The organism is Asaia sp. HumB (genome assembly GCF_030263835.1).
GTDB classification, from domain to species: Bacteria; Pseudomonadota; Alphaproteobacteria; order Acetobacterales; family Acetobacteraceae; genus Asaia; species Asaia bogorensis.
On the sequence record NZ_JARPML010000002.1, the window covers coordinates 1,814,026 to 2,044,711 of the forward strand.

Below are 230,686 nucleotides of genomic sequence, written 5' to 3' on the forward strand. Positions count from 1 at the left end.
GGCTGGCATGGATTTCGTCGCCTGCAATCAGGGCAAGGCGCCCGGGCGCGATGGCGGCAAGGGCATTTGCCAGTTCTGGCAGGGCGCCGGCGATGGCATTGCGGTCGATGCGTGAAGGGGCCCCGGCACTGACGGTGCTCATCTCCTCCATCACGTCCATGGGCAGGGACAGAAAGACCGGGCCGGAAGGTGCGGCATCGGCGTCGTGAAAGGCGCGCCGAACCAGCGTGGGAAGTTGCTCGGCAGAGGCAACTTCCTTGCCCCATTTCACCGCAGGCTCGGCAATTTTCAGAAGATCACCAAACAGGAGCGGATCGGTAACGGCGTGGCGCAGATCCTGCTGCCCTGCCGTGACGACAAGGGGTGTTTGCGAGACATGGGCGTTGAGCAGATTACCCATGCCATGACCCAGCCCGCCTGCTGTATGCAGGTTTAGAAAACCCGGTCGGCCCGCTGCCTGGGCATAGCCATCGGCCATGGCCACAGCGCTCGCCTCCTGCAGGGCGAGGATGTAGCTGATATCGGGCCTGCGCAGCAGACTGTCCATAAGAGGGAGTTCCGTCGTGCCGGGATTGCCGAAGATATACTCGACCCCCTCACTCGCGAGGATTTCGAGCAGGATATCGGCACCACTGCGGGCGTCGAGCGTGCTTGTCTTGGCGAAGCTGGCTGACATGGTCTGGCTCCAGAAAGGGCGTTTTTGCGGGATGTCGGCCAGTTGAGCCAGCATCCCTTTGCCGGAACGGTATCATGCAATCTTCTGATAAAAATTGCGTTTTCAGCTTCCAGAATGTAAATCACACGCATAAAATATGCGGCAAAAGATCACTTTTGAGGTATGAAGATGCTTGAAGATCTGGATGCGATTGACCGCCATCTGTTGCAGTTGCTTCAGCAGGATGCATCACGCCCGACGGCTGAGCTGGCCGAATCTGTCGGGCTCTCGCAGGCGCCATGCTGGCGTCGCATACAGCGCCTCAAGGAATCCGGAATCCTGCAAAAACAGGTCTATCTGGTGGATCGGCGCAAGATCGGGCTGAACGCGCAGGTTTATGCTCTGGTGAAGCTCACAGCCCATGCCCGCGCCAATCTGGCTGCGTTTGAAGAGGCTATACGCGAATTCCCTGAGGTGCAGGATTGCTATGTTCTGCTTGGCTCGGTCGATTTCATCCTGCGCATCGTGACGCGGGATATCGAATCCTACGAGCAGTTCTTTCTGAAAAGACTGGCCCTGATCCCGGGGATACAGGAGGTCAATTCAATGGTGGCTCTGTCGGAAATCAAGCACACGCTCGAACTTCCCATAGAGCGTCTTACCTCCTGAAGGCCGAGAATAAGCCCGTTTTCGAGGCCGAGTGCGCAGATCATCTGCGACACGAAACGCAGTGACGCAGGACAAGGCGTAGAGGGCGCGTCGAATGGGTTCAGCTTACAAGGCCGATATATCCGGCCTTACGTCCCGCCCCGCCCCGCCCCATGAGTAAAAACTGAACGGCACGACAATCCGGGATCAAAGGGGCTAACGCCCCTTTGCGGGTTTCAAGGCAGCGCCCTGAACAGCCGCGCCAGCAACAGGGTCTTTATCCATCTTTAGACGACCTGTGGAACGGACGAAAGACAGGGTGACGCAAAACAGGTTCCGCAAGCGCCCGTCCCTCTGAAGGTCTCAGGGCAGAGCCCTGCGCATTCTTACCAGCAGCAGAAACCGCCATCCACAAGCAGGTCGACCCCGGTGCAGAAGGACGCAGCGCGGGAGGAGAGGAAAATGGCGGGCCCCACCATTTCGCGCGGGACGGCAATGCGGTTCATGGGGGTGTCGTTCTCGAACACCTTCACACGCTCGGCCCATTCGGGGCGGGTGTTCATGGGGGTAGCGGTATAGCCGGGGCTGATGGTGTTCACACGCACGCCGCGCGTTGCCCATTCCATCGCGAGGCTTTTGCTCAGATGAATGACGGCGGCTTTGGACGCATTGTAATGCGCCTGCATCAGACCGCGATTGACGATCACGCCGGACATGGAGGCGATGTTGACGATTGACCCGCGACCATTGGCCAGCATGGCGCGACCCTCGGCCTGAGAGGAGAGGAAGACGCCTGTCGTATTGATATCGAGCACGCGCTGCCACTGGTCGCGTCCCATCTCCTCGGCCGGGGCGGCATTGGCGATGCCTGCGGCATTGACGGCAACCGAAAGCAGGCCGAGTTCGGCCTGTGTGGCCGCAATGGCGTCGGCCAGGCTGGTTTCGTCGGTTGCATCACCGGTGCAGACCAGCGCGGCACGTTTGAGACCGCGGATACGGTCGGCGGTCTCGTCGAGGCCCTGACGTGAGCCGGGGAGGTCGAAACAGGCAACCGAAGCACCGGCTTCGGCAAGGCCGATGGCGATCTGTTGCCCGATGCCGCTTCCGGCCCCGGTGACAAAAGCGACATCGCCGGAGAGATCGAAAAGGTCCATGAATTTATCCAGTATGGGTGGGGGCGGCATGGGTGGGTGCCGCCCGCAAAAATGCCGGGAAAGGGCGTGTTGTCAGGCGCTACGGCGTCTGGCGTGACGGGCGAGAAGCGCTTCGGCGCGCGTGACGACATTGGCTGTCGTGAAGCCGAAATGGCGGAACAGATCCTGTGCCGGGCCGGATTCACCAAAGCCCGTCATGCCCACGACATCACCATCGAGCCCCACATAACGCGACCAGTACATCGTGCTTGCGGCCTCTATGGCCAGACGGGTGCGCACGCCATCGGGCAGGACGCTTTCGCGATAGTCTGCGTCCTGGGCATCGAAGGTTTCGGGTGAGGGCAGGGAAACCACCCGGACCGCGAGATTCCGGTTGCGCAGGAGGGTGGCGGAGTCCATGGCCAGTGTGACCTCCGAGCCTGTAGCAATCAGGATGAGGTCAGGGATGCCTGCGCAGTCGGAAAGGATGTAGCCACCGCGCCAGGCATTGCGCAGTTGTTCCTCGCTGCGGCTGTGTTGTTTGAGCGGCAGGCGCGAGAGCGAAAAGGCGGTGGGGCCGTCACGACGTTCAAGCGCGCTGACCCAGGCGATGGCCGTTTCGACCTGATCGCAGGGGCGCCAGGTTACCATATTGGGCGTCTGGCGCAGGCTCGCGAGCTGTTCGACAGGCTGATGGGTGGGCCCGTCCTCGCCCAGACCGATGGAATCATGCGTATAGACCAGAATCTGACGCTGTTTCATGAGCGCTGCCATGCGCACGGCATTGCGCGCATATTCCATGAACATCAGGAAGGTCGCGGTGTAAGGAATGAGGCCGCCATGCAGGGCAATACCATTGGCCATAGCAACCATGCCGAATTCGCGCACGCCGTAATCAACGTAATTGCCGGCTGCATCGAAGCAGACAGAGGAAGACCCTGACCAGCATGTGAGGCAACTTGGGGTTATATCGGCGCAGCCGCCGAACATTTCGGGCAGATGGGGGGCAAAGGCCTCAATGGCGTTCTGCGATGCCTTGCGCGAGGGAATATCCCTGGGGGCTGCCTGCAGGGTGGCGACCAACTCACGCGACAGGGTTGCCCAGTCTGCGGGGAAGGCGCCGGCCTGACGGCGGGTGAATTCGGCAGCCAGATCCGGATAGGCATCGCGATAGCGGGAGAACAGATCGTTCCAAGCGGCCTCGGCCACCTCTCCGGCTGGGCGATGATCCCAGTCGCGATAGATGGCGTCAGGAATCTCGAAAGCCGGACTGGCCCAATCCAGACGCTCACGAATTCTGGCGATTTCATCGGCGGGAAGAACACCGCCATGCACCTTGTTGGTACCGGCATAGCCTTCGGAACAACCCTGACCGATGGTGGTACGGCAGATGATCAGGCTAGGGCGCGTGGTTTCGGCGCGTGCTGCGTTGAGTGCGCTAAGCACAGCATCGGGGTCATGCCCGTCAATCTCGCCGATCACCTGCCAGTCATAGGCCTCGAAACGCTTGCGCGTATCATCGGTATAAACCCCGTCGATCGGCCCATCATTGGTGACCATATTGCGATCATAGAGGGTGATCAGCTTGCCGAGCCCGAGCGTGCCCGCCAGAGCGCAGGCTTCATGCGAGATGCCCTCCATCAGGCAACCTTCACCCACATAGGCATAGGTGTGGTGATCGACGATGGGTAGACCGGGGCGATTGAACTGCGCGGCCAGAGTCTTTTCTGCCAGCGCCATCCCGACAGCGTTGGCGATACCCTGGCCCAGCGGGCCGGTGGTGGTTTCGATTCCGGGTGCATAGCCGAATTCGGGGTGTCCGGGCGTTCTGGAATGGAGTTGGCGGAACTGCCTGATGTCCTCGATCGTCAGGTCGAACCCGCTCAGATGCAGCAGGGCATAGAGCAGCATCGAGCCGTGGCCGTTGGAATAGACAAAGCGGTCACGGTTGCACCAGCCCGGATTGGCCGGGTTGTAGCGCATCACGTCACGCCACAGCACTTCAGAGATATCAGCCATGCCCATTGGCGTGCCGGGATGGCCGGACTGGGCCTTGAAGATGGCATCTATGGCCAGGATACGGATGGCGTTGGCGCGTTGCTTGCGGGTTGTCATGAGAAGCCCTCGGTCTGATCCGGCCAGTGGCCGCAATGTTAGATTCGGCTGATGAAATGATATGCATTAAACTCTGTTCATGAAGCTTGTTTTGCGAAGCATGAATAATACCCATTTTGTTGCATTAAGAGAATACCACACAAGCAATGTAGCCATTGAATAGAAATATATAACTATGAGATTTTCATACAATCCATGCACAATGGCGTGATGGTTAGCCGGAATGCGGCCTAGGTATAAGCGTAAGACTTATATCTGTCGAATACAGAGTTTCATGGGTAGACAATTCAAATTATTGTCACCTTGGGGTGGTAATACAGATCGCGTTCTATAAAAGTTCTTATATGATCTCATTAAAAAACGTTTATCATACCAACTCTGACAGCCTGAATGTCTCATAAGAACAGACCGTCTGGTAACTATAACTCTTTTTTGTGATTTGCCGGAGGGGGACAACCCGCGCAAAGGAGGACGGGCCAGGCACGCTGCAGGGCAGCAAGATGCCTTTTTTGAGACTCAGGAGAAACACAATGGCAGGCGGGACATTCGTCGGCGGGGCACGGTCCGCAACCGACACTTTGCCAGACATTGAGCCACAGACGGCTTTCGGACGGTTCATCTCATGGGCCGGCATTCCGCCGATCATGATCTGGGGCTTTATCGGTACTCTGCTCTTCATGATCGGTGACGGCGTAGAGAGTGGTTACCTCTCTCCCTATCTCGTCTCGCTCGGCTTTCAGGAGCATGACGTTGCCGGCCTGTTCACCATCTATGGCCTGACGGCAGCTGTATCGGCCTGGGCCTCGGGTGCCCTTTCCGACATGTGGGGCAGCCGCAAGGTCATGCTTGTCGGTCTGGCCATCTGGATCCTGTTCCAGATCGGGTTCTTGGGTTTCGCCCTGCCGTCCAAGTCCTGGACATTGATCACGCTGTTCTACGGTCTGCGTGGCTTTGGCTATCCGCTCTTCGCCTTCGGCTTTCTCGTCTGGGTTGTGAACACGGCGCCCGTGCAGAAACTGGGCTCCGCCGTTGGCTGGTTCTGGTTCTGCTTCACGGCAGGTCTGCCCACGCTGGGTACGACGATTGCCGGTGTCCTGCTGCCCATCATTGGTGGTTATGCAACCCTGTGGGTCGCTCTGAGCTTCGTTGTCTTCGGTGGTGCGCTGGCCCTGCTCGGCATGAGCCGCGTGCCTCGCGTCGAAACGGGCAACAACGGAGCACTCAAGACGCTGTTCATGTCGCTGGCCATTGGCTGGCAGCGCCCCAAAGTCGGCATTGGCTGCATAGTGCGTGCCATCAACACCTCTGCTGAATTCGGCTTCCTGGTGTTCATGCCGCTCTATTTCACCCATACACTTGGCTTTACCATGGGCCAGTGGCTGGCCGTGCTTCAGGCCATCTTCATCAGCAATATCTTCTTCAACCTGTTCCTGGGCATCGTGAGTGACAAGCTGAGCTGGCGCTACACGACCATGATCATGGGTGGCATTGGCTCGACGCTGAGCACCATGGCACTGTATTTTGCCCCCACCATGCTGGGCCCTGACCATCTGTTCATCGTCATGATCGCCGGTGCCTTTTACGGCATGACCCTGGCTGGCTATGTGCCGCTTTCGGCCCTGATGCCTTACCTCGCTCCCGAGAACAAGGCAGCCGCCATGTCGCTGCTGAACCTCGGTGCAGGTGCCAGTGTCTGGATCGGCCCGGCCATCGTTTACATCTTCGAGCCTGCCTTCGGGGTGTTCGGTGTGATGGTTGTCTACTCCATCATCTACTTCATCAGTGCGGTTCTGACCTACTTCCTGAAGCTGGACCCGGAGGTGGAAGCCCATCTCCACTCCACCCGCGCTTCAGCCAAGGGTTTCTCCCACTGAGTGAGCGGTTTCCTTCTTGAGACGAAGGAGAAAAAGGCGGGGGCCAAAGCCCCGCTTTTTTTATGTCATGCCAGCCAGTGCGTATGCGGCGACATGCGAAACGGACAAGACATAGGTCGCTGTCAATTCTTAACCGTTAACGGTTCCCCGTGAATTCGATTTTTTTCGAAATAAACCTGCGCCCAGCAAGAGCCCGATCATGCCAGATCGTTGTAAGTAACTGACAGAAAATGATTTCTGATTGGTAACGGTGCTTCTGGCAGTGTGACATTGTTGCACAGCATTGCTCGAACTATGTAATATAAATGTAACGCGCCTTGCGGACGTTAACAATCTTCCGTTACGGCTTGGGAACGTTGCGATGCGTAATATCGCGAATTAACCCATTTTGACGGAACGTTCCATGACGCTGCTCCCAAGAGAGACGCACGAATCGGGTCGCCATGACCCGATCGTCGCCCCGTCAACCCGACGCAAGCGACCGCTTGCCGCCGGTCTCATGAGTGCCACAGCCTGTGTCGCTCTGTTGCATTTCGTCAGTGACGCACGGGCACAGAGTGTTTCGGCCCCTGAAACATCGACAATCCCTGCCAACGCCGCCAAGGCTCCTGCCAAGAGCAAGGTGAAGGTCAATGCCCAGAGCCGCGCGACGCGCGCCAGGGCTGTTTCCGCACCGGTTGGGGACGCTCCTGCGACTTCACGCCCCGAAACCATCATGGTGACGGGCTCGCTCTTCCGCGATCCGAACACGACCAGTGCGTCACCGATCACGCACATCACCATGAAGGACATGCAGCAGCGCGGCATCAAGACCGTGACCGATGCGCTGCAGCTTCTGTCTTCCAACGGTGCAGGTAATCTGACCAATGCCTGGTCGGCGGGTGGTGGCTTTGCCGCCGGTGCATCGGCTCCGTCGCTCCGCGGTCTCAGCACGGATTCGACCCTGGTCCTCATGGATGGGCAGCGCCTGTCGTACTATCCGCTGGCCGATGACGGCGAGCGCAACTTTGTCGACACCAACTGGATGCCGCAATCCATCATGCAGGGCGTGGACGTGCTGCAGGATGGCGGCTCGGCAACCTATGGTGCTGACGCCGTTGCCGGTGTGGTCAACATGATCACCCGCAAGGAAATCAAGGGTTTCGAGGGTAACGCCGAAGGTGGCCTGACACAGCGTGGCGATGCAGGGCATCAGCGCCTCTATGCCACCTGGGGGCATGGTGACCTGCACAAGGACGGCTACAACTTCTACATCAACTCGGAATATCAGCAGGACGATCCGCTTTATTACCGTCAGCTCAATTCACCGTATAACAATGGTGACCTGACCGGGATCGGTGGCAGCAACGGTAACGATAACATCGTCTCGGGTGGCTCGATCACCAATTTCGCGCCGTCGACCGTAGCGCTCGTGCGTCCTGTGACAGGAACCGGCACCAATACGGCACCCTGGTCGCTTCTGAACCAGCAGGCGGGTTGCCGTGGCCTTGATGGTCTGGTTACAGGAGCTGTCGGTGGAAGCACCGGCACCAGCCAAGCCTGCTCATGGAACACGCAGAAATACGCCCAGCTTGCGCCCGATCTGCGTCGCGTCAGTGCCACAGCGCATTTTACGGCCAATGTTACGGAGCGTTCGCAGCTGACGGCCATGTTCACCTGGTCGCAGGCGCGTTCGATCATCACGGGAACGCCCTATTCAACCTATGGTGGTACGTCCTACAGCCAGGCAAAGCTGGCATCGGCGCAGAATACCTATCTGCCCGTCTATCTGGCTGACGGCTCTCTGAACCCCAACAATCCTTATGCCGCACAGGGTGAGCAGGCGCAGGTCAATTATCGCTTTGGCGATCTGATTCCGACCACCATGGATACGAGCCAGAACTTCCGTGGTTCGGTACGCTATAATGGCTGGCATCCGTCGCGCTGGGGTTCGGACTGGAATTACGACGTCAACTTCGTTGGCATGAACACGCTGCTGAACCAGACGATCACAGGCGTGCCGACCATTTCCGGCATCCAGAACGCGATCACCAGCGGCAGCTACAATTTCGTGGATCCGTCGCAGAATTCGCAGTCGGTGCTGAACTCCATCGCGCCGCGCAATGTTATCAATGCGCGTACGCAGGAATATTCGGGCGAAGCCACGCTCAGCAAGGGTCTGTTCCACCTGCCGGGTGGTATGGCCAAGCTCGCCATCGGCGGCAACATCCGTTACGAAGCCCTGAACGATCCGAACGCCAACCCGCTTGATACGGCCAATCCGGCCAACCAGTACACCAGCTATATCAACCCGGTGAACGCTCAGGGCAGTCGTTGGGTCGAGTCAGGTTTTTTCCAGGCTGAGGCGCCGATCGTTAAGATGCTGAGCGCCGATGCCTCGGGCCGTTACGATCATTATTCAGAAGGCTTCAGCCACTTCTCGCCGAAATTCGGTGTGCAGTTCAAGCCGACCGAAAAGCTGACCCTGCGTGGCACGTTTCAGAAGGGCTTCCGCGTTCCCAGCTTTGCTGAAACAGGCGGGTCGAATGTGGGCTACACCACCTACACACCCAACAATGCCAACTTCATCAGCCAGCATCTGAACGCCAACGGTACGCCCAACAACTACGCTCAGAATTACTATATTGGCTCGAACACGGCCGGTAACCCGAACCTGCGTCCTGAGACCTCGACCAATTTCTCGGGTGGTCCGATCTTCCGTCCGACCCGCTGGCTGACCCTGATGGCGGATTACTATTATATCCGCAAAAACCACTACATTGCGCCTAACCCGGTGGGCACCACCAACGTGGCCAACGCCTATCTCGCAGGCGAAGCCCTGCCGACGGGCGTGACGGTTACGCCGGATATTGCCGATCCGCAGAACCCGAGCGGCCAGCTGCGTCCGGGCATCATCAATCTTGGCTATGTGAACACGAACAAGCTCGTGACGGATGGTTTCGATCTGTCTTTCGAGGCCAATACCCAGCTTCCCGGCGTGTTCCGAGAAGTGCACTGGTACAGCAAGGGCACAGCGACCTTCGTGCGTCGCATGAACCTGACCAATCCTGATGGCTCGGTCTATCGCTATGCCGGAACGCTCGGCCCTTACGGTGCCGTTTCGGCATCGGGAACGCCGCGCTGGCGTGCCAACTGGTCCAACACACTGTCATGGCGCAAGCTGGCGGTGACGCCGACGGTCTATTATACCAGCGGCTATCGTACGACGGCAGAAGACCAGACAGGTTCGGGCACGGCGGGCAACTGCGCCGATGCCCTGACCTCCAGCAGTTTCGTCCCTCAGGGACAGTGCAAGGTCAAAGGCTTCTGGGATGTCGATCTGACGGTGAACTATCAGTTCAACCGCCGCTGGAGCGCCTATGCCAACGTCTACAACCTGCTTGGCTTCAAATCGCCTTACGATTTCGGCACCTATGGCGGTTACCTCTACAACTCTTCCTGGACCCAGAACGGTGTCGTTCTTCGCTCCTTCCAGTTCGGCGTGAAGGTCGTTCTCTGATCCTCTCGTTCGTCTGACATGAAAAAACCCTCCGGGCTTCGCGGCCCGGAGGGTTTTTTACGTTCTCGGCCGCTCTCAGGCTCCGGATGCACGGCCCGGATAAGAGCCATGGGAAGCGCCCCATGGAATGGGCTTCCGGATGGGCGTCTTGTGAGGGCGACTAATTTCCGAGCGGTTGCCTCATGCCCTGCAAAGGGCGCGTTCCCTGGCTCAGTTTTTGTAATCCGGTTGCTCACGATCCAGCTTGCGGCGCAGGGCCTTCCAGATCATCTGGCCCTGATCGGGGTCTGTCTCGAATTGCTGGCGCGCGCGCAGCACCTCGGCCTCGCTCGGGCAATGCAGTCTGGCCCCGGTCGATTGCGCGGCCAACTGCACGCGGCAGGCCTGTTCTAGATAATACATGCGGTAAAAGGCCTGAGCCACGGTGCTTCCAATGGTCAGTAGGCCGTGATTTTGCAGAATCAGCCCCATATGGTCGCCCAGATCGCGCACCAGACGCTCGCGTTCGCTCAGATTGTCGTCTGCCGCAATGCCCTCATAGGGGTGAAAGCCGATGCGCCCGTAGAACTCCATATTGATCTGATTCAGGGGCAGGATACCCTCCTCCTGCGCGGCAATGGCCATGCCCGCGAGCGTGTGGCTGTGCATCACGCAGTCTGCCTCGGGATGGGCCCGGTGCACGGCGGAATGGATCACGAAGCCAGCCGGATTGACTGGCCAGCTTGTCTCCTGCTGAGGATGGCCTTCGGAATCCACTACCACGAGCGAGCTTGCCGTGATCTCCTCGAAAAGCAGCCCGTAGGGATTGACCAGAAAGCGATGCCCTTCTCCGGGCAAACGCACGGAGAGATGGGTGTAGACCATGTCGGTCAGGCCGAACTGTGCGTAAAGCCGATAGGCGGCAGCCAGATCCTCGCGCAGTTCCTTCTCGGTCCGGGCGGTCATGCGGTCACTCCCGTCTTGCTGAAATGCCCGAATGTATTGGTGCGTCGTGTTCCCTCAGGCAAGGCAATTTCACCCCGCTCGCGTTTGGCAATGAGATAGGAATAGGTCTGCATGGCCTGCGCCCACATGTGATCCCCGATCTTCACGGCCTCATAGGCGGTGTCGCCCTTCTCGAAGGCGGGGAGGGGGCGGATCTCGTGATGATAATCGCAGGCATAGAAAAGCGGGAAGGAATAGCGTTCCTCCTTCACGCTCCGGACCCTATGCGCAGTGGCGACAAAAGCCCCCGCCGTCATCATTTCGAGCATATCGCCGATATTGACCACAAAACTCCCCGGAATGGGCGGCGCATCGATCCACTCACCCTTGCCGTTCAGCACTTCCAGACCCGGCTGGTCGGCCAGCAGAATGGTGAAGCACTCATAATCGGTATGCGCGCCAATGCCCGGTGCGTCATGAGCCTCACCATCGAAGGGATAATGGATCATGCGCAGCTTCGAGGGAGGGAACTGCGCCACATCGTCGAAACTATGTTCATCGAGCCCCAGCGCGAGGGCGAAACCACGAAACAACACACGCCCCAACTCGAAAACGGCCTTGTAATAGGCGCTTGCACGCTCGCGGAACAGCGGGATGTCGGGCCAGTCATTGGGGCCGAGAAGCGGCGTTCCGGCCTGGACCAGAGGATGATCGGCAGGAACTTCAAAGCCGATATCGAAGGCCTCCTTATGGTCGGGGCGGGATTTGTTGTAGATTTCCTCCCCTTCCGGAACGAAGCCCTTATGAGAGGCGGAACTGCCGATATAGCGCTTCATTTTCTCCTCCAGAGGTTGGGAGAAGAAATCCTTCGCGGCTTGGCGCAGATCGGTGATGAGTTCGGGCGCGACGCGATGACCGGCAATATAGAAAAACCCGATCCTGCTGGCCGCTTCGTGCAGCGCCGCCGCCACTTTCTGACGATCGGTCTTGTCTGCCGAATACAGCCCGGCAATATCGATCACCGGAATGGACGTGAACGTCTCTTCTGTCATGTCAGGACTCTCCTGCTGAAGCGGGGAAGCACCCCGCGAAGGATCTGACCTGATCCTGCCTGAGCCAGTCATTCATGGCATGGCGGTCGGCAAGGGGCAGATCGGTGAAGGGCAAGGTATGGGTGTAGCCATCGGGACCACATTCCGGTGTCAGCGTTGTGACAGCGTAGCCGCGTGCGCGCTGCGACATCCAGATTCGGCGCCAGAAATCGCGGTGAAAATCGAGTGCGGCGCGATTTTCAGGTGCTGCGGGATGCGAGACCTGCGGGCCCTGATCATAGCCTACGCGTGCCTGAACGTGATGCACACGCGCGATGAATCCACTGAAATCATCGCAGGGGTCATTGAGCAGTCTTTCGCAGCTCACCACCCAATGGCTGATATCGGCGGTAAAAAGCGCTTCGGGTATTTGCGCGATAACATCGAGCGTGACCCAGGGTGTCGCGCAGAGCCGGGCGCGATGGGTCTCGAAGCTGAGCGTCAGCCCATGCTTCTGCCCCAGATTCATGGCTCGATTGATGAACTCGGCCTGAAGTGCGGCATTCCAGCGATCATTGCCGCCCAGCACGTTCACGAAGCGGGGGGAGAGGCGCGCGGCGCGCCCGAGGGCCTCATTCAGATCGGCCAGATGGTCGTCCAGCGTTGCGCTCTGGCGGGGGACGACCCCGCCGCCGGTCAGGGCGATGGCGATATAAGGGCAATCGGTGTTGCGCAGGGCCGTACGGCAGGCAGCGAGGTTTTCCGGTTCCGGGATACGCGCCTCGATCCCGTCATAGCCTCGACGATGGGCATCGGCGATAGCCTCAACCCAGGTACGCGTATCGCCCCAGAGTGTTAGGAAGCTGTCGAGGCGCATCGGCGTGTCGTCTCCCGTCATGCTTGTGTCGGGTCAGAAATTATAGCGCAGATCGCAGCCGATCCAGCGCGGCGTCTGAAGGAACTGCACGCGTGAATTATCCGAGCCTGTGAAGGAATAGGTGTTGCCGTGCTTGTTGAGCATGTTGTCGACATAGATTGCGGCCGTCCATTTGCCGGTTTTGGGCCCCACTTCCATGCGCATTCCGAACGAGCTGATCTTGTCGGTCACGCCATTGGGGTCGCCTAGGGCCACCAGCATATTGTCCTTCCAGGTGTAGCTGGTCTGGAGCGTCATGCGATAGGCGCGGGGCAAGTCGATGCCATAGCGTGCGACGGCATTCCAGGAGAAGCGCGGGGCAAAAGGCAGCACCGAATGAGCCGTAACAGAGGAAAGCAGCGGCAGGCCGCCGATATCATTCACCGCATTGGTGGCCTGCGCGTCGAGATAGGCAAAGGAGCCGCGCAGATCGAGATTGGGGATCAGATCATGCAATGTGCTCGACAATTCGCCGCCGCGGGTACGGGCACGGGGGATAGGCCCAAGGCTGAGCGAGGTGATGTTCATGGGCATTTCAGCCACGAACAGCGTCTGGCGGTTATGATATTCGTAATCGAACAGCGCGCCTTCGATCTGCACATGGTTGTGCAGCAGGCTGGTCTTGGCGCCGACTTCGTAAGCGATCATGTTTTCAGGACGCACATAATCGAGTGCCTGAGGGGCAGAAACGGGGGCCGCAAAATAGGCGCCTGCCTTGTAGCCGTTGGAAATGGTGGCATAGACCTGTGTGCCGGGCACGATGGTGTAACGCAGCCCCACGCGCCCTGTCAGGCGGGCATAGGAATGGGTGGTGTCGAGGCGTGACAGATAGGCGCCCTTGCTCGTCAGCGCGCCAGCATCATCGATCGTCCCGCCCTTGAAGCCGCGATCATCCCAGGAGAAACGGCCCGAGGCGATGAAATCGAGATTACGCAGCACATTGGTGACCGTGTTGATATAGAGCCCCGTCGAGACATTCTGCTGCACGAAACGATCCGTCAGATTGCCATTGGGCACGCCGAGCAGAAAAGAGCGGTAGCTCGTATAGGCCCCGTTGATCTTGTCCCAAGATTCATAGACGCCCACCGTCAGGCGAAAACGTTTCGCCAGATCCATCCTGAGATGCATGTCATGGGACTGGGCGAGGGACGTATCATTCCAGTGATAATCACCGACGTTGATTGATTCACCATCGTAATTATCATAATCGCTGCGACGGAAGGCGTCGAAGGCGGTGGTCGAGACGAACTGCCCCCAGTTGAAATCATGGGTGTAATTGATCGAGACGCCGCCGCCATTCTCGTTACGGCCGACGCGGTTCTTGCCCACATTGACCGCGTTATAGGACGCATTTGGCCCCACCCCCACCGTTCCTGTCGGAAAACCATTGACCGCGTCGCCATCCGTATCCTGCGGCGACATCGAAATGCCCTTGTCGCGCGTGTAATGGATATTCAGCAGCAGGCTCGAACGGTCATCGATCAGAAAGCGCGTGAGATTGCGCAAGCCGAGCTGATCCTGCGAGCCATAGCGTTTGTTGGTGTGGATATCGCGCTGCCAGCCATCACCATTGATATAGGAAAAGGCGGTGCGGTTCTGGATACGGTCGGTGATCGGCACATTGACCGCTGCACTCGCCGTATTGGTGCCATAGCTGCTATAGCCCCAATCCACATAACCGCCGAATTTTCCGTCTGGCTTGACCGTCTCGACCGCGATATTCCCGCCCGTGGAGCTGCGCCCGTAATCGAAGCCCTGCGGCCCTTTCTCGACGGCGACAGACTGGGTGTCGAACATCTGCCCTGTATAGAACACAGGGTAGGGGGCAAACACGCCATCCTGATAGATGCCGATCCCGCCCATGTTGTTGCCGGTATAGTCATCAAGCCCGATGCCTCGGATCGAGAAGACAGGCGTGCTGCCAGACGTCGCATTCACCGCGGTAAGGCCCGGCGTATAGGCGGCAATGTCCTTGGGGCTGGTGATGTGCAGTTCCTGCAACTCGCGGCCACTCAGCACATTGACCGTGGCCGCCGTTGTCAGGAAGCGCTGAGCGCGTGATCCCGTGACCTGAATGGCCTCCGGATCGGAATGGGGTGCTGCATGGCGCCGGGCATGGGTGCTGCTGCGCGGCGTATGGGTGGCGCGGGATGGGGCAGCGCCATGAAGGGGATGATTGGGTGTCGTGGTCTGCGGGCTTGCTGCTGCATGGGCCACACCGCCCATACAGGACCCGTCCAATCCCGAGCCAGCCAGAGCGATCCCGGCAGAGAGCGAAAGCGCCGTGCTGGTCAGGCGGCGAAATCCTTTGGGCAGGCGCGTCATCATGAAAAGGACTCCCGTCAGTGGCTTCCCTGTCATTGAAGAGGCGAAACGACATCCTGTTCGATTGAAAAAAACCAAACCTCACTTTGTCAGATCGTTACCCATATCGCGTCATTCATGGAATTTATGGCAAATCTTCCGGGATCATGCGCCTTGAGACGACTTTGTTACGTGTGGTGAATCATCTGGTCCAGAAACTGGCGCGCACGGGCCGTATCGGGTGCTGTAAAAAACTTCTCCGGGGGGGAAGCCTCCAGCACGACGCCCTTGTCCATGAACACCACGCGGTCGGCAATATGGCGCGCAAACCCCATTTCATGAGTGACGCAGATTGTGGTGATGCGTCGCTCAGCCAGGGCGTTGATAATGCTGATCACACCCTTGATGGCTTCCGGGTCCAGAGCCGCGGTAGGTTCGTCGAAGAGAATGATATCGGGCGCCATGCACAGGGCGCGGGCAATCGCGACACGCTGCTGTTGCCCGCCTGAAAGCTGGATCGGGTATTTATCGGCCTGTTCGCCGATACCCACCTGCTCCAGATAGCCTCGGGCGAGCGATTCCGTTGCATCGCGATGGGCCTTGCGGACAAGCCGCGGGGCAAGTGTGCAGTTTTCAAGCACGGTAAGATGCGGAAAGAGATTATAATTCTGAAACACCATCCCCACTGCCCCGCGCAGCAGGGGCAGGCTTGTCTTGTTGTCGATCACCTCACCATCGATCATGAGCACCCCACTATCATGGGGCTCGATACGGTTCAGCGTGCGGATAAAGGTCGATTTTCCTGATCCCGATGGCCCCAGAACGACAATTTTCTCGCCATGATCGATATCGAGGCTCACCCGGTCCAGCGCAAGAAACTCGCCATAGAATTTGCTAAGCTTGCGCAGGCTGAGGGCGCAATCGGGGTTGGGGGGCAGATTATGCAACATGGTTTGATGTCTCCGCCTCTGCGGTACCAGCCGCCGCCCTGCCTGCAGGGTTTTCCGTGGTCATGCCGGGTCTGGCGGCGCTGCTGGCGCGGCTTGCCCAGACAAACCGTGTTTCGATGCGCTTTTGCAGGTGCAGGAAGGCGAACACCATCACGAGATAATAGACCAGCGCCGCAGCGTAATATTCGGTAAACTCGAAGCTGCGCGCCACCTGGACCTGCGTGATGAACAGCAGTTCCTGAAGGGAGATGACCGAAGCTAGCGAGGTTGTCTTGAGCAGTGAAATGAACTCATTGATGGTGGGCGGCAGCGCCACACGCAGGGCCTGTGGAAAGATCACATGGCGGTAGATCTGTGCCTGGCTCATGCCTAGAGCCTGCCCCCCTGCCAGCTGTCCGGGATCGATAGCGCTCAGCGCCGCCCGATTGATCTCAACCTGATAGGCTGACTCATTGATCGACAGGCAGATCCACGTGGCCAGAAAAGGCGAAAACCAGCTTTCGCGAAACACCGGAAAGAATTGCGGCAGCGCATTCCAGATGAAGAGAAGCTGCAGCAATGTCGGCGCACCACGAAAAACAGCGACATAGGCCCGCAGGAAAGGGTGCCAGAGTGAGCGCGGGGCGTTGAGTTTCAGGGCAATGGGAATCGAAATGACGATGGCCGCCGCATGAGAAGCGAGCGCAATTGCCAGCGTCATGATGGCGCCCTTGAGGAACGCCATCGAGAAAAGGGCTGAGAAAAACGTGGTTGTGTTGAAGCGCGGTCTTTCACTATGCACACCGAGCGCCGCCCGTGCAGCCGGGCCGACATTCCATTTTTTCTCAAGGGCTGCGATCTTGCCCTGCTGCTTCAGCGTGGCGATGGCCCCATCCAGCAGCGCCTTGTCCTGCCCGGTGCGGCGCAGATAGATCGCGAATTCGGAATAGCCCGGCAGGGAGGGGGTGAAGATGACATGCAGCTTGCTGCCCAGCTGGGCCTGTCGATAGAAAAGCTCGACATCCTGACTCAGGAAATTCTGTGACCGTCCAACCAGAACCTGCTGCACCACCTGATCTTCGCTCGGATATTGCTGAAGCATGATCGGGGCCTTGCCACGTGCAGCCAGACCCTGGTTGATTTCCTCGATACGGGCGGCATAGCTCGTGCCTGATTCAACAGCGAGGCTCTGCCCCGCAAGGGCGTCGAAACTGCTCACCGGTGCGATCTGGCTGGGGGCCACCACAACGGGGGATGTTTCTAGATAGGCAACCGCATCAAACAGCCGCTCGCGTGACGCCTGTTTGAGCACCCCACTCATGACCAGACTGCACCGCCCCGCCCCGAGGCTCGGGAAAAGCCCTGTGAAATCCATCGTCTCGAATTGAACGGGGACATGCCAATAGGCGCCCAGCTCACGCGCCAGCGCGATATCGAACCCGTCCAGCGCCGAGAGATCTGCCCCGTTGACGAATGTCATGGGGGGCAGGGTCGGATTGGTGCAGATACGCAGCGTTCCGTTTTCGATGAAGGCCGGGCGTTCCTGGGCATAGCCTGAAGCTGGCGAGAGGAACACGACCAGCAGCGCAAGGCAGGCGATGAGGCGGCGCATCAGCATGTTTCTTCCAGAATGGCACGGAAGGTTTCGGCCATGAGCCCGTTTTCCGGGGTGGGACGTATCAGGAAGTAGAAATGATTCACCAGATGCAGGTCGTTGAACACGATGTGGCGCAGCCTGTCCTGCTGGACCATCTGCGTCACGAACAGCTCGGGCAGAAAACCGACATACATGCCCGACAGGATCAGCAGGGCGCGTGAGTCGATATTATCGGCGCGCGCCGCAAAATTCATGGAGGGGCGCAGCTCATCCCATCGCGGGGAAGATGCGGCATCGCTGACACTGATCATGCGTGCCTCGGCGAGGGCGGCGATATTGATCGTGTCTTCCGGGCGGTCGAAAAGCGGATGGCGGGCACCGCAATAAAGATTGGACCGTTCGCTGAAGAGGGCGGTTGCTTCCATTTCGGGCTGCTGGTGCGGATAGAGCGTTATCCCGGCCGTTGCCGTCCCGTTACGCACGGCAAATTCCACATCGCGTGTCGAGGCCGAGCGCACATCCATCTCGACCGCAGGATAGCGACTGGTAAAGATCTGGATGGCCCGCAACAGGGCGGTTTCGCCATGAAACTGGATGTTGTCGGGCAGATAGAGGCAGAACCGCCCCGAGAGCGTTCCGCTGACATCATTGATGCGCTGCTGGAACAGATCGATATCGGTAAAAAGGCGCGTCGTGGCATCGAGTACCCCCTGGCCCTCATTCGTCAGGGCAAAACCCGCGCGCCCACGGTGGCACAACACCATGCTCAGCCGGTTTTCAAGGGCGGCAATGTCAATGCTGATCGAGGATTTGCTCTTGCCCAGCGCCAGTTCTGCCGCAGCGAAACCGCCATGCTGGGCCACGCAGGCAAAGACACGCAGCAAACGCAGATCGACCTCGGCGATACGCCCCTGAAACCCGCTGGCGCGAGGTGGGCGTCGTGGCGTGGCGTTGGTGCGGATACGTGACAAAGGCGGGAATCCTGCTTCAGCAAACACGTGATGATATCTCCCCTTGCGACACGATCAACCGTTCATCTGCCAGCCTTCTGTCGGGCTTTGGCAAAAGCCGGATCGGTTACAGGGAGTATGCCGGGTGGGGCGCAGGCGATAATTTATGAAACGCCAAACCAAACTCCATCTCATTGTAATTGAGAAATGATCGGGTGGCTTCTAGCCTCGCTCACACCTGACGGGCGTTGATGGCCTGCCAGATGCCTCAACGGGCCTTGCGTCAGGCAGGGTCGCAGCCGGCAGAACCTGCCCCACCGGGTCTGCCTTCAACAGGAGCGCCGTGCATGACTGCCAATCGCTGGTTCATTGATAGCGAAACCGGAACATTGTCGGATGTGCTGCTCTGCCCGCCTGATTTCTACACCTGGAACCCGAGCAACGATATCGCCATACGCACCCTTGCCACGGGTGCACGACCGGACCCGGCAAAGCTGCAAGCGCAATTTGCCGGGCTGGTTCACGTGCTGGAAGAGGCTGGCGTTCATTGCCATTTCCTCACCCCGCGGGAGGGCCAGCCCTATCAGGTCTATACACGCGATTCGTCGCAAACGACCCCGTGGGGCACGGTCGTCACGCGCCTGATGCGCCCCGAGCGCCAGCCCGAGCAGGAGGGGATCGAGGCTTTCTACGCCGGAGATGAGATCACCGGATACTGCACCGAGGGTTATGTCGAGGGGGGCGATATCCATATCATCCGTCCCGGCCTGGTTGTGGTGGGTGTCAGTGGCGGCCGTACAACCGTCGAAGGGGCGCAGGCCTTTCTCAAGCCTTTCGAAGCGGCAGGCTGGACATGCCGCATGGTCCATTTCCCCGAGCATTTCCTACATCTGGATGTGATTTTTACGATGGTGACCGAAGGGCTCGCCATTGGTGTCACGGATGTGCTGGAGGATGAAGACCTTGCCTGGTTCGAGGCGCAGGGCATCCGTATTCTTCCCGTGACCTACAAGGAGGCCATGCGCGATATGGCGTGCAATGTGCTGGCGCTGGGCGAGGGGCGGGTGGTGAGCCCCCGTCATTCGCGCCGCGTCAATGCCATATTGCGCGATCATGGTCTGACCGTGCTGGAGCCTGAACTTGACGAGTTCTCGCAAGGCGGTGGCAGCATACACTGCATGACGATGCCGCTCAGACGTGCCAGTCTGGCCTGACGACACGGCATCATGTTTTTTGATGCAGGCAGGAGAGCGTAGTCATGGCACCACGTCTGATCATCAGTGCTGATGGGCCGGAAGCCTTTGCAGGCTGGCGCGATTCCTTTGCCACCCATGCGCCCGATATCGAGATCCTGTCCTGGTTCGATCCTGCCACGCCCCGTGATGCGGCGCAGTATGCGCTGGTCTGGGAGGCCGATGACGATGATCTGCGCGCCATGGGGCATCTGCACGGTATCCTGTGCACGGGCGCAGGCGTCAATCACCTCGTCAGAAGTCCGGCCTTTCCCCGTCATGTGCCGCTCGTGCGCATGGGGGGGGGCGATACGGCGCGGCTGATGGCCGATTATGTTTTATGGGCGTGCATGACCCTCTTGCGTGATGCCCGGACATGGGCCTTGCAGCAGGCGCGGCATGAATGGGCGCGTAATCTGGTTTCGCGTACCAGCGCCAATACCCGCGTCGCTGTGCTCGGTTATGGGCAGATCGGGGCGGTGGTGGCGCAAAGCCTAGCGCGTGCCGGATTTGAAGTCTGCGCCTGGCGTCGCTCGCAAGGGGAAACCGCAGACGGGCCTGTCAGTCTTTTCAGCGGGTCGCAAGGGCTCGAACATGTTCTCGGTCAGGCCGATCTGCTGGTCAATCTCCTGCCCAGCACACCCCAGACACGACACCTCCTGAACGAGGCAACCCTAACGCAATTGCCGCGCGGTGCAGGGCTTATCAATGTCGGTCGTGGCGATCATCTGGTAGAGGCCGATCTGCTGGCCCTGCTGGATGCGGGGCATCTCTGCGGTGCCGTGCTGGACGTGGTGGCCGAAGAGCCCCTGTCTCCGCATTCGCCGCTATGGGATCACTCGGCCATCACGCTGACCCCCCACGTGGCCTCCGAAGCCTCACGGGAGGAACAGGTCCGTTATGTGGCGGAGGTTATTCGTGAGATGGAACGCGGGGGAAAACCGTCGCTGCTCTATGACCACCAGCGCGGGTACTGACTGCTTCGCACATGTGCGGCTGGGTGGTCCGCGCAAGCCCTGACGGGTATGTCGCTCGCCCCATAAGGCAGCTGTCTGTCAGTGTTCCGGCATAGCGTTACCCCGGCGTTTTTCCCGTCGCCCGGCACTATGCTAGAATGGCTTTCCTGCAATGGTGGCAGGTATGGCAGGGGAGTATTATGCGCAGGGTCGTCATCAACAGGGCATGTGATACGGAGAGGCTGCAGGCATTTCGGCGTGCCAATGCCCATATGCCCGATATCGAACGCGTTGAGGGAACAGAGGGGCGCGATATCCCGCTCGCTTCACTGGTCGAGCGTGGCATGGCCGATGCGGGGCTGGTTTACAAGCCTGGCGCCATAGGGGCGGCCCTGTCCCATCTGGGGCTGTGGAGCCATGCAGCGCATCAAAACGAAGCACTGATGATTTTCGAGGATGACGCCCTGTTGTGCCGAAATTTCGACGCGGAATCCGCGCGATTGATCGCGACCCTTCCGCCCGAGTGGGACGTTGTCCTGCTGGGTTATAATTTCAATGCACCGATCACGATCGACGCCTTGCCCGGCGTAACACGCAGCGTGGTCACGTTTGATGAGCGGCGCATGCAGAAAAACGCTGCATCGTTTGTGGCGCAGGATCGTCAGAGCGTTGCCTATCGTCTGCTTCAGGCGTTCGGTCTATGCGCCTATGTGGTGTCGCCCAAGGGCGCGCGCCGGCTGCTCGAATGTTGCCTGCCGCTGCGGGCGCAGGAATATCAGCAACTCGGTCTGGATCGGATGGTGCGTAATGTCGGTATCGACGTCGTGACGTCCTATTATTTTTCCCAGCTAGAGGCTTATGGCGCTTTTCCGCCGCTTGCCCTCTCGCCCAATGACAAGACGATCTCCACTATCAGCCCACGCGTGACAGGCCGCCTGGTCTGAAGCCGGATGCGGGATTCCCAGTACGCCGGCGCGCTTTGCTGATCGCCTAGCCCCGGCGTTCGGCAATGGCGGCAGCAAGGGTTGAAACGAGCACCAGCGAGGCCGCGTTGGAGCGGAATCCCTGAAAATCGGCTTCATGCACTTCCAGCCACAGGCCTGACTGCGGGATGACCGGGCTGGCTGCGCTGTCCGTCATGGCGATAACCGGCACATGACGGGCCTCGAGTGCCTGAAACAGCTCGATCGTGCGGGGCGCGTAATCCGTATAGCTCAGCACCAGAGCTGCATCCTCTGGTCCGGCATGGGCAAAGCTTTCCTCCTCCATACCGGTTTCGAGTCCAATGATCTGATGGCGAATATCGAGCTTGGCCAGAAGATAGGACAGATAACGTATGACCGGCATGGAACGGCGCAGCCCCAGAAGATAGAGGCAGTTGGCCTGCGCCATGGTGGTGACAGCGGCCTCAAGCCGTTCGGGCAGCAAATGGGCCTGCAAGGCACGCAGGGAGTCATGCGCTGCCTCGTAAAATCCGTTGAAAATAACTGAGGCTTCAAGCGGCTCGCCATCCACGCGGTGCAGCGCATTGACGCGCTCGCGATAGGTCACGTTGCGCACGCGCAAACGGTCACGAAAAACCGCCTGCATTTCCGAAAAGCCGCCGAAACCCAGCGTGCGGGCAAAACGCACGACGGTCGAGGGCTGTACGCCAGCTTGTCTTGCCAGGGAGCTGACCGTGCCGAGCGCCACTTCATCAGGATCCTCGGTCACGAAATCGGCAAGCTGGACCAGCCTTTTGGGAAGCTGCGCATAGCATTGGCGCAAGCGATGGTGGAACGCGTCAAAATCGGACTGGGTCGGCACGGCGTCTTCAGCAATATCGGTCAAGGCAAGGTGATCCGCAAAAGGGAATGGATATTCCATAGCAAAACCGGGCATCCGGGCGAAGTGTCCCGGTCGCTCATGACGCCCTTGCCGCGCAGTTAATCACATCAGCGTGCGAAGTTAAAGAAAATTAGGGAATGTACGTTCTGCGGCGTGACCTAGAACAGAATTTATGTTCTTATTATGCGCAACGTAACATGCTTGCAGGAGTCGGGGATGCGCGGACAGGATCTCGATATCATCGCCATAGGACGTTCCTCAGTCGATCTATACGGGCAGCAGATTGGTGGCCGGCTGGAAGATATGGCCAGTTTCAGCAAGGCAGTCGGTGGTTGCCCGGCCAATATCGCCATCGGCACATCGCGGCTCGGCCTGAAATCGGCCATCATCACCCGCGTGGGTCATGAGCATTTCGGGCGCTTCATCACCGAGCAATTGCAGCGCGAGGGTGTGTGCACCGATGGCGTGCGCGTCGATCCCGATCGTTTTACGGCGCTCGCCATTCTGGGGGTGCGTGATCGTGAAAACTTCCCGCTTCTGTTTTATCGCACTGATTGTGCCGATGCAGCGCTGGACGAAAACGATATCGATCCCGCACTGATCGCCCGCGCCAAAGCAGTTGTCGTGACCGGCACGCATTTCTCGCGCCCGGCTTCGGCCAAGGCGCAGCGCAAGGCGATGGATCTTGTGCATGCGCATGGCGGCAAGGTGGTATTCGATGTGGATTACCGCCCCAATCTGTGGGGTCTGGCCGGCATTGGCGATGGTGAGTCGCGCTATGTGAAATCCGAGAATGTCACGCGGCATCTCATGGAGATCCTGCCGGAATGCGATCTGATCGTCGGTACCGAGGAAGAGCTGCATATTGCAGGGGGCAGCGAGGATACGCTTGAGGCCATTCGGGCCATCCGGGCGGTGTCCAGTGGCACGATCGTCTGCAAGCGTGGCCCGATGGGATGTGTCGTGTTCGATGGCGCCATTCCCGATACGCTTGAAGACGGTATTTCGGGCCCCGGCTTTCCGGTTGAGGTCTATAATACACTCGGGGCGGGCGATGCCTTCATGTCGGGCTTCCTGCGCGGCTGGGTCAGGGGCGAGAAGATTGCCGAGTGCTGTCGCTTCGCCAATGCCTGCGGGGCCTTCGCTGTCTCGCGCCTTCTGTGCTCATCGGAAATTCCGACATGGGAAGAACTGAGCTACTTCCTTGAGAAGGGCAGCAATGAGCGCGCCCTGCGTCGCGACACTGCCATCAATCACCTGCACTGGGTTACGACGCGCCGTCAGCAGACAACGCCCATCATGGCGCTTGCGTGCGACCACCGGTTGCAGCTTGAGGAAATTGCCACGGCGGTAGGAGCCTCATTCGACCGTATTCCCAAATTCAAGAAACTCGCTGTCGAGGCCGCAAAATCTGTCGCTCAGGGGCGTGCCGGTTTTGGTGTGTTCATGGATGGTCGCTACGGGCAGGACGCACTGTTCGAGGCCTCTCATGCCGGGCTATGGACTGCACGCCCCATCGAGAAAACCGGCTCGCGTCCGCTCGATTTCGAGTGCGGCGGGTCGCTTGGGGCGCATCTGGTGGAATGGCCGAGTGAGCAGGTGATCAAGTGCCTGTGCTTCTATCACCCTGATGATCCTGAGGAACTGAAGCAGCGTCAGGAGCGCGAATTGATCCGGGCTCAGGATGCCTGCCGCAAGCTGGGCAAGGAAATCCTGATCGAGATCATTGCGGGCAAGAACGGCGCGCTTAATCCCGATACTGTCTCGTCCATCCTTTCGCGTCTTTACGATAGCGGGCTGCGCCCTGACTGGTGGAAGCTTGAGGGTCAGCGCGACAGGAAGGCGTGGGAGAAAATCGGTGCTGTGATCGAGGCACGCGATCCGCATTGCCGTGGCGTGGTCATTCTTGGCCTCGATGCGCCAGCCGAGGAACTGATGGAAGCCTTCGAGGCTTCTGCCGCGACGCCCTGGGTCAAGGGCTTTGCAATCGGTCGCACCATCTTCGCCCAGCCTGCCCGCGACTGGCTTGGCGGCAAGACAACCGACGACCAGGCCGTGGCCGAAATGGCGCGCCGGTTTCAGGCCTTCGTGACCGCCTGGGAGTCCCGCGATCAGGCGGTGCTCTCCGGGGCCAGTGCGTGACGTCAGGAAAGAGTATACGCCTATGAAAACCATCCGTCTGACCATGAGCCAGGCCCTTGTTCGGGCCATGATGGCGCAGAAAACCGAGATTGACGGGCGCATCGAGCCCTTTTTTGCCGGTGTTTGGGCCATTTTCGGTCATGGCAATGTCGCCGGTCTGGGCGAGGCGCTTCATGCGCAGCGTGACATTCTGCCGACATTGCGTGGTCATAACGAGCAGGGCATGGTCCATGCGGCCACGGCTTTTGCCAAGGCCGCCCGCCGCCGTCAGGTCATGGCCTGTACGAGTTCGATCGGGCCGGGTGCGCTCAACATGGTTACTGGCGCTGCCGTTGCCCATGTGAACCGTTTGCCTGTCCTGCTGTTGCCGGGCGACGTTTTTGCCAATCGTATTCCGGATCCTGTGTTGCAGCAGGTTGAGGATTTCGGCGATGGCACGGTCAGTGCCAGCGACTGCTTCAGGGCTGTCTCGCGCTATTTCGACCGTATCACGCGTCCCGAGCAGATCATTCCGGCCTTCAACCGCGCCATGACCGTGCTGACCGATCCGGCCGAATGTGGCCCGGTGACGCTCTCGCTCTGTCAGGACGTGCAGGCAGAAGCCTTTGATTATCCCGAAAGCTTCTTTGCAGAGCGCATCCATCGCATACGCCGCCCGGTTGCCGATGAAGTCGAGCTGGAAGAGGCCATTGCCCTGATCAACCAGTCGCGCAAGCCGCTGGTGATTGCAGGGGGCGGCGTCCTTTATGCCGGGATCGAAAAGCAGCTTGCGGCTTTCTGCGCGGCTAAGGGTATCCCGGTTGGGGAGACGCAGGCCGGTCGGTCCTCTCTGCCCACGTCGAACACCCTCAACATGGGGGGTATCGGGGTGAGCGGCAGTTCAGCCGCCAATGAAATGGCCGCCGAGGCCGATCTCGTCATTGCCGTCGGAACGCGTCTCGCGGATTTTACGACGGGTTCCTGGGGGTTGTTCGCCAACCCGGATATGCGGATCGTCTCGCTCAATATCCAGCCTTTCGATGCCACCAAGCATCAGGCACTGGCCGTGGTGGGCGATGCCGGCAAGTCGCTCTCTGCCCTCGAAGCAGGGCTGAAAGACTGGAGAGCCATACCGGAATGGACCGGCAAGGCTGAGCGTGCCTATCGGAACTGGATGGACATCTCGGCGCGTTATCAGGCGCTGCCCGATGCGAGCCAGACCTCCCTGCCAACCGATGCCCAGGTGATTGGCGCCGTGCAGCGGGCAGGGCGACCCACCGATACGGTGGTTTGCGCCGCGGGCGGTCTGCCTGCCGAGCTGCAGAAGCACTGGCGGGCTGAACAACCGGGCGGATACCATATGGAATATGGCTTTTCCTGCATGGGTTACGAGCTTGCCGGGGCACTGGGCGTGAAGATGGCCTGCCCGGATCGCGAGGTGATCGTGATGCTGGGAGACGGATCCTGGCTGATGCTCAATGCCGAGATCGCCACCTCGGTGGTGCTCGACCAGAAGCTGATCATCGTGCTTCTCGATAACCACGGTTATGGTTGTATCAACCGCCTTCAGCAGGAATGCGGCGGGGCGCCTTTCAACAATCTCTGGGAAGATTGCAGGCAGGTTCAGCCGTTCAAGATCGACTTTGTGCAACTTGCCCACGGGCTCGGTGCCCATGCCGAGAAAGTGCCCGATCTGCCGTCTCTGACAGCCGCTGTCGAGCGTGCCCGCGCTGCCGACCGCACCACGGTGATCGTGATCGATACCGATCCCGCACCCACGACCACCGATGGCGGCGCCTGGTGGGATGTGGCCGTGCCAGAGGTCTCGCCACGAAGCCAGGTCGGTAAGGCCCGCGAGAGCTATGAGCGCCAGCGTGGCACCCAGCGTATCGGCAACTGATCCCTTCGACGCATCAATCCTCATTCTGGAGGCAGACATGACCATCAAGATCGGCGCAAATCCCATCATCTGGTCCAACGATGACATGCAATCGGTGGGAGCATCCACCACGCTGGAGATGTGCCTGGGCCAGGCTCGCAAGGCGGGCATACAGGGTATGGAACTGGGGCATAAATTTCCCCAGACCGTTTCAGGCATGAAGGCCGCGCTCGACCCGTTCGGTCTCGAATTCATCTCGGGCTGGTGGTCCACCGAGCTGTTGACCCGTAGCGCGGATGAGGAAATTGCCGCGCTCAAGCCCCGTCTGGAACTGCTCAAGGGTATGGGCTGCAAGGTCTGTATTGCGGCCGAAACCTCGAATGCCATTCATGGCCAGATCGATACACCGCTCTCGGCACGCCCTTATCTGAAGGGCGGCGAATGGACCGAATTCGCACGCCGCATGACCGCAGTGGCCGACTTCCTTGCCGATCATGGCATCGACCTTGTCTATCATCATCATATGGGCACCGTGGTGCAGTCGCGCGAGGATATCGCACGCTTCATGGATTTGACGAGCCCCTCGGTGAAGCTGCTGCTCGATACCGGCCATGCGCTATGGGGCGGGTCTGATCCGGCTGAACTGGCACGATCCTATCGTGATCGTATCCGCCATGTGCATGGCAAGGATATCCGACCTTTCAAGCGGGCCCAGGCCGATGTGTATGACTGGAGCTTCCTGCGCTCTGTCCTTTCCGGCGTCTTTACCGTGCCGGGTGATGGCTGCATCGATTATGCCCGCGTCATGCGCGAACTGCCCGACTATTCCGGCTGGATCGTGCTGGAAGCCGAGCAGGACCCCGAGATTGCCAATCCGCTCGTCTATGCCCGCATGGGCCGCAATTATCTGGTCGATACGCTGATTGCGACAGGCCATATGACAGGAGCGGCATCATGAGTTCGAAGCTTCTGGTCCATTCCCACAAGCGCGATGACTCGAAATGCACGGTTTCGGTCACACCGCAATCGGCGGGCTGGGGCTATATCAGCTTCAATGTGCGCGTGCTTGAGGCGGGTGAACAGGTGACGGACCGTGCCGGCCCGAACGAAACCTGTCTTGTCCTGATCAGCGGGAAGGCCCGCATCATCGGCGCGGGTCAGGATTTCGGTGTGATCGGCGAGCGCATGGACCCGTTCAGCGGGGCACCCTGGTCGGTCTATCTGCCCTCCGGGGCAGACTGGCGCGTTGAGGCCGAGACCCCTGTTGAGCTGGCCGTTTGCGCGTCGCCCGCCAAGGGAAAATATCCGGCAAGGCTGATCCCGCCCGAAGAGGTGGGTGAACTGACACGTGGCACAGGCACCAATCAGCGTTTTGTGCGCAATATCCTGCCTGATACTGCCCCGGCTGAAACGTTGCTGGTGGTTGAGGTCATCACGCCGGGCGGGCACTGGTCTAGCTATCCACCGCACAAGCATGACACGGATGACTTTCCGAACGAGACCTATCTGGAAGAGACCTACTATCACCGCCTGAAGCGCGGCAGCGGTTTCGCCCTCCAGCGTGTCTATACCAAGGACGGTTCGCTGGACGAGGCGATGGCCATTGCTGACCGCGACGTTGTTCTGGTGCCCAAAGGGTACCATCCGGTCGGCGCCCCTCATGGTTTCGATCTCTATTATCTCAATGTCATGGCAGGCCCGCGGCGGGTGTGGAAATTCTCCATGGATCCCGACCAGGCCCATCTTCCCTATTGATCCGACATACCGGAGCACAGACCCATGTCTTACAAAACCGGGACTCTCAAAATTGGCGTTATCGGCACAGGCGCGATTGGTGAAGACCATATCCGCCGCTGCATGCAGTCACTCTCGGGCGCGGAAATCGTGGCCGTTACCGATGTGAACCTCGTGCGTGCCCGTGAAGTGGCTGACAAATATGCACCTCAGGCCAAGGTGCCAGAGGATGGTGAATCGCTCATTGCCCTGCCCGAAGTCGAGGCCGTGATCGTAACCTCCTGGGGTGGGACGCACGCACAATATGTGCTCGAGGCCATCCGGCACGGTAAATATGTGTTTTGCGAAAAACCGCTCGCGACCACGGCGGCTGATTGCCTGAAAATCGTCGAAGCTGAGGCTGCGCATGGCAAACGCCTCGTGCAGGTGGGCTTCATGCGTCCCTATGATTCCGGGTATCGCGCCCTCAAGGCCCTGATCGACCAGGGCGAGATCGGTGAAGTGCTGATGATTCACGCAGCCCATCGCAATCAGCGTGTCGGTGCGAATTACAAGACCGATATGGGCATCACCGATACGCTCGTGCATGAGCTCGATGTCTTTCGCTGGATGCTCGGTGATGACTATGTGAGCGCACAGGTGATTTTCCCGCGCCGCACGTCAAAGGCCATGGAGCATATGCGCGATCCGCAGATCGTCCTGCTGGAGACGAAAAAAGGTATCCGTATCGATGTCGAGATATTCGTCAACTGCCAGTACGGCTATGACATCAAATGCGCCGTCGTCGGCGAACTTGGCGAGGCCAGCCTGCCGGCACCGCCAGCCGTGGAACTGCGCAAGGCGGCCTCGCTCTCCACTGAAATCATGACCGACTGGAAGGAGCGTTTCATCGCTGCCTATGATGTCGAGGTGCAGGATTTCATCAATGGTGTAAAAGCCGGCAAGCTCAACGGTGCCACGTCCTGGGATGGATATTGCGCGTCGGTCGCCGCCGATGCCTGCGTCAAGGCGCAGGAAAGCGGCAGGATCGAGCCAATTACCATGTCACCCAGGCCGGGCCTGTATGGCGGTTGAAAGCCGATCGATCTGGAAAACTGATATCTCACGAGGCCGGACGGGTCTGTCGCATGTTCTCGCAACGGGGTGCGATGCAGCGCAGGGCGCTCAGGATCACCATGGCCATCTGAAACCCGGTCTCTGACTGTCTCACCCGGCGGAAAAACCGTCGGGACAGGAGAATCTTCGATGAGAAGAGTAAAAGACGTCGTCATGGTCGCGTCCGAGCGACATGACGTAGGCTATGTCCTGCGTATCTGCGCTATTGCCGCTCTAGGCGGAATTCTGTTCGGTTACGATACATCGGTCATTTCGGGGGCGATTTCGCCCTTGCAGGAATATTTCCACCTCTCCCCTGCGCAGACTGGCTGGGCCGTATCCAACGTAGTGATCGGCTGCATGGTCGGCGCCATGATTTCCGGCACGATGGCCGACAAACTGGGGCGGCGCATGACGCTCTTCATCTGCGCCCTGCTTTTCAGCCTGCAATCGGTCGGGACAGCGCTCGCAACAGACTTCACCTGGTTCGTGGTCTATCGCATGCTCGGTGGCATTGCTGTGGGTGTCGCATCGGCTGTCTCGCCCATGTACATGTCCGAGGTCTCGCCCAAGGATATGCGTGGCCGTGCGCTCAGCATGGAGCAGTTCGCCATCGTGTTCGGTCAGGTGGTTGTGTTTATCGTCAATTACCTGATCGCGCGTTCCGCTACGCCGGAATGGCTGCTGGATATGGGCTGGCGCTGGATGTTCGGCTCTGAAATCGTGCCCTGCATCCTGTTCTGCGCGACGATCTTCTTCATTCCGGAATCACCACGCTGGCACGTCCTCAAGGGCCGTCACGACGAGGCGCTGAAAACGCTCACCCGTATTTCGAATGAGCATCACGCCCGCAACCTTCATGCTGAAATCAAGCAGTCTCTGGGCGCCGTCGCACAATCGTCCCTGGGCTTTACGAAGGTTCTGGGTGATGCGCGTGCACGCTGGATCATTTTCGTCGGGGCCAGCATTGCTGCGCTGCAGCAGGTCACCGGCATCAATGTCATGATGTATTACGCCCCGATGGTGCTGAAATCGACCAGCGGGAGCCTTCAGGCTGCGCTGTTCCAGACGATCTGGATCGGTTTTGCGCTACTGGCCGGCTGCATCATCGGGGCCTGGATCGTGGATCGTCAGGGTCGCAAGCCGCTGATGCTCTGGGGATCGATCGGTATGGTGCTGGGTCTGCTCGTCGTGTCATGGGGGCTCTACACCCAGTCTACCGGCCTCATGGCGCTGACAGGGATGCTGGTATTCATGCTGATGTTCGGTCTGTCATGGGGCCCGGTATGCTGGATCCTGATTTCAGAGATTTTCCCCAATCGTTTCCGTGCGGTCGGCATCAGCCTTGCCGTCACGTCGCAATGGGGCATGAATTTCGTGGTCAGCCAGTTTTTCCCGATGCTGAGCGAAAACAAATTTCTGACCGAGCACTTCCATGGCGCCTTCTCCATGTGGCTCTTCGCAATCCTTGGATTGTTTGCCCTGTGGTTCGTCATGAAATTTGTGCCTGAGACCAAGGGCGTTTCCCTCGAGAAAATTGAGGATACGATGATCAATCATCGTGCCCAGTCGAATACGACGGCCAGTGTCGCGGCCAACTCCACCCGTCATGTCTGAGCGAGGGGAAATCTGATGAGAAAGTCCATTCGTGTCGGCCTGATCGGCACAGGTTTCATGGGCAAGGCCCACGCTCTGGCCTATCAGGCTGCAGGCAACGTTTTTGATGATATCTCGCGCCCGGTCCTGCACGCCGTGGCTGATATCGATGGCAGCAGGGCCGAGCAGTTCAAAAACCAGTTCGGTTTCGCCAAGGCATTGACTGACTGGCAGGCGCTGGTGGCTGATCCTGAAATCGATGTGATCTCGATCACGACACCGACGCTGTTTCACAAGGAGATGGCCCTTGCCGCCATTGCCGCAGGCAAGCATGTCCATTGCGAAAAGCCGCTGGCTATCAGCGCGGCCGACGCTCTGGAAATGACTCTGGCAGCTGAAAAGGCCGGTGTGCGCAGCGCCAGCGGATTCAATTATATCAAGAACCCTCTCCTGAAATATGCCCGTGACATGATCGCCTCGGGCGAACTGGGCGAGATTACCGATTTCAACGGGATCCACGCCGAAGGCTTCATGGCTGACCCGGCCACGCCCTGGTCATGGCGTTGCGATCCGGCAGGCGGGCAGGGAGCCGTTGCCGATGTGGGCAGCCACATCATCGCGATTGCCCGTTATCTTCTGGGGCCGGTCAATACGGTCTTTGCCAAGCTCGACACACCCATCAGAACCCGTCCCGTCAGCCCCGGTGCCAGCGAGCACCGCCAGGTGGGCGTGGATGATATCGCGCGTATGCTGGTCTCGTTCGAGCGGGGATGCTCTGGCACATTACAGGCCAACTGGCTGGTGACCGGTCGCAACATGCAGCTTGCGTTTCAGGTTTCCGGCAGCAAGGGCACGCTGGCTTTCGATCAGGAGCGGATGAATGAACTCCAGTATTTCAAGGCTGGTGAAGATCCGCGCAGCAACGGCTTCAGGTTGATCGAATCCGGACCGCAGCATGCGCCCTATGGCGCGTTCTGCGTGGCGGGCGGGCATCATCTTGGCTTCAACGATCTCAAGACGATCGAAATGGCTGAATTTGTCCGCGCCATTGATCAGAACAGACCGGCCAGCCCCGATTTCCGCGAAGCCTGGGAAGTTCAGCGCCTGATCGATTCAGCGGTGATGTCCGACAGGGACAAGAACTGGATCACGCTCTGACGCGTCCTGAGACTGTATCCCCGGCGCGTATCGCCGGGGTGCCGTCAAGGAACGCTGATCGGGGAAAAACAATGGACGCCCCGCAGGGGTAATGGGGCGGTGCGCCTGTCATCGTCCCTGCTTCAACACATCATCAGGGTGCCGGACATGCATTGTATCGGCATCCGCGATTTGGGAAAAAACGATGCCGCTACTTCATTTCCATGTGGTCGAAGGGCGAAGCGACGACGATATCAAGGCGATGCTCGACGCGGCTCATGAGGCCATGCTCGAAACGTTCGAGGTGCCGCGTGGCGATCGCTATCAGATCGTTTCGGAGCACAAGAAAACACATTTGATTGTTGAAGATACTGGGCTTGATATACCAAGAACAGACAAGGTTCTTCTCTTGCAAATGTTCACAAGGCCAAGAGGTGATGCCAAAAATGCCGCGTTCTATAAATGTCTGACTGAGAGACTCCAGACAAGCTGTGGTATGGCCCCTTCGGATGTCATGGTTTCGGTGGTCGAGAACAACGATGCCCATTGGTCCTTCGGCCATGGTCGCGCCCAGTTCCTGACTGGAGAATTGTGAGCATCCGCCTTCTGGGAGAAGAGCCATGATGCCCCCCGAGATCAGTTTGCCTGATCAAACGGACGCCCAGCCTTTTACACTGGCTGTTTGCGCCGAAATGCAGTTTCTTGATCTGCCCTTTATCGAGCGTGTCAGACATATCGCGCGTGAAGGATTCATGATCGAGATATGGGACTGGACGCGCCACGATCTCAGACGGCTCGCCGCTACGGGGGCGCGATTCTCGTCCATGACCGGCTATATACGCGGCACGCTGGCTGACGAAAGTGGCGCTCGGGAAATGCTGCACTCGGCGGCGCAGTCAATCCGCGCTGCGCATGATCTGGGGGTGCCAAGGCTCAATCTGCATGGCACTGGCCTCGACTCCCGGGGGCTACCTGTGCGGCCCAGCCCGAACGGTGCTGATGGAAGTATGTGGATGAAGGCGCGTGACACGCTGGCGCGTCTTGCCGAACTGGCGGCGAAAAACGACGTGATGTTCGTGCTTGAGAATCTCAATGCCGCAGTCGATCATCCCGGCGTGCCCTTTGGCCGCGCGCAGGAGTGTCTGGCATTGGTGCAAAGCGTCGATCAACCATCTTTGCGCCTGATGCTCGATCTGTACCATGCGCAGATTGGCGAGGGGAATCTGATCGCCCTGATCGAGCAGGCGCTTCCCTATATCGGGGAAATACAGGTGGCCGATGTGCCCGGGCGTTGTGAGCCGGGGACAGGCGAGATCAACTACCCGGCCATTGCCCGTGCGTTGAAGCGACTGGGCTATACAGGTGTGATCGGGCTCGAATCCTGGGCTGAGGATGGCAATAGCGAGCGCGCCTTGCGACGCTTCGCGTCCAGTTTTCAGGTAGGGCTGTAAGAGGGCGCGTGCGGTCTGGTCAGGCTCGTCCCTGTTTCTTCAGAACAGGGCAAGCGTGTCAGCACGTACCGGAAAGTTCTGTGCGTCGTCTGGTGCAACTGCCGAATCGTCGGAGCGTTGACGACTGACTGGCAAAAATGGCGAGCTGGCACAATAATACTGGCCAAATGATAGTTATTCTCATTTAGGGTTGGTATGATCGAGAAACCGTTCTACGGGCTTTTTTCATAAATATTCTCGATAAGAGATCTTCGGAACCAGCAAGCGGATACGCGCTTATAGCTACACGTATTCCACCACCGGAGAGCTCCGATGTCTGATGAACGTTTTAAGAACACCACCACCGATTCTGGCGCGCCTGTCGCCAGCACCGATTATTCACTGACTGTCGGGGCCGATGGTCCCATCCTGATGCATGATCATTATCTGATCGAGCAGATGGCGACCTTCAATCGCGAGATGATTCCCGATCGCCAGCCCCATGCAAAGGGCGGCGGTGCGTTCGGTCATTTCGAGGTCACGCATGATGTCAGCGCCTATACCAAGGCGAAATTCCTGCAAAAGGGCCAGAAGACCGAAACCGTGGTGCGTTTCTCCACGGTAGCTGGCGAGTCTGGTAGCCCCGACACGTGGCGTGACCCGCGTGGCTTCTCGGTGAAATTCTACACCGAAGAAGGCAATTTCGACATGGTGGGGAACAACACCCCTGTGTTTTTCGTGCGCGATCCGATGAAGTTCCAGCATTTCATTCACTCGCAGAAGCGCCGCGCCGATAACGGCCTGCGTGATAACGACATGCAGTGGGATTTCTGGACGTTGAGCCCGGAATCAGCGCATCAGGTCACGTGGCTCATGGGGGACCGCGGTATCCCGGCAAGCTGGCGTCACATGGATGGCTTCTCCAGCCATACCTATCTGTGGGTTAATGAGGCGGGCGAGCGCTTCTGGGTCAAGTATCACTTCAAGACCGATCAGGGCATCAAGTGCCTGACGCAGGATCAGGCCGACAAGCTGGCAGGTAGCGACGCGGATTATCACCGTCGTGACCTGTTCAACGCGATCAAGCGCGGTGAAAACCCGAGCTGGACGCTCAAGATGCAGATCATGCCCTATGAGGATGCCAAAACCTATCATATCAACCCCTTTGACCTGACAAAGGTCTGGCCGCAGGGTGAGTATCCGCTGATCGAGGTGGGCAAGCTCACGCTCGACCGTAATCCCACGGATTTCTTTGCCCAGATCGAACAGGTCGCTTTCGAGCCGAACAATTATGTGTCTGGCACGGGTCTTTCACCAGACAAGATGCTTCTGGCGCGGTCCTTCGCCTATGCTGACGCCCATCGCGCCCGCCTTGGCGTGAACTACAAGCAGATCCCGGTCAACGCCCCGAAATGTCCGGTTCATTCCTACTCCAAGGGCGGCACGATGCGTTCGCATAATGTGTCCGATCCGGTTTATGCGCCGAACTCCAAGAGTGGCCCGGTGGCCAATGGTGAGCGCTTCCCGGAAAATGCCGTCTGGACCGCGGATGGTGAGTTCGTGCGTGCGGCCTACACGTTGCGCCCGGATGACGATGATTTCGGTCAGGCCAATGCTCTGGTGAACAAGGTCATGGATGACGCTGCTCGCGAGCGCCTGGTCCAGAATGCTGCTGGTCATATTGCCGGTGGCGTCGAGGAGCCGGTGCTGTCACGTGTGTTCGAGTACTGGTCCAACGTCGATGAGAAGATCGGGCAATGTATCAAGGACGCTGTCCTGTCCCAGAAGGGCTGATAGGCCGCGTATACCGCACCAGCTCAGGATTCTCGCAGAAAAGGGGTGCCGCAAGGCGCCCCTTTTTTAATTGCATCATCCGGATTGCCGCCCGATTGTATCTTTATCGAAACAAGGGTCGCAAATGTGCGCGGCGCAGGAAGGGTGAGCATGGACGGACGGGTACCGATGTGGAATGGGCATGAGTCATTCTGGGCCATGGCGTCCTACCCTAATCCTGAACCATTTCTCAGCCTCGGTGATGTCCTGTTTCTGATCGCATTATTAGGTTTGTATCAGGCGCTACGCGAGAGTTTCAGGAGAGTGCTCTCACCGCTGCAATTGATCGGGTTCGTGAGCGTGATGGCGCTCGTCGGCTGGGGCGTCGTTTTCATGGTGTGGGGCAGTTATCTTGCGATATCCCTGTCCGCCATTCCGCAACTCTATCTGTTCTGTCTGACAAGACCGCGCGCGGTTGAGGCGTAACAGGAACGGTAAGTTCTGCCACCACGAGGCAAGCTCGCTACAGGTTTACGAGAGCTCCAAGCCACTCACACGCGCAGCCGGGTCGTGATATCGCGCATAAGCTGCGTTTCAACTTTCGGTGGCGGTGTCAGGTTCGATGAAATGCGCCTGGCACACGCGCCTCCAGGCCTCGCCTGCCTTTGAAAGCGTGCGATCCTTGCGCGTCGCCATAACCAGATCGAAGCTGATGCTGGGTGATAAAAGCTTCAGGGCGGTCAGGCCATTCATGCGGCTATCCTGGCAGAGAAGCGAGGGCACGATCCCCAGCCCGACCCCCGCTCGCACCATGGCCATCAGGAGGTGGATATCGCTCGTGCGCCCGGTGACATGAGGCTGCGCCGAATGGCTGGCAAAGGCACTCATGATGAAATCGTTGATCTTGAAATCCTCACGCAGCAGGACGATGCGTTCGTCCAGAATGTCGTCCAGACGGCAGTGATGCGCTTCGGCCAGCGGGTGCTGGCTTGGCACGACAAGGGAGAGATGATCTCGCCCCAGCGGATAAAGGCGCAAATCCCGCTCTGCTGCGGGGAGGATGAGCGCTGCAATCTCCGTTTTGCCGCTACGCAGGCGCGGTATCAGTCGATCAGACGGACATTCGTCGATTTCCAGCATCACATCCGGATATCTGCGGCAGAAAACATCGATAATGGCCGGAAAGCAGATCGAAGCGATGGCCGGAGGGACAGCCACGCGCAGCGGGCCTTCCACGGTTTCCCTCGTTTCTGAAAGCCGCTCTCTCAGGCTTATTTCTTCATTGACCGTTCTTTCCGCATAGCGGCGGAATATCTGGCCCTTCTCGGTCAACTGGATGGTTTTCCTGCCACGAACGATCAGGCTGGCCCCGATCTTGGCCTCGAGACTCTGCACACTCTGGCTGATCGATGGCTGACTGATATTGAGCGCCTGACTGGCACGCACAAAGCCTCCCTCGCTGATCACGGCGAGGAAATGGGTAAGCTCGCGAAAGGTGATCTGCACAGACGACATAGCCAAAATCCTATATTCGGCATAAAAATATCATATTATCCTATATATTGCGAAGCATGTATGACCGGCCTGTTCTTGTTTGACGAGAGGCAAGCCATGAGTGTGACTGTCATAGAGCATCTGCTGAACCGTGTTGCCGATCTGGGCATCCGCCACGTGTTCGGTGTCGCAGGTGATTACGCCTTCCCGATTGAAGATGCCGTCTGTGCCCGCGATGACATGATTTGGGTGGGCAGCTGCAATGAACTCAATGCCGCCTATAGTGCTGACGGGTACGCGCGCGTAAATGGCGTTGCGGCCCTGAGCACGACGTTCGGCGTAGGCGAGCTCAGTGCCCTGAACGGTGTCGCCGGGGCTTTTGCCGAGCGTCTGCCGATTGTCCATATTGTTGGTATGCCCGCCTCATCGGTGCTGGGCTCCGACAGGCTGGTTCATCACTCACTGGCTAACGGTAATTTTCTGGCCTTCTACAATGCGGCCGCCGATTTTACCTGTGCCCGCGTCATTCTCACTCCGGAAAACTGTATCCAGGAAGTCGAGCGTGCCATTCATGCCATGCGCGCTGAAGAATGCCCGATTTACTTTGGTGTTCCGTCCGATATCGCCGGCAAGCCGGTGGCGCAGGCTGCGCCACTGGCCCTGCAGCCGAAGCAGAGCAACCCAGATGCCCTATGCACGGTCATCGCCCGTATTCTTGCGTGTTTCGAGAAAAGCGCACGATCCTGCGTTCTCCCTGGGATTCTCGCTACGCGTTTTGGCAATCAGGCCCGCATGCAGGATTTTCTCGATCGTACGGCGCTCCCCCACGCCACCATGTTTGCCGATAAAAGCGTGGTAAGAGAAACCTCCCCGCACTATCTCGGCCTCTATTACGGCCATCTGCTCCATGAAAATATCGCCGATTTCGTAGAAGGGTGCGATCTGGTGCTCGGGATCGGTATGCAGCAGACAGATTTCAACACCGGCGCGTTTACGGCCAAACTCTCCGAAGAACATCTGATCAACATCATGCCGGACCATGTTGTTTTTGGTCATGAGATCATCAATGGCGTGATGATGCACGATGTCCTCGATGGGCTTTGTGCCCAGGCAGACACGATCCGGCGTTTTGAGGGCGAACTGCCTGTACAGGCGCGTCCCGTTGCGGGAAATGAGCCCTTCATTTCCTCCGCGACGCTTTATCATGATCTTCAGTCGCTCATCAGGCCGGGTGATATCATTGCGGCCGAAACCGGCAATGCCTCAATGGGTATGGCGGAAATCCGCCTGCCAGAGGATGTGAGCTATCATAACCAGACCCTGTGGGGGTCTATCGGCTGGGCGACTCCTGCCTCTTTCGGTATGGCGATGGCCGCATCGTCACGCCGGGTGATCCTTGTGACAGGCGAGGGGTCGCATCAGCTGACGGCCCAGGAACTGAGCCAGTTCGGTCGCTTCAGGAAACACCCTGTGGTCGTTGTCATCAATAACGATGGCTATCTGATCGAGCGGCTTTTGTGCAAGGACGGTGAGACCTATTACAATGACCTCGCCCAGTGGCGCTATCACCTCCTGCCTGCCGCGCTGGGGTGCGACGACTGGGCCGTCAGCACCGTCTCGACACGCGAGGAGCTCGAGGCTGCTTTTGCCGCCTGCAACGCGGATACCTCACGCGGTCATTTCATCGAGGTCCGCATGAGGCGTTACGATGCGGCACCCGTCGCGCTGGCGATGCATGATGCCGTGGGAACGCTCTACGGCAACTAGCCCCCTGCACATTCCTGAAGAATAATATCGACCCGGCGGTCTGCTGCTTGCAAAAGCGGACCGCCCGACCCTGCACCAAGGACAAGATCCGGAAATGACCACGCCGCACGTACCGGCCCTGCGGCACTCGCTCGCAGAAGATATCTACGCCTTTTTCATCGGGTGTTCCCTGATCGTCATGGGCATATTGTGCCTGCACAAGGCAGGGCTGGTTACGGGAGGCATGGCCGGTGTCGCCCTTTTGCTGTCCTATCTGGTGCCTGTCTCACCGGGTAATCTGTTCACCTTGATCAATTTCCCTTTCCTGCTTTTTGCCATACGCGCCATGAGCACGGGGTTTGCCTTCAGAACCATGCTGGCAAGTTTTGGCGTAACCTTCGCCGCCGGGGAAATGCCACTGGTGATGAACCTGTCCTACATAAACCCGCTGTTCTCCGCCCTGTTTTCAGGCACGATGATCGGGCTCGGGATATTATGTCTGGCGCGCCATCAGGCGGGCGTCGGAGGGACGGGCATCATATGCCTTTGGTTGCAGAAGGCGCGCGGGATCAATGCCGGGCGTGTGCAGATCACAATCGATGCCGTCATTCTCTCTGTTTCAGCGTTCTATCTACCGCTCGACAAGGCTGCCTTGTCGGCTCTCAGTGCTGTGGCCACGAGCGGTGTGCTGATCGCCTATCACCGACCGGGCCGCTATATCGGACATTGAGGTCCATAGGACCCGATCATCTGTCGCATTTCAGAAGGGATACACATCATGAGCGTCTATATCGTTTTCACCAAGGAACGCCTGATCGACCAGAGCGAGATGGATATCTATTCGGGTCTGGCGGCTGCAACGATCGACAAGCACCCTCTCACCCCAATCGTTTTTTATGGCGCGCAGGAATGTCTGGAAGGCGAAGGACCCGAAGGCATCGTCATTCTCGAATTTCCGGATCGCGCAGCTGCAATGGCCTGGTACGAAAGCGACGCCTATCGTGAGGCTCGTGAACATCGCTTTCGCGGGGCCGTCTATCGCGCCACCCTGGTGGACGGCACGTCCAGATAAATCATGGCCGGCAGCGCCTCTGCTGCCGGGCGAAACGGGAAAGTCCGGGGCCTGCCTTAGGGCGGTCCCTCGGCCTCGGGCCACCAGCTGTAGCCAAAACCCGGCGCCCATTGGCTTCAGACCTGTCGGTTAGTCGAGATAGGCGTCGCGCAGCGCCTTGATCTGCGTCGGACCGACATTGAGGGCCTTGGCCAGATAGGCGTCGATCGAACCATATTGCTTGCGGATCGAGGCAAAGGCGGCTTCGAGATAGGCAGGGTCGGAATTGAGCAGCGCGCTCATGACAGGCGACGCTGCCATGGCCCCACCGTTTTTGGGGTCATTCATCGCGGCCTTGAAGCTGGGCGTCATATGCGCGCGAAGCAAATCACCACTCATGGCGTAATCGCTCAGGATCGTCTGTTCGGGCACACCCAAAGCGTAGAGAATGAGTGCAGAGGCAAATCCAGTGCGATCCTTGCCCGCGGTGCAGTGAGTCAGGGTGGGGGTCTGGTGCGCGACAAGGCGGGCAAACAGCGCCTTCAGCTCAGGCGCATAGTAATCCGGCATCTTTGCGTAAAATGCCTCCATCAGCGCCTTGGCCTGGGTCTGATCCATCTTCGCCAGACGTGATTTGTCCGTCATGTCACCCGGCAGAACGGGTTTCTCCGAGGGATAGAAAGCGGGTAGTTTTTCCTGCCCGCTGACCTGCCAGTGTGTCGGTTGTTTCTGCTGTTCCGCCTGCGTGCGCAGATCGGTCACGCTTTTGATGCCCAGCGTGTCGACTAGCGCATAATCAGCGCTCGTCAGGCCGCCGGGCGCGGCCGAGCGGTAGAATTCGCCCCAGCGCACATGATGATGGTCTGCTGTTTCATAACCGCCCATATCGCGAAAGTTTGCCACGCCATCCAGCGGCAGAATGCGGTTCGCAACCCATTGGCCCGGCTTGCCATCAACCGGTTTGATGAAGAAATAGACACGTCCCTGTCCTGGCAGGGGGGAAATCACACGGGCCGCGCCGCTGTCATTGTGCTGTTGCACGAGGGTCATACCCTCTTTGCTGGCGGTACGGGATACGAAGATATCGACGGGCCCGAGCGCATGCGGCCAGGCCAGAGTGTATTGCGGCACCATCGTCACCTGGGCCGTGGCAAGGCTGCTCGTATCCGTCGCAGCAATGGCGAGCGGGGGTGACGCGAGGGTCGTGGCAGTGAGCAGGGTGACAAGCGCATTTTTCAGAAACATGTTTCTACTCGTTCTCGTCAGATATCAGCGCCCTTGCGGGGCGAAGCGGGCGCAATCTGGCCTGAAGAAAGACGTGATGGTTGCCAGCGCTCGCGCGCTGTCAACGTCGCACGATGAAAGGATCAGCGGGCAGGTCGTACAGCACGTTGCGCACGATACCCGCGACATGCAGCGCTGTCATTATTGACGGATGAATTGCATAGTTAATTTTTTATTTCACCCTGCCGCGGGTAATATTGTCGCGATTCTTCTTCGGTTGCCATCGTTTGCATGCGCAGTGCATGCGCAGTGCATGCGAAGGGCCCGAGCCGCTTTCAACGCCTTATTCTGTGCTGTGTCACGGGCTTGTGCCGGGTAGAGAATGAAGCGACATATTTCGGCGTCACTAACCAATATTTTCAGAGGTGACCAACCGGAATTGAGGCGGATCGAAGCCAATAAGAGCCGGAATAATACCAAGTTTCTGCAAGCTGAGGTGGAGTGCCAGGCCGGCCTGGGTTTCGGGTGTCTGATCGATGGCAAAACTCATCGTGCCGTCGATCAGGCATGCGCGTGTCACCGGGTTGACCTCATGCCCTATCCAGCACAGGCTGCGCTGTCTGTGGCGACGCAGAACCTCGCCGATACGCAGGTTGTCGCCACCCGCTGTATAAACACCGATGAGGTCCGGATTATCGAGGATGGCCTGATGCAGCAGGCGCGCGGCTTCGTCGGGATCATCTCCATCGAACAGAATGTCAGCCAGTCGGTGCTGCTGCGCAGCCTGCCCGGAGAGGAAACCGGAAAAACCTTCTATACGCTCGCGATGATTGGCATAGGTCATGGAATGGCAAAGCGCGAGCAGTGACCCCGATCGTTGCGAGAGACTGCGCGTAAGGCACAGGGCTGCTGTACGCCCTGCCGCGTGATTATCGATGCCGACGTAAGGCAGCCCGGGCAGGTTGCGCGTGACGATCTGGATCACAGGCAGCCCATCGCTGGCAACATGATGCAGCGCTTCGAGTATATCGGGATGGGAAGGACAGGCAATGACCAGCGCCGAGCGTCTGTAAGGGGCGTCGCGGATACGGGCGACAAAAGCAGCAATATCCGCTTCGCCCACGAAATTGCGATGCACCTGGATATCCTTGCCCAGAGAGGCCGCCAGCGTTTTGAAGGCCTGGCTCAAACGCGCGTAGAAAAGCGTTTCCGGACGTACCAGTAATACATCAATGCGCAACACGCCCTGATGCAGGTCGGGCAGGGTCGGAAAATATTCGAGATCGCGCGCGATCGTCAGGATGCGCCGACAGGTTTCCGGTCGTACATTGCCCCTGCTATGCAGCGCACGTTCGACAGTCGCGGTTCCAACGCCAGCCAGAGCTGCGATATCCTTCAATGTGGCACGCTTCTTGCGGCTTCTGTTGATCTCGACCTTGTCCAGCATTTTCGCACGCTCGTCTCACCGTCATGATGAAATCAGATCATCATGATGATCGTTTTGATCCTGTCCCCCCGTCTAGATAGCAGTCCCGGGCATACAGGCCCGATCAAACAGGTGTGACGGGACAACGGATCGATGCGCGGCGCCTGGGGTGCCTCAGTGCCGGTTTTCCGACGTGCCGGAGATGGGATGACGCTATGGGCGAGGCAACAAGACGCAGTATTTTGCGGTGCGGCATGGCGCTTGTTCCTGTGCTGGTGCTGTATGGCAAAGCTCGTTCCAGCCCGCTTGTCGGCAAGGCTGTTCCCTGTCCTGACGGGTTTCACGCGCTTTCTTTCACGCTTATAGGCCACGATGATCTGGATCCGGCATTGGCCAGGCAGGTGTGGTCCGGCCTCGTCATGCGCGACGGGGAGTTTCCGGGCCGCTATAGCGCCCTTGCGACAGCCCTGAGCAAGGCGGGCGTAAAAACCTGGCGTGACTACCAGCACTCCGAAGCCCGTGCACATGAAATGCTGCATGCTGTGGCTGTCGATATTGTGAGTGCCTGGTATCTGGGGCGTGTCGGCCCGATGCTGCCACGCGCCGAGACAGGTACGCCGGTATTCATCACCTATGAAGGGGCCCTGATGTGGCGCCCCACGATCGACGTGACAGTCATTCCCACCTACGCGCGTGGCGGCCCCGGATACTGGGCGGCCCCACCCCCCATTGAGGACAGGCAGCAGAAAGACCGGCAACAGCAGGGCGGGCTGCCGAATGGCCGTCCGGCGGGGGCGAGCGTCTCCCAGAGCAATGGATCAGAATTCTGATGGTACAGCATGATTATGACGCCGACGTGATTGTGGTCGGCTCGGGGGTGATCGGTAGTCTGGCGGCTCATCACCTCGCCCGTAATGGCAAGTCGGTCATTATTCTCGAAGCAGGCACCCGTGTACCACGCTGGAAGATCGTCGAGAGCTTTCGGGAATGCGGGAATGTGAGCACTGATGCCGGCAATCGCAATCAGCCTTATCCAAATGAGCCCTGGGCCCCGAGTTCATTTGTGCCGGGCTACATCACCAATCACGGCCCTGTCGATTATGTGCCTGGCATGTTGCGTATGGTCGGGGGAACCACATGGCATTGGGGAGGGGCATGCTGGCGCCTGCTTCCCAATGATTTCCGCCTGCAGACGCTCTACGGCGTGGGGCGCGACTGGCCGATATCGTATGACGATCTTGAGCCGTTCTATCATCAGGCCGAAATCGAGATGGGGGTCTCCGGCGATGATAATGCCGATTACAGCGGTAAGAGTGGCGCAGCGTTCCCTCCACGTCAGGCGCCGTTTCCGGTAAGGCCCCAGGCGCTCAGCTATTTCAGCCAGCGTTTTCGCGATCGTGTGGCCGTGGGAGGGTATCCATTCACCTATCAGCCCAATGGGCGCGCAACCGATCCGTATGACGATCGACCGGCGTGCGTCGGGAACAATAACTGCTCGCCGATCTGCCCGATAGGCTCTCAGTATAGCGGCGACCGCCACGCCACGAAGGCCGAACGTGCCGGGGCCAGACTTGTCAGCGATGCAACAGTCTATCGTCTGGAAAAGACGCCGGATGGTAAGCGCATTGCGGCGGTGCATTACTATACGCCTGCAAAGCAATCGATCCGTCTGACGGCCCGCCAGGTAATGGTTGCAGCCCATGCGCTGGAAACGCCGCGTCTCATGCTCCTGTCCGACGTCGGTAATTCCTCGGGCATGGTGGGTCGAAATCTGATGGATCATAACGCATTTTCTCTGGCGATGATCGCGGATGAACCCATGTGGTCGGGCCGCGGCCCGGTACAGCAGGGCGACGTACTCAAATGGCGCGATGGCGATTTCCGCCGTTTTCATGGCTGCATCCGTCACGAAGTCGGCAATTTCGTCGGTAATGTGCAGATCACCGAGCGCCTGCTGTCACAAGGGATTATCGGCCCGGAGCTTGACGAGAAAATAAGGCACATGGCGGCGCGCTGGGTTTTTATGGACTCCAATATCGAAATGCTGCCCGAGCCTGGCAACCGTATGACACTGAGTGCCAGCAAACGGGATTTCTATGGTCTGCCACTCATGGATATCTATTACGACGTCAATGATTATGCCCGGGCAGCCGGGGCCGTGATCAAAGACGATTATGCCCGCTTCCTCAGCCTGCTAGGTGGCGAGATTTTCGATCAGAATCTCACGACATGGGAAAACCGCGATCATCCGATGGGCACGGTAATCATGGGTAATGACCCGCGTAACTCTGTGGTGAATGCGGAGGGTCGCAGCCATGACCACGATAATCTTTTCATCGCCACGACAGGGATCATGCCGGCGGCGTCAGTGGTTAATCCGACCCTGACAGGTTGTGCCCTGTCCCTGCGCTCAGCCGCCATCATGCTGAAGGAGATCTGAGTCATGGCGGATTGTCAGTCCCGGCATGGGGCCGTGCGAGACAAATCCTTCAAAACGCTGCCCAGAAAACAGCGCCGGGCACGACAATGGCACTCTGGCGCCTTGATGATGCTTGGTGTTGCAATGATATGCCCCGCATTCAGCGCAGATCAGACAGTGCTCGATCGTGGTGCCTACCTGGCTCGTGCTGCGGATTGCGTTGCCTGCCACACCCGGCCTGGCGGGGCACCCTATGCAGGAGGATATGGTATCCAGACTCCTATGGGGGTGATCTATTCGAGTAATATCACACCATCGAAAACCCAGGGCATCGGGCGCTGGTCCGAGGCCGCGTTTGCGCGTGCTGTTCGCGGCGGTATTTCATCGAATGGTGTCTCTCTTTATCCGGCCATGCCCTATGATTCCTATGCGGCAATGACGGATCAGGATATTCACGCGCTCTATACGTATATGCAAACCGCCATTGAGCCCATCGAAGACGCGGCAGGGCCGGTCACGTCACTGCGTTTTCCCTATAATATTCGAGGGCTGATGCGGGTCTGGAACTGGCTGTATCTCGATCGTCGTGTCTTTGCCCGTCGGCAAGACGAGACGGAGGAACAGGCCAGGGGGCGTTATCTGGTCGAGGCTGTGGCTCATTGCGGAACCTGCCATACGCCGCGCAACTTCATGATGGCTGCGCGCACGGGCCATGCGCTCAGGGGGGCTCAGGTCGGGGGGTGGTATGCCCCCGATATCGCTGCCGGGCAGAATGCACCACTCGCATCATGGCGGGATCAGGACATCGAAACCTATCTACGTGACGGGCATGTCCGCAATAAAGGGGTGGCTGCAGGACCGATGGGCGAGGCGGTCGAGCATTCCCTGCGGTTCCTGACTCCTCAGGATCTCTCAGCGATCACGGCCTATCTGCGTACGCTGAAGCGCCCCTCAGTTCCAGAGGCGGCAATCCAGGGCATTTCTGCGTCTGCCATGGTCCCGGCCAATGTCTCGCATGAACGCCCCATTTACTCGATTGACTCACCTCAAGACCGTCAGACACGCGCGGCCGCTCGGAGCGAACGCGAAGCGTCTCCCGCCGCTTACGCGGATCGACGCAATTATCACGATATTTCAGGTGGTGCCGCGCTCTATATGGCTGCCTGCGCGGCATGTCATCAACTCGACGGGAGCGGGGCAGGTGATGATTATTATCCATCGCTCACGCAGAGCCGAGCCGTGTTATCCGACCGGCCCAATAATCTCGTCATGACCATTCTGGCCGGCGTGCATCGCCAGGGTGCTGAAGGCGTTGCCTTCATGCCGGCGTTTCGTCACGATCTCACCGATCATCAAATTGCCGCTCTCGTACACTTCATCACTGGCCGGTTTGCGGGGCGGGAGCAGACGCTGGACGATGCGACAATCAAGGCGTTACGGCGCTTTGATACGGAGAGTTTCCCGGCACGGTCACGTCCCTGACAACCAAAGGGTGATGATCCTGGCTTCCGAGAACAGGAAGAGGGGGCTCCAGCGGGCAGGTTCAGGGAGATGCTCAGACGGTCTCGCGCGTATGAACCGATAGCGGAATAATGGGGCCGTCGAGGGGGGTAGTGCAGCGCCCCAAATAGTGGCTGAGCGTGGAAAGTGCCGTGCGCGCCTCAAGCATGGGGTTCTGGTCGAGCACAATGTCGATCGTGCCTGAGCGCAGTAACGTGGCACGATGGGGTGTCAGTTCGTGGGTGATGAAAACCAGCCTGTCGGCCATGCCCTGTTTTTCGAGCAGGCGCGCAATGGCGTCGGCCCCGGTCGAGAAATGATAGATGCCTATGATATCCCTGTGTGCCTGTAGGAGTTCATGGATGACATCAGCAGCACGGTCATCATTTTCATGGCATTCTAGGGCTGGCGTGGCCTGAAGCGCATGATAGCGCTCGTCCAGCGCCTTCATAAAGCCGGCATAGCGTTGCTGATGCCCGATATAATGCATCGTCCCCGCAATGAGGGCCACGCGTCCCTCACGCGGGCCAAGCAGACGGCCCATCATGTCTGCGGCAATACGCCCGGCACGATAGTTGTCTGACCCGATATAGGCGAGCCGTTCCGGTGCCGTGATGTCCGAAGCGATGGTAATGATGGGCAGTTTCCCGCCTGCAATGGTAACAGCCTGACGAATGGCAGGATGATCGGGCAGGCACAGAATCAGACCATCATAGTCGCGTGACAGGCTGGCAATGAGCGTCGCTGCCCGCGCCGGATCCCCGATTGCGGCATGATGCTCGAAACAGGCAATGTTCTGTTCGCGATAGGCTGGCATGATCTGACGAAAGGCATCCTGCAAGGCCGCATGAAACGGATTGCCGGGTGGCTGTGTGACAACGGCAATACGCGCCAGTCGCGCGTGGAGGGCAACAAGCTTGCGCCCGTCTCCCAGCTCCCGTGCGGCCTTGAGCACCACGCGTTCCTTATCGAGTCGTACGCCGCCACGCCCGTTGATGACACGATCGACCGTCGCAGTCGAAACCCCTGAATAGCGGGCGATATCCTGAATAGTGGCACGCTGGGACATGGATTCTCCAACGAGAATGTGATGGTGATTATGTGATTTATCTCACATTCATGATGCGAACACATCAAATCTCTGCGTGTCGCCTCAGCCTGCGCGCCCTAGCCTGAATGCATCAATCGCTGCTTTCCATGACGGGCCACGGCGAATGACCACCCGTCATGGAATGGCGGATCATCAAGGGATGGATCATGGGACCGACAGACAGAATTACGGGGCTGCCGCGAGGTGTGAGGCTGGGATGCAGCCCACTCTCCTGGACCAATGACGTGCTTGAGGATCTGGGTGACGACACGCCGCTGGACCGATGCCTGAGCGAGATCGCCGCCGCCGGGTATGAGGGAACGGAGCTGGGGCGGAAATATCCGCGAAATGCCGAGGATCTTGCCCCTATGCTCGCCGCCCATGATCTGTCTCTGGCGTCGGGCTGGTATTCTGGGCGTCTCGCAGAGCGTTCGGTGGAGGAAGAAATCGAGGACGTCGCAAGCCATGTGCAGCTTCTGCGTGCGATGTCCTGCAAGGTGATGGTCTATGGCGAATGCGGTGCCATGACGCCCTCTCCCGCACCGCTGGATGAGCCCATGTCACGGCGTATGGTGCTGACGCGCGACGCCATGAGAGCCTATGCCACGCGCCTCAGTGCTTTCGATGCATGGCTGCGTACGCGCTACGGCATCAGGTTGGCCTATCACCATCATCTCATGATGGTGGCCGAGAATTTTCAGGAGATCTGCCAGATCTTCGATGCCCTCTCCAGCGATGTAGGCCTGCTGCTCGACACGGGTCACGCCATGGCCGCCGGGTTTGATTATCAACGGCTGATCGACCGTTATGGCGATCGCATCTGTCATATCCATCTGAAAGACGTGCGCCCCGCCATACTGGAGCGCGTGCGCGGGCAGGATATGAGCTTCAATGCCGCCGTGCGTGCGGGGATGTTCACTGTGCCGGGCGATGGCTGCATCGATTTCACCCCTCTGGCCGGTTTCGTGCGCCAAAGCGGCTATCAGGGCTGGATGGTGGTCGAAGCGGAGCAGGACCCTGTCATGGCACCGCCTCTGGCCGCAGTAAAGCGCGGGCGCGACGTGATCGAGGCCTGTTTCACCCACGCTCTGACGACCGTTTGAGGAATGCCGACATGACCCAAAAGTATCTCAATATCGGACTGATCGGTTCGGGCTTCATGGGGCAGGCTCATGCGGATGCCTATCGGCGTGCCGCCATGCTGTATCGCGATCTTCCAGCGCTCCCCCGTTTGTCCATGCTGGCCGATGCAACACCGGAACTGGCTGAAAAAGCGGCGCGTCGTTTCGGTTTTGAACGCTCGACAGGAGACTGGCGTATTCTCGTCAACGATCCTGCAATCGATGTGGTAGATATCACCTCGCCCAACCTGTTTCACAAGGAAATGGCACTGGCGGCCATTGCTGCGGGCAAGCATGTCTATTGCGAAAAGCCACTCGCTCTGAGTGCTGAAGATGCCGCAGAGATGACGCGCGCTGCCGAAAAGGCAGGCGTCAAAACCATGGTGGCGTTCAACAACGTCAAGACCCCCGCAGCCCTCTATGCCAAGCAGATCATCGCGCGTGGCGATATCGGACGACCCACGCGGTTTCGTGCCTGGTTCGATCAGGGATTTTATAACGATCCGTCTTTGCCTTTTTCATGGCGTCTCAAGCGTGCCGAAGCCGGATCTGGCGCATTGGGCGATCTCGGCTCGCATGTCATCGCTGTTGGTCAGTACCTCATGGGCGATGTGACAGCTACGATTGCCCAAAGCCAGACGGCTTTCAAACAAAGGCCGGTCCCCGACGGGGGGTCCGGTTATGGTGCCACTGTCGGTAAGGACGCCATCTGGGCAGATGTCGAAAATGAAGACCAGATTCAGGCACTGGTCCAGTTCGCAAACGGCGCAGGTGGTACGATAGAAGCCTCGCGCATTGCGGCAGGCAAGATTTTCGGTGTGTACTGGGAGGTTTCAGGCACTGAAGGCACACTCATCATGGATGGGGAGCGCTTCAACGAGCTCAAGCTCTTCCGTTTCGGTGACGACAAGGCGGATCGTGGTTTTCGCACGCTGCTCGTCGGGAGTCAGGTGCCGCAGTTTTCTGCCTTTTTCGGCTTCGATTTCGGCGGAGGCGGACTGGGATATTTCGATGTGAAAGTCATCGAAGTGCACGACCTCATCACGGGCATCATGTCCAATGGGGATTGTTTTCCGTCATTCGGTTTCGGCCTGCGCAATCAGCAGATCATGGATGCGATGGAGGCATCGCTTCAGACGAGACGGTGGGAGACACTGCCGCACGGCGAGTGCCTTGTCCGGGCTTCGCCAGACCTGTCAGCCGGATAACGGTTGCAGGGAAATCATATCGTCTCATGTGCGGGGTGACATCGGATTTTCGTGCTCCCCCGCCTTTATGCTCCCTCTTTTACTAGGAAGACACGGATGACGTTTCCTTCCCGCCTGCCTGACGCAGATCGTCTCGATCCTGCATCGGTGCCCTCATTACGATGGGGTGTGGTCGGACCTGGCTGGATTGCCGAGCGGTTCGTGCGTTCGGTGCAGCGGTTTACCCGACAGAAAATCGTCGGTATTGAATCCCGTAATGGCGACCGTGCAGCGGCTTTCGCACGGCAATTCGATATTCCCCATGCATTCGATGGCGCCATGAGCGCTCATCCGGAAATCGACGCGCTTTATATCGCCACGCCCCATCCGTTTCATGCAGCAATGGCCAGACATGGGCTGGAAGCGGGCAAGCCCGTACTGGTGGAAAAGCCGATCTGTGTTTCGGCGGAGGAAACGGCGGATCTCATTGAATGCGCCAGAAAACACGACGTTTTTCTGATGGAGGCATACTGGACGGATTTTCTGCCCAAGTTTTCCGTGCTGCGCAAAACACTGGCCGATGGCCTTATTGGTGACATCACGACCGTTCTGGCCGATCACGGCGAATTCTTTCCTCCCGATCATCGTATCATGCGTGCCGATCTCGGCGGTGGTCCGATGCTCGATCTGGGAACCTATGTCGTGGGTCTCGCAACAGGCGTTCTGGGGCGCCCGGATCATGTAGTGGCGCAGTCCGTTCCGGCGGCAAGCGGCGTGGATGGCCAGACCGGTATGGTGCTGCACTACGAGAGCGGGGCACAGGCCGTACTTCATACGACGCTTCTGTCGCATACGCCGTGTGAAGCCACGATTGGCGGGCGTCGTGGCATGATTACCCTGCCGGGAAAATTCTATACGCCCGGGCCTTTCACGGTCACTGCCAATGATCTGAAAACGCGTCTGGTCTTCGAAGAGCCCTGCTCCTCCTATGACGGGCTGCATTATCAGGCCGAGCATATGGCCTGGTGTATCGGTCAGGGGCTCAGAGAGTCGCCGATCAGGCCGCTCTCTGCTTCTTTCATGGCCATGGAAACCATGGACCGTGTCCGTATTGCCGGTCGCGAGACACGGTGACAGCCATTTCTGGAGAGATATCATGACACGTCTCGCTCTATTCGGCGCAGGTCGTATCGGTCAGGTGCATGCCCGCAATCTCATGACCATGCCCGATATGAAGCTTGTCGCTATCGCCGATCCGGTTGCGTCTCCAGCGCGTGAAGACCTGCTGACGCGCAGTCAGGCGCGCCTTGATGATGCGGAGTCGATTTTTTCGGATCCTGACATCGACGCCTATCTCATTGCCAGCCCGACCGACACACACGCGTCCCTGCTGCGCCGGGCGGCTGGCACAGGTAAGCCGGTTTTCTGCGAAAAGCCGATCAGTCTGGACTTCAGACAGGTCGTGGATGTGGCGGAAGCGTTTTCCCGTACAAACACACGAATCATGCTGGGTTTTCAGCGTCGTTATGACCCCGATTTCATGCAGGTCAGAGAGGAAATCCGCTCGGGACGTTCGGGAAAGGTGCAGCATATCGTCATGCATACGCGCGATCCGTCACCGCCGCCTGTGAGCTACGTCAAATCCTCAGGCGGGTTGTTTCGCGATCAGGCGATCCATGATTTCGATATGACGCGTTTTCTTCTGGGTGAGGAAATCACGAGTGTTTTCGCTACCGGAAACTGTCTGATCGCACCCGAAATCGGCGAGGCTGGCGATATCGATACCGCCATGATGACGCTGCGCTCGGAAAGCGGGTCTCTGGTCCAGATGATCAACGCCCGTTATGCGGCGTTCGGCTACGATCAACGCCTTGAAGCTGTTTGCGCGGAGCGGGTTTTCTATGTGGCCAATCACCCCGCCCATCATCTTGTCAGTGCCGATGCGCGTGGTTTCACGTCTTCTGGCCCCATGAGCGATTTCATCGCGCGTTTTGCGCAGGCCTATCGTGCGGAGATGGAGGCGTTTCGTGACATGATTGTGCAAGGCCGCCCACCGCTTGCCACGTTGTGTGATGGTGTGGAAGCGCAGAGATTGGCAGAGGCCGCAGCGCTCTCGCTGCAAACCGGCAGGCCTGTCGATGTCGCATCTGTCCGGTAAAAGCGCATAAGACTCTGCTGAAAATGCCCCCGAACCAACCCCGATAATATCCCGGAATACATTCGTTTCATGAATGCTGCATATAGGTCCTAGAATAATTCATGCTCTAATCCTGCATCGCATTCAGGGGCTAGTCTTCTCGCCAGACAGAATGAAAAGCGAGGAGAGCCCTGAATATGGCCGAGCTTGATCAGACATCCCTGCATTCCACGACAGCGCGAAAGGCTTTCGGCGATATCGCCCCCGATCTCGCACGCTATACCGATCGCGTCCTTTTTGACGATGTGTGGGCCCGTCCCGGGCTGACGCCGCGCGATCGCTGCATGGTTACCATTACCTGCCTGATTGCGCTTTATCGCGGCAATGAGCTGGGATTTCACCTGCGCAAGGCGCTCGATACCGGCGTGACCGAGAGCGAAATCATCGAGATCATCACGCATCTGGCCTTTTACTCCGGCTGGCCCACGGCCTCGACGGCGCTTGGCATTGCACGACAGGTCTTTGAGGACAAAAAGGAGACGACACGATGAACCAGCCGGTTTCAGGAAAAGTGGTGGTTATCACCGGGGCGAGCAGCGGGCTGGGCGAGGCAGTCGCGCGCCGTCTTGCTGCAGAAGGGGCCAAAATCGTTCTGGGGGCTCGGCGTCTCGACAGGCTTGAAGCCCTGGCGGATTCCCTTTCCATCGGGCGTGATGCTGTCAAGAAAACCGATGTCAGCCGCAGCGCCGAAGTGCAGGCTCTGGTCGATCACGCCATCGCGCTGCATGGGCGTGTGGATGTGCTGATCAACAATGCCGGACTGATGCCCCATTCGCCGCTTGAAAAGCGCCGCATCGAGGATTGGGATCGCATGATCGATGTCAATCTCAAGGGCACGCTTTATGGCATCGCCGCTGTTCTGCCGCAGATGCAGAAGCAGAAGAGCGGCCATATCATCAATGTGTCTTCAGTGGCGGGGCATAAGGTCGGGCCGGGCGGGGCGGTCTATTCCGCCACCAAATCGGCGGTGCGTGTTGTTTCCGAAGGGCTGAGGCAGGAGGTCAAACCCTATAATATCCGCACCACCATCATCTCCCCCGGTGCGTTGGCGACAGAGCTGACAGACAGCATCACCGATCCGGATACGGCGAAATCGATGAAGGCATTCTACCAGAATTACGCCATTCCGCCGGAATCCTTTGCGGAATGTGTGGTGTTTGCCATGAGCCAGCCCGAGGCGGTGGATATCAACGAAATCCTGTTCCGTCCGACCGCTCAGGAATACTGAGCGAAAGGCGTTGTTTCAGGCCCGATACCGCAAGGCCTCGACAAGCAGTCGAAAGGCTGCCGAAGTATTGCGGCGGCTCGGGTAATAGAGATGGTAGCCGGGGAAGGGGGGGCACCAATCCTCCAGCACGCGAACAAGCCGCCCGGCGGCCACATCATCAAGGATCTGATCCTCCATGACGCAGGCAAGGCCAAACCCGTCTCGAGCAGCTTCGAGCAGCATGGGAGCATTGTTGAATGTCAGGGGCCCCTCGGGGCGAACACGCAGGCTGCGTCGCCCTTTTTCCAGCTCCCAGGCGTAGATTGCCCCCGAGCTGGCCATGCGCAGTTTCAGGCATTGATGCTGCGACAGATCCTGCGGCAGCCGGGGAGGCGCCTGATGCGCGAAATAAACAGGGGCGCCCACGACGGCCATGCGCAACGGTGGCCCGATCGGCACCGCAATCATGTCACGTGCGATGGTTTCTTCCAGCCGCACGCCCGCATCGAAGCGCTCGGCCACGATGTCGGTCAGGCCTGAATCGATGGCGAGTTCGACCTGTATCTCCGGGTAGTCGGGCAGCAGGCGCCGCAATGCGGGCCAGATCAGGATTCGGGCGGCATGGTCGGAGGTCGTGAGCCGGATCGTGCCTGAGGGGCGCTCGGACAATTCACTGATGGCAGCGATTTCGTCGCTGATACTGTCAAGCGCAGGGACAAGGGTCTGGAGTAACCTTTCACCGGCGAGGGTGGCCGAGACCCGTCGCGTGGTGCGTGTCAGTAGCCGCACGCCAAGGCGGGTTTCAAGCCGTCTGACCGTATGGCTGAGTGCCGATTGCGACGTGCCAAGCCTTGCCGCCGCACGCGTAAAGCTCTGCTCTTCCGCTACGGCCAGAAAGGCGTTCAGATCGACCAGATCATCGCGTTTCATTCATGAAAATCCAACATAGGTACGTGCCGATTATACGCGCTAATCGTTTGCGCAGGATAATGGTTTTATGACTCATCGCCCCGTCGCGCCCGCAAGGCGGCTGATCCGGGGATTTCGGGAAAGGGATCACCATGCAGATCACACGTTCAGGCAGCACAGCCTCTGCGCAGGGAAATGACGCCTGGTTTACCGGCAGGGTGCGTGTGGACGCGCCTTTTTCGGGAAGTGGTGCACTGGCTTGTGCAACGGTCACTTTCGAGCCCGGTGCCCGTACGGCCTGGCATACGCACCCCAAGGGACAGACCATTCTGGTGCTTTCCGGGCTGGGCTGGGTGCAGCGCGACGGCGGCGCGATAGAGGAAGTGCGTCCCGGCGATATCGTGTTTTTCGAGCCCGATGAGAAACACTGGCACGGTGCCTCGGCGCTATGCGCGATGAGCCATGTCGCGATTACCGAGAGCGTCGAGGGTGTTTCCACCCGATGGCTGGATAAGGTGAGCGACGAACAATACCGCCGCGCCGATTGAGGTTGAGGGCTGAACAGGTCCCCACACACATCATTATCATCGGAAAGAGACCGGAACATGGAAAAGCGGGTTTTGGGAAAAAGCGGACTCGAGGTTTCTGCCCTTGGTCTGGGGTGCATGGGGCTGAGTTTCGGTTATGGTCCCGCCGAAGATCATGAGAGCGCCATCACCTTCCTGCGCGGTGCCTATGAGCGCGGGGTCACGTTTTTCGACACCGCCGAGGCTTATGGCCCCGGCACCAATGAGAGCCTGCTGGGCGAGGCGCTCGCGCCTTTCCGCAAGGATGTGGTGATTGCCACGAAATTCGGCTTTCGCAATGGCCGGCCGGGCGATGGGCTCGACAGTCATCCGGCTCGCATCCGTCAGGTTGCCGAGGACGCGCTCAGGCGCCTGCGTACCGATGTGATCGATCTGTTCTATCAGCATCGTGTCGATCCTGATGTGCCGATGGAGGATGTAGCTGGGACGGTCAAGGAACTCATATGGGAGGGTAAAATCCGCCATTTCGGCCTGTCTGAAGCGGGTGCGGCGTCCATTCGCAAGGCTCACGCGGTGCAGCCAGTCGCTGCCCTGCAAAGCGAATATTCGCTCTGGTGGCGCGAGCCCGAACAGGAAATCCTGCCGCTGCTGGAAGAACTTGGCATCGGGTTCGTCCCTTTCAGCCCGCTGGGCAAGGGCTTCCTGACGGGCAAGATCGACACGAGCACACAGTTCAGCGATCAGGATTTCCGCAAGATTGTGCCACGTTTTGCTCCGGAGGCGTTGCAGGCCAATAAGGCGCTGGTCACGCAGCTTGAAGCCATTGCGGCGCAGCGTCAGGCCACCCCGGCGCAGATTGCGCTTGCCTGGCTTCTGGCCCGCAAACCCTGGATCGTACCCATTCCCGGTACGCGTCGCCTGTCGCGTCTGGAGGAAAATCTTGGCGGCGCGACACTGGCACTTGGCTCCGATGAATTGCAGGCGATCGACGAGGCGCTGACGCAGATCGACGTTGTGGGTGAACGTTATCCCGCCAGCATGAAAGCGCTCGTGGGACGCTGATCACTCGGATGCGGATCACTCGGGCGCTGGTCAGTCGGGTTGCTGGCCAAGTTGCTGCAGGAGATCCGCATGACGGACACCCCAGCAATAAAGCATTTCCAGCGGTTCGATAAAGCGCTGGCCAAGCGCGGTCAGCCTGTATTCCACATTGGGTGGCATGGTCTGGATTACGACCCGTTCGACCAGACCGGCCGTCTGAAGATCGCGTAGCGTCTGGGTCATCATCTTTTTCGACAAGCCGGGCAGGTTGCGTTGCAGGGCGCCGGGGCGGGCTGACCCCCCGGACATGTGCAGGGCATGCAGGATCATGGTCACCCATTTGCCTGAAAACAGCTTGAGCAGGCGTCGTGGGGCGCAATCCTCGGCAAACGGGGCCTGACGGTAGCCTGCCAGCAGATCAGGAGACGGGGTGGGGTCGGTCATGGAGCCCTTCAGGTAACCAGGGCACAAAAAGGTGCCGGATTGTGTTTTTTATTCCCTCGCCCCAGCTTCGCAAAGACAGGAACGACGCTGGAGAATTTCTGATGACCCATACTGCCCTCATCATCGGTGCGACCGGTCTGGTCGGGCAAAATCTTGCCAATCGTCTGGTGGCCGAAGGCTGGACCGTTTATGGCCTTGCCCGTCGTGTCGAGGCGCTTCCCGCCACGGTGTTGCCGGTCAAGGCCGACACGCTCGACCCGCAGGGGCTGAAGGCGGCGCTGGCAGATATCGCGCCAAGCCATGTGTTCTTCACCACGTGGACGCGACGCGAAACCGAGCGTGAAAACTGCATCGCCAATGCCGCCATGCTACGCAATGTGTTTGAGGCGCTCCCCAGGCCGGAAGCCCTTGTCCATGCAGCGCTTGTTACCGGGCTCAAGCATTATCTCGGGCCATTCGACGCCTACGCCAAAGGCGCACCACCGGTCACCCCTTTCCGCGAAAGCATGGGGCGACTGGATGTCGAGAATTTCTATTACGCGCAGGAAGACGTGCTGTTTGAGGCATCGCGCAGCCTCAACTTCACGTGGTCGGTGCATCGCCCTCATACGGTAATCGGCTTTGCCATTGGCAATCTGATGAATATGGGCACCACGCTCGCCGTCTATGCCTCGCTGTGCCGCGAGACGGGGATGCCCTTCGTGTTTCCCGGCTCCCCGACCCAGTGGAACGCGCTCACCGATGTCACGGATGCAAGGCAGCTTGCGAGCCAGATTCACTGGGCCTCGACAAACCCGGCCGGGCGTAACCAGGCTTTCAATGTGGTCAATGGCGACGTGTTTCGCTGGTCGAGCCTGTGGGGTGAGCTGGCCAACTGGTTTGGCATCGAGGCGGCGCCCTATCCCGGTGAGGCAACGTCGCTCGAAGCCCTGATGAGCGGCAAGGAGGATGTATGGTCGGCGCTCGCCCAAAAGCATGATCTGGTTGAGCCCGACCTGACCCGTCTGGCCTCGCCGTGGCATACGGATGCAGATCTGGGCCGCCCGGTGGAATGTGTGACCGACATGACGAAAAGCCGTCTATTCGGCTTTACAGGGTATCACGATACACGGCGTTCCTTTGCCGATCTGTTTACCCTGCTGCAGGCGCGAAAACTCATCCCCTGAGACTGGCTGTTGCACCGGGGCAATTCAGCCCCGGCATATTGCTAGGCTACAAGGCCTGTCATCAGATCGGGTGTGCCATCGGGAAAAACCTGTGCGAGCGCTGTGCGTGGCAGGTGCATATGAGCACACAGAATTCCGGCTATGACACTGCGCAGATCGGTTGTCGGTGCGAGATCGCGGTTTTCAAAAAGCTGCCCGGGGCGCAATCCCGGCCATGTTCCGGCGACACGTCCGCCACGCACAGCGCCGCCCGCCAGAAAGGCCACGGCCCCCGTGCCGTGATCGGTCCCGCCCGTGCCATTCATGCGGGCGGTTCGGCCGAATTCGGTCATGGCCAGCACCACTGTGCGTGACCAGGATGCGCCCAGATTGTTTCTCAGGGTTGTCATTCCCTGATCGAGCCGGGCAAGCGGGGCCTTGAGCGCCCCGATCTGGCCCGCATGGGTGTCCCATCCGCCTATTTCCAGGGCGGCGACACGTGGCCCGTCGTCGCGTGACATCATGAGCCCTGCTGCCGAGGCCAGACGTGTGAAACCATCCTCCTTGCGTCCGACCTGCATGGCGCCCTGCGCCAGGGCATTGCCTGAAAAACCACGGGTCAGAAGGCCGTCGTGAAAGGCCGGGCCGGTCAGCCTGTCATGCTCGTTCAGCTTTGCAATCTGGCGGTAAAGCTCGTTTGTGGGATGCTGGCTGCCCGCCGGGGCATAGCTGCCGATGCGGGCGGGACCGCGCAATAACAGGGGCACATCGAGCCCAAGCGACAGACCCAGCCCCTCGGGGTGCTGCCTCTGCCCCGGCAGGAAGGAAACGGCACGATTGAGCCAACCACTGGAGAGGCGATGATCCGCCCCGCTTTCAAGATAATCCTGGGCGTCAAAATGAGAGCGCGTGCGATAGGGGGCGGCAACGGCATGGACTGGAAGCATCTGACCGGCACCATAGAGTTCGTGCAGCCCCGTCAGGGCAGGATGCAGCCCGAATGTACCACCCAGATCGAGCAATCCCTTATCCTGCCCCGGTTCAGGCAGGACAAGCGCCTTGCGCAGCGCAGCGAGCCCGGGGTCGCCATAGGGGGTGACAGCCGCCATGCCATCGAGCGCACCGCGAAGCAGGATCACGACCAGTCGCGCATCCTGAGCCTGACCGGACGAGACGGCGGATGGCGCCGCAAAAGCAAGGGAGGAACGACCGAGAGACCAGCTCGCGGCCAGACCGAGAAGGGCAGAACGACGACGGAGCATCATGGGTCAGCGCCTCTGGAACTCGGGCGAAGAGAAAAGCAGGGTGAAAGCATCGCGCCGTGACCCGGCATGTTGCATGGCCAGATTTGTGGCGGGGCGTAGCAGGGGGCCTAATGCGACCTGAGCCACGGTCTCGGGGTTCTGTTCGGTCAGCCTGCCAGCAAAACGATAGGCCCAGTCGGCTCGGGCCATCATATCGGCAGGGGCCGACCAGTCCGGGGCAAGGTCGCTCCACCCGTTGGGCATGGGGGCATTCCAGACCGGCTGACCCATCGCGGCACAGGCGGCCGCCAGTATCATGGCAGGGGCGTGAGGGTCGTCCGGGTTGCTCGTATCCGCGCTGGTCAGAGCCGGTATCGTTCCCGTGGCGCGCAGGGCGGCGGCTGCATATTCCATGGGTGTACGCAGTTTGCTGCCGTGCGGTGTTGCTCCTGCCAGATCGACAAGGGCCCGGGTCGCATCCTGCAGATTGCCGCCACTGCGCTGTAACGCTGTCATGATGGGGGCGATCTGGGCAGGTGTCGGGGTGTCGGTCAGGAAATGCCGGGCGAGTTGCGTGGCGATATGCTTGTACGTTGAGGGATGTGTACTCAGAAATTGCAGGGCCGCAACGCCGCCCGCCTCGCCCTCGGGGAAAAGCTGGCCGAGCAGCGTCTTGCTACCCGGTTGGTGGGCGCGGCGATTGAAGCGGAATCCCGGTGCCTCGGCTTTCATGTCCACGCCCCAGCCGGTCAGGATTGCCGCGAAATTCGTGACGTCGTTCTGTGTGTAGCCAGAGGCAGGCGAGAGCGTGTGCAACTCCAGACATTCCCGCGCCAGATTTTCATTCAGGCCGCGATGCTGCTTCAGGCCGGCGGGACTGTCCGGTCCGATCGAGGCGACATTGTCGAGATACATCAGCATGGCCGGATGACGCATGACGGCAGTCAGCATATCGACGAAGCGTGCGGTCACATGCGGGCGTATGGCCTCGCGCATATAGGCCCCGATGACCGCTTTCGTACGATCCTGCCTCTGGCTGACCGTGAAGTGATTGAACCAGAACCACACCAGCCTCTCGCGAAAGGGCTGCACACCATCGAGCACAGCCTCGAGCTGGGCGGCTATCTCCGCTTGCAGAATAGGTTTGACCAATGGGTTGCCACGCAGTTTTTCCTGTCGCTGCGTACGCAGTGCCACCAGACCATCGGCGCTCGTGCCAAGGGAACCCCAGGACCGGCTTTGCGGGCCTTCAAGCTGCGCCATCAGCCATTGACGCCCTGAATCAGGCGTTGGGGCATCGGGGCAAGCACCCCAGCCAAAGCGGTTTTCCATATCGACAACCTGCATGATCTCTCCTGACGAGGACCGGGATGCGTGGTGACCGGAATGCATTTTGATTGTGTCGAACTGTGTAGGCGCTTTGTGGCGTAAAAACAGCTGTTTTGTAACGATGACGCTCATAGTGGATGACGGGGAGGGGCGGCCCTGAACGCCAGACGAAAGGCCGCGCTCTGTCCACGGCGCGGGGGGACCTATGCTCCCATGTTTTCAAATCCTGCCCGAACGGCTATGGCTCAGCACGAGTGATGACGTGGGACTGGAGGTGTGACATGACGACCATAGCAAGACGTGGCGTCTGCCTCGTGATTTCGGCACCCTCCGGCGCAGGGAAATCGACCATCGCCAATGCGCTGCGCGCGGGTGATTCCAGCCTTGCCCATTCCGTATCGGTCACCACGCGTGCCCCGCGTCCCGGCGAGAAAGAGGGCATACATTACCATTTTCGCAGCATGGACCAGTTTCGCGACATGGCCGCGAAAGGGGAATTGCTGGAATGGGCCGAGGTGTTCGGTCGCGGTTACGGCACACCCCGTGCGCCCGTCGAGGCCGCGCTCGCCAGCGGGCGGGACATGGTGTTCGATATTGACTGGCAGGGGCACAGGCTCCTGCGCGCGGCGCTGCCGGACGACGTAGTAAGCCTTTTCGTGCTCCCCCCCTCGATGAAGGAGCTCGATCGCCGCCTGCGCTCGCGGGCTTCGGATGCGGAATCCGAAATCGACAAGCGCATGGGCGCGGCTCTGGCCGAAATTTCGCACTGGAGCGAATTCGATCATGTGATCGTCAATGCCGAACTAGATCGCGCCGTGCGGGAGGCACAGTCGATTCTGGTCGCAGCGAGGCTTAAAACGAAGCGTCAGCACGGCCTGGCTGATCTTATGAAGGAATACGAGGCGAACAAGCCCGGCTGAGGGCCGGGTGCGCGTGGTGATAACTGCCCTGTACTGGCAGTATACCTGCACTTTGCCTGCATCATTTCGCATGATGCCTGTTTGTCGTTAGGATGGATTTCATCCTGCCGGTCGGAACCCCCAGCCTGGCAGATCTGACATTCATCACGACAGAAGCGAACCCGCATCATGACAAACGAGCCGTCCTCACGCCGTCGTCTTGCCAAGGCCGTAGGCCAGGTCGCGAGCGGCAACATGCTCGAAATGTACGATTTCATGGTGTTCGGCTATTACGCGCTCGATATCGGCAACGCATTTTTTCCATCGGCCGATGGGCAGACCCAGATGATGGCCTCCTTTGCGACATTTGGCGCAGGATTTGTGATGCGCCCTCTGGGCGCGCTCGTGCTTGGCGCCTATGTTGATCGTATCGGGCGGCGCAAGGGGCTTATCCTCACGCTCACCCTCATGGCCATTGGCACCATGACCCTGGCCCTGACGCCCAGTTACAAGAGGATCGGTATTCTCGCGCCGCTTCTGGTGTTGCTCGGGCGGCTGATCCAGGGGTTTTCCGCCGGGGTCGAGGTGGGATCGAGTTCTGTCTATCTGTCCGAAATCGCCACGGAGAAAAATCGCGGTTTTATCGTGGCTTTCCAGTCTGCCTCCATTCAGCTCGCCGTCGTGCTGGCCGCGGCAATCGGATTTGGCCTGACATCCCTGCTGGGCGGTCCGGTCATGTCGGCTTGGGGGTGGCGTATTCCGCTCGCGCTGGGCTGTATGATCGTGCCTGTGCTCATATTCCTGCGGCGCAATCTGCAGGAAACCGAGGCTTTTTCCTCTCAGGCCACGCATCCCGGCATTTGGGAGATTGCGGTGTCTTTGGTCCGTAACTGGTATGTGGGGCTGATTGGTATCCTGACCGGTGTGATGAGCACGGTCTCGTTTTATGTAATCACCGCCTATTGCCCTGCTTTTGGTACGCGCGTGCTGCATCTGGGGCGACAGGATGCGCTGCTGGTCACACTTTGCGCGGGGCTCGCCAATCTGGTTCTGGTCCCTGTTTTCGGGCTGGTTTCTGACAGGATCGGGCGCAAGAAGCTGCTGATTGGCGCCACAACGCTCGTGTTGTGTCTGGCATGGCCGATGATGAAATGGTTGGTGGCTGCGCCGAGCTTCGGCAGGTTGCTCAGTGTCGAGCTGGCTTTGGCGATACTCTACAGTGCCTATAACGGGGCCGCCATCGTCTGGCTGACCGAGATCGTACCGCCGCGTATACGCACGACGGGTTTCTCCCTGGCCTACAGTCTAGCCACCTGCATCGGCGGGTTTAGCCCGGTCGTATGCACTTGGCTGATCTTGCAGACCCAGGACAGGGCCATGCCTGCATTGTGGCTTTCTGCGGCGGCGGCGTGTGGGTTGCTCGCTGCCATTGTGTCGCGGCCCTATGTCGAACGTAGCCCGCGCCAAGTCGGATAAACGTTTGGAGATAAAAAAGGCCAGGAGAGTATCCCGGCCTTTTCTTTTCTGATCTGCAAGGGTGTCGAGCCTATTCCCGCTCGACCTGCAATTTCTTGATATTGGCGATGGCCTTGGCCGGGTTCAGACCCTTGGGGCAGGTCTGGGTGCAGTTCATGATGGTGCGGCAGCCATAGAGCTTCATGGAATCATCCAGCGCTTCCAATCGCTCGCCCGTATGGTCGTCGCGGCTGTCCATGATCCAGCGATTGGCGGCCAGCAGAGTGGCTGGCCCGAGATAGCGGTCGCCATTCCACCAATAGGACGGGCAGGACGTGCTGCAGCAGAAGCACAGGATGCACTCCCACATGCCATCCAGCTTTTCGCGCTCTTCCACGCTTTGCAGGCGTTCGGTATCGGGCGGCGGCGGGGTGTCGCTTTTCAGCCAGGGCTGAATGGATTCAAGCTGGGCATAAGCGCCGTTCAGGTTGGGCACCAGATCCTTCACCACCGGCATATGCGGCAGCGGATTGATCTTGACCGTGCCCTTGATCGAGCTGATGGGCTTGAGACAGGCCAGCGTGTTTTCGCCATCGATGTTCATGGCGCAGGACCCGCAGATCCCCTCGCGGCAGGAGCGGCGGAAGGTCAGCGTCGCGTCGATATGGTCCTTGATATAGAGCAGGGCATCGAGAACCATCGGCCCGACCTTGTCGAGATCCAGCTCGTAGCTGTCGAGGCTCGGATTGGACTCGTCATCGGGCGACCAGCGATAGACCTGAAACGTGGCCTTGCGCTTGGCTTCGGCAGGCGCCGGATAGAATTTGCCGGGGCGGGTCGTGCTGTTTTTGGGCAGGCGGAGTTCAACCATGGTGAGGCTCCTCAGTAAACACGTTTCTTGGGCGGGAAGACCTCGACATCATTGGTCAGGGTCTGCATCCGCACCGGCCGGTAGAGCAGGCTCACCGCACCATCCTTATCGAGATAGGAGACGGTATGTTTCATCCAGTGCTCGTCATCGCGTTCGGGATAATCGTCATGGGCATGGGCGCCACGCGTTTCGTGGCGTGCATGGGCACTTTCGATCGTCACCGTCGCATTGGCGAGCAAATTCGCGAATTCCAGGGCTTCCATCAGATCGCTGTTCCAGATCAGCGAGCGATCGGCCAGCCCCATATGCTGCGCGTCTTTCCAGAGCTCCCGGATTTTCTCGCATCCGTCAGCGAGGGATTTCGTGTTACGGAACACGGCTGCATGACTCTGCATGATGCGCTGAAGGCGCTCACGCAGTTCCGCCACGGTGAACTTGCCCGAAGCCTCGCGGGTCTGGTCGAACTTGGCCAGAATGGCCTCGCCCGCCTCCTTGGGCAGTGGCGGTACCGGCACGCTGGGATCGATGATCTCGGCAGCACGCTTGCCAGCCGCACGACCGAACACGATCAGGTCAAGCAGTGAGTTCGTTCCCAGACGGTTGGCTCCATGCACGGAAACGCAGGCGGCTTCACCGACCGCCATTAGTCCGGGCACGACAGCTTCGAGATTGTCCTTGGTGGGGCGCAGGACCTCGCCGTGCAGATTGGTCGGTACACCGCCCATATTGTAATGGACTGTGGGCAGCACCGGAGCGGGCTCCTTGGTCACGTCCACCCCGGCGAAAATGCGCGCGGTTTCAGAGATGCCGGGCAGACGCTGGTGCAGCAATTCCGGGCCGAGATGCTCCAGATGCAGCATGATATGGTCCTTTTTGGGACCACAGCCACGGCCTTCATTGATCTCGATGGTCATGGCGCGTGACACGACATCGCGCGAGGCCAGATCCTTGGCGGTGGGCGCGTAGCGCTCCATGAAGCGCTCGCCCTCGGAATTGGTCAGATAACCGCCTTCACCGCGGCAGCCTTCCGTGAGCAGACAGCCCGCAGGGAAAATACCGGTGGGGTGAAACTGCACGAATTCCATGTCCTGTGTCGGCACACCGGCGCGCATGGCCAGACCGCCACCGTCGCCCGTGCAGGAATGGGCCGAGGTGCAGCTCTGGAAGGCGCGCCCGTAACCACCGGTTGCGAGCACGACCATCTTGGCGCTGAAGCGATGGATGGAGCCGTCATCGAGGCACCAGGCCACGATGCCGCGACATGCCCCATCGTCATCCATAATCAGGTCGAGCACGTAATACTCGACATAGAAATCGACGCGATGCTTGAGGCATTGCTGATACAGCGTGTGCAGGATGGCGTGGCCCGTACGGTCGGCAGCGGCGCAGGCGCGGGCCACAGGGGCCTTGCCGTATTCGCTCATATGGCCGCCAAACGGACGCTGATAGATCTTGCCGTCTTCCGTACGCGAGAAGGGAACGCCGAAATGTTCCAGCTCCATCACGGCGCTTTCGGCCTCGCGGCACATGAACTCGATGGCGTCCTGATCGCCCAGCCAGTCCGAACCCTTGACGGTGTCGTACATATGCCAGCGCCAGTTATCCTCGGACATATTGCCAAGTGAGGCACCAATCCCACCCTGGGCGGCCACGGTATGGCTGCGTGTGGGGAAGACCTTGGTCACGCAGGCTGTGCGCAGGCCACCGGCCCCCATGCCCAGCGTGGCACGCAGGCCCGAGCCGCCCGCACCCACGACCACCACGTCATAGGCGTGATCGACAATTCGGTATTTTCTGACGGATTCCGCGCTCATTATTTTGCCTCCGTCGTGCGGGTCATGAGGATACGGGCGAGCGAGGCGCAACCGAGCGCCACGAAAAGAAGCGTGCTCAGGCGGATCACCAGACGCAGCCCGAAGCGCCGCCAGCCACGCGAATAATCGGAGGCCACGACTTCCAGTCCGAGCTGGGCATGGCGGCCTGTCAGGGCAATCAGCAACCCAAGCGGGGCAGCATTCTGCACGCGACCTGCCCAGGCCAGAATGGCAGCGCGGTCACGTCCGGCCAGACGCAGGATCTGGGCGACACCCCATATGGAAAGCGGGCCGAGCAGTACGGCCGAGATACGCTCAGCCGTCCAGTGCTCGGCCCCGTCGGCCATGCCGCCAAGCCCCTTTGCACGCGCCAGAGGCGTGCGCATGTCGGAAGAACGATTCATGCTTTTGTTCCCTTGTTGCGCAGCCGGGAGAGGACGACAAAGGCTGTGACAAGCGCAACCGAGAGTCCGGCCGTGGCAAAGACCGAACGCCGCCCGTCCTCGTCGATTTCCTTTTTCTCGAAGCGTGCGCCGCTATCCCAGATCAGATGGCGGATGCTGGCGACGAAATGGTATAGTGTGGCGACGCCCCAGCCGAGAAACACCAGCCGGCCCAGAGGATGCGTTGCCACGCGCTGGGCGCGTGCAAAGGCGCGTGGGCCCTGTGCTAGGGCAGCAAGCCACGCCACAGCCAGACCGGCACCGAGGGACGAGGCGACACCCGATATGCGATTGCCGATCGAGAGCGCCATGGAGAGGCGGAAACGATAGATATCCAGATGCGGCGACATGGGCCGTCTGATGGGCCGCCCCTCTGTGTCGGTGCCGTGATAGAACGCTTCACGTCCGTCGGAAGCCATGGCGATACCTCTGAATTCTGTGTTCGGGCTGGGCGATACATTACCCACATAGTCTCATTCAGATGGTTCGTCATGTGCATATTGATGTGAGAATCGGCACTGATTTTGTCTTGTATGTTACGGATTTGGCCCGTTTTTTCCGATATTGCGCCTCACCAATGCGTGACATTTCACAAGGGGCGCGTTCTGTTCGTTGGCGTGTTAGGAGGGGGGCACAAACCGGTAATGCGCGACAAGAGAGAGTTCGATGTCTGACGTGAGTTTCGCCCCGCTTTCCTCGACGACCAGCACGGTATTTGGCACATATCAACGTCTTGTCGATCAGAAGCAGATCGAGGCCGATGCCGCGCAGCGGGAAGCCGCACTTGCTCTGGACCGGCTCGCGCAGGCGCTCCTGGCGCGCGAAGGAGCAAAACCGGGGCTGTTCTCCCGTCTTGCCAGACGCAAGCCGGAGCCGATCCGAGGGCTTTATCTTGTCGGGCAGGTGGGGCGGGGTAAGACCATGCTCATGGATCTGTTCTGCCGCGAGGTCGGTCTCACCAAAAAGCGGCGTATCCATTTTCATGTGTTCATGCAGGAGGTGCTTCGCGCCCTGCACAAGGGGCAGAGCCGGGCCGAGCGCCGTGAGGACCCGGTGCACGAGCTGGCGGACCGGATTCATGAACAATATGAGCTGCTCTGCTTCGACGAATTCCAGATCAACGATATGTCCGACGCTGTGCTTGTCCTGCGTCTGCTCGACCGGGTCATGGCATTGGGGACCGTGGTTGTCGCGACATCCAACACAGCCCCTGTCGACCTGATGAAGCATCAGGTCCAGAACCGCGCGACCATGCGGCCCTATCTAGAGGCCTTTGCAGGCTGCATGACGGTAATGACGCTGGACTCTGCCCGCGATTATCGTCGGGGACGCGAGATCGATGCGCAGAGATGGCTTGTTCCGAATTCGGAAGAAAACCGTGCGCATCTGCGACAGCGCTTTGAAACCCTGACCGATACCCGCGCCGAACCCGGTTCTGTGGCCATTGGATCGCGTCAGATAAGCGTCCCAGCATGCAGTGGTGACGTGGCGTGGTTTACCTTCGAGGCCTTGTGCGGCGAGGCGCTTGGGCCAGCCGATTATCTGGCTATTGTGGGCAGATTTCGCACGCTTTTCATCGAGGGGATCCCCGCCCTTGTGCCGGATCAGTTTGATAAGGCGCGGCGTTTCATCACGCTGGTTGATGTCATGTATGAAAACCACACGGTATTATTTGCCAGTGCCGCCGCAGAGCCAGAGGCGCTGTACCAGACCGGTGAAAATGCAAAGGCGTTCGAGCGGACAGCTTCGCGCCTGGATGAAATGCGGTCGAGTGGGTGGGTAGGCGCGTAAGTCTCTCTATGCCCTGGTCTGATAGGGGGGGGCAGGGCATCCCGATCAGTTTGTTCTATCCCAACGGGATCACTGCTCTGGATCGTCCGCCCTGCGGGCGCATCCAGCTCAGGTCCGGTGCTGTTGATAGCCCGTGACCGATCGCAAGAAATCAAGCCGCTGCTATCGGAAGGGGAGATCATCCGATTTACCGCAGTAAAGCATGAGGTTTTCGAGCTTGGGGTGCCATGCCGTGTAGGGGGTGATGAGTAAAACAATCCGATAAATACAACATAACCGAAATTTTTGTAGAAGTCATGTTGGAATTATATTTATGATGCGATATATCGACTCATCATGATGCGGTAATCAGTAATAAAAAAGTGAAAGAGGCCCCCATGCAGATCTATAGGGAATTCTCTGATGATCTTCATACTAGTATTTTTGGCCCCACTTATTGGAACTACGTCTCGATTTATGCCGCCGTCTCCGATGATGCGCGTGTCGTTTTCGACGGGTGTGACGACTCAATTCCTGCGCCATCGACAGGGAGCGCCAACAATCCAACCTACCTCAGGGGAAAATTCGCGATATACATCGATCCGTCTGCATGTTTGAAGACAACAATAACGTTCATGCCGAATTATACTACGCTCATCCATTATCAGACGAATGATCAGACAAATGGCATTGATATCTATATAGATTATAATTACTTCGATATCCCGGTGGAATATCAGGGGCAGCCAATTGCTATCAGTAATCTGGCGAATTACATGGGGCCATATTCAGGCAAGGTGGAATTTGCGCCATGCTATCTTCCAGGCACCATGATCGAGACCCCAGACGGGGAGCGTGCCGTCGAATCGCTGCGTGCCGGAGACGAGATCATCGTCTATAGCGCTGACGAACGGTCAACGAGAACGATCACTTCGATCGGTTGCGGCCAGTCGAATGTCTGTGCGTCCGCTTTCGATGATTTGTCAGGATGGCCGGTACGTATACTCAAGGGAGCCTTGTCGGAGGGCGTTCCCTACAAGGATCTGCTCGTCACCTCGGAGCACTGTTTATACCTCAACGGGTGCTTCGTCCCTGTGAGAATGCTGGTCAATGGTCTCACCATTTTCTACGACAAGACCGTGGGTTGTTCTAATTACTACCATATCAGTATGGAGCCCCATGCCATCGTCCGCGCGAATGGCGCCCTGAGTGAGTCGCTTATCGGTAAGGGTCATAGTGCCTTGCTGCACGATCAGGCAGGTTCCGGATCACCCGTCCTCATGGGCGACTGGAACAGTGCGGCTGCCCCTCTGAATACAGAGCGCAGGTTTGTTGAGCCGCTTTACAGAGAACTGGAAGCACGAGCCAGCTTGATAACCGGTGAGAGGTCTCTGCCGCTTGCGCCGGTATGTGACGATCCGGGACTGTATCTTGTGACGGATGGAGGCAAATGCATTGAGGGACTGCGGGGAACGAATGGCGTCGTCCATTTTGCCGTTCCCCATGCGGTGCGCGCTGTTCATATCATGAGCCGGGCCAGTCGCCCCTGCGATGTCTATGGCCCCTTTGTCGACGATCGTCGTCTTCTGGGCGTGCTTGTGGGAGCCATCATGATGGAAAAGGGTGGTGTCTGTAGTCCGGTGCGCACGCATATCGAACAGAGCGATCTTGCGGGCTGGCAGCCCAGGGTTGCCAGGGATATGCGCTGGACCACAGGGGGTGCTTTGCTGCCACTCCCGGAACGGGAGCACGAGGGGCTTGCCAGACTCTCTATCGAGATCTGGCAGGCGGGCCCTTACCGGATGCCCGAAGCCATCTGCATGGATCTGAAGCAATCAGCCTGAAGTGATGCCTGCAGGCGAGGCTGCCTGTGTGTCGCACAGGCAGCCTTTTTTGTATTCAAACAGGATATAGTTCCAGGGGCCCAAACAGGAGGCCCGTGGAACGAGTATTTCTTACTTGCCGTCAGACACCAGGCCGCGATGGGCCAGCATGGGGCCGATTTCGGGGTCCTTGCCATAAAAGGCTTTGAACATCGGGCCGTAATCCATGGTGTGCCCCTTAGACAGGATCATGTCACGGAAGCGCTGGCCGTTTTCACGGGTCAGGCCGCCATGCGACTGGAACCACGAGAACACATCCTGATCGAGCATTTCGGTCCAGAGATAAGCGTAATATCCGGCCGAGTATCCATTGCCCCAGATATGCAGGAAGTAGCTCGAACGATAGCGCGGCGGAACGTTCGCGACGTCGAGGCCGGTCTCGTTGAGTGCCTTGGCTTCGAACTGATCCACATCCTGACGCGGCGCATCGGCCGAGAGACCGTGCCATGACATGTCGAGCTGCGCTGCGGCCACGATTTCACCCAGTGCATAGCCCTGATTGAAATGTGCGGCTTTCTTGATCTTGGCGACCAGCTCGGCCGGCATCGGGGCGCCGGTCTTGTAGTGGCGGGCATAATGGGCGAACACCTTCGGATCCATCGCCCAGTTCTCGTTGAACTGCGAGGGGAACTCGACGAAATCGCGCGCAACCGCCGTACCGGAAAGCGTGGGGTAGGTCTGGCTTGCAAACAGACCATGCAACGCATGACCGAATTCATGGAACATGGTCGTCACATCGTCTGACGTGATCAGCTCCGGCTGGCCGGGCGCCGCCTTGGTGAAGTTCGCCACGTTATAGATAACCGGACGCGTTTTCAGCAGGTCGCTCTGACCCACGAAATTCGACATCCAGGCGCCACCCGATTTGTTGTCGCGCTTGAAATAGTCGAAATACATCAGGCCAAGCGGCGAGCCGTCCTTGTCCTTGACTTCGAAGACTATGACATCGGGGTTATAGACCGGGATGTCCTTGCGGGGCTCGAAGGTAATTCCGTAAAGCTGGTTCGCTGCATAGAATACGCCATCTGTCAGCACGGTATGCAGCTCAAAATACGGCTTCACATCGTTCTGGTTGAGGTCGAATTTCTGTTTGCGGACGCGCTCGGCGTAGTAGTTCCAGTCCCACGGCTTGAGTGTGAAATTCTGATGGTCTTCACCGATGGCCTTTTGCAGCTCGGCAGCCTCACGATGCTGTTCGGCCGCCGTTGCCGGCACGAGCTGGTGGATGAAGCTGTTCACAGCTGCCGGCGTCTTGGCCATCTGATCATACAGCGTATAGGCAGCGTAATTGGGGTAGCCGAACCGGGCGGCCTTTTCGGCGCGCAGCTGGGCGATTTCTGCAATCGTCTGGCGGGTGTCGTTGGCGTCGCCCTTTTCCGCACGGGTCCAGCTCTGGTTGAACAGGGCTTCACGCGTGCTACGGTCGCTCAGAGAAGCGAGATCGGGCTGTTGCGTCGTGTTCTGCAGCGGCAGGACATACTTACCTGTCAGCTTGCGTCCTTCGGCGGCCTTCTGGGCAGAGGCAACGGCGCCGTCATCGAGCCCGGCGAGCGCCTCCTTCTTGTCCACAATCAGAGCGCCGGCCTTGGCGCTGGCAATCAGCTTCTGGTTATAGGCGGTTTCGAGTTTGGACAGCTGGGTATTGATGGCGCGCAGCTTCTGCTGGTCGGCATGATTCAGCTCAGCGCCCGAATGGACGAATTGCTGGTAGTAAACCTCCAGCAGCATCGCCTGCTCGGCGTTCAGGTTCAGCTTGGCGCGGTTGTCATAAAGGGTTTTGACGCGGTGGAAGAGCTTGGGATTGAGATAGATCTCATCCTGATGCTGGCTGAGCTTGGGCGCTTCCTTGCTGTCGATAGCGTCCATGGCGTCATCCTTGTCCGCCGAATAGACCCCGTAGAACACGCTCTGGGCGCGGTTCAGCAACTGGCCCGAACGCTCCATGGCGACAATGGTGTTGTCGAAGGTCGGCGCAGCCTTGTTGTTGGCAATCGCCTGCATTTCCTTCAGCTGGTCGGCCATGCCCTTTTCAAAGGCCGGCACGTAATCACTGTCCTTGATCTTGTCGAAGGGGGGTGCCTGATAGGGCAGCGGGCTTGCCTGAAACAGCGGGTTGGCAGGGGCAGCCAGCGCCGTGGAAGACAGAAGGGGGAGGGCAACAGCTGCCAGAGCCGCAGTGTGTCTGAAAACGGGCATGAACAAGGATCCTACGATCGTAACATGATATGTTACCGTAGGAAGGAAACGAAGAGGCGTCAAACCGCCTGCATGATGTTCCGCTAACGTACCGGATTATCCTGCTCACCGGGCAGGTCCTGTTCATCATCATTTAGCACGCGGACCGGGCCGCCGCGCAGCAGATCCTGCAGAACAGCCTGCACGGCTTCAGAGCGTGAGAGGGGAATGTCGAGTGAGAGCGTGGCCCCGGTCTCATCGAAACTGCAGCTCTCCTGAGTGGCCTCCCACTCCGCCAGTCTGGCTTGAATGATAGGCAGCAGGCTGAACGAGGCATGAAAGCCAAGACGTTGCATGGGCACGATCTCAACCGCCTCGCCCTGTTTCAGGCAGGAAGCCGCTGCCCCGCCATAGGCGCGCACGAGACCGCCAGCGCCCAGCTTGATGCCACCGAACCAGCGCACGACAATGACCGCCACCCGGTCGAATTCCTGTGAGTCGATGGCCTGCAGAATGGGGCGTCCCGCCGTGCCACCCGGCTCGCCATCATCGAAGCTGCGATACCGCCCCCCGATGCGCCATGCCCAGCAATTATGAGTGGCATCTGGCACACGCACGCGCTCGAAAAAAGCCAGTGCCTCGGCTTCATGGGCAATCGGCGCAGCATGGACACGAAACAGGCTCTTCTTGACCACAGTGTCCTGCTGCGTTTCAGCCACCAGTGTTCGGGTCATGCGTCCTAAATCCTGCCTCGCCCTTTTCGGGTTCTGAGTTGCGGTTCTTCTCCGGTCAGGAAGCAGGCCTGAACAGGTTTTGCAAGGGCGGTGGGAACAGGTGTGTCGCGGTCCTGCTCGGGCCACATGATCGCGGCTTTTCAAAAATCCCGTGCTTATGAGGTTGCCTCTGCCATAACGCCGACCCTGGCGCGGTGATTGCGCACGAGGCCTGAAAAGGAGCGGGTGCCCCGGTTACCGGGCAGTCTTTTGCACCTGTTCGGCACATCCTATGCGGACGCTCATTGCCCGACGGCTCAGGACGATGCGCTTACTCGTCAAGCGGCTGGAACAGCTCCACCAGATCGTTCAGATGACCGATTTCCTTCAGCGCCAATCCTTCGGGAGGCTTGGGGCGTGCGCCTCCGCTCGCCACACGCCGGGGGAGGATGGCCTGTGCGAAGCCAAGTTTCTGGGCTTCCTTGAGGCGAAGATCCGTTTGCGAGACCTGACGCACCTCACCGGACAGCCCGACCTCGCCGAAATAGGTTGAGCCCGCCGATGTCGGTACGCCCGTCGCGGCCGAGATCAATGCAGCTGCCACCGCCATATCGCAGGCTGGCTCACTGATCCGCAGGCCGCCCGCAATGTTGAGATGCACGTCCATTCCAGCCATCTTGAGGCCGCAGCGGGCTTCAAGAACAGCCAGAAGCATGTTGAGCCGTGCCGTTTCCCACCCGACTACCGCACGTCTGGCTGCGCCTTCACCGGCCTTGGGTGAGACGAGGGCCTGAATTTCCAGCAGGACGGGGCGTGTACCCTCCATGCCCGCAAAAACAGCCGATCCCGCAATATTGCCGCGTCGTTCTGCCAGAAACAGGGCCGAGGGGTTGGGGACTTCCGTTAGCCCTGTATCGGTCATGGCAAACACGCCAATCTCGTCTGTCGCACCAAAGCGGTTCTTGGCGGCACGAAGGATGCGGAACTGGTGACCGCGATCGCCTTCGAAATACATGACGGCATCGACCATGTGTTCAAGCACGCGCGGGCCTGCCAGCGCGCCTTCCTTGGTGACATGACCGACCAGAACGAGCGAGAACCCGACCGTCTTGGCCAGTCGGATCAGTTCGAAAGCGCAGGCGCGCACCTGAGCGACAGAGCCCGGCGCGCTCTCGATGGTCTCGAGCCACATGGTCTGGATCGAGTCGATAACTACCACATGATGAACGCGGTCCTGCTCCAGCGAGCCCGCAATTTCGGACACATTGATACTGGCCGCCAGATCGAGTGTCGGCGCATCGAGTTTCAGGCGGCGCGCGCGCAGGCGTATCTGGTCCACCGCTTCTTCGCCCGATACATACAGAACGCGCCGGCCTGCCTGCGCCAGGGCGCAGGTGGCCTGAAGCAGAAGCGTGGATTTGCCAATGCCCGGATCACCGCCCACCAGCACAACAGAGGCCGGAACGAGACCGCCGCCGAGCACGCGATCGAATTCGGCGATCGAAGTCTGGATGCGTGGCGGGGGAGTAAGATCGCCATCCAGATGCATGAGCGTGAGGCGACCGGCACGCTTGCGTGTTTCACGACTGGTGGGCTCGACGGCCTCTTCAACAATGGTGTTCCACTCGCCACAGGCATCGCAGCGACCCGACCATTTGCTGGTGACTGCCCCACAGGCCTGACATACGAAACGGGCTGTGGGACGCTTGGCCATGAGGAACATCTTCCGGTCTGGGGTTCAGATCGGAAGATAGGGCAGATGGGGAAACATAACAAGAACGCAGGGGAGGTTCTTCTTTTTCTGAGGAAAAAGAAGCAAAAAGACTTTTAGAATTTAGTCGGAGAAAAAGCGGGGGGTTTGATCCCCTCCACGGGAAAGAGTTTTTTGGTTCTTTTTTGCAAAAAAGAATGCCTCTTTGTCCTCTAACGCCGCAATTCCATCCCGATCGGCCCATCCTTGCGACCATGGGTAAACTGATCGACCATCGCGTTTCCGCTGTTCATCAGTTCTGACGCCAGCCCCTGCCAGACCAGTTTGCCATGATAGAGCATGGCCGCCCGGTCGCCGATACGCTGCGCCGAGGCCATGTCATGGGTGATGGCGACAGCGGTTGAGCCAAGGCGTTTGACACAATCCACGATCAGCCCGTCAATCACAGCCCCCATGATGGGGTCGAGGCCCGTTGTCGGCTCGTCGAAGAACAGGATGTTGGGTGTGCCTGCAATGGCGCGGGCAAGCCCCACGCGCTTTTGCATACCGCCCGACAGCTCGGAGGGCGCGAGTGCCCCGACTGAGGGATCGAGCCCGACCTGCTTGAGAATATCACCGGCCTGGGCACGGGCTTGTGCCGCACTCAATCGGTGAGCCTTGCCGCGGCCCTTGGCGCGCAGGCCGAACACGATGTTATCGGCCACGCTCATGCTGTCGAACAGGGCAGCATTCTGGAACAGCATGCCAATCTGTTCGACAAGGGCATCGCGTCGTGCGGGGGAAGCGGTAAGTACATTTTCGCCGTCGATCTCGATCGTGCCGGAATCCGGGGTGATCAGACCGAGGATGCAGCGCAGAAGCACCGATTTGCCACTGCCTGAACCACCGATGATAACCATTGACGTTCCGGCTTCGACATCGAGGTCGATGCCATCCAGTACGGTTTTGGATCCGAAAGATTTGGTCAGGCCGCGAATGCGGATCTTGGGCAGGGCGCTCATTGGGCGAAGAACAGATCCGTCAGGAGGTAATCGAAAGCGAGAAGCAGGATCGAGGCAGCAACGACCGCAGCCGTGGTGGCCGAACCCACACCCTCGGCGCCGCCACGGCTGGTATAGCCATGATAGCAGCCCATCAGGCTGATGATGAACCCGAACACGGCCGCCTTGGAAAGACCGACCAGCACGTCCAGCGGCTTGAGCGCGTTGAACGTGGCAATGATGTAGTTCTGCGGGTCAAAGCCGAGCTTGGAAACCGAAACGGTAAAGCCGCCGAGCACGCCCAGAATATCGGCAATAAGCACCAGAAAGGGCAGGGCCAGCGTACCAGCCAGAAGGCGCGGCGTAACCAGATACTTCATCGGGTCGGTCGAAAGGGTGCGCAGTGCGTCGATCTGGTCGGTCACGCGCATGGTGCCGATCTCGGCTGACATGGCTGCGCCGACGCGGCCCGCCACCATCAGACCGGCCAGAACCGGGCCAAGTTCACGCACCACGGCCAGAACGACGATGCCTGCAATGGCGCTCTGCACATGGTACTGGGCGAAGCCTGCATAGGACTGAAGCGCGATCACGCCGCCGGAGAAAATCGCGGTCAGCGCCACGACTGGCAGCGAATAGAAGGCGATTTCAATCAGGCTGTTGAAGAACACGCCCCAGTAGAAGGGCGGTCGCAGCAGATGCGACAGGCCTGCCAGGGCAAAAAGCGCCAGAGCACCAGCCTTGCGCACGATGCCGAGAAAGGCACGCCCGATGGCCGCAACGGGATCGAGTAGGAAATTCACGGTCAGCAGCTGCCATCAGGGAAGGTCATGCTTCAAGCCCTAGCCTGCCTGACGCGCTACGTCAAAGCCCTCTGTGACGCGAGGATGCACCCCGATCGTCTGCCTTTCCGCACATGGCACCTGTGACAAACCGGATCGGGATGACGGGGTGTGAGAGGGCTGAATTCTGTCAGCCCACACAGGTGCTTCCGGTCCGCAGGGCATGTGTGTCAGATGGGGCGGTCAGGCTCCGTTCTGACGCCGGTCCAGATCGCGGAACTGGGTATGCAGGTGGAAGTCGCGCGAGGTGACGCAGGTCTCGACGGCCCCCACACGCCTGTCGAGCTTTTGCAGACGCTCTGTCAGATCAAGCAACTGCGGAAGCTGGGTTTGTGGCATCGGGTCTGACACACGGGTCATGAGCGACAGAAGGAAAGGCTCGACCTTGCGGGCAAGTGCCGGATGATGGCTTTGAAGGGCCGCGATGATCTTCGGGATGAGACGCCGACGCATCAAGGCAATGGCCAGCGCACTTAGCGCAACCAGCCCGGAGGCCATACTGCCGTTATCGGACAGTGTAGGTAGGGTCATTCCGAATGTGTATGGGCTGGAGGGCGTATGTTGCGTGCTGACATGGGTCGTCCCCGACGTGACTGACGCTGCCGGTGGCTCAGGAGGTTCTAGTGGCTCCGGCGGCTCTGGAGGCTCAGGCGGTTCGGGGGTGGAGACGTGAACACTCTCACTTCCCATGCGACGCAGCGCATCAAAATCAATGATCGTACCATCGGGCTTGATCAAGCGATGGCTGTTGATGCGTGTCCCATCGGCCAGACGCATGTCGTCGGGCGTAATGCGGGTGCCATTATTCGTGTTGCTGTCGCGCACCTTGCCGGTAAAGCGCTCGCCATGGCCGGACGGTATGGCAATTTCGATGCTGCCGCTCGCGCTCGAATGGGCGTGCTCGTCTCCCAGTACCTGATGCACACGGATATCGCCCGAAGCGCTGGTGCGTAGCGTGGCGTTGCGCGCCACGCCGTCAAAGATGGCGTCACCCGGACCGGACAGCGACACGGCAAGCTGGTCGATGGTGCCACCACGTATGACGACATCGCCGGGGCCTGTCGTGCCGATCACGACCGAGGGCGCAGTCGCGGTATCGATTTGCACCTCGCCCGGCCCGGAGGTGGCAAGAATTGCCGGCCCGGTCAGTGTGCCCAGGGAAAGGGCGCCCGGCCCGCTGCCCCTCAGCAGAAGGGCGCTCGCCTTGTCGACCGAGATATCGCCCCGGCCCTGACGCAGGGAAAGCGGCCCGTTGACCCAGTCGATATCCAGTTTGTCGTAATTCATCGCGGTGGAGACAATGGCTGCCCCCTCGCGCAACTGAATTGTGGCATCCTGACCGCAGGCATTGCCGGTCAGCCACGCGTCGTGGTGACCTGCCTCGAAGGAGAGACCCGCTGGCACCTCCCGCATGTCGGCGTTCTGCTGGAGTGCTCCGGCACCCCGGACGTGAATATTGGCGGCACATCCCGCCTCGATATGCAGCGTATAGGGTGCGGCAGCGAGTGCGGCCTCCGGTGTCGTGGGCAAGCTCGTTTCTGCAAGGGCGGGCGATATGGTCAGGACGAGAAAAACGCCCAGGCTGATACGGCTCATGACGTCTGTCCTTTTTTCATGGGGCCGCAGTTCGGACCCGCTGACTGCACGCAGGCGTCGGTTGTCCTGTCGCCGCCAGGCATGCTCTGCATCACCCGTGATTTCTGGCGAGATGATGAAATTCGCGATGCAGGTGGAAATTGCGTGAGGTTACGCATTGCTCGATATCGCTCACGCGTTTGTCGAGACGCTGCAACCGGGCTTCCAGTGTAGCAATTTCCGGCGCGCTCGCCGCCAAGGGCTGGGGCGCATGGGACGAGCCGGCAGAACGCCGGATGCGCGACAGAAAATCCACCGGTACGAAGCCTGCGATACGCCGACGGAACACGATAAGGAGCAGCGCCAGCAGGCCCCAGCCCAGCCATCGCCGCTGGCCGTGACGCGTTGTCGCGTCATCACCGGCTGTGGCCCGGTCGCTGCTTTCATCATTGTCAAAGCTGATAACCGTGCCGTCGGGCCGCGTCAGACTATGGGCCGTGATGACGGTGCCATCAGGCAGGGTGAGGATAGCATGGCTTGCATGAGACGATTTGCGGAAGGTCGACGCATGATTGAGTGAAATCGTCGCTGGCGAATGGGCTTCCTGATGCAGTTCGCCCGTTACCCTGTCGATGTCGATCCCGCCATAGCCCGAAGCGACAAGGTTTGCCGTGCCGACTGTTCCGCCGAATTTCAGATGCCCGGAGCCATGAATATCGGCGTTGAGTGCCCCGATGTTCCCGGCATTCAGCGTGATGGAGCCAAACCCTCCCGAGTTTGCCGTAAGGTGTGAGGCATCTACGCGGGCAATCGTGACACTGCCGCTGCCTGAAGTGGTCAGAGTGGCGGGGCCGTTCAGCCAGCCGAGCCGCAAACTGCCAAAGCCGTTCTCGTTCAGCACAAGCGCCGTTGCCTGATCGATGGAAATCGTGCCGCTGCCACGCTGAGTGAGCGAAACCGGCCCGTTGACGCCGGAAATATGCAGCGAACCAAAGCCACGCATGGACGCGATGATGGCTGTACCCTGCCTGACATGCAGGGTCGAGGCACGCTCGCACTGATTGCCATCGACAGTTGTCTCATGGCCCGAGCCGGCAATCGTCAGCCCTGCCATCTGCCCACCATTCCGGTCCTCCAGAAGGGCAGCGTCGCCCTGACCCTCGCTGGCCCCCTCGATCGTGATGGATGACGTGCATGAGGTGTTCAGGCGCAGCGTATAGGGGGCTGCATCAAGAAGCGCCTGAGGCGTGGTCGCGCTCGAAAGGGCCGAATTCGAAAGTGTCGGATCGGCAAGGGCCGTGATGGGAAGCAGGATGCACAGACCCATAAGGCCTATGACCTGTGGCAGGATCCGGCTCACGGTTGCATACGGATAGCGGGGCAGGGGCAGGCGGATCACCTCGTCTGATCTCCCTTTGATGCGGGGGGAGCGGCAGGGGCAGCAGGCGTGACGCTCCCTGTCGTAGGCGTCGCCGCGCCTGAGGAATCCTGAGGACTGCTCTGGGCTGCACCATTCGTCACGGGCTGCGTGGCGGGCGTGTTCGTGCCTGAGGGCTGCCCAGCGCTATTCGGCGCATTATTGGCTCCTCCCGGTGTGCCCGCTGTTGGGCTCTGGGGCGCGATACCCGTGTTTGGCACCGTCGCGACAGAGGCGGGAGGAGGCGTCGCGATGCCCGAAGTCGAGTCCGTAGCGGGTGCTGTTGCCGTGCCGCTCTGGCCCGGATTCCCTGTAGCAGGGGACGGTGTGGGCGGGGTCGGCACATTCTGGCCTGATGTTTTCGGGGGAAGGGGCGGCGTGCTCGGTGGCGTCATGCCTTGCGGGGCAATTTGTGTCGGGCCAGAAACCCCATTGCCTTGCACGGGGCTGCCCTGCGGTATTCCGGCAGGGAAAGCGCCTCCCGTTGTGGCGCCGCTCTGAGGAACGCTATTGTGGGTTGCGCTGTCCTGGGGAGCGCTCCCTTGCGCGGCATGATCCTGCGGCAGGGTCTTGTCCCCGGGAACAGGGGGGGCGGGCGGTGTGGCTGTCGGAGCAGAGGGGCTCTGAGGTGGTGATCCTGCATCGGGCGGTGGCGATGCGACCGGGCCAATCTGCATGTTGCCCGTGCGTGTCAGGGCACCGCTCACCTTTGGTATGGCGACGAGCCCTGTGCCCGAGGCGGAGACGGTGGCCGTATTGGCGCTCCCCCCAAGGCGGGCGCTGGCGGCGTTTTCGACCATGAGGGTCAGCACGTCGAAACGGCCATCCGTCACGGTCAGATGGCTGGTCTCGGAAAGCTGGGCCGAAAAGGCATCGAGATCGGCGTGATCGACGACAAGACCCGAAGCCCCGGTCTCGACCACCTGCGCGGCACGGTTGAGGCTGGCGATATGGACCTGCTCGGTGCCACGCAGGCTCAGATCGAGCGACTGGATAGTGTCGGCATCGAGTTGACCGGCTTCAAGGCTGGCCTCTAGCGAGGCCAGCGTGCCGTGAATGATGATATGGGTGTCATGACTGTCATGGATCATCACCCCGACATTCGGCGCGACCAGAATGGAGACGCGGGCATTGGGGGCACAGGTCCGGCTGGTGATCAGAACCTTGGACGATCCCTGCGTCTTGCCTGTGCGCATGGTCAGATGCGCCCCACCCGAGGGAGAGCTGTCGATCGATACCCCGTCGCTCATGGCCGGATCGACCATGATCTCGAAGCGCCCCAGGCAGGGCACGCTGAGATCGAGATCCTCAGCATCCATCACAACGGGCGAACCGGCATGAGCCGGGGCAGCCATGGCATGGCCGTCAAACCCGGCCCCACCCGGCCCGAGCGGTGCCATGCCAGCCAGAAGCAGGGCCGCAAACGCCACGCGGCGCGTGTGGCGACCGGCGGGGCGGCGATACAGACAGTCTGCCATCATGAAAAGCTCCGCGTTCTCCAGCCAGGGACATCCTCGTCCAGAATACGCTCGAGCTGGTCGACGCGTTCTTCAAGGCGGCGCGCCTGCACATGCGCCATATTGAGCGCAGCGAGGTCCGATTCCTGCAACTTGCTGGCCGTTGCCTTCGAACGCGCGCGGATGGTCACGATATACATGACCATGACAAAGGGCATCACAACCGCAGCGAGGCCGATCAGATCACCCAGATCGGTTCCGGAACCATGACTCATGACGGCCTATCCTTGCTTGCAACGCGTCTCATGCTTGTCCTCATCCCTGGCGGCTCTTGATTCTGGCGCGCAGCGCTTCGAGTTCGTTCTCGACCGCCATATCGGTTTCGAGGCCCGCCAGTTCTTCCTGCAGGCTCGGCTTGCGTGTGCCACCGGGGCCACGGCCGAGATCATAGGCTTCGGCCTTCCCCTCAAGAGCGTCAAGCGCACGCTCGACCTGCTCGAAGCGGTTGAAGGCATTTTCCACGCGCGTGTCATACAGGCGCTCGCGCGTCTTGATGCGATTGGTCGCAGCCTTGTGGCGCAGCGAAAGCGATTTCTCGCGGGATTTCGCGTCCGCCAGCTTGGCCTGCAGCTTGCCGATATCGTCGTGCTGCTGGTCAAGGCTTTCATTGACCTGAGCAATCTGCTGCTCCAGCGTCTTGCGCGACTGCTCGATGGTGGCCTTGGCAGCAAGTGCGCCCTTGGCCAGATCTTCGCGGTCGCGGGTCAGGGCCAGTTCGGCCTTGCGCAGCCATTCGTCTTCCTCCTGCACCATCGTGCGTGCACGGCGCTCAAGCCCCTTGCGCTCGGCAATCATGGTGACAGCCTGGCTGCGCACCTCAACCAGCGTGTCTTCCATCTCCTGGATGATCAGCCGGATCATTTTCTCCGGGTCTTCGGCGCTGGCCAGTATGGCGTTGAGGTTGGAGTTCACAATATCCGCAAGGCGGGAGAAGATACCCATGTGACGATCTTTCTTTGCTGGAACGAATTTAACAGGAAATCGGGGCAGGAGAACACAGGCTTCTCTTGCAAGCGTAACGATCCGAGGTGAAAGATAGAGTTATTGCAACACCACGGATGAGACTGGCCAGAAAATGGCGCGATCTGCCAGAAACGAAGAAAACCCGACACCGATCGGACAATCTCCTGCGTTTCTGGAGATGCTCGACCATATCTCGCGTCTCGCACCGCTCGATCGGCCGGCGCTGATCATCGGCGAGCGCGGTACAGGCAAGGAGCTTGTGGCCGCACGACTGGCCCTGCTCTCGCCGCGCTGGGACAGGCCGCTTATCAAGCTCAACTGTGCAGCCCTGCCCGATACCCTTCTCGATAGCGAGCTGTTCGGTCATGAGGCTGGCGCTTTTACCGGGGCCCAGCGTCGCAGGCTTTCGCGTTTCGAGCAGGCGCATGGTGGCACGCTGTTCCTCGATGAGATTGCCTCGGCTTCCATGGCGGTTCAGGAAAAGCTGCTGCGTGTCATCGAGTATGGCAGCTTCGAGCGCGTGGGCGGGAACGAGACCATCCATGTCGATGTCCGCATTATCGGCGCAACCAATGCCGACCTGCCCGACATGGCCCGCAAGGGTGATTTTCGAGCCGATCTGCTCGACCGTCTTGCCTTCGATGTGGTCATGCTGCCGCCCCTTCGTGCCCGACATGAAGATATCCTGATTCTCTGCGAGCATTTCGCCACCCGTATGACCGCAAGCCTCGGTCGCAAGCTTTTCGCCGGGTTCAGCGACAAGGCCCGTGAGCGCCTCATGCAGTACGAATGGCCCGGCAATGTGCGTGAGCTCCGCAACGTTGTGGAGCGCAGCGTCTATCGTATGGAGCGGCCCGAACGCCCCCTCGATGACATCGTGTTCGACCCCTTTCGTAATGGTCCCGACTGGTTGCGACCTCTCGCCCCCGAAGGAGCGACGGCCACGAACCTGCCCGTCATGACGGAGCGCATCGTGCAGGACGCCGCCGCGCCGGCCTCGCGTGAAGCCCCATCCGCGCCTTTGCCTGCTTCCCTCCCTAAGGGGCTGACCTTCACCGAAGCCACGCGCGCCTATGAACGTGCCCTGATCGAACACGCCCTGAGCGATGCGCGCTTCAACCAGAAGCAGGCCGCCACGGCTTTGGGGCTGACCTATTACCAGTTCCGGCACCTGCTCCGCGCGCACGGCTTCGCCGAGCGTAACGCCCGTAAATCCGTCGGAACCGAAGCCTGAAAGGGGTGGGATCTTGATCATGATCTCAACCGTGCAAAAAACATGCCAAAGCTATTATCCTTGAGGGGTGTCCACTTTTGTTTGTTTTGATATGGTGCAAACCACCATAAGTTGGGAGAAATTGCCTCCGTATGTTGGTGCGATCGACGCTCGGAAGATGGGCGAGCCTGCACCCTGACAGGGAGTTTTTCAGGGGTGATACAGTCAGGATGTGTACCGCGCTGCTTTTCTGCCAGGTGATATGGATAAGCTGTTGCCCCGAGTTCGGCATTGTTGTCGCCTCAAGGGGTGTGAATGCCCTGCTGGATCGGCTGTATCACTCCGGCGCGTTTCACTGGAGAGTGCGGTCCGGGTATCGTGCGAGGGGCAGGACAGGCGTGAAACGCATCCTTATTGCCACAATGGATGACCATAAGGACATGAATGCGCGATTGCGTTGACGCGACGACCATTCGCCCGCAAAAGAGCACTTCCACAGTCTAAATGCCCGCCAAGGCGCAACCAATTTGTGCGCCGGAGGCGCTGTTTCATCTTGACCATGACATTCGACGAACTGGCTCTTGCGCCTGCTATTCTCAAGGCATTGGCCGAGGCTGGCTACAAGACGCCCACGCCGATCCAGGCGCAATCCATCCCCCTGCTGCTGCAAGGCCGTGATCTGCTGGGCATGGCCCAGACGGGAACGGGCAAGACCGCGTCCTTCGCGCTGCCCCTGCTTCATCGCCTGGCTGCTGACCCACGTCCCGCGCCGAAAAACGGTGCCCGTGTTCTTGTTCTGGCGCCTACGCGTGAACTGGTCAGCCAGATTGCCGATGGGTTTGAGGCATTTGGCCGCCATCTGGATTTCAGCGTGACCACAATCTTTGGGGGTGTCAGCCAGTTTCATCAGGTCAATGCGCTGAGGGAAGGCGTCGATATTCTCGTCGCGGCGCCCGGTCGTTTGCTGGATCTGATCGAGCAGGGGCTTTGCGACCTGTCCACTCTCGAAGCTCTGGTGCTGGATGAGGCAGACCAGATGCTCGATATGGGCTTTGCCAAGCCTATCGAGCAGATCGTTGCTGCAACGCCGGCTGAGCGCCATACGGTCCTCTTTTCCGCAACCATGCCGAAATCCATTGCGGCACTGGTAGACAGCCTGCTGCGCGATCCGGCGAAGGTGGAAATCGCCCCGCCTTCCACCACGGTGGATCGTATCGAGCAGACAGTCATGTTTCTCGATGCTGAGCACAAGAAAGCGGCCCTGCTATCGCTTCTCAGCGCCCCCGATGTCGGACAGGCTGTCGTGTTCACACTTCAGAAGAACATCGCCAATGAGGTCTGCTCTCATATTACCGAAGCGGGCATCACGGCTGAAGCCCTGCACGGCAACAAGTCGCAGGGTCAGCGCGAACGGGCGCTCGAAGCATTCCGCGAAGGCCGTGCACGGGTTCTTGTCGCCACGGATATTGCCGCACGCGGTATCGACGTCGATACGGTGACGCATGTGGTCAATCACGATCTGCCCAGCCTGCCTGAGGCGTATGTCCATCGTATTGGCCGCACGGGCCGTGCGGGACGTAGCGGGCGGGCCATCACCCTGTGCGATGCTGAGCAGCGCGCTTGGTTGCACGATGTGGAGCGCACGATCGGACGCGCACTGACCGTGCATGAAAATCACGAATGGCATTGCGAGAAAGCACGCCATTCCACGGCACGGGCACCGGTGCTGGGCGGCGGCCCGGTCAAGCAGATCAAGGTGCCGAAAATACGTGAGCGCAAGATCTGGACCGATGAAGAGAAGGCGGCAGCCCGTGCCGCTGCTATGGCCAAACGCGCAATCTGAACCATTCTACTGATGCATGGCAGGGGGCGTTGCCCCTGCCATGTATAACTCCGGCCCGTACCGCGTCAGGGACATGGGTACAGAAACCGGATCGACCCGGGTGCGGTGACGTCAGGGAACTGACTTCATCGTATTCATGGGCGGGACCGCTCAGGGGCGCCCGATGGAGCGGTAGGTGAACCCTGCGTCGCGCAGGGTGGCGGGGTCCCAGATATTGCGAAAATCGGCAATCACCCTGCCGCGCATCGCGGCCTTGAGCCTGGCGGGCGGGATGGCGCGGAACTCGTTCCATTCGGTCAGGACGATCAGCGCATCGGCATCCGTTGCGGCCTCCTGGGCAGAATTTGCGTAGATCACGCTCTCTGGCAGGAGGGGGCGGGCCGGTTTCATGCCTTCCGGATCGAAAGCCTGAACGATGGCACCTTCTTCCACGAGGCGATGAATGAGCGGAAGGGAAGAGGCCTCGCGCATGTCATCAGTGTCGGGTTTGAACGTCAGACCGAGTACGGCCAATTTCTTGCCTTTGACCGTGCCTCCACACAGGGCGATCACGCGTTCGGCCATGGCAGATTTGCGGGACTCGTTGATGGAGACCGTGGCTTCAACCAGAAGGGAGGGGGCCCCGGCATCACGGGCAATGGCGGTCAGGGCGCGTGTGTCCTTGGGGAAGCAGGAGCCGCCATAGCCCGGCCCCGCATGGAGAAATTTACGGCCGATGCGCTGGTCGAGGCCCATACCGCGCGCCACGTCATGAACATTGCCACCGACTTTTTCGCAAAGATCGGCCATCTCGTTGATGAAGGTCACCTTCATGGCAAGGAAGGCATTGGCAGCGTATTTCGTCAGTTCGGCCGTCTCAAGGCCGGTCATGACGATGGGCGTCTCGATCAGATAGAGCGGGCGGTAGAGCTGTCGCATGAGGGCGCTGGCAGTTTCGCCCTTGTCGGCGCCGGTATCGTCAATGCCGATGATGACGCGATCAGGCCGCATGAAGTCCCCGATCGCATTGCCTTCACGCAGGAATTCCGGGTTCGAGGCCACGCTGAAGGTGAGTTCGGGGCGTTCCTCACGCAGGATGCGGGCGACTTCACGCCCTGTGCCCACTGGCACGGTCGATTTCGTCACAACCAGCAGACCCGTACGGGCATGACGGGCAATCTGGCGCGTGGCCTCATACACATAGGTCAGATCAGCATGGCCATCGCCGCGTCGTGTCGGTGTACCCACGGCGATGAAGACAGCCTCGACCTGCGCGATGGCGGTGGCGAGATCATCGGTAAAGCTGAGGCGACCAGCTGCGACATTGGCCGAGACAATCTTGTCGAGACCGGGTTCGTAGATGGGAATGGACCCGGCGCGGAGCGCGGCCAGCTTGTCCTGATCCGCTTCGACAATCACGACCTCGGTGCCGAACTCAGCAAAGCAGGCGCCGGAAACCAGTCCGACATAACCGCCGCCAATCATCGCTATGCGCATGTGATCTCTTATCCTGTGCGAATTCTCTTTGTGCAGGGCGTAGCCCAAACCGGGCACGGGATAAAGCTCGCGTGCTGGAAAGGGCGGCGGCGGCTCGCCCCTTCTATGGTGTCTGCGCTGGGCTTGACCGTGCTTCTGACCATGGCTGTGCTGACTGCAGCCATATATCAGCCGTGACGAATTCATAGCCGGTGCGCCCATCAATCATCAGACTGACGAGACCTCCGAGCGCATCGGGCGAGGGGAGAAACGCGAAGCTTCGTATGGCTCTGGTTCTGGAGATGATGAGCTCAATGCGTTGCCGAAGCGGGCGATGGTTCTCGATGAAGTTGACAGCATGATCGACACCGCGCTCGAGGCAGATATCGGCTGTTGCCGAGTATTCGTTGCAACGTCTGGTTTCACCCTGATCGTCAAATGCGGGATTGAAGGCCCTGCCAGCTCCTCGATGCTTCAAGCCCTCTGGACTGAGTTCGAAGAGCTGGCGGTCACGTGTTGCGAACGCATCGGTATTGAATGAGAGGATATCAGGAATACAGGAGGCGAAAATAAGGTGGAATATTGGGTGGGACATAAATGCCTCATGCGTTGTTTGCCAGTCGAAATATCCTTCGGCGCAATTGATGGTCAGTCGGGTGCCTGACACCACTTCCTGAGGACTGATGCAGTGGGGCAGGGCATTGGCCCACGCATAACCGGACGCTCCGGTCATGATCATGATGAACGTCAAAAAAGAGCGTATCAGCGATTTCATTATTTGGCTCGTCTATACATGATATATTGAATTAAAAGATAATAGACGTCTTTATTATAGTATTTACAAAAAAAGAGATGAGTATAGATAAAGCATGCACTCTTGTTGTATGTGCGAGCCACGCGGCAGGAACAGGACGAAGGTCGCATGTCATGACATGGAGCGCTCGTCGATGAGGGTTTCCCGATCCGGGTCGCGTCAGTGAGGGCGCTCGATCCTCGATCCTCGATCCTCGGGGCAGGGGCTGGTCAAGCTCCGCAGCAGAACAAGGCAGCCACACAAACCTGTTATATGCACGCGGCACAGGGCGTAAGGGCAAAAAGGCTGGTTGCCTTTCTGGCAGGGGAGGAGGAGAAGAGGTTTCTATGTCTGACAGACACGACTCCCCCTGAGAAACCGGGCTCAGCCCTCCTTCCGGGTGACGGCCAGGGCGCGCCATGCGCCTTTGATTCGTATTCGTGTCTCGATGGCCAAGACTGATTGGACCCGGTTTTCCCGTGCTGACCTCATCGACCCAACCCGCCATACGTTTTTCCACCGGGCAGATCATCCTGCTCGGGCTTGTCAGTACGATCGGTCCGATTTCGACCGATATGTACCTGCCAGCCTTTCCCCAGCTGGAACAGGATCTGGGGCAGGGGCCAGGCTCTGCGCAGCTTACGCTGGCAGCGTGGTTCATCGGGCTTGCCATCGGGCAGTTCTGCCTGGGTCCGCTTTCCGATCGCTTTGGCCGACACAAGCCCATGGTGGTGGGTCTGGCCATCTATGTGGCCGCGACCATCGCGCTGGCGACAACCAGTTCCTACTGGTCGTTCTGTCTTCTGCGGCTGGTTGCCGCTCTGGGCGGCGCCATCACGAGTGTCATCCCGCGTGCCATCGTGCGCGATGTGGCAACCGGGCATGAGGCTGTGCGCCTGATGTCGCAGCTTACCCTCGTCTTCGGCGTCGGGCCTATTCTTGCGCCCACGCTGGGCAGTATCTTCCTCGCCTTCGGAAGCTGGCGCCTGATTTTCTGGGCGGGTGCCGTCGCCGCTGCCTTACTGGCCGGGCTCTGGCTGACCGTCATGCCCGAGACGCTCCCGCCCGAGCGGCGTTATGCCCTGCCGCCGGTCGAGATTCTGCGCCGTTATGTCAGCCTGGTGCGTGAGCCTGTGTTCATGTCCTCGGCCGCCCTGTCGAGCTTCAGCACCTTCGTGATGTTTGCCTATCTTTCCAACGCGCCGCTCCTTTTCGAGCATCTGCTTGGTTTTACGCCTCGCGCCTTTGCCATTTTCTTTGGCATCAATGCTGGCGGGTTCATTCTGGCGACGCAGATCAACGGGCGTCTGTCGCATCGTTATGAATTCACGACGGTCATGCAGGCAGGGCTTGTGGCCTGCCTCGTGTCAGGGCTGATCCTGCTGGCGGTCAGCGCCAGTCATATCGTGGGGCAAAGCGACCCTTGGCCGCTTTGCGCGCTAATTATCACCACAACCTTCACGCTTGGCTTCATTGGTCCCAACGCCAACGTACTGGCGCTCACCCATCATGGGCATCAGGCGGGGGCGGCCTCGGCGTTGCTGGGTACGATGGCGTTCGCCATTGGCGGGTCGAGCGGTATCCTGATGGCACTGCTGCCGCCAACGCGGCTCAGCTCCACGGCGTTCGGTATGCTGGCTGGCATTACAGGCATGGTGCTGTGTAATTTCTGGCGTCGCGCTGCCGAAAAACGCCAGAAATCCGTCTGAGCTACAGGCCCCTCGCTTCGGGTCAGGAAGCGTATCAGGGGCGGAAATGCCCCTCACGCAAACGGGTCTCGATAGCTTCGAGCGTGGTGCCTTTCGTCTCGGGCACAAAGCGCAGGACGAACAGGAAAGCGAGGGCGTTGATAGCGCCGAAAAGCCAGAATGTGCCACTGCGCCCCAGATCATGAACCAGTGACAGGGTGAACAGCGAGACCAGCGTGTCAGACAGCCAGACCGTGGCGCTGGCGAGCCCCATGGCCTTGCTGCGTATGATCAGCGGAAAAACCTCGGAGGCGATCAGCCAGACCGCGACGGAGAGCGAGCCAAAATTGAAGAAGATATAGGCCAGCAGCGCAATAATGACGAGGACGAGCCGTGTTCCGCCAAGGGGTGCGTGGTCAAGAAATAAGGCCCCAAGCCCGAACAGGGCGAGAGCAGCAAAAGGAAGCATGACCAGCAGCATGCGTCGTCTGCCGACACGGTCGATCAGCATGATCCCCATGAGGGTGGTTATTGTCGATGTGACCCCCACGCCCACCGAGGTGAGAAGCGAGGCCGTATGGCCCAGCCCGGCCTCGGAGAGAATGATCGGCGCATAATAGACAATCACATTCGGGCCCGAGAGCTGTGACAGGGCTGCAAGCCCGATAGCAGCAATCAGCGCCGGGCGGAGCCAGCGTGCACGCAGGGCCGACCAGCCCGGTATGTCGGCGGATTTCGCCTGTGCATCACGCAAGGCGTCAAGCTCCTGACGAATGGGTTCGTGATGGCCGCGCAGGCGATAGAGCACGGCCACAGCCTGCGCCTCGCGCCCATGTTCGAGCAGCCAGCGCGGGCTTTCGGGCAGAAACATCATGCCCAGAGCCAGCAAGATCGCCGGGATGACACCAAGCCCGAACATCAGGCGCCAGCAATCGGCAGGTCCGGCGAGAAAATACCCTGTGAAGAATGCGACGAGCAGCCCAAGCGAGAAAACGAGCTGAAAAAGTGAAACCAGCCCGCCACGACGCTCGGCCGGGGCCAGTTCAGCCACATAGACGGGGACGATCTGTGTTGTGGCGCCTATGGCCCAGCCCAGCGCGAAGCGCGCGACAATCAGCCATGTTTCATCCGGTGAGAGCGCACAGCCCAGCGAGGCAAGGATAAAGACCAGTGCGGCACTTACCACCGAAGGGCGACGGCCGATCCTGTCTGATAGTGGGCCGCTCATGACTGCCCCGAACACGGCACCCAGATTGAGTGCCGCGGCGATGCCCTGTTGTCCCGTGCTGTCGAGGCTGAAACTACGGGTGATATAGATCAGTGCTGAGGCGATGATGCCGGTATCGTAGCCGAAAAGTAGTCCGCCAATGGCAGCAATGACTGCTGCAAGGGCCACCATACGATGCGCGTGGTCACGCTGGTCGGGCGCTTTTTCAAGGCGCCGCAGGGCCACTTCGACAGTCTCGGGGTGCGATGGCGGCTGCGCGTCATGTGAGTCAGTCATCATCCTGCTCCTCGACGGGTGCGCGTTGCTTGTGGTGCCAGGAGCCTGAGAGGCGCCGTGTCAGCATGGCGCTCTCTCGGCTTCATCGACGTTTGGGGTCAGTCCTGCGCCCCGAACAGGGTGGCGAGCGTCTTTTCCATAACGACTGGCGAGAGCTTTGCACCAAGCACGAGTTCCGCCCCGATAATGCCCTGATTGACCAGCATGCCGAGTCCGTCAAGCGTCTGGCAGCCTTGTTCCTTTGCTTCGCGCAGCAGCTTTGTCATGGGCGGGTTGGGAATGACATCGGCCACGATGGAAGCATGACCAAGGCTCGAAACCTTGACGGCGGGTATTGCCTCAGCGTCACCCAGACCAATGGAAGTCGCGTTGATCAGCACATCGGTGCCCTCCGGCACGACGAACTCGCCCTCCCATGTCATGGCATGGGCCTCGACCTTGCTGTTCTCGGTGAGAAGCTGGGTAATGGCCTGAGCCTTGTCGGGGCTACGATTGGCTATGGTGATTCTGCCGGCACCGGCGAGGGCCAGTTCCACCGCAATGGCCCGTGCAGCCCCTCCCGCACCCAGAATGACGATGGTCTTGCCTTTGGGCTCTGTCACCTTGCGCAGCGAAGCCAGAAAGCCTTTTCCATCCGTGTTGTTGCCGGTCAGTTTGCCGTCACGGATCTGCACGCAATTCACCGCGCCAATGATTTTGGCTGACTCAGCCAGATTATCGAGATGGTCGATCACGGCAATCTTGTGAGGGATGGAGCAGTTGAATCCCGCCCACTCCATCGCTTTTGCACCTGCAATAGCGGCAGCCAGATTCTCCGGTTTGACATCGCAATTGATGTAACGGGCGTCGATATCGGCCTTGGCGTAACCCGCTTCCATCATCGCAACGGTGGGGTTCTTGGCGCAGGGAGTGGAAAAGGATCCGGTCAGGATCGAACGGAAGGAACGGTCTGTCATGAGGTAATCTCCTGGGGTGGCCGGACGAGAGCACAGAGCCTCCTCATCCCGGCCTGAAGTGCATAGCTATGCAAACTAACGCCAGAAGGAAAGATGGTTGCAGGACTCAAGTGTTACAGGATGAATTACACCCGCCCGGTGCTGCGCCTGAGCACGAGTTCCGCTTCGATCTCGTGACGTTCGGACAGACGCTCATCCGGGGTGGAGAAGGACCGGGCGAGAATGTCCAGAGCTGCGGTAACGAGCGCATCTGGGCGCTGGTCGAAGCTGCTGAGCTGATAGGCCTGCCATGCGGCCTGCGGGATATTGTCGTAGCCAATCACCACGATATCCTCCGGGCAACGCAGATCGGTGTGTTGCCTTATCGCATCCAGTGCGCCGCACCCCATGAGGTCATTACTGGCGAACACCCCATCAGGACGATGGCCCTGTGCGAGGGCGGCTGACATGGCGTCAAACCCCGATTGATAGTCATCGGCACCCTGAATCCGGGTGACCTCAAGCGCGTGTTCAGCGCATCCTCGCATGAACCCGGCTTCGCGCGCGCGGGATGCCGCATTCTGGAGGGGGCCCGCCAGCCAGACGGGATGTCTCACCTTGAGACCATGCATAAGCGTGGCCGCGTGATGGCCGGATTTCATGTTGCTGGATTGCACCGACGAGATTCCGGGCCCCGTCAGCGCCGAGTTGAAGCAGATGACCGGAATATTCAGGGCCGAGATGGCCTGAACCGTCTCTTCAGTGCCGATTGCCAGCGCCGTGATAAGAGCGTCCACGCGATAGCTTGCAAGCTGGTCGAGGGCGGCATCGAGCGTCACGTCATCGATGACCTGAACCAGCAGGACCTGAAAACCAGCCTCCCTGATGCCTGCAGAGAGCTTCTCAAGAGCATAACCGTAAAGGGGATTGCCAAGCCCGCCGACGATGACGCCGATCATGCCCGAACGGCCAGTCAGCATGATGGCCGGTATGCGGTTGGGCTTGTAGTTGAGCTCTTCCGCCGCCTTGAAAACGCGTTCACGCATGGCCGGCGAGATGCTGGCCGTCGTGGAAAAGGCGCGGGAAACGGCCGATTGAGAAACCCCGGCATGACGGGCAACATCGATAGAAGTGATCACACGTCTGGTCATGGCGCGATCATGACACAGTTCATGGCCCTTGCGCGATCCCGCCCGATCGCAGCGTGCAGGGCACAAGGCCTGACGTGACGGAAGAGCAGGGCCCTCAGTGGTAGCGGCAAGGCTTGTTGCGCTCGGGTGGGTTGGCGGACTGAATGACAAGAAGCGTTACTTCATCATCACCCACATTGCCGGCGTCATGGCCCTTCTTGCCCTTGTAGGGGCCGCTTTCCATGGGGCGCACATTCTGGTCCTCACCAAAAAGAATATCGCCCGGCCCCATTTCGACGCGCGTGCCGTCCATGGCGCGCACCCACCAGCGCCCCTTGAGCGGGATAATCCATTGCGGCTTGGGGTCGGGGTGCCATGCGCCATTCCAGTGCTGCGGCTGCAAGGTCATCATCACGGTTGCCGTCTGGGGCTCCATGGGGTCTTGCCATTGAGGTCCGGCAGGCGGCGACATGCTTTTGAGGAAGAAATTCGACACCGGGCAACGGGCGATGTGGCTCACGCCGTTATCATCCGTCCAGAGATGCTGATAGCTGCGCAGTGGCTTGGGGGGAGCCTTGTCAGCAGCCTGCGCCATCACGGCAGTAGAGAGGAAAGCCAGAAAAACGGGTACGGGCCATAAATATTTCATCGATCCGGCTCTCGACAATCTGGGGATGGGCAGGTCACATCTCCCTGCTTACGCTTGTATCGTCGCATTGGTTCCGAGACCCTTGAATTGATCAGATATCTCTCCCTCTTTGTCGGTCTCGTCATTCTTGCCTATCTGGTCATGGGGGCGTTTCTGTACCTGCGTCAGGACAGTCTGGTTTTCCCAGCCGACACCACCCCCCTCGCCAGCCCCGACGATCTGATCGACGGCGCGCGCCGCGTCACCCTGCACACGCAGGATGGGCTGGCGCTTTCAGCCTACTACCGGCCGCCGGTCGGGCAGGGGCCGGTCATCATGTATCTGCACGGCAATGCCGGGACGATTGCCAGCCGGGCGCGCCGCTTGGCCCTTATGGCGCAAGGAAACACCGGGCTTCTGGCAGTCGAGTATCGCGGCTACGGCGGTAATCCCGGCAAACCGGGAGAAGCGGGTCTGATGATGGATGCCGCCGCCGGAATGGCGTTCCTGCGCCAGCAGGGCATCGAGCCGAGACAGATCATTCTGTATGGGGAGTCTCTGGGCACGAATGTGGCCCTGCGCACGGCTCTGGCTTTCCCGGCAGCCGGGCTGGTTCTGGATGCGCCCTATACGAGCATCGTGGATGTGGCCGCCTCACGTTATCCCTACATGCCGGTCCGGCTTCTCCTGCGCAGCCGCTTCGATACGCTTGGCCGTATTCCCGCATTGAAAATGCCCCTGCTGGTGATGCGCACATTGCAGGATCATACGGTGCCACCGGCCCAGAGCCTCGCAGTATTCGAGGCCGCCCCCCAGCCGAAACAGATCTGGACGACGCAACAGGGCAGCCATTCCACCCTGATCGAGAGCGGTGGGCTTGCCGTGTTGCAGCGATTTATCGGCCAGGTCTGTCCGGCCGAGCCCTGAGAAACGTATTCAAGCCGTCGTCGGCGCTTGCCCGTTCAGGCGTGGGATGATCAGGGAATGGATTTGAGCGCCGGATAAAGCGCTCTGTACCGTGCGTAGGCTGCACGATAGGGGCCACTCAGCGTTTCATCCGGCGTGATGGTTGCCACGCGCTCTGGCGGCAGGCAGACACTGGCGACCTCCTCACCCGTAACGGCAATGCGGGCGAGCCGTGCTGCGCCGAATGCGCCGCCCTGTTCGCCATTGGCAAGACGATGCAGCCTGACCCCCAGAACGCTGGCGAGAATGGCGGTCCAGAGCGGGCTGCGCGACCCTCCGCCAATCACATCCGCTTCAGTGATCACGGTGCCGGACTCGGCGAGTCCCTCAAGCGCATCGCGAAACGAGAAAGCGACGCCTTCAAGCACGGCCTGTGTCATCTGGGCGCGTGTTGTGTCCTGCGTAAGCCCGACAAATCCGCCGCGTACCGTGCCATCATTATGCGGCGTGCGTTCGCCCGACAGATAGGGGGCAAACAACACGGGTGAGGGGGCAAGCGGGGCTTCAGGTAATTCGGCAAGGAGGGTCTTTTCATCAAGGCCGGTGACACGCGACCACCAGGCAAGCGAAGCCGCAGCCGAGAGTGTGACACCCATCTGATGCCATTGATCGGGGACAGCATGGCAGAAGGAGTGAATGGCGTGGTTGCCGCCCGGGTGGAAACTGTCGGTCGTGACCCAGATCACCCCCGATGTGCCCAGGGAAAGAAAGGCATCACCCGTGTGAATGGCCCCAAGCCCGACAGCACCCGCAGCATTATCCCCTGCGCCCCCCGCGAAGACCGGTGCCTCTTTCATGCCCCAGCGTGCGGCGAGTGACGCATCGAGCCGACCGGCAGGCGCCGTTCCCTCACAAAGCGCGGGCATGGCGGCAAGACGCAGCCCGGAGGCCTCAAGGGCTGCGTCGGACCACAGGCGCCGCCCGGTATCGAGCCAGAGAGAGCCGGAAGCATCGGACATATCGTCGATCAGCGCGCCTGTGAGACGAAACCTGAGCCACGCCTTGGGGAGGACGACATGCGTTACCTTCGCGAAGATATCAGGCTCGTGACGGGCCACCCACATGACCTTGGGGGCGGTGAATCCCGGCATGGCGATATTGCCGGTAATCTGACGACAAAGCGGAAAGCGATGCTCGAACAACGAGCACTCCGACTCGGCCCGGGTGTCGTTCCACAGAAGGCAGGGGCGCAAGACCTCGCCCTGTGCACCCATGAGCACGGCACCATGCTGTTGCCCCGACAGGCCTATGCCACGGAGTTCGGCCAGTTCATGCGGATGGCTGGCATGAAGCGCATCAAGCGCGCGCAGGGTGGCTTCATACCAGTCCTCGGGGTCCTGCTCGCTCCAGCCCGGATGCGGCCGGCTGACATCGAGTTTCTCGGTATGGGCGGCCAGCACCTTCTGGTTCGTATCAACCAGAACGGCCTTGATTCCGGACGTGCCAAGATCAATGCCGAGATAAGTACCGCCAGTGGCGTTGGAGGGCGTGTCAGATGCCATGATGCAGCGAACCTCGGGGTCTGGGACTTGAAAGCGTCGTGGGTTTCTGGGAGCGGGACGTTTGAAAATCAGGGGCAGCGTCGATGAAAGGCAGATGAGCGTCGCCTCTGACACGCGCCATCCTGTCGGGGCAGAAATGGAAACACGAAAAGATGGCGTACAGGTTTCGTGGTTATTTTTTTCGGGCGCACAGACCCTGACCGCAAGGGCATGCGCGTTACGGGTTCAGGCAAAGCCCTCGAGGCAGGATGAAAGACCGCGCCTTGCAGGATTGTCGCGTCACAATCGGGTGAAATCAGGGGGCGGAATGGGTCCCCTGGGCGGTGGAACCTGACATTTCCGGCCATTCATCCCCATTTCAGCACGATGTGACGGCTGTGCCGGAGTAGGCATGGCGGTTGTTCCTGTTTATGGTCGCCAGTCTCAGGCCGTCATGGCATGGCGGGTCGAACAGACGCACGACAGAAGTCCGAGCGGGCTAAGGGAGAGATGATGTCGGTCGAGATAAGGGTGCCGGTTCTGGGTGAGAGTGTCACATCAGCGACGATAACCCGCTGGCTGAAACAACCCGGCCAGGCCGTGGCCGCCGATGAGCCTGTTGTCGAGCTCGAAACCGACAAGATCAGTGTCGAGGTTCCCGCGCCGCAGGCCGGGGTGCTCGGCCATGACCTTATGGCCTCGGGGGCCGAAGTGGCTGTTGGCAGCGTGCTTGGTACGCTGGACCCCAATGGCAAGGCCGATGCCAAACCCGACGACAAGCTGGCTCCGTTGCCTGCATCGGCTTCAGGCCAGTCGGCGCCGGTACAGTCTGGTCCGGCGCAGCCCGTGCAGGCCCAGCCTGCTGCGGCGCAAGGCGCGGCAGGTACCGCCCGGCGTGAGCCCATGCCCGCAGCCTCCCGCCTGATGGCGGAGGAACATATCAACCCGTCATCCGTGATGCATGGCACCGGGCTGGATGGTCGTGTGACCAAGGGTGACGTGCTGACGCACATGGAGCAGAAGCCCGCGACTGCACCCGTTGCAGCCCCCGCACAGACGGCTACGCCCGAACCGGCCTATAACCCGGCTGCCCCTTCACCGGCGGTGGCCAGCGCCCTTGCGACCCTGCTGGGTAAGACCGAGCAGGACAGCCGTGAGCAGCGCGTGCCCATGACGCGCCTGCGTCAGACCATTGCCCGCCGCCTCAAGGATGCGCAGAATACGGCAGCCATTCTCACCACCTTCAACGAGGTGGATATGAGCGCGGCCAAGGCCCTGCGCGCCGAATATCGCGAGATTTTCGAGAAGAAGCACGGCGTGAAGCTTGGCTTCATGTCGATCTTTGCGCGCGCCTGTATCCGTGCGCTTCAGGAATTCCCGGCAATCAACGCCACGATCGAGGGTGACGAAATCATCTATCGTCGCTTCGTCAATCTGGGCATCGCTGTGGGTAGCGAGCGCGGGCTGGTTGTGCCGGTGCTTCATGATGCCGATCAGATGAGCTTTGCTGAGCTGGAGCGTCATATCAACGATTATGGTGCGCGCGCACGCGCTGGCACGCTCAAGCTCGACGAGCTGTCACGCGGCACATTCTCCATCACCAATGGCGGCGTGTTCGGCTCGTTACTCTCCACCCCGATCCTCAATCCGCCGCAATCGGGTATTCTGGGGATGCACGCCATCCAGGACCGTCCGGTTGCCGTGGATGGTCAGGTGGTCATCCGCCCGATGATGTATGTGGCTCTGTCCTATGATCATCGCATGGTCGATGGGCGCGAGGCGGTCAGCTTTCTTGTGCGCGTCAAGCAATATGTCGAGGACCCCCGTCGCCTGCTGCTTGATGCCTGAAGCCTGTCGCGTCTGAAAAGCCCGAGCCCCGATAATCCCGATGTCCGAAGAGAAAGCAGCTGCCATGTCCGAAACCCGTGATTTCGATCTGGCCGTAATCGGCGCAGGCCCTGGCGGTTACGTCTGTGCGCTCAAGGCCGCGCAGCGTGGTCTGAGGGTGCTGTGCGTTGATCGTCGCGAGACGCCGGGCGGCACATGCCTCAATGTCGGGTGTATTCCCTCCAAGGCACTGCTGCACAGTTCGGAACGCCTGCACGAGGCCGAGACCGAATTTGCGTCGCTCGGCATCGATAACGTCAAGCCAACGCTCAATCTCGGCCAGATGATGGCCCACAAGGAGCGCGTGGTGGGCGATACGGTTAAAGGCATCGGTTATCTCTTTCGCAAGAACAACGTGACCTTTCGTGTGGGCGAGGCTGTTCTGACGGGGCCGCACAGCCTCACAATCAACGGCGAGACAGTGACGGCGCAATCCATCGTGATTGCGACAGGGAGCGCCCCCGCAGCCCTTCCCGGTGTGACTTTTGACGAGAAGCGCGTTGTTTCCTCGACCGGCGCACTCAGCCTGGAAAACGTGCCGAAGCGTCTGGCGGTCATCGGTGCGGGTGTGATTGGGCTGGAGCTGGGGAGCGTCTGGAAGCGCCTCGGCAGTGAAGTGACGGTCATCGAATATGGCGACCATATCGCGCCGGGTTTCGACCGTGGTCTGGGGCGTCAGTTCCAGCGTTCGCTCGAAAAGCTGGGCCTGAAATTCCGCCTTTCCACCCGCGTGACCAAAGTGGCAACAGAGGGTGAAAGCCTCGCCCTGACGCTGCAAAAGGTTGGAAAGGAAGAAACCGAGACGCTGGAAGCCGATGTGGTTCTGGTGGCAATCGGTCGCAAACCCTACACGCAGGGTCTCGATCTGGGCGCTGTCGGGATCGATCCCGACGAGGCCGGTCGTATTCCTGTTGACGGGCATTTCCGCACGTCCTGCCCCAGCATATATGCCATTGGCGATGTCATTGCCGGGCCGATGCTGGCGCACAAGGCCGAGGAAGAAGGTCTGGCGCTTGCCGAGCAACTGGCAGGGCGCGTCGGGCATGTTCCCTATGATGCGATCCCTTCGGTTATCTATACCCAGCCGGAATTCGCGATGGTGGGCAAGTCTGAGGAACAGCTCAAGCAGGAGGGCATAGCCTACAAAACGGGCAGCTTCCCCTTCATGGCCAGCGCCCGTGCCCGTGCCATTGCGGCGACAGATGGCGGCGTGAAGGTTCTGACAGACGCCAAGACAGACCGTATTCTCGGTGTGCATATCCTGGGGGCCTGTGCGGGCGAGCTGATTGCCGAGGCCACGTTGGCTATGACCTTCAAGGCCAGTGCCGAGGACGTCGCTCTGGCCTGCCACGCTCACCCCACCCTGTCCGAAGCCTTCAAGGAAGCGGCTATGGGGGCTTTCGACCGGGCCCTGCATCTCTGATTTCTACCGAAGGGCGACCCAAGCACGATCCTTGGACGCGCAGGGATCGTGGGTCCGTGGTGAGGCGTGACTGGTTATCTGAGATGCCCCTGAAAATGTGCCTGCCTGTATTGTGAGGACGAGACGTTCATCCATCTGGCTTTTGTCAGGGGCTCTGGTTTGCAGCGTGCTGATACTGATCTGGCGTATCGAGGCCTATTGGGACACGCTCTCTTTCCCCCTCGCCATGCGCGATGCGCAGGCGTTGCTGCATGAAAAACCTTCGGTCAATACGCTGAAGCTCGCGCCGTTCGATGCAAGGAAGGCGCTTTATCGGTGCACGCAGGAGGCCGCGAAATATGAAGATCCTGCAAAGAATCCTCCAGGCTCTCATGGGCTGATTGATTTCTGCACACAACGTCAGCGGGAAGGTTACCGCGATCTCCAGCATGTTCTGGATCGGATCGGGGGCTATTCCTGGGGGAAGGTTTTGCTGGAGGCCGAGCTGTCATCAGACCGGCGCTGGGGATATGTTGACTATTATTGGGTCAATTTTTCGCTCGGTATGGATGAAGCCATATTTCATGACATCCTCAACGAAGTGGCCAAGGGCGAGCTAACCCCTGAACACGTTCAGCATGGGTTGGATCGTGAAGCGCAGAATCTTCGAGCCTCACCGCAGAAGCGCCATCTTTTTCTGAGCGACACCTACTATTTCGCCCATCACCCGACAGAATAGGGCGGTCCATCTTTCGAAAGGTATCTTGGATCGGGAAGCTGCGGAGACAGTGTTTGACGGCCGCGGGAATAACCGGCGTTCACGTCCTGCCGGATCCTGTGCAGCCGCCTGCCGGGACAACAGGCCAAGTTTTTTATAAATAGCACAGCGATCCAAAGATCGCCTCGACAGGTCCCGGCTGACACTTTTCAGCCGGGACCTGTCGATCAAGCAGCTTTAGCCCAGAGCTTCCTGTACGAGGGCAGCCTGTTCTGCCAGATGCTCGCTTGCAAGACCGGTGGCCGGCGAGGCAGACGCCTTGCGGCCGACAAAGATCGGGCGCGGATAAGCGTGATTGCACCGTTCGGCCGAATTCTCGATACGACGATCGACAAAGGCCCAGGCACCGCCATTCTGCGATTCTTCCTGACACCAGATGATCTGCGCATTGGGGTAGCGGGCAAGTTGCTGCGACAGCACATCACGGGGGAAGGGATAGAGCTGCTCAAGGCGCAGGATCGCCACATTGTCACGGTTGCTGTCACGGCGGGCAGCACGCAGATCATAATAGACCTTGCCCGAGCACAGTACCACGCGGGTGATATCCTGATCGGGCAGCAGGGTATCGGTCTCGGGCAGGACGGTGCGGAAACGTGTTTCGGGTCCGAAATCGGCCAGTTCCGACACGGCTTCCTTGTGACGCAGCAGCGATTTGGGCGTCATGATGATCAGCGGCTTGCGACATTCACGCGCAATCTGGCGACGCAGGGCGTGGAAGTAGTTTGCCGGGGTGGTGATATTGCACACGCGCAGATTGTTCTCGGCGCAAAGCTGCAGATAGCGTTCAAGACGGGCAGAAGAGTGCTCCGGCCCCTGTCCCTCATAACCATGAGGCAGCAGCATCACGAGGCCCGACGTACGCAGCCACTTCGTCTCGCCCGATGCGATGAACTGGTCGATGATGACCTGCGCCCCATTGGCGAAATCGCCAAACTGCGCCTCCCACAGTACCAGTGAGTTGGGCGCGGCCAGCGTGTAGCCATATTCGAAGCCAAGCACACCGAACTCGGACAGCAGCGAGTTATAGACCTCGATGCGGGCCTGACCATCGGCAATGTTGTTCAGCGGCACATAGTCGCTCTGATTGATCTGGTCGACCAGAACGGCGTGACGCTGGCTGAATGTCCCGCGCTGGCAATCCTCGCCTGACAGGCGCACAGGATGATGCTGAAGCAGCAGCGAACCGAAGGCGAGGGCTTCACCCAGCGCCCAGTCAATTCCAGCACCCGTCTCGATGGCCTGGCCACGTGCCTGGATGACGCGGCGCAGGCGCGGGTGCAGGGCAAAATCTTCCGGGATGCGCGTCAGGGCTGCGCCCACGCGTTGCAGACCCGAAATGCTGATGCCAGTCACCGGCTGCTCACGCAGTGGTTCGTCAGACAGGCGCGATGGGTCCTGATTGCATTCCAGCCAGTCTTCGCGGCTGGGTTCGTAGGATTTCGCGGCCTCGAACTGCTCCTGCAGATGATCCTGGAAATACTGGAACTGGTCATCGGCCGTCTCGGCATCGATCACCTTCTGGCGTGCCAGCTTCTTGGCATAGAGCGCACGCGTGGTCGGGCGTGCGGCAATGGCCTTGTACATGGTGGGCTGGGTGAAGGCCGGTTCGTCGGCCTCATTATGTCCATGACGGCGATAGCAGACCAGATCGATCACCACATCTGCCGCGAATTCACGACGGTAATCGGCTGCAAGGCGCGCGCAATAGGCGGCGGCTTCGGGCTCGTCACCATTCACATGCAGGATCGGCGCATGCACGGCCTTGGCGATATCGGTGCAGTAAAAGCCCGAATGGGCATGGGCCGAAATGGTCGTGAAACCGATCTGGTTGTTCGTGACCACATGAACCGTGCCGCCCGTGCGATAGCCAATGAGCTGGGACATGGCCATCGTCTCGTAAACGATGCCCTGACCGGCAAAGGCGGCATCGCCATGGATCAGCAGGCCGAGATGGCGATAGCGGTTTTCGAGCCCGACACAGCCTTCTGAATCCTGGATGGCGCGTACGCGTCCCACCACGACCGGATCGACGGCCTCAAGATGCGATGGGTTGGGCAGAAGGGTGACACGCACCTTCTCATTCGAGACATGCAGCGTAGCGGCAGTGCCCAGATGATATTTCACATCGCCCGAGCCCTGTACGTCGGTCGGCTTGAACGAGGCCCCGGCGAATTCCGAGAATATGGCGGCGAAGGGCTTTTGCACCACATTGGCCATCACGTTCAGACGGCCACGATGCGCCATGCCGACAGAGACGCTGCGTGTGCCCTGCTGCGCGGATTGCTCGATGATGGCATGGAGCACCGGAATGGTGACCTCGCTGCCTTCAAGGCCAAAGCGCTTCGTGCCGGTAAAGCGCTTCTGGCAGAAGCTTTCGAAGCCTTCGGCCTCGGTCAGCTGATTGAGGATGGTCTTTTTCTCGGCTGCCGAGAACATGCGCCGCCAGTCATCGCCCTCAAGGCGGTGCTGAAGCCACAAACGCTGGGCGGCGTCCTGGATATGCATGTATTCGACACCGATTGGGCCGCAATAGGTCTGGCGCAGCGCGGCAAGAAGCTCGTTGATGGTGGCGCTGGCCCGTTCGGGCAGAAGCGAACTGACCATCTGCCCCAGATAGATCGGGCGGTCGCGGTCATTGGGACCAAAGCCGTATGTCGCGGGGTCCAGCTCGGTGTAGGATTTCGGAACCTGTAGACCCAGCGGATCGAGACGCGCCTCAAGATGGCCACGGACACGATAGGCCCGGACAAGCTGAATGGCGCGAACGCTGTCATCCACGCTTGAGAGCAGATCGGTGGCCGAAAATTCGCCAGCTGTCCTGGACGCCGGTCCCGCCGGACTGCGTGCGTCGAGCAGCGAAGCCTGCTCACCCCAAGCGGCCCGGTCAGCGGGGTTCAGCTTGGCGGCTTGCTGGGCTGCTTCCTGTTCGGCATCGAGTGCCCTGAACAGATCGGCGAAGGAAGGGTCCACACTGCGGGGATCGGCAGCCCATTTCGCATGCAGATCCGCCAGATAGACGGTGTTGGCGCCATTCAGCGCCGTTGGTAACGAACCGATCTCACCCATGCTTGCAGCCCTCCCCGGCTGACTCGTCCGGAACTGGATATCGACTTAAAATGGCACCCTCATGGCGGAAACAACCATGAAACTCTTGCCGATCAGCAACAAGCATAAAACTTTTCCGAACGATTTCAGTTCACAATCGCACGTTCTGCAGACGGCATCAGAAAGAGTCGAAACTTTCAATCCTGCCTGCCGTCTATAGACTCCGCACCAGAGCGTCGTGTGGTCTAACCCATCACATGGTATTCCGATATTGCAGTTTGGAGGGGTCTGTCATGCGCTGCATGCCCGCACTCGCGGTATTCACGATTTCGCTACTGTCACAGGGCGTGTCCTGTGCCTGGGCGACTCCCGAACGCCCGGTCGAGCAGCAAGGGCGTCATCTCGATTTCGACAGCCGAGCCCCCTTGCGCTGCACGCGGGCACCCCATCTGGTCAGAACCGCCTACACCCCCGGCGAAAAGCCCGCTGAAGGGGTTGTGTCCATGCGTTCGTGCTTTTCCGATACCGACCGTATCGGGGCAGGGTATACACAGTATGTACGCAACAGTGCGGTGCGCCACCTGCATCACCGCATGAAGGGCTAGCAAGCCTCTTGTGCGCCGGGGGGAGCAGGAATAGTCTCGCCCTCCATGTCACAGATCGCTCTTCAGTATGAAGCCCTCGAACGGACCCCGATCAGCGAGGCACCGTTCAGACATGTGGTTGTCCCGAACTTCGTACGCGAAGAGGACCTCCAGACACTCATCAATCTGATGCCCGAGATGAAGTCCGGCGGGTCCTTTCCCCCGGAGGGTCTGCGGCTGCACCCGACAGTCAGAGCGCTGACGAAGGAACTGCAAGGGCCGCGGCTCAAGAAGATCGTGGCGCAGAAATTCGGCCTCGATATCAAAGACGCACCGAGCATGCTCACCCTGCGTGGCCGCACCCGTGAAAAGGACGGGCGTATCCATCGTGATTCAGAAGCCAAGCTCGTGACGATCCTGCTTTACCTGAATCCGGAAAGTGCTGCCTGGTCTGCACAGGAAGGCTGCCTGCGCCTGCTGAACGGCCCCGATAATCTCGAGGATTACGAGGTTGAGGTGAAGCCCGCCCACGGTACGTTGCTGATTTTCCCGAATGGGCCGAAAACCTGGCACGGTCACAGGCAGTATGTTGGCCCGCGCTACACTATTCAGCTGAATTACATGGCCACAAATAACAAGGCGCGCTATGAACTGCGCCGTCATCGGCTGTCAGCGCTGTTCAAGCGCCTGTCATTCGCCCGATGAAACGGTCATGACGCCCGGCGTGATGACGATCGAATTCTGACTGAGGTAATGTGATTATGGGATACCGCGTTGCGGTCGTTGGCGCGACTGGTGCTGTAGGTCGTGAACTCCTGCGCATTCTTGCCGAGAGAGATTTTCCTGTGTCCGAAGTGGCAGCGCTGGCTTCGGCCCGCTCCACGGGGCAGGACGTTTCGTTTGGCGACAAGAAAATTCTCAAGATCCAGAACCTCGAGACGTTCGACTTCACCGGCTGGGATATCGCCCTGTTCTCACCTGGCGCTTCGGTTTCTGCTGTGCATGCGCCGCGTGCGGCAGCGGCCGGGTGCATCGTGATCGACAACACCTCGCATTTCCGCATGGAGCCGGACGTGCCGCTGGTGGTGCCTGAAGTAAACGCGAATGCGCTGAAGAAGATGAAGCGCAACATCATCGCCAACCCCAACTGCTCGACAGCGCAGATGGTGGTTGCGCTCAAGCCGCTGCATGATCTGTTCACCATCAAGCGTATCGTGGTGTCGACCTATCAGGCGGTTTCCGGCGCCGGCAAGGATGGCATGGATGAGCTGTTTGGCCAGTGCAAGGGCAGCTTTGTAGGCGATCCGCCGACCATCGCCCAGTTCACCAAGCAGATTGCGTTCAACGTCATTCCGCATATCGACAGCTTCATGCCCGATGGCTCCACCAAGGAAGAGTGGAAGATGGCGGTCGAGACACGCAAGATTCTCGATCCCGACATCAAGGTTGCGGCAACCTGTGTGCGTGTGCCCGTCTTTATCGGTCACTCCGAGGCGATCAATATCGAATGTGAGGAACCCGTCGATCTGGCGCGTGCCCGCGAGGCCCTGCGCGAGGCCGATGGTGTGATTCTGCGCGATGAGCGTGACGATGGCGGCTACGTCACCCCGATCGAGTGCGTGGGCGAGGATGCGACCTATGTTTCGCGCCTGCGTATCGACGACTCGGTGGAGAACGGTCTGGCGCTGTGGTGTGTGTCGGATAACCTGCGCAAGGGCGCTGCGCTGAACGCAGTACAGATTGCTGAGGCCCTGATTGCGCTCGATCTGATCAAGCAGAAGGCCTGATTATGGGCTATTATATTACATATTTGTCATTATTGTAATTTTGGCATTGCGCAGACCCGGCGCAGTGCCAAACTCCTTTCAAGGGCGGATGCAGGGTTGTGCTGCAAGGGTCCGAACGGAGATGACAATGGCTGTTATCGACACTCTGGCCGCTGGTCTGTTTGCCCTCGCTGCGCTTGGTCTCCTGCGTATGGCGCCTGTACCCAAAGCCATTCCGGTGCGCGTCAAACGGAAACCGTCAGCGCGCTGAGCGGTTTTTGTCTCTCCTGAGTCAGTAAGCCGATAGAGAGACATGGCCTTCAATAACAAGATCCCCGCGACTGCGACACCGCCGGAAGGCAAGACGGGTGTCCTCATTGCCAATCTTGGCACGCCTGAAGGCACCGATTTCTTCTCGGTCCGTCGCTATCTTGGCGAGTTTCTTTCCGACCGTCGTGTGATCGAGGCACCGCCAGCCATCTGGCAGCCCATTCTGCAAGGCGTTGTTCTCACAACACGCCCTTCCAAGAGTGGCGAAGCCTATGCCCGTATCTGGAACCGTGAAGAAGACGCCAGCCCGCTGCGCGTTTACACCCGTGCCCAGGCGGAGAAGCTGGCCGAGCGCCTTGGCACCGATGTGCCGGTGGCCTGGGGTATGCGCTATGGCAAACCCTCAATTGGTGAGGCTGTCGAGGAACTGATGGATCAGGGATGTGATCGCATCCTCTATCTCTCGCTCTATCCGCAATATAGCGCCACCACGACCGCGACAGCCAATGATCAGCTGTTTCGCACGCTGATGACGCTGCGCCGTCAGCCCGCCATTCAAACCATCCCGGCTTTTCCTGATCATCCTGTCTATATCGCCGGGCTCGAAAAGAGCGTGCGTGACCATCTGACGGGGCTGAGCTGGAAACCGCAACGTATTGTCGCCTCCTTTCACGGCTTGCCAAAGCTTTGCGTGGACAAGGGGGATTACTACCCCGATGACTGCGTCAGAACGATCCGCGCCCTGCGTGACGCTCTGAATGTGAGCGAAGAACAGATGCCGATCACTTACCAGTCTCGTTTTGGGCCGATGGAATGGGTGCAGCCCTATACGGCGCCTTTCGTGACGGCGCTGCCAGAGCAGGGGATTACACGTATCGCTGTCATCATGCCCGGCTTCATCAGCGATTGCATTGAGACGCTGGACGAAATCGGCCACGAATTGCGTGACGAGTTCATTGAGGCGGGAGGTGAGGAACTGACCCTCATTCCATGTCTGAATGACAGCGATATGGCGATCGATCTGCTCGAAGCACTGATTCGCGAAGCCTGCCCGCCCGCATGGCAGAAATCCGGCCTGACTTCCGCCTGATGCGTTGTGGCTGAACCATCGCTGGTTCTGTCAGCCTGACGCTTGATGATCTTGTTTTGTTCTCGAACCTGATGGCATAAGGGCAACATGTCTGAGCCAACAGGTCACGGGGCTGTGCGTCGCATCATCCATATCGATATGGATGCCTTCTACGCTTCGGTTGAACAACGCGATGCACCGGAGTTGCGTGGTCGTCCTGTTGCCGTAGGGCGGGGTGAAGGACGAGGCGTTGTCGCGGCGGCCAGCTATGAGGCACGTCGGTTTGGTGTCCGTTCGGCCATGCCATCGCGTACGGCGTTGCGACAATGTCCGGAACTGGTCTTTGTTCCGCCCCGCTTTGACACCTACCGCGCCGTTTCACGCCAGATCCATGAGATATTCGCGCGCTATACGGCGCTTATACAGCCTCTCTCACTCGACGAGGCTTATCTCGATGTGACACAAAGCTATCGCGAGCATGGGTCGGCCACCGATATTGCACGGCGTATCCGCGCAGAAATTGCCGAGGAAACCGGACTGACGGCTTCGGCCGGGATCTCCTACAACCGGTTTCTGGCGAAGCTGGCGTCGGATCATCGCAAACCCAATGGACAATTCGTCATCACGCCCGCCATGGGGCCGGATTTTGCGGCCTCGCTGCGTGTCGAGCAGTTTCACGGCATCGGCCCCGCGACGCGGGCCAAGATGAATCGGCTGGGCATTTTTACCGGTGCTGACCTGCGTGATATCCCGCGTGACGTGCTGACCCGTCATTTCGGCAAAGCTGCTGCGTTCTATGCGTCCATCGCCTGGGGCATTGACGATCGTCCTGTCGTGCCGGACCGGGTGCGCAAGTCGATTGGTACCGAGACGACGTTTGAGGCCGATCTGACGGATTTTGCCAGCGCCTGCACGGTGCTCGACGGGCTGTGCGACAAGCTCTGGCGGCATTGTGAGGCGCAATCACTGCGCGGACGCACTGTGGCTCTGAAGCTCAAATATGCCGATTTCCAGATCACGACACGCACCCGGTCCAATCCTTCTCCATTCTCAAGCCGAGATGCGGTGCGCGAGCAGGCTGTGGCATTGCTAGAAGGGTTCTTTCCCCTTCAGCGTGCCATTAGGTTGATGGGCGTCACGCTGACCGGGCTCGGTCAGGATGAGGCCGAGGGCACGGCAAAAGAAAAAACCGCACAATTGACACTTTTTGGTGAATCACCCTGCTGACTTTTTGCATGGTGCAGCGTTCACTGAGTCCAATGCTCTCTTGTGGAAGGATCTGCCGTCATGATTTCAGTTTTTTCCACCTCATCGCTCTGGCTGGGTGCCGTCGTTTCCGTACTGATCTGCGCACTTGGCGCAGGTTGAACGCTTAAACCTGACGTAAACTTGACCGGGCGGGGTGACAGCAGGCGCAGGGGCTGGCAAAGCTGAGCCTCTAGCGACCAAAAAATAGGATTGGGGAAATTGTGATGGGTGCCGGGCAGGCAAAGGCGACACGATCGCCACTTGGCATCATCCTGCCGGTCGTCTCACTGAACCTCATTATCTATGTCGTCATCGGCCTGCCGATGGCAGTCATTCCGCTCTTCGTGCATAATGTCCTGCACTGCAACACGGTCATCGCCGGGTTTGCCGTGTCGCTGCAGTATTTCGCCACCTTTGCGTCGCGCGCATCGGCGGGAAAACGTATCGACACCCAGGGGCCAAAGCCGGTTGCGGTGCTGGGTCTGGCGCTTGGCGTCTTTTCCGGCCTGCTGCTTCTGGTGGCAGGGCTTGGCAAATCGGTCATCCCACTCTCCCTGATCTGCCTTTTCGCCAGTCGTCTGGCCCTTGGCTGGGCAGAAAGCTGGGCCTCGACAGCTGCAATCGTCTGGAACATACGCCGCGCAGGGGCAGCAAATACGGCTCAGGTCATCTCATGGAATGGAATAACTTCCTATGGCGGTATCGCCCTGGGTGCCACGATTGGCGAGCAGCTGTCGCATCTCGGTGGCGGCTGGGGCGGGCTGGTGAGTCTGGGTGTTCTCTCGACCCTGCTCCCCGCCATCGGCACGGCACTGGCCAGCACCTATCCCGCGGTTGCCCCCATACGCCATGATGCGCCCGCCATGTCTTTCGCCAAGGTGTTCCGTCTCGTGCTGCCTCATGGCTGCGCGCTGGCAGCGGGATCCGTCGGATTCGGGGCAATCTCGTCATGCCTTGCGCTCTATTTTGCGGCGGAGCACTGGCCGGATGCAGCACAGGCTCTGGCTGTATTCGGTATGGTCTTCGTCATCGTGCGCTTCGTTTTCGCGCGCCAGATCGGACGTATCGGCGGGACAAATGTCGCGCTTATCTCGCTCGGTGTTGAAACACTCGGATTGCTGATACTGGCCTTTCTCCCCTCTGCTGAAGCGGCCACTCTGGGCGCTGCAGTAACCGGAGCGGGTTTTTCACTGGTGTTTCCGGCACTGGGCGTTCTTGCTGTTGATCGCGCCGGGGCGGAGAATCGCGGAGCCGCGCTTGGGGCCTTTTCGGTATTTCTCGATCTCGCCATTGGCGTGTCCGGCCCGTTGCTGGGGCTCGTCATCCATTCTGCGGGTTATATGGCCCTGTTCATCTTCACAGCTTGCATTACATTTCTCGGCATCGTGCAGGTGCTGAGATTGCAGCGAGCTGCAAGGCCCTGACGTCACAGGTCGAAGGAAAATCCAGAAATGACAATCGCTGCCGCCGCTGTCTTTTGCGGCTCGCGCCATGGTTCTGTCCCGGCTTTCGGTGAAGCCGCCCGCGCAATGGGAGCCGGTCTGGCAGAGCGTGGCATCCATCTGGTCTATGGTGGCGGGGCAGTGGGGCTTATGGGTGTGGTGGCCGCAGCCGCGTTGCAGGCTGGTGGCGAGGTAACCGGGATCATCCCCGAATTCCTTCACGGCCGCGAGGTCATGAACGAGCAGGTGACGGATCTGATCATTACCGAGTCGATGCATGAGCGCAAACGGCTGATGTTCGCGCAGGCCGATGCGTTTCTGGTGCTGCCAGGCGGACTCGGCACCTTTGACGAACTCATGGAAATCATGACGTGGCGCCAGCTCTCGCTGCATGACAAGCCTATCCTGATCGTCAACGTCGCGAATTGGGCTGTGCACGTGATTGCGGCTCTGGAGGCAGCAATCGAGCAGGGCCTGGCAGATGCCTCGGCGCGCAGGCTCTATCAGGTTGTTCCTGACGTGGCTCAAGCTCTCGAAATTCTGGGTAAAACCAGAAAGAGCGAGGAAAACATCGAGACAGGTCGACTTTGATCGTCTGCCCCCCTTGCAGAACCGCCCATCTGGCAGTATAGCCCCATCCATCGGTTCGGAGTGTAGCTCAGCCTGGTAGAGCACTGTGTTCGGGACGCAGGGGCCGGAGGTTCGAATCCTCTCACTCCGACCAAAATTTCCACAATTCTGGTCATTCTGGCGGTCTGGTATTGCTGAACAGGCAGACCATCCGCCCACCGATTATTTCCGATATCATCTCTCTCACATCAGAGACCTCGCGTTTCTTCGTTGGCTATGCTGCACGATTGTCTGCACAAGCCATGAACCTCTCGCCAGACAAGCCCTGACCCGGTATCGGGGTAATCAGGTCCATTATGGTAAAAGGGGGAAGGGGCGTTGCGCAATCGTTTGTGCTTTCTGATGCTCACTCTCATCCTGATCGGCGCGCTTGTCGCCGGAATTTTTATTGGGCGCTATCCGCTTTCACTTCACGCAATCGGGGCCATGATGGCCGGGCATGGTGCCGCCGAAACACGGGCCGTGCTGCTTTACGCCCGCCTGCCAAGGCTGATCGGGGCCATGGTGGTTGGGGCGGCGCTTTCAGTGTCAGGAAGCGCGTTTCAGGCGGTTTTCCGTAATCCGCTCGTTTCGCCCGATCTGTTGGGGGTACTGAGTGGCGCGGCTTTCGGGGCGGCGCTGGCCATCCTGCTGCATGGCAGTAGTGCGGTAGTGGGGTTTTCGGCCTTCGCCGGAGGGTGTTGCGCCGTGGCCTGCGGCTTTGGCATCGCGCGGCTGGTGGGGCGCGAGGGTATCTTACCGCTGCTGCTAGGCGGGTTGATCAGCGCTGCCCTGTTCACCTCTTTTCTCTCGTTACTCAAATATGTGGCTGATCCATTCGATCAGTTGCCAGCCATCATCTACTGGCTGCTCGGGAGCCTCGCCCGAACACAATGGATGCAGCTTGCCTGGGTGACACCCTTATGTGTGCTGGGCATGGCGTTGCTTTGGCTGGGTTCGCGGGCGCTGGACGCGATGGTTCTGAGCGATGACGAAGCCCGGAGCCTTGGCCTGCCGGTTGGGGTCATGAGGATCGTCGTGCTGGCCCTTGCCACGTCGCTTGGTGCTCTGACGGTTTCCATAGTCGGGATTATCGGCTGGGTCGGGCTGATTGTGCCCCATATGGCCAGACTCATTATCGGGCCGGGACATCGCCTCATGTTGCCTTTCGCGGCGCTGATGGGGGCGGCGGGGCTGATGCTGGCCGATACCGCAGCGCGAAGCCTGACAGCGTCCGAGATTCCTCTTGGCATGATGACCGAGCTTTTCGGGGCGTTAGGCTTCATCGTGGTGCTGAGGCATCTGCGTCGCGAAGGGCAGTTATAAGTGACATCCCTTGCGACACAGGCTCTCGGCTTCACCCGGCGTGGACGTCCCATACTCGATGATGTAACGCTGAATTTTGCTGGCGGGCAACTGGTCAGCCTCATGGGGGCAAATGGCGCTGGCAAGACGACGCTGCTGCGGCTGATGCTCGGTCTTATCGTGCCCGACCGGGGACGTGTTCGGGTCAATGATGTGCCCCTGACCGATCTTTCGCGCATGGATCGGGCCCGATTGCTGAGCTACGTGCCGCAAAACAGGGAGCATCTGCCGCCCTATGATGTTATGCAGGTGGTGCAGATGGGCAGGATGCCGCATGGCGGGCTGACAACGCGCCTGTCCAGGGCGGACCGCGACAGCATCGAGTGCGCCATTGCGCAGCTCGGTTTGCAGGATCTGGCGCGACGGCCCTGCACCGCACTATCGGGGGGCGAGTATCAGCGCGTTCTTCTGGCAAGGGCGCTGGCGCAGGAGACGCCGGTCATTGTGCTGGATGAACCATTGGCCGGGCTTGATTACGGCTATCAGCATCGATTGATGGGGCTGCTTTCCACCCTGACGCAGCAGGGCCGTCTGGTCATCATGACGGCGCATCAGCCTGAGATGATCTACCGTCATGCGAGCCATGTCGTGCTGCTTGAGGCCGGGCGCGTGGTGACACAGGGGCCGCCGCATGATGTTCTCGAGGCGGGGCGTCTGAGCGCCTTTTATGACGTTGCCCTTCAACATTACGATCATGGTGCTGAGCGCTTCTTTGCACAAAGGGATGAGGCGGAATGAGAAGTTTCGGTTGGGGTGCTGTGCTGAGCGGGTTTCTGGCGGTGGCCACTCCTCAGGAGGCATCAGCCCTGCCAGCAACGCCGCCTCCCGCGCGCATTGTGGATGGATGGTATGCCCATAACGCCACGCTGATCATGCTGGGCGCAGCAGACAGAATTGTCGGTACGGTCGTCTCGCCGTCGCGCTTTGCCTGGATGTATTGCGTCGCCCCATCCCTGCATCAGGCCCATGTTTTTGGCAGCATGGTGCTCAATGCCGAGGCTGTTCTTGCCCTTCAACCCGATCTGGTTTTTGTCACCCGTGATTCCGGTGTGGCAGGTACCTTGCAATCTGTCGGGCTAAAAGCGGCGCCTGTCGGCTTTACCGATTTCGCGGGGATGCTGGCGACAATCGATCAGACGGCGGTCCTTTTGGGGACGGATGAGGCAAAGGCTCAGGCCGCCCGCTATCGCACGGCTTTTGCTGCGCTCGACAGGCCGCCAGCGGAGAGGAAATCGGTGTTAGCGCCACGTGTGCTGCATATCGCCTCGCTCGATCCCCTGACCGTGGATGGTGATACGAGTATCGTGGATGAGTGGATACGTGATGCCGGTGGCCGCAATGCCGCGATCGGTGTGCATGGCAACAAGCGACCGGTTTCGCTGGAGCAGATCCTGGGCTGGCAGCCCGACATCATCATTCTGGGAGCGGATGCAGGCAGCGAGGCTGAAATCGCGTCATCGCCGCTTTGGGTACAGCTTGCTGCCGTGGCGCAGCACCATGTGTTTCGCAATCCGTCAGGGGTGTTCAATTGGGATCGCTACAGCCCCGAATTGCTGTTGCAACGCCTGTGGGCGCGTCAGCTGATCGAAAAAGGGACGATTGACCGCGCTGCGATGCTCGCACAGATCCGGGATTTCTACCGCCAGTTCTATCACCACCCTCTCAGCAGCGAGGCGGCAGAACGTATCCTCGATGCGCGGCCCCTCAAGCCTGGTGCATGTCCGGGCTAGGCGGCCCTCAGGCGTGGCCGACGAGATTGGAGAGGGAGAGGGGATCGATATTGATGGTGGCAAGGGCCTTGCGCCACTTCACCATCTGATCGCTGCCGAAAATAAGATCATCCATGGCTGGGGCGCTCAGCCATGCATTCTGCTGGATGATTTCATCTTCCAGCTGACCGGGCTCCCATGAGGCATGGCCCAGCGCCAGCAGGGCATGGCGTGGGCCTTCGCCAGCGGCGATCTGATGCAGGATATCGAGGCTGGCAGTCAGGCAGTTTTCGTTGTTGATCACGAGACTGTCTTCACGCCGCCAGTCGGCAGAGTGAAGCACGAAGCCACGGGTCGGTTCCATGGGGCCGCCCATGCACAGATTGATCCGGCGCTTGGGCGGTGAGGGGGTAATGTCGAGCTGCTCGAACAGGGTTTCGAGCGTGGGGTGCGATGCGCGCTTGTTGATGATCAGCCCCATGGCACCATCCCGGCGCGAATGGGCGCAGACATAGACCACGCTGCGCGCAAATTCCGACTCTCCAAGCATGGGGCTCGAAATGAGCAGACGGCCTGCCAAGGTTTCGGATGTGGTCTCGTCGGGCGTTTGAAAATCTGAAGCCATGAGGGAAAATGTCGGCCATTGCAGGGGGTTTTGCAAGGGCGGCGCTTCGTGGCAACGATACAGAGTGTGGCAACCATGGAGCGGCTGCCCCGTCTGCTATAGCGTAGGCCCCTGTGTGTCCTGAACCTGAAATGGAGAAAACGATGGCGATTATTCTGGTAACCGGCGCAACAGCCGGGTTTGGTCAGGCTATTGCAAAGCGTCTGGTCAAGGAAGGCCATCGTGTGATCGGGACCGGCCGACGGGCGGAACGGCTTGAGGCCGTGAAGAAAGAACTGGGCGAGGCATTCCTGCCGCAGGTGCTCGATGTGACCGATGCCGAAAAGGTTCAGGCCCTGCCCGCAAGCCTGCCACCCGCCTGGCGTCAGGTCGATGTGGTGATCAATAATGCCGGTCTGGCCCTCGGTGTAGGCAAGGCGCAGGACTCCGATCTCAAGGATTGGAAAACCATGATTGACACGAATGTGACGGGTGTCGTGGATGTCACTCGCGCGTTTCTTCCACAAATGGTCGAACGCAATCATGGATACATCATCACACTTGGCAGTATCGCGGGGACTTACCCCTATGTCGGGGGCAATGTTTACGGAGCCACCAAGGCGTTTGTCGGCCAGTTCATGCGCAATCTGCGCACTGACCTGCTGGGAACGAAGATCCGTGCGAGCACGATCGAACCGGGACTGTGCGGGGGCAGCGAATTCAGCAATGTGCGGCTGCGCGACAATCAGAAGGCCGCGGATGTCTATAAAGGGACTGACCCGCTGACGCCTGAGGATATCGCGGCAACCGTATCATGGCTGCTCAGCCTTCCGCCCCATGTCAACATCAACGCCATCGAGATGATGCCTGTCTGTCAGGCTGCCGGTGGCCTCGCAGTGGATCGAAGCAGTGACTGAACTGACCCTGGGCCTGGCCCGCAAGCTTCCTGGCAAGTATCTCGTAAGCGACGGGCGTGATTTCGAGCTGAAGTCCGTCCGTCCGCAGGATCATGGCGGTTTGCACAAGGGCCATGTCGAGGCGTGGCTGGACAAGCGGCGTGCTCACCTCGGGGCGTTGCAGGAAAGGCTTGCGGCAGAGCATCGCCATTCCATGCTTCTGGTTCTTCAGGGCATGGATGGTGCGGGCAAGGACAGCCTCATTCTCAATGTCATGACCGGGATGAACCCACAGGGTACCAAGGTCGTGTCTCTCAAGAAGCCGAGCGATATCGAGCTTTCTCATGACTATCTATGGCGCGTTCACATGGCCATACCGAGCCGTGGCCAGGTGGGGGTGTTCAACCGCAGCCATTACGAGGATGTGCTCGTTGCCCGAGTTCATGCAGACACGCTCGATGCGAGAGGCATGAGGGGCGATCCGACAAAGCGGGAGTTCTGGGACCACCGCCTGCAGGATATCCGCGATTTCGAGGCCTATCTGGGCCGGCAGGGCATCCATGTTCTCAAGGTCATGCTGCACATGTCGCCCGAGTGTCAGCAGGAGCGTCTGCTGCGTCGTCTTCATCGGCCGGACAAGCGCTGGAAGTTCGATGAGAGCGATCTGGCGGAACGTCAGTTCTGGCCCGCTTACCAGACAGCCTATGAAGAAGCGATCCGGGCGACGGCGACCGAGCACGCGCCCTGGCTTGTCGTGCCGTCAAACAAGAAATGGTATTCTCGTCTGGTGGTGATGGAAGCCCTGATTGCAAGGCTTGAGAGCCTGAGCCCGGAGCCACCGCCGCCATCGCCTGAGATTCTCGAAAATCTCGGTCGGCTCGAAGCCAAGATCAAGGCGAGCAAGATACCCGGCTGATCTTACCCATCCTGCAAGGTCGCCTCCTTTGGGGGCCGTTGCAGGATGGAAGCGTAAGGGTTGTCAGTGCGCGTCCTTACGTGCGGTTTTGATCTGCTCGCGCATTTCCTCAGCCGAGATGGCACCGGGAATGATCGCACTCGTACCGAAAACGAAGGTCGGCGTGCCATCGAGGCCGATCAGCCTTGCTTCGGCCAGATTCTCGTTGATCTGCGCGGCAACACTTGATGCGTGCATGTCAGTCACCAGCTTGTCAGCATTCAGCCCATTGGCCGTGGCGAGCTGACGGATACGATCCAGGGTAGGGGGCGTCGTGTCCTGCATCAGGGCGCGTTTCATCTTTTCGTAGCCGCCCTGCAGTGCGGCGGCGAAAATGGCCTGCGTGTCCAGAACGCTTTTCTCGCTAAGCACCGGCACCAGCTTTTCGACCAGACGCAGCTTGCTGTCCGACTTCAGGAGGGCATCGACCACGGGCACCATGCTGCGGCAATAGCCGCAGCGCGGGTCGAGAAACTCCACGATGGTGAGATCACCCTGCGGGTTGCCGCGCACCGTGTAGTCGGGCCCCTTTTGCAGACGCTCACGATCGGAGCGGACATGGGTGAGGGCGTCATCTGCTGCCTTCTGCTGGGCGCCCTGACGCAGGGCCACGATGGCATCGCTCAGAATGCTCGGGTCATTCTTCAGGGCATCGCGCAGGATCGTCACGATCTCGGCGCGCTGGGCCGGGCTGAAAGATGATTCCGTTGGGGCAGACGCAGTACTGGGGGCAGCAAGGGCCGGAACGGCGGTCGACACGGTCAGACCAAGGGCGAGAAAGGTGCCGGCAAGCCGGGCACGGGTCGGGCGGGTCATGAGGACGATCCTGCTGGTCGTGAAAGACATGGGCGTGAAGAAAACGCGCTCCTGCATAGGCCAGCAAAAGCGATTTCGCAAAACCGGAGCCGGTCGCGCGGTTGCCCATCGTCCGGATCACGGTTAGATGCGTTAACGAACCCAATTTCCAGACAGTTGCTTCTTCGGCCCCCGAAGATGCCATCCCTGTCCGGAACAGTAGAGAAAAGGCTTGCCGGGTCATGGAGACACCGCACGTGGCGCATCGTCAGTCGAATGCCCCCTGTCGCCCCGCAGGGCGCTTTGCGCTCAAGGCAGGGTTGCGCCCGGCTTGTGCCCTGACGGCAGCCATGCTGCTCGCCGGGTGCAGCGATGTCGCGCATATCGGTCACAGCCTGTTTGGCAAGACCACGCCCATCGTGACGGGCTATATCGGCACGGTAGTCGCCGATGAGCCACGTGCGGCCCTGATCGGGCGCGATGTGCTGGTGCATGGCGGCAACGCAGCCGATGCTGCGGCTGCGGTGGGGATGGCACTGTCGGTCACCCTGCCATCGCGTGCCTCTCTGGGCGGTGGTGGCGCCTGCCTGGCCACACGCGCCAACGAGGCCCCCCAGGCTTTCGTGTTCCTGCCCGGTTCAGCCAGCGCTTCGGGTGCAGCCACGCGTCAGGCGGCGATACCGATGACGCCGCGTGGGTTGTTCACCATGCAGCTTCGCTACGGCACCGTCGAATTTGCTGATATTCTTGGTCCGTCCGTTCGCCTTGCCCGCAGCGGCACCACAGTCAGCCGCGTGCTGGCCAACGATATTGCTGCGGTACAGAACCCCCTCTTCGCCGATGACGCCGCACGTAGCGTTTTCAGCCGTCCCGATGGCGCGCCGCTGCAAAATGGCGATGCGCTGGTGCAGCCCCAGCTGGCAAGTTTTCTGGAACGCATGACCAATGTTGGTGTGGGCGATCTGTATAACGGGGCGCTTGGCGGGATCTTTGTCGAAGGGGCCAACAAGGCAGGGGGCGGCCTTTCGACCACAGCGTTGCGTAACGCCATGCCAGCGCAGATCGCGCCGCTTCAGGTCGAGAAGGATGGCTATGTGGCCTCGTTCCTGCCGCCGCCTGCCGATGGTGGGCTTGGTGCTGCGGCGGCGTTCCACTCCGGCGCTTCCGCACAGAGCGTGGTGGCAACGTGGCGCAGCGAAGACCGTCATGGCCTGAGCAATGACGCCCTCCTCAGCGCTGCACAGACGCTGGTCAATGGGGGCTCCAGCCACGGTGCTTCCCTGCCGTCGCTTCCGGCCTCGACCTCCTTTGTCGTAACAGACAACAAGGGCGGCGCTGTAGCCTGCGCCCTGACTGACAACAATTTGTTCGGCACAGGTCGTATGGCTGAAGGAACGGGCGTGCTGCTGGCTGCGGCACCGGGGCGCTATCCGGCACCGCTTCTGGCTGCTGCCATTGTGCAGCGTCGTGGCACCCTGATTGGTGCCGCCGCCGCCTCCGGCCAGAACGATGCCGCCGATGCGCTGGCTCAGGCTGCACGGGCGATCGTCTCTGGCACGACGGTGCCGCATGAAGGGCAGGGGCGCGTTAATGCCTCAGTCTGCAAGGGCGGCAATTGTCAGGGTGACACCGATCCGCGTGGTGGCGGTCTTTCCGTGGGCAGTGTGAACAACTGATCCTGCGTGATCTCTCGCGTCTGGGGCATCGAGGCCGGATGCGGGAGTATGAATTGTTTGCAGAAACGACACTTATACCCCCTGGAAACAGGGGGTATTTTTTATGCCCGTCCCCTTGTGCAAAAGGGGTTTGATCATGATATGTTCTCAAGAACAAATGTGAACGATCAACACGAATCGCGCTGCCCCGATTGCCGATTTTCATGAGTTCGGCAACACTGGTGTGAGCGGAGGACAGGATATGAGCGTGGACAGGACGAAAGCACTCGAAGGTGCGCTGAGCCAGATCGAACGGGCTTTCGGCAAGGGGTCGATCATGCGCATGGGGCAGCGCCCCAAGGAGCAGGCCGATGTGATTTCCACGGGCTCGCTGGGCCTCGATATCGGCCTCGGTATCGGCGGTCTGCCGCGTGGCCGTATCATCGAGATCTACGGCCCGGAAAGCTCCGGTAAGACGACACTGGCGCTTCATGCCATTGCCGAAGCCCAGAAGAAGGGCGGAACCTGCGCCTTCATCGATGCTGAACATGCGCTCGATCCGGGTTATGCCCGCAAGCTTGGGGTGGATGTCGATAATCTTCTGCTCAGCCAGCCTGACGCTGGTGAACAGGCTTTGGAAATTGCCGATACGCTGGTGCGTTCCGGTGCCGTCGATGTGCTGGTGGTCGACTCCGTGGCAGCACTGGTGCCGCGTGCGGAACTTGAAGGCGATATGGGCGACAGCCATGTCGGTCTTCATGCCCGTCTGATGAGCCAGGCCCTGCGCAAGCTGACCGGCACAGTCTCGCGCTCGAATACGATGGTGATCTTCCTCAACCAGATCCGCATGAAGATCGGCGTGATGTTCGGCAATCCCGAGACCACGACCGGTGGTAACGCGCTCAAATTCTACGCGTCGGTGCGTCTGGATATCCGCCGTATCGGTTCGATCAAGGACCGCGACGAGGTGGTGGGCAACCAGACACGCGTGAAGGTGGTCAAGAACAAGATGGCCCCGCCTTTCCGTCAGGTTGAATTCGACATCATGTATGGCGAGGGCATCAGCAAGGTCGGCGAACTGATCGATCTGGGCGTCAAGGCCAATATCGTTGAGAAATCGGGTGCCTGGTTCTCGTATGACAGCACCCGCGTGGGTCAGGGGCGTGAGAATGCCAAGCAGTTCCTGCGCGATCACCCCGAGATGGCGGCCGATATCGAGCGTCGTATCCGCGAGCAGGCTGGCGTGGTGGCTGACGCCATGATGACCTCGCCGGAAGAGCAGGAAGACGAAGCCGAAGCCTGAGTCCCGTCATCCCTGTCGCAGGCAGGGTAGCGCAAGACTGAATTGAAAAGACCCGCTGCATCACCAGGGATGCAGCGGGTCTTTTTATGGGTCATTCAGCGCAGACAGCCAAATATCGTACCGGGGGGACTCAACGCCCGCACGGTAAGCTCTCGCTGTCGGTTTTTACGCCTGACCCTGAGACTGGCTGAAGCCTCCGGCATCAAATGCCTTGGGGGGCGCCCAATAGGCGGCGGCCAGTTCGTTCTGGCAGGTTTCAATCTGTTCCTGAATCCAGTGCATACATTCGTGCAGCCCACGAATGATGATTTCCTCGGCTGTCTGGTCATCCAGCATGGCGCGTAATTCGCCCAGGCGTTCCTGCACAGCCGAGCTTTGCTTGCGCAGGTTGTAGTGTGTGGCGAGGGCACCCAGGACAGAGTCGGCGTGACGCAGGTTGAGTGCGAGGGAACGCGGAAACCCCTCATTCTTGAGCAGGAAACCAACCACATTGGCAGGCGTGGTCGTCACCGGTTTGAGACGACGAAAGGCGTGATAGGCCGCGGCCGAGCGCAGCACGGACGCCCATTGTGTCATGTCGATTTCCGACCCCACCTCGGCAGCATCAGGCAGGAGCGTATGATAGCGTGTGTCGATCAATCGTGTGATCTGGTCACTGCGCTCCAGATGCCGACCCAGCAGATAGAATAGCCAGGCCTGGTCGCGATAGAGCGTCCCTTCCGTCACGCCAGCATGGGACTGACATTCCTGCTTGATGCGGTTGCACAGGGCCGAAAGCCCGGTGCGTCGTATGTCGCCGGGCGTGAGGTCCAGCATCCAGCGCGTGAACACATTGAGCTGCATCCACATCTCGGTCGAGATAAGGGGGCGTGCAGAGCGGGCATTTTCGCGCACGGCGTGGGCCATGGCCCGGATCGAACTCGGGTTGGAGCAATCCGTGATGTAAAAACACAGATAATCCTCCTCCCTTGCGGCAGGATAGAGGGCGCTAAACCGCTCTTCATCGCTGTTGATGTGAACGATTGAATCCCATACCGGGCGGCCATCGGCACCCCGCACGAAAGCCTCGGTCACTTCGAGCACGCGGGCGAGGTTTTCGATGCGCTCCATATAGCGTGCAAGCCACATCATGTTCTCGGCATAGCGCGAGAGCAGGGTGTTCAGGTCGGGCTGTATGCCTGCGACATAGGGGTTGAAGCGGCTCATGCTGACATCACCCAGGTATCCTTCGAGCCACCACCCTGCGATGAATTCACCACCAGAGACCCCTTTCGCAACGCGACGCGGGACAGCCCGCCAGGCAGAACCCAGGTAGATTGCCCTGTCACCGCGAAGGGACGCAGATCGACGTGACGCCCTTCCACACCGGCGGGGCAGAGTGTCGGCACAACAGAAAGATCGATGACGGGCTGGCTGATGTAATTGGCCGGATTTTCGATCAGCTTCTCGCGAAAGGCCTCAAGCTCGCTTGCGGTCGCATGGGGTCCGATGATGAGACCATAGCCCCCGGAATCGCCGACGGGCTTCACTACGAGATTGGCGAGATTATCGAGCGTGTGGGCAAGGCCTTCGGGCTCGGCGCAGATGTGGGTCTCCACACTGTCGAGGATAGGATCCTCGTCGAGATAGTAGCGAATGATGCGGGGCATATAGGCGTAAATCGCCTTGTCATCGGCCACCCCGGTGCCCAGCGCATTGGCAAGGGTCACGTTGCCACGACAATAGGCCTCGACGAGGCCCGGAACACCTAGCAGGCTCTCGGGATTGAACGCCAGTGGATCAAGGAACGCGTCGTCGATACGGCGGTAGATCGAGTGGACAGGGCGCAGCCCGGCAACGGTGCGCATGAAGACATGATGATCTTCAACCACCAGATCACGCCCCTCGACGAGCGGCACACCCATTTCACGGGCCAGAAACACATGCTCGAAATAGGCTGAATTATACATGCCCGGCGAAAGCAGAACCACTTGCGGGTCTGTCACGCCTTTGGGGGCCACGTCGCACAGGGCGCGATGCAGCCTGACGCCATAATCCTCGACAGAGCGAAGCTTGATGCCCGAAGCCAGATCAGGCAGCAGGCGCAGCATCATGTGGCGGTTTTCGATGACGTAGGAGACCCCGGAAGGGGTGCGTGCATTGTCTTCAAGCACGAGGAAGCGCCCTGAGCGGTCGCGTATGAGGTCAGTGCCGTTGATGTGGACATACACACCGCCCGGCACGTCCACCCCGATCATCGCCTCGCAGTAATTGGCGTTCTTGAGCACGAGATCCGCCGGGACGATGCCGTCATCCAGAATACGGCGCTCGTGATAGATGTCCCACAGGAAGAGATTGATGGCCTTGACGCGCTGCTGCACGCCCTTCTCGACAAATGCCCATTCCTCGGCCGTGAGCAGGCGGGGGATCATGTCGAAAGGCAGGATACGATCGATGGCCTCACGTTCGGTGTAGACCGTGAAGGTGATGCCCAGACGCCAGAGCAGGTTTTCTGCGTCAGTCGTTCGCTCGCGCAGGTCGGAAAGGGTGAGATGGGCCAGACGTTCCTGCACCTTCTGCAGGGCTTCGGGCAGTTCACTGCCCCGGTTCATCAGCTCGCAGTAAAAGGCGGGCGTGTCATAGGTCGAAAAAATACCGGCTTCATGGATGGGCGAGGCGTCGAGCGCCATATTTTCTCACCTTCTTGTTGGGGAGGGTCTAGTGTATCCTGAACCGAAACGTTACGGTTGTTTATTAAACTACCAAAATTCGTGACTTGCCAAGCGCTAAAAGAAAGGCTGTTCCGGGCGGGTTCGCCGGTTTATTGCTGTCAAACAGAATATCAGCCCAATGGTTGCAAGGCGCTGCCTGAACCGGTGGCGGGCGGCAGGGGGCAGGCCTCATAGGGAATGCACGTTGGTCCCTGACGGCGCCTCATCGGGGCAGGCAGGGGACATGCAGGGAAGGCGCAGGCAAGGGAGTGTCATGAAACCAGGCCCAGCGGGGCGCGCAGGATGAGCCAGCCAGTGCTGCTCAATCATCGCACGTCCTATCGTTACGACCGGATGGTGTCACTTGGCCCGCAGACGATCCGTTTGCGGCCGCCATCGCGCACGCGCAATGCGATCATGACCTATGCGCTTTCCATAGGACCGGATCATGCCGGACTGCACTGGCATCACGACAGACATGGCAACATGGTCTCCGAGGTGCGTTTCTCCGATCGCATGTCGCAATTCGTGGTTGATGTGAGCATGATTGTCGATCTCGCCCCCTATGATCCGCTGGACATGGGCGTGAGATCGTCTGACGGCGAAATGGCGCTCGATCAGGCCTATCGCCGCCCCGTGACGGAGGATGCGGTGCTGGACCCGTTTCTGTCTGCCGAAGACGCATCGCCGATCGGGAGCCCTCTCGAACGTTTATCCAGGCTGGCGCGCCGCATCGCAACCAGGCTGCACTACATGCGCCGCATGGAGCCAGGTGTCTGGACGCCTCAGGAAACCCTGAAACGCGAGGCCGGGTCATGTCGTGACAGCGCGTGGCTGCTGATCGCCCTGGCACGTCATATGGGTTACGCAGCGCGTTTCGTCTCGGGCTATCTCATCGAGCCTTCTGCCCTTCAGGCTGATCCGGACCGCCTGACCTGTGACCTGCATGCCTGGGCCGAAATTCTGGTGCCGGAACATGGCTGGGTGGGGTTTGACACGACATCGGGTCTGATCGCCGCGCAGAACCATATTCCGCTGGCCGCTTCGGATACGCCTGATGCCGCTGCACCGATCTCAGGGTTGCTGGATCAGTGTCAGGCGGAATTCGATGTGATGATGCAGGCGCATTTTCTGCATCGGGCGTAGTATCATGGCGGACGAGGCGGGAACCAAAGCCGTCACGCGCAGTTCCGGGTCATAACCTCATCGGGATGATCAGATCGTGAAGCTTTTTTCGTGCGAATGCTGTGCTCAGCCGCTCTTTTTTGAAAATACTAGATGCGAGTCATGCCATCACGAAGTGGGGTATCTGCATAAGCTGGCCGATCTGACAGCGCTCAATCCCGCCGAGGAACCCGGAAAATGGTATCCGATGGAACCGGGTCTTGAGGATCAGGTCCATGTCTATTGCGCCAACCGGCAGTACGACGCCTGCAACTGGCTGCTCGGCCCGCAGGAAGCGGCTGAAGGTCCGTATTGCTATGCCTGCCAGTTCAATCGCACGATCCCCGATCTGTCGGACCCGCATAATCTGGAGCGCTGGCGCAAGATCGAGGTCGCCAAGCATCGCCTTTTCCACGCACTGATCCGGCTCGACCTGCCAATGGTCAACCGGCGACAGGACCCTGAAAACGGGCTGGCTTTTGACTTTCTGGACGATGCGCCCGACGGTTCGGCTCCTGTTATGACCGGTCATGACAACGGCTTGATCACCCTTGCCGTGCGTGAAGCCGATGACGACCAGCGCGAGCGTATGCGCGTGGAGATGGGCGAGTATTACCGGACCCTGCTCGGGCATTTCAGGCACGAGATCGGGCATTATTTCTGGAACGTGCTGATACGCGATGGAGGAAGGCTGAAACGCTGCCGCGCCGTATTCGGCGATGACCGGCAGGATTATCAGGCAGCCCTCGAGGCGCATTACGCCAAACCGCCTTCAGAAGACTGGCGCGAGACGCATGTCAGTGTCTATGCCGCCTCTCACCCTTGGGAGGATTTCGCCGAGACCTGGGCGCATTATCTGCACATTGTCTCGACGCTGGAAACGGCGTGGCTTTATGGCATTGCCATTGCCCCGCAGACACCCGAAGCAGCGCAATACTCAACTCCGGCGCTCAGCGGCAATCCCTACCGTACTCTGGGCTTTGACGAGATCATGAATGCATGGCTCCCCCTGAGCATGGCCGTGAACAGCCTTAACCGCTCCATGGGCCTTCAGGATTTCTATCCTTTCGTCCTGACGGGGGCGATAAGGCAGAAACTGGCTTTCATCCATGATGTCATTCGCGAAACGCAGCAGAGCCGCGACGCGCAGCGACAGGATCAGTCCGAGCGCGCCGCTCTCACGATGTCAGAAGGTCACGCAGCGGAGTGAGGTAATCTGCCAGCGGCACGCGTAAGGGCATGAGGTAGGCGCTCTCGCCGCGTGCACGCACCGCCTCGAGGATCGTCCGTGCGAACGCAATATTGGCGTCCAGCTTCGGTTCGAAATCCGAGGGAAAGACAACGTGATTGACGCGTTCCCAATAGGCACGAGACTTGGGGCCGATCACGGGTGAGAGCCCCCAAAACACCCGATCATTCTCCAGCCACGAGGCACACAGATCGAACAGCCTGCGGTCGAACAGGGGCTGGGTGAAGAACCCCGCCGCACCGGCATCACGCTTCTGCTGGATCGTCTCCAGTTCCTGCCAGGGGGCGCGGCGATACGGATCGAAGGCCGCATAGACCGTGAGGTGAGGGGCCTCACGCCGATATCGTGCGATAATGTCAGCGCTGCTGTTGGGCCAGATGCGGTGCGTCGAATCCGGGGGCGGATCGCCCGCAATGACAAGGATCTCGCGCAGTCCTTCCTGCTCCGCGCAGGGCAGGGGCGCATCGGGGTCGATATCGATGGCGCGGATGTGCGGGATGGCTGCATAGCCTTGACCCTGCGCCAGCGCGGCACCCTCCCATGAGCGCAGGGGCAGGCGCAGAAGGTCGGGCAGGTTGATGGTCGATACGTCCGGCGCGATCTGCCTTACCGTGGCCAGATCTTCTGTCAGGCTTTGCGTGTCGCGCGGGATCAGCTCGATGGCGATACGGCTCATGGAGTCCGTGCGCTCCGACCCATGCCATCCTGCCCATTTTCCAGAATCTGGCGCGCTGCCTGCAGGGTGTTGTGCAGCAGGCAGGCAATGGTCATGGGGCCAACGCCACCGGGCACCGGTGTGATATGGCCAGCGATCGGCGCGGCCTCGTCAAAGGCGACATCACCCACCAGACGCGTCTTGCCGTCCGGCAGGGCGATGCGCGTAATGCCCACGTCGATGACTGTCGCGCCGGGCTTGATCCAGTCGCCACGCACCAGCCCGTTCTTGCCCGTTGCGACCACAAGGATATCCCCCTCGCGGGCCAGTGCCCTCGCATCCTTTGTGTCGATATGACCGACCGATACTGTGCAGCCTTCCTTGAGCAGCAGCTGCGCCATGGGTTTGCCCACCAGATTGGACGCCCCGATGATGACGGCATGAAGCCCGCGCAGCGCGGGCAGCGTCTCCTTGAGCAGGATGAGACACCCCAGAGGCGTGCAGGGCACCAGCCCGTCAATGCCCAGGCTCAGCCTGCCGGCATTGACCTCGCCCAGACCATCCACATCCTTGTGCGGGGCAATGGCATTGGTCACCAGAATGGGGTCGATCTGCTTCGGCAGGGGAAGCTGGACCAGAATACCGTGGATCTGGGGATCGGCATTGAGGCGGGCAATCAGTTCCAGCAACTCGTCCTGCGACGTGGTCTCGGGCAGCATGTGCATGAATGAGCGCATACCGGCGCGATGGGTCTGGATGGCCTTGTTGCGGACATAGACCTCGCTTGCAGGGTCATCGCCGACCAGCACGACAGCCAGACCCGGAATCTTGCCGGTGCGCTCGCGCAGGGTTTCGGCCTCGGCCTTGACGCGATCCGTCAGGCGGCGTGCGATGGTCTTGCCGTCGATGAGCTTTTCTGAAAGCGCCGGATCGTGTTTCATGGCTGCAATTCCTGTAGCAGGGCGATCGGCACGGGCAGCACCCGGACGATGGCCTCAGAGACGAGTGAGGAACGGACGTGACCGAGGCAATACGCAAGAACTTCGCAAGTGACAACATCGCGCCAGTCTGCCCCGAGGTGATGAATGCTCTCATACGCGTCAATGAGGGGGCAGCGCCGTCTTATGGCGAGGATTCCGAGACTGAAAGACTGACGGCGCTCATGCGCGAGGCTTTCGATCATCCGGTCTGGGTCTTTCCCGTGGCCACGGGTACAGCCGCCAATAGCCTTGCGCTTTCCGCGTCCACCGCGCCTTTTGGTGCCGTGATCTGCGACCAGAGCGCCCATATCGCCAATGATGAGGGCGGGGCGCCAGAGTTCTTCATGCATGGGGCAAGGCTGATGCCACTGCCTTCGCCTGACGGACGCATGGATCCCGCCGCCCTCGACCGGGCCTTGGTGACCAATGCCGGGGGCGGGGTCCATACCAGTCCGATCCAGACGCTTTCGCTGACACAGAGCACGGAATGGGGCACGGTCTATTCTCTCGATCACCTTGCAGCCCTGACGTCACGCGCCAGAAAGTCCGATCTTGCCACGCATCTGGACGGCGCCCGTCTGGGCAATGCTATTGCCGCACTCAATTGCACACCTGCCGAAATGACCTGGGAGGCCGGGTTCGACATGGTGAGCTTCGGCGGCACGAAGAATGGCGGCATGGCGTCAGAGGCCGTGCTGATCTTCAGGGAAGATCTGGCGAAAAATTTTGCCCGGCGTATCAAGCGTGGCGGGCATCTCTGGTCGAAGCAGCGTTATCTGAGCGCGCAGCTTGCGGCGCTGGTGGAAAATGATCTTTGGCTGCGCCATGCCCTGCACGCCAACACCATGGCCCAGCGCCTCGCTCATGGTTTGCGCCGCCATCCTGCGGCGTCCCTGCCTTTCGAGGTGCAGAGCAACGAGGTGTTTGTCGTGCTGCCTGAACGCGGCGTGGCCGCGCTGGAGGCTCAGGGTTTTGTGTTCTATCGCTGGACAACGCCGCCGGGTATCGACGGGGTATTGATACGCCTCGTGACCTGCTGGGCGACCGAAGCGCGGGAGGTGGATCACCTTCTCGAAGCGCTTTGATCCGGTTTTATAACCGAGCATAAAAAAGGGGCGCTCGGCCATGCCGGACGCCCCTTTTTCTGTGCGTTTCGTTATGCGGTGTCAGAAACCGATCATCGCATCGCCACCAAAGGTGAACATGCCGGTGTTGCGACCATCGTTGAACGGAGACGTGCCGTTGAGCGAGCGATCAAAGCGGATCTCGGGGCGCAGGGCAAAGACGCGTATGCCGTGTCCGAGGTCAGGACGGTAGGTCACGCCGAGTGTCAGGGCACCGTAAGTGGTGGCAGGGGCCGTCTCGGCGGGCGCGTAGCCGCCTAGAAAGGCGTTCATATAGGCCTGATTGGTCAGGAAGTTGACGACGAACAGACCGCTGTTATCGCGATAGAGTTCACCGCGGTAGTTGAAGGTCAGGCTCGGTGTGATCTTGTAGGCAGCGAAGGTGACGACGCTCCAGGTTTCGGCACGCAGACCGTCATCGTGCAGGAAGTTGAACTCTCCTGTGAGGCTCAGTTTGTCATTGACCGTGTAGAATGCGGCAATGTCGTTCCACCAGCGCTGCGCCGTATTGGCACGGGGGCCAAGTGCCGCAACGGCATTTTCCGGGCCGACACGCGACAGTTCGTTGATGTTCAGTTTTCCATGAGCCAGGCCGATGAGGTTGAACCCGAAATAGCCGGCAGCCGCATTGTTGTTGTCGTTGCGGCCCCACGTCGTCTGATTGCCGGTATCGACCCCGAAATTGAAATCAAACATCGGGGTGACATGCCAGTGGAACATGGCGCCGAGATGCTCGAAGGGTACGGAATACTGAGACGTATAGGCCAGAGAATAAAAAGGACGCAGTGTCGGATCCAGCACTTCGACGCCCATGGGGGCTGGCAGGATGCCGGCCTGCATGTCGATGCCACCCTTCGACAAGATCGGGGCGTGCACATCCACATGGGCCTGCGCCGGGAGGAGTTGGTAGCGGTCGCTTGTCATTTTGTTCGACAGGCCAAGCAGGTGATAGTAGCGCGCATCCGATCCATAGAGCGCTTCAAGCATGAAACCGATCTGATATTCGGATTTCGTCGGATCGATAGCCTTGGATAGGGTGAGGCTGATCTGGTTCAGCTGGGCCTGATTGGCATGGTCACCAAGAAAGTTACCGAAATTGATGCCGTTATCCGGTCGGGCAGGGTTTGCCATGATGCCACCCTCGATCAGACCGGAAAGATTGACCCCCTGCAGCCACGGGTTGGTGGCCGTCTTGAACAGAGGAATATCGGCAAGGGCTGTGCCGGGGAGGGCGGTTAGTGCGCCTGAAATCAGGGCGCCTGCAGAAATGGGTTTACAGAAACGGCTCGTTATATGGCGAATCAGGTCCATAACCCATCCCTATCAGAAGCCCCTGAGGGCAATTCAGTCAGCTAAAAGAATTTATTTTGCTTTGATAATTGTATCAAGAAGGCAACATAATTAATTCGACACTGTGCTTTTCAGATGACAGTTCGATAATGGCTCCTCAAAACGGTTTTTTATTTCATGGAGACCGGATTTGAGGGTGCGGCCCCCCATGGTCAGTAACAGCGTGTCACGGCAGGATTGTTGATCGATCGATCGTCAGATCGTGTCATGAGCTCCGACGCTAGCCGTTACTGTAGGGCTGATTTTTATCAAATTGTTATCGAAACGACGCCAGGGAGTTCATGTGGCTTTTATGCCCGTGCGCCGGTTCGGTTCCGAACGCTGATCCCCTTTCCTGGTGATGAGTTGAGGCCCTCTTTGCAAAACCTGAGAGCGACGCGCATGGTGGACGATGCCTGAACGAGCGGATTGGAGGCATGACATGACCATCAGACATATACTCTGCTTTGGCGATTCACTGACCTGGGGCTGGAAGCCCGTGCCGGAGGGAACGCCCACCACGCGATATGAGCGTGATGAGCGCTGGACCGGTGTCATGGCGAAGGCTCTGGGCGACGGATTTCACGTGATCGAGGAGGGGCTGAGCGCCCGGACCACGACGGCACTCGACGCCAACGATCCGCGTCTGGACGGATCGGCCTATCTGCCCGCAGCATTGGCCAGCCATATGCCGCTCGATCTTGTCATCATCATGCTTGGTACAAATGACGCCAAGAACGCCTACAGGCGAACTGCCCATGACATCGCGCAGGGTATGGCCAAGCTGGTCGGACAGGTGGCTGCCAGCACGGGGGGCGTCGGCACCGGCTACAAGGCGCCCGCACTGCTTGTAGTCGCACCGCCCTTGCCGGGTGACATACCCGGCCCCTGGCTCAGGGCACAGTTCGACGGGGCTGTACCCAAGATCGCGGCGCTCGCCACCCAGTATGAAGCGCTTGCGGGAGCAAGGGGCGCCGCATTTCTCGACGCCGCCCAGCATATCACCACCGATGGCAGCGATGGCGTTCACTTTACGCCTGACAATAACCGGACGCTCGGCGAAGTCCTGGCCGGCAAGGTGAAAGACATCCTGCAAGTCGAATAGGGGTGCCACCGGCAGACATAGGCTCGATCACGCGAGGGTGATATTTAAGCCACATAATGGGTAGGGAAAATTAACTTTCCCCAAACTTTCTTTGCGAATGACTCGCAATATCGCTATCTCTCTGCCGTTTTCTCACGGCAGGACATTTTATGCGCGCTGAATTTACCCGCTCGGGTCTGGCAATGTGTGTTTCCCTCATGGCGCTGATGTCAGGCAGCGCCCATGCACAGACACAGCAATCCTCCAGCAAAAGCGAGACTGGAACAGTCAGGACGCGCAGTGCCTCGTCCGGGGTGGTTCAGAACGCGGCAGTTTCAGGCCCGACGGGCTCTCACGCTACGTCGTCTGCCCATGCGGCCCCGGCTGCCTCTCACCCGAAGGCTGAGGAGCTTGTGGTGCGTGGTCAGAAAGGCGCAACCATCGCCTCATCAGCGACCAAATCGAGCACACCGCTCATCGAGACGGCGCAATCCGTAACGGTGGTCACCCGCAATGAAATGGATATCCGTGGCGTGCTGACGCTTAACCAGGCCGTACGTTATGCCGCAGGCATCACGCCCGATCTGCGTGGTGGTGTCGGTACGCGTTATGACCTGTTCCAGCTGCGTGGTTTCACCATTCCCGAGTTTCTCGACGGGCTGCGCTTGCAGGACAGCCCAACCGGCTATGCGATCGCGCAGATCGACACGTCGCGTCTTGAGCGTCTGGAGATCCTGAAAGGCCCGGCTTCAGCACTTTACGGCCAGTCCAGCCCCGGTGGTCTCGTCGCCCTGTCCAGCAAACTGCCGACCGATCGCGCCTCTTACGGTTCGGTCAACGCCACGGGCGGCATGTTCGATCTGTATCGTGTCGACGCCGATATGGGCGGTTTTGCCACCAAGGATGGGTCCATCCGTTACCGCCTGTACGGCACGGTCAATGGTCAGCACACCCAGCTGTCGCGCACCGGCAGTCGCCGCTTCTCAATCAGCCCTTCGGTCACCTTTGGCGGTAACGGCCCGGACACCTTCACCCTGCTGGGCAACTACCAGTACGATCCCGAGGCCGGCACCTATGGCGGTGTACCGCTGCAAGGCTCGCTCAAGCCCGCGCCTTTTGGCGGCTATCTGCCGCGCAATTTCTATGACGGCGATGCCCGCTTCGAGAAATTCAACCGCAAGCATGGCGGCATCACCTATATCTATAATCACCGGTTTAACAGCGACTGGAATTTCTCGACACGCGGCCGCTATGACGACATCAAGACGCAATATCGCAGCGTCTATAATGCGGGATACTGGGACAGCGACAGCATGCTGCCGCGCTATGGGTTTGGCACCACCGAGCACACGCGCAATCTGGCATTTGACAGCAATGTGCATGGTAAGCTGCGCACGGGGCCGCTCACGCACATGATCATGGCGGGGTTCGACTATCAGCAACAATGGGCCAATGAAACGGCGGGGCAGAGTGCGGCCCCGGATCTGAATGTTTTCGCCCCGAATTACGATATGGGCATCAACCCACTTGAAACCTATGCGCGCTACAAGGTGAACTCACACCAGATCGGCGTTTACGGTCAGGATGAGATTCATTGGGGCGGTCTGGTGCTGACGGGCAGCATCCGCAATGACTGGTTCCGCTCACGCCAGATCGAGTATCTGTCGGACTCGAATACGAAGCAGAGTCCCAGCCAGATCACCTGGCGTGCAGCCGGGCTCTATCACTTCAAGTTCGGCCTCGCGCCCTATATCAGCTACGCAACATCCTTCCAGCCCCAGACAGGTGTCGTTTCCAATGACGGGGGCAAGACGCAAAGCCAAGCAAGCCCCTCGATCGGCAAGCAGCTTGAGGGCGGTCTGAAATACCAGTTGCCCGGAACGCCTATCCTGCTGACCGCGGCAGGCTTTCACATCGAGCAGACCAATGTGCTCGTCTCTGTGCCCGGAACGGTTTACAGCGTACAGAACGGCCTTGTGCATTCCGATGGCTTCGAATTCGAGGCTCATATCGATAACTGGCATAACTGGACCGTCGACGCGGCTGTCAGCGTACAGCGCGTGAAGGATGACTCGACCGGAAAGCCGCTCATCCAGTCCGGGCGCGGCAATGCATCGCTCTTCGGTTTCTACACCATCCCCAAGGGGCGCTTCAAATCGCTCGGCCTCGGGGCCGGCATGCGCTACTCGGCTTCGGCCTATGGCGGCGAAGCCAGCTATGGCAGCGTGAAGGTGCCGCAATATGCGCTGTTCGATGCCTCGCTGCGCTACGATCTGGCGAACGTCTCGAAATCGCTCAAGGGTTGGACAGTCGGTGCCAGCGTGCGCAATCTGTTCGACAAGAACTACGTGACCAATTGTCTGGCCTACGCGTCTTACGGGCAGGAGTTCTGCTATTACGGCGAGCGCCGCAACGCGCAGGGCACAATCGGTTTCGCCTGGTGAAAAGCGCAATATCGGGCCGTCGGACGGCCCGGTTGTTCACATGAAAAACCCCGGAGCGCAGGAGCGCTCCGGGGTTTTCTGATTGTTGGGGTGTCGTCCGTTCAGGGGAGACGCGACAGGCGCTCCGTCAGCACCTGATAGAATCCATCTGAATCCACATCCCGCATATACAGCGCATTGGCAGGGCGTCCCGTCACGCTCCAGTAATCGACAACAGTCTGACCGGATGAGAGCGCACTTTGTGTCTCGACCTCGACATTGACGAGGCGGCCCTGAAACAGATCGGGGCGCAGCAGCCACATGATCGTGCAGGGGTCATGCAACGGCGCGCCGGGCCAGCCATATTTTTCGAGATCGAAGCGCTCTGAAAAGCCGAGCATACCGCCCACACAGCGCCCGGCCTCATTGCCGATGGCGCGGATGCGCCCAAGTCGTGAAGGGGTTGTCAGCACCTGATGGGTAATATCGAGCGGGAGCATGACCACCGGCACACCAGAGCCCAGAACAATGGCTGCGGCTTCCGGGTCGACATAGGCATTGAATTCGGCATTGGGGGTGATGTTCCCCCCTTCAAAACAGGCGCCCAGCATGGACACGACGCGGTTGATGCGCGGTGCGATATCGGGAGCCTTCTGCAACGCTGTCGCCAGATTGGTCATCGGGCCCAGTGTCACGATGGTCAGGCTGCCTTCCGGCTCGCGACGCAGCGTTTCGATCAGGAAATCCACCGCATGGGGTGAGTCAGCCTGTTTTGTCGGTGCAGGCAGGTCTGCCCCATCAAGCCCGCTCTCGCCATGCACATGATCGGCCCGGACGGGAGGGCGCTTCATGGGCAGGTCGCATCCGCTATGCAGCGGAATATCGGCGCGGCCGGCCAGTTCGAGAATGGCGGCGGCATTGCGTGTGGTGTTGGCAATGCCGCTATTGCCGCCCACCGTCAGGATCGCCTCGACCGTAATGTCCTCCGGCGAGGCCAGCGCCAGAAGTATGGCAACGGCGTCGTCCTGTCCGGGGTCGGTATCGATGATGATCCGTGTGGGCGCCATGGGTTTACTCCTTGCCGGCTTCCTCGGCTTCGGGGCCCTTGATCCAGGCTTCCACCGTGCCGGAAACCTTGATGGTCATCGGGTTGCCCTTGCGGTCGAGCGTCTTGCCGACAGCCAGACGCACCCAGCCTTCGCTGATGCAGTATTCCTGCACGTTGGTACGTTCTTCGCCATTGAAGCGGATGCCGATTCCCTTTTCGAGCAGGGCCTCGTCATAGAACGGGCTGCCCGGTGTGGCGCTCAGACGGTCTGGCATGGTGTCGCTCATGGGAATTCCTCCGGTTTGGCGCGTGTTCCAGTTCTTGTCATGGGACATAGCCCGAGTTCCGGTTCGCGCAAAGCGCCGGAACACAAAACGGGCGCGGGGGTGTACACCCTCGCGCCCGTTTGCGGCTGTTTTAGGGCCTGAGGGTTTGTTGCCTCAGGCTGTTTTCAGGCGTTCGGCTCAGCCAAGCGTGGGCATGACGAAATCCGCACCCTGACGGATGCCTGTCGGCCAGCGTGAGGTGACAGCCTTGTACTTGGTGAAGAAGCGCACACCCTCGGCGCCATGCATATGGTGATCGCCAAACAGCGAAGCCTTCCAGCCGCCGAAGGAATGGAACGCCATGGGTACCGGGATGGGTACGTTCACGCCGACCATGCCGGCCTGCACGCGATGGGTGAAGGCACGGGCGCTATCGCCATCACGGGTGAAGATGGCGGTGCCATTGCCGAATTCATGGTCGTTGACCAGCTTCAGCGCGGTCTCGAAATCGGGCACGCGCACGACAGCCAGAACGGGGCCAAAGATTTCCTCGCGATAGAGGCGCATATCCGGTGTCACATGATCAAACAGCGACCCGCCAAGGAAGAAGCCATCCGGGTTCTGCGTCGATTTGAAATCGCGGCCATCGACCAGCAGCCTGGCACCTTCCTCAGCCCCGAGCGTGACGTAGGAAGCTACCTTGTCGCGATGGACTCTGGTGACCAGCGGGCCCATTTCGGTCGCGTCATCCGTGCCATTGCCGATTTTCAGCGCCTTGACCTTGGGGATCAGCTTGTCGACCAGCGCATCGGCCACAGGGCCAACGGCCACGGCCACGGAAATGGCCATGCAGCGTTCGCCTGCCGAGCCATAGGCCGCACCCATCAGGGCATCGACGGTCTTGTCGAGGTCGCAATCGGGCATGATGACGGCATGGTTCTTGGCACCGCCCAGAGCCTGAACGCGCTTGCCGTGGGCTACGCCGGTCTCGTGGATGTAGCGGGCGATGGGGGTGGAGCCCACAAAGCTGATCGCCTGCACATCCGGGTGCTTGAGCAGGGCATCCACGACGGTCTTGTCACCATGCACCACCTGGAACACGCCATCAGGCAGACCGGCCTCTTTCAGCAGATCGGCCAGAACGAGCGACGCGGAAGGGTCGCGCTCAGAAGGTTTGAGAATGAAGCAGTTACCGCAGGCGAGCGCCATCGGTGCCATCCAGAGCGGCACCATGACCGGAAAGTTGAAGGGCGTGATACCTGCCACGACCCCGAGTGGCTGGCGCATCGACCAGGCATCGATGCCGCGTCCCACCTGTTCGGTAAATTCACCCTTGAGCAGTTCAGGGGCGCCGGTGGCGAATTCCACCACTTCCATGCCGCGCGTCACTTCGCCCAGCGCGTCCGACAGGACCTTGCCATGCTCCGAGGTGATGACCGCCGCCAGATCGCGCGCATGCTTCTCGATCAGATCACGAAAGCGGAACAGCACACGGGCACGGGCCAGAGGGGTGGTTTGCGACCATGCGGGGAAGGCGGCTCTGGCGGCAGCAACGGCATCATCGACGTCGCGCGTGTCACCCAGAGCGAGCTGCGCCGTCACCTTGCCTGTGGCAGGGTTGAAAACCTCTCCGCGCTGGGCGCCGTGACCCTCGGTACGGGACCCGTTGATGTAATGCTGAATCAGACTGCTCATGAACGTCTTCCTCTTCCTTGCGGCCTTGTGACGCGCCCCTGATGGACCCGCACCCCTCATCCGCCTTATAGCATCGGCCCAGCCACGCGAATTTCAACTCCCGCGTGAGGCCGCTCTCCTGACCTGTATCGAAATTAATATTCTCTTTTTGTCGTTGGAAAAGAAAAATAATTCTATTTCCTGATGATCAGGGTCACGTTCCGGTGAGTGGCAGCCAGTGGCATGGCGGGGGTATTGCGGCGGTAAAGAGCCTGCTGCCGCCCCGATAGATGGGCTTGCTGCTGTTTCGCCCGTCTCGGGGGTCTGCGGGATGACACTGCGCCTCAATGGTCAGGAAGCGACGTGGGCTCGGATCAGCTTTGCGGCTCTCTTTCGGAACACCTGCTGCCGGACCGTGCCTGGGTCAGTCCTGTAAAATGTCCGTCCGCTCATCGGGCATCGGCCGCCTCTGGTTGCATCGAACCAGCAGGAGCGACCATGAAGTCGCCCTGATTCCCCGTCATGGGAACGTCCCGGGGTGCCGAACCAGCCTGTGAGCACTGCGTTTGCCCTATGCGGTTCCCTGACCCTGCCCCGAATGGTCCCCATCACATGCGGGGCGTTTTTGGCTCGCTGGGCTGTCAGGGCTTGCCCCCGCGCGACACTCCTGAGACTTTCCATCCCTCGTTACCCCTAGATCGAAGAGGTCTGATGCGTTCTGTCCTTGCCATGATGGCTGTTTCCGCCCTGACCCTGACCGCCTGCGCGATGGATGCCGATGAGGATGCCGAATCGCGCTATGCCCCCGTCGCTGCCGGGCAGGCCATCAAGCTCGAACAGAAAAATGCGCCCATTCCCGGCACGGCTTATCGTATGGCCTATCGCAGCACCGATGCGCATAACCCGACGCATCTGGTGGCGGTTTCGGCTGAGGTCATGGTCCCGCGCGGCACACCGCCCGCAGGTGGCTGGCCTGTCGTGGCCTGGGCGCACGGCACAAGCGGGATCGGCCTTACCTGTGCGCCTTCCATCATGGGGATTGGCGGCCCGCAGGCAAGCTTTTACGGAAGCTGGCTGCGCCGGGGCTATGCCGTTGTCGCCACCGATTATCCGGGTCTGGGCGAGCCAGGGGCAGCGCTTTACCTGAATGCCAAATCGGAAGGCATGGCTGTGCTGGACTCGGTTCGTGCAGCGCGTCGCCGCTTCTCTGCGCTGAGCGGCCATGTCGTCTTGCTGGGGCATGATCAGGGTGCGCAGGCTGTGCTTGCAGCCTCGGCGCTGGCAAAATCCTATGCACCGAGCCTGCAGATCAAGGGTACGATCGCGCTCGGCGCACCGTATTTCGATGGCGATTCAGGCCATATCCTGACCCAGGCTCATGGGGCCCGTCGCTTTGCCCCCGGCGTGGTTTATGGCTTGCTGCTTGGGGCGTCGCTTGGGGCTGCGGATCCCTCTTTCGACCCATCCAGCGCCTTCAAGCCCCGTGCCCTGCCGCTGTATCGCAAGGCCAGCGAACTCTGCCGTGGCGATTTCTTCGGGGCTGTCGAACATGCGGGCCTGACGCCTGACAACACTTTCCAGCCAGATGCCGAAAACGCGCTGGCTCCGGCACTGCAATGGGCGCGTTATCCTTCGCTCAAGCTGTCTTCACCCGTCATGCTGGGGATTGCCACCAGTGATACGCAGGTGCCCCCCGCCCAGCAGGAGAAGCTGAAGCAGGCGCTATGCTCCGCCGGCACAGTTGTAAGCGTGCATCACTATCGTGTGGAACATTCACCGCTCCTGAACGCGGCTGAGAGTGAAGCACAGGCTTTTGCCGATCGCAGCCTGCAAGGCGATGCGATTTCATCCGATTGTCAGTGAGACAGGGGCTTCCGAGGCGCCGTCTTGATTTACCCAAAGAGCAGGTATCCGTCGAAGTCCGGGTTTTTTGACAGGCTGTCCGTGTAAAGCTTGCTTTCCACTCCAAAACGAGGGATATGGAAAGTGTACTTTACATGGAGAAACGCATGTTCAGGCCCAGACAGTACGGGATCGAGCTCGGCGCGGCATTGTTGCTGTATCTTTTCCTGCTCCTTACATCAGGTGCGTTGGAGCATCAGCTTCACCCTACAGGGACGCTTCTTTTCGCTCTGAGCATGGCGCCCATGCTTGGAGCCGTGGCCGTTGCCTGGGTTATCATGCGAGCACTACGGCGCATGGATGAACTTCAGCGTCGCGTTCAGTTCGACGCCATAGCGACGGCTTTTCTAGGCACGGCCCTGATCACCATAGGATGGGGCTTCGCTGAAAACGCTGGCGCGCCCCATATTCGCGCCTTCGCCATCTGGCCGCTTATGGCGCTTCTGTGGTTCGCAGGCATGGTCGTTGCATGCCGGAGATACCGGTGAAAAACCGCATGCGCGATCTGCGTTTGGCTCAGGGCCTCAGCCAGAATGCGCTGGCCGAGGCGCTTGGCGTCTCGCGGCAGACCATCAATGCGATTGAGAACGAGCGTTACGACCCGAGCCTGCCTCTGGCGTTCGCCATCGCGAAAATCTTCAGTCTGAGCATCGAAGCGATTTTCACCCCATAGGCAGAAGGGGATGAAAGGGGCGAGCCCTTTCCGGGGGATGGGGCAGCGCCCCATGAATTCTTACTCCACGAAAACACTCGCCGGATAACCCTGAGCGAACAGATGGGCACGCAGGGTTGAGTGATTGACCTGCATGTCGATCATCTGGCGCACTTTTGGCTTGCCCTTATAGGCGATGCCCAGACCGGCGACGGCGAGCATGGGCAGGTCGTTGGTGCCATCGCCTGTCGTCAGGGCTGCCGAAGCCTTTACGCCGCGCTCTTCGAGGAGGCGGGTCAGATGCTCTTCCTTGCTGTTCGGCCCCAGCACGGGGGCAGCGAGCTTGCCTGTAAACACGCCATCCACGATGTCGAATTCATTGCCGTAATGCTCGTCAAAGCCACAGGCCTCTGCCACGCGGCTGGTGAAATAGGTGAAGCCACCCGAGACAAGCGCTGTGCGGGCGTTATGGGCGTGCATGGTCTGTACAAGCGTACGGGCACCCGTATTGAGCTTTGAATTTTGCCAGACTTCTTCGAGGCAGGCGGCGGATTTGCCTTCCAGAAGTGCGACACGTGTCCGCAGGGACTCCTCGAAATCCAGTTTGCCGTTCATGGTGTCGAGGGTGAGCTGGGCGACAGCGTCACCCACGCCCAGCAGGGCTGCGACCTCATCGAGGGTTTCACCGTCGAGGATGGTGCTGTCCATATCAGCCACGAGCACAGCCTTGCGACGGCCGCGTGTCTTGACCAGCAGGGCATCCACCTTATGACGGGCCAGTGTTGCGCGGATGGTCGCGATGGTTGGTGCGCCCGGTGCCGGGGTAGGGCAGGGGATTTCGACGGCTTCGCCCGGCGAAAGCACGATGGGGTTCTTGCCCTTGACCATGTTCCGCGCAATGTCGATGGCATCTTTGGACAGGGTGCCCTGTGCAGGGTCGGCAACGAGAACGAGAACGTAAGGTAAGGTCATCTTGGCCCATCTGGTAGAAACGCTTGGGACAGCAAGACAGAATGGCTGACGCGTCGATTGCCCTGGCCCCGGTGGCCCTTATTGTGGCGGGACCGACCTGTTCCGGCAAGTCGGCGCTGGCGCTTGGGCTGGCGGAGCGCTTTGGAGGCACCGTCATCAATGCCGATTCCATGCAGGTCTATGAGGATCTGCATGTGCTGACCGCCCGCCCCGATGAACAGGACGAAGCGCGTGCGCCGCATCGTCTCTACGGCGTACTGGATGCGGCACGACCGGGCAGTGTGGCGTGGTGGCGCGAGGCCGCACTGGCGGAAATGCAGGCGGCACGGGCGCAGGGCCGGCTGCCAATCCTGTGTGGCGGCACAGGCATGTATCTGCGGGCCTTGCTTGATGGTCTGGTCGAGGTGCCCGAACCCGGCGATGCCGCACGCAACTGGGCGCGTGCCCTTGTGGAGCAAGAGGGGAGCGAGGCCGCTCATGCCCTGCTGATGCAGGATGATCCTGCTACAGCCCAGACGCTGAGGCCAGGCGATGGGCAGCGTGTGGCCCGTGCGCTGGAGGTGTTGCGTGGCACAGGGCACGGGCTTTCGTACTGGCGCAACCAGCCCGGCCTGCCGCCCGCCCCGTTTCGCTTTGTCTCCGTAAGGCTTCATCCACCCCGTGAGGCGCTGCGTGCAGCGATTGCGGAACGGTTCTCACGCATGATGGAACGGGGGGCGATGGAGGAAGTGCAACGCCTTGTGGCACGGGGGCTTTCGCCCGCTCTACCCGCCATGCGGGCGCATGGTGTGCCGGAGCTGAGCGCCGTTGTTGCCGGAACCCTGGGGCTGGAGGAAGCGATATCCCGTGCAGTGATCGCCACGGGGCAGTACACGCGACGTCAGGCCACGTGGTTCAATCACCATGCGCTGGGCGCAGAGCAGGATTGCATGATTTCCTTGCAAAGATATGACGAGAGTACGCAATTTTCGGAAAGAGAATTCGAAAAAATAGCAACTTTCATACAATCGACCATTGACGAATCCTCAATCCCGTCATAAACCCGCCCGCTCAATGAAAGGGGTGCGCTCACATGAACGCGTCAACACAGCAGACCGGAAAAACTTCGACAGCGCCGCTCAATGGTGCCGAGGTGCTCCTGCGCGTGCTTGTGGAGCAGGGCGTCGAGGTCATTTTCGGCTATCCCGGCGGCGCGGTGCTGCCCATCTATGATGCACTGTTCAAGCAGGATCATATCCGCCACGTTCTGGTGCGCCATGAGCAGGCCGCCGTTCATGCGGCTGAAGCCTATGCGCGCTCGACCGGCAAGGTCGGCGTTGTGCTGGTCACCAGCGGCCCTGGTGCCACCAATGCCGTGACGGGTCTGGTCGATGCGCTGATGGATTCCATCCCGCTGATCTGCCTGAGCGGCCAGGTGCCCACAGCGCTGATCGGCAATGACGCGTTTCAGGAAGCCGATACGACCGGCATCACGCGTCCGGCCACCAAGCACAATTATCTGGTACGTCGTGGTCAGGATCTGGCACCGATCGTGCGCGAGGCGTTCGAGGTGGCGGCCGGTGGCCGCCCCGGCCCTGTGCTGATTGACCTGCCCAAGGATATCTCGGTCGGCAATGCGCCTCTGCCGGCCCCGGGCGAGGGCCGTCTGCATCGCCCCTATCGTCCGAATCTCGATGCTGACGGCGAGGCAATCCGCCAGACCATCGCTGCCATGAAGCGCGCCAAGCGTCCGCTTCTTTATACGGGTGGCGGCGTGATCAATGCGGGCCCCAAGGCGTCGGAAGGTCTGCGCGAGCTTGCCCGTCGCACCAACTTCCCGGTCACGTCCACATTGATGGGTCTGGGCGCCTTCCCGACGACAGACCGTCAGTTTCTGGGCATGCTGGGTATGCACGGCAGCTACGAGGCCAATCTGGCTACACATGGCTGCGACCTGCTGATCGCGCTCGGCTCGCGCTTCGATGACCGTGTGACGGGGCGCGTCGATGCGTTCTCGCCCAATTCGTTCAAAGTTCACGCCGATATCGATCCCTCGCAGATCAACAAGATCATTCGCGTGGATGTGCCGCTGGTTGGCGATGTCGGACGCACCATCGAGGCGCTGCTGGCGGCCTGGGATGGCGAAGGGCAGGATCTGAGCCCCTGGTGGGCGCAGATCGAGGGCTGGCGCGCGCTGGACTCCTTCGGTTTCGTTCAGGATCAGGCTCCGAGCGCCATCATCCGCCCGCAATATGCCATTCGCCGCCTTTATGAAGCCACGCAGGCGCTTGGGCGCGATACATTCGTGAGCACGGAAGTCGGCCAGCATCAGATGTGGGCGGCGCAGCATTTCCAGTTCGACAAGCCTAATCGCTGGCTGACCTCTGGCGGCCTTGGCACGATGGGTTATGGCCTGCCTGCCGCTGTGGGTGCGCAGGTGGCGCATCCCGATGCGCTGGTGATCGATATTGCCGGTGAGGCCTCGACGCTCATGAATATTCAGGAGCTCGGCACCATGGCGCAGTATCGCCTGCCGGTGAAGCTGTTCATCCTGAACAACCGCTATATGGGCATGGTGCGCCAGTGGCAGGAATTGCTGCATGGCTCGCGCTATTCGCAATCCTACAGCGAGGCGCTGCCCGACTTCATTCGTCTGGCCGAAGCCTTCCACGGCAAGGGGCTGCGCGCCACCTGCGTGGGCGAGCTGGATGGCGTGATTGACGAGATGCTGCGCCATGACGGCCCGGTGGTGGCAGATATCTGTGTGGCGCAGGACGAAAACTGCTTCCCGATGATCCCGTCGGGCGCCCCGCATAACGAGATGCTGCTTGGCCCCGATCAGGAAGCCAATGCGGCCCGGATTACTCAAGAAGGCATGATGCTGGTCTGATGGCACAGGATATCCAGAGAGCCGTCATTGCGGTTCTGATCGAAAACGAGAGCGGCGCCCTGGCCCGCGTCGTCGGTCTGTTCTCCGGGCGAGGCTACAATATCGAAAGCCTGACCGTTTCTGCCATCGATGCCACGCGCAACCTCTCGCGTATCACCATTGTGACCTCGGGCACCGAAATGGTGATTGCCCAGATCAAGGCGCAGCTTGCGCGCCTGATCCCGGTGCATGGTGTGCGTGACCTGACCGAGAGCGGGCCGCATGTGGCCCGTGAGCTGGCGCTGATCAAGGTTGTCAGCAAGGGCGAGATGCGTACCGAGGGCATGCGTATTGCCCAGGCATTTCGCGCTCATGCTGTCGATACGACGGCAGGGTCTTTTGTTTTTGAACTGACGGGAAGCGCCGAGAAGATCGATGCTTTCGTCGAATTGATGCAACCGCTTGGTCTTGCGGAAGTGTCCCGGACCGGAATCGCCGCTATAGGCCGTGGTACCGAAGTCTTTCAATCCATCGAGGAGTCTTTCTGATGCGCGTCTATTATGATCGTGACTGTGATCTGGGCCTGATCAAAGGCAAGAAGGTTGCCATCATCGGTTACGGCAGCCAGGGCCATGCCCATGCCAACAACCTGAAGGACAGCGGCGTGACCGATATGGTCATCGGCCTGCGTCCCGAATCATCGGCTGTTGCCAAGGCCGAAGGCGCTGGCTTCAAGGTCATGACCCCTGCCGACGCTGCGGCCTGGGCCGATGTCGTGATGGTTCTGACGCCTGACGAAGGCCAGGGCGCACTCTACAAGGAGTCGCTCGAAAAGAACCTGAAGCACGGCGCAGCGCTCGTTTTTGCGCATGGTCTGTCGATCCATTTCCGCATCATCGAAGCCCGTCCCGATCTGGACGTGTTCCTCGTGGCACCGAAGGGCCCCGGCCACACGGTTCGCTCCGAGTACCAGAAGGGTGGCGGCGTGCCGTCGCTCGTGGCTGTTGCCCAGAACGCAACGGGTCAGGCGCTTGAAATCGCCCTGTCCTACGCTTCGGCCAATGGTGGCGGTCGCGCCGGAATCATCGAGACCAGCTTCAAGGAGGAGGTCGAAACCGATCTGTTCGGTGAGCAGGCCGTGCTTTGCGGTGGTCTGGTCGAGCTGATCCGCGCCGGTTTCGAAACGCTGGTCGAGGGCGGCTACGCTCCCGAAATGGCCTATTTCGAGTGCCTGCATGAAATGAAGCTGATCGTGGATCTGATCTACGAAGGCGGCATTGCCAACATGAACTACTCGATCTCGAACACGGCCGAGTACGGTGAATATGTCACCGGCCCGCGCATCGTGACGGCTGAAACCAAAGCCGAGATGAAGCGCGTTCTGACCGACATCCAGGACGGCACCTTCGTGCGCAACTTCATTCTGGAAAACCAGTCCGGCGGCGTCGGCTTCAAGGCCATCCGCGCTCGCAACGATGTTCACCAGATCGAAAAGACCGGCGAAAAGCTGCGTGGCATGATGCCCTGGATTGCCAAGGGCAAGCTGGTCGACAAGGCCAAGAACTGATCTTCTGTCCCTTTCGGGATCGGAAATGGAAAAGCGGGGGCTTCGGTCCCCGCTTTTTTTATGCTTGGCGATGACGGGGTTTCTTCTAGAAGATCTGGTAGGCTGCCAGTGAAAATACCAGTGCGAGGATAAACCAGTGCCAAGAACACCCACCGAAATCTTTCTGATTGCGATGCTGGTGATCTATGCGCTGCCCTATCTCGTCTGGCGCCTGCTGCGTACCGATTTCTGGGCCCCTCTCGTGGTGGTGCAGATTATCGGCGGTATTCTGCTTGGCCCCGGCGTGCTGGGGGCGTTCTGCCCCGATTACTACAAGACCGTTTTTACGCCCGGCACGATCACGGCCCTGAACGGCATTGCCTGGTGGGCGGTCATGATGTTCGTCTGGGTTGCGGGTATCGAGCTGGATATCCGCGAAGCATGGCGTCGTCGCGGCGAAACCGGGCTGACGGCAGGGCTTGCGCTGGCTGTCCCTCTAGTAACGGGCAGTCTGGCAGCGCTGTTGATGCTTCATTATCCGGGGTGGAGGGGGGCAGCAGGGGCGAGCTGGCAGGTCGTTCTTGGTATCGGTATTGCCTGTGCCGTGACGGCTTTGCCGATCCTTGTTCTGTTTCTCGAAAAACTCTCCATCCTGCGGACGCCGTTCGGGCAGCGTATCCTGCGTTATGCCAGTCTGGACGATGTGGCCATCTGGGGCGTTCTGGCAGTCATTCTGCTCGACTGGGAGCGTATGGGGCGCCAGCTGGGCTTTCTGGTCCTTTTCGGTCTGGCCACCCTGGCGTTTCGCACGCTCATGGCCCGCGTTGCAGAGCAGGACCGCTGGTATCTTGGCCTCGTCTGGCTTGCAGGATGCGGTTTTGCGGCTGATTGGGCCGGGCTCCATTTCATGGTGGGTGCCTTCCTTTCGGGCGCGGTGTTTGATGCTGCCTGGTTCAGGCAGGAAGACATGGACCGTTTCCGGCATTTTGTGCTTTTGACAATCATGCCGGTTTTCTTCCTGTCGACCGGTTTGCGCACCGAATGGACCATAGGTGGTGGGGCTGTCTTTGCCGCTGCCGCCTTGCTGTTATGCGCCTCGGTGGGTGGCAAGCTGATCGGTGTGCAGATTGCGGGCAGAGTGCTCGGCTGGCCCAAAGGCGAGGCGACCACGCTTGGCTGGCTGCTTCAGACAAAAGCCCTGATCATGATTATTTTTGCCAATGTGCTTCTGGACCGGCATATCATCACAAACAGTACCTTCACGGCACTGCTCCTCATGGCGCTTGGCAGCACAATGCTGACCATCCCGATGGTTTCGTCTCGACTGAAACGGTTGCAACTGAGCTGATTGTCTCCAGTCGGTCAGTTTATCTCCAAGAACATACTCGGCGGCATTACTGCAGATTTGTATGCCGTCCCTGCATGGCGTCGAAGGCGATGAAGTGTTCTGCGACGATTGCGGCGATGAGGGCGTCGAAAGCGAGTAGGGCGCCTTGTTCGAATAGACTGCCTGCAAATTGTGCTGAGCCCTGAGCCGGGATGATCAGGGTGTGATCGGCCATGCACGCCAGCGGGCTTTCGGTCTCACGTGTGATCACCAGGATGGAAGCGCCAAGCTGTTGGGCGATGCGTGCAAAATGCAGCGATACTGGTGTCGTGCCAGAGCCGGAAAAGACGACAAGGCTATCGTCGCCACGTATGGCTGGCGCTTTAACCTCACCCACAGCATGAGCCTGCAAGCCGAGATGCATGCAGCGCATCGCTGCCATTTGAGCGATGAGCCCGGAGCGGCCCTGCCCAGTGAAGAAAAGTCGTCCCGTTCGGCGCATCAGGGCCGCGCTGAAATTTTTCAGTTCCTGCCCTGACAGTGTTTCCAGCAGCTTGGCCGTTTCGTCACGCACAAAGGCTACGGCGCGTTCGGTGGAAGGGGGTGCCATATCATGATCCCTACAGCGAAATGTGATGAAAGGGGCGAGCCCCTTTCCGGGGAGCGGGGCAGAGCCCCGCCCGTCTCACAAATAAACGACAGGCTTGAGCGATGTTGGGTCGAAGGTCGCTTCGAGCGCGTCCTGTACATGGTCGAGATCGAATCTCGCCGTGACGAGGGCATTCAGACTTCCCTCGCCGAGCGGACCCTCTTCATTACATTCTCCGTGTTGCGCGCGATCCCCCATGTGATTGCGGTTGCGGGCGGCCCGGATAAGCATCACGCCATTTTGGCGGCCTTGCGCAGCGGTATCGTCACGTCACTGGTGACAGATCGCGACACCGCAGCGTTTTTGCTCGGTTAAGAGTTTAAAACCGTGCGATCAGCGCGACCCCTGCGATCATCAGCGCCGCGCCGGTGATGCGATAGGGGTTGAGGCTGTGCACTTCCATGCGCAGAAGTCCGAAATGATCGATCAGCAGGCTGGTCACGAGATTGGCGGTGATGGTCAGTCCATTGACCGGCCCGGCACCCAGTTTCTGGATAAGAAGAAGCCCCGCGAACACGGCCACGGCCCCCGTGATGCCGCCAAGCGGCGCCCACCAGGGCATACCGGTCAGATCACCCGCGCTGGGCAGCGGGCGCGGCATGCAGGCAAACAGACCGATGGCCAGAAACAGCACGAGCAGAAACGAAACCGAGGTCGCGAGCCACGGATTGACGAGGGATTTCGCCAATGCCCCGTTCATGGTGGCACCCAGCGCCTGAAGCGCCCCGGCAATGAGGATTAAGGGGAGAGCCCAGGCAGCGTTCATGACAACCTCTCAACTGAGAAGGCGACGCCATCGGGCAAAAGCTCATGCCGTCTGCGTGGCCGGTGGTTCATAGCGCCTGCCAAACCAGGCGCTACGTCCAGGGCTCAACGCGGCATCACAGGATTTGCTTCCTGCTCATTTCCTGAAATCAAGCGGACCTTCGTGCGTTTCAACGGTAGTCACTTCCCGTCACTTTCATGCAGCCCGAAGCGGAAGACCGTACGGCTCTGAAAAACCTGCCCCGGGTTCAGCCGTGTTGAGGGGAAATTCGGCTGATTGGGACTATCGGGAAAATGCTGGGTTTCAAAGGTGACAGCGTCACTCTGGCGAAAGATATGGCCGTTTCCTGAGTCCGAGCCGTCAAGAAAATTGGAGGTATAGACCTGCACCCCCGGTTCGGTGCTCAGGCACTCCATGCTGCGACCGCTTTTCGGGTCCCAGAGCGTGGCGACGTGTCTGAGGCCGTCTGGTGATGAAGAGTCATCAACCACCCAGTTATGGTCATAGCCATGCGCCATGAGCAGCTGTGCATTGGCGAGGCGTATGTCGCGCCCGATTGGCTTTGCTGTGGTGAAATCGAAAGGTGTTCCGACGACGGAAGCAATTTCGCCCGTCGGGATGAGGGTCGAATCTGTCGGGGTATAATGATGCGCCTCGATCTGCAGCATCTGGCCGAAAATACCGTCCTGCGATCCCGCCCCGGCGAGGTTAAAGTAGGAGTGATTGGTTAGATTGAGCACGGTAGGCCTGGATGTGGTCGCTTTGTATTCGATACCCAGTGCGCCCTGATCGTCGAGCGTATAGGTGACCGTCGCATTCAACGCACCGGGATAACCCTGATCACCGTCCGGGCTGATCAGGGAGAGGGCAACGCCTACCTTATTGCCAGAGCGGGCGATCTCATGGGCTTTCCAGATACGCCGGTCGAACCCGTCCTTGCCGCCATGCAGTGAGTTCGGGCCATTATTGACCGGCACTGCGTAATCATGGCCATCGAGTGAGAAGTGTCCTTTCGCGATGCGATTGGCATACCGTCCGATTGTCGCGCCGAAGAACACCCCATTGGCCCGGCTTTTGGCCTCATACTCGGCGAGAGACGCATAGCCGAGCACCACGTTGTCGCGTTTGCCCTGACGATCAGGGGCCATGATGCGTAAGATAACTCCACCATAAGTCATGATGGTCACTTCCACGCCGTTAGGGGCGCTCAAGGTATAGGCTTCGACCTTTTGCCCGGCCTGCGTCGTGCCAAATGGTGATGCGCTCATGGTTGCGGCGTGGGCAGGAGCCAGCGAGAGGGCAGCGGCAAGACTGCCTGAGGCAACAGCCATGATCGGCCGCGCCGATCGCCGGGTGCGCGATGTTCCGGGCACCTCATCGCGGTTCGAGGTATCGCTCTTGTCGGTCGGCGTCTTGTTTGTCACTGGACTGCACATGGTGAAACCTCGCTGACGCCACTGCATGGTCCGGCTGCCCGTTGGCTTGTATCGGGGCTGGGGGAGATCTCCGGATACCGAGTGTGACGTCACATGAAACGTTACAGTCACAACATATTCATGTTATGTGGGCGCGTCCAATACACGTTCCGCTATCGCTTCATATATGTTTCTATCCTGATATCGCCTTGTTCTGTCCCCATGGGCGCGTGATCCCTCGAGCCGGAAAGCCTCACCAGGGAACATTACAGCCTCTGAAATCGCGATAGATGAGCCCGCTAGCGGCTTGATGGGCAATCAGGACATCCGCCACACCGGGAATGCTCTCCCCAATCGAGAAACGTGCATCCGGTCCACCCAGTAACGTACGCACCCAGCCCGGAGCAATGAGCGCGAGCGGGCGTGACCGGCCGATCCGCGCGTCGTAGCAGCGCATGAACTGGTTCAGTGCCGCCTTGCTGCCCCGATAGAGCTCACGTTGCCCGGCGTTGTTATTGCTGACGCTGCCCTGTCCTGAAGACATCACTCCGATCAGTCCCTGCGGGGTCACGAGAGACTCCAGTGTCTCGATCACGCGCATGGGGGCGAGGGCATTGGTCATCATGAGTTGCATGAAATCCGAGCTGCTTACCTGACCGATGGGCTGATCGGGCTGGGCATTTGTCGTCCCTGCATTGACGAATAGCATGTCGAAGGGGGGTATCTTAAGAGGTGTTGCCAGATGATCCGGGCTTTCGGACAGAGCAGAGGTCAACGGGTCACTCAGACGAGACCGAAGGGCTTCGATCATGGGCGCCTCGGTCATGTCGAGCTTTTCGATATGCAGCCAAGGCGCGAAGCGTTCGACCAACTGACGAAGGTTAACGCCCGGATTTCCACGTATCGTCGCGGTAACTTCCCAGCCTCGCATCAGGAATTCTTCTGCAAGGGCCAGACCTAGACCGCGCGAGGCGCCGATCAGAAGCAGATGAGGGGGGCGGACGGGAGAGTTGAGGTCGCTCATGCCGGAGATTCCTTGCACGGTTTCGAGACCGGCCAGAAATGGGGTGACCCTAGCAATTGCGCCAGACGCATCGCATGCAACTTAACAGTGCACCAAACGCCTCTTCAGCAAGGTTAGATATGTTGGACCGCCGCGGACCCGACATCCGGAAAGACCACCAGGTGATGAAAATAGATCTCAATCTTCTGATTGCGCTTGATGCCCTCCTGTCAGAGCGCAGCGTCGTGAAGGCGGCAGGGTGCCTGGGCCTCAGTCCTTCAGCAATGAGTCGCACGCTCATGCGGCTGCGCGAGAGCACAGGCGACCCTCTTCTGGTGCGCGGTGGCCGGGGGCTTGTGCCAACGCCGCACGCACTTGCACTGGGTGAGTCCGTGCGGGAGGTGGCGATGCAGGCACAGGCCCTTCTTTCGCCTGTGCAGACGAGTTTTGCCCCTCGGATGCTGAAGCGGCAGTTCACGCTGCGGACAAATGAAGGCTTCATCGAGGCCTGCGCAACGCGGCTGGTGCAGGTGTTCCTCTCAGAGGCACCGGGGGTAAGTCTCGTCTTTCTGCCAAGGCGCAGCAAGGAAGCGACATCCATGCGGGAAGGGACGGTGGATCTGGAGGTTGGCGTCATCGGTCCCGGTGATTTCGGACCCGAGATGCGCATGATGACCTTGTTCCATGACCGGTTTTATGGGGTGGCAGCGCGTACCCACTCTATTTTCGATGGCCCTGTGACGGCGGGGCGCTATGCACAATGCCATCATGTTGTCGCCTCGCGCCACGGAGGCACAGCGGGGCCCGTTGATCGGGCATTGGCACAGCAGGGCCTGACCCGCACGGTGAAAGTGGTGGTGCCCGCCTTCGATGATGCCCTGCGTCTGGCCTCTGCCACCAATCTGGTGGCGCTTGTCCCAGGATCATCCATCCGGGCTGATCAGAGCTTGCGTGTTTTCGACCTGCCATTTGAGACGCCAGCCATTACCATCTCTGCACTCTGGCACCCGAGACTTTCCGCCGATCCGGCGCATCGCTGGTTCAGGGAAAGACTGATCGCTTTATGCCGGGAACAACTACCCCTTATCCCTCAGGGCATGATGCCTGAGGGGGTATGAGTTTCAGGCCCGACCGGGAGGGCGGAAAGACCGGATGTGAGGGCATCTTTCGCCGCAATGACGATTGCAGGATGGATGTCATGAGCCCGATAGGCTGGGCAATCTGTGACATTCGGTGATTTGGGGTTCATCCGGGGTTGGGCTATAAACCACCGCCTCAAAGGGGGAAAAGCGGCGTGTTGGCAGAAGACATTACAGACAGCCTGTTGGCGGCACTGGACCGGCCTGACCTGCAAACCCTGTCCGATCAGGTCGTCTTCAATCTGTCGCCCCGCCTGACACGGCCCTTCATTGTTTCGGATCGGTCAATCACCCTCGGTGCCATTGCCTTCGGGCATCCGGATATCGCGCCGGTCTTGCTGCGCTATGCGCTTGAACTGGATTTTCTGTGCCGGGGACTGCCTGTTGACGATCAGGCTGTCGCCATCGTGGTCGCTGCGCGCGTGGCCGCCCTTTTTCACCGTCTCGATTGTGTCACGCCCCATCTGCCGCCCGAAATGACATGGCTGAGCGACTTTGCTGCCAGCCAGCCGCCGCCGCCCGAGCGCCTTGCAGCGCTCTGGCCCGCCCTGACGCAGTTTCTGCCTGATGTCGCGCCTGAAATCCTGCGCGATGGCTGCGACAGTCATGGTCTTGTTGCCCGCCTTGCTCCCCTCTGGTCGTGTCTGGCCCCGGCGGAATATCTGATGGCCGATGGCGGCGACGAACGTCTCGTCATCAACCCTGAAACCGGGTTGAACCGGTACGGATGTTCCCATCGGCCCCGACCCTGGGCGGTGACATTCTCCTCCTCCACCGCGTCATCCCTGTCCGAGCGGGGATATCTGGGGGCCGAGCGGGCAAGGCGCACTTTTGTGCTGGATGCGCTGATCGGTAGGGATGGTGCGGCATCCCGCGAGGCGGCGTGCCTGCAGGTGCGTCAGAAGATCGCCGCGCTTTACGGGCTGGGATCACGCGACAATGTCATCCTTGCCGCATCGGGCACGGATTGCGAACTGGCCGTGCTGGCCATGGGGCTGATGCGTGCGCAGGGGCGTGCCATCGTCAATATCCTGATCGCCCCCGATGAAACGGGTAGTGGTGTTCCGCTGGCGGCGCAGGGACGGCATTTTGCTGCCGGAACCGCCTTGGGCAGTTCGGCCGACAAGGCCCGTCATCTTGAAGGCTTTCCTGCCGGGACGACCATACGCGGCATTGCCATACGTCTGGCTGATGGCACACCGCGAACCTGCGCCGATCTCAACAAGGAGGTTGAGGCCGGGGTGAGGGAGGAGCTTGAAGCCGGGCATCATGTCATCCTGCATCAGCTCGATATGTCGAAGACCGGGCTGGTCGGGCCTTGTACCGACATGCTGTGTCGCCTCGCGGCCAGCTACCCCGAGCGGATCACGCTCGTTGTCGATGCCTGTCAGGCCCGGCTGGCACCGCATCGGATCACCTCTCTCGTGCGCGCCGGTATGCTTGTCATGACCACGGGCTCCAAATTCCTCACCGGGCCACCTTTCTGCGGCGCGATTCTATTGCCGGATTCCTTTACGGCAGCCCTCCCGCATTTCAGCCTGCCGCAGGGCCTTGCCGCCTATTTTCATCAATGTGACTGGCCCCATACGGCGTCGCCCACGCCGCTTGGCTGCGATGGCAATCTTGGCCTCGCCCTGCGCTGGCAGGCTGCCCTGGCCGAGAGCGAGGCTTTTGCCGCTGTACCGGCTGAGCAGATTGTCGATACGCTGCGTCGCTTCGAGCGCCATGCCCATGAGGTAATCGCGGCCCATCCTGCGCTGACCCTGCTCACCATGCCGTCTCTGGACCGGCGCGACGTGCAAGGCGAGGTCCTGTGGGATACGATCCCGACCGTATTCTCCTTTCTGGTGCACGACCCTGACCATCCGGAGAAACCGCTCGATCTCGAAAGGTCGCGCGCTCTGCATCGCTGGCTGAACGCGGATCTTTCTCCCTGGGTGCCGGGTGAGGACCTTGCGCCTCTCCTGTGTCATCTGGGTCAGCCCGTGCCTGTGCCCCATCCGGCCCTTGGTGGCGAGAATGCCGGGGCGCTGCGCCTTTGCGCCGGGGCGCGTCTGGTTTCGGGCGAGCCGTCCCATGCCGGTCTGCCCAATGCTGTTCGGCTGGAGCGTGAATTTGCCGATGTGCGTCGAGCTCTGGCAAAGATCACGGTCATCCTCGATCACTGGACCCGCCTCGCGCCGGTCGACCCGCAGCCGCGCTATGCCCCTTATGCCCACCAGCCGAGAAAGCCCCGTGCCTCATGACCCAGACTGACAAGGCCCCTGCTACCGCCCCCAAGGCCCATGGTAATTTTCTCGATTCCATGCAGCTGCCATCGGGCGTCACCCGCTTTTGGCTGATCCGTCATGCCATTGTTGAGGCCTCGGCCCGGATGCGTGTCTATGGCTCGATGGATGTCGAGCTCTGCACCGAGCATCTGGCATTGCAGGTGCCCTATTATACGGCGCTTGGGCGTCGTCTTCCTGCAGAGGCCAACTGGGTCGTCTCACCCCTCAAACGGGCGCAGGACACGGCACGCGCTATTTTCGAGGCCGGGTATGGCCCCCGCACCATGACCATCGAGCCGCGCTTTACCGAGCAATCTATGGGGGAGTGGCATAATCTGCCCCATCAGGAACTCCCGTTGAAGCTGCGTCAGACCGCCCATAATTTCTGGTCACTCTCAGCCTCCGAGCAGCCGCCGGGCGGCGAAAGCATGCTTGATGTCTGCGCCCGTGTTGGCCATTCGCTCGACGAAATTGCTGATCGTCATGCTGGTCAGGATACGGTTGTGGTGAGTCATGGCGGGGCGATCCGTGCTGCCCTGTCCCACGCGCTCAATGTCCACCCCGATACGGGGCTGCGCTTTTCCATACAGAACCTTTCGGTATCCATTATCGAGCGGATCAATGGTGTCTGGCGTGTGGTGACCGTAAACGAACTGCCCGCTGCTCCCGCGATCTGAGGGAACCGTCTGATGGCGTATGGCATCGCATCAACGTGCGGGAGACGACTGCCCGCCTGATGCCTGCATTGTCTCCTGCCTGACGTGAAGACGGCCTCATGGCTCCCGTTCAGGGAATCATCATGATCTCAGCTTCCTCACGTACCCGCGGTGCGACGGCGGGATAGGTACCGGCCTTTGCCGACTACTCCACGATTGCGCACCACATATTCTCTATTTTGCCACCGAGTTTCCCAATTTCATCGAAGACCTTGAGAACGTGGTCGGTTTCGAGGTGGTGCTGGAGGCTGACTTCATCCTCCCACTCTTCGTTGATGGCAAATCGCCCCCTGTTTTCACGATCCTCGTAAACGACGAATCTCAGGCATCCCGCGTCCTGACGCGCCAGAACAGCGATGTCGCGCAGGAGGGTGCAGCAGGCAGAATGGTGGTCGTCAGCGACAGTGACAATAGCGCTTACACATGACTTGGCTGACAAGAATATTCTCCGCTTGGGGCTGGGTCCGGAATCTGACCTTTTACGCATGGCGCAGCGCAGAGTTGTTAAGCCTGACCTGCTGCCTAAGGCGCAGAAGGCACATGCGCGGGGTTGCGCCGCACGGGCAGCCGCACGGGCACACGGGTCGTGTGAAAGCATGTTCTTAACCGCGCAACCTGGCACGGAAATACAATGATGACAGAAATGTCATTTATAAGATGGCAGGGATTCATCTACGCATAAGAAGAAGGTTAAACGTTTAACCAAGAGTGTCGTAATGGTTCGCAAGGCCGCCAAGGTATCGATCCGGGATGTTGCAGAAGCCGCAGAGGTTTCTGTAGCCACCGTTTCGAATGTGGTGCGCAACCGTAAAAACGTCTCCGATACCGTGCGTCGTCGTGTCGAGGCGGCCATTGAGAGCCTCAATTATCTGCCTGACAGGGCAGCCATGCAGCTTCGTGAAGGGCGCACCCGCATCATCGGCGTTCTTGTGCCGAGCCTTGATAATCCGTTTTTCACGGCCATTATCGCCTGCCTCGAGGACTGCGCAATTCGTGATGGTTACGATATCATCGTTGCCAGCGCTGGCGAGGATACCGCACTGGCCTCCTCGCGGCTCAAGGCCCTGCTGGCGTGGCGTCCGGCTGGCATGATTGTTTTGCCCAACGACGATCGTTTTAAGGACTCTTTCCTGCTTGATGCGGCAGGGGTGCCTTATGTCGTGATCGATCGTTTGCCGCCTGCCTGTCGGGCCGATACGGTTGCCGCAGAAAACGAATATGCTGCCGCCGAAGCTGCTTCCTGTCTTGCCGGGCTGGGTCATCGTCATATTGCCATTGTGGCTACGACGCTTTCATTGGCCAATATTCGCGAGCGTTGCGCCGGGATCCGGACATTCTGTGCCCGTGAAGGTCTGCCTGAGCCGCAGGTTCTCGAAGTTGGCCATCATGTTGAGGACGATATCCCGTCTCTGCGCGCTTTGCTGGTGGGGGAAAACGCGCCCACGGCGATTATTGCGCTGACCAATTCCATCACTCTGGGGGCGCTGCGGTGCCTGCACCAGAGCGGATATGTCGTGCCCGATGACGTGTCGCTTATCGGTTACGATGACTACGCATGGATGCGTGCCATGCTCCCGCCCATCACAGCGATACGCCAACCGGTGGAAGAGCTCGGGGCACAGGGCTGGGCACGCCTCATGCAACGTATTGCGGGCGAAAGCACTGCCTATCTGCAGGTCCGGGTGTCCTGCACGCTTGCGGTGCGCGGGTCGACCGCACCTCCCAGAATAGGAAAACGCTCATGAACAAGCTTGGACTCCACGCTTTCGTCTGGACTGCTGGCTGGACGCCAGAAGACGCCGCCATGGCGATCCGCTCGACGGCCGAACTCGGTTACGATCTGATCGAGGCATCGACCATGGATCTCAAGGCATTCGACGTGCCAGCCACGCTGCGCGAACTCGAAGCCAATCGTCTTGGGATCACCATGTCCTTTGGTCTGACTGCAGATATGGATATCTCCTCTGGTGACCCCGAGCGTATCCGTCGCGGGGAGGCGCATCTGCTTGATGCCATGTCTCTCGCGCGCGATGTCGGCGCGACCCATGTCTGCGGTATTCTTTATTCCGCCTTCCAGAAATACGCGACGCCGGTCACGGCAGATGGCGTGCGCGGCTCCATCGAGGTGGTGCGTCGCGTCGCCGAGAAGGCGCAGGCCAGTGGTATCACGCTGGGTATGGAAGTGGTCAATCGCTACGAGTCCAACGTGCTCAACACGGCTCGTCAGGCCATTGCCTATGTGAAACGTGTCGAGATGCCGAACGTGAAGCTGCATCTTGATTGCTATCACATGAATATCGAGGAAGCCGATTCAGCCGAGGCTATTCGTGAAGCAGGCGATCTGTTGGGGTACTTCCATACCGGAGATTCCCATCGTGGTTATCTAGGCTCAGGGTCTGTCGATTTCCCCAGCATTTTCCGCGCGCTGGAGAGCATTCAGTATAAGGGACCGATTACCTTCGAGTCCTTCTCCTCTGCTGTGGTCGGTCAGCCGCTCGAAGGAATCCTGGGCATCTGGCGCAATCTCTGGGAGGACAGCCGCGATCTGGCCGCCCATGCCAAGGCCTTCACCGACGTGCAGATGAAATCGGCACGCGAGGCGCTCGGCCGCCAAAAGCGCTGAACCTACGGCCTATTTTCCTGAACCCCATCCCGTCACGAGGGTGTCCTGACGACACCCTGTGATGCTCTGAAAAGGTCGAGATCATGACCCTTTCCCGTCGCGGTTTCATGGGCGTCGCCGCCAGTCTGACCGCTCTCACGCCTTTTGCCTCTGCGCGTTTCTCCGGTGCACATGCCGAAGGGGCCCAGAAGAAAATCGCCATCGTCGCCAAGATTGGCGGTATTCCGTGGTTCAATGCCATGGAGCGCGGTATTCAGAGCGCCGGCAAGGAGGCCGGGTGCAATGCCTGGATGATCGGTCCCACCCAGGCCGATGCGGCTCAGCAGGTCAGCGCGATCGAGGATCTGATTGCCCGCAAGGTCGATGTGATCGGTGTCGTGCCCAATGATGCCAGTTCACTGGTGCCCGTGCTGCAACGCGCGCGCGCGGCAGGTATTCATGTCATCAGCCATGAAAGCCCCGGCCAGCAGGGTGCGGAATGGGATCTGGAATTTACCACCCCTGCGGCAGATGGCGAGCGTCATATGGAGGCGCTGGCCAAGGCCACTGGTGGCAAGGGCGGTTATATCATCATCGTAGGGTCGCTGACTGTTCCCCAGCACAAGCTGCGCGCCGATGCGGCTATTGCACTACAAAAGGCCAAATATCCCGACATGCATCTGATTGGTGATCGCTTTGGCTGCGGTGAGAGCGTGGATGACAGTTATCGCACCGTCATGGATCAGTTGCGCGCCCATCCCGACCTGACCGGCGTGCTTGCTTTCGGGTCGCAGGGGCCGATCGGGGCTGCGCGCGCGGTGGATGCGCGTGGCAAGATCAGGACTGTCTCGGTGGTGGGACCGTTTTCGCCGGGACAGGGGGCGAAATATGTGCGCTCAGGCGCGATACGGTGTGGCTATATCTGGAACCCGCTTCTGGCTGGGCAGACCCTCGTGCGTCTGGCCATGATGATGGCCACAGACAAGCCCATCACCAATGGCATGGACCTGACCGATATCGGTGCCTTGCAGGTTGATCCGGCCCAGCGCAGCATTCTTGCGCCCAAGATGCAGATCATCGATCGATCGACCATTGATGCGCTGGTGGCGCTGGGGCTGTGACCGGCGCGGTCTTTCTGGAACTGCGGAATGTGCACAAGACATTCGGCAGTTTCCAGGCGCTGCGCGGGATCGATTGGGATGTGCGCGAAGGCGAAATTCATTGTCTCGTGGGCGAAAACGGATGCGGCAAATCCACGCTGATCAAGGCCGTATCAGGCGTTCACGCCCCCGACCCGGGGAGCGAAATCCGCATTGGTGGTCGAGATGTATTGCCGCTTGATCCGATGCGCGCCCGTGCTCTGGGCATTCAGGTGGTGTTTCAGGATCTCGCCCTTTTCCCCAATCTGAGTGTGGCTGAAAACATCGCCTTTGAAGCCAATCTTGGGCGCGGCTTCAGTCCGCGCGCCTCAATCCGGCAAAAGGCCAGGGAGATACTGTCCCGTCTGGGGCATGAACTGCCGCTGGATTGCCCTGTCGATGCGCTCTCGATTGCCGAGCGACAGATCGTGGCCATTGCGCGTGGCCTGGCGGGTGAAGCGCGCCTGATTTTCATGGACGAGCCCACGGCGTCGCTCACGCGCGCCGAGGTACGCCGCCTGCTTGATCTGGTGCGTAAGCTCTCATCGGAGGGGATTGCGATCGTCTTCGTGTCGCATCGCCTTGATGAGGTCTCCGCCATTGCCGAGCGTATCACGGTGATGCGCGATGGCCGGATGGTGGGTACGTATCCTGCCGCCAGTCTCGACCAGAGAACGCTGATCCATCTCATGACCGGGATCGAGATTGCGACCCATCATGTTCCCCGCGATTGCAGCGCTCGTCCGGCCTTGCTCGAAACCTGCCAGCTCACGCGCAAGGGCGAGTATGAAAACGTCTCGATCACGCTGCATGAGGGCGAGGTTCTGGGCCTGACCGGTCTACTGGGAGCTGGACGGACCGAATTTGCCCTCTCACTTTTCGGCATGACCAGACCGGATTCCGGCAAAATGCTGGTTCATGGCCAGGAATGTCGTTTTCAGACCAATCAGGACGCCCTTGCAGCAGGTCTGGCTTACGTCTCTGAAGACAGGCTCAATCTCGGGATCAATGCCGAGCAATCCATCGTCGATAATCTCGATGTTGCCGTTCTGCCAAGTCTGGCCAATCGTTTTGGCTATATTTCCGATCAGGCGCGCGCGCAGCTTGCCCAGGATTGGGTGGCACGGCTCAATATCAAACTGAATTCGGTGCATGATGCCATCAACACGCTTTCAGGTGGTAACCAGCAACGCGTGATTCTGGCTCGCTGGCTTGCATCCCATCCCAGAATTCTCATCCTCGATAGCCCCACAGTGGGGGTGGACATCAAGAACAAGGAGGGGATCTACGCTCTGATCCGCGAATTGAGCGCTCAGGGTGTGGGTATTCTCGTGATCTCCGACGAGATGATCGAGCTTTTCGCCACCTGTGACCGCATCCTGCATATGCGCAGTGGCCGTATCGCGGGTGACTACTCCCCCGCACACATTACCGAACAGGCGCTGGAGGCGCGGATCTATGCCTGATTTTGCTACGCTGCGCAGCCGGCCTGAATTCTGGCTGGCTGGTGTGATTGTCATTTTCGGCGCCGCCCTGTCTTTGTTGACGCCAAGTTTTCTCAGCCTGTCGAATGTCGTCGATCTGACTGAGAGCTATGCCGTACAGGCCATTATGGCCACCGGGCTTTTCGTCGTGCTTATCGCAGGAGGCATCGATATCTCCTTCGCGGCGACGGCTTCGGTGGCGCAATATGTCGCGGCTCTACTGGCCACGCGTTATGGGCTCTCGCCCTTTCTCGTTATTCCCGCGGGGCTTGTCGTTGGGACGGGGCTGGGCTCTCTGAACGCCGCGCTTATCCATTATGCGCGTGTTAATTCCATCATCATCACCATCGCGACCATGAATGTCTATTTCGCCCTGCTGATGTACGCCACAGGTGGGCATTCCATCTATAATCTGCCCGATTGGTGGAGCGAGCGCGTGACGTTCCTGCAATTCGAGACATCGGGTGGCGATCTCATACGCATCACTTTGCCCATCGTGCTGATGATGGTGTCGCTCCTGCTCTGCTGGGTCCTGCTCACCCTGTCCAGAACCGGCAGGCAGCTTTACGCGATGGGCGGCAATGCCGAGGCGGCGCGTCGCGTCGGCCTCAATATCTCGAAGCTGCAGTTCTTTGCCTATGGCTTCGCCGGTTTCATGGCGGCTCTAGCGGGGCTGGTCCAGGCTAATCGCGTGGGTGAAGCTGTTCCCAACGCACTTTATGGTACGGAATTATCAGTCCTCTCCGCTGCTGTTCTGGGCGGGGCGTCGCTATTGGGTGGTGTCGGTACCATTGGCGGGATCACACTGGGTATCCTGCTGCTCGCCATCATCCAGAACGGGCTCAATCTGCTCGATATCTCTCCCTACTGCTTCGAGATCATCACGGGCGCGATCATTCTCGCCTCCACGACGCTTACGGCCCTCTCGGTCCAGAGCCGCAAGCGCTCCCGGCTTGTCGAGGAAGCGCCAATGGGGGAGCAAGCCCATGTCTGAAAATCTGCCGGTCACCGGGAATACGACAGGACATTCTGCCTCCATGACTGATCTCGCCACCCCGTTCCGCAGGCTGTTTCCTGCGCCTGTGTCGGGGCAGACTCTGGCCGCGCTGACGCTCGCCATCGGATTCAGCCTCATCGTACCCGGGTTTTTCAGTCTCGGTTCCATGCGCTCCATGATGTTTCAGCTGCCGCAGCTTGGCCTTCTGGCCCTGGCCATGGCCATTCCCATGATGTCGGGTGGATTGAATCTGGCGATCATCGCGATTGCCAATGCCTGCGGACTCGCCATGGTGACGGTACTTGGCCATCTACCCCTGGAGGGACATGGTGCGGGTTACGTGGGATTCTGCATCGTGATCGCTCTCATGGCAGGGGCGGTGCTGGGGACGGCGCTGGGGGGCGTCACCGGATGGCTGATCGTGCGAACGAAAGTCCATCCTATTCTGGTCACGCTCGGGATCATGTCGATTGTCGAGGGCACGAGCATCTGGCTGACACGCGGTGAGGTGGTGTCGGGCCTGCCGGCCCTTTATGGCCAGATCGGCAACGCCTCACTGGTCCAGATACCGCTGGCCTTCCTCGTCTTTCTGGCGGTCGCGGGAGTCGTTCATCTGCTGCTTCAGCATACGGCCTTCGGGATTTCGATCCGCATGATCGGGTCGAATGCGCTGGCCACACGCTATTCGGCAGTCAATGTCGATCGCGTGACAATCAGGATCTACGCGCTTTCAGGCTTCCTGTGCTTCTGCGCTGCCTGCCTGATGCTGGCGCGGTTCAACTCGGCCAGTGCTGCCTATGCCAAATCCTATCTGCTTGTCACGGTTCTGGCCGCCGTTCTGGGTGGGGTCGACCCCAATGGCGGTTTCGGGCGAGTGACAGGGCTGGTTCTGGCCATGATCATGCTTCAGCTGATCGCGACCGGGTTCAATCTGCTCGGCTTCAGCGATTATCTGACACTCGCCATCTGGGGGCTGGTGCTGATCGGGGTGGCCTGTGCCCAGTCTTCATTCAAAAAGAAGCGTTAAACGACCATCTAATACGGAACTTGGGACTCTTGATCGACAGATCAAATAACGTGTCATCAAGCGAAGTGGTGTCCTTGGAGGCGATACGGGGAGCTTGCCGAGCGAGATCATTTTGCTCTGCCGCATTCATAGGATTCATGCTTGCTCAGTGAATAGAGGGTGTGTTGGACCGGCTCGACGCTGGGATACGTGGCACTCCTCCCCGAGAAGAATGCGAATAACTCAGACGAACGGGGAATATGCTTCGAGCGTAGTGCAACGCGCCTTGGCCGGGGATTGTCGAGTGGGAGCGTAATGACCGCTATAGGAGTGTTCATATCGGTAAGCGGCGGCAGGCATATATCCCCGTCTGATGACGATTTCGACTGCCGAAGATGACAAATAGCGCATGCCTAAGCGCTCGGTTCAGCGTAGCGAGCGGCAGTATCATCAGACGTTGACGAACAAATTTCAGTGAAAATTGCGATGTGGTGAATTTGTTATGACAATTCATTCATATATTGAGCCAATATTCTGTATGCCTTGAGCTTCAGGGACCAGTGCTGCGCTAGGGTATATGGCATGGTTTACTGATCCTATGAGGCTCGAAATACCATTGGCTTGCGGCGTGGCGGGTTCGTCTTTCAGATTACACCTTCCCCCGGAGCCTAGCTCGAGGATGAGCCGTGAGTAGCTCCATACGTGTTTTGAGTTTTTTTGTAGGCCTTGTCATAGGCCTGCTTGGCGTCGGCCTGACCTTGGGAGGTATAGACCTCGCCTGGCTGGGCGGTAGCTGGGCGTATATTCTTCTGGGGCTGATGATGGCCTTTGTCGGCTTTACCGTCATGGCCCGCAAGGCGATCGCCTTGCCAGTCTCCATTCTGCTCAGCCTTGTGGCCGCCGGTTGGGCGTTCAGTGAAGTGGGTGATGTGTTCTGGCTGGTTGTGCCGCGCGTCGTCGTGTTCATTGCCCTTCCGATTGTCGTCGGTCTGCTGGCCCCGGGTTTCGGTGTCTCGTCGCGTTCGGGCGAAAAGGGGGCATTGCGTTCAAGCGCTGTGCCGCGCGCCTGGGGTTTCGGCATTGCCTCCCTCTATGCGATCGTTTTCTGCGGGATCTCGCTGGGTATGTTCCAGCCCCATGCCGAAGTCGCAGGCAATGCGGCTGACGCGCCGAAGCCTGACACGGCCCTTGGCCAGCAGAACGGCAATGACTGGCCTGCCTGGGGGCGTAACCTCACGGGTGACCGCTTTGCACCTTATGTGCAGATCAATGCCGGGAACGTTTCGGACCTGAAGCTCGCCTGGAGCTTCCATACCGGCGATCTTGCCATCGATGGCGCTGAGTATCAGGTCACCCCGCTCAAGATTGCCGACACGCTTTATCTCTGCACGCCGCTCAACAAGGTGATTGCGCTTGATCCGGTCACGGGCAAGGAGAAATGGCGCTTTGACCCGCATATGCAGGTGACGCGCGGCAACAAGGGCTGGAAGCGCTGCCGTGGCGTCAGCTACGCGGATATGACAACCATGTCGCTGCTTGCACCGGATGCCAAGGCTTTCGGCCCGCAGGACGTAGCCGATACCACTATAGCGCCGTCTGCTGCCGGGGCCGCTACCCCCGCAGACACCGCTCCCGCCTTGCCGGCTGCGCCTGCGCCAGTCGATGTGTCAGCGCCTTGCGCAAGACGTATTGTCAGCACGACCAATGATGCCCGCCTTTTTGAACTCGATGCTGCCACAGGTGCCCTGTGTCAGGATTTCGGTGATCACGGCATGGTCAACCTGCTTGAGGGGCTCGGGCCGACAGCCCCGGGATCCTATTACCTGACATCTGCGCCGCTGGTGGCAGATGGCGTGATCATGGTGGGTGGCAAGATCAACGACAACATGACCGTGGGTGAGCCTTCCGGCGTCATTCGTGGTTACGATGTCCGTACGGGTCGTCTTGTCTGGGCCTGGGATGCCTCGCGTGGAAACCGCGACAGCCGCCCGCTTCCTGAGGGTCAGATCTATGCGCCCGAGACGCCCAATTTCTGGGGTACGGCGTCTTACGATCCCAAGCTCGGCCTTGCCTTCATTCCGATGGGCAATCAGACACCCGATTTCTGGACCGGTAATCGTCATCCCTATTCGGATGAATATAACGATACCATCCTGGCGCTTGATCTGCGCACGGGTCAGGAGCACTGGCATTTCCGCACAGCCAATAATGACATGTTCGACTATGACGTGACATCGCAACCGATCCTGTACGATCTGCCCGGGGCGAATGGCGAGACGGTTCCGGTTGTGGTTGGCCTGACCAAGCGCAGCCAGATTTTCGTGCTCGACCGCCGGACCGGCAAGCCTGTGGTCAAGGTGACAGACCGCAAGGTTGCAACCGATGGTATGCCCGGCCAGCGCATCAGCCCGGTCCAGCCCTATTCCGACCTGTCGATCGGTGCTGCGCCGCTCAAGGAAAGCGACATGTGGGGAGCAACGATCTTTGATCAGCTCTATTGCCGCATCGCGTTCAAAAAAATGCGTTGGGAGGGTGAATGGACTCCTCTGAGCGACAAGCAGAAAACCCTGATCTGGCCTGGCTATTATGGTGGGTCCAACTGGGGTGGTGGCGCGCTTGATCCGCAGACCGGCGTGCTGGTGGTGAATGATATCCGTATGGCTATGTGGGGTCAGTTCATCAAGCGCGAGGAAGCCGCCCATGCGGGTCTCGTTCCCTCCACCGAAGGTGAATATTCGGAGCAGCTGGGCACGCCCTGGGGTGTGGAGCGCTCGATGTTCGTCTCGCCCATGGGAGCACCCTGCTTCAAGCCGCCCTACGGGTCACTGACGGCCATTGACCTCAAAACCCAGAAAATGCTCTGGCAGGTGCCAGTGGGCAGTATCCAGGATGCCGCCATTCACGGTGTCTTTGGACAGAAGGGAATCATTCCGCACATCTACATCCCGGTCGGTATGCCCACCATGGGTGGGCCGCTGCTGACAGGCGGTGATCTCGCCTTCTTCCATGGCTCGCTCGATAATTACCTGCGCGCCTTTGATCTGAAGAGTGGTAAGGAAGTCTGGCGTCAGCGCCTGCCAGTAGGTGGTCAGGGTACGCCGATGAGCTATGTCCAGAACGGCAAGCAATATGTTCTGGTTGTAGTGGGCGGGGCGACACGCACAGGCACGAATGCCAATAAGGGCGACTACGTTTTGTCCTACGCGTTACCCTCAGCGCCCTGAGGTGCCGACCTTCTTGCCCGGTATCATGATTGCCGGGTGAGACAGTTTCCGTCCTTCGCAAGCGGGACGGAACACGGGTCATATGGCAAGGAGCCGTATGATATTAGCACTCCGGGTGCGCCGCGCAGCGACTGGATATTCCGCTCCGCACGCACCCATTGCTTTGGCTTTGCTTCGACGAGGGCAGGACAGGCCGCATTCTCTCCACCGGCAAGGTGGTGCCGATGATTACGGGCCGTCGCTCCTTCACCGCCATGTATGCCGCACAGCCGATAACTCCAGAAAGAATCATCGCGCCTCAGGCCCGCTTCGCAGGGTTGCAGGCACAAAAAAAACCCTGCCGGATCTGGCAGGGGGGGCGTTTTACTGCCCGGTCCTATGCAGGGCTTGGTCAGGCTGAGCGCTTGAGGAGAGAGTTATACAGAGCCGCCAGCTCTGCGGCCTGATCCTCATAGTTGGGGAGGCTCGCCTTGTTCGGGTTCACGTAATGATCGAAGCGATCTTTCTGGTCGAGAATCGCCTCCACAGCAGCCTGAAGCGGGGCAGGATCGTTGATGATCGGGATAAGCGAGCCATTTACGCCATCCACGATCTCCTCGGACTGTCCTCCGGGGGCCGTGGAGATCACCCATACGTCACGTGAGAGAGCCTCACGGACTGTCAGGCCGTAGCTTTCGCGCCATTGCGAAGGGAAAAGAAGCACATCAACCTGATCGTAGAAATCATCAAGACCAGCCTGATTATAGGCAGGAACGGTCTTGATCGTGCCTTTGACCAGCCATTCCGAGGTGTCGATTGAGGGAAAGCCGAGATTGAGCGTGTTATCGACGAGTACTAATTCCCAGTCGTCGCGGGAGAGCTTCTCGAACGCCTTGCGTATTAGTTCGAAACCCTTGACGAAACCGATGCCCCCCACAAATGCGAAACGCAGCCTTGCGCCTGGTTCGCGTCGCTTTTTCGGGCGGGAGGGCCAGGTAAATCCGTTTCGATTGATCATAATGCGCTCGGCGGGGACGCCATTGCGCACATACAGATTCTTGTGTTCCTCCGACGGGCTCAAGATGGCGGCAGCGCCGGCGAGAGCCTGACGCATGACTTTGCGGCGCTCGTTCAGGTAATTGGCCCGTGTGGATTCGCCGGGTGCCAGGGGCACGTCGTTGCTCTCCAGGTGATATTGGCCATCGTCACGTGTGATGAACAGATTGTCCGATAGCCACCAGCAATCATGAAGGCTGATCACATAGGGGATACCGCGTTTCTGACAGGCCCGTGCCATGCCTGTCCCCATTTCCTGAATGGCATGGAAATGCACGAGATCAACGTCCCAGGCATCAATCCATCGTTCGATCTGTCGTGCCACGGTGACATTATCTGACGACCCGTTGCGGCCTGCGACGACTGAAAAGACATCCGTATCCAGAATTCTGTAACGCAGGGCGCCGTCAGGCAGATCCTGAAAGACAGGGCGCGTGGTCATGACACTGTTTTCAAACCCCGCCTTGGCAAGCGGGCCCAGAAGTGCCTCTACCACGATTGTAGCCCCGCCAAATGAACGCGGCGCCATGAAGACATTGACCTGAAGAATGCGGGGTGCCTTATGTCCGAAAGACGGCGGGCGACCGAAAACCGGTTCCACCTGCTGGGTCAGAATCCGCTCCGGGGCGTAAAGATTCAGAGCGGTTGCTCTCGCGGCCTCTCCCATACGCTCACGCAGGGCAGGATCATGGGCTAGGGTAAGAAGCGCATCGCGCCATTCCTCCGCACTACGCGCAAGCACACCGTTCTCTCCGGTCCTGATAACGCGCTTGTAGGTGTCGGTCGGTGAGCAGATGGAGGGCAAGGACAGGATCGCCGCCTCGAGGAACTTGATATTGCTCTTGCAGTCGTTGAAAAGAGTCTCCTCGAGCGGTGCAATGGCAATGTCGGCCTTGGACAGGGCTTCGAGATAAGCTGGATAAGACAGTTCATTGACCCGTTTCACACGAGAGCCAAAATGGGCAAAACCGGTTGAGATCTTGAGCGGTCCGATCAACAGAAGCTCGAGACGCGGCTCAGCTGTCATAGCCGCGATCAGTCCCGTTTCGGCTATCTTGAAATCCATGTCATGCGCACGGCTTCCCGAGCCATAGCATATGATGATGCGGTCGTCGCCCCGAGGCACCCGGTTCGCAAGGATCTGGCGCGCGACATCGAGCGTCTGGCTATCAAGCGCGTTTTCGAGAATCAGAACATCCTCGATGCCGATCTTGCGCATCTCCTTGGCCAAAGCCTCAGTCGAGGCCATGCCTCGGCCGCAGGCCTGTAAAGCAAGCAGATAAGAATCGGCAAGCTGATAAAGGTCCTGACGCTCGGTGTTATCCAACGTATCTAGATTACCGTTGCGGCGGTATAGAGCCTTGCTGAAAAGCAGGTCATCGATTTCCCAACGCGGCTGCAAACCCACACGTTTGGCCTCACTGATGAGTGACAGGACCGAGGCAATACCGGGGACGCGATAGAAAAGGACATGCGTTGCGATCTGAAGGGCAGAGAGCGCTTCATCGCTATCCTGCCAATCCACGATCTGGACGGTCCAGCCAAGCTTTCGCATTAGCTCTGCTTTTTGCGTGACGCGATATTTGGTGCATTGCTGAAGTCCGAGATCGGCGATCAGCAAATAATGAGAGCGCAGAAACCGGTCGGCTCGTGGTGCTGGACGACGCATGATCTGTTCCTGACGCTTTGTCGGAACAAAGAGCGGGTCGCCTGCCTGATCATTGTGATGCAAGAGTCTGCGCTTGACGCGACCGCTGTCGATAAAGCGACTGATCGCTTTGAAAAAACCCTCGGTACGGCAAGCATCCTGCCACTGCTCCCACGCTTCATTGAGCGGTACGCCACGTGGCAGGCGGCCCAGGGTGAGAGCACGAACCCAGCGCAATGGCTCCATCATGCGCCAGGAGAGTGAGCGACGCATAAGCTTGAGTTGCTGATTGCTCAGACGCAGTTCGGCCTGAAGTGCGTCCGCGCGGGTCGTCGCCAGATAGGCAGAGGCCCGCAGCACCTCGATTGAAGCTTCAGGATTATCAAAACCGGAAGATGTCTTCGTATTGGTAAAATCGTGCAAGACGTGCTCACTCAGGGACGAGTTCGGGATTGGCCGGATTTTTGAGGCCAACTGAGTCTATAAACGAATTTTACTATCTGGAAAAACAAAGGCCCGATCCATCGGATCGGGCCTTCGACTAGTCAGCTCTCGTATTCGGGATCAGCGTTTAGCTGATGACGATGTTCGAAGCCTTCAGATCAGTTACGCCAAGGAACGTAACCTTCATGTTGTTGTCCAGCTGCAGCGTGGTGTTGCCACCGGCCACAGTTGCCGTAGCGAGCAGGTTCTTTACGGCCTGATCGGCATCGGCGGGCTTGTAATTATACATGAAGAACATGTTGCCAGCAGCGCTGCCGAAGTCGGTGATGGTGATGTCACCACCGTTATGGCCAGCCAGCACGCCAAAGGTGTTGGCTGCACCGTCACCACCGGTCACGGTCGCGAAGCTGTCGCCATTGGAGTTCTCGAACTGCGTGCCGAACACAAAGTGATCGGAACCCGAAGTGCCGATGACCGTATTGTTGCCTGCACCCGTCCAGGCCTCGAGCGTGCCCTTGGAAGAGGACGCATCGATATACTGGCTGCCCGTTGTGTTGGGCTGGTTTGCAGTAAAGAGCGCGAGGCCGCTGGTGTTGACGGTGGCGTGCAGATCGTTTGCACCCCTGATCGTGCCGAAGCCCGCATTGATCGAGGTGTTGCCCGTGCCGGAAATGAATTGCAGCGCACCCGAGACGCTGATCGACTGATCGCTGCCGTGATCGACCTGCAGATTGCCGGCGGCCGAGATGGTGTCGCCAATGGCGCCAACGATGGTGCCCGTCGACCCTGTAAAGTTGACGGTCGAGCCCGTACCGCCAAAGACCGTGCTGTTGACGCCGACCGAGATCTGGCTTCCCGAAAGAGCCGAGTCGACAACCAGCGAGTTGGACTTGAGCGTGACGATCGAGTTGCCGCCGAGCAGGGTCACGGTGTCGGACGAGTTTTCAACGCCCGTGATGGTGTCCTGACCTTCCGACCCCACGAAGTTGGTACCCGAGCCCAGGGTGATGACGTTCTGACCGTCGCCTGCGCGGATGTTGTTTACGCCGTTTCCTGCAATGATTGTGTCATTGCCATCGCCCGTCGCGATCGTCCAGTTGCCCTTGTGGTTCGAACCATCGAACAGGTTGTTGCCCATGGTCGCAACAAACGTGCCGTTGTAGTTGCCGGCATAGAAGCTCGTACCAGCCGTCGTGCCCGCCATGACCGAGAGATTGCTGGCCGTGATGCCCGTGCCATCCACCGTAACCGGGGCGGAGAGAGGGGATACCGGGGTGTTCTGGGCAGCAGAGCCGAGGGGCGCGCCCTGCGAACCGATGATCAGGTTTGTATAGTTGCCCTGCACCGAGAAGGCGCCGCCTGTGGTGATGACGCCCTGGATCACACTGCCATTCGAGGACGGGCTTGCATTGGACCCGTTGACGAGATCGACAGATGTCAGATCGCCACGATTTGAAGCATTGAGAATCTGTGTCGCGTAGCTCGACGCAAGCGTCTGCATACGTGCACCCTCGACGGTGACCTGAACGGTCATACCCGACGAACCAACTACCGTTACGACCGCCATGCGATCATCTCCTTATTATTTTTGGAGGCTTCAAGACGCAAACTGTTACATGCCGCCGGCCCCTTTAAGCCTCGGCAGGCAGCATGGCTGTGTCGTCTGGCAAGACCCGCATTGAACACCAACTTTTTTATGAATGTCTTAACCTTCGCTCCGAGTCAATAAAATGAAGGTATTGGAAATCATTCGATATTGGTTATGAAACAAATCACAATGTGGGATTGGTAGAGAAGGTTTGGAAATGGTTTGAAATGCTAAACCGAAATCGCAAATTGTTGATTTTCCGGCATCTTAAGGAAACTATGTCTTTACCAACTTAATTTGCATCACATCTTTGCGATCTATACATATTTCGACACGGTCATATGGGTTGAAAATGAATTGTAGTTCATCTTCTTGAGCTAAGTAATGACCGACTATCTTACGCATGTTAATATGAAAGTAACGTGAATGCCTCACGACCCTGTTGCAATTCAGACATGCTGAGTTACATTAAATAGCGTGGCGTTAAGCGAATTATAGAGAAAATTCAGTATTTTAGGCCTGCTAGCCAGATCGACCTGCGCGTTAAAAAACGCCGATTATCAGGTAAACGAACAACAAATAGTATAATTGAATAACTAAACAGAACCTCACGATTAAATGAGGTGCGGGCCGCGTCAAGGCTGCGGCCCAAGGCTTCAGAATTCGAGAGCCTCCAGTTCCGTAAGCCATGCCGCGGCAGTTCCGTCAGAAGGGGCGCGCCACTCGCCACGTGGCGACAGGCTTCCACCCGACGACAGTTTGGGCCCATTGGGCATAGCCGAGCGTTTGAACTGGCTGAACCCGAAGAACCGTTTGATGAACAGGGTCAGCCAGCGCTGTATCTCAGGAGCGTCGTAAGCCACGCGGCGATCCTGGGGATAATGAGCCGGCCAGACACCGCGGTCCTTGTCTTCCCAAGCCCGTAATGCAAGAAAAAGAATCTTGTTGGGTCTGAAGCCATAGCGAAGCGTATAGTAAAGATTGAAGTCCTGAAGCGGATAAGGTCCAATTTTTTCTTCTGTTTTCTGTACGCCTTTATCGTCCGCGGGCACCAGCTCTGGCGTTATTTCAGCTGAGACAATGCTCTCCAGTACCGGGGCGATGTCAGCACCGAGATTCTGTTGCTGCGCAAGCCAGCGTATCAGATGCTGGATCAGCGTCTTGGGCATGCCTGCATTGACATTGTAATGCGACATCTGGTCGCCAACACCATAGGTGCACCAGCCCAGCGCAAGCTCTGATAGATCACCGGTGCCGATCACGATGCCATTGCACTGATTCGCCAGTCTGAACAGGAAGTCGGTACGCAGACCGGCCTGCACGTTCTCGAACGTGACGTCATGCACGGCCTCGCCCGCTGCAAAAGGATGCTCGATGGTCTCGAGCATCTGCATGGCGGTCGGGCGTATGTCGAGCTCATGGGCCTCGACTCCGAGAGCTTTCATCAATTCATGTGCCAGGGAGAGGCTCACGCTGCCTGTCGCGAATCCCGGCATGGTGTAGGCATGGATGCGATTGCGGTCCCAGCCCATTTCATCGGCCGCTCGTGCGGCCACCAGCAGCGCGAGCGTCGAATCCAGACCGCCTGAAACGCCAATCACGGCGCGTTCAACGCCGCTGGTCTCCAGGCGTTGGGTGAGGGCGCGCACCTGAATGGTCCAGGCTTCATAGCAATCCTGATCGAGCCGTGCTTCGTTTTCAGGCACGAAGGGAAATCGGGGTACGTCGCGATGAAAACCGAGATCATGCTGTGGTGGCGCGAGTGTCACTGCAATACGCCGCCAGCTCCGTTGCTCCTGCGCACGCGCGCAGTCATGAAAACTGCCCATACGCATGCGTTCCTGGCGCAGCAGATCCAGGTCGATATCAGCGAACGTCACCTGAGCGGTTTTTGGAAAACGAGCCGATTCACCAAGAAGGCGACCAGCCTCATAAATCGAGACCTGTCCATCCCATGCGACATCGGTCGTGGATTCACCGGCACCGGCTGCTGCATAGACATAGGCGCAGAGAGCACGCTGCGACTGGGCGCGACACAGCAGGTGACGATCTTCCGACTTGCCGATCGTGATCGTGCTGGCTGACGGGTTGCCGATCACCGTGGCACCGGCCATGGCCATGGCGGTGCTTGGCGGGCTGGGGACCCAGAGATCCTCGCAGATCTCTATGCCGAGGGTGAAATCGGGCAGGTCATCGGCTTCAAACAGGAGGTCAGTGCCAAAAGGCACAGTCTGGTCACCCAGTCTGATGGTCTCCTGGATAATCCCCGCGCCCGAGATGAAATGTCTGGAGTCATAGAATTCGCGGTAACTGGGCAGGTAGGTCTTGGGCACGACACCAAGCACCTTTCCGCGATGCAGAACGACCGCACAGTTGAACAGCCGCCCGCGCTGGACAAGCGGCGCCCCGACTACAAGAAGACTGCTCCAGTCCGTTGAGCGATCGGCAAGCAACTTGAGGGCGCTGACAACGCCATCAAGTAGAGCGTCCTGCTGCCTCAGATCGTCGATCGCATAACCGGAGAAGCACATTTCCGGAAAGACAGCGAGTACGGCCCCCTCTTTCGCACAGTGTGAGGCCAGCGCGACGATCTGTTCCACATTATGTTGTGGATCTGCGAGGCGAACAGGGACTGTGCAGGCCGCAACACGGGCAAAGCCGTGCCGGTAAAGCGATCGGAACGTGCTCATGGGGTCGTCTCCTGTCATCTCGTCAGGCTGGCCGGAGGGCCTGTCATCTCATTGCATCGACATGGTGCCCTGAACCCGGTGTGCCGGGACGGGAGACAGACCAGAAACGTCTTTCCGGATTAAAATACAAGGGCGAGCCTCGAGCCGGATGAACCTGCAAGGCTTTCGTCCGTTCACGACCCATCATGGATCATGACGATTATGTTATGTTCCCAAACGGAGTTACCGTCATGGATCTGCTGCGCTGGACTATCGTCTTTCTGATTCTCGCCCTTCTGGCCGGTGTCCTCGGCTTCGGCGGTATTTCGGCCGACTTCGCGTCGATCGGCAAGATCCTGTTCTTTATCTTCCTTGTGCTGTTCGTCCTCAGCTTCGTCTTTGGTAGAGGCCGCATGCGCTGAATATAAGGGGCACAGCCAGACCGCCTTTTCTCCATCTGGAGAGGGAGGGTACCATTACGAAAAAGGGCGGGGAGATGATCCCCGCCCTTTTTTTTGTCAGGTAGCGCGCTGGAAGAACTCAGTATCCACCGGGATAGGGATCTCCTGGATAAGCGTAGCCTTGCTGCGGGTCGCAATTGGCATAGCCACCACAGGCATAGGTGTAGGGCGCTGCTGCATAGGGTTGAGCGTAGTAGGGTTGCGCGACCGCTGCGCCGATGACGGCACCTGTGGCAAGGCCAAGACCAAGGCCGCCCCAGCCTCCGCCCCAACCCCAGCCGCCCCAGCCCCAGCCGCCGCCCCAGCCCGGCATACCCCAGCCATAGCCCGCCCAGCCCGGGCCGCCCCAGCCCCAGCCAGGGCCACGCCAGCCGCCGCCCCATCCGCCACGACCATACCAGCCTCTGCCGGGACCACCCCAACCGGGTCCGCCCCAGCCCGGCCCACCTCGGCCAGGTCCCCCCCAGCCCGGACGGCCGTAGCCGACACGGCCATAGCCCCCACCTGGACCTCCGTGAAAACCGCCACCGCCCCAGCCGCCGGGGCGCCCACCAAAGCCGCCACCCGGCCCGCCGCCATGAAAGCCCCCTCCGCCAGGGCCCCCACCATGGAAGCCACCACCACCGGGTCCGCCTCCATGAAAACCGCCACCGCCACGCTGGGCCTGAGCGGGGAGGGCTGCAAGCATCGGCGCGATGAGCAGGGCGACCCTGAAGATAGACTGTCTGCGCATGGTCTGGATCTTTCCTTCCGGCGAAAGCGCTGAAGAAACGTCTTCGTTTTCTCACATATCGTCATGCGAGGGGGCGGAAAAAAGTCGAAAGCGTAACAGCAGGATATCGTTTCGTGACAAATCATGCGCGTCGGGGATGATGACGATGCCGTGCGGCCCCAAACAGGGGCATGATGGCGCGATATCCTGTCGATTTCAGCGTCGAGGGCGGCGAAGGATATGCCCGCCCAGGCGCGACAGAACCTCTTGCAATTCCCCCTCCTTCATGCCCGTAATGGCCACGGGTCGCGGCGCCGGTCGTGCCGCAGGCGTGGCGGGTCTTACTATGCCCGGATCCTGCAGGATCCTGATCTTTCTGACGAGCTGGGTGCCGTCATCAAAGCGCAGATCACGCCCCGACCGCAGGGGGCCACAATGGTTGTTGATCCGCTCGATAAGCTGGGGCGCAAGGTGCTGGAGTTCCAGCGCAACCGGACCGGTACAGGCAATCGTAAGCGTGCCCGCACTCACCTTGCGTGGCTCGGTCTGGGCAGCAAGGGCAGGGCCGACGATCTCTGCCCAGTCGAGAATAAGCCGGACAGCCGGAGCAGGCTTGCGGTTGAAGGCGGGGCGTGTGACCTGAGGCAGGATCGCCCCGAGCGCGCGCCCTGTCATGGTGCGCCGTTCGCGATCCACCATGGGCTGAGCGGTCGAGCTGCCTGAGGTCGTGGCTGATTTGCCAGTGACAGCCCGTGTCCGGGCGGGTCGAACGGAGCCCGGCGCACTCAACCCCTTGTCCGTTATGGAATCACGCTTCATATCGCCCCTGTGACTCCTTCTGCCTCTGCACTTCTGGACTGGTATGCGCGCCAAAGACGCGTTCTTCCCTGGCGTGCCCTCGCAGGGCAGACTGCCGATCCCTATGCCGTCTGGCTGAGCGAGATCATGCTGCAGCAAACGACGGTCGTTACGGTTATGCCGTATTTCGAGCGGTTTCTGAAGCATTATCCCACCATTGCAGATCTGGCCCACGCGCCATTGCAGGAGGTGCTCGCTGCCTGGGCAGGGCTTGGCTATTACAGCCGGGCGCGTAACCTGCATGCCTGTGCGCAGCAGGTGGCAGCAAACGGCGCGTTTCCGCGTTCGGTGGAAGGGCTCCAAGCGCTGCCTGGTATCGGGGCTTATACGGCGCGTGCCATTGCTTCCATCGCGTTTGCCGTGCCGGTCGTCCCGGTTGACGGCAATGTCGAGCGTATCACGGCCAGGCTGCACGCGGTCGACGCGCCCATGCCAGGCGCTAGAAAACATCTCGATCGGCTCGCGGCATCGCTCAATCTCGATCCTGCGGCGCAGGAGGTTCCCGGTGATTTCACACAAGCTCTGTTCGATCTCGGGGCAGGGATTTGCACGCCGCGTCGTCCTTCCTGTCTCGTCTGCCCCTGGCGTGAGCCCTGCAAGGCCCATGTCTCGGGCGATCCGGCACGTTTTCCGGTGCGCGCGCCACGCAAGGTCAGGCCTGAACGCTATGGCGTTGTTTTCCGGCTCACGGACCGTCAGGGCGCGGTCTGGTTGCGTCATCGTCCGGCGACGGGATTGCTGGGCGGCATGGCTGAACTACCGGGCACTGCCTGGCAGGATGACCCCATCGCCATCGAGGCAGCGTTGCAGGTTGCACCAGTCACCCTGAGCATGGCTGATGATTTGACATGGAAAGTCGCTGGACAGATCCGGCATGTTTTCACACATTTCGGGCTGAATCTGACGGTCATTGCTGTGCAGATGAATGATTTCGGGCCGCTCCATAATCAGGAGGGTTTTGCCTGCGCACGTAACGCGCTGGGCAAACAGGCCCTGCCGAGCGTCATGCAGAAATGCCTTGCGTTGCCGGTGTGAGACCTGCCCCTAGATCGTGTAAGACAGCGATGACCGATTGACGAAAGGGACGCCTGTCCATGCTCTACGCCTCTGCCCGCTTCTGGCTGCTCGATTTTTTCGGGCAAGTGGTCGATCACGATCCGCTGCGCGACTGTCTGTTTTCGGTTGTGCCTTTGCCGGGACGCTATCCGGGCCTGTTTTTCTTCGCGGATACTGTGGCGCAGGAGCAGTTTACGGTGACCTTGCGCAAGGTTGTCTCACTGCCCATGCCGATTCCCCAGCTTCAGGCGACCCGCCTGCCCAGCGGCCTGGTCACGTTACAGCGTCTTGATGGGTCGGGGCGCTATCTGCGCAGTGAGGAAAATGCCGGGATCGACTTCCATGCGACCGTGGCAAATGACTGGGAGCAGTTTTTCATTCTCAGTGAGCCCATGATGCATGCCTATGCCATTCTCAGTCAGGACAAGGTGAGCACGATCACCACCCCCGATGGCATGAGCCTGCCCCCCATGACCTTCGTGCAGGGACATGCTGGCGTAATCGGCCCCTGTCGCTTCTCCCTCGCGGCCAACCTGCCCGCACTTGAGGATCTTGCAGGGCTTGAGCCGGGTGCATCGACAGAGCTGACGCTCAGGCTGACGGATGGTGAAACACGGACGCTGACCGTCACCCGCCACTAGGCGTGTCACGGCAGGGTGGGCCTGCACGGCCCATTTTCAGCTACCCTTCGTCTTGCGATAGGCGGTCATGGCCCTGTCACGTCCCTCATCGAGAGAGATAATTGGCTCTGGATAGTCACGCCCGAGCCTGATTCCGGCACGCTCGAGAACATCCTTGTCTGCCTGCCATGGTGCAGCAATGGCGTCATCGGGCAATCTGGCCAGTTCTGGCACCCAGCGCCGAATGTAATCACCCTTCGGGTCGAATTTATCGGACTGGCGAAGGGGATTGAAAATCCGGAAAAAGGGTGATGCTTCGATGCCCGTCCCCGCGACCCACTGCCAGTTGACAGCATTGGACGCCGGGTCGGCGTCAATCAATGTGTCCCAGAACCAGGCTTCTCCCTGTCGCCAGTCAATCAGCAGGTGCTTGGCCAGAAACGAGGCGACGATCATGCGCGCCCGATTGTGCATCCAGCCGGTTTCCCAAAGCTGACGCATCCCGGCATCCACGACCGGGATGCCCGTCTTTCCCTTCTGCCAGGCCTGCAGATCTTTGCGGCTCTTGCGCCAGTTCAGGGAATCGAACTGCTTCTTGAGGTTGCGCTGTGGCAATTCCGGATTGTGAAACAGCGTATACCACGAGAAATCGCGCCATCCGAGTTCGGATAGGAAGGTCTCGCGATCGGCTGGCTCGCCCTTGTTCTTGCAGTGATGCCAGATCTGACGGGGTGAGAGCACGCCATGACGCAGATAGGGTGAGAGCCGCGAACTCTCTTCGGCGGCCATGTCGTTTCGGCCTGTATCGTAATGGGCAAGGGGGCCGGAGGCGAAATCGTCCAGAGCCTCATGCGCGGCCTCTTCGCCATGATCCCAGTATTCCCCCATTTTCGAAGCCCAGTCTGGCTTGGTGGGAAGCAGGGCCTTGTCGATATCGCAAGGAGCGAATTTCGTCTTTTTGCCATGCGTGAATGAGAGAGGCAGGAAAGAGAGGCCAGAAGGCGCGGGTATGGGGGAAGGCGGTGCCCCCAGTCCCTTGAATCCTTTCCACCAGGCAGAGAAGATCTTGTAGGGTGTGTCGGTCTTGGTCATGACGGATTCCGGCTGGCGCAGCACGGTACCGTGCAGACGCTTCATGTCACATCCGACCTTTTCAAGAGCCTGAGACACCGCGTCATCCTGCGCGTTGGCTTCTTTCTGATAGCGGCAATGGCAGAAGAGAGCGTCGGCTCCTGTCTCCTTTGCCAGAGCAGGCAGGATTTCGGCGGGATCACCCTCAAGGATCAGGCAATCGCCTCCTTCCTTTTTAAGCGTCTGGCGCAAACTGCCAAGAGCGCCGTGGAGGAACCACAGGCTGGCCCCGCCCTGTGCTCGGGTCGTGCCCGAACGATCGAGCACATACACACAGAGAATCTTGCCACCGCGTTCGCTGGCCGCATCAAGCGCCGGATGATCCTGAAGCCTGAGGTCATCGCGAAACCATACTATCGAGGGAGGCGTGTCGGTCATGAGAAGGCTGCCTGTGTTGCCATTGCGGGGTCCGGTGCCAGGAGCGGGGCTTCGGCGTTCGCACAAAAAGGTGAACAGGATGAGCGCATCACGCCGCATGGGGTTCAACTACGGGGCATTTCTGGCCATTTTCTGCGCGTGGACGGGGCATGAGGGTTGCAGGGCAGGGGCATCACATGACGATGCCAATTTGTAACGAAGCAAACCCATATGCTGGTGACGCGTTGTGAAGGCCGAACCTATAAAAAAGGGAATTGTTCCATGACTACGGCTTCCTTCCTCCGCACCGGTGCTCTCGCTGTCATGCTGGCGCTGCCTGCCTTTGGCCTCACCGCATGCAACACGGTTGACGGTGCCGGGCGCGATGTCAGCTCGATCGGCCATAATGTCAGCAATGGTGCAAACGCTACCCAGGGCGCAATCCACAACTCGGTGCCGCAGGCTGCAACGCACTGAGTGACCTGAACCGCGCCTGGTTCAAGCATGAAGGGCGGGGATTTTCCCGCCCTTTTTTGCGTCTGCTCATCTTGCCGGGATGATGGCGGGGGCCCGTGTCAGGGTGCCAGACTGGCTTTGCCCCTTGCAAAACGCGTTCAAGGGGGCACATAGTGACCGTCCGGTCATGTCGACCGGTGCAGAATTCGACGTTCTCAGGGCGGGGTGAAACTCCCCACCGGCGGTAGGTGCCTCTGGCACGAGCCCGCGAGCGCCTCAGGCTCTTCAGGCCCGGGGGTCAGCAGATCCGGTCAAAATCCGGAGCCGACGGTCATAGTCCGGATGGAAGAGAACAGGACTTGCCTCAGTCGTGGTGCACCCGCCAGGGATGCTCATGGCCGAGATACAGAATGTTCACGCCCGGAGACCGTCCTTGATGGATGGGACCGTATCATCGTGTCGGGAGTTTTCGCCCCCGGTTCTGCCTTCGCACAAAAGGGCCATAGTCTGGTCCAGCGTGAGGCGGTTCGTTCGGGATTTAAGGCCGCGCTGAACGAAGCGGCGCGTTATCTTGGCGCCACCTCTCCCAATCCTGCTGTTGGCTGTTGTCTGCTCGACCATGAGGGCAACATACTCGTCACCGAGGCTCATCACCGTACCGGCACCCGCCATGCCGAGGCGCTTGCCCTGCACCGGGCGCGCGAGACCGGCGTGATCGACCGCGTGGCGACAGCCCTCGTTACCCTTGAGCCCTGCAATCATGTCGGACTCACGCCCCCCTGCAGCGAGGCGCTGCGCGACAGTCCTGTGCAGGATGTCTGGGTGGGCATGCGCGACCCGAACCCGGTAGCCGGGGGCGGCATTGCACGCCTGCAGCAGATGCCTGAGGGGCGGAGTGTCTTTCTGCTCGAGGATTTCCCGGCCTTCGCCGATGTGCATGATGGCTGCGCGGCGCTTCTGGCGCCTTTTGCCACACGTATCATGCGCCAGCGCCCGTGGATCACGGTGAAGCAGGCACGGGACAATACGGGTTCGATGATTCCACCTGCCGGGCGCAAGACTTTTACCAGCCAGGCCTCGCTTGAGATTGCCCATCGCCTACGCCGCGCCAGCGATGCAATCATCACGGGTATTGGCACGATCCTGTCTGACAGCCCACGTTTCGATGTGCGCCATGTTCCCGATCATGAGGACCGGGTGCCGCGACTGGTCGTGGTGTGTGACAGGCAAAATCGCCTTCCCGATTCCTGGCGGGAGAAAATGATCGGTAGCGGTTTTCGCGTGCTTGTCTCGCGTGATCTGGGCGAGATTCCTTCGCTTCTGGCCGATCATGGCGCGAACTGGGCGATGGTCGAAGCCGGGCCCGGGCTACTCGGCGAAATCAGGCGGCTTAGCCTTTGGGATGACTGGCTGGACATCCAGACCACCCCGGACGGTCCTGACCGGCACCGGGTCTATTCCCACGGCCCCACCCCCTTGCGTTTCATACTTGATGAAGGGGCGCGTCCCCTTCCTGTTGACAAGGCTGCTTTCTGATGTTCTCAGGCATTATCGAACATATCGGCCGTATCAAGGCTGTCGAACCCCGCGATCAGGCGATCCTGCTTCAGGTCGAGACGGGACTTTCGGATATGGATCTGGGCGAGAGCATTGCCGTCAATGGTGTCTGTCTGACAGTCGCCTCCTATGACTCTTCAGGGCTGGCAGATTTCTTTGTCAGTGCTGAAACGCTGTCGCGCACGGCTCTGGGCAGACTGGCGGCCGGAGCGCGGGTCAATCTTGAGCGGGCCAGCACACCCTCGACACGTCTTTCGGGACATATCGTTCAGGGGCATGTTGATGGGCTTGCCCATCTGGTGGGGATCCGCTCGGTCGGGGAGTCGCATCACATCACGTTCCGCCTTCCCGCTGCCTTGCGTGGCTATGTGGTCGAGAAAGGATCGATCGCGCTCGATGGCGTCAGCCTGACGGTTAATGAGGTGAGCGACGTGCTGGATGACAGCTTCACCATCGCCCTCATGATCATTCCGCACACATGGGACCATACCGGGCTCTCCGAAATCCGCGAGGGCGATCCGGCCAATGTCGAGGTCGATGTGCTGGCCAAATATGTCGAGAGCCTGCTGAAATACGGGGTACGGTCATGAACACGCTTCGTTCGCCCGCTCTGGCCTATGCCATCACCGCTCTGCGTGAAGGGCGCATGGTGATGATGGTGGATGATGAAGCCCGCGAGAATGAGGGCGATCTGGTGATTGCCGCCCAGTTTGCCACGCCGGATGCCGTCAACTTCATGGCAACCCATGCGCGCGGGCTGATCTGCCTGCCGCTGGAGCCGGAGCAGATCGAGCGTCTTGAATTGCCCATGATGCCCCGGCGCGGTCATGATCCACGTGGAACGGCCTTCACGGTCTCAATCGAGGCCACGACCGGGATCACGACGGGGATTTCGGCGGCCGACCGGGCACGAACCATTCAGGTTGCGGGCCACCCCGATGCAAAGCCCGAGGATATCAGCACCCCCGGCCACATCTTCCCCTTGCGGGCGCATCCCGAAGGTACGGTGGCGCGTGACGGGCATACGGAAGGCGCTGTGGATCTGGCTCGGCTGGCAGGCCTGTTTCCTGCGGCAGTGATCTGCGAGGTCATGAGCGATGACGGCACGATGGCACGCCTGCCGGAACTGCGCGCATTCTCGGCTCGTCACGATATTCCCGTCATCAGCATTGAGGAAATTGCCGCCTGGTGCCGCGTGCATGGCCGCGAGGCGCTGGGAGACGTCATTCTGCCTGCGCCCGTTCCGCCTGCGGTCGAGCGTATTGCCGAGGCAGCGCTCCCCAGCGTCTATGGCGGTCATGACCTGCGTATCCAGGCGTTTCGTGCCCCCGATGGCATCGAGCATGTAGCGCTGATCAAGGGTGACCCCGGCAACGGCACCCCCCTGGTGCGTCTGCATTCCGAATGTGTGACAGGTGATGCGCTGGGTTCACTGCGTTGCGATTGCGGCCCGCAATTGCGCGAAGCGCTTGAGCGTATTGCCGCAGCCCCTTCTGGTGTGCTGGTGTATCTGCGTGGGCATGAGGGCAGGGGGATCGGACTTGGCAACAAGATACGGGCCTATGCCCTGCAGGATGCTGGCAAGGACACGCTTGAAGCCAATCTGGAACTGGGTCTGCCGGGCGATGCGCGTGACTGGGTGACAGGCGCGGCCATTCTGCAGTCGCTTGGTATCGACACGCTCAGGCTGCTCACCAATAATCCCAGCAAGGTCTCGGGACTGGAGGCGGCAGGGCTGAAGGTCATCAGTCAGGAACGCCTCGAAGCCGGGTCCAACCCGTTCAACCGGGCGTATCTTCACGCCAAGCGTACCCGGATGGGGCATCAGCTCAGCGATGTCTGGCCCGAACTCGTTGATTCAGTGATTCAGAAGTAAGGATCTTCCATGAGCAAATCCATCCCCGTCGCTCCCGACCTCACACTCGTTCCCACGCCCAAGCTCGCCCTGCTGGTGAGCCGCTTCAACACGGATGTCACGCATGGCCTGCGTGATGGCGCGCTGGAATGGCTCGCTGAACACAATATCCGCGATGTCGATGTGTTCGATGCACCGGGAGCTTTCGAACTGCCTTTGATGGCGCAGGCTCTGGCCAAGACGGGAACGTATGAGGGGATCATCTGCCTTGGCTGCGTGATCAAGGGTGACACGGCCCATTTCGAGTTCATCAGCCTTGGGGCCACCATCGGCATCATGCAGGCCCAGCTTGCCACTGAAACGCCCATCTCCTTCGGTGTGCTTACCACCTACACGGATGAGCAGGCCCAGGCGCGCTCGCGCAAGGATGTGCACAACAAGGGTCGCGAGGCTTCGGCCGCCTGTGTCGAGACCCTGGCTTTCCTGCGCAACACCCGCAGCTGAGGCGTTTGTTACAACGCTGTGACGGGTGTGGTTTCCCATTCGGGTGACAATGCTCTAAACCTGCCCGGACCATGACGCTTTGGCGTCTTTCCGTGGCAGGGTTCATCACACGTCAATGCTAGCAAATTTCATCGGATCGATCGTCTCGTTCTGCGCAAGGCGCGCCCTTGTTATCGTCGCTCTCTTTGCGGTGCTTACAGCCGGCAGTCTGGTGCTGACGGCGCAACGCCTTGGTGTGACAACCAATACTGATGAAATGTTTGCAGCCAGCTTGCCCTGGAAACAGCGTGGCGCAGAGCTGAGCCAGCTTTTCCCGCAGAATGACGACCTGATGGTGGCCATCATCAAGGCCGACATGCCAGAGCAGGGCCGCGCGACAGCGCGCGAACTGGCCCGTATCCTGCGCGCCGATCACAAGAATTTCCGTACCGTTCGCCTGCCTGACGACTCGCCCTTCCTTGAAAATCACGGGCTGCTTTATCTCGACAAGCCGGTTCTCGGCACGCTGCTCGATTCCATCGTGGCAGCGCAGCCTTTTCTGGGGACGCTTTCGGCCGATCCGTCATCACGCGGTATCTTCACGGCCCTTGGGCTGATGGGTGAGGGGCTGTCAGCAGGTGAGGATATCCCCGAGAGCTTCACGCCAGAGCTTCGCGGCTTTGCCACAGCGCTGAATGATGCCGCCAGCGGCCACCCGAAAGATCTGTCATGGCAGAATCTTCTGGCGGGTCCGCTGGGCGATATGGCGGGCAACTACCAGTATGTCATCACGCAGCCGCATCAGGATTTCGGTTCGCTTCAGCCGGGTGGCGAGGCAAGCGCCGCCATGCGCCGTGCCATCGATTCCCTGCCATTCGTCAGGAGCGGCAACGCAATCGCCATGATCACCGGCCCGGTGCAGCTGAGCGATGAGGAGTTCTCGACCGTTGCCCATGGCATGGGTTTTGGTTTGCTGACCTCGCTCGTTCTGGTGGCATGCTGGCTGGTTCTGGCCGTGCGCTCTGTACGCGTGATCGTGCCGATCCTGATCACGCTCGTGATCGGCCTTCTGCTGACGACAGGCTTTGCCGCTCTCGCCGTGGGTAAGCTCAATCTGATTTCTGTCGCGTTTGCCGTTCTGTTTGTCGGTATCGCTGTCGATTTCGCAATCCAGTTCTCTGTCCGATTTCGGGGGCAGCGTCTGGCATCGGGTGAGGCCATGGCGCCTGCCGAGGCACTGGCCGAGACGGGCCGCGAGACGGGACATCAGATTCTGGTGGCGGCTCTGGCAACGGCGGCGGGTTTCCTTGCCTTCGTTCCGACCAATTTCGTGGGCGTGGCCCAGCTTGGCCTGATTGCCGGTATCGGCATGATCATCGCCTTCCTGTGCACCATGACCCTGCTGCCGGCTCTGTTGCATCTGTTCCGCGCGCGTCTGAGCAGGGGCATGCCCGGGTTTGCAAGCCTTGCACCGGCCGACGGTTTCCTGCGTCGTTTCCGCAAGCCTATCCTGGCATTCTACGCCATTCTGGCCCTGACCGGCATTGCGCTCATTCCGCGCCTCAGCTTTGACGCTGATCCTCTGCACACCAAGAACCCGGACACCGAGGGAATGCGCGCGCTTCATCTGCTGGAGCAGGACCCGCGCGCCTCGCCCTATGATGGCGAGGTGATCGTGCCGAACCTGAAGGTCGCCGCAGAACGGGCCAAGCAGTTCGACGCGCTGTCAAGTGTTTCCTCGGTCATGTGGCTGGGCATGTTCGTGCCGGAAGATCAGACCGAGAAGCTCGCGATGATCAAGGACACGGCGTCGATCCTGCTGCCGACACTGGTGGGTCAGGAAGTACAGCCTGCGCCCGATGCCAATGCCCTTCGCGCCAGCGCAGCCTCGGCAGCGGCTAAGCTGGGCGCCGTGATCGACAAGACCGCGCCCGACTCACCGCTGCGCGACATCCAGAAAGCCCTTGCGACACTCGCCAAAGCGCCGGATGACCGGATCATGGCGGCCAATACGGCGCTTACGCGCTTTCTGCCCGAGCAGCTCGCCCAGCTTGTCGATGTGCTTCAGCCCACGCCTGTGACAATGGAAAGCATCCCGCAGGATATTGCGCGTGACTATGTAGCGCCGGACGGACGCGCCCTGCTGAAGGTTCTGCCGAAAGGGCGGATGTCCGACAGCAAGGTGCTTTATCGCTTCCTGCGCGACATGCAGTCGGTGGACAAGAATACGGCAGGCACTGCGCTTGAGGTGGTCGAGAGCGCCCATACGATGGTTCATGCTTTCTCGACGGCGGCGATTTCGGCTCTGGTCATGATCGCCATCATCCTGTTTGTGGCTCTGCGCCGCCTGCTGGATATGGCGCTCGTTCTGGCACCCCTGCTGCTTTCTGCGCTGATCACGGTCATTCTGATCGTGACGGTGCCCGAGACACTGAATTTCGCCAATATCATCGCGCTGCCCCTGCTGCTTGGCGTGGGGGTGTCGTTCAACATCTATTTCGTGATGAACTGGCGTGCGGGCATCAAGAGCCCGCTGACATCGCCTACGGCCCGCGCAGTCCTGTTTTCGGCCCTGACAACAGGAACGGCATTCGGGTCGCTTGCCGCCTCGCAGCATCCGGGTACGGCCAGTATGGGTCGGTTACTGCTCATGTCGCTGGCCTGCACATTGCTTGCCACGCTGACCTTCATTCCCGCCCTGCTGCCCAAGCGCAGCATCGACAAGGAATAGCCGGTTCATCCGGCAAGACGGGGGCGCCTGCCAGAGCCGGGGCATTGTGACCCCTGTGTGCTGCTTTCCCCCGGTTCCGGCTTTGTGGAAAAAAATCGGACTGGTCAGGCACAGATTGGCGATGCTAGGACCGAGGCCTAACGTTTCCGTGAGCAGTTTCTTTGGTTCTGAGTCACTTCTTTCGCTGGAGCCTGGCCGCCGCCTGTCTTGCAGGTATGTCAGCCCCGATGCCGGGCTGGGCCGCCGATGATGACGATGAGGAAACCGGCTCGGAACCCAGCTATCAGATCAATGATCCGTTTCCTGACCGGCCCTTGCAGCCCACCAGCGTGCCGGCATTCGGTCAGCCCAAGGCCGTATTCTATAATCCCTTTGGCGTGACGGACTGGTTGCGTCGTCACGGGATCGGGCTGCTGCTCGACAATATCAACGAATATGCGGCCGCCGTCACCACACCCACACGACATGTCGGCGATTACCGTCAGGGCTCGAGCAATGCCGGGCAATATGCCCTCTCGCTGAATGTGGACTGGGAGCGCATCGCGCATATCAGGGGCTTTGCCACGCATATGGTCGTGACGGGGCGCTATGGCACGCCTGCCAACCGCATGTTCGGCGACTGGCTGAACCACTCCTCAGAAATCTATGGCGGGGGCGGTAATGTGGTGGTGCATCTCGTCATGGCCTATGGCGAAGAGACACTGTATGGCGGCAAGCTCTCGATTGCGGCGGGGCGCATGGCCGAACTCTCCGACTTCGTGGCCAGCCCGCTTTTCTGCACTTTCCAGATCAACGCCATTTGCGGTCGCCCCCGTGCGGCAGCCGATACCGGATATGCCTCGACCTTTCCGGCGGGGAACTGGGGTTTGCGTGTGCGCGGTCGCCCCTTGCCGCAATCCTACATCCAGCTTGGCCTGTATCTGACCGAAGAGGGCATGTTCGCCTATTCGATGAACCGCAGCGGCTTCAAGTTCAATAGTGCCTATATCAATGGTGTGCGTATGCCGCTCGAACTGGGCTGGGAGCCAAGGGCGCGTGGCCATTTACCCGGCCATTACAAGATTGGTGCGGCCCTCACGACCACCCCGCTTTCCGATATCCACGAGGACCAGTATGGCCAGCCCTACGCCGTGACAGGGCTGAATCAGCGCCAGCACCGTGCCAGCTATAATGCCTGGGTGCTGATGGATCAGAAAATAACGACCTATCGCAAGGACAAGGCGGGGCAGGATACGGATTCCGGCCTGACGGCGCTCTGGGGCTTTCTCTATAATGACGGGCGCGTGGCGCTGCGTCACTGGCAGGTTTATGGCGGTCTTATCAGCCGTGGGACTTTCGCCTCCCGCCCTGAGGACACCATCGCCCTGGCCTTCAGCTACACGGCAATGTCGCCCGGCGTGCAGCGCACCGAAGAATTGCTGCGCGCGAGGGGGGAGGTACTGCCCTACCGTGCCACCGGTATCCAGCGTCATGCCGTCGTCATGGAGGCCAATTACGGCTGGCATGCCTGGCGCGGTATTCTCATGCAGCCGATGGTTGAGCTGTTCGTGCGACCCAACGGGCAGGGAAACCTCAAAGACGCCGTCCTGCTTGGCTTCAAGTCCCATGTGGAGTTCCTCTGAACAGCTGGAACCGGCCTGATGGTCATGATCGGTTGAGAACGCATCTTTCATGGTCGCCTGCATTTTTGCCGATGCATCGACTGGCTCCGCCGTGCCATGCTCTGTGACGTTATGTTTCACGGAGAATGATTCATGGATGCCCAGATTGATGGTTCGTTGTTCCCCGTACTTCGCATCGCCCTCCAGCCCGGCGAGACGCTCATGGCCGAAACGGGCGAGCTCTCCTGGAAAAGCCCCCATGTCTCGCTGGAAACCAGCACGTCAGGGGCCGGGCAAAGCGGATTCATGGGCACCCTCTCGCGCATGATTGCGGGAGGCGGGCTGTTCATGATCCGCTATCGCGCTGAAGGGGCTCCCGGCATCGTTGCTTTCGCTGCCAAGATACCAGGGCATATCACCGAGCATACGCTCGATGGATCGCGGGCCTATCTTGTGCATCGTCATGGCTTCATCGCCGGTACCGAAGGGGTCCGCCTCGACATGGCTTTCCAGCGCAAGCTCGGCGCGGGCCTGTTTGGCGGGGAGGGATTCATCCTCCAGCGCATCTCGGGTTACGGTCAGTTCTGGGCGGAGCTGGGCGGCGAGATCGTGGCCCATGATCTTGCACCCGGAGAACAGATCGATGTGCATCCCGGTCATGTCGGCATGTTCGAGGAGAGTGTGCAGTTCGATATTACGACACTGCCCGGCATACGCAACAAGCTGTTCGTGGGCGATGGCGTGTTTCTGGCCCGTTTGACCGGGCCGGGGCGCATCTGGCTGCAGACACTCACCTTGTCCAATCTCGCCGGAGCGCTCAGCCCCTATCTCGGGATGACGGAAGCGACAGGCGCAGCCGAAGGCACTCTGCTCGGCTCCCTGGTGCGTAAGGCGTTCGACTGATCCATACGCCGCGCGATACGCCCTGTCTCAGGGCAGTCGTGCCTCGCGCAATCTAGCGAGGAGCTTTTTCTCGGCCGGAGGATGCGCGTAGAGCGTTTCAAGAGGAACAGCGTCATGGCCGAGCATCCAGGCGACTTCCAGATGATGGAGCCGATAGAGTCCGCTCCGGCGCACATCCATGGAGGGATCATGCGTCTGGAATCGCGCGAGATTGTCCCGCATATCGAAGTCACCGCCCTTGCCGACGAGATCGGCATAGCCTTCGTTGAGCCATGCGGGGCGGGTCAGGGCAAAGAAGCGTCTGAAGCTGCGGCCCTGCATCACATGCGTCGCCTCATGGGCAATGTAATAGGCGAGCGGGCGTTCCTTCGCATCTGCCATCGGTCCGGCATGGGGAGGAATGATCCTGTCATGAGGGATATCCGACTCACGAAGGTAGATATTGGATGTGAGCGGCGCGATCACGATGCCCCCGACGTCTGGGTGAAACAGCCCATAGAGCTGTAACCGCCAGCGCGCGTTGCAGAAAAAGACGTGGAAGTGCTGCTGTGGCGTGTAGAGGCTCGATGTCTGCAAGCGCCGCGTCGCGTCATCCAGAATGATAGTGATATGGCTGTCGATAGGGCGATCCGACCAGAGATCGAACTGCCGATACTGCATCCGATAGGCAAAAGCCGGTTCAGGATAAGCCAGGACAGCTAGATAGGTGGCGACCAGCCCAACCAGAGCGAGCGCCCCACGGCGCAGCCAAAGCAACAGCGTCCTCACGCGCGGGGGCGCTGTTGCCGGAGGCACTCCTGAAGGCCTTGATGTCAGATCACATAATCCACGGGAGGCAGACGCTGATCCATGCCCAGAGCTGGCATGGAGGTATGGCGCGTGCCGATGCGACGTGCGGGATTGCCCACAACCGTTGTGTAAGGTGGTACGCTCTCGAGCACGACAGAGCCCGCGCCCACCTTGGCGCCTTCGCCAAGCTCGATATTACCCAGCACGATGGCTCCGGCTCCCACAAGAACGCCCCGCCGGACCTTGGGGTGACGATCGCCGGTTTCCTTGCCCGTCCCGCCGAGAGTAACGCCCTGGAGAAGCGAAACATCGTCTTCAATAATGCAGGTTTCACCCACCACGATGCCTGCGCCATGATCAAAGACCAGACGCCGTCCAAGACGGGCGGCGGGGTGAATGTCGAGACCGAAGCGTTCACTCACAAGGCTTTGCAGATGGCGGGCAAGATGCTGGCGGTCATGGCACCAGAGCCAGTGGGCGATACGATAGGCCTGGATGGCGTGATAGCCCTTAAAGAACAGGAAGGGGGTCACGTAATCCGGGCAAGCGGCATCGCGCTCGCAGATCGCGATCATATCTTCGGCGGCGGCTTCAGCAATTTCAGGTTTTTCAGCCAGTGCCGATGTGACGAGCGCAGAGAGCACCGGAGCCGAAAGCGCGCGGTCAGCCAGTTTTGTGCCGAGCAGCGCCGCAAGAGCCCCCTGGAAATTGCGGTGATCGCTGATGCCTGTCGCAAATACACCCTGAATCAGCACATCGCAGCAGACATCGCTCTGCTTGAGCATTTCCTGCCATACGACGCCCAGATCGGGCGCTCTGGGCGATGTCTGATCGGGTGATGTGCTCATAATCCCATGGCCTTCTTCACGAATGTGCGGCGCAGGCCTGGCAGGCGGCTCATCACGCCCAGCCCAAGATCACGCCCGAAGCGCAGGAGAGGATTGTCATTGCCGAACAGGCGTTCAAGCCCGTCACAAGCCGCCATGATCGCCATGTTATGAGGGCGTACCTGACGCTGGTAGCGAGCAAGCAGATCGGCGCCGCCGAGATCGCCCCCGCTGGCAAACCGCGTTTCCAGGAGGGCGGAAAGGGCGATGATGTCCTTGAACCCGACATTCAGGCCTTGTCCGGCAATCGGGTGAAGCCCATGGGCAGAGTCGCCCGCGAGCGCAAGCCGCGGTGCCGTGTAACGCTGGGCATATTGTGCCGAAAGCGGATAGATCCAGCGTCGGCCGACCGGAACGGCCTTGCCTACATCATCGCCAAGACGCTGCATGATGGCATTGGCAAAGGCCGCTTCGTCGAGCGCATAGAACCGCTCGGCGCGTCGTGTCGCCTCTGCCCAGACGATCGCCGAACGATAGGGATGCTCGGCCGTGGGCGGCAGGGGGAGGCGTGCAAACGGCCCCTGAGGGAGAAAATGTTCGAGCGCCCTGTCGTCATGTGGGCGCTCATGATGAATGATGCTGATCAGTCCGCACTGGTTATAGGGCAGGCGCGTGACCATGATGCCCGCCTGCTGGCGTAACGGACTCTGCCGCCCCTCTGCGGCGATGACGAGCGGCGCCCGATAAACCGGTCCGGATTTGAGCGTGATCTCGACATGATCGGCGCCAAGGTCGAAGCGCCCCGTGTCAGGTGCGGCGATGTCGAGAGCGCCTTCATGCGTTGTCAGGGCATGGTTGAGGGCTGCACGCAGGTCGCGTGCCTCGATCATCCATCCGAATGGCGTGGCTTCACCATTTTCGATCGGTGCATCCTCCGGGCCAAAGCGCAGGCCATGGGGGGAGGCTGGCTCGCCGGGGCGGCCATCACTGACGGTGATGCTGCGTATGGGCTGCGCGGGGGAGGGGAGGTGCTGCCAGATACCGGCCGCCACCAGCATGCGGCGTGAGCCTTCGGTAATGGCATAGGCGCGCCCGTCGAGCGAGGGATGTTCCATGCCCGGCAGGGGAGACCGGTCGATGAGCAGAACCCGAAGCCCCGAGGCCGCAAGGCGACAGGCCAGAGTGGCCCCGACGGGACCAGCGCCGTTTATGCAGATATCGACCTGTCGCATGGGGTTCATTTCTCCGCAGCATTGTTGACCGTGGCTTTTTTAATGCAGTCGCAGGAAATGGGAAATGGATCGTCATAGACCCTTGCCAATCTCGTTATGAAACTGGCACGATTTATGTTCATGAGAACTGGCGGAGCTGTTTCTATAAACAGAAGCCGTTTGCGGTGCGGAGGAATGTAATGAAGCTCATTACGGCGATTATCAAGCCGTTCAAGCTGGACGACGTCCGTGAAGCGTTGACCCCTTTAGGGGTACAGGGCCTAACGGTTACCGAGATCAAGGGTTTCGGCCGTCAGAAAGGTCAGACGGAGATTTACAGAGGCGCTGAATATCAGGTCAGCTTCTTGCCGAAGGTCAAGATCGAGATCGCTGTCAGTGATGACATCGTCGATGAAGTCGTCGATGCGATTCTCAACGCCGCCCGCACCGGCAAGATCGGCGATGGCAAGATCTTCGTCTCGCCTCTCGACAGCGTCATCCGCATCCGAACCGGCGAAACGGGAGAAACTGCCATATGAGCCGCGTTTTCAAGGCCCTTGCTCCTCTCGCTCTTTGCGCGCTTCCCCTGCCTGCCTTCGCAGCGCCTGCCGCGATTGACACGGGTGACACGGCCTGGATGCTGGTCAGCACCGCTCTTGTGCTGCTGATGACCATTCCGGGTGTCGGCCTGTTTTACGCCGGCATGGTCCGCAAGAAGAATGTTCTTGCGACCCTTATCCAGTCCTTTGCCATCTGCTGTATTGCCAGCATCGTATGGCTGGTGATCGGCTACAGCCTTGCCTTCGGCACGGGCACGCCCTGGATTGGCGATATGTCGCGCTTCATGCTGAACGGCGTGGCCGACCATATCAGCAAGGGGGGCGATCAGGCGTTCACCATGGGGGCCAATTCGGCCAACCCTGTAGCGATGACGATTCCCGAGAGCGTCTGGGTAATGTTCCAGATGACCTTTGCGATCATCACGCCTGCCCTGATTGCAGGCAGCTTTGCCGAACGCATGAAATTCTCGGCCCTGTGCGTGTTTACCGTGCTGTGGTCCCTGCTGGTCTATGCGCCGATTGCCCATTGGGTCTGGAGCCCGCTTGGCTGGGTGGCAGGTATTGGCGCGGTCGATTTTGCTGGTGGTACCGTCGTTCATATCAACTCGGGTGTCGCGGGTCTTGTCGCTGCCCTCGTGATCGGCAAGCGCCGTGGCATGGGTCATGACGACTTCTCGCCCTTTAACCTGACCTACGCCATCATCGGTGCCTCACTTCTGTGGGTGGGCTGGTTCGGCTTCAATGCCGGTTCTGCCGGTGGTGCCAATGGTCGTGCAGGCATGGCCATGCTGACCACACAGATCGCGACCGCAGGTGGTGCCATGGCCTGGATGGCTGCCGAGTGGATCCACTCCCGCAAGCCGACGGCTCTTGGCATCATCTCCGGCGCTGTGGCGGGTCTTGTGGCCATTACGCCTGCGGCAGGCTTCGTGTTGGCAGGTCCGGCGCTGATCATCGGCCTGGTGGCTGGCGTGGTGTGCTTCTGGGCCTCGGCCATTCTCAAGCCGCGCCTTGGTTATGACGACAGCCTTGATGCCTTTGGTGTGCATGGTACGGGCGGTATCGTAGGCGCGTTGCTGACCGGCGTGTTTGCCTATGGGCCGCTATCGGCAACGGATGCCAATCCGACAGGTGTCGTTGGTTCCTTCGCGCAATTCGTCCGTCAGGCCGAAGCTGTGGGTGTGACCATCGTCTGGTGCGTGATCTTCACCTTCATCATCCTGAAGGTTATCGATCTCACAATCGGGCTACGTGTCACGCGTGACGAGGAACTCGAAGGTCTGGACATGGTTCTGCATGGTGAGCGGATTAACTGATCCGCACTCTTTACCCAACGGGAATTTGCCAATGGCGCTGAAACTCTCTCATGGCCACGTTCTGCTGGCCGGTCTCATGCTCGGTGGAGCGGCCTTTGCCAGCTCCCCCGCCCTGGCGCTGACGGCGAAGGAATGTCATGCGAAGTTTCAGGCTGCCGAGAAAGCTGGCACCCTGAATGGCCAGAAATACAAGGATTTCAAGGCTGCCCAGTGTGGCGATGTCTCGACCAGCACCGCGCAGACATCCATGGCTCCGGCCGAAAAGGAAGCAGCGGCAGACAAGCCTGTAACCACCGAGGCACCCGCCTCACCGGGTGCAGGAATCGCTTCGAAGCCTTCCACGACAGCGTCTGGCAACGTGGTATTTCCGACCTCTGTCTCCGCTGCCTATGCCAAGCTCCCGGCGGGCAAGGCACGCATGAAGACCTGCCTCGACCAGTATCATGCGAACCAGCAATCCGGCGGCAACGGTTCTCTGAAATGGATCCAGAAGGGCGGCGGGTATTACTCCCAATGCAACGCCAAGCTGAAATAAGCAAAAAGGCCCGGAAACGGGCCTTTTTTATTGGGGCACATACAAAACAAGAGAAGGGCGGTCATAGATGCCTCCTGTGAGATCTGGCTGGCATTCACGCAAGGTCTGTCCGGATTTGAGATTCTACGTTTCGCTCCATCATCGGGCGTAACACGTCACAATAGCGAGTTTTCTCAATCGGATGCAGAGTGGAACGCGGCGTGTTGCCGAGCTTATCGTATTGCATAATAACTCCCAAAATCTGACGATCAGGAAGTGCACCCGTATCTGGAGATATGGCCGGACTTCCTGTTCAGGTCTAGCGTTTGGTCCCGTTCATCTGTGGCATCTCGTCGCGTCGCAATAGTGCTGTTCCACACTATGCTTATCGTTATTTAAGTAGTCGCCCATTATTGTCGGCTATTGTAGTTTTTTCGCTCCTCAGTTCGCCGCCAGACACGCCGCGCAAGATGCTTCCTCAACGATAGACGGTCGGGCTTTTTGCCTGTCTGGGACGACGATTGCGTGAGTCACATAGGGTGCGAATGTGAACGTGCGAAATTTCGGACGGTCTCGTCTGCCAGTGACGTATAAGTGTGGGCCAAACACGCAATTATGCGCTGACAGACCCATAGTTTCCCTTTCAAGCTTCATGACACAACTTCGGATTCCTGATTTTTACTTCGAGGAATTTGTCATGACGCTGAGAGCCACCCCCGAAAATCAGCCCGGGGTCAGATTTTTTCTGGATACTGCAGATCGCGATGCCCTGCGACGCTGGTTGCCTACAGGGCTGTTTCATGGCGTCACAACCAACCCGACCATTCTTGATGGGGCGGGCCTGCCCTGCACCCTCGCGACCATTGCACCGCTGGTGAGCGATATCCTCAGCTATCCGGTCAGCGAGGTGCAGGCCCAATGCTGGGGGGTGGAAACAGAGAGGCTGATTGAGACCGGATTGGCGCTGGCGGCGCTCGATCCGCGTATGGTCGTCAAGGTCCCGATTACCGAGAACGGCATACGTGCTGTTTCGGCGTTGCATGCCTATGGTGTGCGGACGACCCTGACTGCTGTTTATGCGGCGCATCAGGCCCTTACGGCTGCTGCTGCGGGTTCGGATTACGTGGCTCCCTATTTTGGCCGGATTGGTGATCATGGGGGCGATGCCCTCGCAATCGTCACGGCCATGCAGCGCATCCTGCACGCTTGCGGGCGTCCAACACGTCTGCTCGTCGCAAGCTTGCGAAAAGCTGATGACCTCGCGGCTCTTGCGGCCTCGGGGTGCGACACCTTCACCTTCAGCCCGGCTGTCGCCGAGCAATTATTCAGCGATCCGCTGACGACAGACGCAGCGGCGGCTTTCGAGAAAACAGCTGCAGGTCAGTGACCGTGCTCTCCAGTGGACCGTGCCCGCCTGCTGCTGCGAGCATACGGGGCGTAGTCAGTATCAGTTCTCTGATGGCGGGCTGATGTCTCGCTGAAAGTCTGGTCATGAGTGGTTCAGTCTTGTGTCTTGGTGAAGCCCTTATCGACTTTATTCCGGTCGATTTGCCAGACGGGCCACCCGGAAAAGGGGGGGCTTATCGGCCCTGTCCGGGCGGCTCCTCCTACAACGTAGCGCGTGCGTTGGGGCGTCTGGGCATCAAGACCTGGTTTGGTAGAGCCGTCTCGACAGATCTGTTTGGCGATCAGCTTGTCGCTGCACTTGAGCAGAGCCGGGTCAGGCTGGACTTTCTGCAGAGGCTTGATGCGCCCTCCACCCTCGGCTTTGTCAATCTCGATCAGGCTGAACCGACCTACGCGTTTTTCGATGAGGGAGCAGCCGATCGCCTGTGTGAGACCATGCCGGACAGTGAGGATCTCTCATGCGTGGGGACCCTTCATTTCGGGTCGATCGCCCTGATAAGAGAGCCCGCGGCGAGCGCCTATGAGGCGCTTTTCATGCGGGAGGCCGGCGGGGCGAGGCTCATCAGTTTTGACCCGAACATCCGCGCGTCGCTGGTCCGTGATGAACAGGGTTATCGCACACGTATGCAGCGCCTCCTGCATCATGCCGATATTATCAAGATCAGCGGGGCTGATCTGGACTGGCTCTATCCGGGTATCGCTCATGAGCATGCAGCGCGCGATTGGCTTGGCCACCGGGCACGTCTCGTGGTGATCACGCATGGCAAGGAGGGTGTCAGCGGCTGGACGCCCACAGCGCAGGCTTATGCCAGCGCCATACCCACCAATGTGGTGGACACGGTGGGTGCGGGCGACAGCTTCATGGCGGGGTTGCTTGCGGGTCTATCCGATACAGGGTTTCTTGCGCCGGAAGCTTTGGAAGCGCTTGATGAGACAGCCCTGCATACGGCCCTTGCCTATGGGCAGACCATTGCCAGTGCGACTTGTGCGCGTCGCGGTGCCGACTCACCGTGGCGAGAGTCGCCTCGAGAACGACCGTCATAATCAGCCTGCAGTGCTGATTTCAAATCACTGAATTCGAGTATGGGAGACAAGATAGAGAAGAATCATATGTCGCTGGAGGTCTTGCTTGCATTGCGGCCCATCATTTCGGAGAGGGGACGACCACAGTCATCTTTCCATTCGACCCATCCGTTGGTTGAGCGACCATTCACCATGGTTCCTGCCGCACTTGGTGAGTTGAAACTCAAATCGGTGAGAAAGCAGAGGCGTTCCTCGATGACCTGCAGATGGCCGTTATCGAGGAGATCTTGGCGCTTCTTTTGGGTGGCTGCGGTAAGAGATAAATGGGAGCTTGGAGCACGCCCCCATGAACCCTTTAAAACGATGAAGCCCGTTTCTGTATAGACACCTGTCGCATTAGCTTTTTCATTACGAAGGTAAACGGTCTTTTCGGGGTGATCGCGCTCAGTTATTCGAGAAAGATGACTTACTTCTTCGAGGCTATGCTTGGCGGCTTTGTTGCTGACAAGCGCTTCAAAAACAGGGTGTCCGAGCGTCGTCAGGAGGATATCGATCGTCTCGAAAATTTCGCGACACTCAGCTTCCATCGCGGCTGGGGTGTGGGGGCGTGTGCCTATTGTGCTGTTCTCCAGCTTGCAGCGGCCCGCCTGCGCGGCGCGGTTGATTGCCAGCCACTCAAGATAATGCGCATGGGTTACCGTAAGACTATGCGTCAGTGAGAGAGCAACGAGGGCGCGGTTCCAGAAATCCTTGCCGTCATGGTGCTGCTTGAGCCGTGCGCCCAGATTACCCGTCTGACCAATATAGGCCTTGGCATGGCCCGTCTCATCATCCTCACCGAACAGAAGGTAGAGCCCCACATGGCCCGCTTCCGACATGGCAAGAAAGTCAGCCAGCCTCAGGCGAGGAATCTCGATCAACTGAACAATGCGGGTTGTGATCGAGGCAATGCGTATGCCCTGCGGGTCACCATCGGGAAGGAAGATCTGGATCGTCTGGGGATGGGCCATGGGGCTCTTTTTCTTCATTGCAGGCAGATTGCGGTCCTGTCCGGATACGGCCGCAATAAAGGTTTCTGACGCATCCGGGTCATACCCGTAAAGGCCAGGGGAGCGTTCTTCTCTCGGCCTGCGGCTTCAAGGGGCGAGGCCGAACAGCAATCGGAGCGGCCTGTGCGTGGTGCAGAATTGCGACAGGCCATTACAACGCACAGGGCCTGACAGGTCATTCAGGCCCTCTTGTCGGCAAGATCGCTCAGGGCAGGGGCTTGCCGCTCAGCGGAGGCTGGGGGGCGGCCACCAGCCTGTCCATCAGATCCTCGAAGCGGGGCACGTCGATTTTCTGCGCCACGATTGTCCGTCCCTCACCGAGGCCAGGCTGATAGCCGGGCGACCACGAGATAATATCGCCATAAGACGGGCCGAACTGCGTGTTTACGTCAACATAGAGGTCCGCTTTCTGGGTGATCAGGCCCGGATTGAGCCAGACAGCTGCAGCAATTTCATCCCAGAGCGGGAAGCCCGGCTCGCGGGTCTTGAGGGAGCGCGAAACCGGGGTGTCGGAGCGCGAAAGGCGCTTGAGCAGATCGGGGGTCAGCTCGGTATCTGTCGAGGGGTCGACTGGGATCATGGTGATCCGGGGCCAGGGCGCGCGCAGGGCAATGCTTGCAGCCTCAGGGTCGAAGCGAATGTTGAATTCGCGCCTTGGTGCATTGAGAAATTCGCGTGCGAACTGATGGGCAACTTCATCAGGGCGTGTCTGACGCGGGTTGAGACTGCCGCCCATATAGACCAGCTCCTTAGCGAGCGAGGCAAATTCCGGGTCGAGGCGTTGGGCCAGAGCAAGATTGGTCAGCGGTCCCGTGGCGATGATCGCCACCTGATGCGGGTAGCGATGCACCATGTCGATCATGAAATCAGCAGCGCGTTCGTGTTGCGCCTTGATGGTCGGATTGCCCTGAGGCAGGTCCGGCACGACATCCGGACCGTGATAGGGTGGAAGTTTCTGAAGAGTGGGCTCTACCCAGTGCTTCATCCACACGCCTTTCCAGACCAGCTTGCCGTAAAGGGTCTCCCAGCGCTCGGTCTGCGCTTCGGTATTCACCAGTGGATAGGTGGCCCCTGTATAGACAGGCAGATCCGGCCGGCCGGCAATTTCCACACCACGAAGCGCATCGGCTGTGGCTTCTTTCGCCCAGGCATCGCCTGTCACAGTCGTGACGCCCAGAACCTTCACATTCGGTGCCTTGATGACCATCCACTGGGCGAGGGCAAACCCGTCATCATCGAGAATGACCAGGCGTGGCTCGGCATGCGCCGCACTGATGGCAACCCCATTGAAGGCGACAAGGCCAAGCAGAGCGAGTGAGGCTATGCCCATACGCGCGATACCGGCATCCCGGCCACGTCGCGCGGCGGGCATCAGTCTCGAAAAATTCGGTTTGCAGCGCATGTGCCGTTACTTCCCTGGTTCATTGTCCTGCATCGGGCTCCTGACTCGGAGGGGGCGCCTTTCGACCCGACCAACGAAGCAATAGTTGTTTGCAATGAGACAGGCGCAAGGCGCAATCCGCCCTGGCGACGATGCGTGATCAAAACGAACGAAGGCGGACAGGGCGGGGAGGCACTGGAAGGAACTCTCCGATTGCAGATCGTGCGTACAGATCGCAGAGCGTCCGGTCTCGTCACCACGCGGCAACAGGTAATACTGATTGCCACGAATAGCCCGAAGTGCGTTGGCGCATCGACTGAAAGTGATTGAGTATTTTCAAGGGAGGGGACCTGGTGGAGAGAGTTGGATTCGAACCAACGTAGGCGTACACCAGCGGATTTACAGTCCGCCCCCTTTAGCCACTCGGGCATCTCTCCAGGTCGGGACGGGGAATATGGCGGATCACGGTTGGTGTCAACAAGCTTTCTTCATTTTTGTTGCATGACGGGCGGCTTGCTTTCATAGAGCGCTCATGTCCAGACGCCCTTCACGCTCATCCGCCTCGCGCGCTGCCCGCGCTTCTGAAAACCGCGCTCCAGAGGATCGTCCCTCTGGCGAACGCTCTTTCGAGGGGCGTTCTTCAGGCGGCCGTTCCTCCGGCGGGCGTTCATCCGCCGCCGGATACTGGATGTATGGCCTGCATGCCGTTGAAGCAGCTCTACGCAATGCAGAGCGCGACGTGCACGAGCTGCTGGTCACGAAAGAAGCCCTCTCGGCACTCGAAGCCAGACAGGTTCCGATCCGTATTTCCCCCAACGTGGTCGAGCGCCAGCGACTGGACCATCTTTGTGAGCGTGACGCCGTGCATCAGGGCGTCTGCATGCGCGTCGAACCCTTGACCCCGCCCTATCTCGATGACGTGCTGTCCAGCCGCGAGGGGCCCTTGCTGATTCTCGATCAGGTAACCGATCCGCGCAATATCGGTGCGATATTGCGGTCGGCAGCGGCATTCGGGGCAGCTGCTCTTGTGGTGCAGGACCGCAATACACCTCAGGAAGGCGGGGCGCTGGCCAAGGCGGCCTCAGGAGCGCTGGATGTCGTGCCCATCCTGCGTGAGGTCAATCTCTCGCGCATCATTGCCCAGCTGCAAAATGCGGGTCTCTGGACGGTGGGTCTGGATGCGGGCGGCTCGATGTTGAACGGTCAGGGTTTTGCGGGTCGTCGCGTGGCGCTGGTACTGGGTGCAGAAGGGGCGGGCCTTAGGCGCCTGACCCGGGAAAGCTGCGATGAGATCGCCAGCGTCTACATGCCCGGTAACATGGAAAGCCTCAACGTTTCCAATGCTGCTGCCGTAGCGCTTTATGAGCTGGTTCGCCCGGCCTGACTTCCTGCAGGTTTGAGGCATGACCCCTTGTCATGCCAGACCTGCTACGTGACGGCATCCGTGCTCGCGGCTCGATGCATATGGCGGGAGTGCCCATCGCTGTAGAGCCTGGAGCATGAGTCCCCATAGCGTGGGTGGACCGGGTCATCCGTCAGGGAATTCCATCAGCACGGATGATGGTCTAGTCTGATTGCTCCAAGGACATGTTTCCGGGAGGGATCACTTCCATGAAAGCAGTTGGCTACAAGGCGCCCGGTGCGCCTGATGTCTTGCAGGACATTACCCTGCCCGACCCTCCGGCCCCGAAAGGGCACGACCTGCTCGTGCGGGTCAGGGCGGTCTCGATCAATCCCGTCGATACCAAGATACGTGTGCGGGCCGGTGCGCTGGATGGCGAGGCATGGCGCGTTCTGGGCTGGGATGCCGCCGGAATCGTCGAGGCCACGGGCCCGGAGGTCCGTTTCTTCAAACCGGGTGACAAGGTGTTCTATGCCGGTGCCCTGATGCGCCAGGGCAGCAATGCCGAGATGCAGACGGTCGATGAGAGACTGGTCGGCCATATGCCGGACCGTCTCGATTGGGGGCAGGCCGCGTCGCTGCCGCTGACCAGCGTGACAGCATGGGAAATGCTCTTTGACCGCATGGCGGTCACCAACCTGACGAAAGGCGTCCTGCTGGTTGTTGGCGGCGCTGGGGGTGTGGGCTCGATCCTCATTCAGTTGGCCCGCAAGCTGACGGGTCTTACCGTCATCGCCACAGCATCACGGGATGAAACGCGTGACTGGGTGCTCCGGATAGGCGCACATCATGTGATCGACCATCGACAGGACATGGCAGCCCAGATACGGGCCCTTGGTTTCGAGCAGGTAACCCATATCGCCGCTCTGACGGCAACGGACCGCCATCAGGCTTTTTATGAGGAAATCCTGGCGCCTCAGGGGCATCTGAGCGTGATCGACGATCCCACGCATTTCGATATCGTGGGGTTCAAGAAGAAGAGCGCCACGATCTCATGGGAATTCATGTTTACACGCTCGCTTTTCGCCACGCCCGATCAGGCGAGACAACATGATATTCTCGAGCAGGTCTCCTCGCTTGTTCAGTCCGGGGATGTGGTGGCGACAGAGTATCACCGGGCTCAGGGCCTCAGTGCTGCGGCACTGGGCAGGCTGCATAGCGAGAGCGAGAGCGGAAAGAGCATCGGTAAATCTGTGCTGGTGTTCTGACGTCCGATACACCGGCGCAGCCCGGCGCTTTTCAATCCGGCGCGCTGGACGGCAGGATCAGCACAGGATGAGCGCTCCGCTCTCGCGGGCTTGTGCGCTGCGCCAGAACATGCCGCCTTCCAGCCTTTCGCGCATGGCAGGCGGCAGTATCGAGCGTCTGGGCTCAGGTGCAACACGGGGGCGCAGCGCGTGCAGACCCGGTGTGCCGAGAGCCTGATCGAATTTGTCCGTATCGGGTGTCACCACATGGTCGGGATCGTAGTCATGAGGTGGCAGTCCCAGCGCCCGTGTCAGGCTGTCCAGAGCCTGACATGGTGAGCGGATCAGATAATCGTAATCTACCAGAATGAGCCGATGCGCGTAGGGGCCGTGGAACGCCTCAATCAGGACGCGCCACGCATAGCCAAAGACGCCCTCGGGTGAGAGGATATAGTCCAGCCGGTCATGCTGCGTGGCCCTTCTGGAAAGTGGTACGAGATTGGAGGAAAGGACCGGATCGCGCACGATCAGCCGCTCCAGCGAGTCGAGAATCCAGATTGGATCACGCACGCAGCAAATGACTTTGGCTTGTGGAAATACGGCATCGATCAGCCCCATCCGGGCGCACCAGTCGCGATGCGTGTCGATGACGATCTGCTGGGGGTCGGTGATGGCGTAGTAGCTCTCCAGCAAGCGGCGCATCACACGGTCCCTTTTCGCCGCATCGAAATCACCGGCGTAATCTCCCTCAGCCATCAGGGACGCGACACGCAGCATCATGGGGGCGACGGGTGAACTGCGCCCCGACGTTACAATGGCGGGGTTCTGGGCCAGAAGGGCTGAGAGCAGCGTGGACCCTGAGCGAGGCAGGCCGGCGATGAAATGAACGGCATTGGCATGGGGCATAAGGGGGGTTTTCCACGATGAGGGGCATGGCTCGCGTAGAGGGCACCTTATGGCTGTGCAATTGGGTGTCCGAACCTCACTATGTTGCCAAAATATCACGCCAAAGACAAAAACCTTTTGCACGCTGGGGCGATAGTGCTGAACAGAGAAGCTGTCAGGCCTCAGGGTCACATGTCACTTTTCGTTACTGAATGAAATATAGGGTCGGTCCAGCACTGCTGGCTGGCAGATCCGTCAGAAGGAAGAAGCGATCAATGGGTATCTTCAGCACGATCATGAGCAAGATCTTCGGTCACGCGGAGGCAGCCCCTGCCAGCGGTTCGAATGGAGCGGCTTCTGGCTCTGAAGCACCTGCTGCACCGGGTTCCACCACGCCGACGGCACCGAGTGCGCCGGTCGATGTCGACGCAGTGCTGACCCAGATGGCAGCCGATAAGGGCCAGGCGCTCAACTGGCGCACGTCGATTGTCGATCTGCTTAAGCTGCTCGACATGGATAGCTCGCTCGATGCCCGCAAGCATCTGGCGCAGGAGCTGCATTACACGGAAAGCACCGAGGACACGGCCAGCATGAATGTCTGGCTCATTCGTCAGGTCATGCAGAAGCTGGCCGAAAACGGCGGCAAGGTTCCGGAAGAGCTTCGTCACTAAGGGCCTTCACGCCCTCATAATCATCCAGCCGGAAAAGGGAGCCTATGGCTCCCTTTTTCCTTTGCAGTCAGGCCTTTCCCGACAGCAATGAAAACACATGTAGGTGCCTGAAAATCAGACCGCGAACTCGCGAATGATGCGATGCAGTTCGGTGGGATCTTCCACAAGCATGGCCTGACGGTAGAGAGCATCACAGGAATCAAGGCTGAGCGAACGGATCATGCGCTTGACCGGTGGGAGAAGCGCCGCCGACATCGAGAATGAGCGCAGCCCCATACCGATCAGCAGGGCGACGGCGCGCGGGTCCGATGCCATCTCGCCACAGACACAGACGGGTCGGTGCGCGCGAAGCGCCTCGTCAATCGTGAGGCGAAGCAATCGGAGCAGAGCAGGGTGCAGGGTTGTGTAGAGCTCGGAACCCATGGCAGCAGTCCGATCGACGGCGAGCGTGTACATCGTCAGGTCGTTGGTGCCGAGCGCCAGAAACTCGGCCTGTCGCACCAGGGCACCCGCCGTCAGGGCAGCAGCCGGCGTCTCGATCATCACGCCAAGCGGTGGCAGATCGGCAGGAAGTTTCACGCCACGACGACGCAGCCTTTTGGCGCAGCGTTCGTAGATCTGTCGGGTGGCGATAACCTCGTTCACCGAGCTGACCATGGGCAGAAGAATGCGTAGCTGGCCGTGCAGGCTGGCGCGCAGAATGGCGCAGAGCTGCGTTTCGAGAATTTCCGGATGACGAAGCAGCAGACGCAGGCCACGCACGCCAAGCGCCGGGTTTTCCTCTTCCTCTTCGCCCTGAATCCCAAGCTGGCGCAGCCGCGACAGCCCTTTTTCACCACCCCAGTCCAGCACCCTGATGGTGGTGGTCATGTTGGGCATGTCGGCGACGATGCCGGAATACACCTCGTACTGCCCATCCTCATCGGGCAGGGGGGTAGTTTCATCGAACAGGAATTCGGTTCGCAGCAGGCCAATCCCTGCTGCGCCGTTGCGATGCAGCAGGGGGAGTTCATTCGGGATCTCGACATTGGCCAGCAACTCGACATCCTCGCCGCTCACCAGTCGGCTGGGCAGGCGTCGTAATCTGCCAATTCCCTTTCGCTCCCTGGCCTCCTCGGCCATTGCCGAGCGTGCCTCAGCCAGCGTGGTCGAGTCCGGGTGCAGGATAACCCTGCCGTTCGACCCGTCCACAATCAGCAGATCACCGTCATTGATGCGATCAGTCAGATTGGGAATGGCAAGAATGGCAGGCACATTGAGCGCACGCAGCATGATGGCGGTATGGTCGGTCACCCCGCCGCCTTCCGAAAGCACTGCTGCAATACGGTTCGGGTCAATGACGGCGGCATCGGCCGGTCTGATCTGCTCGGCAACGAGAATGGAGCCGCCCTGGACATCGGAGAATGCCTTGAACGAAACACCGGTCAGATTACGCAGGAGCCGTCTGGCCACCTCGCGAAACTCGCCCTGACGACGCCTTGCGCTTTCGATTTCCTCTTCAGGCATGTCGGGCTGCGGCCCGGCCATGGCCGCCAATGCGTCGCTTTCGATCTGCACAGCGGCTTCGGCGGTCAGCCCGTCTTCCCCGATCCGGCGATGCGCCGCCCGAACGAGGCGCGAATGGTTAAGCATGCGCTCATACACCGAAAGCAGCGCATCGATTTCGATACGCCCTTCTTCCGGCAGGGCATTGAGTTTGGTGCGCAGCTTGCGGAGCTGCTTGAGCGTGAGAGCTATGGCCTCATCCAGCCGCGCCCGCTCTGCGTCACTTCCCAGCAGGGAGGGGAGTGCCTCAATAACAGGCAGGGGGCGCTCATAGGTCAGGCTGGCGCGCGCGATGACGACACCTGCCGAAATCCCGACACCCTGCAGGATTTGCATGGGGAGGTCGGTATCAGGCTGGACAACTTCGCTCGACGGGCGGCGCAGTCGCTTAATCACGCTCACCAAAGCCGTCAGCAACGAGGGCGATCAGGGCATCGAGCGCCGCGCTGGCCTGGGGGCCCTTGGCTGAGAGCAATATGGTCTCACCCCGGCCCGCGCCAAGCATCATCAGCCCCATGATGGACAGGGCAGACACGGTCTGGCCATGACGGCTGACCTCAACATCAGCCTTGAAGCCTTCGGCCGCTGTGACGAATTTTGCTGCGGCCCGGGCATGCAGGCCCAGGCGATTGACGATCGTGACATCGCGCTCAAGGGTCGGGCCCGAAACCGTGCCCGACATCAACGGGCAACCTGGCGCAGGGGTGTAATCAGCGGGGTGAGGGGGGGAACATAGCTCATGGTCGTCGTCACAACCATTTCACAGCTCTTGCCACCCTGCAAACAGGAAGGCGGCAGCTCATAGGCGGCGGCAATGTATTTGCGTCCCGCAAGAGTGGCCAGCTCGGCACATTCGGCAAGGCTGCGTGTGCAGCGCGTCTTGGCAAGCTTGACCAGCATCGGCACGTTGACACCGGCCAGCACCTCCACGAGGCCTTCCTGACGCAGCGAAAGGGCCAGATTGGAAGGGGTACTGCCAAACATGTCAGTCAGGAGAAGAACGCCGTCGCTTGTATCGACCGAGGCGATGGCAGCGCCGAGACGGGCTCTCGCGGCAACCACATCATCGTCGGGGCTGACACCCATGACTTCTATCTGTGGCTGGGGCCCGACCACATGGGTCACGATTTCAAGGAGAGACTGAGCCAGGGAACCGTGGGTAACAAGAACGATCCCGATCATCGGGGCATTCCTTCAAGGGGTGCATGACGCCATTTTCGTAGCGACCCCAAGAGATATTGGTCATCCATCACGGTAATCAAGACGGCTCTGTCCGTATCTGTTCATCCGGTATGGCAAGTTGCTGAGGGGCGCGAACCCATCGCCATGAGCTGCGTCCCTGACGTGCCAGTTCCCGATGCATGACGACGATTGGCACATCTGACAAGAGTTTAATCTCTTCGGCACGGCTTAACGCGGCGGCAATCTCTTCGACAAGTGTTACGGAGCGGTGCTGACCGCCCGAGCAGCCAATAGCCACGGTCGCGTGCTTTTTTCCTTCAGCGACGAAACGAGGCAGAACAAGTTCGAGCAGTCCCATGATGCGTGAAAAGAAATTCAGGTAATCGGGGTCCTGCTGCACGTATTCGCGCACCACAGCCTCGAGCCCTGTGCGGGCTTTCAGTTCTGGGTCGTAATGCGGGTTACGCAGGAACCGGGCATCGAATACGAGATCGGCCTCACGGGGAAGACCAGCCGGGTAAGCGAAGGAAAGCAGGGTGACTGTCATCGAGTCGCCATCATTCTGATGGCCAAAACGCGACTCGATCAGGCGACGCAAATCATGGGGGGGCAGATCGGATGTATCGATCACGAGATCGGCTTCGTCACGCAGGGGCGCTAGCAGGGCAATCTCCTGCTCGATGCTCGCCACAAGGCCCGGTGCGATTTCCGAACTGTTGTCCAGCGGGTGACGACGGCGCGTTGCCGTGTAACGCCTGAGCAGCACATCTGTCTCGGCCGTTGCGTAAAGCAATTCTACATGCAGGTCGCGCTGGGTACGCAGCTGCGCCAGTGCCATGATGACGGCTTTGGCCTCGAACCCTCTGGTGCGCACATCAATGCCGATGGCCAGAGGCTCCACCGTTCGGGCGGCCAGGGCATCGAGCAAGGTCAGGGGCGGGTTATCCGTGACCTCGTAGCCAATATCCTCAAGGATACGCAGGATCGAGGATTTCCCCGCGCCTGATAGGCCGGTCACCAGCAGGATGCGCCGCGCTGAACTCACAAATCGCCACTCCAGTTACCGGACGGAAGAAAGACCATCAGAACCTTAACCTTCTTCGAGGTCGCTGGGGAGGGGGAGACAGGAGGCGTTCCCCCCATTGAGGCCGCAAAGAAGTGTGAAATCACTCAGGCGGCAGCGCAGCGCCGTGCGAATGATCGCCACTGCATCCGCGTGAAAGCCGTTCAGAGTCATCTGCCATAGTCCTGTATCGGGTTCGACAGTTTTCTCTGGCAGGCGTACTGCCCTGGACGGGATCGAGAGATGAACATGCAGGCCAAGCCTTGCCGTAGCGCGATAGGGCATACGAACCAGACCCAGCCCGCGAATTTCGATCATCCCGGCAAGGGCAGGGGGCGCAGAGGCGTGGAGATCGCGGATGACCAGACGATCATCTCCCACCAGATCGAAGCCTGAGTCGATCAGGCGGAGCAGGAGGCTGGATTTGCCGCATCCCGATTGTCCGGTGAGCACAACACCTATCCCTGCAAGGCTCGCACAGGATGCGTGGATCTGCCCGTCTCGGGGAATGATGAAAGGCGATGTGCAGTCCTGTGATTGTGGGTTATGAGTGCCGTCATGCACGACCATTCTTCCCTCTCTCCTCTTCCCGTCCTGCAGGACAGCGTGACCTATTACGGTGTGACAGGGCTGGGCCCGGACGGCAAACCGCCCGAGAGCCTGATTGAGGAATGTCAGAATGCCCTTGCCCGCATACGCGACATTCTGGCGACACATGGGCTTGTGCCTGAGGACATCACGCATCTGGCGTATATGATACCCGATAGCGTGGTGTTTACGGCCTGCCAGCGGATCATTGCCGAGGCGCTTGGTCCTGCCCGACCCGCCATGACCCTGCGCCTGAAACCGAGCTTCGACGTGCCGGGCCAGAGGCTGGAATTCAATTTTATCGCCTCGGCCTGAAGTCACGCCGTAGAGGCGCGTTGCGGAGCGATCTGTCCCGTCAGACGCCAGCGCGTAATAGGTGTAAAAAAAACAGGGGGCTGTAACGCCCCCTGAATATCCTCGTTCGCGATGCCGGCTCAGTGACGCGGCGAATAGAGCGTCGTCAGGCGGTCGGGGGTGTTGTCCAGACGTTCCAGATGCGGGTAGCGCAGGCCGTCATGGTAGGGAATGGCCACGGTGCGGTAATGCTCGCCCGACTTGACCAGAAGCGTGATGGGCGCCTTGTCGGTTTTCGCAGCCTTGATGGCATCGATCAGGCCTTCGGGTGAGAACGTATCGCCATTGACGGCAACGATCTCGTCATGAATGGCCAGACCAGCCTTGTAGGCGGGGCTGTCCCAGGCGACCGTTCCGAGCTTGCCGTTCTTGGCGCTGATGATCACACCCAGCGAGAAACGCAGGCTGAGGCGATGGCGGTTCTTGCCAGCCTGCGCCTCGAATGCGTTTTCCTTGTCGGTAAAGACCAGCTTGTAGCCACCGGCTTCGAGCCCACCCAAAGGCGCGCGCTTTTGCACGGTGCTGATGCGCTCATGCAGGAACTTCGCCCAGTCATAGGGCACGACCTTGTTCAGGGTCAGGACTATATCATCGAAGGTGTAGGTGCTGACGATGATGCTGCCGTTATTGGTGCCAAAGAACGCCTTGGCGAAATCGTCGAGCGATTTCGTGTCATGCGAAAGCTTGCGGATCATCATGTCGGCATCAAGCCAGACGAGCTGACCTTCAACATAGTAATCTTCCGAGCGCTGGTAGTCGCGCCAGGACTGGGGGGCACGCTGGGCGATGATCGGGTCATTGGTGGTATCCGCCACCGGGCGCCATGCCCGCCCGGCCTGGGCGTCGTAGCTGGCCGCTATCAGGGCGAGCGCCTCAAAACCCTGATCCTTGGACACCAGTCCGGAACGGGCCGCGAGGACATTACCCCAGAACTGGGTCTGACCCTCATACACCCAAAGCAGCGAGCCGCGCTGGGGCGTGTTGAAGGTGGGGCCGTACAGATCGGCCGGGCGGCGATACTTGCCATTCCATGAATGGGTATATTCATGGGCCAGCAGGTCGCGCTGCGGGAAGGAATGCTTCCAGTCCGTGAAGTAATCCTCGCTCACGCTGTCTTCGCTCGACTGGTGATGTTCGAGCCCGATCCCGCCAAGTTCGTCCGTCAGCGCCATCAGGAAGTCGTAATGGGTGTAGTGCTGCGAGCCGAAAGTCAGAATGGCCTGCGTGACCAGATTGCGGTGGATCTGCAATTCGGCATCGTCATAGGCCAGATCGCCCGGCTTGTCGGCCACCATGTTCAGTGTGACGGGCACGCCACCCGGTGCGTTGAGCGCGACCTTGCGGAAATAGGCTCCGGCGAAGATCGGTGAATCGACCAGCGTGTTGTACGGCACCACGCCATAATTGAGGGTGTCGCCGGTTGCGTTGCCATTGGTGCGCAGCGCCGTTGCGGCCTGCCAGCCATGCGGCAGGGTCACGCTGGCCTGAACAGGAATGTTACGCGAGTAGTAGCCCGCCGGATAAAGCGAGACCTCGTTCCACTGAACATTGACGATATGGGGCGTCATGACCACGCGCCCTTCATCATCCGTCACCGGCGAGAGAAGCTTGAAGTCGAGATCGAGCTGTGTCTGGTCCTTGGTGACGGGCACGTGGAAGGCAAACACATCCACCGGGTCGCGCAGCCAGGGAATGGTCTTGCCACCGGCGCTCGCGACCAGGCCACCAAGCTGCATGATCGTGCCTTCCGGCGCATGACCGCCCGGCACCCATTTCGGATAGAGCAGTACGAGTTCACCGGCTTCGCGGGCGCTTTGCGGCACGGGCACGGTCTCATGCATGGTCATGACATGATGATCCAGATCCGTGGCATTGACGCTCAGCTTGAGCGTGCCGGGAAAGGCAATGTCCTTGGGTTGCGGCAGGGGCGAAGGCAGCGGTGTGGCTTCCGGCTGCGGCTGGCCCTGTGCGGAGGCACTGGCCGGAGCCGCGAAAGCAGACACGGCATGGGTGCCGAGAACGAGGGCAGCCAGAAATGTGCCCGCGCGAAAAAGGCGAATGGTCAAGCGTGATACTCCACGAGATGCAGATCGATCATGTGTATTCATTACCAAAGTGCAAACGCACGCGGCTGACAACCCATATTCCGGGTTCGATATGACTCTTCCTCGCGAAATCCTGTGTCGTTGCAGCGTCATCGCCCCTCGACTGACGAACATATCGGGGGGCGTAATTCAGGCCACAGGACCGTCAGGATTTCACAAGACCCAAGACAAAACAGTTCAGGGATCCTGTTGTATCAGCAGGGTGATGTCACCACCGCAGGCGGCTTCGTTGGTTGTGATCACGGTTTCACTCAGCAGCCACTCAGGCCGGACCGTATCCAGATCATAGACCGGGACCACCATGCCCTCGCGTGCCGTAACGGTCAGGGCGGCCTGTTCGGCACTCTCGGCACCACGCTGGATGAGCATGGCGTCACATTCCGGCAGCGCACCGGGATCGACGCGCGTAATGACATTGGCCAGCTGGCGAGAGACCTGCCTCAGCCACTCCACTGCGTTATCGGGTGCCAGAACCAGCACCTGATTCCCTGCGCCAAGCGCGAGCCCCACGGCATGCAGCAGGGCAGGCCAGCTTTCGCAGGCACAGAGAATGACGCCTTTGGGCCGCAGCATATAGTGGCTGGTTTCCCCATTCGGGCCAGGCATGTCGAGGGTAAGGCCGCATAATCTGTGGGCGATGACGGCTCTCACCCGGCGGGCCGAAGGCGGGTCCCGGGGTTCGAGAAAGGCGAGAAAGGCGCGCGCCGTGGCGGGGACAGGCGCCTCTGGCGGCGCTTCGAGCGGGCAGGGTGCGCCATGCATCAGACGCGGAAGGAGCAGGGGACCACCCAACTTGGGGCCCGAGCCGGAAAGTCCGCGCCCGCCGAAAGGTTCCGTCCCGATTCGTGCGCCGATGATGCCGCGATTGACATAGATATTGCCAGCACGGCTGCGGGCGCAGGCACGGTTGATACTCTCCTGGATACGGCTCTGCACGCCAAAGGTCAGGGCATAGCCTGTGGCATTGAGGGCATCCACGACGCCGTCGAGCTCGTGACGCGCATAGCGCCGGATATGCAGAACCGGGCCGAACACTTCCTGCCCGATATCGGCAACGCGGCCAATCTCGATAAGTGTGGGAGGGACGAAATGGCCCTTCAATGTCTCGACGCGCATGTCGGGCTGCCAGACGGGATAACCGGCGCGGCGCATCCGATCGACATGGGCTTCCACCCGAACACGCGCCCCGGCCGAAATCAGCGGGCCGATATCGCAGCACAGCCTGTCCGGTGCGCCGAGGTGACGTTCGATAATGGCACCACGCAGACGTTCGATGAGTTCATCTGCGCCGTCTTCCTGCACCAGAAGGACGCGCTGGGAAGCGCTGCGCTGACCGGCACTGTCAAAGGCGGAGGTCAGGATGTCGGGAATGACCTGATCGAGCGGTACGCTGCTATCGACGAGCATCGCATTCTGCCCGCTGGTATCGGACAGGAGGGGCACAGGCTGGCCGGTTCGCCCGGTGCGTCCCAGCAACTCGCGACTGATGGTCTTGGCCACGGCGGTCGAGCCTGTGAACATGACGCCGTCGATACGGGGGTCGGCCACCAGCGAAGCACCGACATTGCCTTCGCCTGGCAGGAGCTGGAGGGCCGCTGGCGGCAGGCCCGACTCTATGAAAAGCGAGAGCAGATGGGCTGCGACAAGCGGTGTTTCTTCCGCAGGCTTGGCAATGACGGCATTGCCCCCAGCCAGGGCGACGGCAACCTGACCGGTAAAACTGGCAACAGGGAAATTCCACGGGCTGATGCACAGTATCGTGCCAAGCGGTGCGCCGTGCCGCCCTGTCTCATCCAGCTGGCGCAGTTGCGCCGCATAGTAGCGCAGGAAATTCACGGCCTCGCAGAGTTCCTGCGTGGCATTGGCGAGTGTCTTTCCTGCCTCGCGAATCAGAAGCTCGAGCAGCGTCGCGCGATCCTGCTCGATGGCCACGGCGACACGATCGAGACAGTCCGCACGCTCCTGTGCGGTGGTGCGACGCCATATCTGTTCACCCTCTGCAGTATTGAGGGCAGCATCGATATCGCGCGGTCTGGCATAGATGACGACACCAACATGATCGTCATGTGCCGCCGGATTGGTGATCGAGCGTGCGCGCCCTTCGGGCCTTGGCATGGCAGGGCCAATGGGCATGGCCCTGAAAACACGGGCTGTCGCGGTAAATCCTGCGATCAGGTTTTCCAGATCGAGCAGGTTGTCGAGATCCGGCGCGATCGCCCCCTGTCGTTCTGCCCCGTAAAGATCGGCAGGCAGGCTGAGCGAAGGGTCCGGTGAGCCATGGGGCAGTGGTGCGCGTGCCAGCGTCACGGGATCGGCAATGAGTGCATCAAGAGAGACGGCCCGGTTGGCGACCTGATTGATGAAGGAGGTAGGCGCGCCATTTTCGAGAAGGCGATGCACCAGATAAGGGCCAAGATGTGAATCGGCTCCAACAGGTGACAGGATACGACAGGCAGCGCTGCGCGGACGTGTCGAGACCAGAGGAGTATAGAGCGTTTCACCCATGCCATGCAGGCAGCCGAATTCATAAAGCCCCGGCCGCCATTCGGGCGCGAGGGCGAGAATGGTCGCTATACTGCGGGCATTATGGGTTGCGAATTGCGGGTAGAGTGCAGCCTCTTCTTCCAGGGCGCGACGGGCGCAGGCGATATAGCTGACGTCACTATGGCACTTGCGGGTGAAGACAGTGTAGTCGGCGTTTGCCCTGGCCTGGCTGTGCCGGATTTCCTCATCACGATAACTGCCCTTGACCAGACGCAGCATCACGCGTCGCCGGGTCTCGTTGGCGAGCGCCACCAGATGCTCGATAAGGGGCAGGGACCGCTTGTCATAGGCCTGTACGGTGAAGCCAAGACCGTTCCAGCCTGCAATTTCAGGGGCGTGACAGAGCGCATCGAACAGATCGAGGCACAGCTCGAGTTTGTCTCCCGTCTCGGCATCAAATTGGAGGATCACATTGGCTGCCATGGCACGCTGGGCCAGCATCACCAGAACAGGGAGGACCTCGTTCATGACGCGGTCGCGCTGGGTGGTCTCGAACCGGGGATGCAGTGAGGACAGCCGGAGCGACAGGGCAGGGCGTTCATACAGGGTCTGCCCCCTGCCATGCCGGCCGAGGGTCTCCACCATCGCCAATGCGTCATGGCGTGCACGATCGGCTTCTTCTGCCGTCTGGGCGCTGCCATGCAGGGACGCACAGGCCAGGCTGAACCCCTTTTGCTCAGCCGTGCGATGGCGTCGCAGGGCCTGCCCGAGGGTCTCTGCCAGAATGAACTGGCTGCCCATCATGCGTATGGCTTTCTCCACGCCATGGCGGATGAAAGGTGCTCCGCTGCGCATCGCAAGGCCGCGCAAACCGCCCGGGGCGGCATGGAGCTTTGATGAGGTCGACATGGCCCAGCTTGCCGCATTCAGGAACAGCGGAGGCTCATCACCGCCATGATGATGCCAGTCACCCTGACCGATCTGGTCGCGTATCAGCGCGTCGCGCGTGGCTGAGTCGGGGATGCGAAGGAGGGTGCCCGCGAGACAGAGCAATGCCTTGCCTTCGGGAGAGGCGAGGGGGAAAGCCTGCATCATGGTCTCGATGCCGTTTGTCTCGGCATGAGTGCGCCAATGGGTCGTGAGAGTGCGAGCCTGTGTCTCCGCCCGCTCGGTCAGGTTTTCCGGCAAGGTGGCCCGCGTGAGCAGCCCGGCAAAGGCTTCTGCCTCGGGGCGGCGCGCAGCATGGGCAATAGCCTCCCGCGAGGGCGACAGGGCCGGGCGTCGGGGGAGAAAGCTTGAGAACAAAGTCATGCTGGCTCAGTCATGCAAATCGGGCGCGTCAATCATACGCCCCCCGCATCATTACGCAGGGATACGAAGCAGGCAGACTAGGCGAGGCCAAAGGGCAGGAAAACCCTTGCTGCGTTACGTTCCGGTCATGCGCGTAGCCAGATGTCAGAAACTCGTCCGGTGAGGCCGTGGCTCATGACCTTGAGCAGATCCGGCTCACCGGAATGTCACGTTGACGTGTCAGACAGGCAGTATCAGGGGTGACGATGCGTAAAGAGGCGCACATTGCGCTCTTCGATGCCGAATTCGCGCAGGGCGGCAGCAAATTTCTCGAAATGGGGCGTCTTGAGATGCGCCTCGAAGGCAGCGCGCCCTGTATAGACCTCGTGCAGGACAATAATGTCGGGAGCGTCCTGTTGGGTGAGCACATCGAAGGCCAGGCAGCCTTCCTCATCGGCGAGGGAGCGGTCGCTGTCATAACGGCAGATTTCGAGGAATTTATCGAAGTTTTCGGCCGGTGCGGCGAATTCAGCGATGACTGTGAAGCTCTCAGACATGAGACGAATCCGATCAGTTTCCGGAATTGACTTTTCTGCCTCAATTCTGCGAAGAGTAAACACCGATTCACGGGAGAGACCGGACAATTTTTCCGGCGCCGAAGGAGCAACCGCCCCGGAAACTCTCAGGCAAAAGGACCGCGATCGGCTGGAACTTCTGGAGAGAGGCATCCCTGTGGGGTGTCCGCCGACGGGATAGCGATCTCAGGCAAAGGCGACAGAAGGGGCGACGATTTTTTCGTTTTCTGCCTTGGGGGATTCCGCCCGTTGTCCGACGCGCTCTGTTTCACGCCGCTCAATGACCTGCATATCGAACTTGGCGCCCGTATGGTGCCGTTCGCAGGCTATTCCATGCCCCTGCAATACCCGGCCGGGCTCATGGCAGAGCACCTGCATACGCGCAAAAGCGCGGGGCTGTTCGATGTCTCCCATATGGGGCAGCTGCGTATCACACCAAAGCAGGGAACGCTGCACGATGCCGCCCTCGCGCTTGAGAGCCTGATTCCGGTCGATCTGGCCGGTCTGGGTGCCAACCGCCAGCGCTATGGTTTTCTCACCAACGATGCCGGTGGTATCCGCGACGATCTGATGGTCGCCAATATGGGTGACTGGCTGTTCGTGGTGGTCAACGCCTCCTGCAAGGCTGCTGATACCGCGTTGATGGAAGCAGCCCTTGGGGATCGGGTGGTGATCGAGAAGCTCGATGACCGCGCCCTTCTGGCGCTTCAGGGCCCCGAGGCTGTCAACGTGCTTCAGGATCTCTGCCCCGAAGCCGCTGAGATGCGGTTCATGGATGCGATCGAGGCTGACATCGATGGCGTTGCCTGCACCCTGACCCGCTCGGGTTACACGGGTGAGGATGGCTATGAGATCGGCATCCCGGCCGAGCATGCCGAGCAGATTGCCCGTGCGCTTCTGGCAGATGAGCGCGTTCTGCCCATCGGGCTTGGTGCGCGTGACAGCCTGCGTCTCGAATCCGGTCTGTGCCTGTACGGCAATGATCTGGATGAAACCACCACACCCGTTGAAGCTGCCCTTGGCTGGGCCATGCAGAAGGCCCGCCGCGAAGGCGGGGCCCGTGCAGGGGGCTATCCGGGCGCTGACATCATCATGAAGCAGGCACGTGAGGGTGTTTCCCGCCTGCGCGTGGGACTGGCAGCGGAAGGGCGTGCGCCCGTTCGCGCTGGCACAGAACTATTTGCCGACGAGGCAGGCACGCAGAAGGTGGGTGTCGTCACCTCCGGTGCTTTTGGCCCCAGCATCAACGCCCCTGTGGCGATGGGTTATGTCGAGACGGCTCATGCCAGCCTCGGCACCACGCTTTACGGCGCCCTGCGTGGCAAGTTCGTGCCGGTTCAGGTGCGCGCCCTGCCTTTCGTCCCGCCTGGCTTCAAACGCTGAAAACCGTCAACTGAGAGAACGCGATCAATGAGCACCACCTACTACACCCCGTCCCATGAATGGATCCGTCTCGAAGGCGATATCGCCACGGTCGGCATCACGGCTCATGCTTCCGACGAACTCGGCGAGCTGGTTTTTGTGGAAGCCAAGGACGAAGGCACCGAAGTGCCGCAGGGTGAGCCTGCCGCCGTTGTCGAATCCGTCAAGGCCGCCTCGGATATTTATGCCCCGGTAAGCGGCGTTCTGGCCGGGTTCAACACCCGTCTTTCAGACGAGCCGACGCTGGTCGGTACCGATCCGGAAGGCGAGGGCTGGATCTTCAAGCTGCGCGTGAGCGACTCTGCCCAGCTCGAATCCCTGCTCGATGCGGATGCCTACAAGGCGTCGCTCTGATCTGACCGCCGGGCTGGCTTGCCGGTCCGGCTCTTTTTGTACCGTCAGATCCGGATGGCCGGTCTGATGTTTCCTTCCGAGCACAGGGTGGCCCGTGCCGTCCTGACTCGTTTGCGTTCCTGACAAGGATCTGCCGAGACGTGACCCGTAACGCCCCGCTCAATACGTCGCCCAATACATCGCTGTGGCCCGCGCATGAAGACGACCAGTTCGTCTCACGCCATAACGGCCCGCGCCCTGGCGAAGTCGTTTCCATGCTCAAGACGCTCGGTGTGACAAGCATCGACGCGCTGATCGAGCAGACGGTGCCTTCTGCCATTCTGGACCGCAAGGCCTCTGGCGTCGGCCCCGCGCTGACCGAGAGCGAGGCGCTGGCGCGGCTGAAGCAGATCGCAAGCCGCAATGTGGTCATGCAGTCCATGATCGGGCAGGGCTATCACGGCACGATCCTGCCTCCCGTCATCCAGCGCAACATTCTGGAGAATCCGGCCTGGTACACGGCCTATACGCCGTATCAGCCGGAGATCAGCCAGGGCCGTCTTGAAGCGCTGCTGAACTTCCAGACGCTGGTCTGTGATCTGACCGGGCTCGATATCGCCAATGCCTCGCTTCTGGACGAGGCCACGGCCTGCGCCGAAGCCATGGCGCTCGCCCAGCGCAACGCCAAGACCAAGAGCACGGTATTCTTCGTCGATTCCGACACGCATCCCCAGACGCTTGCGGTGCTGCGGACACGCGCCGAGCCTTTGGGCTGGACCATTCAGCTTGGTAACCCTGAAACCGATCTCGATCCTGAAGCCGTTTTTGGTGCGCTGCTTTCCTATCCGGGCAGCTCGGGTGAAGTGCGTGATTTCCGTGCGGTGATTGCCTCGCTGCACGAAAAGGGTGCCATTGCGGCCCTTACCTGCGACCCGCTGGCCCTTGTCATGCTTGAAGCGCCCGGCAAGCTGGGCGCCGATATCGCCATCGGCTCCATGCAACGCTTTGGCGTACCAATGGGCTTCGGTGGCCCCCATGCCGGGTTCATGGCCGTGCGTGACGCCTATAAGCGCACCATGCCGGGCCGTCTGGTTGGCGTATCGCGCGACAGCCGCGGGGCTTCGGCCTATCGCCTTGCGCTTCAGACCCGCGAACAGCATATCCGCCGCGAGAAGGCGACCTCGAACATCTGCACGGCACAGGTGCTTCTAGCGGTCATTGCCTCAATGTACGCCGTCTATCATGGGCCCGAGGGCCTGCGTGCCATTGCGCATCGTGTGAACCGCCTTGCCTCCATTCTGGCTGAAGGCCTGCGCGAACTGGCCGTCAAGGTCGAGACCAGCGTTTTCTTCGACACCATCACGGTCGAAGCCGGTGAGTCCGCGGCCCTCGTGCTCGAGCGCGCCCGCAAGGCCGGGATCAATCTGCGCGATGCCGGTCAGGGGCGTCTTGGCATTGCGTGTGATGAAACCACTGAGGCGAGCCATATCAAGGCGCTGTGGCGCTGCTTCTGCCCCGATGAGGCGCGTCTTGCCGCGCTTGAGGCCAAGCTTGATGGCGCCACCACGATCCCGGAAGCGCTGACGCGCAGCGGGGCCTTCATGACGGCCGCCGTATTCCATGCGCATCGCTCCGAGACGGACCTGCTGCGCTATATGCGTCGTCTGTCCGACATGGATCTGGCGCTTGATCGCACCATGATTCCGCTCGGCTCCTGCACCATGAAGCTGAACGCCACAGCCGAAATGATCCCCATCACCTGGCCGGAATTCGGGGCGCTTCATCCCTTTGCGCCTGCCGATCAGACTGCAGGTTATCTTGAGCTGTTCGGTATCCTCGAACATGCGCTTTGCGCCGTGAGCGGGTATGACGCGGTTTCGCTCCAGCCCAATTCCGGTGCGCAGGGTGAATATGCCGGGCTGCTCGCCATTCGCGCCTATCATCAGGCCAATGGCCAGAGCGAGCGCGATGTGTGCCTCATTCCGGCCTCGGCGCACGGCACCAACCCGGCTTCCGCCCAGATGGTCGGCATGCGCGTGGTCGTGACCGCCTGCGATGCCGCGGGCAATGTCGATCTGGAGGATCTGCGCAAGAAGATCGCGCAGCACGAAGGGCGCATTGCGGCCCTCATGCTCACCTATCCCTCGACGCATGGCGTGTATGAGGAAGCGGTGATGGAGATCTGCGATCTCGTGCACGAGGCTGGCGGTCAGGTCTATCTGGACGGTGCGAACATGAACGCGCAGGTCGGTCTGGCACGCCCCGGGCTGTACGGCGCCGATGTGTCGCATTTCAACCTGCACAAGACTTTCTGCATCCCGCATGGCGGCGGTGGCCCGGGCATGGGGCCAATCGGTGTCAAGGCGCATCTCGCCCCGCATCTGCCTGGCCGTCCTGAGCGCGGCGATGCTCGCGCCGTATCGGCAGCCCCTTTCGGTTCAGCTTCGATCCTGCCGATTTCGGTCGCGTATGTGCTCATGATGGGCGATGACGGCCTGCGGGAGGCCACTGAAATGGCCATCCTGAATGCCAATTACATCGCAGCACGCCTCGAGCCGCACTACCCTGTGCTTTATCGTGGCGCCAATGGCCGCACGGCGCATGAATGCATCGTCGACCTGCGTCCGCTCAAAGACGCTGTGGGTGTTACGGTGGATGACATCGCCAAGCGCCTGATCGACCATGGCTTCCATGCCCCAACGGTCAGCTTTCCTGTGGCAGGCACCTTCATGATCGAGCCGACCGAGTCCGAGGGGAAGGCTGAACTCGATCGCTTCTGCGATGCCATGATTGCTATCCGTGAGGAGATCCGTGCGATCGAGGCTGGCAGCATTGCCATTGAATCCAGCCCTCTGCGTCACGCGCCCCATAGCACCGCCGATCTGGTGGGTGAGTGGGACCGCGAATACGACCGCATGCAGGGCTGCTTCCCTAACGGGCTGGACCGCGTGAAGTATTTCGCGCCGGTCAATCGTATCGACAACGCTTGGGGCGACCGTAACCTGGTCTGCTCCTGCCCGGATATTTCCAGCTACGCCGAAGCTGCGGAGTAATTCTGGATGACCCTCGTTCCCTTTGAGGAGCGGGGGTCTTCTTTTTCTGGAAGAAAAAAAAGGAAAAAGACTTCCCCTTCGTCGCGAATAATGCGGATACGACACTTCCAGACGAATCGAATACGTTCTCGTTTTTAATGCTGGTGCAGCATTGAGAAAGCTGGCTACGGCGACCATTTTCGGGTGCTATACAGGTTGCGTCTCTTGCTTCTTTCACGAGAAGTGGTTGTTGATCCTGTCAGACAACGGGGATGAACATGTCCGAAAAGCTCCGTATCGTCATAGGTCGCGCGCCCCAACGGTAGTTATCAGCCAGATGATCTAAGGACCTAATTAGAGATTCATTCATTAGATTATGTGGGTACGGCCTTGAGACCATGCTGTATTATCATATGATGCAACGCTTAGAGCGTGTTTGGAAAGTTGGAGCGGATGTGATTCAAGCTCTGGATGTGGACACCAGAGCAGAGGGCCCGAATGTCCGGGATTGCCCGCAAGACGAAGCGTTATCCGTCGGACATGACGGACGAGGAATGGGCGCGGATCGCGCCGCTGATGCCCGAACCGGGGCGCATGGGACGTCCACGCGAGATCGAATTTCGTGAGGTGATTAACGCGGTGCGCTACCTGGTCCGCTCGGGCTGCGGCTGGCGGATGTTACCGATCCATTTCGGCCACTGGCGCACGGTCTATGGCTGGTTTCGGGAGCTGGCCCGGCGGTTTTTGTTTCAGACTATTCATGACGTCGAACTGATGCTCGATCGGGAGCGGTCAGGTCGCGAGACGAGCCCGACCGCCGGGGTGATCGACAGCCAGAGCATCAAGGCACCGCATGCGCAAACAAGAGGTTATGACACAGGCAAGAAGGTCGTCGGGCGCAAGCGGCATATTGCCGTGGATACAGACGGACGTCTGCTGATGGTCAATCTGACCCCGGCCGACATCTCCGACAGCGCGGGCGCGCAGATGATCCTGGATGCGATCCGCAAGCGCTGGCCCTGGGTGAAGCACCTGTTCGCCAACGGGGCTTACGACCGGCTCCAGTTGATGGACAAGGCGGCCTATCTGAACTTCGTCGTCGAAGTCATCCGACGCAGGGACGGAGCGAAGGGCTTCGAGATTCTGCCCCGTCGATGGGTCGTGGAGCGGACCTTTGGCTGGATGACCCGCTGGCGACGTCTCGTGCGTGACTATGAGCGTCGTATTGACGTCTCACAAGCCATGATCCTCGTCGCCATGGGCGCCAATCTCACCCGCAGAAATGCCCATCCGTGAGTTTCCAAACAGGCTCTAAGACTCTTTTATTAAAACAGCTATCCTGGTCGAATAGTATAGCTCACTTCGATCGAATAGTTAGAATACTGCCACCTATATTTATTTTAGAAGAAGATTGATTGGTCAGGCGACTATAGCTTGAGCAAGATGTCTCTCAAGAGACGTTGTCCAAGGTCGGACCTGAAAAACTGAGCAAGTAGCGGCTGGTGAAAGTCGAACTTTGTGCTCATGTAGAGCGGGATTGTCGATCATCTAGGAGCTGTTTCGCATCAGCTCACTTGATGACCGTCCCGAATGGACTAGCTTTCGTTCAGCCCGTGACGCTGAAAAAGATAGTCGAAGCAGGCGCGTTCTCTCAATGCGTGACCAAGTTCACTGATGGTCAGTTGATCGTCTGCGGCGAGCTTGGCCCCGATGCGCTCCGCCACATGTGTCTTGTGACGTGTTTGCGGTCTATGGTTTAGGTAGAAGAAGGCGTTACTAACGGCATATTGGAGCGTCGCCTCGCGGTTCTCAGGGTCTGGCGTATAAGCGCGCAGATAAACGAGCGCGTTTTTCATTAGAGTGATTACTCTTGGCTCCTCTATCTCCTCAGGTGTGCAGAACAGCCCAACATGCCGCAAGCTATTAAAGGTTTCTGAAGAAAATCGCACCAGAGCAGGGCTGAGTGTCAACCCAAGAATCAGAGGCATAAACCAGAACAGGATCGATGTTGGTGTGAGACGATGATTCGACAGCATATCAAGCATTGCGACTTGCTGCTCAGGTATCTGAGAAATCTGATATGCTACATAGGCGGCGAGCGCTACCCCCAACATACTAACCCAACCGAATTGTGCCCATACATCTCTCCAAGGAACTGCTGAATCGTCGCGTTGCTGTGTTCCCCAAGAAATGGTGATTCGGCGTAGCCACATCCAAAAAAAACGAGTGAGACAAACCATGATCACTGGTGAAATAAAGAAGAAAAAAATAACCTCGAATAAGGTTGATAGTATTATTTTGTCTTGGCCTGCATAGCGCTTTGCCTCTTTCTGGCGCATATGCGTACCGACGGCGATCAACCTCGGAAGAAAAAGAAAAACAATAGTGGCTCCCAGCAACATCAGAGCAGGCGCCTCGATTGTTGTGATGAACTGCGGCGCGATGTGTCCTGATTGAAGAAAGGATGTCGAATTATGCAGAGCGATCAAGAGAAAAGCGCACCAGATAGGGCAAGTAAGGTAGCCCATCACGCCGGTGAAGAAGATTTCGCGATGTAGCCCGGTGATGCCGTCCATAAGCAGGAAACGCATATGTTGCAGGTTGCCTTGCATCCAGCGGCGTTCCCGTTGCAGAAAAGAGCCAAGATTGGATGGAATCTCCTCGTAACTTCCTTCAATTTCAGGGAGAAACCATACCTCATAGCCTGCGCGAGCCATCATGGCTGCTTCAAGGATGTCATGGGATAGTGGTTTGCCGCCCCAAGGCGCAGTTCCAGCAAGAGAGGGGAGCATACAATGGTTGACGAAGGGCTCCATACGAATCATAGCATTATGCCCGATATACGAGGCATGTCCCATATGCATCGCTGTCATCGCATGAGAAAAGGCAGTGCCGCATATATGCGAAGTAAATTGCTGCATACGCCCAAACAGGCTTGTCCTAAGGATCGGCTTGGGATTGGTCTGGAGAATACCCAGCCGATGATTGCCTTCCATCATTCGTAGTGTGGTATGAATGGCCTTGCCGTCCATGAGAGAATCAGCGTCCATCATCCACATGTACCGATAACGGTTGCTCCAGCGGCGGCAGAAATCAACAATGTTGCCGAGTTTTGCATGGTGGTTTGATGGACGCCACCGGTAATAAACTCGAGCATCAGGATGCATTGTACGCAAACTATATACGGCTGCCTGCTCAGCTATCCAGTATTCGATTTTGCGTGAGTCTGAGACAAGAAACAAATCGTAGAGATGGGCGTGTTCCGGTGCGTGCTCGGCAAGCGTTGTCCAAGCTGCTGAGAGGCGGGCTGCTACCGCAGCCGCATCTTCGTGGTATACTGGGTAAATGATTGCTACCCGGGCTCCCGGACTCGGATCACAGGCATCATGTATAGGATGGTACGGGTTACCTTCAGGGCCTTTCGCGGCATAATAACTGCCGATCACGAGTTTATAAAAACTTGTGACCATAAGATATATCATAAGTGCGTTCAGTATACTCCATACCCAATATAAGGTCAGGCCGAAAGGAGTGTGCTGATCAACCTGAAATTGCATCGTCGAGGCCGTAAGCCAGACCATCAAGATCGTGGTAAGAATAGTTGCGAGCTTGGCTCGCAACCTCCTGCGCTCAGCCACTCGTATCCAGTCGGGAGCTTCCCCGACCGGTTCTCCCGAAGCTTTCAAACGTATGAACATGGCACGCATATTGCGTTTCCAGCGCGTCTCTACGAATGGCGCGCCAATTGGCATACGTTCGGGTGTCGGATGAAGTTCATCCGGGTAGTAACTATCAAGCCATCGCTGCAGATCGGTATACGACGTTATCGTCGGGCCAATTACAGCGGCGTCATCAGGATGAATCCCTCCGTCGATCAGGAAGGCTGTGTAATCTGTCATGCGAGTGAATTGTCCTGTCTCGCTTATGAAGCCGAAGGGAGTTTGATCGGTCCTACCGGGCGACTGCGGCAATCAGACCCAACTGCAGAAAGGTGTTGATAACGCGTTCTACAGGAACAATTGGTGCTTCCCCGACATAGACAACGTCTTCATCTTCGATGGGAAAGCGCTGCGCGGTGATCAATCCCTCTCCTGAATCCATCGGGATAGTGTAGAGTTTGGGTGTCAACCCTGGCGCCGCACGACGAAGTACAAAGATCTCACGATCATTTGCTGTGGCAACATTCAACCCCTCGGCAGCGGCAATGACTTGAATCAACGTAGGGGATTCAGAGAAACCGAGCAGGGTGTTGCGGGTGATGCCACCGCCGAGCATGGTAACTCGTACGTTGGCATCATGGCGTACAATCAGATGATCGCCCGGCTTCAAGGGAATGTCCTGTTCCAGGGCCTCCAGCATTGGTAGTCGCGCGATATTGATGCTGTTGCGCGTAACGCTAACCCATGCGTCGGCGTGATCGCCGCTTGCATTATTGCGCGCGCTGAACACGGTGGTTCCATCGCCCATGGCGGTAGTAAGCGCACGTGCCATGGTCACGCCACCCGCATTCCAAGGTAGAATAGTTGGTCGGCCTGTCGCACCTGTTACGATAATCCCATCAGCATCTGCGCTTGTGCCTGATGCAGGTCCAGATGTGAGAGCAACTGCCGGGTTCTGCATTGTCCCTAACCGAGTATATGCCTTTGTTAGGGTTTCCTGCGCATCGGGTACACTCATACCGATGATGTGTACCTTATGAACGTATGGTAGCGAGATGGTGCCATCGCTAGCGATTGCGAAGGTTCCGATGTCAGTCACTGACGGCCCGGGAGCGGAGGAGACATCTCCTTCCTGTCCTGCGCCCTGCGAGAATATCCATAAGCTCACATGGACTGTGTCGCCGATACCAAGTCTATGATCATGGGTTGGTGCGCCGTCTCCGCGTATAGCGGAACGCGCCGAGGCAAGGCGGTTCGCGCGTTTCACGTCCGCCGCTTGTGCCAATATATCAACTACTTGGCGTGTGGCAGCTACGATATTGACATTAGGCGTTTGCTCGATGGCGTGCACTGAGGGGCCAGCCTCTGGAAAGGTGCACGCGCTCAATCCGACGCAGGTGCTGAAAGATAAGAGGAGAGTCTGAATCGGATGACGCATAAAAGTTCTCGGCGGTTCGATGCATATTAAGGCGTGATGAAGAGCGAATGATCAGGTCACCAAGGAAGGGTACCTTCCTGTCATACTGTCTAACCGTTGGCGCTCATGATTGATCTTGCTCAGCGCGTCGGACGTGCGACTGCAAGAAGCAGGCTACTGATTACGAAAACGACCAGTATACTCAGTAAACGAAGGGGATATTCTGCTCCGTTAAGCTGAGAGGGGTACCCAATTTCATGGATATAGTAGTGGTCCTGACTAGCTTTTATCGTGGATTGAAGCAGCGCCGTACGCGCCTCGCCTAACAAGCGTGAATCGGTCTCATGCTGTGTTTCAAGTTCAGCGAATCGGGCAGATGCAGCACTGATTCGTTTCTTTTGTTCTTGAACCTCCGCAAGCATTGTATCTATAATTCTGAGTTGAGATTGGAACGCTTTTGCGGCAGTGCTGTTTGGTGTTGCACCCTGCAGGCCGGCAATTTTCGAGGATGTATCGAGGCGTTTGAGCACGAGCTGCGTAGTTTGCTCCATCAACGCAGTGTAATAGGTGTCAGGTAGATAAATTCCATGGTCGATACGAAACGCCTGCAACGCCCGATTATCCTCTGAGACGGCTTTCTCGAGGTCAGCGACAGCGCTCTTCGCAGCGCTCGTGTAATCATCGCGCTCGCGCTGATTCAGATCGCGGATATGAGCAATTGTATCCTGCAGTACGAATAATGCGATATCATGAGCATCTTTCGGGCTAGGCGCGCGAACAGAAATCTGTGCGATCCCGCTCTTGCTAATCGAAACGTTGGCGGCTTTGCGATAGCTGCCCCACAAGGCTACGTCGGTAGTTGAGAACAAGCTCCCGAAACTTCCGAAGCGGCTGATGAAGTCATAGCGGCCATAAATTTTCGAGAGATCAAAATGATCATCAACGCGTTTGAATTCATCAGGCGTGGCTACGAAATCCTGCACCACGTAGGCGCCATTTCCTGTTGTTTGGGAGTTCCCAGTGAGTAGTGAAGAGAGGGCATCGCTGCTCTGACCCGATCCCGATACCTCGAGTGAGGCATGGGATACATAGATCGGAGAAGCTATCAAACCGAAATAGGTGATTGCCGCTAAATTGGGAAACCCAAACAGAATCCAGAAGCGCGGGTAGTGCCAAAGATGTTTGGGGCGACTAGCTGGCGCTTCATTGCTTGAAGAGGTGCGAACAAGTTTCGGAAACGCACGACGAAGGTTTTCAGCGGAAACGGTATCGGTTTTTGAAGCATTTGATACGGTGGAGGCGACCTGCTTGAGCTTGGCAACAAAGTTTCGAGAAGTTTAGTAGTTTTGTGATAAGGTGTCGCTAAAAAAATTACTCTTTTGTAAATCATTGCAATATGCCAGATTTATATCTTTTATTAATTAACAAAATACCAAATAAGATAATTTTATAATATAAAATTAATAAAATTCATTAATTATCGATTTAGCCAATTATAAATTCAAAATTTTAGACGGATTGCATGTATTTTCAATATAGAATCGCGATATTTTCCTAAGCAATTTTATAAATTTCTGAGATAATATTTAAAATCTTATATTTGTAAATATATTATATCATCATCATAAATATCTGTTATAGATGACATTTATTCACATATTTATAATATTTCATAGGTGTTTTCAGGAGGTTGTGGGGCAGAAAATAAGAGCGATATTCTGCGGCGGTCAATCGTTTGGTCTTATCGTTAGGATTTTGCGGTTTCGGATTGCCTTGTTTTTCCAGTCCGACCTTCAGGTCTCCTGTCTTACATGCACCCAAACCCCGTCTGTCAGTTCGGCAAGGCGTTGCGGGGTCATCCGCACCGAGGCTGTGATCGATCCGGCGGCGGGGATAATTTCCTCGAAGGCGCGCAGGGATTCGTCGCAATAGACCGGGAGAGGTGCAGGCAGGCCAAAGGGGCAGACACCGCCCACCGGGTGACTGGTGACGTCCATCACAGCTTCGGGCCCCAGAAAGCGGGGCTTGCCGCCCAGAGCCTCGCGGGCGCGCTTGTTATCGAGCCGTGCCGTTCCAGCCATGACGACCAGGACGATACGCCCGCCTACATCCACGCAGAGGGTTTTTGCGATCTGGTCTGGTTCGACGCCGTGCACTTCGGCCGCCTCGGGAACAGTGGCGGTGCTGCGGCCGTCATCGATGATCGACAGATCGGGGGCGAGGCGGGCGAGTTCGTCGCGAACGGAGTCCAGGCTCATACGGGTCTCAACGTCTGATCAGGATGTAGTTGATTGTAAGGTCGATATCGAAATGGTCGCCCTTCATATCGGGCGGGACGGGTGGCAGATGCGCGCCCTGGAACATGCCTGTCGTTGCGGCATCAAGCGAGTAGGAGCCCGACTGTCCGGTAAGGCGCACTGATTTTACGCGGCCTGTGCGGTCGAGCACCACATGAACGGAAGAGGGGCCATCTTCGCCGTTCTTGATAGCATCCTCAGGGTAATAGAGATGCGCACGGATCCAGCGGTCGATCTCGCTGCCATAATCGTCGCTCACGCCGCGTATGGAGTTGCGCGTCATGAAGGGCGCATTGATCTGGCCATTGGTCGAAAGCGGGCCGAGCGACATGTCGATGGGCGCACCCGAACCGCCACGGCGTCCACGTTGGCGGCGCGGGGTGGAGGGGGCCTCGCCGAAATCGAGCGTCGTCATGTTTGCAAACGGGTTATCCAACTGTTTCGTGGTCGGGCGTCGGCTGGAGCGATGACTATGGGCGCGCGTCTGCGTTTTCGTACCCGATTTGGCGATGCCGGGGCTTACGGGCCGGTCGGTCTGTGTCTTGGGAATTTCGGTTGAGGGACCATCGGGCACAGGGGGGGCTGCAGGCGGTGTTGGCGTGGGCATGGCCGGGGTGGGCGTGGATTCGGCCTGGTCGGGCTGCTGTTCCTGCTCCTTCTCGGGGCTGGAAGCCGAAGGCGCATCATGACTCTGCGATGGTTTTTCTTCACCGCCGGGTTTGTCTTCATGCGGCCCCGCCATGCCGCTGCGCGAGGGCGGGGCAAACATCATCTCGACTTGTGGCTGTTCGATTCCTTCCGGCAGGCCTCGCGCATGGCGGGCGCCTTCATAGATTAGCAGGCCCAGGATGATTGCGTGCGCAATGGCCGAAGCGATGAGGACCGTGACAACGCCCTGATCTTCCAGAATTTGAGGGCGAATAAGCGACGCACCAGCCGGTTTGAGATCGGGTTCAAGCCCGGTTTTCGGCTCGTAATGGGTCAGGGATGCGCGCGTGCCACGCATCGGGGGCAGGGCGCGCATCGACTTTGCCGTTGGTGCATAGAGCAACGGCTCGTTTCGTGCCCGTTTTCTATCCGGGCGCGGCATAGGGGCCGCACCGGATGAAGGGGGCGCCGGATCGACGGGTCGGGTGCGTTTCAGAAGAACACCTGCAAGAATCAGAACACACGCCGCCACGTGGCCGGGCAGGGAGCTCACCCTGGATCACGACACGATCTGGCATCTGGCGCTATCATGACATTGGACCCATGATCTTGCCAAGCGCGTGAACGTCTTGCCTGTTACATAAGAGGAAAAACCGGTGCTCGAAGACCCAGCTCTCTATGCCTGTCTCGGGCAGGATCCGGCTCTGGCGGAAGTCATGGCCCGCATTGGCCCCTGCCGCCTGCGGGGGGCTGATGGCAAGACACCCTATCAGGCCCTGATACGGGCCATCATTGGCCAGCAACTCCACGGTCGCGCGGCAGAGGCTATACTGGGACGCGTCTGTGCCCTTTCAGGTGGAGACATGCCCGAGCCGAGCTTTCTGCTTTCCCTGCCGGAAGAAACGCTCAGGGGCTGCGGTCTTTCTGCGGCCAAGTATCTCGCTTTGCGTGGCCTCGCGCAGGCACGTCTGGACGGCGTCGTGCCAGGTTCCACAGAAGCCGCCTTGCTGGACGACGAAACGCTGATCACCCGGCTGACTGCGCTCAGAGGGGTAGGGCGCTGGACCGTGGAGATGTTACTCATCTTTACACTGGGACGGCACGATGTGCTGCCTGTCGATGACTTTGCCGTACGGGCAGGATGGCAAAAACTGCGCGGCCTAGATTTGCCTCCGAAGCCGGCGCAATTGCGGGTTGAGGGCGCACGTTTCACGCCTTGGCGCTCTGCACTGGCATGGTATCTGTGGCGTCTCTCGGAGGAAGGAAAGTCGGTGCGGAATGTCCTGACCGGATGAAATGGGGGGCTGTCCCGGCTCATTGAGTCTTCCACCTGTCGAGATAAGGCCCGCGAGGAGAATTCCCCCTCGCCTTGAGGGTATCAGCGCCCTGAGAGGGCGGGTATCAGGGACAGGAGGAAATGGAGCCCCGGTGTGATGGCGGAAAGCGGGACGCGCTCATCAAGCCCATGGCTGAAGTTATCCGAGGCTTTCATGAATATCGGGCAGGCGCCATAACTCGGTATCCCACGCGCTCTGAACCACATGCTGTCGCTTGCCCCCGAACTCATGCTCGGAAAAACCGGCACGTCCGGATAAGCAGTCTGGGCGGCGCGGGTTACGGCGCTGGCAAAGGGCGTATTGAGCGGCGAGGGCTGTGTCTCGACCGTGCCAGCGCTCTGATCCTGAAGATGGACGGAGGGGTCCGCTATGATCTCGATCAGGTCGTGAATGATGTCGAGACGCGAATGACCGGGAAAGATGCGGCAATTGATGTTGGCATCGGCATGCTGGGGCAGCGCATTGAGCGCATGGCCACCGCGGATGGTTGTTGCAACACAGGTCGTGCCAATGCTTCCCACCAGAGAGGGCTCGGCGCGCAGGATCGATACAGCTTTGGCATTGTCAGGCGTTGCAGCAAAGACCCGCATGGCCGCAGCAAGGCGTGGTGACGAGAAACGCGCAGCATTCATGAAATAGCTGCGTGTCAGTGCATTGAGTTCCGGTCGGAAGGGGTGGGCCTGGATCTTGAGCAGGGCCGCTGCCAGAACGTCGATGGCGTTACGTGGGCGTGGCTCGGAGGAATGCCCGCCCGGGTCTGCTACGCTGAGATTGATATCAGCGTAAGTCTTCTCGGCACCGGACCATGTGTAGAAAAGGGGGCGGTTTGTCTCCTCATCCAGCACACCTCCCCCAACATCGAGGTTGAGAACCTCGGCGGCATTGGAGAACATACGGGCCAGGGTCTGGCCCGTTTTCATTTCCGTCTCTTCATCGCCCGACAACGCCAGGATGATCTCGCGATCCGGAACGAAGCCTTGCTGCCTGAGATGGATGAGCGCCGTAATTGCAAGGGCATTGCTCATCTTCATGTCGCTCGCCCCGCGACCATAAAGATAGCCATTCTCCGTGACGGGCTTGAACGGGTCATGCATCCAGTCAGAGGGATTGGCCGCAACGACGTCCATATGGCCTGAAATCACGAGCGGTTTGAGCGACGGGTCATGACCTTGCCAGCGCAAAACCAGATAGGCGGTGTCATCCTGTCGGGTAATGGTGATGGTGTCAGCGGCAAAGCCACCATTGATCAGGGCCGTGCGGTAGAGATCGGCCACGGCCGGGGTTTCATTATTGGCACCCGCAACGGAGCGAAACGCCATGGAGGCCTGGGCGAGATTGAGCGCCTGCAGGCCTTCACGCGTCAGGGCGGGAAGGGGCTCGGCCCGCGCATGCCCGGGCTGGGCATAGCCAGCCTGGAACAGCAGCAGCAACAGGGCAGCGCGTTTGATCATGGCGGGTCGAAACCTTGGTGCAAAAAGGCGAGTGGTCATATCGTATCGATGAAAGCGAGCATTTTCTCGGTGAACAGCTTGGGATTATCCGCGTGGAGCCAGTGCCCGGCATCGGGGATCGTTTCCAGACGATAATGAGGAAAGAGCCGCCTCATGACCGGTTCATGATCCTTGCAGATATAGGGCGAATGTTCGCCACGCAGAAAAAGCGTCGGCCCCTCATAAACATAGCCTTCGGGCATGTAAGGCCAGTTCTCGATGTTGGGCATCGAGTTGGTGATGTCCTGCAGGCCGATCTGCCAGCCCGGATCGCTGCCGAGGCGAACATTCTGGAGCATCAGGTCACGCACGCTCCGGTTGGGAATTTCCCGGGCGAGAAGCTGGTCGGCTTCCTGTCGGTCGAGATGGTCGGGAAAGTGGATATGCAGCATCGCCTCCGCCAGAGCGGCTTGCCCAAAGCCGGTGCGGGCCGGTGCCATATCGCCGATCAGCAGCCCTGCCACGAGCTCGGGATATTGCAGCGCCATGATCATGGCGAGCTTGCCGCCCATGGAATGGCCCACCAGTATGGCGGGCAGGGCTTCCTGCGCACGCAGGGTTTCCACCACATCATCCACCATGGTCGGGTAGTCCATCGGTCCGTGAGGGCTCTCGCCATGATTGCGTAAATCAAGCGCAAGCGTGCGATGGGTACGCGCCACCTGGCGCTGGAGGAACCCCATATTGCGTGCGCGTCCGAACAGGCCATGCAGGAACACGACCGGCGGATGACCCGCGGGCTGGGCCGGGAGGCGCTCGATAACGTTCAGAAGCACGATGGGTGAGTCCTTATGAGCAGAGGGACGACGGGGGCCATTGCGTGAAGCGCTGCCCGATGGGGGCGGCAATGCGGCCAGTATGGGGCCTTGAAGGCAGAATGGAGCGGAAGTCTGGGGTTTTCTGTTGCCTGCGACAAGTCCGGACGACAATAAGGACAGCGCTTTCCTTCGGTCCTCAAAGTCATGTCAGGATCTCTCTTGGGTTCAGGGTTCCACAGAACTGCGCGGCGACAGGCTTTCAGGCGTATTCGCCACAGGGTGCATGTGCCCTACTATGCCCGCGCCCTCGTCCGATCCAATGAAATCTGGTTGACTGTCCTATCATCGTGTGTCGGAATTTTTGCTGGATTGAGTGTCTGGCTCATGACGCGGGCAACGCTGCTGGCCCACAGGCTGCTTTATAACCTGCATAATGATGGCCGGCTCTCGGGGCTTGACCGTCTCGACCCCTGGCGCACCGTGCTCATGCCCTGCCTTGGCGGTCTTGCGCTCGGCATGTTCGGGCTGATCGTCGCACGGCACTACCGCCATCGCCCCGTTGATCCGATCGAGGCCAATGCCCTTCACGGTGGGCGTATGTCGGTGCGTGACAGTGTCATCGTGGCGTTTCAGACCTTCATGTCCAATGGCTGTGGTGCCTCGCTCGGCCTCGAAGCCGGATTCTCACAGATTGCTGCGGCTCTGGGCTCACGATGTGGCGCTCTGTTCCGGGTGCGGCGCGCCGATATGCGTATTCTGGTGGGATGCGGTGCCGGGGGCGCTATTGGTGCGGCGTTCGATGCTCCCCTGGCAGGGGCCTTCTATGCCTTTGAGCTGGTGATCGGGACGTATTCTCTCGTCAATCTGGCCCCTGTCGCGATCGCCAGCATCAGCGCTGTCGGTGTTGTCCGCCTGCTTGGCGGGGTAACGGCGACGGTTACCATGCTGCCGCATGCTGCTTTGGGCATGCGTGACAGCCTGCCGGTCATGCTCCTTGGCGTCACATGCGGTCTTGCCGGCATTGCCGTCATGTATGGCGTGACATTTGCCGAGGGCCTGTTCAGGCGGCTGTCTCTGCCGGGCTGGGTCAGGCCCAGTCTGGGCGGGGTGATGGTGGGTGGCCTCGCTCTTTACTCGCCATCCATCCTGTCTGCGGGTCACGCAGCAGTCCGCAAGATACTGGTTGAGGGGTTGCCAGTCTCCACACTCTTCATTTTGCTGGTGTTCAAGGCCGTTGCCTCGTCCATCTCGATCGGGAGTGGCTTTCGCGGCGGCCTGTTCTTCGCATCGCTTTTTCTCGGCGTGTTGTCAGGGTCGATTTTCGGGCATGGGCTGACGGCGCTCTTCCCGGCAGCCTTGTCGGTCACAACCTGCGCCATTCTTGGCATGAGTGCCACGGCGGTGGCCATCATCGGCGTGCCGATGACCATGACCTGCCTTATCCTCGAGATGACGGCTGATCTCTCTCTGGCAAGCGGTGTTCTGCTGGCCAGTGTGATGTCCCTGCTCACGGTGCGGCGTCTGTTTGGTTACTCATTTGCCACATGGCGCTTCCATCAACGCGGCGAATCGATTCGCTCTGCCATCGATATCAGCTGGCTGCGTGAACTGACCGTGGGGCGGATGATGCGCCATGAGATGACCTGCTTCACCCCCGACACCCTGCTTGGCCAGGCGCGGCAATGCTGCCCTCTTGGTGCAACGCCGCAGATCGTGCTCGTGGATGCATCCGGAGCATATCGTGGGATCGTACTTCTCTCCGAGGTCCATGCGCCCGATCACCCCGATGACAGGATGCTTGGCGACCTGGCCCTACATCAAGATATGACGCTGCTGCCGGAGATGACCTGTCGGGAAGCAGCCGCATTTTTCGAGCAGGCCGAGGCCGATGCCCTTGTTGTGATCGCCGATCGTCTCTCGCGTCGTGTCGTGGGGCTGCTGAGCGAGAAATATGTGTTGCGTCGTTACGCAGAAGCACTGGACAGGACAAGGCGTGAGCTGACAGGTGAGGTGAGGGGCCAGTAACGCAGTCATGACAGAGCCAAGAAATCATTGTCCTGCAGTTACGAGGCGTTGACACGACACGTCGACATGGGTAGCAGACGCGCACCAAGGACTCCCCGCACAGGGGAGAAAAGCGAGGTATGGAATCGTGGGCGCACAGGACGACCTGAACGTTTCCTCGCAGGCGGAGCAAGGCGCCGACAGCTTCAACAAGAGGCTGGCCGATGCAGAACTCCGGATGCGCGGCAAAAGCGGAAAGTCGGACTCGGTTTCCACAGGGGATGAAAGCAATGCCGATTATTCGGCATTCGGGCTGGCAATGCGGATCGGGACCGAAATGGTCGCGGCGCTGGTTGTCGGTGTAGTTGTGGGATACGGGCTTGATCGCCTGTGTGGCACCAGACCGCTCTTCCTGATCCTGTTCTCGCTCATCGGCGGTGCAGCAGGAATGCTGAATGTCTGGCGTGCGGTGAAAAACGCCAACGTCTGACGGGGTGAAGGCGCAAGCTGCACCCTTTAAACTGTGAGTTTCATGGATTTCCGGCGTGAGCCTGGAAGTCTGCATCGTAAACGGGAGAGGCAGCTTGGCCGCCGGATCAACGATTGACGCGCTCGGCCAGTTCGAGCTTCATCCTGTTCTCGGGCAGATTGGCGAGGCGCTGCGCTTCAGTCAGTCTCCGGCTTTCATGCTGGTGGCTGTCATCCTTGTTCTGGCCTTCCTGTATATCGGCATGCGCCCGGCGGCTGTTGTCCCGGGTCGTCTGCAGGCAGCAGCCGAACTGGGCTATGACTTCATCCATAACATGGCGACTGAGACGATCGGCAAGGAAGGCACCGCCTTTTTCCCGTTCGTGTTCGCGCTGTTCTTTTTCATTCTGGCCGGTAACTATCTTGGCCTGATCCCGTATTGCTTCACCTTTACCAGCCATATTGCCGTGACCGTGTCGCTGGCCCTGCTGGTTTTCGTGGTGTCTATTCTCGCTTCGCTGAAGCACCAGGGTTTCAAGTTCTTCGCGCATTTCCTGCCCGATGGCGCCCCTGTGTTCCTCGCGCCGCTTCTGGTGCCGATCGAGATCCTTTCTTTCCTTTCGCGACCTGTCAGCCTGTCGATCCGACTTTTCGCCAACATGATGGCTGGTCACGTTCTGCTCGAAGTTTTCGCTGGCTTCACCTTGATGCTGGCTGGTCTTGGGGCCTTCGGGTCGGTGCTGGCTGTGGCGCCTGTCGTCATCAATGTCGCACTGACGGCTCTGGAATTGCTGGTGGGCGTTCTGCAGGCTTATGTGTTCGCCATCCTCACCTGCATTTATCTGCGTGAGGCTGTGGCGCACTGAGTGCTCGCCGCGACCCACGCTCAACTGTTGTTTCGTCGTAACCAAGGAACCTGACTCATGGACGTCTCTGCTGCTCGCGAAATTGGCGCCGGTATTGCTGTTATCGCTCTTGCCGGTGTCGGCATCGGCCTCGGCAACATCTTCTCGACGCTGGTAAGCTCGATCGCCCGCAACCCGGCCGCACGCCCGCACGTGTTCGGCCTCGGCATGCTCGGCTTCGCGCTGACGGAAGCCGTTGCGCTTTTCGCTCTCCTCATCGCCTTCCTGATCCTCTTCGTCTGATCCAGAGGCAGGGGTAACAGTCATGCGCCTTCCGTCTCGAAATCTCGCTGCCACGCTTGCCGTCGTGCTTGCGCTCGGCACTGTGCCGGGACGGGCCTGGGCCGTTGGCATGCCGCAGCTTGACTTCTCCAACCCCCTGCTCATCGGGCAGGTGGTCTGGGGCGCTGTCATCTTTGCGGTCTTTTACGTCATTCTGAGCCGCTCGGCCCTGCCGCGCATCGAAGGGGTTCTGACCCATCGACGCAACCGGATCGAGGGCGATCTCGATATTGCCCGCCGTGCCCGTGACGACGCTGACCGCGCCGTTGACGAACTGCGTCGCGCCCGCCACGACGCGGCCGCACAGGCTCAGGCCAATATCGACCGGGTCGTTCACGAAGCCCGTATGGCTGCCGAGGCACAGACCCACGAAATGAACCATCGGCTCCATGCCGATATTGTCGAAGCTGAAAAGCGCATTGCTTCTGCCCGTGCCGAAGCGCTTGCCAGCCTGTCGACAGTCGCTACCGAAACGGCCCAGAGCCTGATCGAAAAGCTGCTGCGCCCCGCAGGTCTGGAAAATGCGGTTTCCCGGGCTCAGGTGCAGGACGCGGTCCAGGCCGGGCTTGCGGCTAGCAAGGGCTGAGGAGAATACGCGATGTTTCATGATCAGCGTTTCTATGTCGCTATTTCCTTCGTCCTGTTCTTCCTGTTCTTCGGACGCAAGCTCTGGGCGGCCATTGCAGCTGTTCTCGATGCGCGTGCCGACCAGGTGCGCAGCAATCTGGACGAGGCAAGCCGCCTGCGCCGTGAGGCCGAGAAGATGCTTGAGGATGCCACGCGTGAGCGTGAGCAGGCTCTGGCCGAATCCCGTGCCCTGATCGAGCGTTCGCGCGCCGAGGCGGCCAGCATTGCCGAAAACGCCCGTCGCGAGGCAGAAGCCGTGGCAGCCCGCCGCGAGCAGATAGCCCGTGACCGCATTGCGGCTTCCGAGCGCGCAGCCATCCGCGAAGTGCGTGAAATGGCAGCCGATGCAGCCATCCAGGCGACACGCAGCCTGCTGACACAGCATCTTACTGCCGAGCAGGCAGGCGCTTCAGCCCTGCTTGACCGTGGCATCAGTGATCTGCCACAGGCTTTGAAGGCTTCCAACGAAGCCGGATCGCGCAACCAGAACGCGGCCTGATCATCTGTCCGGGCTTCATGGCCCGGACAATTCATAGGCGGTTTCTGCCATGACCATTCGTCTCTCTATCGTTATCGCCGTTCTGAATGAGGCCGAGAATATCCGCCCCGTTTGCGAGGAACTCGCGAATGTGTTCGAGAACGCGCGGGATATCGAAATAATCTTCGTTGATGATGGCAGCCGCGATGCGACGGTGCCCCAACTCCTCTCTGCCCGTGAAAGCCTCCTTCCTGCCCTGCGCCTGCTGAGCCATGATCGGCGCCGGGGCAAGTCTGCGGCATTACGTACCGGCATCGAGGCAGCCAAGGGGCGCTGGATTGCCACGCTGGATGGCGACGGTCAGGATGATCCCGCGGTCATCATTGACATGCTCAAGCGCGCTGAAGCCTTTACCGAGGGCGAACCTCTGGTTGTGGGCGTTCGCCTCAAGCGCAATGACCGTCTTTCACGCGTGATCGCCACGCGATTGGCCAACGGACTGCGCCGTCGCCTGCTCAATGATGGCTGCCCCGATACGGGCGCCCCCATGAAGCTGTTCGCCCGTGATACCTTCCTGCGTATCCCTCAGTTCGAGGGTGTGCATCGCTTTCTGCCTGCACTTCTCGGGTGCTACGGGGCAAAGCTGATCTGCGTCGAGACCCGTCACCGGGCGCGTCTGCACGGCCAGTCCAAATATACCAATCTCAATCGCGCGCTCGTCGGCATCCGTGATCTTCTGGGTGTCATGTGGCTGCTCAATCGCACGAGACTGCCGGGCCGCGTAACCGAACGCTGAGGGCTCTCATGACTCTGACCTGGCGCCATTACCTTGGCGTAGCGCTGCTGACGCTGGCAATTTTCCTGCCTGGGCGCATGAGCCTCGTGCCGCTCGATCGCGATGAGCCGCGCTA

At 59.6% G+C, this 230,686-nt stretch carries 199 protein-coding genes, 2 tRNA genes, 1 pseudogene and 2 riboswitches (2 of these 204 running past the window's edge); of the genes and pseudogenes, 116 read left to right on the forward strand and 86 right to left on the reverse strand.

The features are described from left to right. Positions 1-676: the start of a thiamine pyrophosphate-binding protein gene (locus P5689_RS09345; protein ID WP_023977943.1), read on the reverse strand. 1,016 nt of this gene lie to the left of the window's left edge; 676 of the gene's 1,692 nt are visible here — the first part of the coding sequence; its start codon is at positions 674-676; its stop codon lies off the left edge, out of view. 168 nt (positions 677-844) lie between these two features. Between P5689_RS09345 and P5689_RS09350 the strand changes: the two genes are divergently transcribed. Next, on the forward strand, positions 845-1,324 hold the full coding sequence (locus P5689_RS09350; protein WP_023977944.1) for an Lrp/AsnC family transcriptional regulator: 480 nt from the start codon (positions 845-847) through the stop codon (positions 1,322-1,324). A 365-nt stretch (positions 1,325-1,689) separates the two neighbouring features. Here P5689_RS09350 and P5689_RS09355 read toward each other — a convergent pair whose 3' ends face one another. Both P5689_RS09355 and tkt read right to left on the reverse strand, forming a co-directional pair. Continuing rightward, positions 1,690-2,457 (reverse strand): SDR family oxidoreductase, encoded by a 768-nt coding sequence (locus P5689_RS09355; RefSeq protein ID WP_023977945.1) that lies wholly within the window; start codon positions 2,455-2,457, stop codon positions 1,690-1,692. A gap of 72 nt (positions 2,458-2,529) precedes the next feature. Beyond that, a complete protein-coding gene (gene tkt, locus P5689_RS09360) occupies positions 2,530-4,551 on the reverse strand; it encodes a transketolase (protein WP_285532941.1) in 2,022 nt (673 codons plus the stop codon). 530 nt (positions 4,552-5,081) lie between these two features. Here tkt and P5689_RS09365 point away from each other — a divergent pair. Next, the gene (locus tag P5689_RS09365; protein ID WP_285532942.1) at positions 5,082-6,425 is read left to right on the forward strand and encodes an MFS transporter; all 1,344 of its coding nucleotides are present in this window, start codon (positions 5,082-5,084) and stop codon (positions 6,423-6,425) included. A gap of 499 nt (positions 6,426-6,924) precedes the next feature. Continuing rightward, positions 6,925-9,924: a TonB-dependent receptor plug domain-containing protein gene (locus tag P5689_RS09370; protein WP_408868571.1), complete on the forward strand. Its 3,000-nt coding sequence runs from the start codon at positions 6,925-6,927 to the stop codon at positions 9,922-9,924. A gap of 210 nt (positions 9,925-10,134) precedes the next feature. Here the strand turns inward: P5689_RS09370 and P5689_RS09375 are convergent, their stop codons facing one another. The 7 genes from P5689_RS09375 to P5689_RS09405 all read right to left on the reverse strand — a co-directional run bounded on the left by P5689_RS09375 (position 10,135) and on the right by P5689_RS09405 (position 18,596). Continuing rightward, positions 10,135-10,869 (reverse strand): class II aldolase/adducin family protein, encoded by a 735-nt coding sequence (locus tag P5689_RS09375; RefSeq protein WP_285532944.1) that lies wholly within the window; start codon positions 10,867-10,869, stop codon positions 10,135-10,137. Then, on the reverse strand, positions 10,866-11,900 hold the full coding sequence (locus P5689_RS09380) for an isopenicillin N synthase family oxygenase (protein ID WP_285532945.1): 1,035 nt from the start codon (positions 11,898-11,900) through the stop codon (positions 10,866-10,868). Before P5689_RS09380 ends, P5689_RS09375 begins: the two co-directional genes overlap by 4 nt. Before the next feature lies 1 nt (position 11,901). Beyond that, on the reverse strand, positions 11,902-12,777 hold the full coding sequence (locus P5689_RS09385; protein ID WP_285532946.1) for a TIM barrel protein: 876 nt from the start codon (positions 12,775-12,777) through the stop codon (positions 11,902-11,904). A 12-nt stretch (positions 12,778-12,789) separates the two neighbouring features. Next, positions 12,790-15,021 carry a TonB-dependent receptor gene (locus tag P5689_RS09390; RefSeq protein ID WP_408868572.1) on the reverse strand — a complete coding sequence of 744 codons (2,232 nt, stop codon included), beginning with the start codon at positions 15,019-15,021 and terminating at the stop codon, positions 12,790-12,792. A gap of 266 nt (positions 15,022-15,287) precedes the next feature. After that, entirely contained in the window at positions 15,288-16,049 is a 762-nt protein-coding gene (locus P5689_RS09395; protein ID WP_062163845.1) for an amino acid ABC transporter ATP-binding protein, read from the reverse strand. Continuing rightward, entirely contained in the window at positions 16,039-17,646 is a 1,608-nt protein-coding gene (locus P5689_RS09400; RefSeq protein WP_408868538.1) for an ABC transporter substrate-binding protein/permease, read from the reverse strand. The genes P5689_RS09395 and P5689_RS09400 overlap by 11 nt, the downstream gene beginning before the upstream one ends. Next, positions 17,640-18,596: a LysR family transcriptional regulator gene (locus P5689_RS09405; protein WP_035443988.1), complete on the reverse strand. Its 957-nt coding sequence runs from the start codon at positions 18,594-18,596 to the stop codon at positions 17,640-17,642. Before P5689_RS09405 ends, P5689_RS09400 begins: the two co-directional genes overlap by 7 nt. A 326-nt stretch (positions 18,597-18,922) precedes the next feature. Between P5689_RS09405 and P5689_RS09410 the strand changes: the two genes are divergently transcribed. The 3 genes from P5689_RS09410 (at position 18,923) to P5689_RS09420 (ending at position 21,707) form a co-directional block, all read left to right on the forward strand. Beyond that, the gene (locus P5689_RS09410; RefSeq protein ID WP_035443986.1) at positions 18,923-19,789 is read left to right on the forward strand and encodes a dimethylarginine dimethylaminohydrolase family protein; all 867 of its coding nucleotides are present in this window, start codon (positions 18,923-18,925) and stop codon (positions 19,787-19,789) included. Between the two features lie 44 nt (positions 19,790-19,833). Then, complete coding sequence (locus P5689_RS09415) at positions 19,834-20,784, forward strand: glyoxylate/hydroxypyruvate reductase A (RefSeq protein ID WP_285532949.1); 951 nt, start codon at positions 19,834-19,836, stop codon at positions 20,782-20,784. Between the two features lie 179 nt (positions 20,785-20,963). After that, entirely contained in the window at positions 20,964-21,707 is a 744-nt protein-coding gene (locus P5689_RS09420) for a glycosyltransferase family 25 protein (RefSeq protein ID WP_285532950.1), read from the forward strand. A gap of 46 nt (positions 21,708-21,753) precedes the next feature. On the opposite strand, the gene P5689_RS09425 is transcribed toward P5689_RS09420, so the two are convergent. Then, positions 21,754-22,593 carry a MurR/RpiR family transcriptional regulator gene (locus P5689_RS09425; protein WP_231944628.1) on the reverse strand — a complete coding sequence of 280 codons (840 nt, stop codon included), beginning with the start codon at positions 22,591-22,593 and terminating at the stop codon, positions 21,754-21,756. Positions 22,594-22,806: 213 nt separating this feature from the next. On the opposite strand from P5689_RS09425, the gene iolC reads away from it, so the two are divergent. From iolC to P5689_RS09480, 11 genes are all read left to right on the forward strand, one after another. Continuing rightward, positions 22,807-24,732: a 5-dehydro-2-deoxygluconokinase gene (gene iolC, locus P5689_RS09430; protein ID WP_285532952.1), complete on the forward strand. Its 1,926-nt coding sequence runs from the start codon at positions 22,807-22,809 to the stop codon at positions 24,730-24,732. Between the two features lie 22 nt (positions 24,733-24,754). Further along, complete coding sequence (gene iolD / locus P5689_RS09435) at positions 24,755-26,611, forward strand: 3D-(3,5/4)-trihydroxycyclohexane-1,2-dione acylhydrolase (decyclizing) (RefSeq protein ID WP_285532953.1); 1,857 nt, start codon at positions 24,755-24,757, stop codon at positions 26,609-26,611. Between the two features lie 37 nt (positions 26,612-26,648). Then, on the forward strand, positions 26,649-27,548 hold the full coding sequence (gene iolE / locus P5689_RS09440; RefSeq protein WP_285532954.1) for a myo-inosose-2 dehydratase: 900 nt from the start codon (positions 26,649-26,651) through the stop codon (positions 27,546-27,548). Continuing rightward, positions 27,545-28,345, forward strand: a complete 801-nt coding sequence (gene iolB, locus P5689_RS09445) for a 5-deoxy-glucuronate isomerase (protein ID WP_285532956.1) — start codon at positions 27,545-27,547, stop codon at positions 28,343-28,345. Before iolE (P5689_RS09440) ends, iolB begins: the two co-directional genes overlap by 4 nt. A gap of 24 nt (positions 28,346-28,369) precedes the next feature. Further along, positions 28,370-29,398, forward strand: a complete 1,029-nt coding sequence (locus tag P5689_RS09450; RefSeq protein WP_285532957.1) for a Gfo/Idh/MocA family oxidoreductase — start codon at positions 28,370-28,372, stop codon at positions 29,396-29,398. Between the two features lie 171 nt (positions 29,399-29,569). Next, on the forward strand, positions 29,570-31,036 hold the full coding sequence (locus tag P5689_RS09455; RefSeq protein WP_285532958.1) for a sugar porter family MFS transporter: 1,467 nt from the start codon (positions 29,570-29,572) through the stop codon (positions 31,034-31,036). Between the two features lie 15 nt (positions 31,037-31,051). Next, positions 31,052-32,173, forward strand: a complete 1,122-nt coding sequence (locus P5689_RS09460) for a Gfo/Idh/MocA family oxidoreductase (protein ID WP_285532959.1) — start codon at positions 31,052-31,054, stop codon at positions 32,171-32,173. 184 nt (positions 32,174-32,357) lie between these two features. Beyond that, positions 32,358-32,747, forward strand: coding sequence for a tautomerase family protein (locus P5689_RS09465; RefSeq protein WP_062163857.1), 390 nt, complete (start codon positions 32,358-32,360; stop codon positions 32,745-32,747). 25 nt (positions 32,748-32,772) lie between these two features. Next, complete coding sequence (locus tag P5689_RS09470; protein ID WP_285532961.1) at positions 32,773-33,603, forward strand: TIM barrel protein; 831 nt, start codon at positions 32,773-32,775, stop codon at positions 33,601-33,603. A gap of 312 nt (positions 33,604-33,915) precedes the next feature. Next, entirely contained in the window at positions 33,916-35,376 is a 1,461-nt protein-coding gene (locus P5689_RS09475; protein ID WP_285532963.1) for a catalase, read from the forward strand. Positions 35,377-35,526: 150 nt separating this feature from the next. After that, positions 35,527-35,841, forward strand: a complete 315-nt coding sequence (locus tag P5689_RS09480) for a hypothetical protein (protein WP_285532964.1) — start codon at positions 35,527-35,529, stop codon at positions 35,839-35,841. 108 nt (positions 35,842-35,949) lie between these two features. On the opposite strand, the gene P5689_RS09485 is transcribed toward P5689_RS09480, so the two are convergent. After that, the gene (locus P5689_RS09485; RefSeq protein WP_285532965.1) at positions 35,950-36,870 is read right to left on the reverse strand and encodes a LysR family transcriptional regulator; all 921 of its coding nucleotides are present in this window, start codon (positions 36,868-36,870) and stop codon (positions 35,950-35,952) included. Positions 36,871-36,966: 96 nt separating this feature from the next. On the opposite strand from P5689_RS09485, the gene P5689_RS09490 reads away from it, so the two are divergent. From P5689_RS09490 to P5689_RS09500, 3 genes are all read left to right on the forward strand, one after another. After that, positions 36,967-38,616 carry an alpha-keto acid decarboxylase family protein gene (locus P5689_RS09490; protein WP_285532967.1) on the forward strand — a complete coding sequence of 550 codons (1,650 nt, stop codon included), beginning with the start codon at positions 36,967-36,969 and terminating at the stop codon, positions 38,614-38,616. A gap of 94 nt (positions 38,617-38,710) precedes the next feature. After that, on the forward strand, positions 38,711-39,325 hold the full coding sequence (locus P5689_RS09495; RefSeq protein WP_285532968.1) for a YitT family protein: 615 nt from the start codon (positions 38,711-38,713) through the stop codon (positions 39,323-39,325). A 48-nt stretch (positions 39,326-39,373) separates the two neighbouring features. Continuing rightward, a complete protein-coding gene (locus tag P5689_RS09500) occupies positions 39,374-39,667 on the forward strand; it encodes a DUF1330 domain-containing protein (RefSeq protein ID WP_035443981.1) in 294 nt (97 codons plus the stop codon). Positions 39,668-39,796: 129 nt separating this feature from the next. Here P5689_RS09500 and P5689_RS09505 read toward each other — a convergent pair whose 3' ends face one another. Both P5689_RS09505 and P5689_RS09510 read right to left on the reverse strand, forming a co-directional pair. Continuing rightward, positions 39,797-40,891 (reverse strand): tyrosine-protein phosphatase, encoded by a 1,095-nt coding sequence (locus P5689_RS09505; protein WP_285532969.1) that lies wholly within the window; start codon positions 40,889-40,891, stop codon positions 39,797-39,799. 385 nt (positions 40,892-41,276) lie between these two features. Beyond that, on the reverse strand, positions 41,277-42,317 hold the full coding sequence (locus P5689_RS09510) for a LacI family DNA-binding transcriptional regulator (protein WP_051757624.1): 1,041 nt from the start codon (positions 42,315-42,317) through the stop codon (positions 41,277-41,279). A gap of 194 nt (positions 42,318-42,511) precedes the next feature. Between P5689_RS09510 and P5689_RS09515 the strand changes: the two genes are divergently transcribed. The 3 genes from P5689_RS09515 to P5689_RS09525 are packed head-to-tail and all read left to right on the forward strand — an operon-like array spanning position 42,512 to position 46,197. After that, positions 42,512-43,126, forward strand: a complete 615-nt coding sequence (locus P5689_RS09515; protein ID WP_285532974.1) for a sugar dehydrogenase complex small subunit — start codon at positions 42,512-42,514, stop codon at positions 43,124-43,126. Beyond that, positions 43,126-44,736 (forward strand): GMC family oxidoreductase, encoded by a 1,611-nt coding sequence (locus P5689_RS09520; RefSeq protein ID WP_023979634.1) that lies wholly within the window; start codon positions 43,126-43,128, stop codon positions 44,734-44,736. Before P5689_RS09515 ends, P5689_RS09520 begins: the two co-directional genes overlap by 1 nt. A 3-nt stretch (positions 44,737-44,739) precedes the next feature. Continuing rightward, entirely contained in the window at positions 44,740-46,197 is a 1,458-nt protein-coding gene (locus P5689_RS09525; protein WP_081866706.1) for a c-type cytochrome, read from the forward strand. Positions 46,198-46,270: 73 nt separating this feature from the next. Here the strand turns inward: P5689_RS09525 and P5689_RS09530 are convergent, their stop codons facing one another. Further along, on the reverse strand, positions 46,271-47,284 hold the full coding sequence (locus P5689_RS09530; protein ID WP_023979636.1) for a LacI family DNA-binding transcriptional regulator: 1,014 nt from the start codon (positions 47,282-47,284) through the stop codon (positions 46,271-46,273). Positions 47,285-47,442: 158 nt separating this feature from the next. Here P5689_RS09530 and iolE (P5689_RS09535) point away from each other — a divergent pair, with 158 nt between their 5' ends. The 6 genes from iolE (P5689_RS09535) to P5689_RS09560 all read left to right on the forward strand — a co-directional run bounded on the left by iolE (P5689_RS09535) (position 47,443) and on the right by P5689_RS09560 (position 53,038). Then, positions 47,443-48,408 (forward strand): myo-inosose-2 dehydratase, encoded by a 966-nt coding sequence (iolE, locus tag P5689_RS09535; protein WP_285532977.1) that lies wholly within the window; start codon positions 47,443-47,445, stop codon positions 48,406-48,408. A gap of 11 nt (positions 48,409-48,419) precedes the next feature. Further along, a complete protein-coding gene (locus P5689_RS09540; protein WP_285532978.1) occupies positions 48,420-49,634 on the forward strand; it encodes a Gfo/Idh/MocA family oxidoreductase in 1,215 nt (404 codons plus the stop codon). 96 nt (positions 49,635-49,730) lie between these two features. After that, on the forward strand, positions 49,731-50,747 hold the full coding sequence (locus tag P5689_RS09545) for a Gfo/Idh/MocA family protein (protein ID WP_023979639.1): 1,017 nt from the start codon (positions 49,731-49,733) through the stop codon (positions 50,745-50,747). Positions 50,748-50,769: 22 nt separating this feature from the next. Beyond that, positions 50,770-51,771, forward strand: coding sequence for an inositol 2-dehydrogenase (iolG, locus tag P5689_RS09550; protein ID WP_035443980.1), 1,002 nt, complete (start codon positions 50,770-50,772; stop codon positions 51,769-51,771). A 176-nt stretch (positions 51,772-51,947) separates the two neighbouring features. Further along, a complete protein-coding gene (locus tag P5689_RS09555; RefSeq protein WP_023979641.1) occupies positions 51,948-52,301 on the forward strand; it encodes a carboxymuconolactone decarboxylase family protein in 354 nt (117 codons plus the stop codon). Further along, complete coding sequence (locus P5689_RS09560) at positions 52,298-53,038, forward strand: SDR family oxidoreductase (RefSeq protein WP_023979642.1); 741 nt, start codon at positions 52,298-52,300, stop codon at positions 53,036-53,038. Before P5689_RS09555 ends, P5689_RS09560 begins: the two co-directional genes overlap by 4 nt. Before the next feature lie 15 nt (positions 53,039-53,053). On the opposite strand, the gene P5689_RS09565 is transcribed toward P5689_RS09560, so the two are convergent. Next, positions 53,054-53,947: a LysR family transcriptional regulator gene (locus P5689_RS09565; RefSeq protein WP_035443979.1), complete on the reverse strand. Its 894-nt coding sequence runs from the start codon at positions 53,945-53,947 to the stop codon at positions 53,054-53,056. Positions 53,948-54,078: 131 nt separating this feature from the next. Between P5689_RS09565 and P5689_RS09570 the strand changes: the two genes are divergently transcribed. Together P5689_RS09570 and P5689_RS09575 are read left to right on the forward strand one after the other, a co-directional pair. Continuing rightward, positions 54,079-54,474: a cupin domain-containing protein gene (locus P5689_RS09570; protein ID WP_035443978.1), complete on the forward strand. Its 396-nt coding sequence runs from the start codon at positions 54,079-54,081 to the stop codon at positions 54,472-54,474. A 57-nt stretch (positions 54,475-54,531) separates the two neighbouring features. Continuing rightward, positions 54,532-55,515, forward strand: coding sequence for an aldo/keto reductase (locus P5689_RS09575; protein ID WP_285532979.1), 984 nt, complete (start codon positions 54,532-54,534; stop codon positions 55,513-55,515). A 30-nt stretch (positions 55,516-55,545) separates the two neighbouring features. Here P5689_RS09575 and P5689_RS09580 read toward each other — a convergent pair whose 3' ends face one another. Next, positions 55,546-55,938, reverse strand: a complete 393-nt coding sequence (locus P5689_RS09580) for a helix-turn-helix domain-containing protein (RefSeq protein WP_285532980.1) — start codon at positions 55,936-55,938, stop codon at positions 55,546-55,548. A gap of 101 nt (positions 55,939-56,039) precedes the next feature. On the opposite strand from P5689_RS09580, the gene P5689_RS09585 reads away from it, so the two are divergent. Further along, positions 56,040-57,104, forward strand: a complete 1,065-nt coding sequence (locus P5689_RS09585; RefSeq protein WP_285532981.1) for an SDR family oxidoreductase — start codon at positions 56,040-56,042, stop codon at positions 57,102-57,104. 41 nt (positions 57,105-57,145) lie between these two features. On the opposite strand, the gene P5689_RS09590 is transcribed toward P5689_RS09585, so the two are convergent. Further along, positions 57,146-58,348 (reverse strand): DUF1501 domain-containing protein, encoded by a 1,203-nt coding sequence (locus P5689_RS09590; RefSeq protein ID WP_285532982.1) that lies wholly within the window; start codon positions 58,346-58,348, stop codon positions 57,146-57,148. Positions 58,349-58,351: 3 nt separating this feature from the next. After that, positions 58,352-59,674, reverse strand: coding sequence for a DUF1800 domain-containing protein (locus P5689_RS09595; RefSeq protein WP_285532983.1), 1,323 nt, complete (start codon positions 59,672-59,674; stop codon positions 58,352-58,354). Positions 59,675-59,937: 263 nt separating this feature from the next. Here P5689_RS09595 and gmk point away from each other — a divergent pair, with 263 nt between their 5' ends. Both gmk and tcuC read left to right on the forward strand, forming a co-directional pair. Then, positions 59,938-60,576 carry a guanylate kinase gene (gmk, locus tag P5689_RS09600; protein ID WP_023979648.1) on the forward strand — a complete coding sequence of 213 codons (639 nt, stop codon included), beginning with the start codon at positions 59,938-59,940 and terminating at the stop codon, positions 60,574-60,576. A 168-nt stretch (positions 60,577-60,744) separates the two neighbouring features. Then, positions 60,745-62,031 (forward strand): tricarballylate/proton symporter TcuC, encoded by a 1,287-nt coding sequence (gene tcuC / locus P5689_RS09605; RefSeq protein ID WP_285532985.1) that lies wholly within the window; start codon positions 60,745-60,747, stop codon positions 62,029-62,031. A gap of 70 nt (positions 62,032-62,101) precedes the next feature. Here tcuC and P5689_RS09610 read toward each other — a convergent pair whose 3' ends face one another. The 4 genes from P5689_RS09610 to sdhC are packed head-to-tail and all read right to left on the reverse strand — an operon-like array spanning position 62,102 to position 65,557. Beyond that, entirely contained in the window at positions 62,102-62,881 is a 780-nt protein-coding gene (locus P5689_RS09610; protein WP_023979649.1) for a succinate dehydrogenase iron-sulfur subunit, read from the reverse strand. Between the two features lie 11 nt (positions 62,882-62,892). Beyond that, positions 62,893-64,695 (reverse strand): succinate dehydrogenase flavoprotein subunit, encoded by a 1,803-nt coding sequence (gene sdhA, locus P5689_RS09615; protein WP_122038591.1) that lies wholly within the window; start codon positions 64,693-64,695, stop codon positions 62,893-62,895. Beyond that, positions 64,695-65,099 (reverse strand): succinate dehydrogenase, hydrophobic membrane anchor protein, encoded by a 405-nt coding sequence (gene sdhD, locus P5689_RS09620; RefSeq protein ID WP_023979651.1) that lies wholly within the window; start codon positions 65,097-65,099, stop codon positions 64,695-64,697. The genes sdhA and sdhD overlap by 1 nt, the downstream gene beginning before the upstream one ends. Next, positions 65,096-65,557 carry a succinate dehydrogenase, cytochrome b556 subunit gene (sdhC, locus tag P5689_RS09625; RefSeq protein ID WP_031241413.1) on the reverse strand — a complete coding sequence of 154 codons (462 nt, stop codon included), beginning with the start codon at positions 65,555-65,557 and terminating at the stop codon, positions 65,096-65,098. Before sdhC ends, sdhD begins: the two co-directional genes overlap by 4 nt. A gap of 247 nt (positions 65,558-65,804) precedes the next feature. Here sdhC and zapE point away from each other — a divergent pair, with 247 nt between their 5' ends. Together zapE and P5689_RS09635 are read left to right on the forward strand one after the other, a co-directional pair. Beyond that, entirely contained in the window at positions 65,805-66,929 is a 1,125-nt protein-coding gene (zapE, locus tag P5689_RS09630) for a cell division protein ZapE (protein WP_023979653.1), read from the forward strand. A gap of 614 nt (positions 66,930-67,543) precedes the next feature. Beyond that, on the forward strand, positions 67,544-68,752 hold the full coding sequence (locus P5689_RS09635; RefSeq protein ID WP_285532987.1) for a Hint domain-containing protein: 1,209 nt from the start codon (positions 67,544-67,546) through the stop codon (positions 68,750-68,752). A 111-nt stretch (positions 68,753-68,863) separates the two neighbouring features. Here the strand turns inward: P5689_RS09635 and P5689_RS09640 are convergent, their stop codons facing one another. From P5689_RS09640 to pspA, 10 genes are all read right to left on the reverse strand, one after another. Further along, a complete protein-coding gene (locus P5689_RS09640) occupies positions 68,864-70,987 on the reverse strand; it encodes a M3 family metallopeptidase (RefSeq protein ID WP_285532988.1) in 2,124 nt (707 codons plus the stop codon). 83 nt (positions 70,988-71,070) lie between these two features. Further along, entirely contained in the window at positions 71,071-71,700 is a 630-nt protein-coding gene (locus tag P5689_RS09645; RefSeq protein ID WP_035443972.1) for a YigZ family protein, read from the reverse strand. A 310-nt stretch (positions 71,701-72,010) separates the two neighbouring features. Continuing rightward, positions 72,011-73,393 carry a DNA repair protein RadA gene (gene radA, locus P5689_RS09650; RefSeq protein ID WP_062165648.1) on the reverse strand — a complete coding sequence of 461 codons (1,383 nt, stop codon included), beginning with the start codon at positions 73,391-73,393 and terminating at the stop codon, positions 72,011-72,013. Positions 73,394-73,602: 209 nt separating this feature from the next. Further along, positions 73,603-74,391: an ABC transporter ATP-binding protein gene (locus tag P5689_RS09655; protein WP_023979656.1), complete on the reverse strand. Its 789-nt coding sequence runs from the start codon at positions 74,389-74,391 to the stop codon at positions 73,603-73,605. Further along, entirely contained in the window at positions 74,388-75,173 is a 786-nt protein-coding gene (locus P5689_RS09660) for an ABC transporter permease (protein WP_023979657.1), read from the reverse strand. Before P5689_RS09660 ends, P5689_RS09655 begins: the two co-directional genes overlap by 4 nt. Before the next feature lie 222 nt (positions 75,174-75,395). After that, positions 75,396-76,808, reverse strand: coding sequence for a DUF4097 family beta strand repeat-containing protein (locus P5689_RS09665; RefSeq protein WP_023979658.1), 1,413 nt, complete (start codon positions 76,806-76,808; stop codon positions 75,396-75,398). 91 nt (positions 76,809-76,899) lie between these two features. Further along, complete coding sequence (locus tag P5689_RS09670; RefSeq protein ID WP_023979659.1) at positions 76,900-78,186, reverse strand: GIN domain-containing protein; 1,287 nt, start codon at positions 78,184-78,186, stop codon at positions 76,900-76,902. Next, the gene (locus P5689_RS09675; protein ID WP_285532989.1) at positions 78,183-79,685 is read right to left on the reverse strand and encodes a hypothetical protein; all 1,503 of its coding nucleotides are present in this window, start codon (positions 79,683-79,685) and stop codon (positions 78,183-78,185) included. The genes P5689_RS09670 and P5689_RS09675 overlap by 4 nt, the downstream gene beginning before the upstream one ends. Further along, on the reverse strand, positions 79,682-79,936 hold the full coding sequence (gene pspB / locus P5689_RS09680; RefSeq protein WP_122038574.1) for an envelope stress response membrane protein PspB: 255 nt from the start codon (positions 79,934-79,936) through the stop codon (positions 79,682-79,684). The genes P5689_RS09675 and pspB overlap by 4 nt, the downstream gene beginning before the upstream one ends. A gap of 40 nt (positions 79,937-79,976) precedes the next feature. Then, positions 79,977-80,663: a phage shock protein PspA gene (gene pspA, locus P5689_RS09685; protein ID WP_023979662.1), complete on the reverse strand. Its 687-nt coding sequence runs from the start codon at positions 80,661-80,663 to the stop codon at positions 79,977-79,979. Positions 80,664-80,796: 133 nt separating this feature from the next. Here pspA and pspF point away from each other — a divergent pair, with 133 nt between their 5' ends. Together pspF and P5689_RS09695 are read left to right on the forward strand one after the other, a co-directional pair. Next, positions 80,797-81,918 (forward strand): phage shock protein operon transcriptional activator, encoded by a 1,122-nt coding sequence (pspF, locus tag P5689_RS09690; protein WP_285532991.1) that lies wholly within the window; start codon positions 80,797-80,799, stop codon positions 81,916-81,918. 538 nt (positions 81,919-82,456) lie between these two features. Then, positions 82,457-83,740, forward strand: coding sequence for a DEAD/DEAH box helicase (locus P5689_RS09695; protein ID WP_285533875.1), 1,284 nt, complete (start codon positions 82,457-82,459; stop codon positions 83,738-83,740). A gap of 150 nt (positions 83,741-83,890) precedes the next feature. Here P5689_RS09695 and P5689_RS09700 read toward each other — a convergent pair whose 3' ends face one another. Together P5689_RS09700 and P5689_RS09705 are read right to left on the reverse strand one after the other, a co-directional pair. Further along, positions 83,891-85,216 (reverse strand): UDP-glucose/GDP-mannose dehydrogenase family protein, encoded by a 1,326-nt coding sequence (locus P5689_RS09700; protein WP_205835967.1) that lies wholly within the window; start codon positions 85,214-85,216, stop codon positions 83,891-83,893. A gap of 103 nt (positions 85,217-85,319) precedes the next feature. Continuing rightward, positions 85,320-85,970, reverse strand: a complete 651-nt coding sequence (locus P5689_RS09705) for a hypothetical protein (RefSeq protein ID WP_285532992.1) — start codon at positions 85,968-85,970, stop codon at positions 85,320-85,322. A 497-nt stretch (positions 85,971-86,467) separates the two neighbouring features. Here P5689_RS09705 and P5689_RS09710 point away from each other — a divergent pair, with 497 nt between their 5' ends. After that, positions 86,468-87,697, forward strand: coding sequence for a multidrug effflux MFS transporter (locus P5689_RS09710; RefSeq protein WP_285532993.1), 1,230 nt, complete (start codon positions 86,468-86,470; stop codon positions 87,695-87,697). 34 nt (positions 87,698-87,731) lie between these two features. On the opposite strand, the gene P5689_RS09715 is transcribed toward P5689_RS09710, so the two are convergent. The 4 genes from P5689_RS09715 to P5689_RS09730 form a co-directional block, all read right to left on the reverse strand. Further along, complete coding sequence (locus tag P5689_RS09715; RefSeq protein ID WP_285533877.1) at positions 87,732-89,180, reverse strand: sugar porter family MFS transporter; 1,449 nt, start codon at positions 89,178-89,180, stop codon at positions 87,732-87,734. Positions 89,181-89,278: 98 nt separating this feature from the next. Continuing rightward, positions 89,279-90,136 (reverse strand): shikimate dehydrogenase, encoded by an 858-nt coding sequence (aroE, locus tag P5689_RS09720; protein WP_285532995.1) that lies wholly within the window; start codon positions 90,134-90,136, stop codon positions 89,279-89,281. Between the two features lie 125 nt (positions 90,137-90,261). After that, positions 90,262-91,266 carry a LacI family DNA-binding transcriptional regulator gene (locus tag P5689_RS09725; protein ID WP_285532997.1) on the reverse strand — a complete coding sequence of 335 codons (1,005 nt, stop codon included), beginning with the start codon at positions 91,264-91,266 and terminating at the stop codon, positions 90,262-90,264. A 94-nt stretch (positions 91,267-91,360) separates the two neighbouring features. Beyond that, entirely contained in the window at positions 91,361-91,840 is a 480-nt protein-coding gene (locus P5689_RS09730; RefSeq protein WP_285533878.1) for a cupin domain-containing protein, read from the reverse strand. A gap of 141 nt (positions 91,841-91,981) precedes the next feature. Here P5689_RS09730 and P5689_RS09735 point away from each other — a divergent pair, with 141 nt between their 5' ends. Next, positions 91,982-92,800 (forward strand): alpha/beta hydrolase, encoded by an 819-nt coding sequence (locus P5689_RS09735; protein ID WP_285532998.1) that lies wholly within the window; start codon positions 91,982-91,984, stop codon positions 92,798-92,800. Between the two features lie 50 nt (positions 92,801-92,850). Here the strand turns inward: P5689_RS09735 and xylB are convergent, their stop codons facing one another. After that, the gene (xylB, locus tag P5689_RS09740) at positions 92,851-94,341 is read right to left on the reverse strand and encodes a xylulokinase (protein ID WP_285532999.1); all 1,491 of its coding nucleotides are present in this window, start codon (positions 94,339-94,341) and stop codon (positions 92,851-92,853) included. Between the two features lie 492 nt (positions 94,342-94,833). Here xylB and odhB point away from each other — a divergent pair, with 492 nt between their 5' ends. From odhB to P5689_RS09755, 3 genes are all read left to right on the forward strand, one after another. Next, positions 94,834-96,168, forward strand: a complete 1,335-nt coding sequence (gene odhB / locus P5689_RS09745; RefSeq protein ID WP_285533879.1) for a 2-oxoglutarate dehydrogenase complex dihydrolipoyllysine-residue succinyltransferase — start codon at positions 94,834-94,836, stop codon at positions 96,166-96,168. 40 nt (positions 96,169-96,208) lie between these two features. Further along, entirely contained in the window at positions 96,209-97,630 is a 1,422-nt protein-coding gene (lpdA, locus tag P5689_RS09750; RefSeq protein WP_285533000.1) for a dihydrolipoyl dehydrogenase, read from the forward strand. Positions 97,631-97,796: 166 nt separating this feature from the next. After that, positions 97,797-98,348 carry a hypothetical protein gene (locus P5689_RS09755; RefSeq protein ID WP_285533001.1) on the forward strand — a complete coding sequence of 184 codons (552 nt, stop codon included), beginning with the start codon at positions 97,797-97,799 and terminating at the stop codon, positions 98,346-98,348. A gap of 216 nt (positions 98,349-98,564) precedes the next feature. Here P5689_RS09755 and P5689_RS09760 read toward each other — a convergent pair whose 3' ends face one another. Beyond that, positions 98,565-101,453, reverse strand: a complete 2,889-nt coding sequence (locus tag P5689_RS09760; RefSeq protein WP_285533002.1) for a 2-oxoglutarate dehydrogenase E1 component — start codon at positions 101,451-101,453, stop codon at positions 98,565-98,567. 272 nt (positions 101,454-101,725) lie between these two features. Between P5689_RS09760 and P5689_RS09765 the strand changes: the two genes are divergently transcribed. From P5689_RS09765 to P5689_RS09820, 12 genes are all read left to right on the forward strand, one after another. After that, positions 101,726-102,037, forward strand: a complete 312-nt coding sequence (locus tag P5689_RS09765; RefSeq protein WP_023979677.1) for a hypothetical protein — start codon at positions 101,726-101,728, stop codon at positions 102,035-102,037. Positions 102,038-102,082: 45 nt separating this feature from the next. After that, positions 102,083-102,721 (forward strand): 2OG-Fe(II) oxygenase, encoded by a 639-nt coding sequence (locus P5689_RS09770; protein ID WP_023979678.1) that lies wholly within the window; start codon positions 102,083-102,085, stop codon positions 102,719-102,721. A 56-nt stretch (positions 102,722-102,777) separates the two neighbouring features. Further along, on the forward strand, positions 102,778-103,803 hold the full coding sequence (locus tag P5689_RS09775) for an aspartate-semialdehyde dehydrogenase (protein ID WP_035443969.1): 1,026 nt from the start codon (positions 102,778-102,780) through the stop codon (positions 103,801-103,803). A gap of 127 nt (positions 103,804-103,930) precedes the next feature. After that, the gene (locus tag P5689_RS09780) at positions 103,931-104,053 is read left to right on the forward strand and encodes a hypothetical protein (RefSeq protein ID WP_255493486.1); all 123 of its coding nucleotides are present in this window, start codon (positions 103,931-103,933) and stop codon (positions 104,051-104,053) included. Between the two features lie 42 nt (positions 104,054-104,095). Further along, complete coding sequence (gene hemH, locus P5689_RS09785) at positions 104,096-105,142, forward strand: ferrochelatase (RefSeq protein ID WP_023979680.1); 1,047 nt, start codon at positions 104,096-104,098, stop codon at positions 105,140-105,142. A gap of 87 nt (positions 105,143-105,229) precedes the next feature. After that, positions 105,230-106,348: a DNA polymerase IV gene (dinB, locus tag P5689_RS09790; RefSeq protein ID WP_285533004.1), complete on the forward strand. Its 1,119-nt coding sequence runs from the start codon at positions 105,230-105,232 to the stop codon at positions 106,346-106,348. A 245-nt stretch (positions 106,349-106,593) separates the two neighbouring features. Further along, complete coding sequence (locus tag P5689_RS09795) at positions 106,594-107,793, forward strand: MFS transporter (protein ID WP_023979682.1); 1,200 nt, start codon at positions 106,594-106,596, stop codon at positions 107,791-107,793. Positions 107,794-107,820: 27 nt separating this feature from the next. After that, complete coding sequence (locus P5689_RS09800; protein WP_023979683.1) at positions 107,821-108,402, forward strand: TIGR00730 family Rossman fold protein; 582 nt, start codon at positions 107,821-107,823, stop codon at positions 108,400-108,402. A gap of 56 nt (positions 108,403-108,458) precedes the next feature. Then, positions 108,459-108,535 (forward strand) — tRNA-Pro (locus tag P5689_RS09805). 248 nt (positions 108,536-108,783) lie between these two features. Beyond that, entirely contained in the window at positions 108,784-109,746 is a 963-nt protein-coding gene (locus P5689_RS09810) for an iron ABC transporter permease (RefSeq protein WP_031241429.1), read from the forward strand. Further along, complete coding sequence (locus P5689_RS09815) at positions 109,747-110,523, forward strand: ABC transporter ATP-binding protein (protein WP_285533005.1); 777 nt, start codon at positions 109,747-109,749, stop codon at positions 110,521-110,523. Continuing rightward, complete coding sequence (locus P5689_RS09820; protein ID WP_035443966.1) at positions 110,520-111,515, forward strand: ABC transporter substrate-binding protein; 996 nt, start codon at positions 110,520-110,522, stop codon at positions 111,513-111,515. Before P5689_RS09815 ends, P5689_RS09820 begins: the two co-directional genes overlap by 4 nt. A 7-nt stretch (positions 111,516-111,522) precedes the next feature. On the opposite strand, the gene P5689_RS09825 is transcribed toward P5689_RS09820, so the two are convergent. After that, on the reverse strand, positions 111,523-112,119 hold the full coding sequence (locus P5689_RS09825) for a YqgE/AlgH family protein (protein ID WP_023979686.1): 597 nt from the start codon (positions 112,117-112,119) through the stop codon (positions 111,523-111,525). Between the two features lie 143 nt (positions 112,120-112,262). Between P5689_RS09825 and P5689_RS09830 the strand changes: the two genes are divergently transcribed. Both P5689_RS09830 and P5689_RS09835 read left to right on the forward strand, forming a co-directional pair. Further along, complete coding sequence (locus P5689_RS09830; RefSeq protein WP_285533006.1) at positions 112,263-113,015, forward strand: SDR family NAD(P)-dependent oxidoreductase; 753 nt, start codon at positions 112,263-112,265, stop codon at positions 113,013-113,015. After that, complete coding sequence (locus P5689_RS09835; RefSeq protein WP_285533007.1) at positions 113,008-113,910, forward strand: PPK2 family polyphosphate kinase; 903 nt, start codon at positions 113,008-113,010, stop codon at positions 113,908-113,910. Before P5689_RS09830 ends, P5689_RS09835 begins: the two co-directional genes overlap by 8 nt. Before the next feature lie 63 nt (positions 113,911-113,973). Here the strand turns inward: P5689_RS09835 and P5689_RS09840 are convergent, their stop codons facing one another. Continuing rightward, the gene (locus tag P5689_RS09840; RefSeq protein ID WP_285533008.1) at positions 113,974-114,765 is read right to left on the reverse strand and encodes a DsbA family protein; all 792 of its coding nucleotides are present in this window, start codon (positions 114,763-114,765) and stop codon (positions 113,974-113,976) included. Between the two features lie 221 nt (positions 114,766-114,986). On the opposite strand from P5689_RS09840, the gene P5689_RS09845 reads away from it, so the two are divergent. Together P5689_RS09845 and recA are read left to right on the forward strand one after the other, a co-directional pair. Continuing rightward, positions 114,987-116,420 (forward strand): gamma-glutamyltransferase, encoded by a 1,434-nt coding sequence (locus P5689_RS09845; RefSeq protein WP_285533009.1) that lies wholly within the window; start codon positions 114,987-114,989, stop codon positions 116,418-116,420. Positions 116,421-116,661: 241 nt separating this feature from the next. Then, positions 116,662-117,702, forward strand: coding sequence for a recombinase RecA (gene recA / locus P5689_RS09850; protein WP_285533010.1), 1,041 nt, complete (start codon positions 116,662-116,664; stop codon positions 117,700-117,702). Between the two features lie 165 nt (positions 117,703-117,867). Here recA and P5689_RS09855 read toward each other — a convergent pair whose 3' ends face one another. Beyond that, complete coding sequence (locus tag P5689_RS09855) at positions 117,868-118,908, reverse strand: alpha-E domain-containing protein (RefSeq protein WP_285533011.1); 1,041 nt, start codon at positions 118,906-118,908, stop codon at positions 117,868-117,870. Continuing rightward, entirely contained in the window at positions 118,905-120,371 is a 1,467-nt protein-coding gene (locus P5689_RS09860; protein WP_285533012.1) for a circularly permuted type 2 ATP-grasp protein, read from the reverse strand. Before P5689_RS09860 ends, P5689_RS09855 begins: the two co-directional genes overlap by 4 nt. A 324-nt stretch (positions 120,372-120,695) precedes the next feature. Between P5689_RS09860 and P5689_RS09865 the strand changes: the two genes are divergently transcribed. Both P5689_RS09865 and P5689_RS09870 read left to right on the forward strand, forming a co-directional pair. Then, on the forward strand, positions 120,696-121,538 hold the full coding sequence (locus P5689_RS09865) for a transglutaminase family protein (RefSeq protein WP_285533013.1): 843 nt from the start codon (positions 120,696-120,698) through the stop codon (positions 121,536-121,538). Positions 121,539-121,614: 76 nt separating this feature from the next. After that, on the forward strand, positions 121,615-122,766 hold the full coding sequence (locus P5689_RS09870; RefSeq protein WP_285533014.1) for a putative zinc-binding metallopeptidase: 1,152 nt from the start codon (positions 121,615-121,617) through the stop codon (positions 122,764-122,766). On the opposite strand, the gene P5689_RS09875 is transcribed toward P5689_RS09870, so the two are convergent. Both P5689_RS09875 and folD read right to left on the reverse strand, forming a co-directional pair. Continuing rightward, the gene (locus tag P5689_RS09875; RefSeq protein ID WP_285533015.1) at positions 122,735-123,481 is read right to left on the reverse strand and encodes a methylenetetrahydrofolate reductase; all 747 of its coding nucleotides are present in this window, start codon (positions 123,479-123,481) and stop codon (positions 122,735-122,737) included. The two genes, P5689_RS09870 and P5689_RS09875, sit on opposite strands and share 32 nt — an antisense overlap. Continuing rightward, the gene (gene folD / locus P5689_RS09880; protein WP_285533016.1) at positions 123,478-124,401 is read right to left on the reverse strand and encodes a bifunctional methylenetetrahydrofolate dehydrogenase/methenyltetrahydrofolate cyclohydrolase FolD; all 924 of its coding nucleotides are present in this window, start codon (positions 124,399-124,401) and stop codon (positions 123,478-123,480) included. The genes P5689_RS09875 and folD overlap by 4 nt, the downstream gene beginning before the upstream one ends. Positions 124,402-124,478: 77 nt before the next feature. Here folD and P5689_RS09885 point away from each other — a divergent pair, with 77 nt between their 5' ends. Further along, complete coding sequence (locus tag P5689_RS09885; protein ID WP_285533017.1) at positions 124,479-125,525, forward strand: low specificity L-threonine aldolase; 1,047 nt, start codon at positions 124,479-124,481, stop codon at positions 125,523-125,525. Positions 125,526-125,606: 81 nt separating this feature from the next. On the opposite strand, the gene P5689_RS09890 is transcribed toward P5689_RS09885, so the two are convergent. After that, positions 125,607-126,875: an outer membrane beta-barrel protein gene (locus P5689_RS09890; RefSeq protein WP_285533018.1), complete on the reverse strand. Its 1,269-nt coding sequence runs from the start codon at positions 126,873-126,875 to the stop codon at positions 125,607-125,609. Positions 126,876-127,335: 460 nt separating this feature from the next. On the opposite strand from P5689_RS09890, the gene P5689_RS09895 reads away from it, so the two are divergent. Both P5689_RS09895 and P5689_RS09900 read left to right on the forward strand, forming a co-directional pair. Beyond that, positions 127,336-127,998 (forward strand): SGNH/GDSL hydrolase family protein, encoded by a 663-nt coding sequence (locus P5689_RS09895; protein ID WP_285533019.1) that lies wholly within the window; start codon positions 127,336-127,338, stop codon positions 127,996-127,998. A 149-nt stretch (positions 127,999-128,147) separates the two neighbouring features. Beyond that, entirely contained in the window at positions 128,148-130,421 is a 2,274-nt protein-coding gene (locus P5689_RS09900; protein WP_285533020.1) for a TonB-dependent siderophore receptor, read from the forward strand. A 101-nt stretch (positions 130,422-130,522) separates the two neighbouring features. On the opposite strand, the gene P5689_RS09905 is transcribed toward P5689_RS09900, so the two are convergent. From P5689_RS09905 to P5689_RS09915, 3 genes are all read right to left on the reverse strand, one after another. Next, positions 130,523-131,467, reverse strand: a complete 945-nt coding sequence (locus P5689_RS09905) for a nucleoside hydrolase (protein WP_285533021.1) — start codon at positions 131,465-131,467, stop codon at positions 130,523-130,525. A gap of 4 nt (positions 131,468-131,471) precedes the next feature. Then, on the reverse strand, positions 131,472-131,735 hold the full coding sequence (locus P5689_RS09910; protein WP_023979699.1) for a DUF3297 family protein: 264 nt from the start codon (positions 131,733-131,735) through the stop codon (positions 131,472-131,474). 177 nt (positions 131,736-131,912) lie between these two features. Next, entirely contained in the window at positions 131,913-133,409 is a 1,497-nt protein-coding gene (locus tag P5689_RS09915; RefSeq protein WP_285533022.1) for a CoA-acylating methylmalonate-semialdehyde dehydrogenase, read from the reverse strand. Positions 133,410-134,099: 690 nt separating this feature from the next. Here P5689_RS09915 and P5689_RS09920 point away from each other — a divergent pair. The 3 genes from P5689_RS09920 (at position 134,100) to P5689_RS09930 (ending at position 135,963) form a co-directional block, all read left to right on the forward strand. After that, positions 134,100-135,251, forward strand: coding sequence for an alpha/beta fold hydrolase (locus P5689_RS09920; RefSeq protein WP_285533023.1), 1,152 nt, complete (start codon positions 134,100-134,102; stop codon positions 135,249-135,251). Positions 135,252-135,397: 146 nt separating this feature from the next. After that, a complete protein-coding gene (locus P5689_RS09925; RefSeq protein WP_285533024.1) occupies positions 135,398-135,778 on the forward strand; it encodes a hypothetical protein in 381 nt (126 codons plus the stop codon). Positions 135,779-135,786: 8 nt separating this feature from the next. Continuing rightward, complete coding sequence (locus tag P5689_RS09930) at positions 135,787-135,963, forward strand: helix-turn-helix transcriptional regulator (RefSeq protein ID WP_408868539.1); 177 nt, start codon at positions 135,787-135,789, stop codon at positions 135,961-135,963. A gap of 60 nt (positions 135,964-136,023) precedes the next feature. Here P5689_RS09930 and serB read toward each other — a convergent pair whose 3' ends face one another. Then, entirely contained in the window at positions 136,024-136,914 is an 891-nt protein-coding gene (gene serB, locus P5689_RS09935; protein ID WP_285533026.1) for a phosphoserine phosphatase SerB, read from the reverse strand. A gap of 41 nt (positions 136,915-136,955) precedes the next feature. Here serB and miaA point away from each other — a divergent pair, with 41 nt between their 5' ends. The 5 genes from miaA to P5689_RS09960 all read left to right on the forward strand — a co-directional run bounded on the left by miaA (position 136,956) and on the right by P5689_RS09960 (position 142,656). After that, positions 136,956-137,954 carry a tRNA (adenosine(37)-N6)-dimethylallyltransferase MiaA gene (gene miaA / locus P5689_RS09940; RefSeq protein ID WP_023979704.1) on the forward strand — a complete coding sequence of 333 codons (999 nt, stop codon included), beginning with the start codon at positions 136,956-136,958 and terminating at the stop codon, positions 137,952-137,954. A gap of 32 nt (positions 137,955-137,986) precedes the next feature. Then, positions 137,987-139,783 (forward strand): biosynthetic-type acetolactate synthase large subunit, encoded by a 1,797-nt coding sequence (gene ilvB, locus P5689_RS09945; RefSeq protein ID WP_285533027.1) that lies wholly within the window; start codon positions 137,987-137,989, stop codon positions 139,781-139,783. Then, on the forward strand, positions 139,783-140,310 hold the full coding sequence (ilvN, locus tag P5689_RS09950; protein ID WP_023979706.1) for an acetolactate synthase small subunit: 528 nt from the start codon (positions 139,783-139,785) through the stop codon (positions 140,308-140,310). The genes ilvB and ilvN overlap by 1 nt, the downstream gene beginning before the upstream one ends. Next, the gene (gene ilvC / locus P5689_RS09955; RefSeq protein ID WP_023979707.1) at positions 140,310-141,329 is read left to right on the forward strand and encodes a ketol-acid reductoisomerase; all 1,020 of its coding nucleotides are present in this window, start codon (positions 140,310-140,312) and stop codon (positions 141,327-141,329) included. Before ilvN ends, ilvC begins: the two co-directional genes overlap by 1 nt. A gap of 136 nt (positions 141,330-141,465) precedes the next feature. Continuing rightward, positions 141,466-142,656 (forward strand): cation:proton antiporter, encoded by a 1,191-nt coding sequence (locus P5689_RS09960; protein ID WP_023979708.1) that lies wholly within the window; start codon positions 141,466-141,468, stop codon positions 142,654-142,656. A gap of 46 nt (positions 142,657-142,702) precedes the next feature. On the opposite strand, the gene P5689_RS09965 is transcribed toward P5689_RS09960, so the two are convergent. Further along, positions 142,703-143,245: an SIS domain-containing protein gene (locus P5689_RS09965; RefSeq protein WP_035440624.1), complete on the reverse strand. Its 543-nt coding sequence runs from the start codon at positions 143,243-143,245 to the stop codon at positions 142,703-142,705. Positions 143,246-143,383: 138 nt separating this feature from the next. Between P5689_RS09965 and P5689_RS09970 the strand changes: the two genes are divergently transcribed. Beyond that, on the forward strand, positions 143,384-143,599 hold the full coding sequence (locus tag P5689_RS09970) for a sugar-binding domain-containing protein (RefSeq protein ID WP_200863492.1): 216 nt from the start codon (positions 143,384-143,386) through the stop codon (positions 143,597-143,599). A gap of 4 nt (positions 143,600-143,603) precedes the next feature. On the opposite strand, the gene P5689_RS09975 is transcribed toward P5689_RS09970, so the two are convergent. The 3 genes from P5689_RS09975 to P5689_RS09985 form a co-directional block, all read right to left on the reverse strand. Then, positions 143,604-144,050, reverse strand: a complete 447-nt coding sequence (locus P5689_RS09975; protein WP_023979711.1) for a DMT family transporter — start codon at positions 144,048-144,050, stop codon at positions 143,604-143,606. 179 nt (positions 144,051-144,229) lie between these two features. Next, the gene (locus P5689_RS09980; protein ID WP_285533029.1) at positions 144,230-145,474 is read right to left on the reverse strand and encodes an aldose epimerase family protein; all 1,245 of its coding nucleotides are present in this window, start codon (positions 145,472-145,474) and stop codon (positions 144,230-144,232) included. Positions 145,475-145,718: 244 nt separating this feature from the next. Then, on the reverse strand, positions 145,719-146,489 hold the full coding sequence (locus P5689_RS09985) for an SDR family NAD(P)-dependent oxidoreductase (protein WP_285533030.1): 771 nt from the start codon (positions 146,487-146,489) through the stop codon (positions 145,719-145,721). A gap of 164 nt (positions 146,490-146,653) precedes the next feature. On the opposite strand from P5689_RS09985, the gene P5689_RS09990 reads away from it, so the two are divergent. The 3 genes from P5689_RS09990 (at position 146,654) to P5689_RS10000 (ending at position 150,554) form a co-directional block, all read left to right on the forward strand. After that, positions 146,654-147,586: a LysR family transcriptional regulator gene (locus P5689_RS09990; RefSeq protein WP_285533031.1), complete on the forward strand. Its 933-nt coding sequence runs from the start codon at positions 146,654-146,656 to the stop codon at positions 147,584-147,586. Positions 147,587-147,762: 176 nt separating this feature from the next. Further along, the gene (locus P5689_RS09995; RefSeq protein WP_285533032.1) at positions 147,763-149,853 is read left to right on the forward strand and encodes a hypothetical protein; all 2,091 of its coding nucleotides are present in this window, start codon (positions 147,763-147,765) and stop codon (positions 149,851-149,853) included. Next, entirely contained in the window at positions 149,850-150,554 is a 705-nt protein-coding gene (locus P5689_RS10000; protein ID WP_285533033.1) for a histidine phosphatase family protein, read from the forward strand. The genes P5689_RS09995 and P5689_RS10000 overlap by 4 nt, the downstream gene beginning before the upstream one ends. Positions 150,555-150,738: 184 nt before the next feature. On the opposite strand, the gene P5689_RS15560 is transcribed toward P5689_RS10000, so the two are convergent. Continuing rightward, a complete protein-coding gene (locus P5689_RS15560; RefSeq protein WP_081866705.1) occupies positions 150,739-151,191 on the reverse strand; it encodes a putative quinol monooxygenase in 453 nt (150 codons plus the stop codon). Positions 151,192-151,309: 118 nt separating this feature from the next. Here P5689_RS15560 and P5689_RS10010 point away from each other — a divergent pair, with 118 nt between their 5' ends. The 7 genes from P5689_RS10010 to P5689_RS10040 all read left to right on the forward strand — a co-directional run bounded on the left by P5689_RS10010 (position 151,310) and on the right by P5689_RS10040 (position 161,045). Then, entirely contained in the window at positions 151,310-152,338 is a 1,029-nt protein-coding gene (locus P5689_RS10010) for a LacI family DNA-binding transcriptional regulator (RefSeq protein ID WP_023979718.1), read from the forward strand. Beyond that, complete coding sequence (locus tag P5689_RS10015; RefSeq protein WP_023979719.1) at positions 152,335-153,216, forward strand: sugar phosphate isomerase/epimerase; 882 nt, start codon at positions 152,335-152,337, stop codon at positions 153,214-153,216. The genes P5689_RS10010 and P5689_RS10015 overlap by 4 nt, the downstream gene beginning before the upstream one ends. 83 nt (positions 153,217-153,299) lie before the next feature. Continuing rightward, complete coding sequence (locus P5689_RS10020; protein ID WP_081866704.1) at positions 153,300-154,316, forward strand: substrate-binding domain-containing protein; 1,017 nt, start codon at positions 153,300-153,302, stop codon at positions 154,314-154,316. Further along, positions 154,313-155,800 (forward strand): sugar ABC transporter ATP-binding protein, encoded by a 1,488-nt coding sequence (locus P5689_RS10025; protein WP_285533036.1) that lies wholly within the window; start codon positions 154,313-154,315, stop codon positions 155,798-155,800. The genes P5689_RS10020 and P5689_RS10025 overlap by 4 nt, the downstream gene beginning before the upstream one ends. After that, a complete protein-coding gene (locus P5689_RS10030; protein WP_285533037.1) occupies positions 155,793-156,812 on the forward strand; it encodes an ABC transporter permease in 1,020 nt (339 codons plus the stop codon). The genes P5689_RS10025 and P5689_RS10030 overlap by 8 nt, the downstream gene beginning before the upstream one ends. Beyond that, complete coding sequence (locus P5689_RS10035; protein WP_285533038.1) at positions 156,805-157,842, forward strand: ABC transporter permease; 1,038 nt, start codon at positions 156,805-156,807, stop codon at positions 157,840-157,842. The genes P5689_RS10030 and P5689_RS10035 overlap by 8 nt, the downstream gene beginning before the upstream one ends. A gap of 665 nt (positions 157,843-158,507) precedes the next feature. Next, a complete protein-coding gene (locus P5689_RS10040; RefSeq protein ID WP_285533039.1) occupies positions 158,508-161,045 on the forward strand; it encodes a membrane-bound PQQ-dependent dehydrogenase, glucose/quinate/shikimate family in 2,538 nt (845 codons plus the stop codon). Between the two features lie 391 nt (positions 161,046-161,436). Here P5689_RS10040 and P5689_RS10045 read toward each other — a convergent pair whose 3' ends face one another. From P5689_RS10045 to P5689_RS10055, 3 genes are all read right to left on the reverse strand, one after another. Beyond that, positions 161,437-164,151: a glycosyltransferase gene (locus tag P5689_RS10045; protein ID WP_285533040.1), complete on the reverse strand. Its 2,715-nt coding sequence runs from the start codon at positions 164,149-164,151 to the stop codon at positions 161,437-161,439. Between the two features lie 148 nt (positions 164,152-164,299). Continuing rightward, a complete protein-coding gene (locus P5689_RS10050; protein ID WP_285533041.1) occupies positions 164,300-165,739 on the reverse strand; it encodes a calcium-binding protein in 1,440 nt (479 codons plus the stop codon). A 677-nt stretch (positions 165,740-166,416) separates the two neighbouring features. After that, on the reverse strand, positions 166,417-168,450 hold the full coding sequence (locus P5689_RS10055) for an NAD(+) synthase (RefSeq protein ID WP_285533042.1): 2,034 nt from the start codon (positions 168,448-168,450) through the stop codon (positions 166,417-166,419). A 236-nt stretch (positions 168,451-168,686) separates the two neighbouring features. On the opposite strand from P5689_RS10055, the gene P5689_RS10060 reads away from it, so the two are divergent. Continuing rightward, positions 168,687-168,851 (forward strand): DUF1328 domain-containing protein, encoded by a 165-nt coding sequence (locus P5689_RS10060; RefSeq protein ID WP_343206295.1) that lies wholly within the window; start codon positions 168,687-168,689, stop codon positions 168,849-168,851. 118 nt (positions 168,852-168,969) lie between these two features. On the opposite strand, the gene P5689_RS10065 is transcribed toward P5689_RS10060, so the two are convergent. Together P5689_RS10065 and P5689_RS10070 are read right to left on the reverse strand one after the other, a co-directional pair. Beyond that, positions 168,970-169,623, reverse strand: coding sequence for a hypothetical protein (locus P5689_RS10065; RefSeq protein ID WP_285533044.1), 654 nt, complete (start codon positions 169,621-169,623; stop codon positions 168,970-168,972). Between the two features lie 195 nt (positions 169,624-169,818). Further along, positions 169,819-170,421 carry a DUF721 domain-containing protein gene (locus P5689_RS10070; RefSeq protein WP_023977794.1) on the reverse strand — a complete coding sequence of 201 codons (603 nt, stop codon included), beginning with the start codon at positions 170,419-170,421 and terminating at the stop codon, positions 169,819-169,821. A gap of 9 nt (positions 170,422-170,430) precedes the next feature. Between P5689_RS10070 and P5689_RS10075 the strand changes: the two genes are divergently transcribed. Further along, positions 170,431-171,495, forward strand: coding sequence for an A/G-specific adenine glycosylase (locus P5689_RS10075; protein ID WP_023977795.1), 1,065 nt, complete (start codon positions 170,431-170,433; stop codon positions 171,493-171,495). A 59-nt stretch (positions 171,496-171,554) separates the two neighbouring features. Beyond that, positions 171,555-172,157 carry a hypothetical protein gene (locus P5689_RS10080; RefSeq protein ID WP_023977796.1) on the forward strand — a complete coding sequence of 201 codons (603 nt, stop codon included), beginning with the start codon at positions 171,555-171,557 and terminating at the stop codon, positions 172,155-172,157. 36 nt (positions 172,158-172,193) lie between these two features. Here the strand turns inward: P5689_RS10080 and P5689_RS10085 are convergent, their stop codons facing one another. Beyond that, positions 172,194-173,645 (reverse strand): deoxyribodipyrimidine photo-lyase, encoded by a 1,452-nt coding sequence (locus P5689_RS10085; protein WP_285533047.1) that lies wholly within the window; start codon positions 173,643-173,645, stop codon positions 172,194-172,196. A 261-nt stretch (positions 173,646-173,906) separates the two neighbouring features. Here P5689_RS10085 and P5689_RS10090 point away from each other — a divergent pair, with 261 nt between their 5' ends. The 8 genes from P5689_RS10090 to P5689_RS10125 all read left to right on the forward strand — a co-directional run bounded on the left by P5689_RS10090 (position 173,907) and on the right by P5689_RS10125 (position 183,210). Then, positions 173,907-174,101: an entericidin gene (locus tag P5689_RS10090; RefSeq protein WP_122049030.1), complete on the forward strand. Its 195-nt coding sequence runs from the start codon at positions 173,907-173,909 to the stop codon at positions 174,099-174,101. 186 nt (positions 174,102-174,287) lie between these two features. After that, positions 174,288-174,438, forward strand: a riboswitch (FMN riboswitch). Positions 174,439-174,629: 191 nt separating this feature from the next. Further along, complete coding sequence (gene ribD / locus P5689_RS10095) at positions 174,630-175,616, forward strand: bifunctional diaminohydroxyphosphoribosylaminopyrimidine deaminase/5-amino-6-(5-phosphoribosylamino)uracil reductase RibD (RefSeq protein ID WP_408868573.1); 987 nt, start codon at positions 174,630-174,632, stop codon at positions 175,614-175,616. Further along, positions 175,616-176,227 (forward strand): riboflavin synthase, encoded by a 612-nt coding sequence (locus P5689_RS10100; protein ID WP_023977800.1) that lies wholly within the window; start codon positions 175,616-175,618, stop codon positions 176,225-176,227. Before ribD ends, P5689_RS10100 begins: the two co-directional genes overlap by 1 nt. Beyond that, a complete protein-coding gene (ribB, locus tag P5689_RS10105) occupies positions 176,224-177,513 on the forward strand; it encodes a 3,4-dihydroxy-2-butanone-4-phosphate synthase (protein ID WP_285533051.1) in 1,290 nt (429 codons plus the stop codon). The genes P5689_RS10100 and ribB overlap by 4 nt, the downstream gene beginning before the upstream one ends. Positions 177,514-177,522: 9 nt before the next feature. Then, entirely contained in the window at positions 177,523-177,996 is a 474-nt protein-coding gene (gene ribH / locus P5689_RS10110; protein ID WP_023977802.1) for a 6,7-dimethyl-8-ribityllumazine synthase, read from the forward strand. 115 nt (positions 177,997-178,111) lie between these two features. Further along, positions 178,112-180,706 (forward strand): MMPL family transporter, encoded by a 2,595-nt coding sequence (locus P5689_RS10115; RefSeq protein WP_285533052.1) that lies wholly within the window; start codon positions 178,112-178,114, stop codon positions 180,704-180,706. Between the two features lie 161 nt (positions 180,707-180,867). Continuing rightward, the gene (locus P5689_RS10120; RefSeq protein WP_285533053.1) at positions 180,868-182,328 is read left to right on the forward strand and encodes a carbohydrate porin; all 1,461 of its coding nucleotides are present in this window, start codon (positions 180,868-180,870) and stop codon (positions 182,326-182,328) included. A gap of 132 nt (positions 182,329-182,460) precedes the next feature. Then, positions 182,461-183,210: an AIM24 family protein gene (locus P5689_RS10125; protein WP_285533054.1), complete on the forward strand. Its 750-nt coding sequence runs from the start codon at positions 182,461-182,463 to the stop codon at positions 183,208-183,210. A 27-nt stretch (positions 183,211-183,237) separates the two neighbouring features. Here P5689_RS10125 and P5689_RS10130 read toward each other — a convergent pair whose 3' ends face one another. Genes P5689_RS10130 through P5689_RS10140 form a run of 3 tightly spaced genes read right to left on the reverse strand, consistent with a single transcriptional unit; the run spans position 183,238 to position 186,067 of the window. After that, positions 183,238-183,978 carry a hypothetical protein gene (locus P5689_RS10130; protein ID WP_285533055.1) on the reverse strand — a complete coding sequence of 247 codons (741 nt, stop codon included), beginning with the start codon at positions 183,976-183,978 and terminating at the stop codon, positions 183,238-183,240. Between the two features lie 44 nt (positions 183,979-184,022). Then, positions 184,023-184,847, reverse strand: a complete 825-nt coding sequence (cysE, locus tag P5689_RS10135) for a serine O-acetyltransferase (RefSeq protein WP_023977808.1) — start codon at positions 184,845-184,847, stop codon at positions 184,023-184,025. Next, positions 184,844-186,067 carry a UbiH/UbiF/VisC/COQ6 family ubiquinone biosynthesis hydroxylase gene (locus P5689_RS10140; RefSeq protein ID WP_285533056.1) on the reverse strand — a complete coding sequence of 408 codons (1,224 nt, stop codon included), beginning with the start codon at positions 186,065-186,067 and terminating at the stop codon, positions 184,844-184,846. The genes cysE and P5689_RS10140 overlap by 4 nt, the downstream gene beginning before the upstream one ends. 170 nt (positions 186,068-186,237) lie before the next feature. On the opposite strand from P5689_RS10140, the gene glnK reads away from it, so the two are divergent. The 5 genes from glnK (at position 186,238) to P5689_RS10165 (ending at position 190,878) form a co-directional block, all read left to right on the forward strand. Then, positions 186,238-186,576, forward strand: a complete 339-nt coding sequence (gene glnK / locus P5689_RS10145; RefSeq protein ID WP_023977809.1) for a P-II family nitrogen regulator — start codon at positions 186,238-186,240, stop codon at positions 186,574-186,576. Further along, complete coding sequence (locus P5689_RS10150; protein ID WP_285533058.1) at positions 186,573-187,913, forward strand: ammonium transporter; 1,341 nt, start codon at positions 186,573-186,575, stop codon at positions 187,911-187,913. Before glnK ends, P5689_RS10150 begins: the two co-directional genes overlap by 4 nt. A gap of 31 nt (positions 187,914-187,944) precedes the next feature. Then, positions 187,945-188,448: a hypothetical protein gene (locus P5689_RS10155; protein ID WP_285533059.1), complete on the forward strand. Its 504-nt coding sequence runs from the start codon at positions 187,945-187,947 to the stop codon at positions 188,446-188,448. A 676-nt stretch (positions 188,449-189,124) separates the two neighbouring features. Further along, positions 189,125-189,814, forward strand: coding sequence for a transaldolase family protein (locus P5689_RS10160; protein ID WP_285533060.1), 690 nt, complete (start codon positions 189,125-189,127; stop codon positions 189,812-189,814). 104 nt (positions 189,815-189,918) lie between these two features. Then, on the forward strand, positions 189,919-190,878 hold the full coding sequence (locus P5689_RS10165) for a carbohydrate kinase (RefSeq protein ID WP_285533061.1): 960 nt from the start codon (positions 189,919-189,921) through the stop codon (positions 190,876-190,878). A 62-nt stretch (positions 190,879-190,940) separates the two neighbouring features. Here P5689_RS10165 and P5689_RS10170 read toward each other — a convergent pair whose 3' ends face one another. From P5689_RS10170 to P5689_RS10180, 3 genes are all read right to left on the reverse strand, one after another. Next, the gene (locus P5689_RS10170; RefSeq protein ID WP_285533062.1) at positions 190,941-191,867 is read right to left on the reverse strand and encodes a GIY-YIG nuclease family protein; all 927 of its coding nucleotides are present in this window, start codon (positions 191,865-191,867) and stop codon (positions 190,941-190,943) included. 244 nt (positions 191,868-192,111) lie between these two features. Beyond that, positions 192,112-193,308, reverse strand: coding sequence for a nucleoside hydrolase (locus P5689_RS10175; RefSeq protein ID WP_285533063.1), 1,197 nt, complete (start codon positions 193,306-193,308; stop codon positions 192,112-192,114). Positions 193,309-193,638: 330 nt separating this feature from the next. After that, positions 193,639-193,724: transfer RNA gene (locus tag P5689_RS10180), tRNA-Tyr, on the reverse strand. A gap of 95 nt (positions 193,725-193,819) precedes the next feature. On the opposite strand from P5689_RS10180, the gene rlmB reads away from it, so the two are divergent. Both rlmB and P5689_RS10190 read left to right on the forward strand, forming a co-directional pair. Then, positions 193,820-194,671 (forward strand): 23S rRNA (guanosine(2251)-2'-O)-methyltransferase RlmB, encoded by an 852-nt coding sequence (gene rlmB, locus P5689_RS10185; RefSeq protein WP_285533065.1) that lies wholly within the window; start codon positions 193,820-193,822, stop codon positions 194,669-194,671. A gap of 227 nt (positions 194,672-194,898) precedes the next feature. Next, the gene (locus tag P5689_RS10190) at positions 194,899-195,897 is read left to right on the forward strand and encodes a zinc-binding alcohol dehydrogenase family protein (RefSeq protein ID WP_285533066.1); all 999 of its coding nucleotides are present in this window, start codon (positions 194,899-194,901) and stop codon (positions 195,895-195,897) included. 57 nt (positions 195,898-195,954) lie between these two features. On the opposite strand, the gene P5689_RS10195 is transcribed toward P5689_RS10190, so the two are convergent. Next, entirely contained in the window at positions 195,955-196,782 is an 828-nt protein-coding gene (locus P5689_RS10195; RefSeq protein ID WP_285533068.1) for a sulfotransferase, read from the reverse strand. Positions 196,783-197,036: 254 nt separating this feature from the next. On the opposite strand from P5689_RS10195, the gene P5689_RS10200 reads away from it, so the two are divergent. Continuing rightward, complete coding sequence (locus P5689_RS10200) at positions 197,037-197,432, forward strand: DUF3597 domain-containing protein (protein ID WP_023977819.1); 396 nt, start codon at positions 197,037-197,039, stop codon at positions 197,430-197,432. Between the two features lie 114 nt (positions 197,433-197,546). On the opposite strand, the gene ptsP is transcribed toward P5689_RS10200, so the two are convergent. From ptsP to P5689_RS10225, 5 genes are all read right to left on the reverse strand, one after another. Beyond that, on the reverse strand, positions 197,547-199,379 hold the full coding sequence (gene ptsP, locus P5689_RS10205; RefSeq protein ID WP_285533069.1) for a phosphoenolpyruvate--protein phosphotransferase: 1,833 nt from the start codon (positions 199,377-199,379) through the stop codon (positions 197,547-197,549). Then, positions 199,366-199,659, reverse strand: a complete 294-nt coding sequence (locus P5689_RS10210) for an HPr family phosphocarrier protein (protein ID WP_023977821.1) — start codon at positions 199,657-199,659, stop codon at positions 199,366-199,368. The genes ptsP and P5689_RS10210 overlap by 14 nt, the downstream gene beginning before the upstream one ends. Next, positions 199,659-200,159, reverse strand: a complete 501-nt coding sequence (locus P5689_RS10215; protein ID WP_023977822.1) for a PTS sugar transporter subunit IIA — start codon at positions 200,157-200,159, stop codon at positions 199,659-199,661. The genes P5689_RS10210 and P5689_RS10215 overlap by 1 nt, the downstream gene beginning before the upstream one ends. A 76-nt stretch (positions 200,160-200,235) precedes the next feature. Further along, a complete protein-coding gene (gene rapZ, locus P5689_RS10220; RefSeq protein WP_244442048.1) occupies positions 200,236-201,204 on the reverse strand; it encodes an RNase adapter RapZ in 969 nt (322 codons plus the stop codon). A 45-nt stretch (positions 201,205-201,249) separates the two neighbouring features. Beyond that, entirely contained in the window at positions 201,250-201,792 is a 543-nt protein-coding gene (locus P5689_RS10225) for an HPr kinase/phosphorylase (RefSeq protein ID WP_023977823.1), read from the reverse strand. Here P5689_RS10225 and P5689_RS10230 point away from each other — a divergent pair. Further along, positions 201,781-202,125 (forward strand): endoribonuclease L-PSP, encoded by a 345-nt coding sequence (locus P5689_RS10230; RefSeq protein ID WP_285533071.1) that lies wholly within the window; start codon positions 201,781-201,783, stop codon positions 202,123-202,125. The genes P5689_RS10225 and P5689_RS10230 overlap by 12 nt on opposite strands. A gap of 119 nt (positions 202,126-202,244) precedes the next feature. Here the strand turns inward: P5689_RS10230 and P5689_RS10235 are convergent, their stop codons facing one another. The 3 genes from P5689_RS10235 to P5689_RS10245 all read right to left on the reverse strand — a co-directional run bounded on the left by P5689_RS10235 (position 202,245) and on the right by P5689_RS10245 (position 208,600). Further along, positions 202,245-204,230: a M61 family metallopeptidase gene (locus P5689_RS10235; RefSeq protein WP_023977825.1), complete on the reverse strand. Its 1,986-nt coding sequence runs from the start codon at positions 204,228-204,230 to the stop codon at positions 202,245-202,247. Between the two features lie 216 nt (positions 204,231-204,446). Then, on the reverse strand, positions 204,447-208,064 hold the full coding sequence (gene putA / locus P5689_RS10240) for a bifunctional proline dehydrogenase/L-glutamate gamma-semialdehyde dehydrogenase PutA (protein WP_285533072.1): 3,618 nt from the start codon (positions 208,062-208,064) through the stop codon (positions 204,447-204,449). Between the two features lie 233 nt (positions 208,065-208,297). Beyond that, positions 208,298-208,600 carry a putative quinol monooxygenase gene (locus tag P5689_RS10245; protein ID WP_023977826.1) on the reverse strand — a complete coding sequence of 101 codons (303 nt, stop codon included), beginning with the start codon at positions 208,598-208,600 and terminating at the stop codon, positions 208,298-208,300. 60 nt (positions 208,601-208,660) lie between these two features. Next, a riboswitch (glycine riboswitch) is annotated at positions 208,661-208,751 on the forward strand. A gap of 116 nt (positions 208,752-208,867) precedes the next feature. Here P5689_RS10245 and gcvT point away from each other — a divergent pair. The 4 genes from gcvT to P5689_RS10265 all read left to right on the forward strand — a co-directional run bounded on the left by gcvT (position 208,868) and on the right by P5689_RS10265 (position 214,701). Beyond that, positions 208,868-210,001 (forward strand): glycine cleavage system aminomethyltransferase GcvT, encoded by a 1,134-nt coding sequence (gene gcvT / locus P5689_RS10250; protein ID WP_023977827.1) that lies wholly within the window; start codon positions 208,868-208,870, stop codon positions 209,999-210,001. A 27-nt stretch (positions 210,002-210,028) separates the two neighbouring features. Further along, positions 210,029-210,394, forward strand: coding sequence for a glycine cleavage system protein GcvH (gcvH, locus tag P5689_RS10255; RefSeq protein WP_035443956.1), 366 nt, complete (start codon positions 210,029-210,031; stop codon positions 210,392-210,394). A gap of 140 nt (positions 210,395-210,534) precedes the next feature. Continuing rightward, entirely contained in the window at positions 210,535-213,426 is a 2,892-nt protein-coding gene (gcvP, locus tag P5689_RS10260; protein ID WP_035443955.1) for an aminomethyl-transferring glycine dehydrogenase, read from the forward strand. Positions 213,427-213,876: 450 nt separating this feature from the next. Continuing rightward, complete coding sequence (locus P5689_RS10265) at positions 213,877-214,701, forward strand: IS5 family transposase (RefSeq protein ID WP_081866702.1); 825 nt, start codon at positions 213,877-213,879, stop codon at positions 214,699-214,701. Between the two features lie 299 nt (positions 214,702-215,000). Here the strand turns inward: P5689_RS10265 and mdoH are convergent, their stop codons facing one another. The 6 genes and pseudogenes from mdoH to P5689_RS10290 all read right to left on the reverse strand — a co-directional run bounded on the left by mdoH (position 215,001) and on the right by P5689_RS10290 (position 221,802). Beyond that, entirely contained in the window at positions 215,001-217,304 is a 2,304-nt protein-coding gene (gene mdoH / locus P5689_RS10270; RefSeq protein ID WP_285533075.1) for a glucans biosynthesis glucosyltransferase MdoH, read from the reverse strand. A gap of 52 nt (positions 217,305-217,356) precedes the next feature. Then, on the reverse strand, positions 217,357-217,896 hold the full coding sequence (locus tag P5689_RS10275) for a hypothetical protein (RefSeq protein WP_235075402.1): 540 nt from the start codon (positions 217,894-217,896) through the stop codon (positions 217,357-217,359). A gap of 117 nt (positions 217,897-218,013) precedes the next feature. Beyond that, positions 218,014-218,502, reverse strand: a pseudogene (locus tag P5689_RS15565) (polysaccharide biosynthesis/export family protein); the annotation flags it as partial. Between the two features lie 119 nt (positions 218,503-218,621). Continuing rightward, entirely contained in the window at positions 218,622-219,467 is an 846-nt protein-coding gene (locus P5689_RS10280; RefSeq protein ID WP_285533076.1) for a hypothetical protein, read from the reverse strand. Positions 219,468-220,274: 807 nt separating this feature from the next. Beyond that, positions 220,275-220,739 carry a YbaK/EbsC family protein gene (locus P5689_RS10285; RefSeq protein ID WP_035444271.1) on the reverse strand — a complete coding sequence of 155 codons (465 nt, stop codon included), beginning with the start codon at positions 220,737-220,739 and terminating at the stop codon, positions 220,275-220,277. 7 nt (positions 220,740-220,746) lie between these two features. Beyond that, on the reverse strand, positions 220,747-221,802 hold the full coding sequence (locus tag P5689_RS10290; protein WP_285533077.1) for an energy transducer TonB: 1,056 nt from the start codon (positions 221,800-221,802) through the stop codon (positions 220,747-220,749). 280 nt (positions 221,803-222,082) lie between these two features. Between P5689_RS10290 and P5689_RS10295 the strand changes: the two genes are divergently transcribed. Beyond that, positions 222,083-222,721, forward strand: coding sequence for a DNA-3-methyladenine glycosylase (locus tag P5689_RS10295; RefSeq protein WP_023977835.1), 639 nt, complete (start codon positions 222,083-222,085; stop codon positions 222,719-222,721). An 83-nt stretch (positions 222,722-222,804) separates the two neighbouring features. Here the strand turns inward: P5689_RS10295 and P5689_RS10300 are convergent, their stop codons facing one another. Beyond that, positions 222,805-224,214, reverse strand: a complete 1,410-nt coding sequence (locus P5689_RS10300; protein WP_023977836.1) for a M20/M25/M40 family metallo-hydrolase — start codon at positions 224,212-224,214, stop codon at positions 222,805-222,807. Positions 224,215-224,249: 35 nt separating this feature from the next. After that, complete coding sequence (locus P5689_RS10305) at positions 224,250-225,029, reverse strand: alpha/beta fold hydrolase (RefSeq protein WP_023977837.1); 780 nt, start codon at positions 225,027-225,029, stop codon at positions 224,250-224,252. 366 nt (positions 225,030-225,395) lie between these two features. On the opposite strand from P5689_RS10305, the gene P5689_RS10310 reads away from it, so the two are divergent. The 8 genes from P5689_RS10310 to P5689_RS10345 form a co-directional block, all read left to right on the forward strand. After that, positions 225,396-227,036, forward strand: coding sequence for a chloride channel protein (locus tag P5689_RS10310; RefSeq protein ID WP_285533079.1), 1,641 nt, complete (start codon positions 225,396-225,398; stop codon positions 227,034-227,036). A 127-nt stretch (positions 227,037-227,163) separates the two neighbouring features. Continuing rightward, on the forward strand, positions 227,164-227,505 hold the full coding sequence (locus P5689_RS10315) for an AtpZ/AtpI family protein (protein ID WP_023977839.1): 342 nt from the start codon (positions 227,164-227,166) through the stop codon (positions 227,503-227,505). Positions 227,506-227,599: 94 nt separating this feature from the next. Further along, positions 227,600-228,349 carry a F0F1 ATP synthase subunit A gene (locus tag P5689_RS10320; RefSeq protein ID WP_062165669.1) on the forward strand — a complete coding sequence of 250 codons (750 nt, stop codon included), beginning with the start codon at positions 227,600-227,602 and terminating at the stop codon, positions 228,347-228,349. A 57-nt stretch (positions 228,350-228,406) separates the two neighbouring features. Beyond that, positions 228,407-228,631 (forward strand): ATP synthase subunit C family protein, encoded by a 225-nt coding sequence (locus tag P5689_RS10325; protein WP_023977841.1) that lies wholly within the window; start codon positions 228,407-228,409, stop codon positions 228,629-228,631. A gap of 22 nt (positions 228,632-228,653) precedes the next feature. Then, a complete protein-coding gene (locus tag P5689_RS10330) occupies positions 228,654-229,256 on the forward strand; it encodes a hypothetical protein (RefSeq protein WP_285533080.1) in 603 nt (200 codons plus the stop codon). Between the two features lie 12 nt (positions 229,257-229,268). Further along, positions 229,269-229,796 (forward strand): ATP synthase F0 subunit B, encoded by a 528-nt coding sequence (locus P5689_RS10335; protein ID WP_023977843.1) that lies wholly within the window; start codon positions 229,269-229,271, stop codon positions 229,794-229,796. A gap of 49 nt (positions 229,797-229,845) precedes the next feature. Continuing rightward, complete coding sequence (locus P5689_RS10340; RefSeq protein WP_023977844.1) at positions 229,846-230,571, forward strand: glycosyltransferase; 726 nt, start codon at positions 229,846-229,848, stop codon at positions 230,569-230,571. Between the two features lie 8 nt (positions 230,572-230,579). Then, on the forward strand, positions 230,580-230,686 hold the beginning of the coding sequence (locus P5689_RS10345; protein ID WP_285533081.1) for a glycosyltransferase family 39 protein. The gene runs 1,546 nt beyond the window's last position; the window shows 107 of its 1,653 coding nt (coding positions 1-107); the start codon lies at positions 230,580-230,582; the stop codon falls past the right edge of the window.

Excerpts from the sequence above, each read along its gene's own strand:
- P5689_RS09500 (WP_035443981.1), top strand. The coding sequence starts at position 39,374 with ATGAGCGTCTATATCGTTTTCACCAAGGAACGCCTGATCGACCAGAGC.
- P5689_RS09570 (WP_035443978.1), top strand. The coding sequence starts at position 54,079 with ATGCAGATCACACGTTCAGGCAGCACAGCCTCTGCGCAGGGAAATGAC.
- xylB (WP_285532999.1), bottom strand. The coding sequence starts at position 94,341 with ATGGCATCTGACACGCCCTCCAACGCCACTGGCGGTACTTATCTCGGC.
- P5689_RS09380 (WP_285532945.1), bottom strand. The coding sequence starts at position 11,900 with ATGACAGAAGAGACGTTCACGTCCATTCCGGTGATCGATATTGCCGGG.
- P5689_RS10275 (WP_235075402.1), bottom strand. The coding sequence starts at position 217,896 with ATGGCACGTGCGCTTACTACCGCCATGGGCGATGGAACCACCGTGTTC.
- P5689_RS09610 (WP_023979649.1), bottom strand. The coding sequence starts at position 62,881 with ATGGTTGAACTCCGCCTGCCCAAAAACAGCACGACCCGCCCCGGCAAA.
- P5689_RS09895 (WP_285533019.1), top strand. The coding sequence starts at position 127,336 with ATGACCATCAGACATATACTCTGCTTTGGCGATTCACTGACCTGGGGC.
- P5689_RS09590 (WP_285532982.1), bottom strand. The coding sequence starts at position 58,348 with ATGATGCTCCGTCGTCGTTCTGCCCTTCTCGGTCTGGCCGCGAGCTGG.
- P5689_RS09845 (WP_285533009.1), top strand. The coding sequence starts at position 114,987 with ATGGAGACACCGCACGTGGCGCATCGTCAGTCGAATGCCCCCTGTCGC.
- P5689_RS09580 (WP_285532980.1), bottom strand. The coding sequence starts at position 55,938 with ATGACCGACCCCACCCCGTCTCCTGATCTGCTGGCAGGCTACCGTCAG.
- P5689_RS09505 (WP_285532969.1), bottom strand. The coding sequence starts at position 40,891 with ATGTTTCTGAAAAATGCGCTTGTCACCCTGCTCACTGCCACGACCCTC.
- P5689_RS09825 (WP_023979686.1), bottom strand. The coding sequence starts at position 112,119 with ATGGCTTCAGATTTTCAAACGCCCGACGAGACCACATCCGAAACCTTG.
- iolD (WP_285532953.1), top strand. The coding sequence starts at position 24,755 with ATGAAAACCATCCGTCTGACCATGAGCCAGGCCCTTGTTCGGGCCATG.
- pspF (WP_285532991.1), top strand. The coding sequence starts at position 80,797 with ATGGCGCGATCTGCCAGAAACGAAGAAAACCCGACACCGATCGGACAA.
- rlmB (WP_285533065.1), top strand. The coding sequence starts at position 193,820 with ATGTCCAGACGCCCTTCACGCTCATCCGCCTCGCGCGCTGCCCGCGCT.
- P5689_RS10310 (WP_285533079.1), top strand. The coding sequence starts at position 225,396 with ATGACGCGGGCAACGCTGCTGGCCCACAGGCTGCTTTATAACCTGCAT.
- P5689_RS09565 (WP_035443979.1), bottom strand. The coding sequence starts at position 53,947 with ATGAAACGCGATGATCTGGTCGATCTGAACGCCTTTCTGGCCGTAGCG.
- P5689_RS09495 (WP_285532968.1), top strand. The coding sequence starts at position 38,711 with ATGACCACGCCGCACGTACCGGCCCTGCGGCACTCGCTCGCAGAAGAT.
- P5689_RS09470 (WP_285532961.1), top strand. The coding sequence starts at position 32,773 with ATGATGCCCCCCGAGATCAGTTTGCCTGATCAAACGGACGCCCAGCCT.
- P5689_RS10285 (WP_035444271.1), bottom strand. The coding sequence starts at position 220,739 with ATGAGCCTGGACTCCGTTCGCGACGAACTCGCCCGCCTCGCCCCCGAT.
- P5689_RS09900 (WP_285533020.1), top strand. The coding sequence starts at position 128,148 with ATGCGCGCTGAATTTACCCGCTCGGGTCTGGCAATGTGTGTTTCCCTC.
- P5689_RS10335 (WP_023977843.1), top strand. The coding sequence starts at position 229,269 with ATGTTTCATGATCAGCGTTTCTATGTCGCTATTTCCTTCGTCCTGTTC.
- P5689_RS09860 (WP_285533012.1), bottom strand. The coding sequence starts at position 120,371 with ATGGCGCTCGACGCCTCGCCCATCCATGAAGCCGGTATTTTTTCGACC.
- P5689_RS09840 (WP_285533008.1), bottom strand. The coding sequence starts at position 114,765 with ATGACCCGCCCGACCCGTGCCCGGCTTGCCGGCACCTTTCTCGCCCTT.
- P5689_RS09770 (WP_023979678.1), top strand. The coding sequence starts at position 102,083 with ATGTCACAGATCGCTCTTCAGTATGAAGCCCTCGAACGGACCCCGATC.
- P5689_RS09455 (WP_285532958.1), top strand. The coding sequence starts at position 29,570 with ATGAGAAGAGTAAAAGACGTCGTCATGGTCGCGTCCGAGCGACATGAC.
- P5689_RS10330 (WP_285533080.1), top strand. The coding sequence starts at position 228,654 with ATGCGCCTTCCGTCTCGAAATCTCGCTGCCACGCTTGCCGTCGTGCTT.
- P5689_RS09475 (WP_285532963.1), top strand. The coding sequence starts at position 33,916 with ATGTCTGATGAACGTTTTAAGAACACCACCACCGATTCTGGCGCGCCT.
- P5689_RS09465 (WP_062163857.1), top strand. The coding sequence starts at position 32,358 with ATGCCGCTACTTCATTTCCATGTGGTCGAAGGGCGAAGCGACGACGAT.
- P5689_RS09760 (WP_285533002.1), bottom strand. The coding sequence starts at position 101,453 with ATGGGTGAGATCGGTTCGTTACCAACGGCGCTGAATGGCGCCAACACC.
- P5689_RS10030 (WP_285533037.1), top strand. The coding sequence starts at position 155,793 with ATGCCTGATTTTGCTACGCTGCGCAGCCGGCCTGAATTCTGGCTGGCT.
- P5689_RS09375 (WP_285532944.1), bottom strand. The coding sequence starts at position 10,869 with ATGACCGCCCGGACCGAGAAGGAACTGCGCGAGGATCTGGCTGCCGCC.
- P5689_RS09985 (WP_285533030.1), bottom strand. The coding sequence starts at position 146,489 with ATGAGCGACCTCAACTCTCCCGTCCGCCCCCCTCATCTGCTTCTGATC.
- P5689_RS10165 (WP_285533061.1), top strand. The coding sequence starts at position 189,919 with ATGAGTGGTTCAGTCTTGTGTCTTGGTGAAGCCCTTATCGACTTTATT.
- P5689_RS09485 (WP_285532965.1), bottom strand. The coding sequence starts at position 36,870 with ATGTCGTCTGTGCAGATCACCTTTCGCGAGCTTACCCATTTCCTCGCC.
- P5689_RS09635 (WP_285532987.1), top strand. The coding sequence starts at position 67,544 with ATGCCGAATTATACTACGCTCATCCATTATCAGACGAATGATCAGACA.
- P5689_RS09715 (WP_285533877.1), bottom strand. The coding sequence starts at position 89,180 with ATGACTGACTCACATGACGCGCAGCCGCCATCGCACCCCGAGACTGTC.
- iolG (WP_035443980.1), top strand. The coding sequence starts at position 50,770 with ATGACACGTCTCGCTCTATTCGGCGCAGGTCGTATCGGTCAGGTGCAT.
- P5689_RS09695 (WP_285533875.1), top strand. The coding sequence starts at position 82,457 with ATGACATTCGACGAACTGGCTCTTGCGCCTGCTATTCTCAAGGCATTG.
- P5689_RS09775 (WP_035443969.1), top strand. The coding sequence starts at position 102,778 with ATGGGATACCGCGTTGCGGTCGTTGGCGCGACTGGTGCTGTAGGTCGT.
- P5689_RS10200 (WP_023977819.1), top strand. The coding sequence starts at position 197,037 with ATGGGTATCTTCAGCACGATCATGAGCAAGATCTTCGGTCACGCGGAG.
- P5689_RS09460 (WP_285532959.1), top strand. The coding sequence starts at position 31,052 with ATGAGAAAGTCCATTCGTGTCGGCCTGATCGGCACAGGTTTCATGGGC.
- P5689_RS10175 (WP_285533063.1), bottom strand. The coding sequence starts at position 193,308 with ATGCGCTGCAAACCGAATTTTTCGAGACTGATGCCCGCCGCGCGACGT.
- mdoH (WP_285533075.1), bottom strand. The coding sequence starts at position 217,304 with ATGACAGATTACACAGCCTTCCTGATCGACGGAGGGATTCATCCTGAT.
- P5689_RS09930 (WP_408868539.1), top strand. The coding sequence starts at position 135,787 with ATGCGCGATCTGCGTTTGGCTCAGGGCCTCAGCCAGAATGCGCTGGCC.
- P5689_RS09640 (WP_285532988.1), bottom strand. The coding sequence starts at position 70,987 with ATGCCCGTTTTCAGACACACTGCGGCTCTGGCAGCTGTTGCCCTCCCC.
- ilvN (WP_023979706.1), top strand. The coding sequence starts at position 139,783 with ATGGCACAGGATATCCAGAGAGCCGTCATTGCGGTTCTGATCGAAAAC.
- P5689_RS09480 (WP_285532964.1), top strand. The coding sequence starts at position 35,527 with ATGGACGGACGGGTACCGATGTGGAATGGGCATGAGTCATTCTGGGCC.
- P5689_RS10065 (WP_285533044.1), bottom strand. The coding sequence starts at position 169,623 with ATGCGCAGACAGTCTATCTTCAGGGTCGCCCTGCTCATCGCGCCGATG.
- P5689_RS09395 (WP_062163845.1), bottom strand. The coding sequence starts at position 16,049 with ATGTTGCATAATCTGCCCCCCAACCCCGATTGCGCCCTCAGCCTGCGC.
- P5689_RS10140 (WP_285533056.1), bottom strand. The coding sequence starts at position 186,067 with ATGAACCCCATGCGACAGGTCGATATCTGCATAAACGGCGCTGGTCCC.
- P5689_RS10160 (WP_285533060.1), top strand. The coding sequence starts at position 189,125 with ATGACGCTGAGAGCCACCCCCGAAAATCAGCCCGGGGTCAGATTTTTT.
- P5689_RS09810 (WP_031241429.1), top strand. The coding sequence starts at position 108,784 with ATGCTCACTCTCATCCTGATCGGCGCGCTTGTCGCCGGAATTTTTATT.
- P5689_RS10020 (WP_081866704.1), top strand. The coding sequence starts at position 153,300 with ATGACCCTTTCCCGTCGCGGTTTCATGGGCGTCGCCGCCAGTCTGACC.
- P5689_RS09410 (WP_035443986.1), top strand. The coding sequence starts at position 18,923 with ATGACTGCCAATCGCTGGTTCATTGATAGCGAAACCGGAACATTGTCG.
- tcuC (WP_285532985.1), top strand. The coding sequence starts at position 60,745 with ATGACAAACGAGCCGTCCTCACGCCGTCGTCTTGCCAAGGCCGTAGGC.
- P5689_RS10190 (WP_285533066.1), top strand. The coding sequence starts at position 194,899 with ATGAAAGCAGTTGGCTACAAGGCGCCCGGTGCGCCTGATGTCTTGCAG.
- P5689_RS09675 (WP_285532989.1), bottom strand. The coding sequence starts at position 79,685 with ATGATGGCAGACTGTCTGTATCGCCGCCCCGCCGGTCGCCACACGCGC.
- P5689_RS10245 (WP_023977826.1), bottom strand. The coding sequence starts at position 208,600 with ATGTCTGAGAGCTTCACAGTCATCGCTGAATTCGCCGCACCGGCCGAA.
- P5689_RS10010 (WP_023979718.1), top strand. The coding sequence starts at position 151,310 with ATGGTTCGCAAGGCCGCCAAGGTATCGATCCGGGATGTTGCAGAAGCC.
- P5689_RS09415 (WP_285532949.1), top strand. The coding sequence starts at position 19,834 with ATGGCACCACGTCTGATCATCAGTGCTGATGGGCCGGAAGCCTTTGCA.
- P5689_RS10015 (WP_023979719.1), top strand. The coding sequence starts at position 152,335 with ATGAACAAGCTTGGACTCCACGCTTTCGTCTGGACTGCTGGCTGGACG.
- P5689_RS09420 (WP_285532950.1), top strand. The coding sequence starts at position 20,964 with ATGCGCAGGGTCGTCATCAACAGGGCATGTGATACGGAGAGGCTGCAG.
- P5689_RS09350 (WP_023977944.1), top strand. The coding sequence starts at position 845 with ATGCTTGAAGATCTGGATGCGATTGACCGCCATCTGTTGCAGTTGCTT.
- aroE (WP_285532995.1), bottom strand. The coding sequence starts at position 90,136 with ATGACAGACCGTTCCTTCCGTTCGATCCTGACCGGATCCTTTTCCACT.
- P5689_RS09725 (WP_285532997.1), bottom strand. The coding sequence starts at position 91,266 with ATGACCAGACGTGTGATCACTTCTATCGATGTTGCCCGTCATGCCGGG.
- P5689_RS09875 (WP_285533015.1), bottom strand. The coding sequence starts at position 123,481 with ATGAGCCGTATCGCCATCGAGCTGATCCCGCGCGACACGCAAAGCCTG.
- P5689_RS09545 (WP_023979639.1), top strand. The coding sequence starts at position 49,731 with ATGACGTTTCCTTCCCGCCTGCCTGACGCAGATCGTCTCGATCCTGCA.
- P5689_RS10300 (WP_023977836.1), bottom strand. The coding sequence starts at position 224,214 with ATGATCAAACGCGCTGCCCTGTTGCTGCTGCTGTTCCAGGCTGGCTAT.
- P5689_RS09400 (WP_408868538.1), bottom strand. The coding sequence starts at position 17,646 with ATGCTGATGCGCCGCCTCATCGCCTGCCTTGCGCTGCTGGTCGTGTTC.
- cysE (WP_023977808.1), bottom strand. The coding sequence starts at position 184,847 with ATGAGCACATCACCCGATCAGACATCGCCCAGAGCGCCCGATCTGGGC.
- sdhC (WP_031241413.1), bottom strand. The coding sequence starts at position 65,557 with ATGGCTTCCGACGGACGTGAAGCGTTCTATCACGGCACCGACACAGAG.
- P5689_RS09385 (WP_285532946.1), bottom strand. The coding sequence starts at position 12,777 with ATGACGGGAGACGACACGCCGATGCGCCTCGACAGCTTCCTAACACTC.
- odhB (WP_285533879.1), top strand. The coding sequence starts at position 94,834 with ATGTCGGTCGAGATAAGGGTGCCGGTTCTGGGTGAGAGTGTCACATCA.
- P5689_RS09520 (WP_023979634.1), top strand. The coding sequence starts at position 43,126 with ATGGTACAGCATGATTATGACGCCGACGTGATTGTGGTCGGCTCGGGG.
- P5689_RS09780 (WP_255493486.1), top strand. The coding sequence starts at position 103,931 with ATGGCTGTTATCGACACTCTGGCCGCTGGTCTGTTTGCCCTCGCTGCG.
- P5689_RS10090 (WP_122049030.1), top strand. The coding sequence starts at position 173,907 with ATGACTACGGCTTCCTTCCTCCGCACCGGTGCTCTCGCTGTCATGCTG.
- P5689_RS09525 (WP_081866706.1), top strand. The coding sequence starts at position 44,740 with ATGGCGGATTGTCAGTCCCGGCATGGGGCCGTGCGAGACAAATCCTTC.
- P5689_RS09530 (WP_023979636.1), bottom strand. The coding sequence starts at position 47,284 with ATGTCCCAGCGTGCCACTATTCAGGATATCGCCCGCTATTCAGGGGTT.
- P5689_RS09800 (WP_023979683.1), top strand. The coding sequence starts at position 107,821 with ATGACAATCGCTGCCGCCGCTGTCTTTTGCGGCTCGCGCCATGGTTCT.
- radA (WP_062165648.1), bottom strand. The coding sequence starts at position 73,393 with ATGGCCAAGCGTCCCACAGCCCGTTTCGTATGTCAGGCCTGTGGGGCA.
- miaA (WP_023979704.1), top strand. The coding sequence starts at position 136,956 with ATGGCTGACGCGTCGATTGCCCTGGCCCCGGTGGCCCTTATTGTGGCG.
- P5689_RS09365 (WP_285532942.1), top strand. The coding sequence starts at position 5,082 with ATGGCAGGCGGGACATTCGTCGGCGGGGCACGGTCCGCAACCGACACT.
- P5689_RS10230 (WP_285533071.1), top strand. The coding sequence starts at position 201,781 with ATGCACGACCATTCTTCCCTCTCTCCTCTTCCCGTCCTGCAGGACAGC.
- P5689_RS09915 (WP_285533022.1), bottom strand. The coding sequence starts at position 133,409 with ATGAGCAGTCTGATTCAGCATTACATCAACGGGTCCCGTACCGAGGGT.
- P5689_RS10115 (WP_285533052.1), top strand. The coding sequence starts at position 178,112 with ATGCTAGCAAATTTCATCGGATCGATCGTCTCGTTCTGCGCAAGGCGC.
- P5689_RS09920 (WP_285533023.1), top strand. The coding sequence starts at position 134,100 with ATGCGTTCTGTCCTTGCCATGATGGCTGTTTCCGCCCTGACCCTGACC.
- P5689_RS09975 (WP_023979711.1), bottom strand. The coding sequence starts at position 144,050 with ATGAACGCTGCCTGGGCTCTCCCCTTAATCCTCATTGCCGGGGCGCTT.
- P5689_RS10055 (WP_285533042.1), bottom strand. The coding sequence starts at position 168,450 with ATGAGCACGTTCCGATCGCTTTACCGGCACGGCTTTGCCCGTGTTGCG.
- P5689_RS09865 (WP_285533013.1), top strand. The coding sequence starts at position 120,696 with ATGAGCCAGCCAGTGCTGCTCAATCATCGCACGTCCTATCGTTACGAC.
- iolE (WP_285532977.1), top strand. The coding sequence starts at position 47,443 with ATGGAATGGCGGATCATCAAGGGATGGATCATGGGACCGACAGACAGA.
- glnK (WP_023977809.1), top strand. The coding sequence starts at position 186,238 with ATGAAGCTCATTACGGCGATTATCAAGCCGTTCAAGCTGGACGACGTC.
- iolC (WP_285532952.1), top strand. The coding sequence starts at position 22,807 with ATGCGCGGACAGGATCTCGATATCATCGCCATAGGACGTTCCTCAGTC.
- P5689_RS09765 (WP_023979677.1), top strand. The coding sequence starts at position 101,726 with ATGCGCTGCATGCCCGCACTCGCGGTATTCACGATTTCGCTACTGTCA.
- ilvC (WP_023979707.1), top strand. The coding sequence starts at position 140,310 with ATGCGCGTCTATTATGATCGTGACTGTGATCTGGGCCTGATCAAAGGC.
- ribH (WP_023977802.1), top strand. The coding sequence starts at position 177,523 with ATGAGCAAATCCATCCCCGTCGCTCCCGACCTCACACTCGTTCCCACG.
- P5689_RS10170 (WP_285533062.1), bottom strand. The coding sequence starts at position 191,867 with ATGGCCCATCCCCAGACGATCCAGATCTTCCTTCCCGATGGTGACCCG.
- P5689_RS09555 (WP_023979641.1), top strand. The coding sequence starts at position 51,948 with ATGGCCGAGCTTGATCAGACATCCCTGCATTCCACGACAGCGCGAAAG.
- P5689_RS09655 (WP_023979656.1), bottom strand. The coding sequence starts at position 74,391 with ATGAGCGCCCTGCCCAAGATCCGCATTCGCGGCCTGACCAAATCTTTC.
- P5689_RS10070 (WP_023977794.1), bottom strand. The coding sequence starts at position 170,421 with ATGAAGCGTGATTCCATAACGGACAAGGGGTTGAGTGCGCCGGGCTCC.
- zapE (WP_023979653.1), top strand. The coding sequence starts at position 65,805 with ATGTCTGACGTGAGTTTCGCCCCGCTTTCCTCGACGACCAGCACGGTA.
- P5689_RS09820 (WP_035443966.1), top strand. The coding sequence starts at position 110,520 with ATGAGAAGTTTCGGTTGGGGTGCTGTGCTGAGCGGGTTTCTGGCGGTG.
- P5689_RS10080 (WP_023977796.1), top strand. The coding sequence starts at position 171,555 with ATGCTCTACGCCTCTGCCCGCTTCTGGCTGCTCGATTTTTTCGGGCAA.
- gcvH (WP_035443956.1), top strand. The coding sequence starts at position 210,029 with ATGAGCACCACCTACTACACCCCGTCCCATGAATGGATCCGTCTCGAA.
- P5689_RS10155 (WP_285533059.1), top strand. The coding sequence starts at position 187,945 with ATGGCGCTGAAACTCTCTCATGGCCACGTTCTGCTGGCCGGTCTCATG.
- P5689_RS09730 (WP_285533878.1), bottom strand. The coding sequence starts at position 91,840 with ATGGCGCAGGCTGCTGACAAGGCTCCCCCCAAGCCACTGCGCAGCTAT.
- P5689_RS09510 (WP_051757624.1), bottom strand. The coding sequence starts at position 42,317 with ATGCTGGACAAGGTCGAGATCAACAGAAGCCGCAAGAAGCGTGCCACA.
- P5689_RS10150 (WP_285533058.1), top strand. The coding sequence starts at position 186,573 with ATGAGCCGCGTTTTCAAGGCCCTTGCTCCTCTCGCTCTTTGCGCGCTT.
- serB (WP_285533026.1), bottom strand. The coding sequence starts at position 136,914 with ATGACCTTACCTTACGTTCTCGTTCTCGTTGCCGACCCTGCACAGGGC.
- P5689_RS10035 (WP_285533038.1), top strand. The coding sequence starts at position 156,805 with ATGTCTGAAAATCTGCCGGTCACCGGGAATACGACAGGACATTCTGCC.
- P5689_RS09370 (WP_408868571.1), top strand. The coding sequence starts at position 6,925 with ATGAGTGCCACAGCCTGTGTCGCTCTGTTGCATTTCGTCAGTGACGCA.
- gmk (WP_023979648.1), top strand. The coding sequence starts at position 59,938 with ATGACGACCATAGCAAGACGTGGCGTCTGCCTCGTGATTTCGGCACCC.
- P5689_RS09540 (WP_285532978.1), top strand. The coding sequence starts at position 48,420 with ATGACCCAAAAGTATCTCAATATCGGACTGATCGGTTCGGGCTTCATG.
- P5689_RS09575 (WP_285532979.1), top strand. The coding sequence starts at position 54,532 with ATGGAAAAGCGGGTTTTGGGAAAAAGCGGACTCGAGGTTTCTGCCCTT.
- P5689_RS10100 (WP_023977800.1), top strand. The coding sequence starts at position 175,616 with ATGTTCTCAGGCATTATCGAACATATCGGCCGTATCAAGGCTGTCGAA.
- dinB (WP_285533004.1), top strand. The coding sequence starts at position 105,230 with ATGTCTGAGCCAACAGGTCACGGGGCTGTGCGTCGCATCATCCATATC.
- P5689_RS10325 (WP_023977841.1), top strand. The coding sequence starts at position 228,407 with ATGGACGTCTCTGCTGCTCGCGAAATTGGCGCCGGTATTGCTGTTATC.
- recA (WP_285533010.1), top strand. The coding sequence starts at position 116,662 with ATGAGCGTGGACAGGACGAAAGCACTCGAAGGTGCGCTGAGCCAGATC.
- P5689_RS10225 (WP_023977823.1), bottom strand. The coding sequence starts at position 201,792 with ATGGTCGTGCATGACGGCACTCATAACCCACAATCACAGGACTGCACA.
- P5689_RS10050 (WP_285533041.1), bottom strand. The coding sequence starts at position 165,739 with ATGGCGGTCGTAACGGTAGTTGGTTCGTCGGGTATGACCGTTCAGGTC.
- folD (WP_285533016.1), bottom strand. The coding sequence starts at position 124,401 with ATGAAACACGATCCGGCGCTTTCAGAAAAGCTCATCGACGGCAAGACC.
- hemH (WP_023979680.1), top strand. The coding sequence starts at position 104,096 with ATGGCCTTCAATAACAAGATCCCCGCGACTGCGACACCGCCGGAAGGC.
- pspA (WP_023979662.1), bottom strand. The coding sequence starts at position 80,663 with ATGGGTATCTTCTCCCGCCTTGCGGATATTGTGAACTCCAACCTCAAC.
- P5689_RS10215 (WP_023977822.1), bottom strand. The coding sequence starts at position 200,159 with ATGATCGGGATCGTTCTTGTTACCCACGGTTCCCTGGCTCAGTCTCTC.
- ilvB (WP_285533027.1), top strand. The coding sequence starts at position 137,987 with ATGAACGCGTCAACACAGCAGACCGGAAAAACTTCGACAGCGCCGCTC.
- P5689_RS09700 (WP_205835967.1), bottom strand. The coding sequence starts at position 85,216 with ATGCGCATAGCGATGATTGGCGGCGGTTATGTCGGACTGGTTTCCGGC.
- P5689_RS10290 (WP_285533077.1), bottom strand. The coding sequence starts at position 221,802 with ATGCGCGCCCTGCCCCCGATGCGTGGCACGCGCGCATCCCTGACCCAT.
- P5689_RS10340 (WP_023977844.1), top strand. The coding sequence starts at position 229,846 with ATGACCATTCGTCTCTCTATCGTTATCGCCGTTCTGAATGAGGCCGAG.
- P5689_RS09905 (WP_285533021.1), bottom strand. The coding sequence starts at position 131,467 with ATGGCGCCCACACGGATCATCATCGATACCGACCCCGGACAGGACGAC.
- sdhA (WP_122038591.1), bottom strand. The coding sequence starts at position 64,695 with ATGAGCGCGGAATCCGTCAGAAAATACCGAATTGTCGATCACGCCTAT.
- P5689_RS09855 (WP_285533011.1), bottom strand. The coding sequence starts at position 118,908 with ATGAGCCGCTTCAACCCCTATGTCGCAGGCATACAGCCCGACCTGAAC.
- lpdA (WP_285533000.1), top strand. The coding sequence starts at position 96,209 with ATGTCCGAAGAGAAAGCAGCTGCCATGTCCGAAACCCGTGATTTCGAT.
- P5689_RS09595 (WP_285532983.1), bottom strand. The coding sequence starts at position 59,674 with ATGCAGGTTGTCGATATGGAAAACCGCTTTGGCTGGGGTGCTTGCCCC.
- tkt (WP_285532941.1), bottom strand. The coding sequence starts at position 4,551 with ATGACAACCCGCAAGCAACGCGCCAACGCCATCCGTATCCTGGCCATA.
- P5689_RS09355 (WP_023977945.1), bottom strand. The coding sequence starts at position 2,457 with ATGGACCTTTTCGATCTCTCCGGCGATGTCGCTTTTGTCACCGGGGCC.
- P5689_RS10085 (WP_285533047.1), bottom strand. The coding sequence starts at position 173,645 with ATGACCGACACGCCTCCCTCGATAGTATGGTTTCGCGATGACCTCAGG.
- P5689_RS09390 (WP_408868572.1), bottom strand. The coding sequence starts at position 15,021 with ATGGGCGGTGTGGCCCATGCAGCAGCAAGCCCGCAGACCACGACACCC.
- P5689_RS10265 (WP_081866702.1), top strand. The coding sequence starts at position 213,877 with ATGTGGACACCAGAGCAGAGGGCCCGAATGTCCGGGATTGCCCGCAAG.
- P5689_RS09990 (WP_285533031.1), top strand. The coding sequence starts at position 146,654 with ATGAAAATAGATCTCAATCTTCTGATTGCGCTTGATGCCCTCCTGTCA.
- P5689_RS09925 (WP_285533024.1), top strand. The coding sequence starts at position 135,398 with ATGTTCAGGCCCAGACAGTACGGGATCGAGCTCGGCGCGGCATTGTTG.
- P5689_RS09890 (WP_285533018.1), bottom strand. The coding sequence starts at position 126,875 with ATGGACCTGATTCGCCATATAACGAGCCGTTTCTGTAAACCCATTTCT.
- P5689_RS09560 (WP_023979642.1), top strand. The coding sequence starts at position 52,298 with ATGAACCAGCCGGTTTCAGGAAAAGTGGTGGTTATCACCGGGGCGAGC.
- P5689_RS09515 (WP_285532974.1), top strand. The coding sequence starts at position 42,512 with ATGGGCGAGGCAACAAGACGCAGTATTTTGCGGTGCGGCATGGCGCTT.
- iolE (WP_285532954.1), top strand. The coding sequence starts at position 26,649 with ATGACCATCAAGATCGGCGCAAATCCCATCATCTGGTCCAACGATGAC.
- P5689_RS09450 (WP_285532957.1), top strand. The coding sequence starts at position 28,370 with ATGTCTTACAAAACCGGGACTCTCAAAATTGGCGTTATCGGCACAGGC.
- P5689_RS09645 (WP_035443972.1), bottom strand. The coding sequence starts at position 71,700 with ATGACCCGAACACTGGTGGCTGAAACGCAGCAGGACACTGTGGTCAAG.
- P5689_RS09965 (WP_035440624.1), bottom strand. The coding sequence starts at position 143,245 with ATGGCACCCCCTTCCACCGAACGCGCCGTAGCCTTTGTGCGTGACGAA.
- ribB (WP_285533051.1), top strand. The coding sequence starts at position 176,224 with ATGAACACGCTTCGTTCGCCCGCTCTGGCCTATGCCATCACCGCTCTG.
- P5689_RS09910 (WP_023979699.1), bottom strand. The coding sequence starts at position 131,735 with ATGAGCGACACCATGCCAGACCGTCTGAGCGCCACACCGGGCAGCCCG.
- P5689_RS09795 (WP_023979682.1), top strand. The coding sequence starts at position 106,594 with ATGGGTGCCGGGCAGGCAAAGGCGACACGATCGCCACTTGGCATCATC.
- P5689_RS15560 (WP_081866705.1), bottom strand. The coding sequence starts at position 151,191 with ATGCTTTCACACGACCCGTGTGCCCGTGCGGCTGCCCGTGCGGCGCAA.
- P5689_RS09830 (WP_285533006.1), top strand. The coding sequence starts at position 112,263 with ATGGCGATTATTCTGGTAACCGGCGCAACAGCCGGGTTTGGTCAGGCT.
- P5689_RS10000 (WP_285533033.1), top strand. The coding sequence starts at position 149,850 with ATGACCCAGACTGACAAGGCCCCTGCTACCGCCCCCAAGGCCCATGGT.
- P5689_RS09665 (WP_023979658.1), bottom strand. The coding sequence starts at position 76,808 with ATGAGCCGTATCAGCCTGGGCGTTTTTCTCGTCCTGACCATATCGCCC.
- P5689_RS09490 (WP_285532967.1), top strand. The coding sequence starts at position 36,967 with ATGAGTGTGACTGTCATAGAGCATCTGCTGAACCGTGTTGCCGATCTG.
- P5689_RS10210 (WP_023977821.1), bottom strand. The coding sequence starts at position 199,659 with ATGTCGGGCACGGTTTCGGGCCCGACCCTTGAGCGCGATGTCACGATC.
- P5689_RS09585 (WP_285532981.1), top strand. The coding sequence starts at position 56,040 with ATGACCCATACTGCCCTCATCATCGGTGCGACCGGTCTGGTCGGGCAA.
- P5689_RS09705 (WP_285532992.1), bottom strand. The coding sequence starts at position 85,970 with ATGAAATCGCTGATACGCTCTTTTTTGACGTTCATCATGATCATGACC.
- pspB (WP_122038574.1), bottom strand. The coding sequence starts at position 79,936 with ATGAGTCATGGTTCCGGAACCGATCTGGGTGATCTGATCGGCCTCGCT.
- P5689_RS10195 (WP_285533068.1), bottom strand. The coding sequence starts at position 196,782 with ATGCCCCATGCCAATGCCGTTCATTTCATCGCCGGCCTGCCTCGCTCA.
- iolB (WP_285532956.1), top strand. The coding sequence starts at position 27,545 with ATGAGTTCGAAGCTTCTGGTCCATTCCCACAAGCGCGATGACTCGAAA.
- P5689_RS10125 (WP_285533054.1), top strand. The coding sequence starts at position 182,461 with ATGGATGCCCAGATTGATGGTTCGTTGTTCCCCGTACTTCGCATCGCC.
- putA (WP_285533072.1), bottom strand. The coding sequence starts at position 208,064 with ATGACTTTGTTCTCAAGCTTTCTCCCCCGACGCCCGGCCCTGTCGCCC.
- sdhD (WP_023979651.1), bottom strand. The coding sequence starts at position 65,099 with ATGAATCGTTCTTCCGACATGCGCACGCCTCTGGCGCGTGCAAAGGGG.
- P5689_RS09970 (WP_200863492.1), top strand. The coding sequence starts at position 143,384 with ATGGTCGAGATCGAATCTCGCCGTGACGAGGGCATTCAGACTTCCCTC.